Raw genomic sequence first — 230,686 nt, 5'->3', positions numbered from 1 at the left:
CGATTCTTTCGGAGCCGGCCGCCAGCCAGGCTCCCAGAGCCATAACCGGCAGCGCCATCGCCAACAACCCGGTGAGGGACTCCGTATGGGGCTGAATAAAGACGATACATACCAGCGCCAGCAGCGTAGCCAGCAACGCCCCGCCAATACGCAACAGCGTCTTCTGCATAGTGGCACCCAACCCTGGCTGGGCCACAATAACGCAGCTCAACATAATGGTGTGTATCCCCTGCCAGTCTGTCGCAGTATAAAACACATAGCAGATCAGGGTCGCCAGCAGCGTCTTCAGGGCAAAGTGCAGGTAGGCCGGATTTGACCAGGCATCCGGTAACAGCAAAGGCTCTTTCACCTGCCCTTCAGTTCGCAAGGGGATCGCCTCGCCCTGAGCCAAACGAGTCAAGGTTCGCGTCATTTCCAGCAAAATGGCTACGTTTGCGCTGTCGCTTGCAGCCGGCATCTCCATTTGAGCCGGCACAACCTCGCTATCCAGATGTTCCGCCAAATCGGCCAATACGCCAGAGATCATCCGGGCTTGTTGTTGGAGATGCGGGTCATTTTCATCCTGCTGAAGCAGCGCAGTCAGGTGGTAACAACGGCTGGCCGCCGCCATGAGCAATTGCCATTTCTGCGGATCATTGCTGATTTCGGCACTGGAACGCCCCGCCAGCTTATGCAGCAATTGCAAACGGGAAAATTGCGCCGCCACATCCAGCAGCTTCGGTTGCCCTTCCAGCTTGAGGTTGTCCCCCAAACAAGCCCATTGTGCAGACGTTTGGCGAAGCATCTGCGCCAGCAGGGCTTTGAACTGATAGCCGGGAAAGGCCTGATAAAAACAGGCATTAACCAGCAGCGTCACCAAAATAGCGGTATTGATCGCCACCCACAGCCACAGCAACAGCCGAACCAGAACTTCGCTTTCGCTGGTCATGGAAGGGAATGTCTGGGCATAAATCACCGACAGAGCGACGACAAAAAATGCCAACCCCAGCTTGCCCAGCACCCTCATCAGATACATGGCACAGAAAAACAGCAGCGTCGAAGCCACCAGCCGTATCAGCGGATAATCATAGGTCCATTTGAAAATCAGCAGGATACCGCCGATGGCGACGCTGATGGTGATCAAGAAAACTATTCCGATCAGTTTGATCATCAGGACGTTTTGCTGGCTGACATAGAAAACCACGATCAGCGCCACGGCCAGAAAAGGGATCTGCAGCGTCATAAACAACGTGATCAACACCGCACAGCTCAGCGTCAAACGCAGGGTATAACCCCCCCTGCCAGGCGTGGCGTGTAACTCTCGGCTCAGATATTGCCAGATATTCTGCACACGCCGCCCTTACTCAGACTCGGTTCGGGGCAATAGAACCGCGCTGGCGGACGCCCCCATGCGCAATAACTGACGGTCCGGATGAGTAATTGCGATCTTCACCGGGAAACGTTGCGACACATGAACCCAGTTAATGCTCTTTTGAATAAGCGGCAAACCGCCGATCACGCTGCCCCCTTCTCCGGGCAAGACACCGGCACCAATAGAGTCCACCACCCCGTCGAAAGTTTTGGAGTGATTGGTCATTACCGTTATCCGTGCCGGTACGCCGGCGCGAATATTTTGCAGGTCGGTTTCCCTGAAGTTGGCGACGACGAACCAGTGATCGTCATCCATTAAGGTAAATACCGGCTTTAAAGCGGAGGCATACTGACCGACGGTGGTCTTCAGCGCCACCACCACGCCATTAAAGGGAGCCCGTACCTCGGTATATTCCAGGTGCAGTTCAGCCAGCGTAATCTGGGCTATCACTTCTGCCCGCTGCGCGACCATCGCATCCACCCCGGTGACCGCCGCGGCCGCCTGTTTCGCCTGCAATTGGGTGGTTGCCAGTTCTGACCGAGCCGCTTTTTCTGCCGTTCTGGCCTGATCCAGGTCTTCCTGAGAAGCGAACCCCTGAGGTACCAGAGGTTCAAGGCGAATGCGGGTAGAGGTCGTCTGTTTAACTAACGCCTGGGCGCGGGCTACGGCAGCGGCAACAGACTGGGCGTTATACTCCTGCGCTTTGACGGTGCGATTCGTCAGCCCAATCTGGGCATCCAGCGTAGCCAACCGAGCGATGGCGTCGTCCAGCATAGCCTGATAAGGACGGGGATCGATACGAAACAGCAGGTCACCTTTTTTCACCCGCTGATTATCCCGAATGGGCATTTCAGTAATGCGTCCGCTCACTTCCGGAACCACGTCAATGGTGTCCGCATAGACATAAGCATCGTTGGTTTCCGGCGAAGTCTGTAGCTGCCATATCAACAAGATCATCGCAACGATAGCGGCCAGAACGATGACCAGCAATGGCCACTTTTTGCGTAATACACTGGAACGGGAATCAGTCATAGATGTTTACTTAACAAAGAGTAAGAACCAGAGGATCGCGGCAAACAGGAACATCAGCGCCAGGTAACTCACCACCGGCGGTGAAAAACGCGCCTGCCAGCCTTTACGCACAATCAACATATGGCAGGGGATCAACAAGAATGCGCCGCCCAGCAAACAAAAGAACCAGCCGGGGAATGTTGCACCGAATACCGGTATTGCCGGTGAGAATGAACAACCGGTGAGTGAAAAAACGCTTGAAACGGCAAGCAGCCGAACCAGCATGGAAATATGTTTCAAACGCTATCCCTGATATTTTCTTTTCTGAAGTGGAGTCTAAACAGCATTACCCGCAAATAAAAGTCTGCGGCGTATTTAACCTGGCAATCGGAAACTAAAGTCCATTTCTTGCAACCTCAAATAGGTTACAGTTCATCCGTAAGAAAGCGTTGTCGATTACAGGCCTGCTGCCTACACTGCAAGCAGGAAGTGACACTGGTGACAATTTGGAGCCGGAGGCTGTGGCTCCCATAATGAATAAGGAAGACATATGAGTTGGCCGTTCCTTGCCGTATTCTTTTCCGGTTGGCTGTTCGTCGACGCCTCCTACCGTGGGCCACGCTGGCAACGTTGGGTATTTAAACCTGTTACTCTGCTGCTGCTGTTATTGCTGGCCTGGCAAGCGCCGGTATTGGGTGCGGCAGGCTATCTGATCGTTCTCGGCCTGTTGGCGACGCTGCTCGGCGACGCTCTGTTGCTGCTGCCGCGTGAACGCGTACTGTACGCCATCGGCGCATTTTTCCTGTCGAGCCTGCTGTATACCCTGAGCTTTGCCAGTCAGATGACCTTCAGCCTGTTTTGGCCACTGCCACTGGCGCTGCTGGTGATTGGCGTGCTGTTGCTGGCGACCATCTGGACCCGGCTGGAAGAGATGCGCTGGCCGATTGCCACCCTGGTCGCAATGACGCTGCTAATGGTGTGGCTGGCAGGGGAACAGTACTTCATGCGCAGCACCGATTTCGGTTTCTCGCTGCTGGCAGGGACCTCACTGCTGTTGCTGGCCAACGTCATTTGGCTGCTTAATCGCTATCGCTTTAGCTTCCGCGCGGCCGATGCGCTGGTGGCCTTCTGCTATTTCTCCGGTCATTTCCTGATTGTGCGTTCGCTTTACCTGTAATTTTTCAGGGCGGGTTCGGCTGCCGAACCCGCTGCCACTAAGCCAGAGCCTTGAGCGTCAGACCGCCATCTGCGCCAGGTTGGTTACGATAAACGTCCCCATCCCGCGAAAAAAAAGCCAGCGTGCTGCCGTCCGCCTGCAGTAAAGCAATGCCATCCGGTGCCGGGCGCCAGCCGACCACCTCAGCCGTTAACACTTTTTTCAGGCAATTTTGCCGATCAATCAATGGGTAGCCGTTGGTTGCACTCTGTTCGCTGGCCAGAAATTCGATCTGGCATTGCTGCTGCGCATCGGCGACTTGCCATTGACCCGCCAGAGACTGCGCGGAAGGAAGAACCAAACTGCTGGCCATAGCTGCCCCCGTTACCATCATATTTCCCGCCATTATGGCGGTACGCGCCAAGCTGCCTTTCATATCGGCTCCCGCATAACGCCCGGCCAGACTGCGCCGGGCGTTATCTTCACTGTTACACGATAAAATCAGTGGTGACGTCTACCTGACCCACGATCTTCACCAGGAAGTCCGGCGTCTGATGGCCACCGATATTCAGCGCCAAATCGCTGACATTATTCGAAGCGTTGTAAGTCAGTAACGCTTCGCCCACAGAGCCACTGAAATGATCGACGAAGTGGATTTGGTCACCGCTCTGTTTGCCCTGATTGAAGAACGACAGATCGATTTTATCGGTACCTTTCTGGAAATCCTTGATCACGTCGGAAGCGCCCGGCGCGGAATCGCTGACCGCAGAGAAGACAAAGATATCCTTGCCTGCACCGCCCCACAGCTCATCTGCCCCGCCGCCGCCGAACAGCACGTCGTTGCCCGCGCCGCCCTTCAGCACGTTGTTGACCGCATTGCCGACGATCACATCATTGCCCGAACCGCCGATGGCGTTTTCAATGGTCACACCCGCCGCGATAGACACGTTGCCTTTCAGCCCACCCACGTCAGAGAAGGACGTCTCGTTCAGGTTGATGCGCTGGTTGGCGGTGTAACCGGAGAAATCGAAAGTGTCATTGCCGCCCGCATCCCAGGCAGCAAAGATCACTTTCTGCGAGTTGCTGGTGGTGCTGAGGAAATCGCGGCCGGTATTGGAATTGAAGCCATAGACGCTGTCACCGGTACGGGTCGACAGGTTGGCGCCATACAGATGCTGGATGGCGGCAATGTCATCCAGCAACGGTGCTGCCGCGTAGTGCCCACCGTTGTCACCACCGGTGTTGGTTTCACTCCAGTAGCTCATCAGGCTGAACTCGCGGGTGTCCTCGGCATAGGTAACGTCATTGTAGGTTGGGTTGCCTTCCCCGGCGTTGTATTCACCTGGGTGGCTCAGGCCCAGCGCATGGCCAATCTCGTGGGTAAACGTCTGACGGCCATAGTCTTCGCTGGCCGGATGTTTGACGTTGGACTGGTTGACGTTGTACCAGGTCTGGCCGCCCAGATCCTGGCCCTGATAGATGGTATTGGGCAGGAAAGCGTAGGCCTGCGTATCATAGTCATAATGGCCGGGACGATCCTGACTGTAGTTGCCGAAGGTAATATTGGCCTTTTGGCCGGCGGCAACTTCGGTGAAGGTGAGATTGGCCACGTCAGACCAGGATTGCAGCGACAGTTTCGCCTGCTGCTGCTGTTCCGCGCTGAACTTGCTCAGCCCGGTATCGCCGGCAACGTTGGTGGAGGAGAATTTATAATCCGGGAATGAGAAAGTTAATTTAGCCGGCTGGCCAAAAACTTTATAACCGTTCCAGGTTTGGTTCTCACGGGTAATAAACAGCCCAGCTTGTTCGTTAGAAAATGAGTCCTTGCCATTAACCTGGATCCCGTTGCCACGCTCGTGGTAATGCAACAGATCGTCTACAGCATTGTAGCCAGATCCTGTTTCTGCGAGGCTGGATTCAGTAACTTCAATTGCCTTTTTAGTAGATTGCATTGGTTCGATTCCACTCATTAGCTGATCGTTATCAATCAGACAGATAGACATAACCTGCCGGTCAGCCACGGAGAAGGTTCCGCCGATTAACCGGAAGGGACTTATGCGCCGTTACCGGCAGTGTGTTAGATAGAATTAATGCATATATATCAGCAAATAAGATTACCGCCATAAATGGTAATCGATTCCAATTATAGGCAGGCGCGCAAAACTGAACATAAAATAATCAGCTATATATTTTCATAACGAAGGAGAGTTATGCTGGATTTTGGCGATACTTACAATCTAAATGAAACCTGCCGGTCACAAGTTAGCAACAAACTTCAACAAAAATGCGGCCTGCAGGTGCAAGCGGATCGTGCTGGCTTTTAAGTGACAAAAAGTTAAATTTAGCTAAAGAGTTATAGATTAATAACTCTTTATTATTAGCCGCCGGGACTTTTAAGTTTCTAAGGGAATACCATTTTCTTTTTTAGTCTAACGGCCTCGCGCCACCCACGATAACGCCCGTCTCACAGTTAGCAATAATTCTCATCCCGCCGCTTGACTCTGGAGTTGACTCCAGGGTGTAGAGTCTGCCCAATGAACTTCATTAACGGCCCGGAGGGGGACGCTATGACTCACCATGAAAAGCATAATCATCAGGAACATCACCATGCGGAAGGCGGCTGCGGTTGCAACCACAGCCATAGCAAAACCCAGCACGGCTGCAGCAGTGAAAAGCAAAGTGCCGACAGCCATAGCGAACATGCCCACACGCACGATCACGGTGCCGGCGGGTGCAGCACTGACGGTCATGAAGATCCGGATGAGGAAAGCGACAGACTGGCTGCCGCCCCTCTCTCCGGCAGCCGGCGCTACAGCTGGAAAGTCACCGGCATGGACTGCCCAAGCTGTGCCAAAAAAATTGAAAATGCCGTAACCGCGCTCCCAGGCGTCGATAATGCTCGCGTGCTGTTCGCCACCGAAAAACTGGTGGTCGATGCTCAATCCGATATCAGCCTGCGCATTCAGGACGCGGTGAAACAAGCCGGTTTCACCCTGCTCGGCACCCAGACCTCCCAAGCCGACCAGCCAAAAACATCGCGCCTCGGGGAGTTTGGTCCACTGCTGCTGCTCACCACGCTGATGATCGTCAGTTGGGCGCTCAGCATGGTCAACCCTGAACTGAGCCGCATTGCCTTTATCGCCACCACGCTGGTGGGTCTGGCTCCGGTTGCCACCAAGGCGGTACGCCTGATCCGCTCCGGCACGCCGTTTGCCATCGAAACCCTGATGAGCGTCGCGGCCATTGGTGCGTTGTTTATCGGCGCCACCGCCGAGGCGGCGATGGTGTTGCTGCTGTTTATGGTCGGCGAGATGCTGGAGTCTTACGCAGCCAACCGCGCACGCCGTGGTGTGAAGGCACTGATGGAGTTGGTGCCGGAAGACGCTCTGCTGCTGCAGGGCACGGAGCGCAAACGCGTGCCGGTTGCCAGCCTGCGCCCCGGCGATGTGATTGAAATTGCGCCCGGTGGCCGCCTGCCGGCCGATGCCGAACTGCTCAACCCGTTTGCCAGCTTCGACGAAAGCGCCCTGACCGGCGAGTCGGTGCCGGTCGAACGTCAACAGGGGCAGAAAGTCGCGGCGGGCAGTTTGTCGGTCGATCAGGCCGCGCAGATGAAGGTCATTTCCGAGCCGGGCAAAAACGCCATCGACCGCATTCTGCAACTGATTGAAGAAGCCGAAGAGCGCCGTGCGCCGATCGAACGTTTCCTCGACCGTTTCAGCCGTTACTACACCCCAGCCATTATGCTGCTGGCCATCGCGGTGATCCTGGTGCCACCGTTGCTGTATGCACAGCCCTGGGATGTCTGGATTTATCGCGGCCTGACTCTGCTGCTGATCGGTTGTCCTTGTGCGCTGGTGATCTCTACCCCGGCGGCGATCACCTCCGGGCTGGCAGCCGCTACCCGACGTGGTGCGTTGATTAAAGGCGGCGCGGCACTGGAACAATTGGGCCAGGTGCAAACCATCGCCTTCGATAAAACCGGCACGCTGACCGAAGGTAAACCGACGGTGACCGACGTGCTGCCGCTCAACGGCATCAGCGAACAGCAGTTGCTGACGCTGGCCGCGGCCGTCGAGGCCGGTTCCCATCACCCGCTGGCGCAAGCGATTATCAACCGTGCCGAGCAGTATGGCGCGCCTCTGCCACTGGCACAGGGTCGCCGCGCGCTGGCAGGCGTTGGGGTAGAGGGCGTTATCGACGGCAAAACCCTGCTGATCAGTGCACCGGCCAAGTTGGCCGCAGGCCTGCTCAGTCAGCAAGGCACCCAACAGGTAGAACAGCTGGAAAACGCCGGTAAAACGGCGGTGGTGGTGCTGGAAGACGGCGTGCCGATTGGCCTGTTGGCGCTGCGCGACACGCTGCGTAGCGATGCCAAACAGGCGATTGCCGAGCTGAAAGCATTAGGGATCAACGGAGTGATGTTAACCGGTGACAACCCGCGTGCGGCGGCGGCGATTGCCACTGAGCTGGGGCTGGATTACCGTGCCGGGCTGCTACCGGAAGATAAAGTGCGTGCGGTAACCGAACTGAGTGAACTGCGCCCAACGGCAATGATCGGCGACGGTATCAATGATGCGCCAGCGATGAAAGCCTCCAGCATCGGTATCGCGATGGGCAGCGGCACCGACGTGGCACTGGAAACCGCCGATGCAGCGCTGACCCATAACCGGCTGGTGGGCGTGGCGGAAATGATCCGCATCTCACGCGCGACGCACGCCAATATTCGGCAGAACATCACCATTGCATTGGGGCTAAAAGGGGTATTTCTGATCACCACCCTGCTGGGGCTGACCGGCCTGTGGCTGGCGGTGCTGGCAGACTCCGGCGCCACCGCGCTGGTCACCGCCAATGCCCTGCGGCTGCTGAAGAAACGTCAATAATACCCTATGAAAACCACATCATGCGCCAGACTACAGGGCGCATGATGTGACGCATTTTATGCACTATTAACTGTAGGGTTTTACTATATTCTCGCGCACTTGCATGACGGGACCGTCAAGGATGCCCCACCCTTAAATGCCAAGAGCCTAAATATGAAAAACTTTAATTATACCTATCTGTTATTTGTTCCAATGACCCTGCTCTCTCCCCTGAGCTTTGCACAGCAGCCTGAAACCGACAGTACGCAACAATTGATTGACCAGGCCCAGCGCCCCCCATTTACCCAAGGGGTGCTACCCGCCGCCAGCCATACAGCAGTAACCGCCGAAAAATCCCAGCCCCAACCAGAGCATCGCCTGCTGCCCATTTGGGGCGATGAAGCTCGAGCTCGCGGCTATGACCTGCCGGAACCCTTTGGCATCGGCGTCAATTACATGAACATGCGGCAGAATATAGAAGTCGATAGCATCAACTTTACCGGCTTGGGTTGGGATACATTCAATCTGCCGTCAAATTTGTTCAAAATCGATGTGGGCAAAACTCGCGAACAGAGCAAAACGGAAACCATGCGTCTGGATACCTGGGTGCTGCCGTTCCTCAATGTTTACGGCATCGTCGGCCATACCAAAGGCAGTTCGTTGTCCCAGGTCTCCGTTGATGCCGATCCCAGCCAACATTCAGAAATGATGGAAAAAATCATCGCCAATGTCGTACACGGCATGAATAAGCAAGGGACGCTGCGCGATCTGGATTTCAAACTTGATTTCAAGGGCACCACTTACGGCGCGGGTGCCACAATAGTCGGGGGATATGACAACTGGTTCGCCTCGGTCGATACCAACTACACCCGCACCAGTTTCGATATCCTCGACGGCCAGATTTCCGCGCTGACGGTGTCACCCCGCGTAGGTTACCGTTTCCTGGTGCCCGGTATCCGTGGGCAGAGTCATCTAAACCTCTGGGTCGGCACCATGTATCAGGACGTGCAACAAGAGTTCAAAGGCAGCCTGTCTGATCTAAGAATGCCGGCAGAACTGCAGTCGCTGATGGCCCTGGCCAATCAGAAAGGCGAAGGTCGTTTCGAGGTGAAGCAGCATCTGCAATCCCCATGGAATGTCCTGGTTGGCACGCAATATGAGATCACACGAAACTTCAACGTGTTGACCGAGTTTGGCTTTAGCCAACGCAACAGTTTCATGGTTTCCGGTGAATATCGCTTCTGATGGCGATATTTACCCGCAGTTTACCCCTGGCCTTGTTAGTCCTGTTGCCCGGTGTTGATGCCGCTTTATTGTCACGTCAGCAAGTAGATGAAATGTTGGCCCCTCTGGGGTCTGACAACCGTTTCGACAGCAGCAAAGCCATCGATTGGGGTGTCTTGCCTGGCCCGTTTTATACTCCCGAACTCGGTCTTGGCCTCGGTACCGCTATTGTTGGGATCTATCGGCCGGACAGCCACGACAACGTCAGCCAAAATTCGACGCTGGCGTTAAAAGGCTTTGTCAGCTCGACGGGGGCCTTTGGTGTCGGTTTCCAAAACCACAGTTTTTTCGCTGACGACCAATGGCGCTTCTTTGCCGACGGCTCTCTCAATAATATGCCCACCTATTTCTGGGGCACCGGCTACCAGGCTGGGCATAACGAGGGGAACAAGGAAAAGTACACTCAACAGTCATTCCAGATAGCGCCACAGCTGTTGTACCGCATTGCCAGCGCTACCTACGCAGGAATCGGCTGGGACTTTTCCTCAACTCACGCCAGCGATCCCGATGAGGGTAACAGCAGCCTGCTAAGGGCCCAAAACGCCGGTGTGTCCTCACTGAGCTCAGGAGTCAGCGGTTCGCTGAGTTACGACACCCGTGATTTCGTTTCCAATGCCAGTCGGGGTCAATTTTTTCGCCTGAGCGACACTTATTTTGCACCGGAGTTGGGCGGTGACAGCCGTTTCAATGCCGTTGAAGGCCAATACAATGCCTACCACAGTTTGAGTGCGAAAAGCGTGCTGGCGTTGGATGCCTTCAGCCGCCTGACCACTGGCGAGGTCCCCTGGGACAGGCTGTCTGAGCTGGGGGACGACCAACGAATGCGTGGCTATTATCAAGGCCGCTATCGCGACAAGAATGTGCTCAGTAGCCAGGTCGAATATCGTCGCAAGCTAAACTGGCGGCACGGGTACGTGCTGTGGGCCGGTGCCGGAACGCTAAGCAGCAAGGCCGGCGATCTGGGCCGTGGTCCCTGGTTGCCTACGCTGGGAGCGGGTTACCGTTTTGAATTCAAACCGAAAATGAACGTACGGCTCGATTTTGGCGTCGGGCGTGGAAGCAGCGGATTTTACTTTCAGGTTGGGGAAGCTTTTTAATGCGTTCTGTTGCACTGCTATTTTTTCTGTTATTGCCCCTCTCGCTGCCCGCCAAACCGTTGGAAACGCTGATCACTTCGCAACCCACCGGTGAAAGCCAAATTGTCTGGCCGGTGGCCGCGCCACTGCCACCACCGGGAGGTTTGCGCCCCTGCTGCGCCTTTGGCTATAACCTCAAAGCGCAAGCCTGGGGTATTCCCGTGCCGCTTTATCAATTAGGTAACCTGGTGGATGCCGACCGGCTTGGCACCCATCACTATAACGACAGCGCTTTCAACGCCATCAGCAACTTGCTGGGCATTGGCAGTGAGCAATTGGGCTTGATCTACACCCACCGGGGAGGGTTTATCGATATCGCCCACGTCCGTGATACCGCCGACAATACCCTCTTCCTGTTCAGCCAACTGCTACCCCGATTGGGTCAGCAGTGGCATATCGACCTTAGCCCTGAGCTGGCAACGCGTCGCATACAGCTTAACGCCTTTAGCCCACCTCAGGATGCAGCACAGCGCTATACGCTGGCGGCCTATTTGGCAGGAGAGATCGCCTTTCAAATGGCGGCATGGCATGAGATTGCACAGTGGTATGGCTACCGTTCCGTGCCGGGATTTTCTGAGGAGGTCTCGGCTTTTTCGCCGGAAGATTTGTATTCCAATCTGCTGGGGGCACGGCTGGCGATCGATGCAATTTTGCAAGGACAGGCGACGTCTCTCACTGCCTACAACAGCGCCATGGAGAGGCTGCTCCCTCAGGCTCTGCACCAGCTTGGCGCGGTATCCATCGCGGCGACCCAGCGGCAGTTTGACGGTATTGACGGCGACTGGTGGGACAGCCATCGCCGGGTGCCGGAGAAGTTTCTGGTGTTAAAACGGGATTACGCCACCGGAAGCAATCGCCTGCCTGCGCTGCCCCCGTTCGAGAAGACCGCCCCACAGCGCCTGACGTTACCGCTACAGCTTCAGGGGTTCAGTCTGGCAAGTCTGGGCGAGCTGCAACTCTGGCCGACGGATGACATGCGCCATCTTCCGGCACCCGCCCACTATTACCGCCCACAGGATTTCAATGGCCTGGCATTGCATGCTCGCGCAGCAGACGCACAGCAAATATTACAAAACGCCAGGCAAACAGGCGGTGATAAACGTCAAACGCCTTTGCGCAACAAATAGCGGTAAGGCGCAGTGTCGGTTTCCTGCGCCACCAGCGTGTGTTCCATAAAGCGGCAGAACCCCGGAATGTCACGGGTGGTAGCCGGATCATCAGCGATGATCAGCAGAGTTTCACCGTTATCCATATGGCGCACGGTTTTGCGCACCATCATTACCGGTTCAGGACAACGCAGCCCCAGCGCATCAAGCGTCTGGTCGGCCTGGGCAAATAAGTCAGTCATGCAATTTTTCTCGGTCGAAAACGATCGGCGAACGCTCGCCACATCTCATTAGCGCATAGTTTACGCCGGTAGTTTTTCTGTGCAAGATGCGTTAACGTTTGCGTTAAATTTAACCATTGCATTGGTTGCGCAAACGCGTATCATGCGGCCGCGACGCTTATTTCTCGGCGCAGAAAAGACATTCTGGGTTCCCTCACCCCACTGCTAAAAAGGCTACAACATGTATTCGTTTACTGCTCGGCAGCGCCTTACCGCGTTGGTCTGGCTATCGCTGTTCCATATTGTCATCATTACCTCCAGTAACTATCTGGTGCAGTTGCCGATGTCCATTTTCGGCTTTCATACCACCTGGGGTGCTTTTACCTTTCCGTTTATCTTCCTGGCGACCGATCTGACGGTGCGTATTTTCGGCGCTCCGCTGGCGCGACGCATCATTCTTTCGGTGATGGTACCGGCGTTGTTCATCTCTTACGTGATCTCCACCGTGACCTATCAGGGTGAATGGCAGGGCTTTGCCGCCTTGGGCAGCTTTAATCTGTTTGTCGCCCGTATCGCCGTCGCCAGCTTTATGGCTTATGTGCTCGGTCAGATCCTCGACGTCCACGTTTTCAATCGCCTGCGTCAGCGCAGCGCCTGGTGGGTCGCTCCTGCCGCCGCCATGTTCCTCGGTAACATCAGCGATACCCTGTCGTTCTTCTTTATTGCGTTCTACAAGAGCAGCGACGCCTTTATGGCTAACAACTGGGTTGAAATCGCACTGGTGGATTACAGCTTCAAGGTAATGATCTGCTTGCTGTTCTTCCTGCCGATGTACGGCGTACTGCTGAATATGCTGCTTAAGCGCATTGCCGCCCGCCAGAACGACGGCAGCCTGCAAGCGAGCTGAACCATGCTATTATTGGCGGCCTGCACCCACCCGGAGGCCGCCATGACCGTCACCATCCGCCACGCCACCCTCGAAGAAATCCACTGTTTGTACCAACAAATTCCCGAATTCGGCAGCCTGCACAGCCTGAGCGATTTGCAGCAACGTATTGGAGCAGCCCCAGCGAGCGCACTGATCGCCGAAGTCGATGGCAATCCTGCGGGTTTCAAACTCGGTTATCAACAGCAAGAAAGGGTGTTTTACAGCTGGCTGGGCGGCGTGCTGCCAGCGTTTCGTCGTCACGGTGTCGCGCTGGCGCTCCTGAGCGAACAGGAACGCTGGGCGCGGGCGCAAAACTATCTCCAACTGAGAGTGAAAACCCGCAACCAGTTCCGCGCGATGCTGATGATTCTCATCGGCCATCACTATCGGATTGTTCAGCTGGAAAAGAAAGGCGAAGTGGCTGATTATCGGCTATTACTTGAAAAAACCTTGTGACAACCTCTGCTTGCATTTCAACCTGGAATAGGTTGCGATACGTGAGAGAACCCCTACCTGAAAGGAAGAAGGAAGCCCAATGCGTAAAGTAGCAAAATTGATGGGTATCAGCCTGTTAGTGCTTGGCCTGGCGGCCTGTGACGGCGAAACCAAAGACACCAAGGCATCGGCAGGCGATGCCGCAGCCAGCGCCCCAGCCGGGCAACAGGTAAGCTTGCTGGATGGCAAGCTGGCGTTCACCCTGCCGGCGGGCATGGCGGACCAAAGCGGCAAGTTGGGTAATCAGGCGAACAACATGCACGTTTACGCCGACAGTACCGGCCAGCGTGCACTGATCGTGATCCTCGGCGACAAAACTGCCGACAGCCTGGAAACCCTGAGCAAGCGTCTGGAAGATACCCAGCGCTCGCGCGACGCCAACCTGCAGGTGATTACCAACAAAGCCATCGACGTTAACGGTGTTCCGCTGCGTCAGTTGGACAGCATCATCACCAGCGGCGGCGAGAAAGCCTACTCCTCTATCCTGATCGGCACGCTGGACAACAACATGCTGACCATTCAGGTGACGCTGCCGGCGGATAACCAGCAGCAGGCGCAGAGCGAGGCCGAAGGCATCATCAAAACGCTGAAACTGAAGCAATAAACCTTTCCGGGGCGCAGTTCACAACTGCTGCGCCCTTAAGCCAATGCCTGCGCCAGCAGGGTGATCGGATGTTCGCAGCGCTTGCTGGTCGACATCTCGATTTGCCATTTGCAGGTTTCGCAGTCAGTGACCACCAAATCCACCCCGCTCTCCTCTATCTGGCGGAACAGCGACGCACCAATGCCCTGCGAAGTCTCATAGTTCTCCGATTTAAAACCATAGGTGCCGGCAATACCGCAGCACTGCGAGTCCAGCACCACCAGTTCCAGCCCCGGTATCTGCCGCAACAGCTCCAGCGTATAGGCGGTCCAGCCCATTTTTTCCATATGGCATGGCGTATGATAGGCCACCCGCAGCGGCGTGTGCTTCAGCGGCAGCTGGCGCCCTTGATTGATCAGGCGGTACAGGTAGCGCGTCGCCAGCTCCACCCGTTCACGCACCGCCGAGGTGTCCACGTCCAGCAGGTGCGGGTATTCATCACGCAGGGTAAAAGTACAGCTCGATGAGGTTGCCACGACCGGGATACCCCGCTCCAACACCGTCTCGTGCAGCGATTCGGCGTTCACTTTGGCCTGTTTCCTGGCCTGGGCGATAAAACCGTTGGCGATCAGCGGTACGCCGCAGCATTTCTCCCGCTTGAGCAACTGCACGCCGATGTCCATCGCATTGAACACCTTGATCAAATCCTTGCCCAGTTGCGGATGGTTGTAATTGACGAAGCAGCCGTGGAAGAACGCGACCTGCTCGGCATAACGCCGTTGGGCCTGCGCCTGCTGACGGTACCAGCGGCGGAAAGTACCGAACGAGTATTTGGGCAACTCGCGGCGATGATCAATCTTCAGCGCCTTGTCGAGCAGGGCACGCACCGGTTTAAGCCCGGTAGCGGCATTAACGATTGGTGCAAACGGCGTCGACAGCGAGCCCATGAGATCGGTATGGCTGAGGATAGCGTCACGCAGCGTGGGCTTGCTCTGGGCAAAGTCGGCGCGGGCGCGCTGAATGATGTCGCCGATTTTGACGTCGGACGGGCAGGCCACCTCACAGCGTTTGCAATTGGTGCAATACTTCAGCGCCTCATCATACAGCGCCGGATCTTTCAGTCGCAGGCGCTCACCGTCCGGCCCCGCCTGTTTTGGCCCCGGATAGAGCGGATTCACCTTGGCCACCGGACAATAGGTGGTACAGACGGTGCATTTGATGCAATTCTCAAAACTGTTGTCTTTATGCAGGCTCATGGACGCTCCTCCTGTGCCGCAATCTGTTGCGCGACGTACAGCGCCCCAATCAGCGAAACACCCGCACCGCAGCCCTGCTGCAGGGGATCATAGCCGCCGGTCACTGCGCCGATGGCATACAGGTTGCTCAATGGCTCCCCCAGCCTTAAGGCACGCAGTCGGTTATCGGTACGTACCCCAAATTGCAAATAGGGTTGCGGAGCAAACAGATTGCGATCGCTCCAGTCTGCGCGATCCGCACGGCTGTCGACATCCAGCCCAAACACCGGTTCACGTATGCCGTCGAAGCCCGCCACCAGCCCGTTGCTGAAGAAGCTGCCGCTAGCCAGCACCACCTGCTGCGCCAGCAATGGAATATCGGTATGGTTGCGGGTATAGAGGCCAGTGACTCGCCCTGCTTCGATATCTGCCCGCAGTACGCTGTCACCCGGCATAAAAACGCCGCCCAGTTGCTGCAGACGCGAACGCAGCGCCTGATGCAGGCGCATACCCAATACCGAAGGCGGCAACGTCGGTAACAGCAGAATCGGTTTACCCACCGCCGCCCGCAACGCGGCCAGTGCGCTATCATCTTCCAGCCCCAGACAGGCAGGCAGGAAAATCGCCTCGGCATCACCGGCCAACCGACGCATTTCTTCTGCCATCGGCGTCAGGTTTTCCGGCAGATCCAGTACTCTGGCGATATTCACCGCCCGGAACTCACTGGGGTTGTTACGCAACCGATCCAGCGCCGGCAAGTGCATATAAGCCACTTCCGCCTTGATGCCCAGCGTCTGTACCAGGGAACTGGCGGCCAGCTGTGGCTGAAAATCCAAAAATCCTTCAATGCCGATCACCGCGATATTTTTCCACGCTAGTTCGCCGTCCAACGGCGTGACCGGAATAGCCTGAGGACTAAGCCAGGTAGCCCGGCGCGTACCCAGCGGAGTCACCCGCAGATGATTACGCTCATTGCTGCCCTGCAGGCTCAAACCACAGCGTTGCAACAGCAGAGCCGCATCATCTGACAGTGCGGCCACCCGTTCAGCGCCTATCAGCGCATAAGGATGCCGTGGCGCTTGCAGCTCAAGTGCCGGTAGCGCCATCAACGCCGACTCCACCAGGGTGCCGTCGGGCAGCTGCGCCAGCAGATCAAGCGATCCGGATGAAAAATAGAGTGCGCTTTGGCCAGAACTGACCACAGCGCAGCGCTTGCCTTGCTCTGCCAATCGAATGGCACAGCTCATGCCTGCCAGGCCACCGCCAATCACCACTACGTCAAATCGCATCATCGGCCTCCTGTTCCTTCCGGGCATCGAGCCCGCACAATCCCTGATAAACCCAGCTGGTAAACTCACTTTCACGTAGCGCATCGCCCCAGGCGATCGGTCTTACCCCTTTCCAACGCTCGTTAAGGAAATGCGATAGCTGATCGATAGACTGCTGCGGGGTGGTGACGTTAAAACGCGTCAACAGCCCGGCGGCACGGCAGGCGCAAAGCTCCCCCTGGCAGGTGCCCATGCCGACGCGGGTGCGGCGGCGTAGATCGACCAGGTTATTAACGGTGAGGGAGTTCACCGCATAACGCACTTCACCAGCGGTCACCGCTTCGCATTCGCACACCAGGCTGTTATCCAGCCGATCGCCGGCCGGTACCTGACTGGCCCTGTCGCCGTGGCGATAAACCGCCGAGCCGCGAATGCTGGCAGGCAGGGAAACCACGCTGCGCACCGTTTCTTCCGCCGACTGCCGTGAACCGGGCAAGGCCTCCTGCGCGGTGGTACAGGGGCTGTCTAACCGGAGCTTTTCGCACACTTTATCGGTCGCCCACTGCGCCATCAGCCGGTAGGTCATCAACTTGCCGCCGGTAATGGTGATAAAGCCTTCCAGGCCGTCGCGGCTGGCGTGATCGAGCAGCACGATGCCGCGGCTGACGTTGCGGCCGCTGGGGTCATCGTCACTGGCTACCAATGGGCGCACACCGGCATAGGCGCGCAGAATACGCGTCTGCGCCAGCTCCGGCGCCAGCAGCGCCCCTTCGCGGATCAGAATGTCCACTTCCTGCGGCGTCACCAGCATGTTGTCGATCTGGTCATAATCAATATGGGTGGAGGTGGTGCCAATCACCGAGATGGTGTCGCCCGGCACCAAAATGTCGGCGTCCGCCGGTTTGCGGCAGCGGTTGATCACCATGTTGTTGATGCGGTGGCCGAGGATCAGCAAAGCGCCCTTGGCCGGGAACATGCGAATGCGCAGATCGGCATATTCCGCAATCTGCTGGCCCCAGATGCCCGCAGCATTGACCACCACTTCGGCATGAATATCGTAGCGCTGTGCAGATTGATGGTCGAAAACGCGCACCCCGGTAACGCGATCGCCCGAGCGAAGCAAACCGACCACCTGATGATAGGTGAGGATCTGCGCACCGTGCTCACGGGCGTCGAGCATATTGGCGGCGGTGAGACGGAAGGGATCGACAGTGCCGTCCGGCACCCGCACCGCACCGATCAGAGCCGGGTTGGCCGCCGGCTCCAGACGCAGCGCCAGCTGTGGGTCGATCGCTTCGGCGTTGATACCGGCGCTGTGGCAGGAGGCAATAAACTGTTGTTGATAGTCCAGCGAATCCTGCGGCAGCGTAATAAACAGCCCATCGGTACGCTCGATGCAGTGGTGCGCAATACGCTTGAGGATTTGGTTTTCTTCTATGCATTCACGCGCCGACTCACCGTCGGTCACCGCATAGCGTGCTCCACTGTGCAGCAGGCCGTGGTTACGGCCAGTGGCACCGGTGGCAATATCGTGACGCTCCAGCAGTATGCAACGCAGGCCACGACGCGCGCAGTCACGAGCAATGCCCGCACCGGTCGCGCCGCCGCCAATAATGATCACATCCGTTTCGTTATCCGGTGAATGGCTGCTCATGAGGCTCTCTCAGGATCCGTGATTATTAGCCTATTGAGCCACAGTCATTGGGGTCTTTGTTTGATAAGGAACAATAACGAACTCGAAACGAAAACCAAATGTCCACAAAAAACCATGAATGTGATCATAATCACGATTTTTAGGCGTTTTTCTATTTCATAACGTTAACGAATCGCTCAAAATCCGCCGGTGTTTCATAAAAGTGTAACAATTGCGCCATCCATCACAGCGACACCAGGCTGTTTTGACTAGGATGACGCTCGTTATGGAACAAAAAAACACCACATTCGATATCCGCTCAATCATCAAATGAACGTAAAAGGTCATATTGATGTGATAACTAGATAAAGCCATCGGAGGCGCTCATGTTGAGTATTTTTAAGCCGGCAGCACACATTTCCCGTGTGCCGGTCGACAAAGTCGACCCGCTGTACCGTAAATTGCGCTGGCAGATTTTTATGGGGATTTTCTTCGGTTATGCCGCCTACTACCTGGTGCGCAAGAACTTCACCCTGGCCATGCCTTACCTGATCGACCAGGGCTTCAGCCGCGGTGACCTCGGTTTCGCGCTGTCCGGTATTTCCATCGCCTACGGTTTTTCCAAATTCATCATGGGGTCGGTTTCTGACCGCTCCAACCCGCGCGTGTTCCTGCCCGCCGGCCTGATCCTGGCTGCCGCGGTGATGCTGTTCATGGGCTTCGTGCCATGGGCGACTTCGAGCATCGCAGTCATGTTCGTGCTGCTGTTCCTGTGTGGTTGGTTCCAGGGTATGGGCTGGCCGCCATGTGGCCGTACCATGGTGCACTGGTGGTCGCAGAAAGAGCGCGGCAGCATCGTTTCGGTCTGGAACTGTGCCCATAACGTGGGTGGCGGTCTGCCGCCACTGCTGTTCCTGCTGGGCATGGCCTGGTTCAACGACTGGCATGCAGCGCTGTATATGCCGGCCTTCGGTGCCATCCTGGTGGCCCTGATCGCCTTTGCCCTGATGCGTGACACTCCGCAATCCTGTGGCCTGCCGCCGATCGAAGAATACAAAAACGATTATCCGGACGACTACAGCGAGAAAGCGGAAGAAGAGCTGACCGCCAAGCAAATCTTCATGCAGTACATCCTGCCGAACAAGCTGCTGTGGTACATCGCCGTGGCCAACGTGTTCGTTTACCTGCTGCGTTACGGCATCCTGGACTGGTCACCGACCTACCTGAAAGAAGTGAAGCACTTCACGCTGGATAAGTCTTCCTGGGCCTATTTCCTGTACGAATATGCCGGTATTCCGGGCACCCTGCTGTGCGGCTGGATGTCGGACAAGGTGTTCAAGGGCAACCGTGGCGCCACCGGCGTGTTCTTCATGACCCTGGTCACCATCGCCACCGTGGTTTACTGGCTCAACCCGGTCGGTAATCCTGGCATCGATATGGCCTGCATGATCACCATCGGCTTCCTGATTTACGGGCCGGTGATGCTGATCGGTCTGCACGCACTGGAACTGGCGCCGAAGAAAGCGGCCGGTACCGCGGCGGGCTTCACTGGTCTGTTCGGTTATCTGGGCGGCTCTGTCGCAGCCAGCGCCATCGTCGGCTACACCGTTGACTACTTCGGTTGGGACGGCGGCTTTATGGTGATGATTGGCGGCAGCGTCGGCGCAGTATTGTTGCTGCTGTTGACCATGCTGAGCGAGAAAAAACACCACGCGGAAATCGCTGCCAACAAACGCGGTTAAGCGTCATACCACTTTCGCATTATTTAAAGGCCGCACCGCGGCCTTTTTGCCACCTACAATACGGAGAACAACAATATGCGGACTCAAGTCAAAGCCCTGCTGACAGGGATTATCCTGGCCACCTCAATGGTCAGCGCCGCACAGGCTGCCGACAAGGTGGTGATCGCCCACCGTGGCGCCAGCGGTTATCTGCCGGAACACACGCTGCCGGCGAAGGCCATGGCCTACGCGCAGGGTGCAGACTTCCTCGAGCAGGATCTGGTGATGACCAAGGACAACGAGCTGGTGGTGTTGCATGACCACTACCTCGATCGCGTCACCGACGTAGCCGAACGTTTCCCAGACCGCGCGCGCAAAGACGGCCGCTATTACGCCATCGACTTTACCCTGCCGGAAATCAAATTGTTGAAGTTCACCGAAGGCTTCGAGATTGAGAACGGTAAAAAAGTGCAGGGTTACCCTGGCCGTTTCCCGATGGGCAAATCCGATTTCCGCGTCCATACCTTCCAGGAAGAGATCGAGTTTGTGCAGGGCCTGAACCATTCAACCGGCAAGAACATCGGTATTTACCCGGAAATCAAAGCGCCATGGTTCCACAAGCAGGAAGGCAAGGATATTTCCAGCAAAGTGCTGGCGGTGCTGAAGCAGTACGGTTATACCGGCAAGGGTGACAACGTTTATCTGCAATGTTTCGACGCCAACGAGCTGAAACGCATTAAAACCGAGCTGGAACCGAAGATGGGCATGGATCTGAAGTTGATCCAACTGATCGCCTACAACAAATGGCAGGAAACCTACGAGCAGAAGGCCGACGGCAAGTGGGTGGAATATGACTATGACTGGATGTTCAAGCCGGGCGCGATGAAGCAGATTGCCCAGTATGCCGACGGCATCGGGCCGGACTACCACATGCTGGTGGTGGCGGAGAAATCCAAACCGGGCAAGGTAGTGCTGACCGAGATGGTGAAAGAAGCCCATGCCAACAAGCTGGCGGTGCACCCTTTCACCATCCGTGCGGATGCGCTGCCGGACTACGTGACCAACGTGAATCAACTGTATGACGTGATTTACAACCAGGCAGGCGTTGACGGCGTGTTCACCGACTTCCCTGACAAGGGCGTGCAATTCCTGCAAAAGCAGGGCCAGCACAAGTAATACCGATTGGGGCGCCGCGAGGCGCCCCGTTCATATCAACCCAGGAACATCTTGCGCAGGTAGTGCGGCACCGCGTCATCGACGTTGGAGCCGATCACTTCCAGCTCCGGCAGCTTGTCTTTCAGCCGCTGGTGCGCGTCGCGCATGATGCAGCCCTTGCCGGCCATCGACAGCATTTCCAGGTCATTCATACCGTCGCCGAAGGCAATGCACTCTTTCAGCGTATAGCCGATGATCTTGGCCACCTCTTCCAGCGCATGGCCTTTTGACACGCCACCGGCCATGACTTCCAGGCAGGTTGGGAACGAGAAGCTGACGTTAACCCGATCGCCCCAACGCGCATTGATGGCATCTTCCAGCGGCAACAGCTTTTCATGATCGTCACAGGTGAAGTACACCTTGCAGACGCCATCGGTTTCCAGCAGGCCCGGCTCGAACAGTTGATACTGGAAGACGGACTCCTGAAAGAACTCTTTCTGCTCCGGACTTTCGCGGTTAATGAACCAGTCGTCATTACGATAAACGTTAGTGGTGATGTCCGGATCGTTATGCAGCATGCCGTAGAGATCGCGGGCAATGTCTTCGGCCAGGTTATGGCTGAAAATCAGCTCGCCGTCGGTGTTGTGCACGCGAGCGCCGTTGGAGGTGATCATAAAGGCGCTGATCTCGAGGTTATCGCGGATCTGCGCAACGTCGATATGATGACGGCCGGTAGCAAAGACAAAATGTACACCACGCTGGGTCAGCAGCTTCAGTGTCTCTTTGGCGTAAGGGGACAGAGTGTGGTCGGGTGACAGCAGCGTGCCATCTAAATCGGAAGCGACGACGTGATACATAGCGGTAATTTCTAACCTCTAATGGTGTGGTCGGCGGTTGGGGTACCACCTAAGTGATGAGCAAAGAAACGCAGGATTGCGCTCAATGCTTCGGCGCGCATCGCGTCCCGCTCAAACAGGATCTCATGCCGTGCGCCTTCGATAACCTGCGGTTTTCCCCCTTCACAGGGATGTCCCGCGTCTGACAATGCCTGACAAAAAGCCTGATGAGAACGGTTGTCGACCACCCGATCCTCACCGGCCTGCAATAATAATAGCGGCGTGGTGATTTTAGCCGCCTGGGCGATGATTTCTCGTCCCGCCTGCAGGCTTTCCCGTACCCAGTGGTAGGTTGGCCCCCCCACCTGCAACTCGGGATAATCGGCGTAATAACGTAAACAGCGACGATAGCGCTCACGGCTGTGGGTCAACACGTTGACCACATAGGGTAGCGGTCGCCACTGGCCGGTCCCTATCGCATAGTAATCGCGCACCTTCGGGTGTTTCTCCGTCCAGTTCAGTATGCGGTTGGCCATCCAGCCCGGCATCGGCAAATAAATACCGAACATCGGTGCACAAAACGCAACAGCGTCAAATGCCTGTGGCTGGCGGGCCAGAAACTGCGCCAGGATCGCACCGCCCATCGAGTGAGCCAAGGCAAAGTGCTGCCGGTAACCCAGTGGCACCACTTCCTGCTGATAAAACTGGGCGAAGTCATCAACGTAATCGGCAAAGTTTATCACATGACCACGGTGCATATCAGTCAGCAAACGGCCGGAACGGCCCTGCCCGCGATGATCCAAAATCATCACGTCATAGCCGCAATGGAACAGATCGTAGGCAACCTCGGGATATTTAATATAACTTTCGATACGACCGGGGCTTACCACCACCACCCGCTGATGGCGAGAGGAACTGAAACGCACAAAACGGATGGGTACGCCGCCGACACCGCTGAACTCACCCTCCTCACGCTGCCGCCAAAAGTCCAGCAGCGGTCCCGTGGCGAAAGCAGCAAACTGCTTTTCACGCGTTAACCAGTCATCAGTGCTGAGAGTAAACGACGTCATCAAATGCTTTTCCCTGAGCCGCCAGCGGCAAAAATGTGACCTCTGGCACAAGAAATAATACTAGCGTATTGTGATTCAATTCTTACAAAAACCGAACCATTTTGGCACATATTGGCCATTGGCGCTTTCAGGGAGTACCTCAATGACCTTGGACTGGTGGTTAACCTACCTGCTGACAACCCTAATCCTCAGCCTGTCACCCGGCTCCGGGGCGATCAATACCATGAGTACCGGTATCAGCCATGGTTATCGTGGCGCTGCGGCGTCTATTGCCGGCCTGCAGGTCGGGCTGAGCCTGCATATCGTGCTGGTGGGTATTGGTTTGGGTGCGCTGGTGTCGCAGTCACTGTTGGCGTTTGAAATGCTGAAGTGGTTCGGCGCCGCCTATCTGGTCTGGCTTGGCATTCAACAATGGCGCGCTGCAGGTGCGCTGGACTTGCATACGCTGGCAGGCACTATGCCGCGTCGCCGTCTGTTCCGCCGTGCGGTGCTGGTCAATCTGACCAACCCGAAAAGCATCGTGTTTCTGGCCGCACTGTTCCCACAGTTTATTTTGCCCAACCAACCGCAGGCCGAGCAGTACCTGGTGCTCGGTATCACCACCGTGGTCGTGGATATTTTTGTCATGATTGGCTACGCCACGCTGGCCACCCGCATTGCCGGCTGGCTGAAAACACCACGCCAGATGCAGTTGTTGAACCGTATTTTCGGTTCACTGTTTATTCTGGTGGCCGGGCTGCTGGCTACGGCCAGAAAGGCATAATGCAAAAGGGCCGAACATGGCAGTTCGGCCCTCAAAATCTGTGCGGCAGTGTTTAGCGGGTAAAGATCAGGTGTAAACCAAAACCGGTAAACAGCACGCCCGCCAGTCCGTCTATCCACTTGGCCAGCCGTTGATAACCGCGGCGCATGGTCGGCAATGCAAACACCACCGCCACCAGGCTGAACCAGACAAAAGTCTCGGCGATGATCAGCAAGAACAAGCCCCAGCGTGCACCGGCCCCGACGTCGTCACCCACAAACAGTGAAAACACGCTGCCGAAATAGATAACCGCCTTCGGGTTGGACAGGTTGGTCAGAAAACCGCGGATAAAGCTGCGCCCAGGCTTCGGCAAGGCCACTTTCACCTCCGCCGCAGGCACCGACTGGGCATTTTGAGAACGGGCGGAGCGCAACAGTTGCCAGCCCATCCAGCACAGGTAAATCCCACCGCCAACCATGATAATTTGGTGCAGCCAGGCCATTTTTTGCAGGATCAGATGCAGGCCCATCAAGGCTACGCCCGCCCACACCACGATACCCAGTGAAATACCCAGCACGCCCATCATCGCCTCACGGCGCGAGCGGCTGGCGGCAGTTTGCGAAACAAAAAAGAAGTCCGGCCCCGGGCTCATCAGCGCAATCAGGTGCACCAGCGCCACGGTCAGAAACAGCATCAGCATGATTTATTGCCCTTAATCTTCGTCATTATCGAGGTGATCGCGGATCATCGCCATAAACGGCGCACCAAAACGCTCCAGCTTGCGCTGACCGACACCGTTAACGCTTAACAGGTCGCCGGCCTTGATAGGCATCTGCTCCGCCATTTCCAACAAGGTGGCATCGTTAAACACCACATAAGGCGGGATATTTTCTTCGTCGGCAATCGATTTTCGCAACTTGCGCAATTTGGCAAACAGTTTGCGATCGTAATTGCCGCCGTAGGACTTTTGATTACTGCTGCTGCGGGCCTTCAGGCTCTGGATGCGCGGTACCGCCAGTTGCAGCTCCAGCTCACCCCGCAACACCGGGCGCGCGGCCTCGGTCAGTTGCAGCGCCGAGTGCATGGCAATGTTCTGGGTGATAAAGCCCAGGTGGATCAACTGACGCAGCACGCTGGTCCAGTGTTCGGTGGTCTGCTCGCGACCAATGCCGTACACCGGCAGTTTCTCATGTCCGTATTCGCGGATACGCTGGTTATTGGACCCGCGCAGTACCTCGACAATGTATCCCAGCCCGAAACGCTGGCCGACGCGATACACACAGGACAACGCCTTGCGCGCATCTTCCAGCCCATCGTAACGCTTGGGAGGATCCAGGCAGATATCGCAGTTGCCGCAGTTCTGGTGTTTACCTTCGCCAAAATAGTTGAGCAGCACCAAGCGGCGGCAGGTTTGCGCTTCGGCAAAAGCCCCCATGGCGTTCAACTTATGGCGCTCGATATCCAGTTGCTGCCCGGCAGGCTTTTCCTCCAGACAGCGGCGTAGCCAGGCCATATCGGCCGGGTCATACAGCAGGATCGCCTCGGCCGGTAAGCCGTCACGCCCGGCGCGGCCGGTTTCCTGATAATAAGATTCGATATTGCGTGGAATATCAAAGTGCACCACAAAGCGCACGTTGGGTTTGTTAATGCCCATGCCAAAGGCGACGGTGGCGACCACCACCTGTAAATCGTCGCGCTGGAACGCTTCCTGCACCTGCGCGCGGCGGTCGTTGTCCAACCCGGCATGATAGGCTCCCACGCTCAGCCCACGGCTTTGCAGGCGGGCAGTGGTGTCTTCGACCTTGGCGCGGCTGTTGCAGTAAATGATGCCGCTTTTGCCACGTTGGTCCTGCACGAAACGCCACAATTGGTCGAGCGGCTTGAATTTCTCCACCAGCGTATAGCGGATGTTTGGCCTGTCAAAGCTGCTGACCTGCACCAGCGGATCCTGCAGCGCCAGCAGGCGCACGATATCGCCACGGGTCGATTCATCAGCTGTCGCGGTCAACGCAATCACCGGCATATCAGGGAAACGTTGCTTCAACAGCCCCAATGCACGGTATTCAGGCCGGAAGTCGTGACCCCACTGCGAAATACAGTGCGCTTCATCCACCGCCAACAAGGCCGGCGGATTACCGCCGAGCTGATCGAGGAAACTGTCCATCATCAGCCGCTCGGGGGCGATATACAGCATTTTGATCTGGCCGCTGCGGCAACCCGCCATTACCTCGAGCTGCTGCTCACGCGTTTGCGTTGAGTTATAGCAGGCAGCGGCGACGCCATAGGCCAGCAGTTGATCGACCTGATCTTTCATCAGCGAGATCAACGGGGAAACCACTAACGTCAGGCCATCCATCACCAGCGCCGGGATTTGGTAACACAACGATTTACCGCCACCGGTCGGCATAACCACCAGGCAATCCTGCCCGCCGATCGCCGTGTTGATAATCGTTTGTTGACCCGGTCGGAATTGCTGGTAGCCGAAGGTATCGCGTAATACCTGCTCGGCCAGCAACTCTTTGTTTATCACTGCTGCGGTTGACACACACTTCCCCATTTTTTGCTGCGATACGCCGCCTTTATGACGGCCGGATTACATAATATCGTTAAGCATGACACCAACGCCAACCCGTGTCTGCCGGAAGTTGTAATCAATCAAAGATTCGCCGTAACCGCTGAACACCTGAGTGTAGAAACGCACGTGCTTGCTGATCGGGTAGCTCCAGCCTAATTCCGCGCCGCCATAACCGCTGTTCCAGTTGTAGTGGCTGTCGACACTGAACACGCTGTCACCCCAGGCATAACCCACTTTCAGACGGTAATAGCCCATGTATTTGGTGATGTCCGGGTTATCGTCACTGCTGTCGCTTTCCGAAAAGCGGAACCAGGGCTTGAGATCCACCTGCCAGTTGCCGTTTTGTGCCATAAAGCGCGCATAACCCCGGTTCCAGCTGCGTGAAGTGGGATCAGAACGGCCGTTGGACTGGTGATTCAAGCCCACTTCAACGTCACGCAGCGTCCAGCCGGCGAAGCTATAATCGGTCGCCCACCCCAGGAACACCTGCGGTTCGTAGTTGGTCTCACGGAACGGGGATGACTCACTGTGGTTGGAAAGCTGCCACCAGGAGCGCTGAGTATAAGACGCGCCCAGCACCGAGTTATCACCGGCAATGCCACGCCACAGTGGGAACGCCAGGCTGAGTTGGAATTTGACCTCGTCCTTGCGGGCATTATCGGCCCAGTTATAGGACTGGATGGCCTCTTTGTTGATATTGCTGGTATCTGTATACAGCACATAGTTGGTGTCATACGGATACAGCGTGAATGGGTTGTCGTGATCCTGCAGCATATTGGCAATAATGCTGCCGCGCACCGCCGGTTTATCATGAATTTGCTGCTCTTTGGCTTCTTCCGCCTGAGCCAGCGGAGCCGCCGCCAGCGTGGCCAAAATGAACCCTGACAAAATGCGCATAACGTTCCTCACTCCAACAAAATTGACAAATTCTGAAATAAAAACAGGCTATCTTACACACAAAGAGAGTTTTACAGCAGTGCGGCGTGTATTTATTGGATTAGTCTGGAAAGCAACAAAATATAGGCATAATATCAACAAACAGTTAACCTGGACTGACCAGTTAGCTTCCCCTACTACACAGAAAAGAATGGGTATTTATGTCTACCACACCACTAACACTTGAAGCCGCCCGCCAGAAAATTGGCGAAATCTTTGTTTATCACATGCCGTTTAACCGCGAGCTGGGCCTGGAACTGCGCCGCTTTGACGACGACTATGTGGAGCTGAGTTTTACCAACCAACCCAAGCTGGTGGGTAATGCCGCCCAGAAAATTCTGCACGGCGGCGTGATCGCCTCGGTGCTGGACGTAGCCGCCGGGCTGGCGTGCGCCGGCAGCGTGTTAATGCGTCTGGATCCGTTGATCGAAGAAGAAGTCGCTACTCGTCTTTCCCGCATGGGAACCATAGATTTGCGCGTTGATTATCTGCGCCCTGGCCGTGGCGAGCATTTCGTCGCCGCCGCCAGCGTATTGCGCAGCGGCAATAAAGTCGCGGTCGCCCGCGTCGAACTGCATAATCACGATGGCCTGCATATTGCCAGCGCTACTGCCACCTACCTGGTCGGGTGATTGTGTGCGGTGAGCGTCTTAAGTACACTCACCGCATCTCCGTTTTACCCATCTGAGTAACGTCATGGACGCACAGCAAACGCGGCAGGGCATCTTCTTTGCTCTGGCCGCCTATTTTATTTGGGGCATCGCCCCTGCCTATTTCAAGTTGATCCAACAGGTGCCTGCCGATGAGATCCTCACCCATCGGGTGATTTGGTCGTTCTTCTTTATGCTGGCGCTGATCACTCTCGGACGTAACTGGTCACAGGTGCGGGCCGCCTGCCACGACCGTAAGCGGCTGTTGCTGCTGGCGGTGACCGCGTTGCTAATCGGTGGCAACTGGCTGCTGTTTATCTGGGCGGTGAATAACCACCATATGCTGGAAGCCAGCCTGGGCTATTTCATTAATCCGCTGGTGAATGTGCTGCTGGGGATGTTGTTCCTGGGCGAACGCTTCCGTCGGATGCAATGGCTGGCGGTGGCACTGGCTTTCGCCGGCGTCCTGATCCAGCTATGGCAGTTCGGTTCACTGCCGATTATCGGTCTGGGGCTGGCATTCAGCTTTGCCTTCTACGGCCTGCTGCGCAAGAAGATCGCCATCGACGCGCAGACCGGCATGCTGATCGAAACCCTGTGGCTGCTGCCGGTAGCGGCCGCCTATCTGTTCCTGTTCGCCGACAGCCCGACCAGCCACCTCGGTGCCAATGCCTGGTCGCTGAACCTGTTGCTGGTGGCCGCTGGTATCGTCACCACCATACCGCTGCTGTTCTTTACCGCTGCGGCTACTCGTCTGCGCCTGTCGACGCTCGGCTTCTTCCAATACCTCGGCCCCACGCTGATGTTCCTGCTGGCCGTGACTTTCTACGGTGAAACCGTCGGGCAGGACAAACTGGTCACCTTCGGCTTTATCTGGGCGGCGCTGCTGCTGTTTATCCTCGACGCGCTCTACACCCAGCGTAAACTGCGCTGAGGTCAGAGCTAGGTTGAGGCCGGCGTGGCGTGGTTGGAAATAAACCGCGCCATCGCCGGCCCCGTCAGCAGAATAGTGAACAGCCGCAGTGTCTGCATCGCCATCACAAAAGACATGTCTACCCGGCTGCCGGCGGCAATGATCGCCACGGTATCCAATCCGCCTGGGCTGGTCGCCAGATAGGCGGTCATCAGGTCTACTGGCAGAAAGTGCGTCAGCATCCACGCCAGCAGGCCACAAAACAGCATCAGCGCGACGATCGACACCACCATCTGCGGCAGAGTCCGCAATGCCAGTAGAAATATCGGCCGGGTAAAACGCAGCCCGACGCTCCAGCCAATCAACGTATAAGCCAAGGCCAGTAGCCACTCTGGTATCTGCAGCGCCATCGTGCCGCTGGAATGCAGCGTCGCACCGATGATCATCGGCAACAACAGCGCGCCGGACGGGATACGCAGCCGAGGCCCCAACCAGGCACCGACCATGGCTACGCCCAGCGTCGCCGGAAAGCGCCAATCCAGCGACGGGAACCATTCCAGCGCCGCACTGCCGTGCCCTGCCTCATCACCCAGCCCAATGCGGGCCACCATCGCCGCTGCGGTCGCGACAAACAGTACCCGCAGATACTGCATAAATGCCACCAATCGAACGTCTGCACCGAAATCCCCGGCCATGGCTACCATGGCCGACGCTCCGCCGGGCGACGAGCCCCAGGCACCGGTCGGCCCGGGCAGGCCACTAAAGCGCACCAGGCACCAGCCGGAAATGCCACTGGCCAGCAGCGTGGCGATCAGCACCAGCAGCACCAGCGGCCAGTCATCGAGTAACGGCGTGAGAATAGCGGGAGAAAGGCTTTGTGCAATCATGCAGCCCAGCACCGCCTGCGCAGCGATAAACAGGTAGCCGGGAATGCGCACCGTGGCGCCCAGCAGCCCCATGGCAACGCCGACAATCATCGGCCCCAGCAACAGCGCAGCGGGAATATGGAAGGTTTGCAGGCCAAATCCCAACACCAGCGAAGCCAGCAGCAGGATTGACCATTGAATCAAGCGGGGGAACTTCTCCATCAAAACGCGCGCCTTACAGACAGATAAGCTGAGGGAGCATTCTAACCCTATTTAGCAGGCTAAGCGTTGGCCAACGGCAGAAATATCGGGCGAACAGGTTCGCCCGTCAGCTTACAGCCAGTTCTTGCGTTTGAAGTACAGATAAGGGGCCAGCCCCGCCAGGATCATCAGGCTGATGGCGCCGGGATAACCGAACGACCACTTCAGCTCCGGCATAAACTCAAAGTTCATCCCGTAGCTTGAGGCCACCAGCGTTGGCGGCAGGAACACCACCGAAACCACCGAGAAGATCTTGATGATGCGGTTCTGTTCGATGTTGATAAAGCCCATCGCCGCCTGCATCAGGAAGTTGACCTTCTGGAACAGCGATTCGTTGTGCGGCAACAGGGATTCGATGTCGCGCAGCACTTCACGCGCCTGCTCCAACTGCCCCGTCGGCAAACGAGCCTTACGCACCAGGAAGTTCAGCGCCCGTTGGGTATCCATCAGGCACAGACGGACCTTCCAGCCGATATCTTCCAGTTCGGCCAGCGTCGACAGCGCCTCGTCGTATTCATCGCCCTGATGGCCTTCCATGATTACCCGGCTGAGCTTTTCCAGATCGCTGTAGACGTTTTCGATCTCGTCCGCCAACTGCTCAATCTTGGTTTCGAACAGATCCAGCAACAGCTCGTAGGCGTTGCCGTCAACCATCGTCAGATTACGGGCACGCATGCGATACAGGCGAAACGCCGGCAGTTCACGCTCACGCAGGGTATACAGGCGGCCATCGCGAATGGTGAAAGCCACGGTGGAGTTGCCGGCATGGTCTTCCGCATCTTCAAAATAGAAAAAGGAGTGAATATGCAGACCGTCTTCGTCTTCGAAGAAACGCGCGGAAGCTTCGATATCGTCCAGCTCCGGGCGTGTCGCCAGGCTTTGGCCCAGCTCGTTTTGCACGCGCTCACGTTCGCCTTCTTCCGGCTCAACCAGGTCAACCCACAGTGACGTAGTGAGGTCATCGGAGTCATCCAACTCCAGACGGGACAGGCGGCTGTTATCTAATTTAAACGCGCTTAGCATCTGCTAAAACTCCCTTGGGGTGACAGGGGTAAACAACGCGTGGAAGCACAGAAACAGGGGGATGTTGTATCACCAGCTTGTTTCAGACCATGTAAGGATCTGACTCATAGCGACACTGAAGAGGTCGCCGACAACCACGAAGGCTATCAGCTCAATGGGATAGCCTTAGAAGTTGCACCTGTTGTTGTCCAGGTCAGTGAGCCAGTATCTACTGGGTGTGTCCAAGGCGTATGTCCTCATTGATAATAGTGCGCGCATGTTACGCCGAGAAGAAAAAGTCTGTCAACCGGTTAGGTCCGATAATTGCGCAACAATTCATCGCTATAACCGATGGGGGAAATCAGCAAAATCGGCGATAAAGGGTAACGAAAAAGCTGCGACGATCTCTGACCACTCGCAAGAATGTTGCTAAGATTAGGCCACGATAAGCTTGCGGACTTTACCGATGAAACAAATTACCGCCCACGACCTGACCGCCATGAGTGAACAGGCCGCTAAAGTGGCACGCCTGCGCGCGCACCGTACGTTACACGAAGAGTTGAGCGATCCGGTGCAGCGACTGGCAATTGCCATGGAACCCGGCACCTATATCCGCCCCCACCGCCATCCGCAAACCTGGGAGCTGCTGACCCCGCTGCGCGGCCGCTTTGTGGTGCTGCAGTTTAACGAGGACGGCGTCGTCACCCAGCGCACCCTGCTCGGCGAAGAAACCAAAGTGCTGGAGATGCCGGCGTTTACCTGGCATGCCGTGCTGTCGGTTGATCCGGGTGGCGTGGTATTCGAAGTGAAGCAAGGGCCTTATCAGGCGCTGTCGGAAGAAGACTGCATGCCGTGGGCACCGCAGGAAGGGGCCGAAGGCACCGAAGCGGTGATGCGTTGGTATGCCACCGCGCAGATCGGCGATCGCTATACCCATACTGTTTGATATCAACATAGGGGCGATAACTCGCCCCTGCCGGCACCGGGTTTACACCGCCTCCAGGCGGGCGTAAGCGGCCACCAGCCACTTGATGCCTTCACCCGGGAAAGCAATCTGCAGCCGGCTGTGTTCGCCGCTGCCTTCCAGATTGACGATAGTCCCTTCGCCAAACTTGGGGTGGCGCACTCGCTGGCCCAGCTTGTAACCGGTGTCGTTTTCGCTGATCGGCGTGCCCATGCGGCGGTGATTCGCCGGCCGTGAGACGCTGGCACGCAAACGCACTTCTTCCACACACTCCTCCGGCAGTTCGCCGATGAAGCGTGAAGGCCGGTGATAAACCTCTTTGCCGTACAGACGACGGGTTTCGGCATAGGTCAGCGTCAGTTTCTGCATGGCGCGCGTCAACCCAACGTAGGCCAGGCGGCGCTCTTCTTCCAGCCTGCCGCCTTCGTCCAGCGACATTTGGCTCGGGAACATCCCCTCTTCCATGCCGACGATAAACACCTGCGGGAACTCCAGCCCCTTGGCCGAGTGCAGGGTCATCAACTGCACCGCGTCCTGATAGGCATCGGCCTGCCCCTCGCCCGCTTCCAGCGCAGCATGTGACAGAAACGCCTGCAGCGGCATCAGATCCTGATCTTCATCCTGATAGCTGTACTGGCGCGTTGCCGTCACCAGTTCCTCAAGGTTTTCGATACGTGCCTGACCTTTTTCGCCCTTCTCCTGCTCATACATGATGAACAGCCCCGAATCGCGGATCACCCGATCGGTCTGAACGTGCAGTGGCATATCGGCGGTTTCGTGCGCCAGTGAGTCCACCAGCTCGGTAAAGCGTTGCAGCGCAGAGGCCGCGCGCCCGGCCAGCACCTTGTCCTGCAACAGTGCACGGGTGGCCTGCCACAGGGTCAATTGACGATCGCGGGCCGTACGACGCACTTCGTCCAGCGTCCGGTCACCAATGCCACGCGTCGGCGTATTCACCACGCGTTCGAACGCAGCATCATCGTTGCGGTTGGCGATCAGCCGCAGGTAGGCCAGGGCATCCTTGATCTCCTGACGCTCGAAGAAGCGCTGCCCACCGTAGATACGGTAAGGCATCGCCGTTTGCAGCAGCGCCTCTTCCAGCACGCGTGACTGGGCATTGCTGCGATAAAGGATGGCGCAATCATTCAGCGCACCGCCGTTTTCCTGCCAGGATTTGATACGGCCCACTACGAAGCGCGATTCATCCAGCTCGTTGAAGGCACAGTAGACTGAGATAGGCTCGCCTTCGCCGCCCTCGGTCCACAGATTTTTCCCCATGCGTCCGCCGTTGTTGGCGATCAGGGTGTTGGCCGATTTCAGGATATTGCTGGTCGAACGGTAGTTCTGTTCCAGAAGTACGCTTTGCGCACCGGGGAAATCCTTAAGGAAACGTTGGATATTCTCCACCTGAGCGCCGCGCCAACCGTAGATCGACTGGTCATCGTCGCCGACGATCATCACGTTGCTGTTATTGCCGGCCAGCAGGCGGATCCAGGCGTACTGAATGCTGTTGGTATCCTGAAACTCGTCCACCAGCACGTTGGTGAAGCGTTCGCGGTAATGATTGAGGATATGCGGCTTGTTCAGCCACAGCTCATGGGCACGCAGCAACAGCTCGGCAAAGTCCACCAGCCCGGCGCGATCGCAGGCTTCCTGGTAGGCCTGGTAGATACGCAGCCAGGTCGCTTCCACCGGGTTGTTGTAGGTTTCAACGTGCTGCGGGCGCAGGCCCTCATCTTTTTTGCCGTTGATGTACCACATTGCCTGACGCGGCGGCCATTGCTTTTCGTCGATATTCAACGCTTTGACGATACGCTTGAGCAGGCGGAACTGGTCGTCACTGTCGAGGATTTGGAAATCCTGCGGCAGGTTTGCATCCAAATGATGAGCGCGCAGCAGCCGATGAGCCAGGCCGTGGAAGGTACCAATCCACATGCCGCCCTGGCTGGTGCCAATCAGGTGTTCGATACGGTGGCGCATTTCCGCCGCCGCCTTGTTGGTGAAGGTCACCGCCATAATGGAATACGGCGAGCAGTTCTCTACCGCCAGCAGCCAGGCGATGCGATGCACCAGCACCCGGGTTTTACCGCTGCCCGCGCCGGCCAGTACCAACAGGTTGCCACGTGGCGCCGCCACCGCTTCGCGTTGTTTTTCATTCAGGCTGTCGAGCAGATCGGAAACGTCCATAGGCACCATTAATTGGTAAGGGAAAGCGCGTCAGAGACGCGATTCCACTGGGAATTTATACAGAGTTCTGGCAGGGATTATAACAATGCTGTCAGCGATGCCAACTGCGAAATCTCAATATGTGGCAGCAACCGGCTGTCGGCGGCCTGCATCAGGCTGCGCTGGCGGTCGTTGATCCAACAGGCCTGCAGACCGGAACGCAATGCTCCGGCGACGTCGGTGGTCAAATCATCACCCACGTGAAGAATGCGTTCCGGAGCCACTCCCAACCGCTCGGCGGCCAGTTGATACATGTCCTGATAGGGCTTGGCGCGACCATCCGGCCCGGAACGCAGCACAAACTGGAAGTAACCATCCAGCCCGCACAGTGCCGGATCGGCATTGCCGTTGGTGATCGCCACCAGCGGGAAACGTTCGCCCAGCGCTTTCAGGGTGGTATGGGTCGCGTCCGGTACCTCGATGCGGCTACGCCACAGCGCAAAGTTCTGCATCGCCGCATCGGCGCCGTCGGCGGCTTCGGCATCGCGCAGCCCCTGACGGCTCAGCGCCAAATGGATAGCGCGCCAGCGCCACTGGGTGACATCGTGGTAAATCTCCGGATCCTGTTCACGCAGCTCCTGGCGCAGGCGATGAAAATCTGCCGACTGGAAGTGGTTTAGCCCGGGATGGTAATTCTGCAAAAACGCCACCGATTGCAGCTCGGTCTGTTTGATCACCGGCCGATTGTCGTACAGCGTGTCGTCCAGATCAAAAGTCAGCGCCGCCAGCGGTCGCAACGGACGATAAAAATGCATCAGGATTTCCCCCGTTTGGCGCGTGGATGCGCAGCATCGTACACGTTCGCCAGATGTTGAAAGTCGAGGTGGGTGTAGATTTGGGTGGTGGTCAGATTGGCGTGACCGAGTAGTTCCTGCACCGCACGCAGATCGCCGCTCGACTCCAGCATATGGGTGGCAAACGAGTGGCGCAGCTTGTGCGGATGGATATGGCTGTTAACGCCCTGTTTGACGCCCCACTCGGCAAAACGCTTTTGCACGTTGCGGGTCGAGATGCGCTTGCCCTGATTAGACAGGAACATCGCGTCGTCTGACGGTCCGAACAGATCGCGCATCGCCAGCCAGTGTTCAAGCCAGGTCACCGCAGTGCGGCCCACCGGCAGCTTGCGTTCCTTGCTGCCCTTACCCAACACCCAGATTTCACCGGCGGCCAGATCGACATGGCGACAGTCCAGCCCCACCAGTTCCGAAAGACGCAGCCCGGCACCGTACATGACTTCAAGCATGGCGCGATCGCGCACCGCCAAAGGATCGTTAAGATCGATATTCAGCAGCTGATTCATTTCATCGACGTCGATATTTTTCGGCAGATGACGGCCGCTGCGTGGCGTTCGGATCCCTTTGGCCGGGTTGGCAATCAGCATACCCTGGCTGACCTGCCAGTCGAGAAAACTGCGCAACGCCGACAGGCGCAGCGCGAGGCTGGAAGACTGTAATCCGGCACGTTTACTGCGCGCCGCAAGCTGACGGACTTTGGCGGCGTCCAGCAACGGCCACTCCGTGACGCCAATTTCCTGCGCCAACGCCATCAGCGCCTGCAGTTGACGCGAATAACTCAGTTGGGTGAGCGGGCTGAGCTGGCGCTCGACCTTCAGATAGCGCAAAAAAGCGTCCACCGGCTGTTGCAGGCTGGCCGCCAGCGGGATCATGCGCGTTCGACCCAGCGTTCCAGCAGTTCCGGCAGCATACGCGCCAGTTGATTGAGCATCACGGTGCCCATGCCCTGCTGGTAGTGTTGTGTATCGCGGCTGCTGAAAATCACCATGCCCAGCTCGCCGTCTTCACCCAACATCGACAGCGCTACCGAGCCGACCAGCTTGGCCTGCGGCAGCAAAAGCAGCAGCTCAGGGCCATTGAGGCTGCCGAGGAAATGCTGTTGGTCACCCAGGCGCTGAATGCGCAGCGGTTCAAACGAAGAACGCGTAAGGGCAAGGTGGGTGAAATCGGAAGGCGCACCGATTTTCCAGCTTTCAGAAAACAGGCGGATATTGGCACCGGCCAAACCGAAACCGCGCGCCCAACGCTGCAGGCGATTGAGCATATCCTGCAGGCTGTCGGCGGTGGCCAGATTGGCCTGTAAATGCAGCAGGCTGGCAAACAGCGTTTCGTTGGCGCTGGCCTGCTCCATCAGCAGGGTGATTTCTTCTTCCAGCCGGTTGATATGGTTGCGCTGGCGGGCCAGATGCCACTCGACCAGCGACACGGTACCGCGAACGGGATGGGGAACGCGCATCTGTTCCACCAACCGCGCATTGCGGATAAAGAAGTCCGGGTTTTGCAGCAGAAACTGCATCACGGTGTCGTCGTCAAGCTCAATGCCTGCGACAGCCTGGTCCTCAACACTCTTCATAGATGAATAAATCCGTCATATACATGGGTTGCCGGGCCGGTCATAAACAGCGGGCTGCCCGGTCCTTTCCAGCGAATATGCAGGCTGCCGCCCGGCAGTTCTACATGCACCTCTTCTGACAGCAATTCCTGTTGGATCCCCACTGCCACTGCCGCACAGGCGCCGCTTCCACAGGCCTGGGTTTCGCCGGCACCGCGCTCATACACGCGCAATTTGATGTGCTCACGGCTGACAATTTGCATAAAACCAATGTTGGCCCGTTCAGGGAAGCGTTCATGCCCCTCCAACACCGGCCCGAGCAATTCCACCTTGGCGGTTTTTACCTCATCCACCTGTAAAACACAATGCGGGTTGCCCATCGACACCACGCCGCACAGCACCGTATGTTCCGCCGCGCGCATGATGTAAGTCTTTTCTTCTTTGGTCGCGCGAAAGGGCACCGTCTGTGGATCGAAGTTCGGCTCGCCCATGTTCACGCACACCAAATCGTCATCGGTGACGCTCAGCACCATACGTCCGGTCTGGGTGCTCACGCGAATATCGCGCTTGTTGGTCAGCCCTTTCAGCCGCACAAAGCGGGCAAAACAGCGAGCGCCGTTGCCGCACTGCGCCACTTCACTGCCGTCGGCGTTAAAAATGCGGTAGTGGAAATCCAGTTCCGGATCGTAAGGCGGTTCTACCACCAGCAGCTGGTCAAAGCCAACGCCCAGGTGCCGATCGGCCAAACGGCGGATCAGCTCGGGTGAAAAATAGACATTCTGTGTAACGGCATCGACCACCATAAAGTCGTTGCCCAGACCGTGCATTTTGGAGAACTGCATATCATACTCCGCTATCCGTCTTGGTTTGCGGTGGCCTGTGCCGCCGCAAATAGGGTGTTACTGAGCGCTCATCGACGGTTTTTGCTGAGAGCTGGAAAGTTCCTGCTGATTTTTCTGTACCTGTTCGCCAGTCTGAACCTGAGTGGCCGGTTTCTTAGTGCTGGCCGGATCGGCTGGAGGGAAGTACAGCGGGCCTTTCAGACCACAGCCGGAGAGCCCGGCAAGCAGAACTGCCATCAGCGCATAGCGTAGTTGTTTTTTCATTTGCATTAATGCCTGTAATTCATGCGTCCAAGGTCTCTATAATCGCAGGTGGATCATGAAAAGCAATAGGAATTGAATATGAACGACAGTGAGTTTCACCAGTTGGCTGACCAACTGATGCTTAATATTGAAGAGACACTGGACGATTTTGACGGCGATGCGGATATCGATTACGAAACCAACGGTGGCGTAATGACGTTAAGCTTCGAAAATGGCACCAAAATTGTCATCAATCGCCAGGAGCCACTGCATCAGGTTTGGCTGGCAACCAAGACCGGCGGCTATCACTTTAACTACCGTGATGGCGTGTGGCTCTGCGATCGCAGCGATCGTGCGTTCTATCCGTTGCTAAGCGAAGCCGCCAGCGCACAGGCCGGCGAAGAAGTGAAATTTGCCTGAAAATAGCCGCACTCACCGGGGTTCAGTTAACTGAACCCCTGCGATATCAGTGCAGCTGGAACTGCTGTTTCAGCGGCTGGGCCGCGCCGTCAGTCAGCGGAACACACAGACTGGACAACACGTTACTGCGGAACGGGATCACCTGAGTGCGGCCATCAAGCTGCACTATCTGGTAGAACTGCGGCAAATTGAAGTTGATGAAGCTGGAGCCGTAGGTGAAGCGATCGTGCGAGGAAGAGTAGAAGCGGCTGACATCACGCACCAGCTCCTCTTTACTGCCTTCACAATGGTGATAAACCTCAACGCGGTTCGACTCATCCAGAATATAGATGTTAAAGCCTTTGTCGTCCGACGTGTCCTCAAAGAAGAACTGAATGATCCCCTCACTGGCGAAGCCATCCACCACCGGCGGCAAATGTACCTGATCGGTTTCCACTTTGATCGACAGGCCATGCAATTTGTTGTTGGAAATCGCCCCGTAGAATTCCACCGCGTTTTCCAGCTTTTGCACCGACACGCTCAGCCGCTCGAAGAACAGGCCCCAGGTCTGACCGGCAACCCGCACCGCCTTAAAGCGGCCCGGTTCCAGTCGGGTGCTGGACAAGCGCAGTTCAATGCACTCTGACACCAACTGCTGAATACGGGTACGGATCAAACCGCGTAGATGCTGGCTGTAGCAGAACACCTCTACCGATTCCGGTGGAGCGGCGTCCTGATGCATTTTGCCGAGAATGGTTTTCAAGGCTTCCAACACCGATTGCTCACCGCTGAAATGCAGAGTACGCACTTCGTTCCAGGAGTTGCGGTACAGCAGATCGATACTGCCCACCAGGCACTGTTGCTGCTGGCCGAAGCTGAACACATCGAGCTTGCGGAAATCGAAATGCACCACCTGATTGCGGAAGGCGGCGGTCGGATCGTTTTCCAGATTGACGATAATCGCCAAATGGCGAATTTCACATGGGCTGTACAGCGCTTTTGGCGTCGGTGCCGCCAGCCGCAGCGGGAAGTGGTGCGACACATCGGCCACCAACTCCTGCAGTTTGGCGGTATCACACAGGTTGCCGCTCTTGATATGCAAACGGGTCTTCGGCGTCAGCAGGCCGTTGAAATAAGCCCAGGCCACCAGCTTGTTCAGGTAACGGTTATATTCCAGCGGTTGATGGCTGACAATCGAGTCCATGGCCGGTGCCTGGTTGTACAGATACCAGCCGGTGCGGTTGGCGCGGCCAATCGGCACGTGAATAAAGGTTAAGTCGTCTTCTGACAGGTCCGGCGAAATCTGCGGGTTCACCAGCGTCACCTTGCCGGGCAGCGCTTCAAACGCGGCGTACAGCTTGCGGGTCAGCACGCCGATATCCTGCGGGCTGGCACTGACGCTGAGGTTGTTGCGACGGGCGAAGCGGATCAGGTTGCGGTAGCTTTGCATCATCGCATCCAACAGTTCGTTGTGCGCTTCCCGCACCCGGGCGATTTTCCAGTTGGCGCGATTATCCAGGATAGCCAGACGCTCTTCGTCCCAGCCCCATTCGCTGACCAACTGGCTGAGGATCTCACGGCGCCAGCCGACGCATGCGTTGGCACGCGACAGTTTTTCACAGACTTTAAGGTAGAAACAGCGGCGGACCAGATCGAGGCGGGTGGTATCGTTGATGGCGTTCAGATAATGCGTGACGCGTTCGAGCATCATACAGTAGGCGTCAAGACCAAAGCAGACGATTTCACCCTGATGCAGGCGCTGTTTGATGTCCATCGCCAGCAATTGAGTATTCGGATATTCCCAGGAGTACGCTTCCAGCAACAGGGTCTTCAGCACCGCCTTGTATGGCGAGTCGATGCTTTTGTACAACTGCCACAGGCTGGCACCGAAATATTCTTCCGCCGACAGCGTACCCAAACCACCAAGATCCAGCCATTCGTTCGGCGTTAGCGCGCCTTGCGAGTACAGCGACAACACATACTCATCGTAATGTGATTCTTCGTCGCCCGGCACCATGTTCCACAAAATACGTTTGCCGGCCAGGCGCACCGCGGTACGGTAAAATTCGTCCAGCAGCAGGATATGTTGGGTAGAACCGCAGTCTTCACCGCCCAGGCTGCCGCTTTCGTTATGGCGGAACCGGTTTTCATCGATCAGGAAGAAGCTGACTTCCACCCCCATCGACGCCGCCCATTTTTCCAACAGGCTGCATTTCTGCTGCAGGCGGTTACGCTCTTCGTTATCCAGCCAGGACTGGTGGCACACCCAGATATCGAGATCCGAGCTGCAACTCTGGCCGATCGACGATGTGCTGCCCATCGAGTAAACCCCGGTAATCGGCAGTTCACCACTGGCAGGCTTGTCAAACGGGCTGCCCCATTTGTCTTCTAAATCGTTGAGGTATTCTTGCTGGGTTTCATCAGGCGTGTAGATGCAAACGCCATGGGGAACGTTACCGTTCAGATAACCTGGCATCAGTGGGTGGTGGTGGTGCAATAAGGTAGGCAGCAGACTGTATACCCGTTGGAACGCGGGCTTCATGGCCGCTAGGGCGCGATCGATTCTTAATTGATTGATCGCATCCAGTCTCTGCTTCAATGTCTCGATGTAGAGGTACAAGACGTCTCGCCTGATTATCCCGGTATTTAGAAAAAAACCCGTATTCCATAAGCGCCGTTAGTGTTGGAAGAATATTTGGCAACTTATTGCTGGAAACGTGATCAATCTAACACCTTGCTGATTGACCGTAAAGGAAGTAACGCTTCACTATTATTGTAGCGCCACTCCAAACGATTTACCCGCAGTGTTAACTGCCCCAAAACACATCACACGTCCCGTTGATTCCGTTGTCCTTTCTTCGCCTGCGGCTTCTTGCACTGACAGTTTTCACACTCAGTGGTAGGATGAACGGCGAATTATAAAAACGGTAACAAGCATGTTAGACAAAATTATTCGAATTGCCACCCGACAAAGCCCACTCGCTCTCTGGCAGGCACATTATGTGCAGCAGCGCCTGATGGCCAACCACCCTGGCCTGCAGGTTGAACTGGTGCCAATGGTCACTAAGGGCGACATTATTCTGGATACGCCACTGGCGAAGGTTGGTGGTAAAGGGCTGTTTGTTAAGGAACTTGAGCTGGCGTTACTCGATGGCCGTGCCGATATCGCCGTCCATTCGATGAAAGACGTCCCGGTAGATTTCCCCGCCGGCCTGGGTTTGGTGACCATTTGCGAGCGCGACGATCCACGCGACGCATTTGTATCCAATCGTTTCACCTCGCTCGATCAACTGCCGCAGGGCAGCGTGGTTGGCACCTCCAGCCTGCGCCGCCAGTGCCAGTTACGTGAACGTCGTCCGGACCTGATCGTGCGCGATCTGCGCGGCAACGTTGGCACCCGCTTGTCAAAACTGGACAACGGTGATTACGACGCCATTATTCTGGCGGTCGCCGGGCTCAAGCGCCTGGGTCTGGAACAGCGCATCCGCAGCCCGCTTAGCCCGGAAGAGTGCTTGCCGGCGGTCGGTCAGGGTGCGGTGGGCATTGAGTGCCGCCTCGACGATGAAACCACCCGTGCGCTACTGGCCCCACTCAACCATTCCGTCACCGAAACCCGCGTTCGTGCCGAACGTGCGATGAATACCCGGTTGGAAGGCGGTTGTCAGGTGCCGATCGGCAGCTATGCCGAACTCGATGGCGACAGCCTGTGGCTGCGTGCATTGGTAGGCTCCCCGGACGGCAGTCAGATGGTGCGCGGCGAACGTCGCGGCCCGGCAGCGCTGGCGGAACAAATGGGCATTGAGCTGGCGGAAGAGTTGCTGGCGCAGGGCGCTCGCGAAATTCTACAGGATGTTTATCAGGGAAATCCTCCGGCATGACGATTCTGGTAACCCGCCCTTCTCCTTCGGGAGAGCAATTGGTAAGCCGACTGCGTGCGCTCGGCCGGGTTGCCTATCATGCCCCGCTGATCGATTTCGCCCCTGGCGGCGATCTGCCCAAACTGCCGCAGGCGTTGCTGCAACTCAATGATGGCGATTTGGTGTTTATCCTGTCGCAACATTCAGTCAGCTACGCCAACTCGGTGATGGGGCGCGTTGGGCTGCCATGGCCGGCCAGGTTGGCTTATTATGCTATCGGCCGTAACACCGCACTGGCGATGCACCGTATCAGCAGCCTGCCGGTGGAATATCCGCGCGAGCAGGAAATCAGCGAAACGCTGCTCCTGTTGCCGGCGTTGCAGAATCTGGACGGTAAGCAGGCATTGATCCTGCGCGGCAACGGCGGGCGTGAGCTGCTCGGCAACAGCCTGAGTGAGCGCGGCGCCGCCGTCAGCTATTATGAATGTTATCAACGCAGCCCGGTGCACTATGATGGCAGCGAGCAAAGCGCCCACTGGCAACGTGCCGGTGTTGATACGCTGGTAGTCACCAGCGGTGAAATGTTACAACAGCTCTATACTTTAGTTCCTGATTACTACCGTTCATCGTGGCTGTTGCGTTGCCGCCTGGTCGTAGTGAGTGAACGCCTGGCTACCCTCGCCCAGGAATTGGGCTGGAGCACAATTCGGGTAGCTGATAACGCCGATAATGACGCGCTGATCCGCGCGCTACAATAAACCTGACTATGGGATGTGCCACTATGACGGAACAAAATACCCCCTCCGCCCCGGTTGAAGAGCCAACCCCAGTGGCTGATAGCCCCAAGCCACCAGACGCTAACCAGCGTAAAGGTAAAAATACCGGCCCGGTTTTGGGCGCGATCGCCATCGTACTGGTTATTGCCCTTGGCGCGGGTGGCTATTACCACACACATCGACAGGCACAGCAGTTGATCACCGCCAATCAAAACTTGCAGCAGCAGCTCGAAGCGCTGAAACAGAGCCAACAGCAGGAAAAAAACGCGCTGGAAGGCCTGTTGCAGCAACAGGGAAAAACGCTGGATGCCGCCGACCGCGAGCAAGCGACCCTGACGCGACAACTGAGTGAACTGCAAGAAAAAGTCGCCATCATCTCCGGCAGCGACGCCAAAACCTGGTTACTGGCGCAGGCCGACTTCCTGGTGAAAATGGCCGGCCGTAAACTGTGGAGCGATCAGGACGTGACTACCGCCGCCGCCCTGCTGAAAAGTGCCGATGCCAGCCTGGCAGACATGAACGATCCGAGCCTGCTCGAGGTTCGTCGGGCGATCACCGAAGACGTCAGCACGCTGTCCACCCTGACCCAGGTGGATTTCGACGGTATCATCCTCAAGACCAATCAGTTATCCAATCAGGTTGATAACCTTCGCCTGGCGGATAACGACAGTGACGAAGCGCCGATGGATCAGGACAGCGGTGAGCTGTCGAGTTCGATCAGCGAGTGGCGACAAAACCTGACCAAAAGCTGGCACAACTTTATGGCCGACTTTATTACCGTTCGCCGCCGTGATAGCAGTGCAGAACCTTTGCTGGCGCCGAACCAGGACATTTACCTGCGCGAGAATATCCGTTCGCGCCTGCTGGTTGCCGCTCAGGCGATCCCACGCCACCAGAACGAAGTGTATAAACAGTCGCTGGAAACCATCTCGACCTGGATCCGCGCCTACTTTGATACCACCGACCCGGCCACGAAAGCTTTCCTGGAAGAGTTGGATGCCCTGAGCCAGCAGTCAATCACCATGGACGTGCCGGACCAGTTGAAAAGCCAGCCACTGCTGGAAAAACTGATGCAGACCCGGGTGCGTAATCTGATGACCCAGTCCCCTGCCGCTCATCAGGAGGGATAAGCCATGTTACGCGTGCTATTTCTGTTCCTGGTGCTGATCGCCAGCGTGGTCGTCGGGCCGATGTTGGCCGGCCATCAGGGCTATGTGCTGATTCAGACCGATAACTACAATATCGAAACCAGCGTCACCGGCCTGGTGATCATGGGCGTCCTGCTGTTTGTCGTGCTGCTGGTGATCGAATGGATCCTGCGCCGCATCTTCCGCACCGGTGCTCATACCCGCGGCTGGTTCCTGGGGCGTAAACGCAGCCGTGCGCGCAAGCAGACCAAGGCCGCGCTGATCAAACTGGCCGAGGGCGATTACAAGCAGGTCGAAAAATTGCTGACGCGCAACGCCGATCACGCCGAACAGCCGGTGGTGAACTACCTGCTGGCCGCCGAGGCCGCGCAGCAACGCGGTGACGATTTCCGCACTAACCAATACCTGGAACGCGCCGCCGAAGCCGCCGACACCGACCAGTTGCCGGTAGATATCACTCGCGTGCGTATCCAACTGGCGCAGGGCGAAAACCATGCCGCACGTCACGGTGTCGATCGCCTGCTGAACCAGGCGCCGCGTCACCCGGAAGTGTTGCGTCTGGCCGAGCTGGCTTATCTGCGCACCGGCGCTTTTGCCTCGTTGCTGGAGATCCTGCCGTCGATGAGCAAGATCAACCTGCATACCGACGCTGAGCTGCAGGCCCTGCAGCAGCAGGCCTATATTGGCTTGATGAATCAGGCCATGGCAGATGAAGGCAGCGAGGGTCTGAAACGCTGGTGGAAAGATCAGAGCCGCAAAACTCGCCATGAGGTTCCGCTGCAAATCGCGATGGTGGATCACCTGATCGAATGCAATGACCATGAATTGGCGCAGGAAATCGTGCTCGACAGCCTGAAGCGTCAGTACGATGAGCGTCTGGTGTTGTTGATCCCGCGCCTGAAGTCCGGCAATCCGCAGCAGTTGGAGAAAGCGCTGCGTCAGCAGGTGAAGCAACACGGTGCCACACCGCTGCTCAACAGCACGCTGGGTCAACTGTTGATGAAACACGGCGAATGGCAACAGGCTGCCGATGCATTCCGGGAAGCACTGAAACAGCGCCCGGATGCCTACGACTACGCCTGGTTGGCGGACGTGCTGGATAAGCTGCACCGCTCGGACGAAGCGGCCCAAATGCGTCGCGAAGGTCTGATGTTGACCCTGAAGCAGAACGGCGAGTCATAACGGCATTATCGAGAGATCAAAGCGCGGCATGGTTGCCGCGCTTTTTTTTCGCCTGTTGCTTATATTCAGGCAAAAAAAAACACTTGCCGCGGTGGCAAGTGTATAAAAAAGCAATCAGGTCTAGAACAACAGGGGCGGTGCCTCACTCAACGTTATGCCCGGAGTGTGATGTCTGCGGCTGCAAGCAACGCTGACATCGTTCTGGTGGGCAATAGGCACCTTAAATCGGCTCTGCGTCATTCCCAGGGTTTATGAAGCCTAAGGCAAACATAAGAGGTGGAATGAGCATCTACGAAATAGATATTGCACTTGGCGTGCCAACTTTGGGAAAAGTGCCGTTTAGCTTGAAGGAAAAAAACTAACACTTTGAATTTAAATAGATTTAATCGTCATATTAAATTTATCGCCTCTCATTGGATATAATCCCACTCTCCTCCTGGCCCCAGCAGATATGTCGCCTTATAACGACGACTTAAGCCAAAGTGATTTTTATCTTATTAAATCATAATGTTATATGTCTCAACCTGGCGACAATGCGCCATGCCGATGTCGCTGAAAGCCAACACGCCTCCAGAAACCCAAAGCAAGGACAGCAGGAAGATACCGAGATTTGCCGAATGGCAGAAAGCGAAAAGCCCGTTCATTGCTGAACGGGCTTTTCTGAATGTGGTCGGCGAGAGAGGATTCGAACCTCCGACCCACTGGTCCCAAACCAGTTGCGCTACCAAGCTGCGCTACTCGCCGATTTCTTGTTGCAGATACTACCGAATTTTATCGCTTATGTCTATGTAAATATTAAATTTATTAGACATTTTGTGTGTGGTGCGAAGAGAGGGACTTGAACCCTCACGTCCGTAAGAACACTAACACCTGAAGCTAGCGCGTCTACCAATTCCGCCACCTTCGCACAGTCACAAAACAGCTTACAATTCTTCACTTCTCTTAGGAAGTGGGGTGGCTAATGGGACTCGAACCCACGACAACTGGAATCACAATCCAGGGCTCTACCAACTGAGCTATAGCCACCATTACTTCTTAACTTCACGCGGTAATACTACCACCGCAGCTCTTGCACACAAACTTAATGGTGCGCCCGACAGGATTCGAACCTGAGACCTCTGCCTCCGGAGGGCAGCGCTCTATCCAGCTGAGCTACGGGCGCATAGCGCCGTTGCGGGAGGGGATACTACGGTTTTAACCCAATCCTGTCTAGTGCTTTTTCGCAGAAATGTCGCGTTTGATTACGCTTTGCTCAGTCCCGCGCAGGAAAGGGCTATCCGTAGCCCTTTTTCACCGGTTATTGCTGGGTTTCTGTCCGTTTTTCAGCCGGATGATGTTTCTTGTGCATCCCGAAAACAAAGTAGCACAGGCTGACTGCCGCCAAGAATATTGCCCCGACCAGCAAAGAAATGCGGGTATCCGGGTTAATTCCCATGCCGATCAGCACGCAGACCAGAAAAGCGATGGTCAGATAGTTCACATAGGGGAACATGATCGACTTAAAGCTGTGGGTTTTGATCGCTTCCTTATGGGCCCGGCGGAAATACAGTTGGCTAATCAGCACCACAAACCACGGCACCATACCCGGCAGCACGCTGGCACTGTAGACATAGACAAATACCGCCTGCGGGTTGGGGATCAGATAATTCAGACCAGAGCCGACCAACAGGCAGGCGATGGTCACGGCAATACAGTTCACCGGCACGCCGCTGGCAGACAGCCTGGTCAGTGAGGCAGGGAGTTGACGGTTTTTGGCCAGCGCATACAGCATGCGCCCCCCGCTATACATACCGCTATTGCAGCCAGAGAGTGCAGCGGTCAGCACCACGAAGTTAATGATACCGGCAGCGGCAACGATGCCGATTTTGGCAAAGGTCAGTACAAATGGGCTGCCGGTGGTGCCGATACCGTTCCATGGGAAGATGGTGACAATGACAAAAATGGCGCCGACGTAGAAGATCAGGATGCGCCACAGGATGTTGTTAATCGCGCGTTTCAGCGTCACCTGCGGGTTCTTGGCCTCACCGGCGGTAATACCGACCAGCTCAACCCCCTGATAGGACGCCACGACAATACACAGCGCAAACAGGAAGCCCTTCCAGCCGCCGGCAAAGAAACCGCCGTGCTCGGTCAGGTTGGCAAAGCCGATAGGCTGCCCCCCATTGCCAAAGCCAAACAGGATCACCCCCAGCCCCACCAGAATCATCACGATGATGGTGGTCACCTTAATCATGGCAAACCAAAACTCCAGCTCGCCGTACAGGCGTACCGCCGCCACGTTAGCCAGCGCTACCATCGCCACCGCGATCAGCGCCGGCAGCCACTGCGGGATCTCCGGGAACCAGAACTGCACGTAGACCCCAATGGCGGTAATTTCCGAGATGCCGACGGCAATCCACATAAACCAATAACCCCAGGCCGTCAGATAGCCAAAGTAAGGACTCATGTATTTATGTGCATAAACGGCAAAGGAGCCTGCGACCGGTTCAAGGAACAGCATCTCGCCCATCGAACGCATAATAAAGAACACGAACAGCCCGGCGATGATATAAGCCAATAATACCGACGGCCCCGCCCATTTCAGCGTGCTGGCCGAGCCCATAAACAGGCCAACGCCAATGGTGCCGCCCAGAGCAATCAGCTCGATATGCCGGGCTTCCAGCCCCCGGTGTAGTCCTTGCGGTTTTTCAGTGTGTGGCATAAATCCTCGATAATATTCTTTTGATTGTGTCTGCATGCCGGCCGTTACCGGTCGTTATTGTTTTAATGAAAAATAGCGCAAATCATCTCCCGCCGCTCAGGCGGACATCAGCTTGTGATAGGACGGTCTTACGGCGGAGAAAAACGTCGTTCAATGCGGCCACATCTGGCGCCAACAGCTGGGGATAATTTCTGGGCGGTATCGTTTCGCATTTTGCCGCTATAAGCAAACCGCAATTTAAAACTTTATGGAATAAACATGGAGGGGTTTAGCGGCTGAGGTTATAGAGTGCTGGATAATTGGCCACAAAGCAGATTAATTAAACAACTCATTGCGTCGGGGCAGAAAAATCCACCCCAACGCCTTGATTACATCTTGCCGCGATAATAGTAACTCACGAACTTCAGCAACCGCAGTTGGCGCCCAAGACGGCTCGGCTGGCTGAGCAGCCGGTAGAGCCATTCCAGGCCGAGGTTCTGCCAGACCTTTGGCGCACGCTTAACGTGCCCGGTGAATACGTCGTAGGTCCCGCCTACGCCCATATACAGCGCTTGCGGATGCACCTTGCGACAGTCACGCATCAGGATCTCCTGTTTTGGCGACCCCATGGCGACCGTTACTATCGCGGCCCCGCTGGCACGGATACGTTCAAACAAGGCTTCACGTTGCTCCGGCTTGAAATAACCGTCCTGGCTACCGACCAGATTCACATTCCACTGGCTGCGCAGCTTCTGTTCGGTTTCTGCCAGTACCGAGGGTTTGCCACCTATCAGAAACACCGGTGTTCCCTCATGTCCGGCGCGCTGCATCAGCGCTTCCCACAGATCGGCTCCCGCTACCCGAGACACGTCGGCACCCGGATATTTACGGCGGATTGAGCGCACCATGCTGATGCCGTCGGCATACTTATACTCCGCCTCGTCCAGCAAGGCATGCAGCTCAGTGTCCTGCTCTGCCGTCAGGATTTTTTCGGCGTTCATGGCAACCAGCGTGCCGCGCTTGACCCGGCCACCGTCAAACAGAAAATCCATGCATTGCGCCATATCGCGAAATCCCCACAGGCTGAAACCACGCAGCTCATATTTGGGAACCGAGATTTTTGCTTCCATCTTATTATTACCCTTACAAAAGGCCGTCGGCCCGCACAGAAGAAGCAGGCGGTGTCAGCGTTCGCGAACGCTGCACTCGCGCCTTAATCAATCCGGCAGTATCAAACAGCCAGTACAGCAATTTTGCCATCAGCAAACAGACGCCGAAAATGAGGCAGAAGAACACCACCCGCGAGACAAACGAATCCACCCCTTCTCGCGCCAATACGATGATGTTGAATACCGCGCCAAAGCAGAAGCCCTGCAATATGGCGGCTTTATAACGGTTCGATTCGCTTTTGCCCATCTCATACAGCCAGTCGAACCACTTGATGATCATACCCACCAGCACCGCGCCAACAGGAATAAACAGCGCGCCGCCCATCACCACCAGCGAACCGATCAGCGTCGGTGAGATCGCCAGGCCAGAATGGTTATCCAGCACTTCCCAGGTGAAATAGTTGGCGGTATTGAGCACCGTGTCCGGTCGGCCCGGCCATAGCCAGCTCGGAATAAACACATAGAAATCACGCACTATCGGCGCCAGCCCCTGGAAATCAATCTTGTCGTAGTTTTGCAGCAACAACGCCAAATTTTCCCACGGAGAGAAGGTGTCACGCGTCAGATAGAGGAAGGTATAAAACGCCTCGGGGCCACTGACGTCCAGGCTGTAGCGCTTTAACGCCAGCCAGAACATGCCGACAATGCCGAACACCCCCGCAGCAACCAGCATCCACAGCGAGATCCAGCCGCGCACGATACCGATAAACAGGAATAGCGAGAAAGCGATAATGATATTGGCGCGGGTGCCGCCAACAATCACATAGGTGAGGATGCCAAAAGCTACCGTCGCCGCTAGGAAAAAGAACCAGGCTCGCAGATCCTGCTTCAGGAAATACACCACCAGCATCGCCGGAATGAAGAAATAGAAGAACCGCTTAAGCGCTACGCCCGACACGTCACTGGAGAAAATCTGGCTGTATGAGTTGAGCTTGAACAGCAGAAAACCGTTTTGCAAAAAGAAAATGCCGACGGTAACGATCGCCACCAATGCCAGTAAAATCCAGGTCAGATGGGTTTCAACCCGGTTCATGCTGAATACCGCTTTACGCGGTTGCACACTGCGCTTGCGCAGCCGGGTTTTATAGCTGACGTAGTAAATCGCATAAAACGCGGTGGCCGAGAGGATGGCATACAGCAAGAACTCGACCGGCACCACCTCAACGTCAAACTGAAACACCAGCAGGCAGGTCAGCGGGAAGCCGAAGTAAAACGTCAGCAAATACAACAGCGAAAAGAACACGTTGAAGTTAAAACGGACGCGCCGAAACTCCTGATAGGTCAACGTCAGAACAAACAACGTGCCAATCAGGTAGACGACAAATAACCCGCCAAATTGCGCCAGCGTCATGAGTTATCCCCTGCCGCCAGGGCCAATGCCTGTTGCCAGCCATCAACGTAGTTGGGATTAAAGAAGGCGATCGCCTGCTTGTCCACTGACGCCAGTTGGCGTTGCGCTTCACGCACTACCGCCTCATCCAGAGAATCACCGTAGAACAGCACCGGCAGGTGCTGCTCCGCCAGATCCTGCCAGAACGGGTTCTGCCGACTCAGCACGAACGGCACGCCAAACTGGATCAACAGGCAAAGCGTGCCGATACCCTGTTGGCGGTTAAAGATAAAGTAGCCAAGATCGCACTCGCGCAGAATGTTCAGGTAGTCGTCGAACGCCACCTGCTGCGTCAGCACCTGCAGATTGCTGGCACTGAACAGCGCCAGCCCGGCAGTGCGGACCTGTTCAATATAAGCCTCGTTGTTGGCCGGATAACCCATCGGCAGGATCACGCGCACATCCGCGCCAAACTGTTGATGAATCGCTTTCAGTGCCTCAATGTGCCGGTTGGTGCGATCGCCGGAGTTACCCACCAGAATGGTCATCGGCCCGGCCAGATTTTTCTCGACGCTGATACCGGTCAATGCCGGGTCCATCCGCGTCGGGAAATACAGCAGGGAGGCAGGCACACGCGCATGTCTCTGTTGATAGTGGATCACATCGCCACGGGTAGCAAACACGCGTCCGACGCGGCCTTGTGCAATGCGGCGCAGCAAATAGAACAGGCGGAATTTCCAACTGGTGGCGTTTTCATACAGGTCAGCGCCCCAGATATGCCAGCTGACCTGATGGGCTTTGATTTTGCCGCTCAGCAATGCCAACCACAGCGTCGGGTTAAACTGCCCATGGAAGAAGAAACGCTGGTCGCGATCGGCCTGAGCACGGGCTATAACCGCCATCGCCAGGCTTTTCTTGTCCGGATGACATTCAAGGTTCAGCTCGGGGAACGGCCCTAACGCAGCGGCATCTTTGGCAGCTACCATGAAATGGCGTGTCTGATCGGACGGCAAGCGCTTCGCCAACACGTCGTTGAAGAAACGCAGCACCGTCTGATTGTGATGCGGGATGTCAGATCCCAATACGTGAATCAGTGTAGTCATACTCGTCTACGATAAAGAATAAATACGCAGCTACAGAGCGTGAAATACACGATGTAGGTTGCCATGTAGGCCTGTGCCGCACCCAGCGCGCCGTGCAAAGGGATCAACCAATGCGAGAACAGCGTCAACAGCAGGAACTGGCTGACTTCGGTCAGGATATAAAAACGCAGCGACGCCTTGGCAATAACCAGGTAGCCAAATACATAAGCACCCACCTTCAGCACATCCCCCACCAGTTGCCAGGCGAACAAATCGCGCATCGCGACGAACTTGTCCGTAAACAGCAACCAGATAGCGAAATCGCGTAGCAACCAGACCGTGAAGCTTGCTGCCGCCACCGCAGGCAGCACAAATTTTAGTGAGCGCACAATCTCCTGCGAGATAGCGCTTTTTTCCTTTAACCGCGACAGCGTTGGCAGCAGATAGACGGTAAACGAGGCGGTAATAAACTGCAGATACGCGTCGGAAATGCTGCTGACGCCCTGCCAAATCCCCACCTCTTCCCAACTGTAATGACTTGCCAGCAGGTTACGCATCATCACATAGGCCACCGGCAGCGTCACTGAGGTGATCAGCGCCATAATGGTGAACTTGCCGAGATGGCTGGCCAGCGCCTTGTCCCATGCCAGCGCCAAATAGCTCAGCGGCAGGGTTTTGCGTCGCCACAGCATAAAACCGGCGGGCAACACTACCAATGCCGGTACCAATGCCAACCCCGCCAGCGCACCTTCATAGCCGCCCAGCTTAAAGCACAGGTAGTAGGCCACCACGCCAATCAGGCTGCCGCCAATCACCGCCAGCGCATTGCCCATCGCATCGCGGTAGCCCTTCAGCACCGCCATAAACAGGTTGGCGTAAGCAATACCCATCTGAATAAACGCCACCGCCCGCACTACGCCGACATAATCAGCATGGCCGAATAGCCCGATACTGATAGGTTTGGCCGCGAACAAGAACACCAGCGCCAACAGCGTGGAAAAACCCAGCACTATGGTCGAGGCCGTGCCAACAGCCAGCCGCAACCGCTGCGGATCCTGATGATATTCGGCAACGTATTTTGTGATGCCGTTAAAAATCCCGGCACCGGACAGCACGCCCAGCACGGTAATCAACTGGCGGAAGTTACCCGCTTGCCCCACCCCGCTGGGGCCAAAGGCCACCGCCAACAGTTTCACCACCAACAGCCCCACGCCAATCTTGATAAGCGTAGAGCCGGCGGTCCAAATTGATGCTTTTGCCAGCGACATATCAGGCGAAGAAGTTGAGAATGGTATTGATCACCGTGCGCTGAGTGACATCAGTCATATTGTAGAACAGCGGCAAACGTACCAACCGCGCGCTCTCCTGGCTGGTGAAGCGATCTTCCCCGGCAAAGCGGCCAAAGCGATCACCCGCCGGGCAATCATGCAGTGGGATATAATGGAATACCGTCATGATCTCGGCTTCTTTCATATAATCGATAAACGCCGTACGGTCTTCAACATCGCGCAGTTTGATATAGAACATATGCGCATTCTGCACGCAGTCCGCCGGGATGCTCGGCAGCACGATACGGCCCGCCTCGGCTAGCGGCAGGAAACTGTCGTAATACTTCTGCCACAGCGCCAGACGGCGTTGGTTGATGCGGTCAGCCGCTTCCAGTTGGCCCCACAGATACGCGGCCTGCAGATCTGACATCAGATAGCTGGAGCCGATATCACGCCAGGTGTACTTATCCACCTGCCCGCGAAAGAACTGGCTGCGGTTGGTGCCTTTCTCACGAATGACTTCCGCCCGATCAATCAGCGCCGGATCGTTAATCAGCGTGGCGCCACCCTCACCGCCTGCGGTGTAGTTTTTGGTTTCGTGAAAGCTAAAGCAGCCAATATGGCCGATGGTACCCAGCGCTTTCCCCTTGTAGGTGGACATCACGCCCTGCGCCGCATCTTCCACCACAAACAGCTCGTACTTCTTCGCCAGCGCCATGATGGTGTCCATCTCGCAGGCAACACCGGCGTAATGCACCGGTACAATGGCACGGGTCTTATCGGTGATGGCCGCTTCGATCTTGCTCTCATCGATGTTCATGGTATCCGGACGCAGATCGACAAACACCACGGTAGCGCCGCGCAGCACAAAGGCGTTGGCGGTTGAAACAAAGGTGAAGCTCGGCATGATCACTTCATCGCCCGGCTGAATATCCAGCAGGATCGCCGCCATCTCCAGCGAGGCGGTACAGGACGGCGTCAACAGCACCTTCGGGCTGCCAAAACGCTGTTCCATCCACTGCTGGCAACGACGGGTAAATCCACCGTCACCACACAGCTTGCCACTGCCCATCGCAGCCTGCATATAGTCAAGTTCAGTGCCAACAACCGGTGGTGCGTTAAATGGGATCATGTCTTCCTCTGTATAACCAATACGAGGTGCTTTCAATAGCAGCACCCTGTCGTTGATAGAGCCGTAACGCGGCGATGTTACCGAACTGGGTCGCAACCCGCAGACGCTGCAGTGACCGTTGGCGGCACTCGGCAATAACCGCCGCCATTAATCGAGAGCCAATTCCTTTGCCTGCTGCGCCGGGGAACGCCGCCAGCAGACCGATGCGGGCCTCCGAGCCACCGAGTTCGCGCAGGCTGACAAAGCCTTCCGGCTGCCCAGTATCGTCGAGTACCAGCAGGCATTGATGGTCAAAGGTTCCCAATACCGCCTTTTCGATCCATTCAGCATAAAAGCGGCCGCTGTCCTGGGCGTGATACCAGGGGGCGCGGAAACGGCTGGCGGTAAACACGCTGGCTGCCGCCGCACGCAACATCGGGATATCGGCCGGCACCGCCGGACGAATGGCCTGCGTAGCCTCGGTATGAAGTGATGCACATTCCGTGCCGATATTCAGTAGCAGATCGACTTCACCCTCAACCAGTTGGAAGCCCAAACGGGTCAAGCCGTCCACCAAAGCAGTGTGATGCGCCGGAATTTTGGCCTGCACTAATGCGTAGGCATCCAGTTCGGCCTCGGTGAGCATCGGAGCCGCCGTTGAGAAGTTGAGTTTGGCGCTGTTAAGAGCGAAAAACTCAGTTTCCCAGATTAAGGGGTCAAAAGTGGCGTGGACGCGCATGCAACAGGTCCTGCAGATACTTGCCATAACCGGTTTTGGACAAGGCATTGGCAGCCTGCTTCAGATCTTTGTCGTTCAGCCAACCGTTGCGCCAGGCAATCTCTTCCAGACAGGCAATTTTAAAGCCCTGACGTTTTTCCACCGTCTGCACAAAGCTGCTGGCTTCCAGCAGGCTGTCATGTGTGCCGGTATCCAGCCAGGCGAAACCGCGCCCCAGCAGTTCAACCGTCAGTTCACCACGCTCCAGATACATCTGGTTAATGCTGGTGATCTCCAGTTCGCCGCGCTCCGAAGGTTTCACCTGTTTGGCGAACTCCACAACCTGGCTGTCGTAGAAATACAGCCCAGTCACCGCCCAATCCGATTTAGGCTTTTTCGGTTTTTCCTCGATCGACAGTGCGCGGAAATTCTCGTCAAACTCCACCACACCGAAGCGATCGGGGTCCATCACCTGATAACCAAATACCGTTGCACCTTCGGTACGTGTCGCGACGTTTTTCAGTTTAGGACTGAAAGATTGGCCGAAGAAAATGTTATCGCCCAGCACCAGACAGCAGGAGTCGCCATTGATGAACTCCTCGCCGATCAGGAAAGCCTGAGCCAGGCCCTCCGGCTTTGGTTGTGCGGCATAGCTGAGATTCACGCCAAACTGATCGCCGTTCCCCAGCAAACGCTGGAATGACGGTAAATCTTCCGGTGTTGAAATAATCAAAATGTCGCGGATCCCCGCCAGCATCAGCACCGACATTGGATAATAAATCATCGGCTTATCGTAAATAGGCAACAACTGCTTGGATACGCCGCGGGTGATAGGATGCAGCCGAGTTCCGGAGCCACCTGCCAGAATAATACCTTTCATACTTACTCCAAAAATCCACAGGGCAGCCACTCAGGCAACCCTGACTAAATTTAGTCGGATAAACCTAAACGTTCACCGGTATAGGAACCGTCCTGAACGCGACGCCACCAGGTTTCATTGTTCAGATACCAGGAAACCGTTTTGCGGATGCCGCTTTCAAAGGTTTCCTGCGGGCGCCAGCCCAGCTCCCTGTCAATCTTTCCGGCATCGATCGCGTAGCGCATATCATGGCCCGGACGATCCTTGACGTAGGTAATCAGGTCGCGGTATTTCTCCACGCCCTGTGGTTTGTTCGGCGCCAACTCTTCCAGCAGGTCGCAGATGGTCTGTACCACTTCAATATTCTTGCGCTCGTTGTGGCCGCCAATATTGTAGGTTTCACCTACCACACCTTCGGTAACCACCTGGTACAGCGCTCGGGCATGGTCTTCGACATACAGCCAATCACGCACCTGCGCCCCGTTGCCATACACCGGCAAGGGTTTACCGGCAACGGCATTGAGGATCACCAACGGGATCAGTTTCTCCGGGAAGTGATAGGGGCCGTAGTTATTGGAACAGTTGGTGACCAGGGTCGGCAGGCCATAAGTACGCAGCCAGGCGCGGACCAGATGGTCGCTGGAGGCCTTGGAAGCCGAATATGGGCTGCTTGGCGAGTAAGGCGTGGTTTCGGTAAACAGATCGTCCGTACCGTGCAGATCGCCATACACTTCGTCGGTGGAAATGTGGTGGAAACGGAAGCTTTGCTTCTTTGCCGCGTCCAGCGGCTGCCAATAATGGCGGGCCGCCTCCAGCATGGTATAAGTGCCCACCACGTTGGTTTCAATAAATGCCGCCGGGCCGTCGATCGAACGATCGACATGGCTTTCCGCCGCCAGGTGCATGATCACGTCCGGCTGATACTCGGCAAACACCCGATCCAACGCCGCGCGATCGCAGATATCCACCTGCTCAAACGAATAACGTGGGTTATCGGCAATTACTGAAAGCGACTCCAGATTGCCCGCATAGGTAAGTTTGTCTACCACCATGACGCTGTCTTGCGTGGCTTCGATGATATGCCTCACGACCGCGGAGCCAATAAAGCCGGCGCCCCCAGTGACTAAAATACGTTTCAACGCCATACTCCTTTAGTATCCACGACCCACATTTGTTTTATTTCTTCCGGCTTGATCGCCTTGAATTGCTTATGATCGACCAGCATCACGATCACGTCCGCCTGCTGCAACGCTTCTGGCAACTCTTTCAGCGTCACGTGGCCTACCAACGATTTCGGCAACTGTTCCACGTTCGGCTCAACGACCAGCGTTTCACCCACGTGCCAATCGGCAATCAGATGGGCCACTTCCACCGCCGGACTTTCGCGCAGATCGTCGATATTTGGCTTGAAGGCCAGGCCGAAACAGGCAATTTTCACTTCTGAAGCGCGCTTGTCGGTCGCCGCCAGACAGTCGGCAACGGCCGCTTTCACGCGATCCACTACCCACAAAGGTTTTCCGTCATTCACCAGACGCGCAGTATGAATCAAACGTGCCTGCTGCGGGTTTTGCGACACGATAAACCAAGGGTCGACCGCGATGCAGTGGCCACCAACGCCAGGGCCTGGCTGCAGGATATTCACCCGCGGATGGCGGTTGGCCAAGCGAATAAGCTCCCAGACATTGATGCCCTGATCGGCGCAAATCAACGACAGTTCGTTGGCAAAGGCGATGTTCACATCACGGAAGCTATTTTCGGTGAGTTTGCACATCTCTGCAGTACGTGAATTGGTAATGACGCACTCGCCTTCGAGGAAAATCTTGTACAACGCGCTGGCGCGCTCCGAACATTTTGGCGTCATGCCGCCAATAACGCGGTCGTTCTGAATCAGCTCAACCATCACCTGCCCTGGCAGAACGCGCTCTGGGCAATAAGCGATATTCACATCAGCGGCTTCACCCGCCTGCTGCGGGAAGCTGAGATCGCTGCGCGCCTCGGCCAGCCACTGCGCCATCTGCTCGGTGGCGCCAACCGGAGAGGTGGATTCCAGGATAACCAGATCGCCCTTTTTGAGCACCGGTGCCAAAGATTTGGCCGCAGCTTCTACATAGGCCAGATCCGGCTCATGGTCACCTTTAAACGGCGTTGGCACCGCAATCAGGAAAGCGTCCGCAGCCAGGGGTTGGGTAACCGCCTGCAGGTAGCCGCCGTCGACCGCGTCTTTCACCACTTTATCCAGATCGGGTTCAACGATGTGGATCGCGCCGCGATTAATGGTATCCACCGCATGTTGGTTAACATCTACGCCCACCACTTTTTTCTTGCGGGAGGCAAACGCCGCCGCCGTTGGCAGACCGATGTAACCCAGGCCGATAACCGAAATAGTGTTAAAACTCATAGTGTCACCTGATGATTCTTCAAAGCTTCGAGAATACGTTGGCAGGCATGCCCGTCACCGTAAGGGTTATGCGCCCGGCTCATGGCGTGATATTCGTCTTCGTCCGTCAGCAACTGGGTAACCGCATCAACAATTTTGGCTACGTCGGTTCCCACCAGACGCACCGTACCCGAATCGACCGCTTCCGGCCGTTCGGTGGTATCGCGCATCACCAACACCGGTTTGCCCAATGACGGCGCCTCTTCCTGAATACCGCCCGAGTCGGTCAGGATCATATAAGCGTTGGCCATCAGGTACACAAAGGGCAAGTAATCCTGCGGGTCGATCAGAATGATGTTATCGATCCCTTTCAGAATGCGGTTGACCGGCTCGTTAACGTTGGGATTGAGATGTACCGGGTACACCACCTGCACATCGGGATGAGTGCGGGCAATTTCTGCCAGCGCACTGCAAATCCGCTCAAACCCGCCGCCAAAACTTTCACGACGGTGGCCGGTCACCAGGATCATTTTTTTGTCGGCATCCAGGAACGGATAACGCTGTGCCAGGCTGTCATGCAATGCCGCATCACCCATCACCCGATCGCGTACCCAGAACAGCGCGTCAATCACCGTGTTACCGGTGACGAAGATATGATCGTCCGGTAACAGTTCACGCAACAGGTTCTGACGCGAGTTTTCCGTCGGGGCAAAATGATACATCGCCAGATGGCCGGTCAGCTTGCGGTTAGCCTCTTCCGGCCATGGGGAGTAAAGGTCGCCGGTGCGCAGACCCGCCTCTACGTGCCCAACCGGGATACGCTGGTAAAACGCAGCCAAACTGGTCGCCAGCGTGGTGGTAGTATCACCATGAACCAGCACCACGTCCGGTTTGAATTCTTCAAGAACGCCTTTCAGGCCTTCCAGAATACGGCAGGTGATCTCACTCAATCCCTGGCCGGGCTTCATGATGTTCAGGTCGTAATCAGGCACTATCTCAAATAACCGCAATACCTGATCCAACATCTCACGATGCTGTGCCGTAACGCAGACTCTTGATTCAAAGGCTTCATCCTGAGCCAGGGCATGTACCAGCGGGGCCATTTTGATGGCTTCAGGTCTGGTGCCGAAAACAGTCAACACTTTCACAGCGAATCTCTTATTGTCGGTTAACCGCAGGCGTACCTGCGAATTGGGCGCTTATGCGCCCTTCAGCGAATTATTATATTATTTTTAATTACGCGGCCGACGCACCAGGGCAACACCTGCGCCAACCAAAGCACCCATCGCGCCCCACATGATCAACCAAAATATCCGCCGTGGGCTATCACGTTTTACCGGTTCTTCCGGGGTCCGCAAATAGCGGTAAGTCTGAAATTTCTCGTCCAACGTTGGGCCGACGTTCAATGTCGACAGCATCGCACGATTTTGATCGTAATCGAGATCGAAGGTTGGCCCTGAAGCCTGTAGCCCTTCCAAACGCGCCTGCAGCATAGGTTTACCCAGCAGGAACAGGTCGGAGTCCGGCAGTTGCTCTGCCGGCGTATCGGTCTGAGTCCGGCTGATACCCTGCGTCTCGGCAATCTTCAGTGCCTGTTGAATGGTATTCAATTCACGCTTATACACTGCCGCCGCCACCGCTTCCTGACGCTTGACCTGCGCCTTCATCGAGGTGGTACGGGCCGCCCAGGCACCCTGGATCTCTTCGTTCAAATGCTGCGCAGCGCGGTGACTGGCGAACGCCACATATTGACGCAACAGACGGTTGGCATCCGCCGCCGTTTCCGCCGTCAGCTTCACGCCGTCGTTCGGCACTTTTTTATCATCACGCGGTGTGAACTGAATATTGTTAATCAGTTCGTCGAGCAATGCCGCATCGGCAGCGGCATCGCCTTCCTGGCGCTGCTTGTAATAATCGCTCTGCAGCCAGAAATCACGACGCGTATCGTAGGCCGCCAACTGCATAATGAATTCATTATAGGCTTCGTCAGCAATGCCGGGTTGATCGGTGCTGGCGGCCGGCATGGTCCGCACGTCCAGATTACGCAGGAATTGTTGCTGGGAATAATATCCCCCCAACGCATTCACTGTTGGCCGATCGGTAATCGCCGTCGCACTCCACTCCTGTTTCACCAGATAGGAAACCATCAGCGCAACCACGGCGAATAACACCGCAATACCGATAATCCATGGCTTACCACGCCACAGAGTGCAGCACAGGCCGCGGATATCGAGTTCGTTATCCACCGCCGGGATATTCTTGTCAGACCTTGTTTCTGGATTCATCACTGCCCAAAAGCCTCTGGTTAAGATACTTGCTTATTGCCGTTCGAACGCCGCAGACGACGCTTGATACGCTTAATGTAACGTGCAACACGCCAGGCGCGTTTAATGCAGTAGCCGTACAAGAAGAAGGCAAGCAAGAATAATGCCAACATTACCCATTCAGGGATAAAAGTAAGGCGTTCGCCAAGCACGCCGATAGCCGCCAGCAAGGCTGCCGCCAGGGTAATCAACACGAAGGCCTGCCGTGGCGTAAAGCCTGCGCGCATAATCAAATGGTGAATGTGTTGGCGGTCTGGAGAGAAAGGGCTCATCCCTTTGCGTAAACGGCGGTACATGATCGCAATCATGTCCATCAGCGGGATGGCAATAATCCACAACGCGGTAACCGGATTGATGGAGTGAGCTTTGCCCTGCGAACTTTGCACCAATAGCCAAATGGCGGTGAAACCGATCAGCGTGCTACCGGCATCCCCCATAAACACTTTATACCGGCGGCCAAGAATGCCGAGGTTAAGCAGAATATAAGGAACGATGGCGGCAATCATTGCGAAGCACCAGAAGGCCAGGTCAGAATGACCGCTCAGGTACAACAACACGCCCAGCGCACCGAAAGACACGCACGACAGCCCACCCAGCAGGCCATCAATACCGTCAACCATGTTAAAAGCGTTGATGGCTGCCCAGACGGCAAACAGCGTGACCAGGTAGCCAAACGGCCCCAGCAGCATTTCCCAATCGCCCAGCACATGGCCCAGGCTGCGCAGGTAAAGTCCGGCGAAAACCATCATCGCGATGCCAACCAGTGCCTGAACCAGCGCACGAATTTTCACGCTGATATCGAAACGATCGTCAAGAGCACCAACGAACACTAATATCCCCGCGCAAGCGAGGTAGAGTTTGCCATGCGCAATCGTTTGGTCAGAGATAAAGAAGGCAAAGCACAGCCCGGCATAAACAGAAATACCCCCGACCAGAGGGATCAGCCCCTGATGGCGTTTACGGTAATTAGGTTTATCAACCAGACCAATACGTTTTGCTGCTTTACGGGCAACAAAGAGAAAAGCCAAAGAAAACAGGAAAACAAATAGAATTTCAGTACTCATAGTGAGTAAGTTCACAGTTAACAAGATCTCTGTAGAAGATAAGGCAGCTTAACACGGGCGACAGGTTGCGCCATGGTATCCCGCTACCTTTCAGTCATTTCCTATGACGACAGCCATTCATTCTTATTCCACCGTGTTTGCCCGCTGTTTCGACAGTAACAATGCGCGAACGACGAAACGCCGACCGCAAATAAGATGAATTCTCAGTAAGTCACGAAAATAACTTACGTTTCCATTTCTGTTACTTATCGTATCTTCCAAAAGCAAAAAACGCCACGACTAGGCGTGGCGTTCTTGGAATATTTACTCAATTATGAGCGCATCGTCATTATGAGCGCTTCATCATATCGAAGAATTCATCGTTGGTCTTGGTCATGGCCAACTTGTTAATGAGGAATTCCATCGCATCAATCTCACCCATCGGGTGAATGATTTTACGCAGGATCCACATTTTCTGCAGTTCTTCAGAGGTGGTGAGTAATTCTTCTTTACGGGTACCAGAGCGATTGTAATCGATAGCAGGGAATACGCGCTTCTCGGCGATTTTACGCGCCAGATGCAATTCCATGTTGCCGGTACCTTTAAACTCTTCGTAGATAACTTCGTCCATTTTCGACCCGGTATCGACCAGCGCGGTAGCGATGATGGTCAGGCTGCCGCCTTCCTCAACGTTACGTGCCGCACCGAAGAAACGCTTGGGACGATGCAGGGCGTTGGCATCCACACCACCGGTCAACACTTTACCGGAAGCCGGTACCACGGTGTTGTAGGCACGCGCCAGACGAGTGATGGAGTCAAGCAGGATGATCACGTCTTTCTTGTGCTCAACCAGACGCTTGGCCTTCTCAATCACCATTTCTGCAACCTGAACGTGGCGAGATGCCGGCTCGTCAAAGGTAGAAGCGATAACTTCGCCCTTCACCAGACGCTGCATCTCGGTCACTTCTTCCGGACGTTCGTCGATCAGCAGGACCATCAGCACGCAGTCTGGATGGTTGTAAGCGATGCTCTGCGCAATGTTCTGCAGCAGCATGGTTTTACCGGCTTTTGGCGGAGCAACAATCAGACCACGCTGACCACGACCAATCGGCGAAGCCAGGTCCAGCACACGTGCTGTCAGGTCTTCGGTTGAGCCGTTGCCGCGTTCCATCCGCAGACGGGAGTTGGCATGCAGTGGGGTCAGGTTTTCGAACAGGATCTTGCTACGGGCGTTTTCCGGTTTGTCGTAGTTAACTTCGTTAACTTTCAACAGGGCAAAGTAGCGCTCGCCTTCTTTTGGCGGACGAATCTTACCGGAAACGGAGTCACCTGTACGGAGGTTAAAACGGCGGATTTGGCTAGGGGATACGTAGATGTCGTCGGGGCCTGCAAGGTAGGAACTGTCTCCAGAACGGAGGAAACCAAATCCATCCTGCAATATCTCCAACACGCCATCGCCGAAGATATCTTCTCCACTTTTCGCATGTTGCTTAAGGATAGAGAAGATAATGTCCTGCTTGCGCATGCGGGCAAGGTTTTCCAGCCCCATATTTTCGCCGAGAGTAATCAGCTCAGAAACCGGCGTATTCTTTAATTCGGTAAGATTCATAGTGGTGGGTTCTTAAACTCGGGGTATGTCTCGAACTTACATCGTGAATGGTATGGCAGCGGGATATCTCTTCCGGCTTTCTGGTGGTTGCATTGGCTTCCCTTGTTCATCCCAAAACTTAGCGAACTAAGCTGCGGAGACGCTTTCGGTTGCCGACTGGCCACGCCTTGAAATCCATTGGATATTCGTGCCTGTTTACTGGACGTTCGATCACCGGGCGCTGAGCCGTCACGGTAAGAAATGGCTTACAGAGGACGCGCGCAATGACGGTTTAAGATCGAAGGTACCTTAAAATTGATTTTGCAAAACCTTTTGATTGCTAAAACGCGGGCTGAGTTCATTTTTTCTTTCAACGCCAGCGGTTCAACACAGAGTAAAGCTTTAGATTTAGACTCTTTAGATTTAAAACTTCGGGCAAGTTCTATATGCAGTATGGTTAAACTTAACACGCTTCTGGGCAGGCGTCTAGCGGTGAATTGAACATCCCCGCCAGACGCCTGTATATCCCCGTTGTCTCTCACGCGGCAGCGTTTTTAGCCGCCGCATCACATCCATTGGGCATAGGGCTTCCCGCCCGATTACAGATTCGCGTTAAGGAAATCTTTGAGCTGACCTTTGGACAGCGCACCAACCTTGGTCGCGGCCACTTCACCGTTCTTGAACAGCAACAGCGTAGGGATACCACGGATACCGTACTTGGGTGCGGTTGCCGGGTTCTGGTCGATATTCAGCTTGGTGATGGTCAGCTTGCCTTCGAACTCTTCGGCAATCTCATCCAGAATCGGAGCAATCATCTTGCACGGCCCACACCATTCAGCCCAGAAATCGACCAGGATTGGCCCTTCAGCTTTCAGCACGTCGGTGTCGAAGCTGCCGTCAGTCAGGTGAATAATTTTATCGCTCATGTTCTACTCCAAAGGATTGTGTCTACCTTGTTGGTGTAGCATTAACCAACCTAAGGTGACTTTATTTCACCGGATACGCTTTCGTAAAGCAATAGTTAGCTGATATTCTACCACACTATGAGCAAAACACACTTGACCGAACAGAAGTTTTCCGACTTCGCCCTGCACCCGTTAGTCCTTGAAGCCCTTGAAAAGAAAGGGTTTCAACATTGCACGCCTATCCAGGCGTTAGCATTGCCGCTCACGCTCTCTGGGCGTGACGTTGCAGGTCAGGCGCAAACCGGTACCGGAAAGACGTTGGCATTTTTAACGTCTACTTTTCACTATTTGCTTTCTCACCCGGCGAAACAGGATCGTAAGATCAACCAGCCGCGCGCCTTGATCATGGCGCCAACGCGTGAACTCGCGGTGCAGATCCACTCCGATGCGGAAGCCCTGTCCCAGTCCACCGGCCTGAAAATGGGTCTGGCGTACGGCGGCGATGGCTACGACAAACAGCTGAAAGTGCTGGAAAGCGGCGTGGATATCCTGGTGGGAACTACCGGTCGTTTAATTGATTACGCCAAACAGAACTATATCGATCTGGGCGCGATCCAGGTTGTGGTGCTGGATGAAGCCGACCGCATGTACGATCTGGGCTTTATCAAAGACATTCGCTGGTTGTTCCGCCGCATGCCTGCGGTCGATCAACGCCTGAACATGCTGTTCTCTGCCACCCTTTCCTATCGCGTACGCGAGCTGGCTTTCGAGCAGATGAACAACGCTGAATATGTTGAAGTGGAACCGGAACAGAAAACCGGCCACCGCATTAAAGAAGAATTATTCTACCCGTCCAACGAAGAAAAAATGCGTCTGCTGCAGACGTTGATCGAAGAAGAGTGGCCTGACCGCTGCATCATCTTCGCCAACACCAAGCACCGCTGTGAAGACGTTTGGGGCCATCTGGCTGCCGATGGTCACCGCGTAGGCCTGTTGACCGGCGATGTGGCGCAGAAAAAACGCCTGCGTATTCTCGATGACTTCACCAAGGGCAACCTCGATATTCTGGTCGCCACCGACGTCGCTGCCCGCGGCCTGCATATTCCGTTGGTTACCCACGTCTTCAACTACGACTTGCCTGACGACTGCGAAGACTACGTTCACCGTATCGGTCGTACCGGCCGTGCCGGCGAAAGCGGTCATTCCATCAGCCTGGCTTGCGAAGAGTACGCGCTCAACCTGCCGGCGATCGAAACCTACACCGGTCACAGCATTCCGGTGAGCAAGTACAACAGTGATGCGTTATTGAGTGACCTGCCTGCGCCGAAACGCCTGGCACGCCCACGCGGCGGCAACGGCCCACGCCGTAACTCCGCGCCACGTCGTGGCGGTGCGCCACGCAATAACCGTAAACGTTCAGGCTGATAGACCATGCTCAGTTCCAGCGCACTTTATGCCGCTATCGACCTTGGCTCCAACAGCTTCCACATGTTGGTGGTGCGCGAGGTGGCCGGCAGTATTCAGACTTTGGCGCGCATCAAGCGCAAGGTGCGTCTGGCTGCCGGGCTGGATCAAAACAATCTCCTGTCGCATGAAGCCATGCAGCGCGGCTGGCAATGCCTGAAGTTGTTCTCCGAACGCCTGCAGGACATTCCACGCGCACAGATCCGAGTGGTCGCCACGGCTACGCTGCGTCTGGCATCCAATGCCGATGAGTTTCTGCAAACCGCAGAGCAAATTCTCGGCTGCCCGATCCAGGTGATCAGCGGTGAAGAAGAAGCACGGCTGATCTACCACGGCGTTGCCCATACTACAGGCGGCCCGGATCAGCGTTTAGTGGTCGATATCGGCGGCGGTAGCACCGAGCTGGTTACCGGTACCGGCGCACAGGCGGCTCAGCTGTACAGCCTGTCGATGGGTTGTGTCACCTGGCTGGAGCGGTTCTTCAGCGATCGTAATCTGGGGCTGGAGAATTTCGAGCGGGCCGAACAGGCTGCACGTGAAATGGTGCGTCCCATCGCGCCACAGCTGCGTCAGCACGGTTGGCAAGTCTGCGTTGGTGCTTCCGGCACCGTCCAGGCGCTGCAGGAAATCATGGTGGCACAGGGCATGGATGAACGCATCACCCTGTCCAAACTGCGCCAATTGAAACAGCGTGCCATTCAGTGCGGCAAGCTGGAAGAGTTGGAAATTGAAGGGCTGACGCTGGAGCGGGCTCTGGTGTTCCCAAGCGGGCTGTCGATCCTGCTGGCGATTTTCCAGGAGCTGGGCATCGAAAGCATGATGCTGGCCGGCGGCGCACTGCGCGAAGGACTGGTCTACGGCATGTTGCATCTGCCGGTCGAACAGGACATCCGCAGCCGTACCATTCGCAACCTGCAACGACGTTATCTGTTGGATACCGAGCAAGCCGAGCGCGTCAGCCAACTGGCCGCCAACTTCTCGCAGCAGGTGAGCAATGAATGGCAATTGGATGCGCGATGTCGCGAGTTATTGCACAGCGCCTGTCTGATCCACGAAATCGGCCTAAGCGTTGATTTCAAACAGGCACCGCAACACGCAGCCTACCTGATCCGCCATCTGGATTTACCCGGTTTCACCCCGGCACAGAAAAAACTGCTGGCCACCCTGCTGCAAAACCAGAGCAACACTATCGATCTGCCACTGCTGAGCCAGCAAAACGCCCTGCCGCCGCGTACGGCGCAACGTTTATGCCGGATTTTACGCCTGGCCATCATCTTCGCCAGCCGTCGCCGCGACGATACGCTGCCGGCGGTACGCCTGCGTGCCAATAATGATGATGAGCTGACGGTGATCCTGCCGCCAGGTTGGCTGGAACAGCATCCACTACGGGCAGAGGCTTTGGATCAGGAAAGTCATTGGCAAAGCTATGTTCATTGGCCGTTGATACTGGAAGAACAACGTTGATATGACAAGGGCGCGAATAGCACCCTTGAGTTTGATGACAAAGTTGTCTTTGAATCCGAGATACCCGGGCCCTAGCGCACCGAGGGGCGCTCCGGCGGGCAAGCCGCTACGACCCCTTCGGCACGCTCTCCCTAATAACGGGCTTTGTCAGTAGTCTGAAGGGCGCCAATAGCGCCCTTAATTTTAACTTCCGCCTTTAGCCTTGGCCAACTGGGCGCGAATATTCGCCAGATGGCTCTGCCCTTTTTGCATCCGTTCTTGCGGGCTCACCACCTTACGTTCACTTTCCCACGCCAGGTCATCCTGCGGCAGCTCCAGCAAGAAACGACTGGGTTCCGGCCGCACCAGTTCGCCATATTGGCGACGTTCGCGACACAGGGTGAAAATCAGCTCTTTTTGGGCACGGGTGATCCCCACATAGGCCAAACGCCGCTCTTCATCGACGTTATCCTCGTCAATGCTGCTCTGATGCGGCAATAACCCCTCCTCCATCCCCACCAGGAAGACATAGGGGAACTCCAGCCCTTTGGAAGCATGCAGCGTCATCAACTGAACCTGATCCAGTTCCTCGTCGCTTTCGCCGCGTTCCATCATGTCGCGCAGGGTAAAGCGCGTTACCACCTGGGTCAGCGTCATTGGCTCGTCCAGCTCGCTGCCTTCGAGCATTTCCGTCATCCAGCCGAACAGGGTATTGACGTTTTTCATGCGCATTTCGGCGGCTTTCGGGCTGGGTGAAGTTTCAAACAGCCAACTTTCGTAATCTACGCCGCGGATCAGATCGCGCACCGCGGCTATCGGTTCACGCTCCGCCAACTGAGCAATCCCGTCCAGCCAGTGAGTGAAGCGTTGCAGCGACTCTAACCCACGACCGGTCAGGTGCTGACTCAGGCCGAGATCGAAACTGGCGCGGAACAGGCTTTTGTTACGTTGATTGGCCCACTCACCCAGTTTTTGCAGCGTTGCCGGGCCAATCTCGCGCTTTGGCGTGTTAACGATACGCAGAAATGCGCTGTCATCATCCTGGTTAGTCAGAACACGCAGGTAGGCCAGCAGATCCTTGATTTCCGGCCGCGAGAAAAACGAGGTGCCACCGGAAATTTTGTAAGGGATGCGGTTTTGCATCAGCATTTTTTCAAACAGCCGTGACTGATGGTTACCACGATAAAGGATCGCATAATCGCCGTAGTTGGTTTTCTTCACGAAGTGATGAGCAATCAGCTCCCCCACGACGCGCTCGGCCTCATGATCCTCATTATTGGCGGTCACCACCTTGAGTTCTTCACCGTAACCCAGCTCGGAAAATAGCCGTTTTTCAAACACGTGCGGGTTATTGGCAATCAGGATATTCGCCGCCTTCAGGATACGCTCGCTGGAGCGGTAGTTCTGCTCCAGCTTAATCACCTGCAGTGCCGGAAAGTCTTCCTTCAACAGCACCAGGTTCTGTGGACGCGCACCACGCCAGGAGTAAATCGACTGATCGTCGTCACCCACCACGGTGAAACGTGCGCGGTTACCCACTAACAGTTTCACCAGTTCGTACTGACTGGTGTTGGTGTCCTGATATTCATCCACCAACAGATAACGAATACGGTTCTGCCAGCGTTCGCGCACTTCTTCATTGCGCTGCAGCAGCAGAGTCGGCAGCAGGATTAAATCGTCAAAATCCAGTACGTTACAGGCACGCATATGCGCGTGATACAGGCCGTAGCAATGCGCGAACAGCTTGTCGCGTTCTGAACGCGCCAGCTCCATTGCCTTCTGGGGATCGACCAGATCATTCTTCCAGTTGGAGATGGTGGAAATCAGCTGCGCTACCAGCGTCTTGTCATTCTCCAGCCATTTCTCGGTCAGTTCTTTCAACAGCGCCAGCTGATCCTGATCGTCGAAAAGTGAGAAGTTGGACTTCATCCCCAGCGCGACATATTCACGTTTGATGATTTCCAGCCCCAGCGTGTGGAAAGTGGAAATCATCAGTCCGCGTGCTTCTTTGCGCCCCATGGTTTGCGCCACACGCTCTTTCATCTCGCGCGCCGCCTTATTGGTAAAGGTCACGGCGGCGATGTGCCGCGCCTGATAACCACAGTTGTGGATCAGGTGAGCGATTTTGTTGGTGATGACGCGCGTCTTGCCGGAACCGGCACCGGCCAGCACCAGGCAGGGCCCGGTAACGAATTCGACGGCTTGTTGTTGGCTGGGATTTAATCGCATGGCGCTTTATTGCTCGACTTTATAACGTGGGGGGATTGTAGCAGAAAGCACCGATGAGATTTATACCCGTCGCCTTTCAAGCTGCAGCGTTGTTACCTGCACTCACTCCCCCCAGTTACTTACTAAAGTAAGCGCCTGGGGATGAGCAAGCTGGCCGCCTAGCTGTGCTGTACAGGGATGTACAAATGCCGCAAGCGCATGGACGCGCCAGAGCGGCCAACTCGAAATTCATAGGGTAGAATAGGTATGTATAATGCAGACAATTTCTGCATGACTGAACGGATAAACCAATGGCAAAGACGGCGTGCGCCCTGCACATTCTGGTAGATAACGAAAAACTGGCCGATGAACTGCTGGCCAAGCTTAAACGCGGCGTCAGCTTTGACACCCTGGCGCGCAAATACTCAACTTGCCCATCAAAACGCAATGGCGGTTCTTTGGGCGAGTTCAACAAGGGCACCATGGTGGCCGCCTTCGATAAAGCGGTGTTCAGCATTCCGCTGCTCAAGCCTTACGGCCCGGTCAAAACCCAGTTCGGCTACCACATCATCAAAGTGCTGTACCGTAGCTGATAGAGGGGGCAAGCGCCCCCTCTATTCTTACTGTGCGCTGGTTTCCGGCGCTGGAGCGGTATCGGTAGGTTTAACTTCTTCCGATACCACGGCTGGTGCCGGGGACATAATGCCGTTATAGGTTTCCTGTAACTGCTTCATGCTCATCTCTGGCTCGCCTTTCGGCTGCATCAACACCAGGGTCGCATCTTGCGAAAGCTGGAGTTTCAGCTCCTGATTCAGCGCTTCCAGCGTCAATCCGCTCAGGAACTCCTGACGCAGCTTTTGATACTGCTCCGGCGCGATATCCACTACGCCACTCTGTTGCGAACGCAGGCGCTGGCTCATCAACACGTCCGTATCGGTGCGGGCATAGGTGGCAAACAGCTTGCTGAGTTGATCGTTTTTCTGCGCCAGCAGGGCGTTAAACTCGTCTTGCGACAAACCGTTATTACGCACGTTAGCCAACTCGCGGGCGATAAAGCCCAGGCTGTTGTTCAGGTTGTTGTTTGGCGTGTCCAGATGGATGGCACATTGGGCGCGTTGGTATTGCACCCGGCAATCGAAGCCCAGATGCAGGTTTTTCTGGTCACTCTTGTCCAGCACCTGCTGGAGATGCCAGAACAACGCTTCGCGAGCCATATCCCCGCGCCAATAGCGGCTCAGATTTTGCGAGTCACGGATCGGATGCCATGGGGCATCCCACATGATCGACAGCGTATCCTGTTTCACCTGCTCGCTGATCAGGCTGACCGGCTGCGGTGGCAGGGACGTCAGCGTTGGCATCAGGGCCGGCGTTTCACGCTTGCCTTGCAGCGGCGAGAAGGCTTTGTTGATTTGCTCGCTCAGGCTACGGCTGTCTACCTTGCCCACCACGTACAGCGTCATCGCGTCCGGGGTGTACCACTGCTGGTAGAATTTCTTCAGTTGATCAACATTCACCGGTCGCTTGGGTGGCTGGGCCGGATCGTGTGCCAGCATCGTCGAGCCTTTCAGGCGATAGCGCCACCAGGCATCTTTGGGATTCGGTGGGAAAGTGCCAACCGGATCGATGCTGGAGTTGACCACCGCATGCACCGTATGTTCGTCGATCGCCAGCTTGCCGGTGGTATCGGAAAGCCACGTCAGCGCTTCTTTCAGCAGGTCTGGGCGGTTATTCGGCAAACTGAGATTATAAATGGTGAAGTCATAAGAACTGATGGCCGGCGGCAGTGGGCGGTCGCTGTCTACGCTTTGTTGCCACAGTGAACGCAACTGCGGTGGCGTAAAGCTTTCGCTGCGCGCCAACGACAGGCGCGGCAACAGATGGGCGAAGCCAATCTGCTGTGAAGACTCCACTAAAGAGCCAGTGTTAACCATCAACCGTAGCTCGACGCGATCGCTCGGCCGCTGCGGTGTGTCTAATATCTGCCATGAAAACCCGTTGGCCAACGCCCCCTGCTGCCAGGCAGGATCGGGTTGTAGTGCTTCAGCCTGCACGCTGCTGTTGGCTGCAGCCAACAGCAGCCCACCTGCTATGAGATGAATTCTGGTGCCCTGCATGTGAACCCCTACTTAATGACTATCCAATTTCTTTATGCAAATGCGGATATTCCATTGACCGGAATATTAGGCTGCGACCAACAGCCTACAAACAAAACGCCCTGAGTTTCACAGTGGGGCGGAAAGCAGAAAGTGTACCATCGAGTTAGACCGCGCGCCTTTGCGGATGTCACTCATTAGTGTGAAAAATAATGGATAACCGTATTTTTAATGCAAGAAATCATTACGCGGGGGGATAAAACATCACCGATTGCCGTGGCAACCGGTGATTTGAGGATAAAATCAGGCCGAAGGCAGTGTTTTATCGGCTCCTGAGCCAGGCTTGTTGGACAGGGTGTCATGCAGCTGCTTTTCATCCAGCTGTTTACACCATTTTGCCACCACCACCGTGGCCACGCCGTTACCGACCAGGTTGGTCAGCGCACGGGCTTCGGACATAAAGCGGTCAATGCCCAGAATCAGCGCCAGACCGGCCAGCGGCAGATGACCGACGGCGGAAATGGTGGCGGCCAGCACGATAAAGCCGCTGCCGGTCACCCCTGCCGCCCCTTTAGAGGACAGCAACAGCACCACCAGCAGCGTGACCTGATGGATAACATCCATATGGGTGTTGGTCGCCTGCGCGATAAACACCGCGGCCATGGTCAGGTAGATTGAGGTGCCGTCCAGGTTAAAGGAATAGCCGGTCGGAATAACCAGGCCCACCACCGATTTTTTGCAGCCCAGCTTTTCCATCTTGTCGAGCATGCGTGGCAGTACCGACTCGGAAGAAGAGGTCCCGAGCACGATCAACAACTCTTCTTTGATATAGCGAACGAACTTGAAAATGCTAAAGCCGTTGGCGCGGGCGATCGAGCCCAGCACCACCACCACGAACAGAACGCAGGTGAGATAGAAGCAGGCGATCAGCTGACCGAGCTGCAGCAGCGAGCCCACGCCGTACTTGCCTATGGTGAACGCCATTGCCCCAAAGGCACCCAACGGCGCCAGGCGCATAATCATATTGATGATGCCGAAGATCACACGGGAGAAGCTTTCGATCACATTAAAGATCAGTTGGCCCTTATCGCCCAGGCGATGCAGAGCAAAACCGAACAGCACGGCAAACAGCAGCACCTGCAGAATATTGCCGCTGGCGAAAGCACCGATCACGCTGCCGGGGATGATGTCCAGCAGGAACGGGACAATGCCCTGCTGCTGGGCCTGTTCGGCGTAAACCGCTACCGCCTTGGCATCCAGCGTGCCAGGGTCGATGTTCATCCCGGCACCCGGTTGTACCAGGTTGACGATCAGCAAACCAATCAGCAGCGCAATGGTGCTGACAATTTCAAAATAGAGCAGTGCAATCGCACCGGTACGACCGACGGCCTTCATGCTCTCCATGCCCGCGATACCGGTCACCACGGTACAGAAGATCACCGGAGCGATGATCATTTTAATCAGTTTGACGAATCCATCGCCCAGAGGTTTCATCTGCGCGCCAATGTCAGGGTAGAAATGGCCAAGCAGGACACCCAGCGTAATCGCTGTCAGCACCTGAAAATAGAGGCTCTTAAAGATAGTGAGTTTCATATGAACATCCTTTGGGGGGGAAGACACGCACCAGGCGGTAGTCTAGTTATCTCGCCTGTTCATCGCTTGCGCGGAAAATAACACCCACCTAACAACATGGAAATAATTTGTTGCACCAATAGATACATGTTGATACGAATTTAAGAGCTGAAACGCGCCAGCCCAAATGCAAGGCTGTAAATTGCGTAACCCATTGTTTGCACTAACGCGAAAGAGGTAGATAACACTGGCGATTTTCGGACGGGATTATTGGGCGACGTGGCTGTCACCCATGGCGAAAGGCAAAAGGGGGATCAGGCCGGAGGCCGGCAGAACTCGGCTTCAAACTCACTGCGCGGTAACGGACGTGCAAACAAAAAGCCCTGCCCGCTATGAATACCCTGCTGCAACAGCCAGTCACGCTGCTCGGCATTTTCGACGCCTTCGGCCATCACCGGCAGCGCCAGCACCTCAGAAATCGAACTGACAATACGCACCATAGCGTCGTCCGTCGGCAGGCCCTGAATAAAGCTCTTGTCGATTTTAATCAAATCGATCGGCAGGCATTTCAATCGGTTGAGGTAATTAAGGCTGGAATATCCCATGCCAAAGTCATCCAGCGCGATGGAAAGCCCCAAATCGTGCAACTCCCGCAACAGCGCCAACGCACGATCGAGATCGTCAATACGCACCGTTTCGGTAATTTCCAGCAACAGCTTGCGCGGATCAATCTGATACTTCGCCAGCAGGCTCTTCAGGTGTGGAATAAAATCTTCATGCTTCATCTGGATTGGGGAGACATTGACCGCCAGCGGCAGCGTAATGCCACGGGCCTGCCAATCGGCCAGGATCAGGCAAGCCTCTTCCAGCACCCAGTTGCCGAGCGGCACAATCACACCCAGCTCTTCGGCTAACGGAATAACGTCTGCCGGCAGGGTAAAGCTGCCGTCGTACTGCTGCCAGCGCAGCAAGGCCTCGGCGCCGATCACCGCATTGGACTGCATATCGACCTGCGGCTGCAAAAACAGGGTGAAACGACGCTGCTCGATGGCATGCAGAATTTCACTTTCCTGCGTCAAACGCTTTTGAGTGCGTTCCGTCAGGCTGGGTTCGAAGAACAGCACCTGATTTTTGCCTTCCCGGTGCGCCGACATCATTGCCGAGGTGGCACTGCGCAATAGCTGCTCCGCGCTTTCCCCCGGATTAAGATAATGGGCGATACCGATGCTGGCGCTGGGCCGCAACGGCATCTCCTGCAGGCTCAGCGGCGCATTAATCTGCGCCATGATACGACGCGCCAGTTGCATGGCGTGGAACGGACGCTCGACGCCTTTGGCCAAAATGGCAAACTCGGTTTTGCTTAGCTGCGCCAGCACGCCGTTTTCATCGATGCACTCACGCAGCTTCTTCACCAGCGTCAACAGCAGCACTTCTCGCATTGCCGGATTGAGCACGCCGGAGGCCTCATGCAGGGTTTCAATGCTGACAACCAGCAAGTTAAAACGCTCGGGCCGCAGGCTGGAAGCAATATGCTGCTCCAGCAGGGCGGTGAACAGCGCCTGATTTGGCAGCTCGGTCACCGGATGATGGGTGCTCATGCGGCTCATTTCGGCATAGGCTTTGGCCAGCCGCTGCTGATTGCGGTTGTAGTTGCGCACCAACAACCCCAGTTCGTCGTCCTGGTGTAACGCCGGCAGCATCAGTTGATGGTATGGCGCCTCTTCCTGGGAAATGTTTTCCAGCTCTTTGGCCATCGCCCGCAGCGGATGCACCATCAGCCGGTTCATACACCAGCTAATGGAGACCGACAGGATCAGCGCCAGCAGCAAATAGGTCGATAACATAGTCGACAACATGCTGAGAATGAACTGGTACATACGGAACGAATCGGCCTGCAGCACCAGATAAGCCAATGGCTGCGGGTTGGCCGGCACGCGCTCCAGCGAATAGAGCGGAACCGAAATCTGGATTGGCAGCTCGAACAGGCGAGCAATCAGCGTCGGTACCGGGCGTTCCGGTGGAAAATTGGCGTGTAATGCCTGGAATTCGTTCGGCAGTACGATATCCGCCCGGCTCAGGATACCTACCGGCAGCAGGGTGTTCAGCACCCGCTTGGTTTCCGGCACGTCCATGCGCAGCACGGCCTCCGCCAGCGGCTGGCGTACGGAATGAGCAATATTTTCCAGTTGCTGGGCATAGTCATCCCTGCGCTGCTGCACAAAATGGAATAACTGGATCACGATAAAGATACAGATTGTCACCAGCGCTACGCCGGAAACCGTTGCCATCTGTTTAATCGTTAATGAACGCCTGACCCGCAAACCTGCTCTCCGCTAATTCGGGCTGAAATAAAAAAGGGATGAATAATACCCATCCCTCGGACCGGTCTGAGTATACTCGATTGTCAGCTGTTTTTATCTTGCCATACCCAGGACAAAACCTAGAAAACCGCGGGTTTCAGTATTTTCCTAATGAAACGCGGCTTATAAAGCCGGTTATTAGTGATAGCGCCCCTCGGTGCGCCAGGCCCGGGTATCTCAGGCTATAGACCAAACTCACACAGGGTAGCAAAACTACCCTGTGCCGACACTCTGAATCTACCTGAATTGGGTTACTTGAAATCGGCGTATGGCGTCAGCGGCTGCGGCGGTAAATCCAGGTCGCCTTGCCAACCGGCCATCGAATAACGCAGATAGATTAACGCGTGGCTTGGCGTATAGTCTTTCGCCTGCTGGATATCAAGCCCGGCCCCCAGCGTCCAGTGCGAACTGAGGCGTCGCTCGACAATGGCCCGCAGGGTATAACCGACACCGGAAGAGGAACTGCCGTCTTCTACCGCAAACTTGTCCGGCAGTGAATCCGGGATCAGTCCTTGCAGCGGATAACGTTTCTGACTGTTGGTTTTCGAATGGGACAACGACACCGACCCACCCAGCTCCCATGACCAGTTCTCGGTCCGCTGGCGATAATTGATCGGCACCGCCAGCGACATATATTGCTGCGGGCTGTAATAGCCGCCCTGGCCGAGAGAGTAACCACTCAAATCCTTCTGATAGTGCCACAGCATGGTGTTCAGCCCGACGGTGACGCGACGGTTATCTTCGTTGATCAGCTTATAATAATAACCGGCCATAAAACGTTCACGTTGGTTATCCTCAACGTTTTTACCGGTCAACTGATGTGCGCTGAGATCGGCCCAGACGCCATGAGCCTCGCCGCGATCGTAACTGCCGCTCAGGCTGACCCCGGTGGCGCGTACGCCGCCCCAGGTGGTGCCGGTGTTCGGGTCTTTGGTGCCGCCAAACGCCAGCAATGAGCTGGAAATCGGCCGCCGCGATGCCGCCAGCGTCCAGCCAATGTGGTTCCAGTCACTGCTGTAGGCCAGCCCGCCGACCCAGTCGACCACGTCGAAGCCCATCGGCGTGGTGCCGATATCCCCCGCCCAGCGATCGTTCTTCCAGCCAACCGCCACGCTGGTGCCGGTGGTTTTCTGATGTTCGTCGCCGCTACACCCCTGGGTATTACAGGTGCCAAAGGTCTCGTAATATTTACCGCTGCCGTCGGTAGAGAAACTGCCGGCATCCAACTGCACGGTATCGGAACGGAAAAATGCCCGCCCGTCGTACAACGGCATATCCACCTGCAGCATGGTGTCGTGCGCTTTGTAATCGGAGATACCGCCGGTACCGCTCGAGCCCCAGTAATCGTGATCGAGCGTGACGTTAACGTCCTGCTGACGGTACAAATCTGCCGCGTCCGAGCGAATACCCCGCTTGAGCCAGTCGTCGCTCGGGTTGTTGCGTGTCAGATAGGTATAACTGTCGTTATCCTGCGGCACGCTCGGCGCAATGCCGCTGGCCACCATCGCCTGTTTATAATCCTGTTGCGCCAGCGCCGGTTGGAGTTGGTCGCGCTCGAGCCGGGCCGCATCGCGGTAAATCAACGCCTTCGACTGGCTTGCCGGCTCTGATTGGGCCGCGGTTTTTAGCCGGGTAAAGATATCGGTGGCTTTTTGCGGTTCGCCAACGGCATACCAGGCATTAGCCTCCCGTCGCTCGCTGTTGCCTGAGGGAGTTGGTTCCGGCGCTTTGGTTTGCAGCCGTTGACGTGCCTCGCCCAACTTGCCCTGCGCCACATAGGCCTCGATTTCGCCCAGTCGCGCATCCGGGTTATTCGGTTCGCGAACCCGCACCCGCTGATAGTCAGCCAGTGCGGCGTCATAGTCACCGCGTGCCAGCGCCCAATCGGCCAACTGGAGGTCGATTCGGGTGTCCGCCGGCTGGCGGCGCAAATAAGCCACGGCACCCGGCTCATCACCTGCGGCGCGTAGCTGCTCGGCATGCTCCAGCGTCGCCTGCATTTTCAAACGCTGCGCCAGTTCGCGCATATTGTCGTTCCACTGTGCGCTGGGTAAAGCATTCAACTCTGCCAGCGCCTGCTGGTCGCGATCGCTGCCGGAGAGATACAGCGCATAGGCATAGGCCAGTTGCGGGTTGCCGCGCTGTTTTTGCGCCAGCCGACTGAACAGGACATCCGCCTGCTCTGGCTGTCCGGCCTGACGCAGCGTTTGCGCGTAGTGGTAGGTCAACCAGACGTCATCGGGGTCCATCTGCTGGGCGCGGCGATATTTTTCCGCCGCCTGATGCCACTGCTTTTGCTGTGCCAACTGCTCGGCCTGCTGCTTGAGCATATCGAGCTGCAAACCCTCGAGCGTACTGCGCATTTTGTTTTGCTGGCTGCGCGGCAGGCTGTTGAGATAGGCCAGCGCCTTTTCCGGCGACTGACGCTGATAGATATTCACCAGGCCACGCACCGCACTGCCGCTGCCCGGATCCAGCCGTAGCGCCTGCTGATAGAAACGCTCGGCGGCGGCATCATCTTTACGCGCCACCGCAACGTCGCCCAGGCCGATCACCGCACTGCTGTCGGTGTTGTCGAATTGCCGCGCCTGTTGGTATTTTTGCTGCGCCAGCGCCAAATTGCCGGCTTTCAACGCCTTGTCACCTTCGTCGACCGCCAGCCAATAGCTGTTGCTCTTGATCAAACTCTGCCATTTGCTGCTGCCATAGCCGCTTTTATCGGCCTGCAACGCCTGGCGGAACAGGCTCAACGCTTGCGGACGGTTACCTGCGCGGGAATAAGCCTGCCCCAGTGCACCCAGCACTTCGGCGTCATTGGGAGAAGCCGCCAGCGCTTTCTTCAGTTCCGGGATCGCAGCGCGGCTGCCGCCCTTGTCGACCTGCGCCAGCCCGCGCACCCGCGCCAGATAGGCCGGGTCGGACAACAACGCCTGCTGTCGTGCCAGCTCCTGCCGGGCGCTGACCGCCTGATCGCCGGTTTCAAACACCCCGAGAAAACGGTTCAGAGCCGCCACGCTTTGCGGGCTGACCGGCATGGCTTTGACTTTTTCCAGCCACAGATCGGCGGCATCCCCGCGACCGGCCGGGTCCGCGGCCACTTTCTGCAGTAAATCATAGGCCTGAGCATCGCGATCCTGACTAAACAGCATCCGCGCCAGCGACATGCGCAGCGGCACGTTGCCGGAATATTGTTGATCCAGCACCTGCAGTTGTTTTAGTGCCGCCGCTTCCTGTCCCGGCAGCCGTGCCACCAGCCGCCAGTATTCCACCGCCAGCTCAAGCGTCGGCGGATCCCCATGGAACAGAGCGTCATACTGCGCCTTGGCCTCCGGCAAACGTCCGGCGGTCGCCATCAGCCGTGCCTGCTGCAACTTTTGGCGGGTTTCCGGTTGGGTCAGCAGCATATTCATTTCTGCCTGGCGATAGGCGCTGGACTGCGGCGCAATCTTTTTCAGCTTATCCAACTGCTGCTGTGCCAACGCCTGATTTCCCTGGCGTAACGCCAGCCGCATACGCGCTGAAATCACCTCCGGGTTGTTCGGATCCATCAGTTCAAGCCGGTAGAGCGATTGGCGAACCAGCTCATCTTTGTTGCCGGCCTCGCCAACGCGCACCTGCTCCAGCAGCCACTGCTCTGGCGCGACGGTTTCAGCTCCCTGCGCCTGTGGCAAAATCGCCAGACTTAAAGGGACCAGCCCCAGCCAGTTTATTCGGAAGTTACGCATTGGCCGCCCCAGGAGGGTTGAAGTTCACCCTGCCGATTAAAACGATAACGTTGTTGATCCCATCCCTGGCCAAACAGCACCAGCGAGGCGCTGAAATAGGCGTCGTCGCCCGGCGGGTTTTGCTTAATGCGCTGGCGTTGTACCTGTAACGCCTCGGGTTGATTGGCCAGCATCGGCAACATCGAGGCAGAAAAACCTACCGGGCCGTTACCCGTGGTTTTGCCGCTGGCGGTGTCGGTTTTCTCCGGCGGCACGCCCTGCTGAACGGTGAGCTGTGCCATAGGTTGCAACTGCTTGAGCAGCGCCGCCTTGTGTTGATCCTCGTCTGCCAGCATACCGGCCCACAAATAGGCCCGGATGGCGTCGTAGCTGCCGATGTTCGGCTTGACGGTGTCCGGCTGCCAGCCTTTGCCCACCTGCCACACCCCCCAGTCCGGCAAGAAGCCGTGGGGGGCCGTCTCCAGCCATAGCCGTTGATTGGTTTGCTGCATCGCACGCCATGGGCCGTTCAACGCGGCAAAACGCGCCAACAGTTGCGGCGGCAGGTAGCTTGGGTTGAGCCGCCAGCGATCTTCCGCCACAAACCCCACCTTACCCGGTAACAACATCAGCCCCAGACCAGGAATATCAGCCACTTCTTCACGGGCAATACGCTGTAACAGCAAGGTACCGAGAGTTTGATAGCGACGGCTTTTCCACAGGCGACCGGCCTCCAGCAGGTTATAGGCAATCCACAGATCGGAATCGGAGGCCGAATTGCTGTCCAGCACCGTCCACTGCTTTTTATCGTCCTCACCCCATAGCCAAGCCGGCAAATGGGCGCTGAGATCGCCCGCCGCCAGATTATTTTCCGTCCACGTCAGCAGTTGGTCGAAAGCAGGTCGATCGTTGGCCACCAGCGCGAAGAACAGGCCATAACTCTGGCCTTCCGAGGTGGTGATTCGATTCGGGCTACTCGGGTCGATCACCCGCCCCTGCTCGCTGATATAAAACTGTTTGTACTGTTGCCAGGCCGGCCACTCGCAGGTGGCTACCGCGCTGAATGAGCACAGTAGCAACATGCCGAATGTCAGACGCTTCAATGCCGCAGGCATAGCGATTAGTCCCGATCTTCAGGCGACAGGCGACGACGGCTGAAGGCTTTCAAACCACGCCACAACAACAGCGCCAGGATCACCACCACCACGACCGCAATCACTGCCAGCAACACCGGGTGAGTCGACAGCGCATGCCAGATACGCTCCCACCACGGCAGGTGACCGACATAATAAACGTCGCCCACGCGCAGGCTGTTCACCCCGGATTCCCGGATCACCGCCACCGAACCAAACACCGCCGCACGCTTGCCACTGTCCAGCAGTGCATTGTTGAGCAGGTCGTAGCCACGCGGGCTGTCGGCCAGCAATGCCACAATGCTGCGCTGATCGTTAAACGGTGACTGCACGCCAACAATCGCCGACATGGCCCCTTCTGAACTGATGGTGGTTTTGCTGTCCGCCTTGGTGTCCTCCGCCAGCACGTCCATGGTCGGCAGCGGCAACTGCCGCGTCGGCTGCTTCACCCAGCTCTGGGTGGCATCCACCAGCAGGTTGATTTTTTTGTCGTCCCGCAGTTCCGGCGGAATAGTGCCGATCATCAGAATATCGGCATCGCGTTCCTTGGCCTGCGACCAGTCGTCACTCACCGTCACCGCCAGCGCCGGATAACCGGTCTGGGCGCCGATAACGCCCATCGCGTTCAGCAATGCGCTGACCTGAGATGGCTGTGGCTGCTTGTTCACCAGCACCAGGGTCTGCGACAGATCGGCCAGACGGCTGAAAGGGAAACCGGCATTGGCAAAGGCACGCAGATCCGGCATCGCCATAAAGTGGCGGTAACCGGAGAAATCAATGGTCGATGAACCGTCGATCACCGCATGGTTGGCGGTGAAGGAATAGGTTTCACAGCGTCCTTCGGCACCGCTGGCGAGCAGGGTGGTGTAGTCAAAGTCGAAACGCAGCTGGTTAGTGGCTCCCAGCCGCAGCGCCGGGATATTGACGCTCTTGTCCGAGTCGATCAGCCCCTGGGTCAGTGGCAAACGCAACAGTTGAGCGCCCTGCTCGTGCTCCGGCACCAGCGAATAGGCCTGCACAAACTGGTTGTTCAGGCTAACGCTCAGGCGTGAGCCGTCCTGAATGCGCGGCGCGGTGTAGCGATATTTCAGATGCATATCAATGCCGGTACTGCGGATCAGGAACAGGTCCGGCGGCAGGTTCATGGTCAGCGAGATCGGACCAGGCTCAATGCCGCTGGTCTGCAGTTGTTCAGCATACTGCTGCAGCTCGGCAAAGGTCATTGGCCTGTCGGTACGCACCCAGTTAGGCGCGTCATACGGCTGGCGCGGCGCCAGTTGTTCGACCTTGTCCACCGTAACATTCTGGCCACGGAACAGGATGTTACCCTGCGCAATGCCTTTCACGGCGGTGATCAAATCGTTGTCATCACGGCCCTGTACCAGCAGCAGCTTGATGTACGGATTATCCGGATGGCTGATCATCTCCACCGTCGGGCCGTTGACCGGCGGATAATCGCGCAGGAAGTCCGGGCGCTGCTTATTGGTGGCAAAAACGATGGCATGCTGCTCCGGCAGCTTGTTATACAGCGTCGGGAACGACTGGCCGCGCCACTGCGCTTTGCTGCCGAACCACGAGGCCAGAATGCCCGCAGCCCGCTGCTGGGTGATATCCGGTTGGCCAGCAAACACCATTGGCAAGGTCAGCGGCCGGTTGTCGCGACTGTCGAAGAACGGCTCCGGGAAATGCGAAAGCTCGTTTTTCACCGGCAGGGTTTGGTAGCGTAGATTCAACGAACTGGATTTGCTGACTTCGAGCCACAGCGTGGTGCTGGCCGGGTTTTCACAAATGTTCTGGTAATGACCAACGAACACCAGCCGCACACGGTTAAAATCGGTGATATAGCGCGGATCGATCGCCATCTGGATACGATTGGGTTTGCCGAGCTGCTCTTTGGCGAGAGTGGTCACGCCCATCAGTTCGTCATTGAGGTACACCTTGACGTGCGACTCCACCGGGATCAGCGAAGGTGACGGGGTGAATTCCAGGTCGAGCATCGCCTGCGACACCACTTCATCGCTGCGCACACCGAATTCGACCTGGCCATCCGGCCGGGTGCCACGCAGGGTAAAGGTGCCCGGCGGCGGCGCAATCTTGGCAAACGGCAATTGCACGTCACGCACCGGCGCATTCGGATCCTGCGGCGCGACCGATCCCATGGGTGTCGTAACCGCTGCGTCGGCTGGCACCGCCAGCGGCGGTTGTGCGGCAACGGTCGGCGCGGTGGCAGTTTCAGCCTGAGACAGGGTGCTGATGCCTAAGGCCAGGGCGGTAAACCAGGTTATTTTTCTCGTCATCGTATCATCATCAATGTTAGAGCCTGGGGGCCAGGCGAGTAAGCGGGCGGTTTGCCTATACCACTGTCTCTTTTTGGCTGAAGGCTGGAGCCCTGCCGACGCCGTGCGGGATAAATGACACTATCCAGCCAATCAGCGTCGTGGTTCCAACCAGCAGGCGGCGCACCATCGGCGGTGCGTAATCCGCCATACGTATATAACCCCGGAAGCCCAGCGCCAGAACGTCGCGCAGGCTTTCGATCGGTTTATCTTCAGGGAAGCCGTCCTGCCACAACGCCCAGGTATCGGCGCGGGCAAAGGTGCACTGAATAAAATCAATATGTTCACGGGTGCTAAGGCCTACCATACGGATGCCCACCTTGCTGCCGAAGGCGCGCGTGACCACGCACGGGAAGCTGTATTCCTGCTGACCGCGTTTGAGCAACAACGACGCCTTGTCACCGTCTTTCAGCGCGTCCGCCACGCGCATCTCAATCCCCACCCCGCCGTCGGAGTAATCACGCAGCGTGCAGGGGAACAGATGGCCGTCGGCACGAGCAATGGCGGCCGGCATGGCAATCTCCACCCGGTGCGCCTGGCGAACTTGCTTGGCCTCTACCGCCACCGCCACCGCGCCGCCGAGGATGGTCATGTTGTACAACACCCACACCAGGCTGATGATCACCGTCATCACTTCGTCCGTCGGGCCGTAGCCCAGACGCCAGACGCCAAACACCAATCCGGCCAGATTCAATATCACCAGGAACATATAGGGCCGGGTAATCACCCAGTCGACATGCTCCTCCTCCACCAGCCCACCTTTGGCGGTCACGTTGAATTTACCCTTGTGCGGATTGAACAACGCCACCGTGGTCGGCCGGGCGATGTACCAGGCCAGCACCGTCTCGTAAATCTCGCTCCAGAAAGAGTGGCGGTATTTACCCTGAATACGCGAGTTGGTCAGACTGGCGTGGATCATATGCGGCAGCACATACAGCGCAATCGCCAGCGCCGGAGCAAAGATGATATAGGCGTGCAGCAGCAGGAAAGCCAAAGGCGCGGTGAGGAAGATCAGCCGCGGAATACCGGAAAGGAAGTGCAGCATGGCGTTGGCGTAACACAACCGCTGCGCCAGTTTCAGCCCCTTGCCGAACAACGGGTTATCCAACCGGAAGATCTGCACCATGCCCCGCGCCCAGCGAATACGCTGGCCAATGTGCGCCGACAGGCTTTCGGTCGCCAGCCCCGCCGCCTGCGGGATACGAATATAAGCCGAGGTATGCCCACGACGGTGCAAACGCAGCGAGGTATGGGCGTCTTCGGTAACGGTTTCCACCGCAATGCCGCCGATTTCATCCAGCGCACTGCGCCGCAGGATAGCGCAGGAGCCGCAGAAGAAGGTCGCGTCCCACATGTCGTTGCCGTCCTGCACCAGGCCATAAAACAGCGTGCCTTCGTTCGGTGTCTGGCGGAAACGCCCGAGGTTGCGTTCAAACGGATCCGGCGAGAAGAAGTGATGCGGGGTCTGCAGCATCGCCAGTTTTTTGTCTTTGAAGAACCAACCCATGGTCAATTGCAGGAAAGAGCGCGTCGGCACGTGGTCACAGTCGAAAATCGCCACAAACTCACCGGTCGCCTGTTTCAGTGCGTTATTGATGTTACCGGCCTTGGCGTGTTCATGGGTTGGCCTGGCAATATATTTCACCCCCACCTCTTCGGCGAAGGCCTTGAATTCAGGCCGGTTGCCGTCGTCGAGAATGTAAATGGTGACCTTCTCTTTTGGCCAGTCGATGCCCAGCGCGGCGTAGATAGTGGGCTTCACTACCCCCAGATCTTCGTTGTAGGTTGGCACCAGCAGATCGATGGTCGGCCAGGTCGAACTGTCGGCGGGCATCGGTACCGGCTGACGGTTAAGCGGCCAGACGGTCTGGAAATAGCCCAGCACCAGTACCACCCAGGCATAGGTTTCCGCCACCAGTAACAGCAGACCACAGGTCAGGCTAAGAGGATCGTCCCAGTTCAGCGTGGCGGTATAGCGCCACCACAGGTAACGGCAGGACACGGTCAGCGACAGCACGATCAACATCAGCGCCGGCAGGCGGCCCGGTACCCGGCGCACCACCATGGCGATGCCCCACAGCAACAGCACAAACACAAACTGCGCAGGCAGGTCGAACGGCTGCGAAATACACAGGATCGCCAGGATCGCCGCCAATACGCCGACAATAATAAACAGCACGCGGCGCACTCGCTGGTTCATCCGGCTCAGCCGTGCTACCGAGCGCTGCTCCAGCCCGGCATTTTCCAGCCGTTGCGGGATAGTTTTCAGCCAATTGGTGTAGCGCAATTGCAGACGCTGCCAACCGGCGAAACGCTGATGGTCCATAGGCTCGCGATCGGTACGGAACACCAACAGCCATAATCCCTGCACCAGATAACGCAGCACATCCGCCGGCCGCGGGCGGCTAGACGACAGATGCGGGAACCAATAGGCACGACCGGCCCGCAGCCGTTGCCAGCCCGGCGATTCAAAGCGCAGAAAAATCCAGCCCAACGCCACCAGCAGCGTAGTGAAAAAGGCGGTAAAGGCCGATGAGCCATGGCGACGATAGGCGCGATAACGCGTCTGCACCGCCTGTTGGACCGGCGGCACCAGCAGCAGGCTCATCACCCGGCTCATGACGCCGCATCCTTCAGATTGATCAGACACCAGTTGGCCAGCGTCAGCACTTCATCTGCGGCCAGGCTTTCCGGTCGATACTCGCCCAGCGGCTGCTTTACCGCCAGCGCCTCGGCCATCGCCTCATCACGATGGATGACCACCGGCAACAGCCCACCCAGGGTTTGCAGCCATAGCTGATGTAAATCCTGCTGGAGCTGGCTGGCAGCGAAATACTGGTTAATCAGGAAACGGCAGCCTTCCGGTAACGCCTGTTGATGCAACCGCACCTGGCAGTTAGCGTCTGGGGCGATCAGCATAAATACGCAGTCAGCCAACGGCAGTGCCTGCGCGGCCAACAAGGGGTCATCCGCCGGCAAGTCCAGCAGGATCCAGTTGTACTGCGCACTGGCGCTTAGCTGCGCCAGATTCTCCTGCCAGCGGGTGGGATGTTGCCGGCAATGTTGTTGTAAATTTAACCGCTCAGCCGCGGTGAGGTGACCAAAGGGCAAAAAGTCGAGGTTTTCGCAGTAGCGCATTGCGCCCTGCTGCCACTCGCCGCCATCCTGCTCCGCCCTGGCCCAGCCGCGTGGCAGCTCAAACGGCGTATTAAAATGCAGACGCAACAGGTTATCCGGCGCGAAATCGACGGCCAGCACCGACTCGCCCAATTGCTGTAATGCCCACGCAAGCGCCGCGGTGACCGACGTTGTGCCCATCCCGCCTCGCAAACCCTGCAGCGCAATCACTGGCATAAATTAGTGGCTCCCCGTGTTCTGCACGAGTTCGGCCAGCAGCGGCCAGCGAGTCATCATCTGCGTTAAACGCTCCTGACGCGAAATATCGATATAGCTTAATTTGGGTAAGGAAAATGCATGACTGAGGGCCAGCAGATCATCCTGTGTTTCTGGCGGTACTACTGCATGAAAGCGCGTTAATTGATTATTCATTCTGCCGCCATTAAAAATAGGCTAATGTTAATTAACTATAGCAACGTAATAAAAAGACATGGCCAATAAGATGATTCCTAACAGATATTATTACACAGAATGTAAGATTTGTTATTATTGATCCCAATGATAATATGACTGAATAGCAATGCTCAGTTGGCCACGACGACACTTTCAACGAAAGTAGAAACATAACCTATGGCGCAATCTTTCTCATTAGGTATTCGGCAGGTTTGGGAAGAACTGTCTGTCATGCAGGCCCCGGGTCTGTATTGGGTGAATATCGACCGTCAAACCGATGCTAACCTGCTTTGCCAACAAACCATAGCCGCCCAGGCCGCAACCAGCCAGGTGGCATTGATTTGCAGTGGGGATAAACCTGACCGACTGCTGGCCGAACTTGCCTCACCGGCACTGAAAAAAATTCCGCTGTACCAGCTGCCGGAAAAAAAAGCCGCGCTGACGCATTTCAGCGACGACCTGATGCGCGCCTTAAAACCCCAAAACCGCTTATTAATCCTGTTGGCCCATGCCAGTTTGTGGCAAACCTTCACCAGTGAAGAACTGCGCGACTGGACCCGCACTACCGGCACCTGGTTACGCCGACAAGGCTGCACGCTGCTGATCCTCAGCCACGGCGGCGGCGTCAACAAGCTCAAGGGGCAACTCAGCGCCCAGCACCGGATCCTTAACGGCCTGTCCAGCCTGCAGTGGCAACAGGACAGCGCACAGTATTTGGTTAACTGGTGGAGTACCGAAAACGGCATCAATGCCAACCAACTGCTGACGCTGTATGCCGGTGAAAACGGCTGGCAGGGTGACGATGACAACAACAAACCCTCGCCGACCTCCATTCGCAGCGATGAAGGACTTTATCTGGCCCAACAGAGCATTCTGGAAGGTGCGCCGCCGCTGTCGGCCAACTGGCAACTGCTGGAAAGTAATGCGCTACTGGCGCAGCACGGCATGCTGACACTCTCGGCAACGTTGATTTTTGCGCTGTACCAAAGCGATGAAATCGATGCACTGGCACACCAAATCCACAGCCTGCGCCGCCAACGCGGCAACGGGCTGAAAATCGTGGTGCGCGAGATGAGCGCCAGCCTGCGTTACAGCGACGAACGCCTGCTGCTGGCCTGCGGCGCCAACCTGATTGTGCCGCACGTGGCACCGCTGTCGCGCTTTCTGACCATGCTTGAAGGCATCCAGGGGCAGCGCTTCTCACGCCACGTTCCGGCAGATATCGACGCCCTGCTGGCCGGATTGCGGCCGTTGCAGTTGAAGGGTTACATGCGGCCGGATGATTTTAGTCAGGCAGTCATTTCGCTGATGGGCAACACGCTGTTGCCGGAGGACGGTAAAGGCGTGATGGTCGCACTGCGCCCGGCGCCGGGGCTGCGTGCCGAACAGGCAATGACCCTGTGTTTTTTGCGCCGCTTCGGCGACGTGATGACCGTGGTGCAAGGCCGGCTGGTGCTGTTCCTCTCCACCTGCCGAATTAACGATTTGGATACCGCCCTGAAATTTATCTTCCGCCTGCCGGTAAACGAAGCCTTCAGCAACCGGGTGGTCTGGCATCAGGACGTAGATATTATTTCAGAAATCAAACGGCTGGCGCACAACGCCCCGGTTCCGTTGGGCGCGGCGACCGCAGCGGTGGCACCACGTCAAACCGCCGCCGAGGCAGCAAGCCCGCAGGAACGCCGTCAACCGGTGGCCTTCACGCTAACCACCACGGCACAGGAGAACAAGCATGTTGAACCTTAGCGATATTGTGCAGTTGATTATCCTGTGCGCCATTATTTTTATTCCACTGGGCTATGCCTTTCATCGGCGTTTCCCGCACTGGCGTCAATACTGGCAAAACCTGTTGTTATCACCGCGCTATTTAAAATCCGCCGGGTTATGGGTGCGCGAAGGTTCTTCATCCCAGATTAAGCGTAAAAACAGCCATGAAGCCAACAAATAACCCGCAATCCGATAACTCCCTGTGGCGCTACTGGCGTGGGCTGGGGGGCTGGAACTACTACTTCCTGGCCAAGTTTGCCCTGCTGTGGTTCGGTTACCTGAATTTCCACGCACTGCCAAACCTGGTGTTCATGGCATTTTTGTTGATGCCGATACCGGCGCTGCGCGTGCATCGCTGGCGCCATTACCTGGCGATCCCGATCGGTTTCGCGCTGTTCTATCACGACACCTGGCTGCCCGGCATCAACAGCATCATGAGCCAGGGCTCGCAACTGACCGGCTTCAGTGCCCAGTATCTGCTGGAGTTGACCAACCGCTTTATCAACTGGCAGATGATTGGCGCCGCCTTTGTGATGCTGATTGCCTATCTGTTTTTATCCCAGTGGATACGGGTGACGGTGTTCACCGTCGCCGCGTTGGTGTGGCTGAACCTGGTCAATATTGCCGGCCCGGCAGTGTCACTGCTGCCCGCCAGCAGCACCGCTTCCACCAGCAGCACCGCTTCCACCAGCGGCACACCGGCAGCGACAGCCCCGGCGGCTGGCGGTGATAGCGCCCCGGCGGACAGTGCGCCACCCACCAGCGCCAACCTGACGGCCTATCTGAACCAGTTCTACGATAAGGAAAAGGCCCGCGCCACCGCCTTCCCGGCCAGCCTGCCTGCCGATGCTCAGCCGTTCGACCTGCTGGTGATCAATATCTGTTCGCTGGCCTGGGCCGACATGGATGCGGTGAAACTGGAAAACCACCCGCTGTGGTCGAAGATGGACATCATGTTCGACAACTTCAACTCGGCGACCGCCTACAGCGGCCCGGCGGCCATCCGTTTGCTGCGCGCCAGCTGCGGTCAACCCTCACACCACGATCTGTATCAACCGGTGAATCAGCAGTGCTATCTGTTTGATAATCTGGCCAAGCTGGGCTTCAAAGAACAGCTGATGCTCGATCACTCCGGCGTGTTCGGCAACTTCCTCAAAGAGCTGCGCGAACAGGGGGATATACAGGCACCGCTGATGTCTCAGGCCGGTATCGGCAATGAACTGGCGTCGTTTGACGGCGAACCGATTTACAACGATCTGGAGCTACTCACCCGCTGGCTGAGCCAGCAGCAAAAGGCCGGCGATACCCGCAGCGCCACCTTCTTCAACGTCATTCCGCTGCATGACGGCAACCGTTTTGTCGGTTCGAACAAGAGCGCCGACTATCAGCCGCGGGCGCAAAAACTGTTCGACCAGTTGAATACCTTCCTTGACCAACTGGAGAAATCCGGACGCAAGGTGATGGTGGTGATTGTGCCGGAACACGGCGCAGCGCTGGTGGGCGATAAAATGCAGATGTCCGGGCTGCGGGATATCCCCAGCCCGAACATTACCCATACGCCGGTGGGCATCAAACTGGTGGGCATGAAAGCGCCGCATCAGGGCAGCCCGCTGCAGGTTAAAACGCCGAGCAGTTACCTGGCGCTTTCCGAGTTGGTCGCCCGCCTGGTCGACGGTAAAGCGTTCACCGCCCCAAGCGTCGACTGGCAGGCGCTGACGCAGAACCTGCCGCAGACGGCGGTCATTTCGGAGAATGACAACGCCATCGTGATGCAATACCAGGGTAAACCGTACATCCGCCTGAACGGCGGTGATTGGGTGCCTTACCCCCAGTAAATGCAGCTAAGAGTCTGGCCCGTTATTATTAAGCACGCCTTCGGGCGTGCTTTTTTATAGCCGATATCAGGCAAAGTTAAACTTAAGCGATTCAATTATTATGATCGTGCGAAGATTCCTAACTAACGATTATTTCGTCAGGATTTCGTTAAGAGAAATAAGCGCTATTAATACGAATTAATTATTCGCTCAATAAACTAATTAATAAACCAATGGGTTTAATCAAAAAAATGCCGGCGTAAATGCCGGCATTCTAATTAATCGTGATTGATAACAAAGTTATGCCGCAGGATTTTCATCCTGATCGACCGCAAAGCAGGCCACCATCTGTTCGCCGTATTGCTTCAACTGTGGCTGCAACTGGGTACAGGGCCCAAAAGCACGACGGCAGCGGGCATTGAATGCACAACCCGGCGGTGGATTCATCGGGCTGGGCAGTTCGCCGGTCAGTTTGATGCGTTCACGACGCATATCCGGATTCAGACGCGGCGTCGCAGACAACAACGCCTGGGTATACGGATGACGCGGGTTGTTGAAAATGGCATCTTTGCTGCCCTTTTCCACACAGCGACCGAGGTACATCACCATCACTTCGTCGGCAATATGCTCCACTACCGACAAATCGTGCGAGATGAACACATAGGACAGCCCCAAATCCTGCTGCAGATCCATCATCAGATTCAGTACCTGCGCCCGCACCGAGACATCAAGGGCGGAGACAGGTTCATCGGCAATCACCACGTCCGGGTTAAGCATCAGCCCGCGTGCGATAGCAATACGCTGGCGTTGACCGCCGGAAAACATGTGCGGGTAGCGATCGTAATGTTCAGTTTTCAGGCCAACCTTGGCCATCATCTCCAGCGCTTTCTCACGACGTTGCGCGCTGTTTAGCCCGGTATTGATCTGCAGCGGCTCCTCGAGGATCTGCCCGACCTTTTTACGCGGGTTAAGCGATCCGTAAGGATTCTGGAACACAATCTGGATCTTCTGGCGCCGCAGCTTCTCCGCGGTGACGTCCGGCTTCAGCAGATCCTGCCCCTGATAGTACAGCTCACCGCCGGTCGGCACTTCAATCATCGTCAACAAACGGCCCAGCGTTGACTTGCCACAGCCGGACTCGCCCACCACCGCCAGCGTTTTGCCACGCTCAAGGGTGAAAGAGACGCCGTCCAGCGCTTTAACCAGCCTTTCCGGGGCAAAGATGCCCTTCTTGACCGGGTAGTGTTTCTTCAGGTCAATCGCCTGCAATAAGGGTTGGTTCTGGCTCATACGGTCGGCCTCCCCGCATCATCCAGCGGTGTGTGACATTTAACCTGACGGCCGGGAATGGTGCGTAATTCCGGCTCTTCATTGCGGCAGCGCTCATTGGCGTACGGGCAACGCGGGTTGAGCAAACAGCCGCTTGGGCGGTCATATTTGCCCGGTACCACGCCCGGCAGCGAAGCCAGGCGCGCCTTGTCAGCCGCGAACTCCGGCAGCGCGCGCAATAGCGCCTGAGTATAAGGATGCCGCGGTGCGCGGAAGATTTCCGATGCTTTACCGGATTCCACTACCTGACCGGCATACATCACGATGATGTGATGCGCCGCCTCGGACACCAGCGCCAAATCGTGGGTAATCAGCAGCAGCGCCATATTTTCCCGCTGCTGCAACTCCAGCAGCAGCTCGATAATTTGCGCCTGGATGGTCACGTCGAGTGCGGTGGTAGGTTCATCGGCAATCAGCAGCTTCGGCCGACAGGCAATCGCCATGGCGATCATCACGCGCTGGCTCATCCCACCGGAAAGCTGGTGCGGATACACGTCCAGCCGCGAGGCCGGATCGGGAATGCCCACCTGCGTCAGCAGGTCGATAGCCCGCTGGCGGCGGGTGCGACGGTTGCCGCCCTGATGCACCTTCAGCGCTTCCATAATCTGGAAACCGACGGTGTAGCATGGGTTCAGGCTGGTCATCGGATCCTGGAAGATCATCGCCACTTCCGAGCCCACCAGTTGGCGGCGCTCTTTTTCGGAAATTTTGCGCAGATCCTGGCCGTTAAACTCCAGCTTTTCGGCCATCACCTTACCGGGGAAGTCGATCAGCCCCATAATCGCCAGCGAGCTGACGGATTTGCCGGAGCCGGATTCACCGACGATCCCCACTACCTGGCCCTGCTCCACGCTGTAACTGATACGGTCTACCGCGCGGAAAGGGGTGCCTTCGTCACCGAAGTGCACCGAAAGCTTGTCTACATTTAATAACGCCATCTCTCTCGTCCTCTTTACTGCTTGAGTTTGGGGTCGAGAGCATCACGCAAGCCGTCCCCCATCAGGTTAAATGCAAGCACCGTCAGCAGGATCGCCACGCCAGGGAAGGTTACTACCCACCAGGCGCTTTGTGCGAACTGCAGTACGTCGGAGAGCATGGTGCCCCACTCCGGCGTTGGCGGTTGTGCACCCATACCCAGGAAGCCGAGAGCGGCCATATCCAGGATAGCGTTCGAGAAACCCAGAGAAGCCTGAACGATCAGCGGCGCCAGGCAGTTTGGCAGGATATTGATAAACATTTGGCGCATCGCACCGGCCCCCGCCACGCGTGAAGCGGTGACGTAGTCGCGGTTCACCTCCACCAATACCGCAGCACGGGTCAGACGCACATAGTGCGGCAGGGCGACAAAGGTTAACGCCAGTGAAGCATTGACGATCGACGGACCGAAAATCGCCACCAATACCAACGCCAACAGCAGGCTGGGCAATGCCAGCATAATGTCGACGATACGCATGATGATGGCATCCACCACGCCGCCAAAGTATCCGGCCAGCAGGCCCAGCACCACGCCCATGATCAGCGACAGCACCACCACCAGGCAGCCAACCAACAGTGACAGCCGGGCGCCGTACATCAGGCGCGACAGCACATCGCGGCCAACGTCATCGGTACCCAGCAGATATTGCCAACTGCCGCCTTCCTGCCAGACCGGCGGTTTGAGCAGCGCGTCGCGGAACTGATCCGCCGGCGCATGCGGTGCCAGCACCCCGGCACCGATGGCAATCACAAACATCAGAACGATATACACCAGGCCGACAACGGCCCCTTTATTGCGCTTGAAATAGTGCCAGAACTCCTGGAACGGGCTCATGGGCTTCGGCGCACCTTTAACGACAGACTCAGTGACTTGAGACATTAGAGCGCCCCTTATTTCTTGTGGCGAATACGCGGGTTGACCACGCCGTAGAGCACGTCTACCAGCAGGTTAACCAGAATAATCATACAGGCGACCAGCAATACGCCGCCCTGAACAACCGGATAGTCGCGACGTTGCAATGCGTCCATCAGCCAACGCCCCAGGCCCGGCCAGGAGAAGATGGTTTCGGTCAGGATCGCACCGGCCAACATGGTGCCGACCTGCAGGCCGATCACCGTCACGACCGGCAGCAAGGCGTTACGCAGCGCATGCACCACAATCACCCGCATACGGCTCACGCCCTTGGCGCGCGCGGTACGGATATAATCTTCGCCCAGCACTTCCAGCATCGAGGAGCGCGTCATACGCACAATGACCGCCAGCGGGATGGTGCCCAACACGATGGCCGGCAGGATCATATGCATCACGGCGTCAGCGAAGTCGCCCGGTTCGCCCCAGATCAGGGTGTCGATCAGCATAAAGCCGGTCAACGGCAGGCTATCGTCAAGGAACACCGTATCGCTGACCCGTCCCGATACCGGCGTCAGGTTCAGCTGCACCGAGACCAGCATGATCAACATCATGCCCCACCAGAAAATCGGCATCGAATAGCCGGTCAGTGAGATGCCCACCGCGGTATGATCGAATATTGAGCCTCGCCTGACCGCCGCCAGTACCCCAACCGGAATGCCCACCAGCACGGCGAAAATCATCGCGCAGAGCCCCAACTCCAGCGTAGCCTTGAAGCGCGGAACGAACTCTTCCCAAACGGAGATACGGCTTTTAAGTGAGGTACCCAGATCGCCATGCAACACGTTGGATACGTAAGTGAAATATTGTTGATAGAGCGGTTTATCCAGCCCCATTTCCGCCATCAGGTGTGCATGGCGTTCTGCGGAGATCCCGCGTTCCCCGGCCATGATGGTCACCGGGTCGCCGGGGATCATATGGACGAATGCAAAAGTCAGCAAAGTAATGCCGATAAACGTTGGGATAACTAACCCCAAACGTCGGAGTATGAACTGCAACATATCCCGAACTCTCTGTATCAATGCCCGGCAGCTCATCGTCCGCCAGGCTTATTAAAGCTCACACACCTCTGGTGCTTCTCTGCCTACGGGCAACCCCACCCCTCCCTTAAAGAGAGGGGCGTGGTATTAACCGGTAGTAAAATTAATCCAGAGAGACATTCTCAAAGTGATGCTTACCAAGCGGATCCACGACGTAGCCCTTCACTTCCTTACGCACTGGCTCGTAAACGGTGGAGTGGGCAACAATCAGCGCCGGAGCCTGATCGTGCATCACTACCTGAGCCTGTTTGTACAGTTCGATGCGTTTGTCGTGGTTCGATTCGGCGCGCGCCGGTTGAATGAGATCTTCAAACGGCTTGTAGCACCAGCGAGAATAGTTGGAACCGTCTTTAGCCGCCGCGCAGCTAAACAGCGTGGCGAAGAAGTTATCCGGATCCCCATTGTCGCCGGTCCAGCCCATCATCACCGTCTGATGTTCGCCCGCTTTGGCGCGCTTGAGGTATTCGCCCCACTCATAGGTTACGATTTTGGCTTTCACGCCGATTTTCGCCCAGTCAGACTGGATCATTTCCGCCATGCGGCGCGCGTTCGGGTTGTACGGACGCTGTACCGGCATTGCCCACAGATCGATGGAGAAACCGTCTGCCATGCCCGCTTCTTTCAGCAGTTCTTTAGCCTTGACCGGATCGTAGGTGTAGTCTTTCACCGCGTCGTTATAGCCCCACATGGTCGGTGGGATCAGGTTCTTGGCCGCCTGGCCTGCACCCTGGTACACCGCGTCGATGATCGCCTGCTTGTTGACCGCCAGGGTCAACGCCTGACGCACCTTCAGGTTATCCAGCGGTTTTTTCTCAACGTTGAACGACAGGTAGCCGACGTTCAGCCCCGGTTGTTCCATCAGGTTGATGGTTTTGTCCTGCTTCATGCGCGCGATATCAGCCGGGTTCGGATACGGCATCACCTGGCATTCGTTTTTCTGCAGTTTGGCGTAACGCACTGAGGCGTCTGGCGTGATGGAGAACACTAAACGGTCAATCTTCGGCTTGGTGCCCCAGAAACCGTCAAACGCCTTGTAGAGAATCTTGGAGTCTTTCTGGTATTGCAGCAGTTGGAACGGACCGGTACCGATTGGGTTCAGGTCAATTTTCTCCGGGGTGCCGGCCTTCATCATTACGTCGGCGTATTCGGCAGACAGAATAGAAGCGAAGTCCATACCCAGGTCAGCCACAAATGGCGCCTCAGGACGGGTCAGTACAAAGCGTACGGTGTAGTCGTCCACTTTCTCGATTTTGGCGATCAGCTTCGGCATGTCCATGCCTTCAAAGTACTCATAGCTGCCGCCGGAGACTTTGTGATAGGCATTTTTCGCGTCCAGCTGGCGTTCGAAGGAGAACACCACGTCGTCGGCGTTGAAATCACGGGTCGGTTTGAAGTCTTTGCTGCTCTGCCACTTCACGCCTTTACGCAGGTGGAAGGTGTAGATTTTGCCGTCTTCGCTGACATCCCATTTTTCAGCCAGGCCCGGCTGCAGTTCGGTGGTGCCGATTTTGAATTCGACCAGACGGTTGTAAATAGGCACCGAGCTGGCGTCATAGGTAGTACCCGAGGTGAACAGCTGCGGGTTGAACCCTTCCGGGGAACCTTCAGAACAGTAAACCAGAGTCTTGGCTTGCACGCTGGCCGCAACGGTCAGCGCAATCAGCCCAATACCGAATTTCAGAATCCCTGTTTTTCCCAAGGAACTTGTCATCGTTTGTGCTCCATTATGTGATGTGATGTGTGTATTACCGCCAGAGCCTGTATTTTTTATTGCGCGGCCTGTGCAGTCGTGCCCGAAGGCTGGGAGGGATAATTGCGCGAGAGAGCCGGGTGGAACGCCTCCCGGTGGGGGCGTCTGAGCGCGTGGAATTCACTCAAACAACTCTCGCTCTTACCCCTGAGGCTACCAAATTGCCAACTGTTTGGGGTGTCGTCAATATAACCAGTGGGGATTTACGCAGACTGTGAGAAACAGCAAACAAACATAAAAAAAACCTTTTTTTAACAGTAGCAGCATGAAAACTTATGCTATGCGGTCATTTTTAGTTCGATAGGCTGTGTTGCAGAAAGTTGCTGGTGTTTAACTCCGATAAAAAACTAAAAAAGTTTGTTGCTGAATGATGAATATCTGAACGGTTATTTTTGTGATCGCCGTAAAAGACAGGACGAAATGCTGCCCTGTCACCCGAAAGGGTGAGGCGTCGGCGCATTTTTTTAGCCGGGTGACGCCACAATCTATTCACCGTAAAAAAACTTTCGTCTGTTAAAAAGCCGGGGGCAAAAGGATATCCCCCGGCAACGTGCTACAACCGATTTATTGCGTGCCGGCGCTGTTGCCCAGGCTGCTATTCATATTGTTCAGAATATCTCCGTTATCGGCGTCGATTTCCCAGGAGAACAACCCGCCCAACTGCTTATCGAGCACATACTTGCCCTTCGCCTGTACCGAGCGGGCATCGTCGAAGGTGATCAGGTCACCGGTGGAAGGTTTGAACACATAAGGCGCTTCGGCAGTGGCGTCGTAGCTGTACTGCCATTCACCGCTCATAAACTCATTGGCGATTTGGCGGTAATCCACGATGCCATTTTCCCAGGTGCCTTTTACCGGGCCGGTCGCGGTGCCGGTAAACGGAATGTTGTTCTGGTAGCCGTTAACACCGGTCCAGCCGCGGCCGTACATGGCAGTCCCCACCACGATTTTGCCCGGCTTCACCCCCTGCGTCAGCAGCGCGTTAACGCCATTTACCGTGGTATAGGCCGTATCCGGTTTCCAGGACGGCGCTTTCAGTGCGGTCTGATGGCCCAGGTTTTTCAGATCGAACGCGCCATAGAAGTCGTAACTCATCAGGAAGATGTGATCCATCGAGTTCTGCGCAGTGTTGTAGTCCACCTTGTCGATTTTGTCCTTGCCGGCACTGATCGCAGAGGTCAGTTCATACTTGCGACCGGTTTCCGCGGAAAGCTGATCAAGCATCGCCCGCAGTTCTTTCATCAGTTGCACATAGGTCGCCCCATCCTGTGCGCTGCCCAGTTTCGGGTTAGCGCCCTGCCCGCCCGGGAACTCCCAGTCGATATCCACGCCGTCAAAGAACTTCCAGGTTTGCAGGAACTCTTTCACCGAGCCGACGAAGCGATCGCGCTTGGCCTTGTCACCCATAAAGAAGAACGGGTCGGACAGGGTCCAGCCACCAATCGACGGCAGGATTTTCAGGTCCGGACGTGCCTGCTTCAGCGCCATCAACTGACCAAAGTTACCTTTGTAGGGGTCGTCCCAGGCGGTCACGCCTTTTTGCCCTTTCTGCAACGCGGCGAACGGATCGTGGATCGACACCTTGAAGTCTTCACGGCCCTGGCAAGAACGTTGCAGCGCCTGGAAACTGCCTTCGATCTCTTTCAGACTGTCGTTGATGCCGTCACCGCCGCAGATTGGAATGAAACCGTACAGCAAATGCGTCAGGTTCTGTGCCGGCAGTTTATCGACGGTGAAATTACGGCCGTAAACGCCCCATTCAACGAAATAAGAACCGACCACTTTGCCGGAGTCTTGTTTATAAGGCTTATTCTTTTCCAGTAGCGGTTCTTTTAACGGTGCCAAATGGCTGCCATCGGTATCCGCCACGACAATTTCGGTGGCATCGCTGGCGGTACAACCATCAGCATTACATAACGCCACCTGCATTTGATAACGGCCGCCTTTATTAACCTTAAAGTTTGCCGTGCCCGAAGCGCCAGTTGAGGCACCGCTCCAGACTTCTTTGCCATTTAATAATACTTTTGCCGTGGTACCGGTATCGCCATTCCATAAATTCCATGAAACGGAAACGTCGGCGGCATTTTTCACCTTCACCAGGTTATTATAAGCCGTCGCCGCCTGATCGACTTCGACAATGGCGAACTTGGTATTGCCCCAGGCCAGCGTAGGCTTGCCCGGTACGGCGGCCTGCGCCGCAGAGCACAGCGTGCTGCCGATCAGCAACGCCAACAGCGGTTTATTAAATTTGCGCATAACTGATTCCTTTATTCCGAGAGGATAAACATAAAATATTTAATGACGACCGCCGATTGTCGGATAAAAATAATTCCGCAATATCTCTGGCCGATTAAAATGAATAACTAAGTATTAATCTTTCCCACGTAACGGAAATCTATCATTCCCATTTCGTGTATTCAGACTATAGATAAATTAATCCTTAAAACAATAGCGCTATCAACCGGGTTTTATTGAGCAATAATGAATTAATTTAATAATAGATAACCAGCAGCAGTGGGAATAAGGATAGTGAATTAAATACAGGGAAAGGATAAATATTTGTCATGCCACAAGATGTTGTCTTCATTGACAACACTCTAAATATGCTGTTATTTTATACAACACGAAGGAGACGGAAGTGCCTTCTCAACTGATCTATCAGGACAAAATCCAACTGACAAACACTGAATTTATGCAAATGGTTATTTGGCATGTCGATCCCCCCGTTAACGGCAGCACTCATAACTACAAGTACAGGTTTGCCTACGTCAAAGCGGGCATTTGCCGTTTACGTTATGACAATGAAGCAGGTAAAGGCGACCACAAACATGTGGGCGACAAGCAGCAACCTATTACGTTTACCCACCTGACAGCGCTGCAACGCAGCTTCTTCAATGAAGTCGCACGACTAAGAGGTGAAAGAGAATGAACAGAGTCACCATCCGCGTGGCTTCTCTTGAGGAAGTACAACGCAATTTGGAGAAAGCCCTGCAGGGCAACAAGCAGCAGCAAGGAAGCTACATCACATTTTTAGACTGGGAGAGCCTGTGGAAAACCCTGTCGCCTAAAAAAATGCAAATCCTTCATACCATGACCGGCGCTGGCGAACTTTCAATCCGGGAAGTAGCACGTCGCGTTAAACGGGATGTTAAAGCGGTGCATACCGATCTACAGGCTCTGTTAGGCTGCGGCATTGTTGATAAAAGCGAACGGGGCATTATTTTCCCCTATGACGAAATCCATTTTGACTTCGTAGTCGGCAAGGCGGCCTAAACTACAGACGAAAAAAAACCTGCTTTAAAAAGCAGGTTTTCTTGAATGTGGTCGGCGAGAGAGGATTCGAACCTCCGACCCACTGGTCCCAAACCAGTTGCGCTACCAAGCTGCGCTACTCGCCGATGCGGGGCGCATCTTACTGCTGACGATATTACGCGTCAATCACTTTCTCGCCCCGGTCAATCAAGTGGTGATAAAAGCGGCATAAAGCGCGCTACAGCAGCCCACAGCGCGCTTTTTCATCATGCCTTGGCAGTTTTCAGCGTCGGTGATTGAGCACGCAAGAACGGCAACAGGAACAACGCAGACAAACAGGCAGCGATCGAGATCACCACGAAGAACCCATTCCAGTGCCAGATTTCCATGATGCGGGCAATCGGGTAACCGGACAACGCTGCCCCCAGATAAGCAAACAGGCCGACAAAACCGGTTGCCGCCCCGGCAGCATCCTTGTGTGAACATTCCGCCGCTGCCATGCCGATCAGCATCTGCGGACCAAAGATGAAGAAGCCGATAGCAAAGAAGCAGGCCGCCTGCAGCAGGAAAGTAACACCCGGCATGATCCACAGCGCCGCAACCGACAGGAAGATACCGATGGCGAAGATCAGGTTCATTGGCCCACGGTTACCGCGGAACAGTTTGTCAGAGCCCCAACCGGCCACCAGCGAGCCGATAAAGCCGCCCACTTCGAACAAGGATATCGCCGAGTTGGCGGTCATCAGCGAATAGCCTTTTTCCTGGGTCAGGTACAGGTTACCCCAGTCGTTGATGGCCGTACGCACGATGTACACCAGCACGTAAGACACCGCCAGCAGCCAAATGTATTTGTTGGTCAACACGTAGCGCTTGATGATTTCGCGGTTGGTCAGCCCCTGACCTTCCGATTCCTGCACCAGCTCCATGGCATCATTACGCCATTTACCCACGCTGGGCAGCCCCATGGTGGACGGCTTGTCACGCAGGCGCCAACACATCAGCAGGCCCAACACCACGCCGATAATACCCGGAATAATCATGCCGTAGCGCCAGCTAAAGTGCAGCGAGATAAAGCCGACCAGCAGCGGGATTAACGCACCGCCAAAGTTATGCGATGTATTCCAGATCGCCCACCAGCTACCGCGCTCGGAACGCGAGTACCAGCTGGTGAGGATTTTCGAACATGGCGGCCAGCCCCAGCCCTGGAAGAAGGCGTTGAGGATCCACAACGTCCCCAGCATCAGCAGCGAAGAACTGAGGCCAAAGAAGATATTGAGTATGCCGGTCATAATCAGGCCCAACCCCATAAAATAGCGCGGGTTGGAACGATCGCTGATCATGCCTGAGATAAACTTCGAGCAGCCGTAAGTGATGTAGAACAGCGTACCGAGAATACCGACGTCGGACATCGTCAGGCCAAGATCGCTCAGCATCGCTGGCATAATGAAGTTGAAGCTTTTACGCGTGAAGTAAAACGCGGCATAGCCGATGTACATCGTCCACATCAGCTGGATGCGCCAGTATTTATAGCTGGCATCGATCTGTTTTTGATCGGTAACCGGCGGCACATCATCGCGGCTTTTAAGGAAAGACCACATGTGAAACCTCAGAGAATATGAAAAGTACCGCTATCATGCTGCGCGCGCGCGAAAATGACTTACGCCGGATTCCCGACGCGGCTAGGAGTATTTCCTAGTTTGGCCCTTCCGCCGGTGAAACTGTGGGTAAGATCACATTCAAACAGGTGCCATTCTCCGACGTCAGTCGCAGGCGGCCGCCCAGTGCGCTGATGCGCTCCTGCATGCCGCGCAGACCATAACCCGGCTCATGATGGGCCAGATCGATACCGACGCCATTATCGCGAATGGTCAGTAGCACCTGCGGCAACCGCCCTTTGCGCTGACGAAGACGTGCATCCAGCTCAATTCGGCTGGCGGCGGCGTGACGACAGACATTGGTCACCCCTTCCTGACACACCCGATACAGCGTAATTTTCAACGTCTCATCCAGCAATTCATCCGGTACCTGCCACTGCATCACGCTCACCAGCGACGTATCCTGCGGCAGCGATTCGCGCAGCATCGCCGCCACCGCCGCCGACAGCGGCAAATTATTCAACGCAGCCGGCCACAGTTGCGTCAACACGTCGTGGACGCCGTCATATACCCGCAGCGCCAGCGTATCTATCGCCTCGGCGCAGCCCATCACCTGCGGCTGTGGTGCCAAACGCTTGATAATACTGGCCTGAGTGCGGATCACGGTAATGGTTTGACCGACCTCGTCGTGCAGCTCCCGCGCCACCTCGCGCCGGGTCTGTTCTTCTGCCGTGACCAGCGCGCGCGCCAGTTGGCGGTTTTCCGTCAGCCGCAGCCGAAGTTGCTGGTTCAGCTCACGCTGGCGTTGAATACCCGCGCCGAGCAACAGACCGGTCAGGCTCTGGGCCAGCAGCGACAGCAGTAAATCACGGTGCGATTCAGGCTGTGGCGGTTCGTTGGCCACCAGTACCACGCCATTGAGCAAGGTTGCCAACAGCGCGCCCTGCCAGCCGTAACGATAGGACATAAAGACGATAGGAATAGCCAGACAAAACGGCGCGAAGCGGCGCAGCTCTGCGGCATTAACCTGCTGTTGCAGCCAGATACTGAGCGCAAACAGCAGTAAGTAACTGGCCAGATGGCGCAACCGTAGCGTCACCGGTTTATGGATCAGGCCCGGTTCGAGCGGTACCCAGATCTGCCGCGCCAGATAGTGCCACAGCAGCAGACAGGTTGGGGCAATGGTGAACCCACCCGCCAGCCCCAGCAACAGGGCTCTGGCCCCCTCGCCGTTCACTAGTTGCCACACTAGCGCCTGCAGCAACGCGGCCACCGCCACTACCGCGCCCTGCATCAATGGCCATTGCCATTCGCTGTCACTTTCCTGATGCCGCAGCAACCAGGGGGAGGCCACCAGGCTAAGCAACACCGTCAGTAGCAGCACCACCACCGAAGCCCACAGTGCCGGCCCGTAACCGAACTGATCGGCCAACACCACCATCAGCAGCAGATCGGCCAACAGGATGCCCGGCCAGAAGCGGTAAGGGCTTTGCAGCAGAATGCCCATACGCAGACCAAACGGGAACAGCAACAACGCCTGCCACGGCGGGTCGATCAGCGCGGTGCCAATCCCCCACAGGCAAAATGCACTGGTGGCATAGATAAAGAACAACGCCAGTTGGGTGATCAGGCGTTGCATCACAGGTTCAGCATCCGCTTCGCCAGCTCGACGTTGTTGTTGATACCCAGCTTGGCGAACAGATTGGCGCGATGCACGTGTACCGTTTTGGGTGACAACCCCAGCGCAGCAGCAATCTCCCGCACCTCCTGTCCTTGCGCCAGCAACAGTGCGATTTCGCGTTCACGACGGGTCAGCGGGTCTACCTTCACTCGCGCCAGTTGCTGGGCGATTTCAGGCATCAGATACACGCCACCGCTGGCGACGGTGCGTACCGCGGTGATCAAATCTTCCGGCTTGCAGCGTTTGGACAAGAACCCGCAGGCACCGCGTTCCAGCGCCAGCTCCACCAGCGCCGGGTTGTCATGCATTGACAGCATCACCACCCGAATACCGGAGGGAATGTCCGCCAGCAGATCCAGCCCGCTGCCGTCCGGCATCGAAATATCACAGATACAGATTTCCGCCTCCAGACCGGGCAGGCCGGCGCGTGCCTGAGCCGCGCTGCTGAACTCGCCGACCACCTGAATATCCGGCTCCAGCGACAGCAGTTGCACAAAGCCCGATCGCACAATGTCATGATCGTCAATAAACGCCACGCGCAAGGTCATGGAAATCTCCGGTCCGAGGGGGAAAGTGCGCAAGTATAGCGCAAGCCTGAGCCAGATTAGTTGATGAAAGGAAGGTATAAGCAGATTTTACCGGGCGCAGTGCGCCCGGTATTGGAGAGGTTACAGCTCGCTTGGCGACGCTTTTTCCTGCGGAATATCACACCAGTTGTTTTTGGCCACGATGCCGCCGTTCGGCGAGGTATAACCGAGGCAGCCGAGAATGGTATCGAACAGCTCGACATGGCGGTGGGTCTTGCCAACCCGCTGCTGCGCCTGCAATTGCTCAAACGCTCCGCGATGCTGTGGATCTTCCAGGAACTTGTCGGATGCCCATACCATCATTGGCACGCGGAACTGCTCCACCGGCGCCATTTCACGCGGCGTGCCGTGCAGATGTGAATTCTCGCCGATCGATTCGCCGTGATCGGAAGAATAGAACACAATCGCCTTCTTCTCGCGCACCTGGTCAATCACATTGGCGATAAAGCTGTCGGTATACAGCACCGAGTTATCGAAGGCGTTAACCAACTGGTCCTTGGAGCAGAAATCGTCAACGCCGATACACTCCGGCTGATAACGCGCGTAGCTACGCGGATAACGCTGGGAATAGAGATAATGTGAGCCCTTGGTGTGCAGGATCACCAGATGCTTGCCCTTGGGATAACGGGCCAGCGACTCCTTCATTTCATCCACCAACAGCATATCGTCAACCGATTTGCCGTCGTTGCGCTTTTCGGAGGCGATCATCTCGCGGAACGAATAGTTGTTCACTTCGGTGTTGTTATAGAACCAAACCTCACTCTGCATGGCGAACAGCTCGGAGGTGAAGCCCAAATCTTTCATTACCGCGAACACGTTTTGCTCTTTCAGAGTCCGTTGCGGGTTATCTGCCGTGCCGCCTTCCCGCACGAACATACAGCGCAACGACAGTTTGGTGGCGGTATCACAAGACGTGCCGCGGAACGCCACCAGATTTTTCTCTTTGGACAGTCGTGGCGTAGTGTCACGGTCGTAGCCAAGAATGCCCATGTGATCCCAGCGCGTGGTTTCACCAATGATAAACACCACGTAGGTATCATCAATATCGGCCGGTGCAACATAGGTAAAGTTCTTGGCCGGGTCGAACAAATTGGCCTGATCCTGACTTTCGTCATAACGGGTGTAGGCAAACAGCCCCAACGCCGACAGCCAGTTGGATGGCAAATAGGAATGTGCAACCACGCCACCGTAGCTTGGCAAATCCACATTGGTGATTTTTTCCTGCGCGCTTTGCTCGTTATCCAGCATACGCAGCGGCACCCAGACCAGCGCCACCACGGCCACCAGCACCACCAGCGGTTTTATCCGGTGTCCGGGCGTTTTCAGTTGCTCGATCAGGGTATAACGCAGGTTGTTTTTCCAGATGCACAGCAGCGGCAATGCGCTGAGCACTACCATCCACAGCACGAAGTGCATACCGACCACTTCTTTCGACAGGTCGATATCGGTGGTCATCACCGACACCACAATGCCGTAGCCGATCACCACGTTGAAAAACGTCATGTAATAGCTGGCCGCCACGGAAATCAGCACCAATAGCGAGGCAATAATCCGGTAGAACAGCCGGCCGCCGAGCGAGACCAGCCGCATAATAAAGAAGGTGAACAGAACGATGGCGATAACCTCGGTTACCGCAGAAATGACCTTAATCCCCTGAATGCCGTGCGAAAACGAATCAAAGCGACGATAGAAAACGGAAAGGTTCAAAAAGATGCCGATATAGATCGCTAACAATAACGATAAATTCTGCTGTGATAGCGATTTAACTTTGTTCATGTAACGCGGTGGCTCCGGGGGCTTTAACAGTTCTGAAGTCAGTCAGACATTCGATGCGGCTGCAGGTTCAGCCGATCGGCAATAAGCGCTATTTTGGGGGTAAGAATCAAGAGAATTCTCACAAAATAACCATTTTTGCCATTTTTTGTGCAAGGGATAAAGGGGCACGAGACGAGAAATGGAGGGCTGAAACCCTCCATTTGTTCCGTGATATTGGCGGAAATCTTACTTAACGTTAAGCGTTACATCAATATTGCCGCGAGTGGCGTTGGAATAAGGGCAGACCACGTGGGCTTTTTTCACCAGGTCTTCCGCCACGCTGCGCTCGATGCCCGGCAGAGAGATATCCAACTGCACTTCGATGCCGAAACCGTTGGGGATTTCGCCAATACCGACGGTGCCGTCAATTTTGGCTTCGGCCGGGATCTTCACTTTTTCTTTCGCCGCGACAAACTTCAGTGCGCCGAGGAAGCAGGCCGAATAACCGGCAGCAAACAACTGTTCCGGGTTGGTGACTTCACCGCCCGCGCCACCCATTTCTTTCGGCACGCCCAGTTTGACATCCAACACGCCGTCAGATGAGGTCGCACGGCCATCGCGGCCACCGGTTGCGGTGGCATGAGCACGGTACACAACTTTTTCAATCGACATACATCATTCCTTCTTTCTGGTTGGAGGCAAGACGGCAATTCCTGCAGGTGGAACGTCGTCATTGGTATATCTTTCACGATTAAATCGTACACTATATATTTACTGCTTACTTCCAGTGTAGTCCACCCATGCCGATCCTGCTGCCGGCACTGGAGGTCAAAGCTGGTTGATTAGCTTGCCACGCAGCTTTTCCAACTGCTGTTTGATATTGACGATTTCATCGAGGCTGCAATCGGTAGCGCACATCACGGCTTCCGGCACCGACTGCGCTTTTTCACGCAGCGCACGGCCGGCATCGGTTAACGCAATAATCACCTGCCGCTCATCGGTGGTGGCGCGGTAACGCGCTAACAAACCGGCGGTCTCCAGACGTTTGAGCAATGGCGTCAGGGTGGCGGAATCGAGAAATAGCCGTTCGCCAATGTCAGTGACCCTGATTTCGTCCCGCTCCCACAGCACCAGCATCACCAGATATTGCGGATAGGTGAGTTCAAGCTGGCTCAGCAGTTTGCGATACACCTTGTTCAGCGCCAGGTTGGCGGAGTACAGGGCAAAGCAAAGTTGCTGGTCAAGCAGCAGCAGGTTTTTCGTCGCGGGTTGTTCGGTGTTTTCGATTTTCATGCTCTGAATATAGATAGTGCACGATGTAATCGCAAACTATTTTTAGCCAATATGCTACCTTGTTAAAAGCAGGGGATGCCACAGCGAGGTGCTGTGTGGAGGGAAAGGACATGACAGACACTCTGACAGAACGCGCGCGCCGCTACGCCACCAAGGCCCATGCAGCCATCGATCAGCGCCGCAAGTACACTAATGACCCCTACATTGTTCACCCGCAGGCGGTAATGGAAATCGTCAGCAGTGTGCCGCACAGCGAAGAAATGCTGGCCGCCGCCTGGCTGCACGACACGGTAGAAGATACGCCCACCACTCTTGGCGATATCGAAAGCCACTTTGGGCCACAGGTCGCAAGCCTGGTGGCGATGCTGACCAACGTCAGCGGCACCGGTGACGGCAACCGCTTCGAGCGTAAAAACCGCGATCGGCGCCACAGCGCCAAGGCTTCACCGCAGGCCAAAACCATCAAGCTGGCGGACCTGATCGACAACACCCGCTCACTGCTGGACTATGACAGCCATTTCGCCAGAACCTATCTGATCGAAAAACAGCGGCTGTTGGAAGTGTTGACCGAAGGTGACCCGACGCTATGGCAGCAGGCGCATCATATTGTCGAAAAGGGGCTGGAAAGGCTGCAATTGCCACCGCATAACGTTCCGGCAAGCTGGTTTGAACATGCCCGCCGGCGCTACCGGGAAAACGATGCGGCTTAGCCGACAACCACTTCAGTGCGCAAAATAATGCATACCGCCATCCACCGGGATCACCGCCCCGGTGATATAGCGCGCCTGCGGGGAACAAAGAAACGCGGCCAGATAGGCCATATCCTCCGGCTCACCAAAATAGCCAATCGGGATATTCTGTTCGATAAACGCCTGGCGGGCGGCCTCCGTCGGGTGCAGTTTTTCACGCACCTGCTCGCTATTAATCCGCCCGGGCTGCAGCGTATTAACCGTAACGCCTTGCGCCGCCACGTTGCCTGCCAGCCCCTTGGCCCATAGGTGCAACGCCCCCTTGGCGGCGGTGGCAGCGTTCAAACTGCGCGGCTCCATCGAGCCACTGATGTTGATCACCCGTCCCCAGCCCTGCGCCAGCATCCGGGGCAGCAACGCATGGGTTATCCGACGCGCCGGGGTAAAGTTCAGGGCAAAGGCTTCTTCCCAACCGGCATCGCCTTCGCTCAACGAGGTTGGGCGAGCCCCGCCGACCGCATTAATCACAATATCGATGGTCCCGAACTGCTGTAGCGCCAGCGCCAGCATGCTGTCGAGCGCTTGCGCATTGGTGATATCTGCCGCGATGACATAGGGCCGTATGCCACCGGCTTGCTCAACCTCATCCGCCAGGGTCTGCAAACGGTCTTCCCGGCGCGCCGTCGCCACCACAGTCACCCCCTGCGCCGCCAATACCCGAACCATGCCTGCGCCAATCCCTTCGCTGGCACCGGTCACCAACGCGATACGCCCCTGCAGATGCAAATTCATAAGATATCCTAATTGAATAATTCAATCTGGTTACAAAGATAACGCCATTGAATCACGTCCCAGTCTGTGTGAATATTCCGTAAACTCGCGGCAATACTGTGCAGGAATTCACTGATGTTCGATTGGCAGGATTTAAAACACTTCGTGGTGCTGGCACGCACCGGTTCATTGTCGGCAGCGGCACGGGAGCTGGGCTGCGATCACGCCACGGTAGGGCGTCGGGTGGCGGCACTGGAGAAAGCTCTCGGCCTGCCGCTGATCCTGCGTCTGCCACGCAGCACGCCGCTGACGCAGGACGGAAAGGTGATTGCCGGCCTGGCGACTGACATCGAAAACCAAAGCCACGCCATAGTCCGCCATGCGCGCAGCATCGGTGAAACACCGCAAACCCAGGTGCGTATCAGCGCCCCGCCGTCGATTGCCGCGCGGGTTATTGCCCCGCAGATTGCGCAATTTCACCAGACTTTTCCGCATATTACGCTGATACTCTCCGGCGAATCGGCGATCGCCGAACTGGATCGCGGTGACGCCGAAGTGGCGGTGCGCATGGTGCGGCCACAACAACCGGACCTGCTGGTACAGCGCATCGGCATGATGCGCTATGCGCTGTATGCCACGCCACAGCACGCCGCCCTGCCGGAGGCGGCGCGGACCTTCATCGGCTACGATCACCACTACCAAAACCAACCGCATCAACAGTGGCTACAGCAGCTATTGCAGGGCCGCCCGGTGGTATTTCAGGCCAGCGATCTGTTCTCGTTGCAAGAAGCCGCACGATCGGGGCTGGGAGCGGTAGTATTGCCGACGTTTGTTACCGATGGCGACCCAGACATGGTTACACTGCCCACTGCAATAGCTGCCCCGACCCGCGAGCTGTGGCTGGTCACTTACCCGGACCTGGCCCGCTCGACGGCCGTGCGTGCGGTAATGAATTTCCTGGCCGAAATCATCGGGGAAAAATGCCCACTGACACGCTAAAACATAAGGCATGCTAATTTGATACTGGACAAATCTTACGCGGCGGATTATTACTGGTCACCACAGAATGGACTTTAGGGACTGGTTGAGAGCATGACTTTGCGTACTGAATTTGGACGAATTCTGATTACCGGCGCGGGCGGCCGGGTGGCGACGGCATTCCGTCAATCGGTGGGAAATCGCTATCAACTGCGGCTGGCGGAAAAAGACCTCGGGCTGCTGACCAACCTACAGCCGAATGATGAGATCATCAGCTTCGACATTGCCGACATCGCCGCCTGCCGCGCGGCCTGCGCCGGCATCGATACCGTGTTGCATCTGGCGGCCGATCCTTCGCCTGACGCCGACTTCTGCAATTCATTGATGGATAACAACATCCTCGGCACCTTCAATATCTTCCGCGCAGCGAAGGACGCCGGTTGCAAACGCGTGGTCTTCGCCAGCAGCGCGCAGGCGGTGGAAGGTTATGCGTTGGATTACCAAATTCGGCCGCAGGACGCACCCAAACCGAAAAATCTGTACGGCGTCAGCAAGGCATTCGGCGAAGGCATCGCCGCCTATTTTGCCCATCAGGAAGGACTTTCCGCATTGTCGGTGCGCATCGCCAACTTCACCACGCTGGAACCAGGCGAGCAGCTCAGCGCTCGTGATATGAGCGCTTTTCTCAGCCACCGCGACGCCGCCGATCTGCTGGAACGTTGTCTGCGTATTGAAGGCGTACACCATGCGGTGGTGCACGGCGTTTCCAACAACCGCTATAAGCGGCTGTCGCTGGAGGAAACCAGCCAACTGCTGGGTTACTACCCACAGGACGACGCGTTTAGCATCCTCGGTTTCGGCTAAAGTTTGCTATCAATACGCTGCAGCAGATAAGGGAAAAACGGGTTGGAGGCGATGCGCATTAGCGAATCGAGGTCCACCACCAGCACCGAGCGTTCACCACGCGCAGCAAGCGTGCCGAGGCTAATACCAAACTCGCCACGCTGCACCGGGAAACGACCATAAAGCGAATCGCTTACCGGGAATGGCAACGCCACATGCGACAACGAATAAATATCCGCTGGGTAAGTCATGCCCAGCGGCTGCTCACTTACCGTCGTTGCCCCGGCTGGCGTTACGCTGGCGATCGCCTCACTGCTATCCGGTGAGGCGTTGGCAATCACCGTGGTCTGGTAGCGGCGTGGGGGCGCAGGCAGCAATTGGCTGACCGCCGCCGCCGCGTTTGGCCGCAGCAGCGGGCCGAAGTTGACCGTACGATTGACGTCAAACAGCACCAGTTCGCTGCCGTTAGCCGGCAATTCGTTGTATAACGCGCGGATCACCGCCCGGGTGCTGACGGTAGAATCCATCACCGACTGGAAGGTCAGCACCGGCGCTAATTTATCCAGCCTGCCATCACGCGCCGCACGGGCGATTTGCTGTTGCAGGCCATTACTGAGCAGATAAGACTGACGCGCTCCGTTCACCGGGAACGAGTTGTATTTGAAAGGGTTAAATTCCGGCAAGACGCCGAGCCACGCGGCCTTGGCAAACGCAGGGAACACCGCGGGCCAACCGGCAATACCGGCGAAACGGGCAAAACTGGTGACGCCAATCATCGGTGAGATCAGGATCAACCGCTGCGGTGCCGCCAATTGCGGATCGTCCAATGCATCCAGCGCGTACTTCATCGCCAGCGCACCGCCGTTGGAAAAGCCCACGATATGCAGCGGCTTGTCGCCCCCGGCCTTACTGCGCGCCTCACGTACCGCTAGCCGCGTTGCCGCCAACCAGTCTTGCCATTCAATATCGGTCAGGGCGCCCGGCACCGTGCCGTGTGCCGGCAGGCGAATGCCGACCGCCACATAACCATGCTGACGGTAGTTCTCGGCAATGTGCCGCAGGCTGTAAGGGGAATCGGTCAGGCCGTGCAACAGCACCACCGCCCCACGTGGTTCGCCCTCTGGCATCAGCTCATAGGAACGGTTCCAGTCACGGGTAAAGTGCTCCGGATACACCGGACTGCCGTCAAAATAGCGATTAAGCGGAATACGTTCGCTGGCGGAGAGTTTGTCCGTGACGTTGACCTTCACCTCATCAAACACCCGACTCTCTGCGGCCAGATAGCCCTGCCAGTCGGTGTTGTCCATTTCGGCGGCCGACAGCTCGTGTGGCACAAAGGTATGCCACGGCTCCAGCGCCGGACCGCTCTGAGTATCGTAAACGCGCACCGCAAACAGCGTGAGCAATACGGTGACAGCCACAATCGTCAGCCGTTTGGTCCATTTAATTATCGCCCTGGAAGGCATGCCCACTCCTGAATTCACGGTTATCCCAGCAGCGATTATAGAAGTTAAATGCCCGCAGGGGCAGCTCGACGATCGCCGGGCGTGACCCACCGATTTTTAGAACCTGCTCACAGAACCTGCATTTCCCCGCCATTTTGGCGGATAAAAATTGATCTGCCGACGGAATGTTTGTAGGTTTTCTGTAACGATACACTAAAACGTTACAGTGAAAGCAAAGACACAAAGTATCGTACCCGTTCCCCCTGTCCCTACAGCGTTACCCACAGGGGAAATCATCTTCACCACCAGCATCGCAGGCTGTCTGCGATCGGGAGCCAGGCTGATGAAATCACTGACATGCCGTTTAACGCCGCGTCTGCTTATCACACTGTTATTTATGCTGTTTATCTTGCCACTGCGCGCCAATGCCGCCGAAGTTAGTCTGAGGGTATATTCATCGCTACCCGACGATGGTTACTCCGCGCACGCCATCTGGTTTCACCGCTTCAAACAAAATCTGGACCAGCGCCTGCCGGGCAAAATCGCCCTTAATTACTTCCCGAACGGCATGCTTGGTAAAGAGGCCGATGCGGTCCAACAGGTACGTATCGGCGCGATCGACATGACTATCTCCGGGACTTCCATCTGGGGCACGCTGGTGCCGGAAATCGGCGTGCTGGATCTGGGCTATCTGTTTGACGACAACCAGCAACTGGGTCAGGCGCTGGATGGCCAGGCGGGCCAACTGCTGAGCGCCCTGCTGGCCAAGCAAAGCAATATCAAGGTGCTGGGCTATGGTTTCAGCCTGGGCGCACGCAACATTTACAGTAAAAAACCGCTGCAGTCACCGCAGGACCTCAACCGGATGAAAGTACGCGTACTGCCGGCCCCCAACTTTATCGCCACGCTAAAAAGCATGGGTGCCACGGCGATCCCGATGCCCGGCGGTGAGGTTTACTCCGCACTGCAAATGGGAGTGATCGACGGTGTGGAACATGACGCCGCCACGGTCTTCACCAGCAAGTATTACGAGATTGCCAAATACGCCACGCTGACCCGCCATATCTACAACCCGATTGTCGCCACCATCAGCCAGGCGGCGTTCCAACGCATCCCGCAACCGCTGCAAGCCGACTTCTTGGCGGCAGCCAGCGAAGCAACGGTTTATGAACGCAAAATCGCAGCGGAAAAAGAAATTCAGGCGATGGACAAACTGAAAGCCGCCGGTGTGATCTTTACCGAAACCGACCGCGACTATTTCCGCCGGCAAACGCTGCCGCTACAGGCGGCATTTAGCGGGAAATACCCACAGGCCAAAGCGGTGCTGGATGCCATTCATGCCACAGCGCAGCCCTAACGCACGCCTGGCGGAGGATTTGCTATGACCCTTCCTGTAACCCTTGAAATGAGCGTAAAAAAAGTGGCCATCCTGACGCAGTTAAGCCGCGGTCTGACCCGCTTTACCGCCTGGGGTGGCGCACTGGCGCTGCTGATCAACGTGGTGGTGGTATTCGCCTCGGTGATTTGGCGCTACGCGCTGCACAGCCCGATTGAATGGGCGGAAGAAGTGGCGCGCGCGCTGATGGTAACGCTGGTGTTCTTCGGCGTCGCCACCTCCACTGGGCGTGGCCGACACATCGGCGTCGATCTGTTCCTGCGCTGGCTGCCCGCGGTAGCCCGGCCGTACGTGGTGCATGCCAGCCGTTGGGTGCTGGTACTGGTGGCGCTGGGCCTGACGGTGTCCAGCTTCAGCCTGGTGGGTATTTCACTGCCACAGACCACCGAACACGGTCTGCCACAGGCGATCTTCGTGGTTCCGGTGTTCATCGGCGCGGCAGTGATGCTGGTCAGCGCGCTCGATCACGCCTGCCAGGCACCGTTGAAAGTAGTGTTAATCAGCGCCGCCGCCGTCGCTCTTCTGGGCGGCACTGGCTACCTCAGCCTGCATGCCCCGCTGGGGTTCAGCTCGCTGCCCGCCGCGCTGATGCTGGCCTGCTTTATCCTGGGCATCATCTCCGGCGTGCCAATCGCCTTTACCCTGGGCATGTCGGCTATGGTGTTCTTTCTTAGCGATCCGTCGCTTCCATTCGTGTTCTTTGCCCAGCAGGTGACCGCCGGCGTCGATCATTTTGTGCTGTTAGCCATTCCGTTCTTTCTGCTGGCCGGTGCGGTGATGGAGGTCAACGGCATGTCGTCACGGCTGGTTGAGCTGATCGTGCGCGGCATGGGGCGTTATCGCGGTGGCCTGAATATGACCACGATTGTATCGATGGCCTTCTTCTCGGGTATTTCCGGCTCCAAACTGGCAGACGTCGCCACGGTCGGCGGCGTGCTGATGCCCGCGGTACGCCGGGCACGCCAACCGGCCGCAGAGTCTGCCGGGGTGTTCGCCGCCTCGGCGATCATGGCGGAAACCATCCCCCCCTGCGTCAATCTGATCGTGATGGGCTTTATCGCCAATATTTCGATTGGCGCACTGTTTATCGCCGGCCTGATCCCAGCGCTGTGCCTGCTGGTGTTGCTGCTGATTGCCGCCGTGATCTTCGGCAAGCGCATCAACGTCGATGACGCCTACCCGGTGCGAATGCCAACCCGCCAACTGCTGATCGGTGCCGCCGTCGGGCTGGTGATGATTTTGATGATCGGCAAGGGCGTGGTGGCCGGTATCGCCACCTCCACCGAGATTTCCGCCTTTGCCGTGGTTTACGCCATCGTGGTCGGTCGGCTGGCCTTTGGGGAACTGACCCTGAAAGCCACGGTGAAACTGTTCGTCGACACCGCCGCGCTGTCCGGCATGCTGTTGTTTATCGTCGCCTGCGCCACCAGTTTGTCCTTCGCTCTGACCATCGAGATGATCCCGCAGCAGTGCGCGCAACTGTTGGTCGCCATCGGCGCGGACTACGGCCCGTGGCTGTTTCTGCTGCTGTCGATTGTCATCCTGATTATTTTCGGCGCGGTGCTGGAGGGGGCCCCGGCACTGATTATCTTTGCCCCGATCCTGGTCCCTATCGCCACCCAGCTCGGCTTCAACCCGCTGCACTACGCCATTGTGATGATTCTGGCGATGGGCTTCGGCCTGTTTTCCCCGCCGATCGGCCTGGGCCTGTATACCACCTGCGCCATTTGCGGAGTACCGATGCAGGACGTGATTAAACCTATGGCCAAGTACCTGCTGATCATCTTGCTCGGCATCATTGTTATCGCGCTGTTCCCGGCGCTCACCACCTGGCTGCCCACGCGGCTGGGCTACTGATTTTCTCAAGCAAGGAGTCACACCATGTTCTCTGATTTAACCAACAAACGCGTGTTGATCACCGGTTCCACCGCCGGTATCGGATTGGCAACCGCCGCCCTGTTCGCCCAACACGGCGCCAGGGTGGGGATTAACGGCATGCGCAGCGAACCGCCGGCAGAAATCGCCGCCTTCCCCGGTGAATGCGCGTTCTTCTCCGCCGACCTATCGCGTTCCGCCGGCTGTGAAGCGTTGGTGGAAGCCTTTGTCGCCCGCTTCGGCGGCATCGACATCCTGATCAATAACGCCGGTGGGCTGGGCGGGCGCAACGGGCTGGAAGCGATAGATGACGAGTTCTTTGATCGAGTGATGGATCTGAACTGCCGTTCGGCGCTGATGGTAACCAAATTCGCTATCCCTCACCTGCGCGCTTCGGCACGCGAGAGCGGCGCTACCGCCAGCGTGATCAGCACCGGCTCCATCGCTGCACGCGAAGGTGGCGGCATCGGCGCCGGTCTGTATGCCAGCGCCAAAGCCTGGTTGCACAATATTCATCGCAACTGGGTGAAGGAGTTCACCCAGGACAACATCCGTTTCAATATCGTGTCGCCGGGCAGCATCGACACCGCCTTCCATCAGGGTAAAAGTGAAGAAGTGCTGGGCAAGATGTGCGCCTCGATCCCGATGGGCCGCTTTGGTCGCAGCGAGGAAGTGGCACCCACTTACCTGTTCCTGGCATCGCATAACTGCAGCGGCTACATCACCGGGCAGATTATCGACGTCAACGGCGGGCAGATTGCGCCCTAAGGGTCTGTGACTCACTTTCGGCCGCGTGATAAAGTCGGGGTAATGGGCTAATGCAAAACGGGAATGTAATGGCGAATATACGTGATGTGGCACGTCATGCCGGAGTGTCGGTCAGTACGGTTTCCAACGTGCTGAACGGCCGGGTCGATCAGATGCGCAAGGATACGCTGACCCGTATCGAACAGGCGATGGCGGCGCTGCAGTACCAACCGAACCGTGCGGCGCAGCAGCTCAAAACCGGGCAGGTCAAAATGCTTGGCCTGCTGGTGCCTTCGATCGTCAACCCCAGCTTCGCCGCACTGGTACGTGAGATTGAGCTGGCGGCCAAGCAAAACTACGGCTATCAGGTGTTGCTGGGCGATACCCATCGCCAGCAGGAAGAGGAGATCCGCTTTCTCGACGATTTGCTGGCGTTAGGCATCCGCGGCGTGGTGGTGGCCTCCACCTTTTACGATCGCCCCCATTTCCGTGAGGCTCTGAAACGCGGCCTGGTGATGATTAACTACGACGAACGTGCCCTGACGGCCCCAGGTGAAACGGCGCTGCCGATCGACAGCGTGTCGATGGACAATAGCGCCGCAGGCAACATGGCGGCCCGGCATCTGATCGCCCAGGGCTGTCGCCGTATCGCTTTCGCCACCGCCTCCGGCATGACCAGCAGCCGCGCCAACAAGATTGCCGGCTACCGGCAGGCACTGGAGGCGGCCGGGCTGCCGGTCAGGGTGATCGAAGGCAAAGCGCAGTTCGCCTACGGCGATGCCGAAATGGCCGAACTGGGGAAAACGCTGGCTGAGCAGATCTGCCAGAGTGAACCCCGGCCGGACGGCGTGGTAGCGCTGAACGACATGCTGGCCATCGGCATGATTTCCGCCTTCCAGCGGCTCGGTGTGCGGGTGCCGGAGGATATCTCGGTTGTCGGCATCGATAACATGTTTCTGTCCGAACTGTTCAACCCGGCGCTCAGCTCTGTGGCGCCACCGCTGCGTGAGATGGCGGTAAAAATTGTCGATCGGCTGATCGGCCGGTTAGAAAACCCTGAATTGCCGGTGGAGGAGTTTTTATTTGCTCCCAGCCTGGTGTGCCGCCAGTCGGTCATTAACGCGTAATCCCCGGCGGGGTCGCTGCCCCGCCCTCATTCACATGAAACTCCTGGCTGCGCTGAGGCGCGGCGGGGCTTCGCTGCGCCCAAATCGCAGCAGGAGATTAAAAATGAATAATGAATCTTGCGTTTACTGCCATCCAACCGATGAAATCGTGCTGTGGCAAAACCCGCTGTGCCGGGCGATATTCATCGCCGACAGCCCCTTCCCGGGCTGGTGCCGGGTGGTTTGGCATGAACATATCGCCGAACTGAGCGATTTACGCGACGACCAACGCAACAGCATCATGGCGGTGGTGGCGCAGGTTGAGGCGCAGCTGCGGCAATTGCTGACGCCGGCGAAGATCAATATCGCCAGCCTGGGCACCGCGCTACCGCATTTGCATTGGCATATCATCCCGCGTTACCTCGACGATTCGCACTTCCCGGAACCGGTCTGGAGCACGGCGCTGCGGGCACCAACGACGAAAACGCTGCCGGAGAATTTTATTGAATTAATGCAGGAGCGGCTGGCGATAACGCTGGGGGCATGATACTACGCCGGGCGATGCCCGGCGTTTTCAACTTGATTACGGCTTTTCGGAGATTTTGCGCAGGTATTCGTTATTTTTAAACGCAATAATGATCATTTCAAAGCAGACGCGAGTAAACACGCCGCCGATGATGATCGCGAACAGACCACGGAAAAACTCACCGTAGAACATCGCACCAATCCCGCCAACAATAATGCTCAGCAGGCACAGCCAGTAGACACCGGTGATGATTTTCGGTGTCAGCATCGCATCAAAAAAGAAAATGTTTTTCATTGTAAATCCTTCCTTAGGCCAGTATTTAATTATCCCAGAGGCGCCACATGGGTGCGGCAAGCCTTTTTGTCACGCCGGTTATGATAGCGAGTAACACGATGAAAAGCGCCCAGAAATCAGCACGCCATTACATAAGGGTTGAGGATGTTTAACAAAACAGGCAACAAAATACTCGGCGGTTTGGCGGCGTTGCTGCTTTTCAGCCAAAGCGCACTGGCGCAGGAAACGCTGATCTTCGTGCGGCACGGGGAGAAGCCCGCCAACAACAGCGGGCAGTTAACCTGCAAAGGGCTGAACCGCGCACTGGCACTGCCGGACGTGTTGCTGAAGCGCTACGGCAAACCGGACTACATTTTTGCCGCCGGGCCGAAGGAAAACAAGCTCGGCAGTTCACTGCGGGCGCTGTCGACCATCATGCCCACCGCCGTGCGCGTCGGGCTGCCGATTGGCATTCAGTTCCACGCCGATGACATCAATGGGCTGCAACAGGAGCTGCTCAGCGAGCAATACCAAAACTCACGCATTTTCATCGCCTGGGAACACAAGAATCTCGATAAGGCAGTGAAGGCCATCGTGGCCGCACGCGGCGGTGACGCCAATTTGGTGCCAAAATGGCCGGGCAGCGACTTCGACAGTATCTTTGTGGTGACGCTGGATCAGGACAAGGTTTCATTCAGGCAGGAAAGTGAGGGTCTGACGCAGTTGGCGGAGACCTGCCCTGCTGCGGGATAAAGCCAAACCGCCTTTGGCGGGTTCGGTGAGATGACATAAGGGAGTCTCATCGGGCCTGACTCATTTTATCTGGCTGCTGACGGCGTCATAAGCCCCAACTCAACACCCAACCGAATCGCCTGCCGGGCGTTACTGACGCCAAGTTTAACCACAATATTTCTCATATGAAACTTCACCGTACTCGGGGAAATACTGGCGATGGCGGCAATCTCGCCATAGGTTTTCCCCATACTGGCCCAATACAGCACCTCACTCTCCCGTGGGGTAAAAATGGGTTTTTCCGTATCCGCATGATGCTTCCGCCGGTTGGATGAGACCGATCCTGCGAGACGGTACATTTGTTCATTGATATCGATCAGCAACATTTGCATGGCTCCGCGATCTGATGAGATCCGCTTTTCCAGATCCTCTTCTCCACTGCCGCCGAGGATAACCGATAACAATGCCAGGCTATTCATAGAGTCGTGCAACACAAAGGTGAAGCCGTTAACAATGTTGTAGCACCTGGAAAGGCAAAAAATCTTATCTGACATCAGGGTGATATTTTCGTCCCAGACAAAGGGCGAGCTGCGCTTGAACGCGGTCAGTACCACCGGGTCAGTGAGCTGGAAATTGTTGGTGCGGTAGAGATCTACCCATTCTTCAGGATAACTGGAAATAATAAGCACATCTGACGGATCTTTTTTTCTAATCACCGTGTAGGCGAATTCAGGGCTACCGAGTGAGGACAACTTTCGGTCGATATGCCCTCTGAGCGTTTCCGTTATTGTTTGATTTTCACTGAAGGAAGAAAACATACAGGCTCCGTGGCAGTCTGACTTGGTCCATTTAGTGAGAAAACCTGCACTTATGTAGAGGTACGAACTGCACTTAAGTTCAGGTTATGAATCAGGCACTCTGTCTTATAATGAACCGCGTTAGGCGAAGAGTAAAAAACTGCTCTGCAAGATCAGGTAGGTCACTCAGCCAACACCAGGGAAACTATTCCGGTCAGACAGAATAGACAAAAAGTCACTGCTGGCCGGGATCCTCAATTTAACCCTGCTAATTTATCCTTTCAAATTCATCTTCGCCAAGGCCGCAGGTCACCAATGCATCTCCATTGGGTTGCTTTACCCTCTTAAGCAGACAAGCGACGATCATGGTCAACGAAAACCTTGCTGATCAGAGGGGCGGGAATTGCTGTGCGTTGAGCCTGTTTTGTCTTTCTCACTTCAAACATTTATCAATATAACAAGGCTCCACTTCAGAATAATAAACAACTTAAATCATTTCAAAAAATATATTGGAATTGAACATTATCGCTCTAAAAATTAAGCCGCCTCCTCAGGAAGCGGCTTTTTTATACTGCGCTAATGGTCCAGATAGAGATAGTGCATCCAGCTGGTCATGCGTAGCAGTACCTTGCGCATGACCGCCACGTGGGTAAAGTGGTCGGAATAAACTGCCACCTGCGAAAAAATGCCGTCAGGTAATTCATCGATTTCACTGTTGGGTGCCAGCTCAATCACCGCCAGCACACCATCACTGCCGGCAGCCACACTCAGCGATTGTAGCGTCCCTTGCGCCTGGTAAGACCCGCCGGGGACTACCGGCAGAATTCTGATCAATTTACCGGGGAATACCTGGCCGGGAAATGCATTAAACACCACTTCGGCTTCGTCGCCGGCCTTAAGACGCAGCAACGAGTTTTGGCGGAACTGAGCAATGATTTGCCGTTTTTGCTCAGGAATAAACACCATCACCGGCCGCAGCGGAATTGCCGCGGCGTAGGTCCCTGGGCGGATCAGCACCTGGGTCACGTAACCGTCGCTGGGAGCGCGTATCACCGTTTGATCAAGATTATATTTGGCCTCTGCCAACTGCGCCCTGAGGCTAACGATTTGAGACTGTTCCCCGTTAATCACACTGTCTAACTGACTTTTTATTTGCGCTTGCTCCGCCACGGAACCTTTTACCAGCGCATCTTGCGCCAGATAGTTCTGCCGGGCGTTATCAATATCACTTTCCGAAAATGGATTGACCTTGGCCTGGCTGCCTCTGACATAACGCTGATAGTCTTTATATAACCGGTCGCGCTCTGCACTAACCCGAGATGTGTTGGCAATCGCTTCATCGAGCTGCCCTTTAAGCACCTGAGTATTATTAATCTCGGTGACCAAATCAGCCTGAAGTCGATTGACCCGAGCCTGATAGCGTGCGGGATCTAATTTAAACAGCACTTCACCTTTTTTTATTAATACGTTTTGCTTCTCGGTTACTTCGCTAACCACGCCCGTCACCTGTGGCGTAATAGGGATTGAAATAACCGCTTTCTGCGCCAAATAAGTATAGGGGTGGTTATAATTCATTAGCAGAATTAACGCCCCAATTAAAAACACCCCACCTAATGCAGCCGTGGGCACGGTCCATTTATTGACCGGTATTTTGAAAATCTTAAATATGGACCAGGCAAAAGCGACATAAGTCAGGATAATGAGCAGATCCATGGTGGCTACTCCGAAGGCGGCGTTTTATGACTCGCCAGTTTCAACTCCAGCTCCGCCACACGTTGCTGCAACTGTGCGAACGACGCCTCCTGACCTTGCATACCCCAACCACGCTCGGGGCGATATAAAGTAGCCCATATCCATAAAAACGGCCAGATCACGTGCAGAGTAAATAAACTTACCCAGCCCGCGACATGGATAGCATCGGCATGCGGATGGTTGCGTGCCTTGGCAATAAGATAGGGAATATCATGCAGAATAATAATCCCATAGAAAATAATAAGGAAAACCAGAATAAGTACACCCAACGCGAAGTAATTAAGAAACATAACTGCCTCTCATTTGCGGAACCCGTGTTCACTGGTAAAGATAGACGCGTTTTTAGCTTTTTGTGCTAAAACTGGATAAGTTTATTTCGGCGGGTGTACCTTATAGAAAATGAACCAAAATAGATAACAACGGCACTTTGATTTTATGGGATTTTTAGGTTTAAGCGGAAGAACCGTTACCACTCTGACGAGTAGCACAAACCATCCAGTAATAATGATTATTATTAAAGGTAAACTCATTCAAAACCTGGAGCCCCAGTTTACGCGTATGTGCCGCATAAGAGCGTGGGTTAATTTTATTCACAAATGTGACCAAGACATCAAAACGCGATGACATTTGTTTTAATGCAAACGCAAACAGCGCTTCAAGCACCCCGCTGCCCCGAACCGAAACGTCGACACAGATCGGCCCGTATTGGTAAGAGTTCTCCACCGTCAACACCTGGCCGGCAAACTCACATTCTCCCAATCTGCCAATCATGTGCTCAAATAAAGGCCAGGGTGCCCAAAACTGCCAGGAAGCGGCCATCACGAACGCGACAATCTTACCTTCCCGCCTGGCGACAAACAGCCCTTGTTCTTGCTCGATCAACGCGACCATTTGCTCATAGGTCAGCAAAGTGGTCACAAAACCATCTTTCTTGTCTTCCTCACTGATGGTTGCTACCTGATACCGCTTGAGCAGTTCAGTCACTTGTTCAATATCAGCCACATTGGCCACACTCAATTCCATACAACCCTCCTCGAAAGTCAAAAATAGCCCAGTTTTTTTAGAAATTTATCATTGCAGTAAAAATTAATTCTCTGTATCCCATTAAAGTTATCCTTTGATGAATAACAAACGGCGCAGTCACAGGAATATAAACCCCGGTAATTCATCAACCCGAACTGACAAACTTTCTGCGAATTAACACGTTGAATTCATTATTTCCAAGCCTTGCTAGCTAAACTACTATCAAAGTAATCTGTTTTATACGTACAGATCAGAGCGATATGGAGTGGAACAGATGCCGATGGAGCAGACGGAAGCGGGAAGACAGGGCAGCCTGTACCGTCAGATTGCCGAACAGATCAAACAGGCAATCCACGCAGGATTTTTACCTGCCAATACACGTTTGCCGTCGGTAAGAACGCTGGCCACTCAATACAACATCAGTCTGACAACCGCACTTAAAACCTTGCGTACCCTGGAAGATGAGCATTACGCCGTAGCCAAACCCAAATCCGGTTTTTTTGTCGCACCAAGACGGCATTCACTGCAAAAGGACGCCGTTATGGTGGAACAGCCACGTGAGATTGCGCCGCTGGATGAACAAACCGAACTGCACATGGCAATGGTGGGGGAAGATTGCCGCGTTCGTCTGGATCTGGCTAATGGTGATAGCTCTTTGTACCCCATCAAAAAACTGAGTTTGATCATGCGCCAGCTGGGTTATAGCAAGCCATTTTTGCTTGGTGATACGGTCAAAGGCTCTGGCTATGCGCCGTTAAAAACAGAAATTGCCCGACGAGCGATAGACTACGGCTGCAACATCAACCCGGATAACATTTTAGTGACCAACGGCTGCGTGGAGGCACTGTCGCTCTCGCTGATGGCGACAGTAAAACCGGGAGATGCGGTTGCCGTTGAATCGCCCTGCTATTTCGTTTTATTGCAAATGTTGCGTCATCTCAAACTACGCGTGATTGAGGTTGAAACGGGTAACGAAGGCTATGTTGATAGCGAAAAGCTGGTTGCGCTGTTCCAGAGAAAAGCGGTGAAGGTGTTTGTCACCCTCGCCAATGTTAATAACCCTCTGGGCAAAACCATACCGAACGAGAAAAAAGCTCACATCGCGCGGCAGGCCGATGAAAACGGTGTGATTATTATTGAAGATGACACCTTTGGCGACATCGCCTTTGGTGTTCAACGACCATTTCCCATGCGAGCCTTTAGCCCCAATGTCATCCTGTGCAGCGGTTTCTCTAAAACCGTGGCCCCTGGCATGCGTATCGGTTGGGTTCACAGCAACCATTACATGCGAAAAATCACCTCGCTAAAATACACCTCGACCATGGGTTCACCCATATTGCCGCAGGCTACCATTGCCGAATTACTGAGCAATGGCGGATACGACGCCCATCTGCGCAAGCTCAGGCATAAGTTGGCTAACCTGGTGAACAAAATCCGTCAGGTAGTGCTTCTAGCATTCCCCCCGGGTACAAAAGTCTCTGAGCCTGAAGGCGGTTATGTGCTGTGGGTGGAAATGCCGAAGAATGCCTTGAACGTACGTTCACTGTTTATCAAGGCGCGTAATGCCGGGATCGGTATCGCCCCCGGGCATATTTTTGCCACGGATAACCGCTACGATCACTGTTTCCGACTGAATGCAGGCTTTGGTTATAACGATGAAGTTGAACAGGCGATCGCCCAGCTTGGGCAATGGTGTACTCAATCACTTGTGGGGCATGAAGGGGGTTGATTGGCGGAAGATCACAGGAGTGACAAACAAACATTATCATATTGATATAATTTATATTTTTTAATAAAAAAATTCACTTTATACACCTGACTATACACAAACAGCGCCATGAACAATTTTGACTCAGGCCCTGCAAATCGGCGCTGCCCATAAAAAAGATTTATGGAGAAACAGGTCACAGTAGTCACTTTTAATTTAAAATGTTACAAATCAATAAATTACATGGTGAATGGTTATCTAAAACTATACATAACCGTTCACTTTAGAGTGAATAGCGCCACCGCCCAGATATAGGTCACAGCAACGCACTAGACCTAATTCGGCGCTGTAACCGCGAACAGACGGTTGAGATGGGTCGGTGATTCAATGTGCTCATTGCCTCCACGTTCATATTTATAAGCCGACACCTGTAAATGCACATATATTTCATAATATTATCCACAAGCTAGCATCCCATTTTACCACCAGAGTTGCCGGTAACAATGGTCGCGATGCTTCGGGCACTGACTTCCAAGCCTCCATGACCTGGTTGCGCTTAAACACTCGCTCACCGCCGGGTTCATAACCGCAACACGGCTAATGCCTGTAACTGCCGAGATGAGCCAAAAGACAAGCATCTGATTGGTAAAGTATTTACGCAATGCATTGAGCGTAACTACCTGACATTACAAATCCGCATCAAAAGGTGATTCGTAAAACCATCCGCTTCTCACGCTTGTAGAATTTCATGAAAAGGTTATCGAATTTTTGATTGCAAAATACATTTTCTACTAATTTAATTTATTAGCATTCATTGAAATCCGGATAACAAAATGTCCGAATTATCAGTTTCTCACTTTACCTGCAATGCCATCTTCTCTTCCCCGGATTTCGGTGACAATGTACCACTACAGTAAATAAGCCATAAATGGCGGTCATTCCTGAAACCACAGGATCTGTAAGATAGCATGAACCGTCGCGCTCACTGCCATGACAACGCAGTTTTTGAAATTTTCTTTCCAACTTATGAAGCGTAGCTGGGTAAAGAAAATTATCTACGAACATGGGGTGAAGCCCGCAGTGGTATTTTTTATCACATCGAGATATTTTATAATAGTAAACGTCAGTGTTTTTCAAGTGAGTATATTTCAGTTGAAAATATAAATATCATAAAATGCTCAGAAAGACCTAAGACGCTTCTGCGGCTGAAGAATAACCAAAAATTCATATTTAATTATCAACCGAGCTACTCACCGTGGGTGAACCACGTTGAACGGTTGTAACAATAATTATATGATAACCAGAAATCACAAATACCGCTCGATATCGCAATTATTGAACAAGGTACACCACCTTATGAAAACGGTAAGTCGATTACCGGGCGGGAAGTACTAACAGAAAAAATTATAGTGGCATTAGGATAATGCTATTTAGATTACGTGGCATCCAGAAAATTATTTCCATTATAAATATCGATTTAATATGCCCTCTAACTCACCAAAATCATTAACCCTATCGCAGCGACCCAAAAGAAAAAACAGAACAAGATCATGATGATCCACACACGGCGGCGATTGAGCCACCACGTTTGACTTGCATCTTTATGGGGTGTTGCACACGGATCATTACCGACCTCATCTTGGTGATGACTTTTATTCTCCGTAATATTCATATCCTCATCCGGACCCGACATCGCTATTCACTCCTCTTAAAATCACAATCCATCTCACCTCTCTGGGTCAACGGCACAAACTGACGCAACAAGCTCAAGATATCCGGAACACCCAGTTTCAATAGCGCACGAGCACGTTGCGAATAAATAGTTTTAGCGCTGACATGTGCCTGACGGGCTTGGGTATAGATGGATATCTCACGCAGCGTCTTCCCCAGTACGTACCGTTCTTGTTGAGACAATAAGTTACTCGGTTCGCAATAAAAGACTTCATCTGAGCCGTCTATCTCTCCCATTGTCGATATAACGGTCCGGTTCAGCGTGGCCAATGTGCATCTCGCATCCATTATCCGCACCGAACCGTTCATACCGACAAGCGTCAATACCCGACGTACAACATCAGGCGCCACGTTCGACATCACCACCACACGCTCATAGCGTGCAACGGGAAGGTCACCCAATTGCAATAACGCAGACAACGCCTCCTGCGCCAACATCGGCAACCGCAGTACCAGAGTCGATGGCAGAGAAATTGCCGATGGCGAACTGGCTGTCAGCATCGATAACACCCCTGTCAGCATCTCTGTCGTCACAACTCGCGCTACGCAGGGATGACTTTGTAAAGCCGCCTTCATTCCCTTGCGGCCAAAACAACACGCGTCAACCACCGTTACCTGCCAGCGGGCACCGGGGGGCGCATCTCCCTCACCCCGCTCCCAACAGCTACGCCGTAACGTCGCGCTTCCACCAAGAATCTGCCCGACTGAATGATGCACGCCCATTTAAGCCCCCCAACATTGTTCGCTAACACTGTTTTGTTCACAACAACGATAAAGTTCGTTCAGAAGAACCCCCATCCATCCCAGCTCACCACGCAGTAGTGATGCCTTGTCCGATGACAAATCCCCTGTAAAACCACCATTAAACACAGCAGTCAATACTGCCGTGCCCAGCCCCCCCCCAGAGCAGACTCATCTGAAGGCGCAGGCCCCTCCTCCAGCTAAACTGCCGTCAGGCTGAGGCATATCGCCGTTAAACCCATGCCAATTTCTGAGGTCATCACTCAAAATCCGATCGTTGTAAGATCCAAGGACACACATCCTGACAAGCGCTATCCTTCTCCCGACGCGAGCGAGGTTTATCAACATATTCGGCCAACACCGTTGTTGTCTTACACGGTAACGAGTTGAAGACGGTAGCGTCCTCATTTACCGCTCACCTCCCACCCGAAAGTGATAACACCCACACCTGAATGCGATAAGCTTGATCACGCACTTTCGGGCGTGTACATCACGTCCACCTTGGCAATGGGAAGATATAGCATCACCTCAAACGCACACCGCATACTGATGCGAAATACAACACTGATGGCCTGGCGCGATACCAGTGCATTCGCCAACAATACGTAATGAGCCACCGTTATATAGAGCGGTATAGGGAGGGATATACGACATACTGGCCAGCAGGCTGTAATCCTGGAGATTACGCTGACGCGCCAGAATACGCACCGTTCGTCCGTTAGAGTATCTCCCCTCCGACATTCGTGAACGTCGAGCGTCATTATTTCCCTGTTGCATTCGATATACTTCCCTTAGCTTATCTCTCAAAACATCCATGTTATTCACGCCCACTTCATTGCGCCATTACTTTATGCATTGCACTTTAAAAATAATGCTTAAATATTATTTAAAAGTAAGAATCAACCATCTTGAATAGGTGTCAGGCGATAACTGGTAAAAAACATGGTGACATAATACTAACCACATAATATTTATATATAACACTCAAAGTAATCACTCACAGCTTGGTAATTAACCCTACCATCAAAAAATCCATTAATAAATAAAAACAGACTCACATCATGCTCATAAAAACCTTTCTCGTTGGTAATACTTACGCATACCCTTTGGATAACGTATTTCCCACACTCCCATTTAAATAATACCTGACCACCGAGTGATGTTATACGCATGCCACACCTTAATAAATGTCCATGGCAGCAAAGCACATCACGTGACTGACAGATAAAATGGCCTACCACACCCGTAAAGAATAAATCATCACTAGCCATATCAAATGACAGAGTTGCATCCATTACTCAGATGGCATATCTAGAGTACTCTCCCAAGATGGGACTTTTATTTTTATTGTACCTTCCTACCAACAAAACATGAAGTTAAAATAAATAGACCCCATGCTTCTGATAAAAATTAAATATATTTTAACACCAAATAAAAAACCAAAACTCATGCAAGTTAGGTTATAGAGAAACAACCGACCTAACTACTCTACGTGCTTTATAATGTCGCCGGGTTGACATTCTAGTGTTTTACAGATGGCTTCTAGCGTACTGAACCGAACAGCCTTCGCTTTCCCACTGTTCAGTATGGATAAATTAGCCTCCGTAATACCAATTATTTCAGCCAATTCTTTCGATTTCATTTTCCTATCTTTCAGGATGGCGTCCAGCGTGACAACAATCGGCATAATTAAATCACCAAATCCCTTTCATCTTCCAGTTCCTTTCCTTTTTCAAATATATAGCTCAAAGAAAGAAGCCCACCTCCTAGCAACAATTGTTGTAAGCTGTATAACTCCTGACTTGCTATAGATAGATAGTCTAACTTCCACTCATCGAGAGAGGAATCAAAAAACATGCGAATAAAAAGAGTTAGAAAATAACCAAGTACAAGTATTAGCCCTATACACTTCACATTTCTAATTCTTTTTTTCGTAAATAACTCTCCCTTGCGCACATCTTTAGAGAAAATAAACATTTGCAGCAACACAAGAAAAGTAACCAAGTTGTCAAAAATAAAATGGAGATTATCTCCAGATGTCCACTGTATCATCTCTGCATCAAAAAGAAGAGACTGGCCTTCACTACCTGACCAGAACAACAAATAGCCGCATACAATGGGAAGTGCAGCCATTAGAAACAACAGCATGATTTCCATACCCCGACACAACCGAACCTGTACTTTATGAGAGTGCGAAATGACTTTCATGCGATCTTCCTCTGGATTGCTGATTTCACGACTTGATAATTATTGTTTTACAGCAATATGTCAAGATGAAATTATCGAAAAACAGTAATCCCACCTTCCAACAGGAAAACTGAACATCTCCGATGTGCGGTATAGTCGGCATATATCATGCAAAGGTTGCAAAATCTCATTTGAATTGGCGTCCAAAATGACATGCTTTACCTTAAGCACCTAAACATGTTGAACCGTAAGTTCAAAGGGACGTACTGATAATTTCGCTGCCAGCAAGTATCCGTTGGATAGATAAATTTTGGTGTGTTGATAGCCGTTCCCGCGGAGCTTGGCTTCAAGTGATAAATAAAAATGGAAAAGGTTTGTACCTGAATAACATTTTTTACAATATGGTCAGTGAGTTAAACAAACTTTGGGGGCGGCGAAGCGATCTTGCTCCAGCCAGTTTGTCAGTAGGTACAGTGCATCACCGGTGGACCAGAGAAATTTGACCTGCCTATCCCTCCCCGGATTTCACAACTTTATGGGATGTCTGAATTTTCCAGCAGTTGCTGTGCCATTCCAGGATTTCCGTAACCTCAGCCAGTTTTGTCACTGGCAGGTCAGTCAAAAACGCCCACTCAACTCTGGCATTTTTACTCTCCGGTTGTTCTTATGTCGAGATAATTACTGTCAGCTCTAACTCAGGATATTGTTTTACCTTAACGAGCGATATAACGTGAGTCATTTAATCCCAAGTGACAATATTATCTAATTACAAATATAATTCATTAACCCGACCTAACCATGGTCGGGTATTTTTCAACTTTTAAACCCTAAAACATTAATCATCGGTTAATGAACATACTCAAGTGGAGTATAAATTTTTGATTTAAGACTTAATTAACCGGTCATGAAAACACGTTAACTCAACTCAGTGGGGATGAGCACTCTAGACAATTTTCATTCAGCCAAGCACTCTTGAAACGTTCCGAGTTTGCAGCAGTATAAACAACGGTATGTCGAATATTACGATGTCCTAAATAATCTTGTATCAACCGAGTATCGTTACCACGCTCAGCAAGGTTATATCCACAAGCATGTCTTAACATATGAGGATATATGGGGAGTGGTAGGCTTGCTTGTTGTCCATACCCTCGTAGCAACTGATAGAACCTTTGGCGTGACAGCTGTTTTCCTTGTCGTGATAGAAAAAGCCAAGGTAAGTTATGCCCAGGATAACTTTCTCGCTCTGCCAACCAATGTTGTAATATAATGTTTTCCTCAGGTAATAACGGTTGGCTTGTACTTAACCCCCCCTTTAGGCGCCTAATGTAGATTTTTTTCGATAGGGGGTCGTAATCTGTCACTTTTAATGCTGTTAATTCACTGACTCTGAGCCCATGCACGAATGCCATGCTAACCATGCAATAATCACGGTACGATATCATATCATTTGAAATATTTCTAAGCAGGCACTTGACTTCTTCCCCGGTTAAATACTTACGTTTCATCTTCCCCTCTCACTATTATAATTGATTGCAAGAATAGTCTTAATGAAACGTAACAAAAACAATAATTTTAAAAAGATATTTATTTTTATCTATTTCTAAACCACGATGTGAATCACAAAGTTAAAAAATGTTTACTATAATCACTACTCGCATGACATTTAAATTAATAAAATTAAATGGTGGCAATGTTATAATGGAAGATAATTTTGATTTTTTTAAAAATTTATCAGCCGCGCATAAATGAGAAAAATAAGCAAGCAATAAATACAACACATCTCCAACCTAACATACTGGCTAGTTACGATTTCTCTCTCTCTTCGCTCAAAGTCCGCAGCAAAGACAAAATGTTCGTTACCCCAAACTTCCTCAGCGCAGCAGAACGCTGGGTGTAAATGGTCTTTGGACTGACATGACGGCAACGTGCCTGAAGATAAATAGGTCTATCCTTCAGGCATTGATACAAAGCTTTGTGTTCGTAATACGTCAATAAGGGAGATTCCGGCTGACTGACAAAAGAAGGCACTTTTTTTTCAGCCAATGAGAATACCGTGCTACATAAACTCGACATAGATAGCCGTGAGTCAGTAACCAGAATACTCCTTCCCCCCATAACCGTAATCATGCGATGCACTCTCTCTACATCAAATGATGAGAGCACCACAATCTGATGATAATTGGCTGTGGACAACTGAACTATTTCGCACAATTGCAGTAACAAAACTAATGACTCTCTGGGTGTTGATGGTATACGCACGACTAAATACCGTTCCACAGTGCCGCTTATCGCTTGATGAGGTGTAGACAAAAACGCAGTATTCAGAGCACTGAACGCTATAATTTCCTCGGTGAGTGGCGATTGCCTGAATGCGGAATCTAACCCTATTCGCCCATAACTACAGGCATCAACAAGGGTCACATGCCGACGAATAGAGTCATCACAATCTCGGTACCGTAAAAACAACCGATGCAACGGCTGGCACGCCAACTCTCCGATAGCCCGTGAACGCCTTATATTTGCAACCTCCGGGACAGCGTCAGTGATAACCACCGCGGCGATCTCGTACACCCTATTTTTCGCGCTCTCTTCATGAGTCATTTCCGGACTCATGATAGCGTGTATTTTAATGTGAAATCCCCGTTCCTTCTCCCCCGATGCAGGAGGCAGTCGTTCACATTCAGCATGGGTTCTACCGCTGCCGAGATAACGCATAATCTCCAGTGCACGTCGCGTAGTGATTTGAAATGTCTCACTTATGGCATGACGTGATAACGAGCTTTGCTGCAATAATCCTAAATGAGCGACGGCCAGATAGAGTAGACCGGGGGATAAATGCGACAAACAATCAGGCAAACGGTAGGACTCATGATTCCTCTGACGTAACGTCATATGTTCTGCAGCATTAATCCCGTAAAATCCGTCTTGACTTTTATTCGCGTTTTTATCTTGTAACATAAATCATCTCCGGTCGGTACAGGATTAGAATTGATATCGCACGCCTGTAAACAACGAATGTAATTGTACTTTGGTATGTATGTCACCTCGCCCCTCGTTGATACCATTCTTGGCTGAATAGGTAGTGCTAATATCACCGGCATTTGTAAATACATAACCTACATCGACAGAAACCTGCCTGGTCACCGCCCAAGAAATACCGGTCCCTAAAGCCCATGCCAGGTTAGTGGCGCGATGGCTAAAGTCGCCACTGCTTAATGTCTGCCCCCCAACATTGCTATTATTGGAAACAGTATTACGCACAAATGCCGCACCGATCCCTGCCATTACGTAGGGAGTAAAGTTCCCCCCCACTGTATAGTCATAATAAGTATTCACCATCAACGTACTGGCCCGGGTTGACTGGCGAATATCCGCACTAGCGGGCAAGGGGAAACTCGCCCCCGCCTGGCCGACCCAATGCCCGGTCACTGACGGGTTAAGTGAGAACGACTTATCAGATTTGCCAAAGTGCTGAAAAGCAAACTCAACACGAACCGGTTGTTGCCTAGCATCTACAAAGCGGTAACCTACTGCTACACCTGGTGTAAACACCGTGCGTGAGGTATTTTTAAGGTGAGTAGACGCCATATCGTAAGACCTTTCACCAGCGGTGACGCCGGAACTATTAAGTGCATTTTCTGATGAACGAAACTGTGAAACCCCGACCTTTGCCGTAAGATAAAATCCTGAGGATAGTGTTTCCGCCATAGCACTCGCGGAATTTACTGTAAGCAAGATCCCCGTCAGAATACGAATTATCATAGGAGAACATCCTTTTTAAAAATAATTATTTCGAGATAGGAAGATATAAATATTACCGCCGTCGGCAATGAATCCATTACATTAGCACCATGCTGATAAAACCTATCACTCTGTTTTTTTAAATATCTAAATTATCGCTATTTTAATTAAGACACCCGATTTACCACAATGTTAAACAAGCCCATTATTGCTATAAATACTCCATAGTGAAAGTAGCATCCGCATTCGCGGATCCCGCAGTCACTGCACCGCCTGTAGCAACATATTGCGCGTAAAAAACCAAAGGTACATTCGTCGCATTGCCCGTCAGTTGAGTGGGAATGCTTGTCCCCCCAGGCGGAATGCGGCTACGATTCCGGTCCAGAATAGCAACCCCCACCCGAGATGCCGTACTGCCGGCGTTAAGTTTAAATAACTGGTTGTTATTGGTATCTGGGATACCGTTAAAGGTCACTTTTATGCCGCTCGCCGCCGGGCCACAGTCCACCAGATTAATGGTAAAACGAATAAGCGGTAATGGTTGTGGCGTTTCCACAAACTGTTTTACCGCCCAGGTTCCCAAGTTGACTGTTTGGTTGGCAGAGCCTGCACTGACAGAGCACGCATTGGAAACCAAAGTTGCACGCATTATCAGGTTGATTTGCCCCAAATCAGCCAATGCCTGAGGCGAAACGCTCATACCCGATAAAAGTATCAGCAACAGTCCGGAAAGGCGTGCCTTGTTCACTCTCTGGTCATGCAAACGTTCAGTAAATACCGCCATACTCTCAATCTCCGTTAACTCAGGCGAAATCAATACGCAAATAAGCCTGTGAAGTCACCGTTCCTTCACTCGGTTTATTCCCTGTAACGCTAACCGGATATATACGGATAGTGACATTGGCACCAGAACTGCTGTTCAGCATAAAGGGAATAACGCTGGACAGACTATTAGGCGTCAACATATTTCCGCTGCTATCTTCAACCACGAACCCAACGTCGTTGTTATCTGAAACCACAGCTCTCCCTGAAACCTTATCGGCCTGCAAACGCATTTCCATTGCAGTGCTGGAGGCGATATTGTCGCAGTTAATAGTGATATTTCTGGTAATGGCGTTTACCCCATCAGGTTTGGCACCTGCTGCTTTAAAAGCAGCAGAAGATATATTACCAAAATCAACATTGACTATCTGACCGGCATTCAGCGTGCAGGTCTGCGGAACGGTAATATTAACGTCAACATATATCCTCTGTAGGATGACCTGCTTGGATGAACACCCTAGTGGCTGACACCGACCAAGCTCAGCTAAAAGTATTCTTTTTATATATGTACCAGAGACTATTTTTTTATCCACCCTCAATCTAACTTGTAATTCCGAGGGAGGATTCCTTGTTTCTTCTCCTTCTTTAAAAACCTTTAGCTCGCCAGTGCCCGGACTTACAATGTGGTTATTGCTTGGCGTATATCGTCCATTCCGCCTCAACGCCAGGGAAATATAATCATCAATTCTGATAAAGGTCCAGTCAGATTGAGAAGTATCCGGGGCCGCAACGGGTTGTCCGAGATAGGAAATCCATTGCATTTCAGTTCCAGCATTATGCCGAAGTCGCTTCTCAGGAATAACAATCGGACTACTATCAATAGTTGCCCCAACAACGTTCCCACTCGAAGAAATATGCTTATTAATATAGTTTTGTAAATCACCACACCCTGAGATACAACTCACTGCGCGGGCCCCATTAGCGCAGAGCATTAATAGCAATACCGCGTATTTAAACATAACACCTCCCCTTGCTCATGCTGACCAGCACAAACAGCGATAATATTTCACGTCTTACATTATTGGATTATTGGCATCCAACTCGTGCATAACTGATGCCCGCTCCAGTGCTGCCTTCCGCCAATTTGTAACTCACTGAACACTGTTGCCCTGCGGCCTGCCCCCAGGCTACTTTCAGGTTGCCCTGTGGCGAAAGACCGGACATAAACACCTGGCCGTTATCCCCCACGATGCTACCGCGTCCTGCTTCGTCACTGACCGTGGCACCAAAAGGAACCGGCTTGCCGTTACGCTGTGTCAGCGTTAGCCTAGCCCTAACACCAATGCGGGTATCAAAACTAGCCCTGACTAATGCACCCTGCGTCGGGACCACGTTCAGCACGGCATCATCCAGATCGGCATTGTCCTTCAACGTGGCGGTATCCAACGAAATGCGGTTTGCACGGTATGTCGTAGCGTAAGGCACCACTGCATAACCCCGCCAGTCGGTACTGACGCCGGTAGCATTCTGAACGCGAACCCCTTCGGCTCCTGGCGCTTTCACCAACACGTTAGTATCGCCCAGAGGTTGCCCCAGCGTCACACCGTCCGCATGTGCCACTATCCCTCCGCTCAGGCCATAGTTAACCTGTTGCCAGTCTTTGCCGTAGCTGTATCCCAGATTACTGTTGCCATACCGCCCTTGATAACTCAGGCTGGCCGTGCCCGATGCCCCTTCACCTTGGGTGGCATAACCCTGCTGTACGCTATAGTTCAGGTTATTGTCCGCAAGCAAGGTCCCGCTAATTCCCGCCTGCTGTGAGACCCTGCTGTTCGCATCGTGCGTGGCTGAGTAGGTCGCGTATGCGGTGTTTCCCGAGTTGGTGATATCCCTCGCCTTTCCGCCACCGGTCAACCAACGGTTGAGCGGCACGGAGATATTAAATGCCAGCCGCTTGTCGGTACCCTGCAGGCCGGGGCTCCGGTTCCACGACCAGTTAAGTCCGTAACTGATATCGTCCCAGTTGCCGTTGTATCCCACCTGCCAAAGCTGATCGGTATCATCGGTACGCCAGTACGTCTGTCGGCTGCCGGTCAGATACAACGAACCACTGGTCCCCACCTGCTGGCTGATATTGACCTGAACTCGCCCTTTCTTGGAGTAGTAAAGATTGTGATAGTCCAAAATTTCAGGTTCCGTTTGCACCGGCCCATCCTGCGTCTTCAGACGGTATCCCTGCATTTGCCGGTAACTGGTCTCATTCAGCGTGTAGAAGCCTTGTGTGGAATAGCGATAGCCAAGCAACTGAAAGTTGGTCCCTACATCATTCAACGACTTCGCATACAAAAATCGCATTGACTGGCCTTCACTGCGGCTGTCATCTGGCAGCACGCTGTTGGCGTGGGTAACGTCCGCCGACACGGCCCCCCAACTTCCCAGGTTTTTACCCGCACCGAACGCCAAAGCACGATAATTATCCGATAGCTGCGAACCTCCATATAGAGTCACGCCCGCGGGTAAACCCAACATCATCGTTCCCTGCCAGAAATCAGGTTCATCCTGGAGAGTGGACGCCGAACGGTACTGACCCGCCGTCAGCGCATACTTGATTCGGCCTTCGCGCTGAAGGATAGGGACTGCGGAATACGGGACAGTGAACTGATTGGTGCTGCCATTATTCTCTTTCACCGTCACCTGCAGGTCACCACTGGTAGATGTTGGATAAAGATCTGTAATTTCAAAAGCACCTGGTGGCACATAAGTTTGATAAATGACATAGCCGTTCTGTTTAATGGTCACCTGCGCATTGCTGTTTGCTACACCACGTACCGTCGGCGCAAAACCGCGCATACTGTCCGGCAACATATTGTCATCACTGGCTAACTGAACGCCCCGGAATCCCAGGCTGTCGAAAATCTCACTGCCGGTAAAGCTATCTCCCAAAGTTAATGAACTCTTCAATGGAACAATGCTACGTTGCAGGTAGGTGCTCACATTTTTCCAGTCGTTATTGCTGTAATTCCCGCCTGTGCTGTAGTTCCAGGTGCTGTTATTACGCAATCGCCACGCCCCCAGATTCACCCCGCTATTCAGGTTCAGGAAGTAGCTGTTATACCGCGCACCATTGGCCGCAGTGAGGCTGTTACTGCCCGAAAAGTTGTAGTTCAACAAACCTGCCGTAATGCCGTTATCCCATTGCTCCGGTGGGATATAACCGCGGATATTGTTCTTCAACGCAGCCTGCGGAACGCTGATGTAAAGGCGCTGATTGTCAAAATCAAACCGGGTCTCAGCCTTGTCGAGCGCAGCAGGCAGGTTGGCACATTGCCCTTCGGTCAGCATATTCAGCGCCGGAAATATCGAAACGTTGACGCTTTGCTTTTCCAGCCAACTGCGGCTCAAGCAGGGTGACAACCCTGTGTCGTCTTTACGTTGTTCGGTAGCTGTTTTTAACGCATCGAATTTCATATCCTGTGTGCCGATATATTCATCGTTCAGATATACCTCAACACGATACATACCGGACGGTTGCCCTTCCCCTTTTTCAAAGCGGGAGAGATCAGCCACATTCGTCGCATCACTTGATAAAAACGATGGGTTAAAGTAAACGTCCGCGCTCGCCATGCCGGAAGTCAATATTAAGCTCCCTACCACGGTTATGCGCGGCAGCAGAAATAAATTTACCCCTACCGAATTTTTCTTGAAATGTTCTGGCAGTTTTAAATACTGCATAGTTTTCTCCTTGAACATCCGAAGACAAAGCTCGCTATAGATAATGCGCATCAAATGACATCGGAATTAATCCAGATTATTTATTCAAGCAATGCTGATAAAGGATCACATCAATTCAACTGCACGCTGCTCTTGGGAGTATTGGCACCATAATCGTTAATCGTTTGGTAAGTAAATACGCCTGACACACCGTCAAATAATGGCACTTGCGCACTTGATTTTGGCGAGACCATTTTACTGGTCGATTTTAAATTTTTCCCACCCATCGTCATATTCACCAGCGTAACGTAAAATGGTGACGGATTGTTGATATTTAAGGTATTACCACTGCGTGTAATTTTCAACATATCAGGCGCATCTGCAGATTTTTCGGCAAGTTCTGCCGGACGGACGAACATTTTAATGCGTGCCAATACAGCTATCTGCAATACGTTTTTATCTTTGACATCATTGCGATCTAATGCTGGAATAGCTTTGCTATTCAGCCAATACAGCGTTTCCCTGTCCTCAGGTAATTTCCCGCCGCTGTATATAATACGCAGTGTATTTTCACTTTTTGGTTTACTGACAAATAATGGCGGCGTGATGATAAAATCATCCGTTTTCTTTCCCGCCTCATTTTCAATCCAAGTCTGTATTAGGAATCGGTTATTTTTATCACTGTTATTAATCGACAAAGAAGTCTGCTTGGCATCAGCCGGATAAATAACTCGTGTAGACCCCAGCGCAATACCACCGGCCCAAGATAATGTCGGCGTAATCATGGCCATCGAAAAAATTATCACGCTAAATATTTTTTTCAAAAGTTGAGTATTTGACACACAAACCTCACCATTATTCAGAATAAGGTTAAAAGAAAATAAGTTTATCTGGCGTTTATTGATACGTCAGCGCGAACCACGTTGAAGCATCTGCGTTTCCCCCGACTACCTGTCGGGAGGTGGCACGGTATCGCGCCATAAAGCGCAGAATATTCTCACCCTCGTGCAAGTTCGCCCAGGAAAGCGGAGCCGTATTGGGCAAAATAATATCGCCTTTGTAGTCAAACAGGGCTAATCCTACGCCGCTGGCTGCATTTTCGCCTTCACCCGCTTTAAGTACCTGCGGATCTTTTCCGTCCGTAACGCCAAAGAATGTGATTCCCACGGTATTGCTAACCGCGGTGCTGCATTCAGTTAATCGAATAATAAATTCAATCGGCGGCGCGTAACTGCCAAGATCGCCAAACTGATTACTGCTAAGCGGCCCCATATCGATAACCTGGTTAGCGCTTTCAGTAGAAACCGAGCAAGCCGCAGCGGTCAGAACCCCCCTTAAATGGACCCTTCCGCCATCAATGATAACGTGATGCCGGTTGCCTGCCATGGCCGTACCGCCCGCTATAATTAGCAGAGCCAGAACGGCGCTTATCTGCTTGATATACAATTTTGCCTCCTGCATGTTACTGAATGGCCGCCAAAATCGGCGGCCATAACGGTCAACAGAGACGGTTTATTAGTTATACTGCATGGTAAAAGTAGCATCGGCGTTAGCCTGGCCAGGCGTTACGGCCGCTGCTACTGATTTATAACGCGCATTAAAGGCAAGAACGTTGGCGCCATCAATCAGTTTCTGTGCATTTGAGAAATTCGCGCCATCAGGCTTAAGTACCTGGCCGATACGGTCAGAAATTTCGATCCCCACGCCGGAAGCAGTACCTGAAGCACCGCCACTGGTGTTACTTACCGTAAGAACGGTTGGATCAGTGGCATCTGCACTACCGCTAAATGCGGTAGAGGCCTGTGTAGAAACAGTGGTATCGCAATCTTCAAGTTTAATCGTGAACGGAACAGCATTGGAGCGGGTCCCTACACCGGTGAAATGCGCAGTACGGTACTGACCCATATTCACCGTCTGGTTAGTCGAGTCCGCGCTGACAGCGCAAGCTGCATTGACAATTTGACCGGTGAAATGAACGGTACCGCCGGTGACGATTGCGGCAGAAGCCATAGTGCCAGCTGACAGCAAAGCTAACCCCAGAACCGATTTAAAAACACGCTGCTTGTTTAACATACGTAAAGTGCTCCTTACTTAAACCCAGTTAATTTCAATATAAAATCGACGACACCGCGCCGTATTCCCCTGTCTCAAGACGAATAACATCGTCCGCTACCCGGAGGTTTAGGTAGCACTCCAGTTTGTCAATTAGGACCATTTTGACAAACCGGAGGATTTGCCGATTTTTTTACTAATAACAGCAGTTTTTATGGAATTTAAAGTTAACTAACCAAGATTAACTATTCAAAAAAACCAAAAATGAGAGAGAGGATAACAACAGAAATGAGTTTGCAAAGATGTATGAAATGACGTACATCATTTGCGCCAAAGCGAGGGAGGCAACGTGTAAAAACGTAGATTATCTTTTTTTTACTTACCTAACAATAAGTTAAAAAAATACCGGCAGTGTGTAAATAAATATTGCACAATGTGAAAAGCCATATTAAACTTGATTTGACAGTTTGGTCCTAAGTGTCTATCTCGCGGCCTGACTTTCCCATGCCATACGCCTTCGAATCTTTCAGCATTGCTAGCCGTATAGGCTACTGTATGTCTAATATTCCGATGCCCTAAATAATCTTGTATAAGTCTTGTATCAATCCCCCTGTCAGCCAAAGCAAACCCGCACGCATGCCGCAACATGTGCGGATGCGAGACAACGGTAATATTCGCTTGCTCCCCTAATTGATTGATTATCTGATAGACACGTTGCCGGGACAAAGGCTTACCTTCCCGTGAAAGAAATAGCCAATCACTCTCCGCACCTTGCAACTGCTTCCGTACTTTCAACCAAGCACGTATAGCGCGGATTTCATTGCCGAGTAAAGGATGATTGGTACTAAGTCCATTTTTCAAGCGCCGGATGTACAAACTTTTCGCTTGCAAATCCATATCCGATAAGCGTAATTGGCAGGCTTCACTGACACGAAAACCATGTATATAGCTCATATATATCAGGCAGTAATCCCGCTCTGGATTACTGCCTTCCTTCGAACGTAACAGTAGTCTTTCCACCTCAGACTGCGTTAAATATTTTCGTTGATTCATACTACCTCTCAAAATGTCAAAAAATCGAACTTCACGCGCACCATCATAGATGAGGGTTGATTATAGAAATGAGTGTAGCTTCGCATCCTAATTCAACTGCATAAATTAATGCTCAACCCTATAAATGATAAAATTCCGCACTTATCATAAAAAAACCATCAAATTATATGATAGGTGTTATTTTTTATCTTGCTAATAATTTAAACGCGACAGTGAAATTCAACTCACATGGCAAACCCTACTTATAGTTAAAAACCGCACGGTCTCTCGGTTGTCCCCATGCTAAGATTTCTCGTTTCAACTCATTCTCGTTAAAGTTATTTCAACCTGTATGATATGGTAAAAAATTCCTTATCCATTTTTTTGGCGTGAGCATCGAGATAAAAACAGCTTCGTATCTACAACTAGTTTAAAGTTTATCAACTGTATTAATGAATCATTGAACATAGTACACATTCATTATTTATACATCTAAGATACCTGACCATTAACTACATATTTTTAATATATTTATAAGATCACCACCGCTAAATTAAAAAATTATTAGTCATCCAATGATAAATTAATTTATCTGGTAGACATTTACCAACATACTATTATCCATACCAATCAATGAGATAACACACCAACATTATATACCCACTAAAATAAAACATAAAACAACGCTATTTAACCAACAGACTTAAAATTGCACTCTTTAAAAAACACCAGAAAGCGTTGACATCAACATAAATAAAAAATGACTAACATAGTTATGTCCATTAGTTTTATGTCGCTGTTATAACCATTTATTGTCACAATAATCCGTAAACAATATAAAAAAAGGTCCCTAATAATGGGACCTGTATGAGAACAAAAACAGGCCAAAGCCGGTTCTACCAGTATTTTATTATAATATCAGCTGCAATTCTGTCTTCATGAATCCCTAGTGTTGCCATGTGTCTTTTGTTCACTGCCACTATAGGCAACCTCATCAGCAGGCGTCCAATGGGTTCGGCAGATCAATAATCGCTGATTGATCGGCCACACCGATCGTCAACGCCGCATCATGCGCTATCGCACTTGGGCAACCAATCCACCTCACACTCTTCACTCAACGTCAGGTTGGTTTGCATACCCTGATTGGTTCTGCGTTTAAGCAATGTCAGCTCATGCTCCCTGAGCGTTTGTGGTACGGCTAACCCGAAGGAGGTCAGGTTCATCGTATTTTGATGCCCGCGTGCCTCCATAAAGGACAGGTAGGCGTGATAGAGATAACGGCGCGGATTGGCCGGTCTGATATTGCCGTTCCCCATTAACATGCCCACCGGGGTACTCAGGGTTGTCAGGTAGCCGCAGAAGTCCATTAACGGGTCGGACTGACGTTTGACGGCTAATGCTTCCTCTGAACTCTGCTGCGCCTGCAGTAACTCACGCGCATCGTTCGGGTTGGCAAAGTGTTGCATCAGGTGTCGAACAATCACCGCCAACTCCCCACTGACTTTCTCCAACAGCTGCGGGTCACGTTCCTTCGCCGGTATCGCTTCGGGAAACGTGATAATCACCCGACGACGCGAGACACCGCCGCTGCGGTCACTGAAGCGCATCGGGTTGTTATTCACCGCCAAAATCACGGCCGGGATATAGGTAGAGTAGGCATCGCGGTATTTCGGGTCGATAGCCACCGCATCCCCCCCAGTGATGGCCTTAATGCCCGCACCGTCACCGCTCCATTTCTCCTGGTCGGGCAGAATAATCAGTGAGAACCCCACCACAGAAGCACGTTCACGCGCCGATTCAAGGTTGTCGATGGTCGCGGAGGTGGTGTTGTCCGCACCTGCCAGCAAGCGGGCAATGGAGGCCATCACGCTTTTACCACTGCCACCGGGGCCGGTCACCTCCAGGAACAGTTGCCAGTCGTACCGGTTTCCCAGCACCATAAACAGCGCCGCCAGAATGCGTTCCTGCTTGTCGTGGCTCTTCCCGGCAGCCCGCGTCAGCCACTGCCAGAAATGCGGCGCATGGTCGGCCAGGTTTTCTCCCGTGCGCGGCGGCGTGTAGTCCACGCTGTTGACGGTGCGCAGCCAGTGTTCTTTTCGGTGTGCGCTGAATTGTCCGCTGGCGGTATCAAACACCCCATTACGAAAGCCTATCAGGCGTCTCACCGGTTCGCCCATCTGCGGCACCATCAGCTTGAGCGTATCCAGAATGCTGTTGATACCCGCCGCCGAGAACGGCGCACGGACCTTCTGAAAGAGCGCGGCAATCTCCCGGCTAAGTTGCCGATGGGGCAGTACTTGCCAGGCCCCCTTCGTATAGCGACACAGTTCCTCACCGACTAACGGCACCGCCAGGGTATTGCCATAATGTTCAGCCAACAGTTCTGCCTTTTCACTGGCGCTCATGGCTTTCAGGTCCGCATCGCTGAGCGTATCAAACGGGCTGGGCTGCTGGGGCTGGCTGAAAGCCGTCAATTGTGCGAGCGCGGCCAGCTTGCCCTGTTGCAGGTAAATGTCGTTCCAGTCACCAGTTTCTGGCGGTAACGCCGGTTTGCCGCCGCTCAATTGGGCGGCCTCTGCTGCCCGGGTCTGGCCGGTGCCGTTCTCGTCATTATCGGCTGCCAGCAGCAACACCGAATCAGGGTAACGGGTGCGCAGCTGTTGCGCCATCGCGGGCAGGTTATTGGCACTGAGAGCCACGCAGACACTTTCCCCTGTCAGGTAGTGCACCGTCAGGCCGGTGGCATAGCCCTCAGTCAGCCAGATAACGTCAGTATTCTGGCCGGACAGGAAATGACAGGCGTCTTTCACCTGCCCCCCGGCCAGCGTGCGCTTGTCGCCTGCGGTGTTAATCAACTGGACGTTGACCACCTCACCAGTGCTGTCGGTCAGGGGTAACAGCAGGTCGCCGGGCTGGTAAGTGATGCCGCCCACGCGCAGTGACGGCCCCTGTAATGTCAGGGTGTCGGTGTCCGGCCAGCCTTTGGCGGTCAGGTAGGCATTCCCCGCTTGTTGCCGGGCGCTGGCAAATAGCTGTCTGGCCTGCTGTGCTGAGTTATTTCGCACCTGCGCTTTGTCCTGCTGTTCCTGTTGAAGGTTCTGCTCCGGCCATACGGGTTCGATTTGCCCACCCAATACCCCGGCCACCTTCACAGCGGCCTCTTTGGCGGTCACGGCCAGTGCTTTCTCAACCAGATTCAGACCATCGCCACTGCCGCACTGGTTACAGAACCAGGTACCACGCCCCTGTTGGTTATCAAAGCGAAAGCGGTCTTTGCCGCCGCAGGCCGGGCACGGCTGGGGTTTGCCGTTGGCCTGCAGGGCAATGCCAAGGGCCGGGAGTATCACCGGCCAGTGGCCGGTGGCGGTGCGTACGGTCTGTGAAACGAAATGGGCGTTCATCGTCTTGTTCTCCCTTAATGCACGGTAGCGTGGCTGGCAGTTGCCATATGGTCGCAGCACAGCTCGTCCATCAGCTTTTGCCCCAGTACGGTCAGGCGCGGTGGTGCCACCAACACATCCGGCTGCACCATATCGCTGAGCATGGTGCACGCCATGTCCATGCCCGCTACTGCGCCGTGCTGTTGCACAAAGTACCCTTCCAGGCGCAGGGCAATCAGCATCTGCAGTTCGTCCAGCGTGTAGCCGAGGCTCACCCGGTATAAGGCGCAGCTGTCACTATAGGCCTGTGCCACGGCGCGACGGAAAACGGCGGTACGGACTTCAATCGGTAAACAGGATTGGGTACTCATGCGGCGGGTGCCTCCATACTGGCAAGAAGTTGGGGTTCACAGGTGTTGACGACGTGGCCGAGCTGGTCAGTCAGCACGGCGATGACGGAGGCGAAAGCCGCCTGTTGAAAGCCGTCGGGGCGTTGTCCGCTCAGGTCAAGGCTGTCCAGCATGTCAAGGAACAGCACGCCGGTAGAATGCGCGTGCTGGAGACGCAGGAAATCCGCATGCGGAATGGCGTAATGGGTTTCACTGTGGAAACGGGCGGCCAGCGTATTCATGCCACCCCCTGTACGGGCAGGCGACCGGCAAATGCCAGAATGTAGTCACGTGACAGCAGGCGACGGGCGCTGTGTTCGGAGTCCGCCACAGTGCGTAGCATGCACGGGGTTGCCGTCAGGGCAGTACGGTGAATGGCCGCAAACAGGAAACAGAATTTGGGGTGAGTCGGGGTAAGGATAGTAGCCATGGTGGCAGCCTCCATTGAGTAATGGTTATTGCTACCACCGAAGTTCCTACGCTTATGGGTGGTAGCCCAGACGGGGGTAGGAATACCGGCCTCAATGGATACCGGCCAGCCCGAAGGCTGCCCCGCCTGAGCCACCATTGTTTGATAGCCACAGTAGCATAGAAACCACTGTGCAAAAAATGAGCGCGCTAAGGCCGCGACATAAAAAAACACGCAAGGCGCGTGTTGTGTCGCCATTGAGTAACACGGGTTCCTACGCCCGGCTGCCGATTGTGCGACAGCAGGAGGACTATAGCGCAGGGCCGGACATGGGAGCAAGCCGTAAGACGCCCCCGGACGTTCAATTGATCGCATAGTGATCAATGACCGGTTTGCAGGTCGTGGTGGGTACGGACTGCCGCTTCGGTCAAAGGTACCGGCCCGGCGTAAAACAGGTGCGGTTCGGCCTGGCGACGGGTTAAACGGATAACACCATGTTTAGTGCTGCGGTGTTCCGGTAAGACAATATCCGGGTGCTGGCGTTGCAGCAGGATAGCTTCGGCCACAAACAGCGCGTCGTTATCGTTCAGGGTAAAGCTCTGTCGGCCCAGGGTTAACTGCATCATGCTGTGGCCCCCTGATGACGATTGGCAATGCGCTCATCCATCCACTGCTCCACTTCGGAGGCCAGCCAGGCGACGTTTTTGCCGCCCAGCGAGATTTGGGCCGGAAACTGCTTGCGGGTCATCATTTCGTAAACGGTAGAGCGTGACAGGCCAGTGGTGTAAAGCACTTCCGGCAGACGAATAAAGCGTTCGCGTGGGATGTAATCACTGTGCACAACAGGGGAAGGTGTGGCGTTAACGGGGCGGGAAACTGAAAGCATGTATAGCTACCTCTTTGTGTCCGGTCAGCTCTGGCCGGGACTGTGTGAACTCTGGTAGCGCCCTATTATGTGAATATTTTGGGGGTTGGCAACAAGGGGATGTTGTGTGGTGGCAGAGCTTTTGTGCTTGTTTTTCAATCGAATGGGAACATTGGTTAATATTGACCATTATTGACAATCGTTGGCAACACCACAGAAAAGAATAAGCAATGAATAAGAGTTTATTAATAGGTAAAAGAAGGCTAAAGGAGCAACCACAGGCTAGCCAGAGAAAAGGGCCTTTTTCGTGGGGTGAACAGCAGTGAATACTGAGTGACGAGTTTAAAACGTACTAATCACGATTTAATTTATTGATTTAACTGTCTTTTTTACTTAAGTGAACAGTGGTGAAGAGTTTATATAAGAACTAAAATCTCAATAGTGATCTTTCAGCCTGCTTTTAGAGCGGTTATCCAATGGAAAAATCATCCGTGATAAACAACGGTACTGCACGGCAGTCAGAAGATGAGATTCGCCCAGGCTAAACGAGCGCCGTGATGGGATGACCAGGCCCACCGCCATACCGATGTTGCTACTCCCTACTCTCCCCCGAAAACAGCCTTTTTCCTGGCTAGCCTGTGTCAAATGGCGCGTGCATGCATAGGGTGCATGATTTTGCATGCAATAAAATGCACTTTTTACACCCTTCCGCACCAGTACTGGCACGGTTTACAGCCCGTTATGCACCTGCATGAAAAGCGACACATAAAGCGGGCAGGCGAGGCGGGGAGAGTATTGCGCGCATAGGGGTTTGAGCGACTTTTAGCTTTGTGCATCAGCGCCTCGCCACGTCATCTATTTATTGCTATTTAACTCAGCAAGGTGCTGGCACTATCGTGCCGTGACAGGCCACTGAGTGCGCTTCTTTTTGATGCATGAGTGGAGTTCGCGGCAAAGTTGAATGGTTACGCAGATTGAAGATTGATAGCCAAAATAACGTTACTATCTTATAAAGCATGCACATGTAAAAGCTGCATGAAAATCGAAAAATGAAACGGCAGGCTAGTTTGTTAATTATTTCGCGCACCATAAAAACTATTTATTCACCTCAACTGCAACCAATTGTCCTATAGCTAACGCTGCTATTTCACGGAGAAGATTCTTCCTTTGCTCTTCATTATCAGTGTTTGAAAGGAGAGTGGCATATTGAAATATTTGATTGTTTGCAGTTACTGCTTGATCATATCCCGCAAATTCATAGAAACGATTTAATCCACATATTGCTATTGTTTTCTCTCCTTTTTTTGTTTTAGATACATAAAACTCTCCGGGCTTTATCGCCTCTATATGCTCTTGATAATCATCGAAATGAGGATGAACAATGGCATAATCCATTGAATTAGATGGGAGCCTTTTTCGTGCCTTGCTATTTGTAACTTTATTAGCCCCTTTTCGCTGATTACATTCAGGACAAGAAACACAAAGGTTTTTCGGCTCGAACATAAATTCATGAACTGATTCTCTTGAGACAACATGTTCCACATCCCAAACTCGTCCATTATTACTTTTAAATATCTGCCTGCAATAAATGCATGTATGGTGTTGTTCTTTTATATAAAAATCCTTAATTTCTTTCCTTATAAACTCCAAATCATTATCTGACCAACTCCCTCCACAAAAATCGACATCTTGCAGCTTCTCACTTATTTTTTTAATTGCTTTATTAGAATAATTAATTGCTCGCATCTCTTCATAATCTCCCTGCGATCTCAATTGCAAGATCAATCAACTTTCTCACACTATCTTCCTGCTCGATTTTCTCTCTATTCTTCTTTAATAGTTCTAAATCCTGATAGTATTCTTTATAAATAAATGTACCGTTAGATAATGCTGACAGAATGTTAATAGACACCCGTTTTAAGTATTCATTCTCAATACCAGGCGCATCAAATAGAGTAGCCAATTGAAAATCAGCTGATTTATTCATGAAATTACTGGAGGGTATTACATCTTCACTTTCCATAATGGAAACAAAGCAGTTATCAGTTTTTAAATTAGATACAATCTGTGGAGAGTGTGTAGCAATTACAAAATGACACCCTTTAATATGAGAAAACGCATCCATTAATAGGTGAATATAGGTTTCTTGCCATTCGGGGTGCAAACTTATCTCAGGTTCATCTATCAATACTAAAGAGTTATCCTCTATACTTGCGGCAATTCCTAAAATATTTAAAAGAATACATTGTTGCCCTGAGCTAGCATCATTGATGCTAAAACTTTCTGTAGAATTTTCCCACCATTGCCATCCATCCTGTGATCTATTAGTTTTTCTAGAAACAATGACATCATGTATATTAAGGATTCCAATATCCGAAAGAACTTTGATACTTGTTAGAAAAGACTTCATTTTTTTATTCATTTTCAATGAATAAAAGTGCACATTGAAAATTATTATCCTAGAGTCTTCATCTTTTCCACAATATTCACTTAGGGTAACAAAGGCATCTCTTAATTTTGTATAACTAATATCATACTTACTTTGCAGATATGACAACTCTTTTTGCGATGCAGATGATACATAACTCATGAATTCTCTATCAGTCATTCCTGAAAGATTCCTCATGAATTTATTTATTCCATGTTTCAACCTGAAGTGAAGTTCAAAATCAGATTCAAACCCTAAAAAGCCCAATAACTTCACAATAGTATATTTATTTTCACTTAAATAAGTATCAGCTACAGAGAAGAATAACTTTTCCACAAGCAATAATAGAGCTTTATTCTTCGAGTTATCATCCAACCCATAATAATTGTAGAAATTAGCTGAGCCATCACTACCAGAGAAATAAACACTTTTTCGAGGGAACTTATCGAATGGGCTAGTTGACGCTGCTATTATTTTTTTAGGACACACCATATCCCTATCGAAAGAAGACATAATACTTCTACCATGAATTTCTATTTTCACATCACTTCCCATTGAGGATATTGAAAGTGAGGAATAGTGCTCATCTTGTTTATATTGGCTTAGCGTACCTATATCTCTTTTAAGCAATTTATTACCAACATAAATTGAGCATAAAGTATTGGTTATTATGCTCAATACCCTGCTTTTCCCTGACCCATTCTTCCCAATAAGGACAGTGTATAAATTATCATTATTACTATCAACATCGTTATAAAAAGGAATAGACATCCCTTCAAAATTCACATACCGAATCCTAAAGCTCATACGCAATCCTTTGGGATCGTATTATCTGAATACCATTGCAACATATCCCTGCGTTTTTCCAAATATTGAGCATGATTATAAGTACCTCGAATGCCATTTTTATCCACATGAGCAAGTTGCATCTCAATCCATGCGGAATCAAACCCTTGTTCATGTAGGATAGTGGACATCGTATGCCTGAAACCGTGACCGGTGGCACGCCCCTTATATCCCAGCAGCTCTATAACCTGATTCACACTTTCCTTACTTATAGGCTTTCTGCGGTTGTTTCGTCCAATGAAAATGTAAGGATAGTGACCGGTGATCGGTTGTAGCTGTTTGAACAGCTCAATCACCTGAGTAGAGAGCGGCACCATATGGGGGCGGCGCATTTTCATGCGTTCTGCAGGGATCTCCCAGATGGCACGTTCAAGATCGATCTCATCCCATGCGGCAAAGCGCATTTCTTGCGTGCGCACGCCGGTCAGCATAACGATCTTCGCTGCATTCTTAGTGATGATGCTACCGGTATACCCTTCTAAGTCCTTAACAAAATAAGGTAGTTCCTCGGCAGAAAGGAACGGATGGTGCTTTTGCTTGGGCACGGCTAATGCGCTGGCGAGATCTGGGGCTGGGTTATATTCCGCCCTACCGGTAATAATCGCGTAGCGGAAGACCTCCCCACATCGCTGGCGAACCTTACGGGTCTTCTCCAATGCCCCACGCTTCTCAATCCGCCGCAGCACTTCCAGTAGCTCTAAGGGCTTAATTTCGGCAATGGGACGTTGACCAATATACGGAAACACATCCTGCTCAAAGGTGCGCATGATTTCTTCTCTGTAAGCCAGAGTCCACCGGTCAGCCTTGTTCGTGTGCCATTCACGGCTAATCGCTTCAAACGAGTTCTCGAAAGAAAGTTTCTGAGCGAGCTTTTGCGCCTTTTTATCTGCCACTGGGTCAATGCCATTCACAACCTGCTTACGGGCTTCCCCGCGCTTTTCTCGCGCCTCAGCCAACGTTACCAAGGGGTAGGTGCCAAAGGACATCAACTTGGCTTTTCCAGCGTAGCGATAGCGAAAACGCCAGCCTTTACTGCCGTCAGTATTGATAAGAAGGGACAAGCCTTGACCATCGTTGAGGGTATAGGGCTTTTCTTGCGGTTTGGAACGTCGGATTTGTATGTCAGTTAGGAGCATGTGTATAAGTGGATTCTGTGTATAAAAAATCTATACGCATCACTATACACATTTTTCACGGATTCAGGCAGTCATGTACGGACTTATACGGACAAAAAACCGAATCAATGCATTGATTTAATGGGTTTTTATGGACATTACGGGAGCTGTCAGGACAAGCATTGGCGGAAGATCACAGGAGTCGAACCTGCCCAGGACCGCTGGCGGCCCCAACCGGATTTGAAGTCCGGCCGCCCCACCGGGGACGAGGATCTTCCTTCGGGAACAGGAAGCAAGGGGCTGATTATAGCGCAGTTTACCCTTGGCGCTAAGAGGGAAATAGCGCTAGCCCCCGGCACTATGCCGGAGGCAGGCAGGGTTAAGGTTTCAACAGTTCCTTCACGTCCAGCAGGATAAACTCGTTGTCATCCGCCACGTTCGGCTGACGGCTGGAGGAGAACGGGAAGTTATTATCATTGCCGACGATGATATGGCTGCCATCCACCACGTCCACGTTTTCAATGGTGAAAAACGGGAATGTCAGCACGCCGTTGTTCAGCGGTTTGCGCGCCAATTTGTTCGGGTCCTGAATGTTCATCAGGTCAATATAGGCCAATTTATCGACCGGTTTACCGACGTTGTCGTCAGAAAAGGCAATTTTATATACTCGTTTAAACTTCGCCACCTGACTGAAGCAGTTGTCTGTGGGGGCACCCGCAGCGCAGGCTTGGTCCGCCGTGCCTTCGTTATTATCGCGCTCGATCACCAGGCCATGAGTGGCGTCGATCATATTAAAATCGCCGATGGCGTTCTGGTTGTCTTCCAACACGTATTGCCAACTGCGCCCGGTCCAGGCCTGTTGTTTCACGTCAAATTCCAGCACCCGCAGGTAGCGTTTGCCATCGATGTTCTCGAATTTTTCACCGTCCCACAGCGCGCCTTCCAGCAACGGGTACAATTTGCTGCCGTCCGGTGATGCCGCCATGCCCTCAAAACCCTTGGAACGTGCCACCTGGAAGTTCTGTTTGCCATCCGGTGCGCCCGGCAGGGTCAGCGTCGGGTTATCCGGCGACTTCACCACCTTGCCGTCGACCTTGGTATCGAACACCGCCAATACCTTACCGTTTAGATCGGCCTTAATCAGATAGGGGCCAAACTCATCGCCAATCCACAGGGCATTATCGGCAAACTGGAAGCTTTCCGGGTCAAAATCGCTGCCGGTCAGGTAACGTTTATCGGTGCTCTCATTGATGATATGGAAGGGGACATTTTTGTCCGGATCGTGCAGAAACACCGTTTTCAGCGGCGTCACCGTGCCGTTGTCAAAGTCGATTTTGTAGTGATTGAGGTACAGCATGGCGTCCGGCGAATTGGCCTTGCTGCCAAAACCATTGTCGGTCAGCACCCAGTAGGTACCGTCGGGCATATGTTTGATGCCGGAATGGCCCTGCAGCGGCTGCCCGTTGATCGGCAGGCCAATACCGGTCATGCGATCGGCGGATTTACCCGCCACGCTGCCCAGTTCGGTCACGCGTTTGCCGCTGGTGTATTTACCGCTTTGCTGTAAATCGGCGGGGGCATCCTGCGGTGCGGCAACGTTGGATTTCACCGCCAGTGACGCGTGCCCGGCCAGGGTTGCCGGCACCGGTTGGGCTTGCGCCCACAGGTTAGTGCTCAGCGCCATACAGCCGGCCAACAGTGCCAGGCGGGTTTTGGTTATGTGCATGTCTTGGTTCCCTTTTTGTTGTTATCACCCAGAAGTAAAAGCAACGTCACTATAGGGAACCGCAATGACAGTAATATTATTCGGCGAACGCCCGCCGGTAGCTGTGCGGATGGAAGCACCAGGTGATGGCGATCAGCACCACCACCAGCAGCGCATGGATTTGCCAATCCAGCACAAAGCCGCCGCTGTAATCACGCAACAGGCCGGAAATATAAGGCGTGGTTCCCGCCAGCAGGAAACCAATGCCCTGCATAAAGGCCACCAATCGCCCCGCGGCCGCCGGGTGCGGAATATGATCGAGCGCCAGCACCAGGCACAGCGGGAAGGCGCCGCCCAGTCCCAGGCCGGAAACCAGCACCCATAGCCACGGCAACGTCTGCGGCAGATAAATCAGGCCGACGAAGCCGATCAACTGCATGACTAATGCCAGCAATAACAACGGCCGTCGATCCAGCGATCGCGCCAGCGCCGGCAACAGCAGCGCCCCGACGACCTGCCCGAAGGTCATCAGTGCCAACAGCGATCCGCTGGCCTGCGGCTGCCAGCCGAGCTGCATATAATACGGCGGCAGCCAGGCGATCAGGCTGGTATAGCCGCCATTGATCAAACCAAAATAGGCGCCGAGCAACCAGGCACGACGGCTGAACCACAGGCTCGGCCCAGAGGAGGTTCCGGATGGCGTCAGGCGTGCCAGGCCACGGCTGACCGGCCACCAGGCGATTAACGCCACCAGTGCAGGTACCGCCCACCAGGCCAATGCACTGTGCCAATCATGGCCGACACTCATCAGCCAGGGGGTCATCGCCGCCCCCAGACCGCCACCGCCCATCAGAGCCGCCGACCACAGCCCGGCCACCAGCGCCATCTGCTTGAGAAAGTGGTGTTTGATAATGCCGGGCATCACCGCCTGGATCACCCCAATCCCCAGTCCACCCAACACCGCGCTCAGCAGTAATTGCGTGCTGCCCGGTGCCAACTCACGCCAGGCGGCCCCCAGGCCAATGGCCAACAGGCTCAGCACTACGCTGGTACGCTCGTCGAACAGGCGGTTGATCGCCCCACCCGCCAGCGCCATCAACCCCATCATCAGCACCGGCAAGGTGGTCAGCAGTGCCCCACCGCCAAAGCTCAGCCCGGTGGCCTGCCGCAACGTCGGTAACAATGGGCCGATCGAGGTCAACAGCGGCCGCATATTCAGGCCAATCAGTACCAGCGCCCACAGCAGGGGGTTGAACCAGCGGCGTAAGAAAGGGGGAGCAACAAATTGATTTAACACGGTCTATTCCTGAACTTCCGGGATGAAGAGTGCGGGGTCACAGAGTGGCAGCCGCAACGTTGCCTTACTCTAGGCTTCCCCATTAGTATTGGGAAATTAAATAATAAAATAGCCAACAGTGGAAAAATGAATCGTTACCCGATGTTCAATCCGCAGTTACTGCTCAGCTTTGTCGCAGTATGCGACAGCAACAGCTTCACTCGCGCCGCAGAGCGGGTGTTTTTGTCGCAGTCGACCGTCAGCCAACAGGTGCGCCGGTTGGAAGAAATGCTGGGTAAACCCCTGTTTGAACGTTCGTCCCATCAGGTACTGCTGACCGAGGAAGGCGTCAAGCTGTTGAGCTATGCGCGGCGCATCATTGCGCTGAATGAAGAGGCGCACGACGCCTTGACCGGCATCTGGCGCGACGGCGTACTGCGGTTGGGAATGCCGGAGGATTTTGCCGCCCCCACCACCGAACTGCTGGCGGAGTTCAGCCGGGCGCATCCGCATCTGCGGCTGGATGTCACCAGCGGCCTGAGCGCCGATCTGCACAGTGCCTACGCCCGTGAAGAGCTGGATCTGATCCTGGTTAAGCAACGCCGTAGCCAGCCGCCGCGGGCCGCCCGGCCGGAACCGCTGCTGTGGCTGGACAGCCTGGCCTTCCCGGCAATAGAACAGTCGCCGGTACCGCTGGCAGTGTTTCCGCTCAATGGGTTATATCGCGATGATTTGTGTCAGGCGCTGGATAACCTCGGCAAGCGCTGGCGTATTGGCTACAGCAGCGCCAGCCTGGCCGCACTCACCGCCGCATCCGCCGCCGGGTTGGGCGTCACCCTGCTGCCGGCCGGCTGCCGCTTGCCCAGCCATCGGGTTCTCGGCAGCGCCGAAGGGTTGCCGCCGATCGACAACATTGAGCTGGCGCTGTACTACCGCGACGGCGCCCCCGCAGCCACTCCCGCGCTGGCCGAACGGCTGAAGGCGTTTTGTGGGCTGATGTGAGAAGATTATTCCAAAAATTGCGGATGTTTGAGTTGCAGCCAATCGTTAACCGCCAGCCAGAGTGCGCCTGCCTGTTCCAGACAGGCGGACACCGCCGCATCCGTCACCAAATCACCTGAATAATCGGCGATGTTACGTTGTTTCCTCAAAGCATCCAGACAGATCATTGCCTCACGCGAAATACCCAGGGTCAGCGGCAATGATTGGATCATGAGTTGATGATGGCCGGGTTTATGGGTCGAGGTCCGAAAACCCTCCGCCTGCAGAGCTGCATTGGCGATTTGCATGACCGCTTTATACGCCGTGTCAAAACGCGTTTCATTGCTGAGCAGAGTGATACTGGCGTCATGTCGATTACGCGCAGCGGCGGAGAGTAATTTTCTGATTGCACCCGCGTCAGGCTTTATTGCCTCCAGGCCAAGGCCGATCAGGTTGTCTAACGTCATCCTTGTCTCCCAAAATCCCTAGCTGAGGCTTACTCATAATATCCTGAATAAAAGCTGAATTTTCCGCCAAAGCCGCCTGCCACTCGACTGGCGAGTACAGCTTGGGGTTAATTTCCCTACCCAGCTCCTGCTGCAAAGGGTAAAACGCGTTGATCACCTCTGAGAATGACAGGTTGCCGACGATCAGGACATCTATGTCACTGTCATCCTTGGCCTTACCACTGGCAATCGAACCAAAAATAAAGGCCAGTTCAAACTCAGCGTTAAGTTCAACCAATGCCTGGCGCAAACGCTCGACCATCCCGGAGGTTTTGCGGAAAATAGCCACCAACTCAGGAAAAATCAGGCAATCAGGGTTAGCCCGATAGCAGATTTGGTTTCCCTGTTGCTGTCTGAGCAAGATGCCGCCCTGCGCCAGTTTGTTCAACTCTTTATGTAAGGTACCGGCCTGAGTTGCGGTCTGACGCGCAATTTCTCGCACATGAAATGCCCTTTCTGGCTTATTTAGCAACAAAGTTAACACTTTTCGCCGATATTCACTGAACAGGAGAGCAAGCAAAGGATCGTACATAGCGCCTCGTAATGTAGCCTTATTAGCTACAAATGTAGCCAATAAGGCTACATTAGACAAGCAAACCCTAATACCCAACCTCGCCATAACGCCCACGGTAATCTTTGGGCGTCATGTCATAACCTTTCTTGAACACCGAATAAAAATACTGCAGTGACGGGTAACCACACATCTGTGAAATCTCGTTGATGGTCAACGAGGTAGCCGTCAGCAGGTTGCGGGCGCGATCCAGCTTTTCCTGATGGATCATATGGTGGATAGTTTCGCCGGTTTCATCCCTGAAGCGTTTTTCCAGGTTGGAGCGCGACAGGCCGATCGCGTCCAGCACCTGCTCGACCTTGATGCCCTTGCAGGCGTGATGACGAATGTAATGCATCGCCTGAATCACCGCCGGATCGCGCAGCGAGCGGAAATCGGTAGAGCGACGTTCAATCACCTTCACCGGCGGCACCAGAATGCGCTGCAGCGGCAGCTCACGGCGATCGAGCAGTTGGTGCAGCAGCTTGGCGGCACGATACCCCATCTGACGGGTACCCTGCGCTACCGAAGACAGCGCCACCCGCGACAGGTAACGCGTCAGTTCTTCATTGTCGATGCCGATCACGCAAAGCTTTTCCGGCACCGCGATGTCCAGATGTTCGCACACCTGCAGCAAATGGCGCGCCCGCGCATCGGTCACCGCGATGATGCCGGTCTGCTGCGGCAAGGTCTGCACCCAGTCCGCCAATCGGTTCTGCGCGTATTGCCAGTTATCCGGCGCGGTGGCCATGCCCTGATACACCACGCCCTGATACTGCTCCAGCGCGACCCGCTGGCGGAAAGCATGCTCACGCTCCTGCGCCCAGCGTTTACCGCCTTCGCTGGGCAAACCATAGAAGGCAAAACGATTAATGCCTTTTTCTTTCAGGTGACTGAATGCCGCCTCCACCAGCGCCTGATTGTCGGTAGCAATGTAGTGCACCGGCGGATAGTCCTCATCACGGTGATAAGAGCCGCCCACCCCGACAATCGGCACCCGGACGTTATGCAGCAGTTGCTCGATGGCCCCATCGTCGAAATCGGCGATCACCCCATCGCCCAGCCAGTCCTTGATGTTGTCGATACGGCAGCGAAAATCCTCTTCGATAAAGATGTCCCAGTCACATTGTGAGGCCTGTAAATACTCACCTACGCCCTCAACCACCTGGCGGTCGTACACTTTATTGGCGTTGAACAACAACGTAATGCGAAAGCGCTTTTCAAACATGCCACATCCCCGGTAAACGAACTGCCCTCTGGGTCTGGGATAGCACAACTATCTGCAAGAGCAGCAGGCATCACCTCATAACTGTGAGCTCAGACGCTATTCTTTTATGCCCGGCGCTTGGTGGCGGAGTCCATCCATACCGCCAGCAGCAAAATGGCGCCCTTGACGATGTACTGCCAGAAGGTCGGCACGTCCAGCATGCTCATGCCGTTATCCAGCGACGCCATAATGAATGCGCCCATCACCGCGCCGGCCACGCTACCGATGCCCCCCGCCAGGCTGGTGCCGCCAATCACGCAGGCGGCGATGGCGTCCAACTCGGCGATATTACCCGCCGAAGGCGAACCGGCACCCAGGCGCGAACTGAGGATCAACCCGGCAATCGCCACCATCAGGCCGTTGATGGCGAACACCGCCAACTTGGTGCGCTCGACGTTAACGCCCGACAGCCGCGCAGCGTCAATATTGCCGCCGATGGCGTAGATCCGACGGCCAAAAGCGGTGCGGGTGGCCATAAATATCCCCGCCAACATCAGTGCGGTGAGGATCAGCACCGGCGTCGGTACCCCACGGTAATCATTGAGCAAATAGATAGCCCCGAGCACCAGCAGCGCCAAAATGCTTTGTCGGGTGACGTCACCGCCTGCTGTTGCCACCGGCAAACCGAGCTGGGCACGCCGACTGCGTCGCCGCCACTGCCAGGCGACAAACAGCATCAACCCAACGGCACCGATGCCAAAACCCAGGCCGTTCGGCAAATAGCTCTGGCCAATTTGCGACATCGCCCCACTGGTCGGCGCGACCGTGGTGCCATTGGTAATGCCGATCAGGATGCCGCGAAAGGCCAGCATCCCAGCCAGGGTAACGATAAACGACGGAACCTTGCGATAGGCCACCCACCAGCCGTTCCAGGCCCCCAACAGCAGGCCGGCCAGCAGCGTCACCACGATAGTCAGCGGCAGTGGCCAACCCAGCCAGACGTCAAAAATCGCCGCCGCCCCGCCCAGCAGGCCCATCATTGAGCCGACCGACAGATCGATTTCTGCCGAAACAATCACGAACACCATGCCGACCGCCAAAATACCGGTGATCGCCGTCTGGCGCAGCAGGTTGGAAATATTACGCGCGCTGAGATAGGCCCCTTCGGTGGTAAAGGTAAAGAACAGCATAATGACGACTATCGCCGCCAACATCACAAACACCTGCAAATTGATGGATTTTAGTTTCACTATGGGGTTTTTCTCCACCATTGCCGGCACGATCGCTTCAGACTGCGTGTTTTTCGACATCTGTTTCACTCCTCAATGCGGCTTCCATCACCTGTTCCTGGGTCAGACCCTGGTTGACCAACGAAGCCTTGATACGCCCCTGGTGCATCACCAATACCCGATCGCTTAATCCCAACACTTCAGGCAGCTCCGAAGACACCACGATCACCGAAATACCCTGCTGGACCAGCTGATTGATTAACTTATAGATTTCGTGTTTGGCACCGATATCGATACCGCGCGTCGGCTCATCCAGAATGAGAATTTTCGGCTTCAGAAGCAGGCATTTGGCGAGTATGGCCTTCTGCTGGTTACCGCCGCTCAGCCGGGCTATCGCCAGTTCGGGTGAGGAAGTCTTCACTTTTAACTGCGCCAGCGATTGGCGAATGGTCGCCTGTTCCCGGGCATCATCAAGCACCGTCAGCACGCCGCTAAAGTCGCTCAGCGCCGCCAACGTCATGTTGGCCCCCACGCCCATCACCGGCACGATGCCATCACGCTTGCGATCTTCCGGCACCATGGCAATGCCATATCGCATCGCCTGGCGGCAATTGTTGATGACGGCCGGCTGGCCATTGAGGCTAATGCTCCCCTGCCAACGGCCAGGGTAGACGCCGAACAGGCACTGCATGGTTTCGGTGCGCCCGGAGCCAACCAACCCTGCCACGCCGAGGATCTCGCCACGTCGCAGGGTGAAAGAAACATCATCCACCCGACGAACGTGGCGGTTCACCGGGTGCCAGGCGGTGAGATTATCCACCTGCAGGATCACCTCGCCGATATCATGCTGTTGCTGCGGATAGAGCTCGGTTAATTCGCGCCCAACCATCATGGCGATAATGTCGTCCTCGCTCATTTCCGCTGCCGGGCGCGTACCGATATGCTTGCCATCGCGGATCACGCAGATCAGATCCGAGATCGCCTTCACCTCATTGAGCTTGTGCGAAATGTAAATGCAGGCGATGCCGTGATCGCGCAGATCCTCGATGATCGCCAGCAGCGTAGCGGTTTCACTTTCGGTCAGCGACGCCGTCGGCTCATCGAGCACCAGCAGCCGCACCTGCTTGTTCAGCGCCTTGGCAATCTCCACCAGCTGTTGCTGCCCCAGACCCAGTTCGCCGATCGGGGTGTTGGGATCCACCGCCAGCTTGACCTGCGCCAGCATCCGTCGGCAGCGCAGATACATGGCGTCATAATCCATTACGCCGTACCGGCGCCATTCATTGCCGAGAAACATGTTTTCCAGCACCGTCATCTGCTTCACCAGCGCCAGCTCCTGATGAATGATGGCGATGCCTTTCTGCTCGGTGTCGCGAATATTTTTCGCCGCTAATAAATCATCAGAGAAATAAATATCGCCCTGATAACTGCCATGCGGATATATACCGCACAACACTTTCATCAGGGTGGACTTTCCCGAACCGTTTTCACCACACAGCGATAATACCTGGCCTGCCTCTAACTTCAGGCTGACATTATCTACCGCCTTGACCGCACCGAATTGCATGGTGATATTTTTCATTTCTAATAGGCTGGGCATTATTCCCTCCGGATTACCGGCTTGCGGAATTAATTAATCTCGGCTTTTTTATGGAAACCGTCGGCAACAATGGTGCTGTCGATATTCGATTTATCAACCGGAATAGGGGTTAATAACCAGGATGGCACGTCTTTGCTGCCGTTATTTAATGTGGCGTTAGCCTTCGGCTGTTCACCCTTGCCCAGTTGCACCGCGATGCCCGCCGCCTCGTCGGCCAGTTTACTGATTGGCTTATACACCGTCATGGTCTGGGTACCGGCGACAATGCGCTTCACCGCCGCCAAATCGGCATCCTGACCGGAAATAGCCACCTTGCCCGCCAGGCCCTGCGCGGCCAGCGCCTGGATAGCGCCGCCGGCGGTGGCATCGTTGGAAGCCACTACCGCGTCAATCTTGTTATTGTTGGCGGTCAGCGCATTTTCCATGATTTTTAATGCGTTTTCCGGCAACCATCCGTCGACCCACTGATCGCCCACCACTTTGATTTTCCCACCGTCGATCAGCGGTTGCAGCACCTTCATCTGCCCCTGGCGGAACAGCTTGGCGTTGTTATCCACCGGCGAGCCACCCATCAGGAAATAATTGCCCTGCGGCACCCGTTGCACCAGGCTTTGCGCCTGCAGCTCACCGACCTTTTCATTATCAAAGGAGATGTAAAAATCGATATCGGCGTTATTGATCATGCGATCGTAAGCCAGCACTTTAATGCCTTCCCGCTTGGCCTCGCTGATGACGTTGCTCAACACCTTGCCGTTGTAGGGAATAATCACCAGCACGTCGACGCCGCGGTTGATCATATTTTCAATCTGCGCCATCTGGGTTTCTTCATTACCATTGGCCGACTGGACAAACACATCCGCCCCCAGCGCTTTGGCTTTGCTGACGAAGATGTCGCGGTCTTTCTGCCAGCGCTCCAGGCGCAGGTCGTCGATAGCCATGCCGATTTTGACTTCTTTGCTCTGCGCCGGTTGGCTCGCCAGCGCCAGCAGCGCACAGACCGAAAGGAACACAGGTTTGAATTTCATCTTATATACCTTTGTTATTTAACGGGTAGGGGCAATAATTGAAACAGACTGGTGATGCAACTTAGAGCGGATTGTTATCGGTTATTTAATATTCAGCAATTACTGATTTTTACCGGCCAATTATGATTTTTGGTTTAATGTTGTTTTTATGATGGCGGTCATGCTTTCGCGCTGAAAAACAGCAGGTCGACAAATAAAAGTGAATTAAGCCTTAAATAAACTGCGGTTAATAACCAATTATGAGATCTGTCGCACATTTAATAATTCTGTGAATTTAACTGTGAAATAACGTAATTGAGCAGCCTGTCGCAAACTCCGAAGATAAAGCCATCCCGTAAACCGGGCATTGCTACCCAGGAGTCGATAATGCAATCTTATTTTGATCAGCTTGAGCAAGTGCGCTACGAAGGCCCCACCAGTAATAATCCGCTGGCCTTTCATCATTACAATCCGGATGAACTGGTGCTCGGCAAGCGCATGGCGGAGCACCTGCGCTTTGCCGCCTGCTACTGGCACACCTTCTGCTGGAACGGTGCGGACATGTTCGGCGTCGGCTCGTTCGATCGCCCCTGGCAGCAGCCGGGCGACGCGCTGACGTTAGCCAAACGTAAGGCCGACGTGGCGTTCGAGTTTTTCCACAAGCTGAACGTTCCCTATTACTGCTTCCATGACGTCGACGTCTCGCCGGAAGGCGCTTCGCTGAAAGAATACCTGCACAACTTTGCGGTCATGACCGACGTACTGGAAGAAAAACAACACAGCAGCGGGGTAAAACTGCTGTGGGGCACCGCCAACTGCTTTACCCATCCGCGTTACGGTGCCGGTGCGGCCACCAACCCGGATCCGGAAGTCTTCAGTTGGGCCGCCACCCAGGTGTTCACCGCCATGAATGCTACCCAGCGCCTGGGCGGTGAAAACTACGTGCTGTGGGGCGGCCGCGAAGGCTATGAAACCTTGCTGAATACCGATCTGCGCCAGGAGCGTGAGCAAATTGGCCGCTTTATGCAGATGGTGGTGGAGCACAAGCACAAAACCGGTTTCCAGGGCACCCTACTGATCGAGCCAAAACCTCAGGAGCCGACCAAGCATCAATACGATTACGACGTCGCCACCGTGTACGGCTTCCTCAAGCAGTTCGGCCTGGAAAAAGAGATCAAGGTGAATATCGAAGCCAACCACGCCACGCTGGCAGGCCATTCGTTCCACCATGAGATAGCCACCGCCATCGCGCTCGGCATCTTTGGTTCCGTCGATGCCAACCGGGGCGACCCACAGTTGGGCTGGGATACCGACCAGTTCCCGATCAGCGTGGAAGAGAACGCGCTGGTGATGTTCGAAATTCTCAAGGCCGGGGGCTTTACCACCGGCGGGCTGAACTTCGATGCCAAGGTGCGCCGTCAAAGCACCGACAAATACGACCTGTTCTATGGCCATATCGGGGCTATGGATACCATGGCACTGGCGCTGAAGGTCGCGGCAAAAATGGTGACTGACGGCCAGTTACATCAGCAGGTATCAAAACGCTATGCCGGCTGGAATGGTGAATTGGGCCAGCAAATTTTACAGGGCAAACTGTCGCTCGAGGCGCTGGCGCAGTACGCTGAAGGACATGCACTGGCGCCACAGCACGTCAGCGGCCGCCAGGAACAGCTTGAAAACCTGATGAACCGCTATCTGTTCGGCTAACTGACCCCGCGCGGCACTCGCCGCGCCTTTAAGGATCTTTCCATGTATATCGGCATCGACCTCGGCACGTCCGGCGTAAAAGTCATTTTGCTCAGTGAGCAGGGCCAATTGCTCGCCAGCCACGGTGAGTCGCTGCCCATCTCCCGCCCTCATCCCTTATGGTCAGAGCAGGCCCCGCAGGACTGGTGGCACGCCACCGATCGCGCCATGCTGGCGCTGGGCAAGCAACACAGCCTGCAACAGGTGAAGGCCATCGGTCTCAGCGGCCAGATGCACGGCGCCACGCTGTTGGACGCACGGCAACAGGTGCTACGCCCGGCCATTTTGTGGAATGACGGCAGAAGCGGCGCGCAATGCCTGGCGCTGGAACAGGCGGTGCCACAATCACGGCAAATCACCGGTAACCTGATGATGCCGGGCTTCACCGCCCCTAAACTGCTGTGGGTGCAACAACATGAACCCCAGGTGTTTGAGCGCATCGATAAGGTGCTGTTGCCCAAAGATTATTTACGCTGGTGCCTCACCGGCGACTTCGCCAGCGACATGTCGGACGCTGCCGGTACCGGCTGGCTAAACGTGGCGCAGCGCGACTGGAGCGCCGAGATGCTGGCCGCCTGCGGCCTGACCCGCCAGCAGATGCCGCAACTGTTCGAGGGCAATCAGGTCACCGGGCAAACGCATACCGAACTGGCCCGGCGCTGGGGCATGTCCCCGGTACCTGTGGTGGCCGGTGGCGGCGATAATGCCGCCGGGGCGATCGGTGTCGGGCTGTATCAGGCCGGGCAGGCGATGCTGTCGCTCGGTACCTCAGGGGTTTATTTTGCCGTCAGCGACGGCTTCCTCAGCAACCCGGCCAGCGCGGTGCACAGTTTCTGCCATGCGCTGCCCGACACCTGGCACCTGATGTCGGTGACGCTCAGCGCCGCCTCCTGTCTGGACTGGGTTTGCAAACTGACTAACGTCGAAGACGTCGCCACCCTGCTGTGCAATGTCGAACAGGCCCCCCCGGCGGCGGCTCCGCTGTGGTTCCTGCCCTACCTGTCCGGCGAACGGACGCCGCATAACAATCCGAACGCCAAGGGGGCATTCTGGGGCCTCACCCACCAACATGGCCCGAACGATCTGGCGCGTGCGGTGCTGGAAGGCGTCGGTTTTGCCCTGGCAGAAGGCATGGATGTGTTGCACGCCAGCGGCCTGCAGCCCACCAGCATCACCCTGATTGGCGGCGGTGCGCGTAGCCCGTTCTGGCGGCAAATGCTGGCGGATATCAGCGGTCAACGGCTGGAATACCGCACCGGCGGTGACGTCGGCCCGGCGCTGGGGGCCGCGCGGCTGGCTCAAATCGCACTGAACCCGCAGCGCCCACTCGGCGAACTGCTGCCTGAGTTGCCGCTGGAGCAGGTGCATACCCCTAATGCCGAGCGCCATCAGCAGTACGCCAGGCTGCGCAGCACCTTCCGCGAACTCTATACTCGCTTGTTGCCGCTGATGTAAAACCAGTGGGGGCATTAGCCCTGCCCCCTTATTATTGCCAAATCGAATAGTCGCCAGTGGCAAATGTCACTGCCAACCCGCCGGCTCCTCTCCTAAATTGGTGGCTGTCTTTTGACGCACTTCACCTCTGGATTAAGGAACTGAACGTGGAAAAAAACCAACAACAAAGCCGCAGAGCTTTCCTCAGCCAAACCGGCAAAATTACCACTGCCTGCGCGGTGATCGGCCTGACCGGCGGCGTGGCGCAGGCCGCCGTACCCACTGGCAGCCCTTGTTTACCGGAGGCCCAGCCCATGACCCTGACCGACAACCACTACTGGCTCAGCGATGTGCGGCTGGAAGAGGGTTTCGAGTACGATGGCGATACGGTGATCGGCACCCGCACCGCGCTCTATCAGCTTGAAATCAAAGACGGCAAGATTGCGGCCATCCACCCGAAGGATGCCGCGGCCCCCGCTGGCGTACCGCGCTATCAGGCACAGGGCCAGTTACTGTTACCGGCATTTCGCGACATGCATATCCATCTGGATAAAACCTTTTACAGCGGCCCATGGCAGGCACCGCGCCCGCGCCAGGGCAAAACCATCATGGATATGATCGCGCTGGAACAAACATTAATCCCCAAACTGTTGCCCACCTCGCAACAGCGCGCAGAAAACCTGATCGCCCTGCTGCAATCCAAAGGCAGCACCGTGGCGCGCAGCCACTGCAATATCGATCCGGTCAGCGGGCTGAAAAGCCTGGAACACCTGCAGCGCGCACTGGAAAATCACCGGGCAGATTTTAGCTGTGAAATCGTCGCCTTCCCGCAGCACGGGCTGCTGCATTCCAAAGTCGACGGCTTGATGCGCGAAGCCATGCAGATGGGAGTGCAATACGTTGGCGGGCTGGATCCGACCAATGTCGACGGGGCGATGGAGCAGTCGCTGGATGCCATGTTCCAGATTGCGCTCGATACCGGCAAAGGCGTCGATATCCACCTGCATGAAACCAGCCCGGCCGGGGTGGCAGCCATCAACTACATGATTACCACCGTAGAAAAGAACCCTTCGCTACGCGGCAAAGTCACCATCAGCCATGCCTTTGCCCTGACCGCGCTGAACCCGAATGAATTAGAGGAAACCGCCACCCGACTGGCGGCGCAGCAAATCACCATCGCCTCGACGGTGCCGATCGGTGGGTTGATGATGCCACTGCCGCAGCTCAGTGAAAAAGGGGTATTTGTGATGACCGGAACCGACAGCGTGATCGACCATTGGTCACCGTTCGGCACCGGCGATATTCTGGAAAAAGCCAACCTTTACGCCCAGCTCTACCGGGGTTCCGACGAGTTCCATCTGTCGCGCGCCATGGCGATTTCCACCGGCGGCGTGCTGCCGCTGAATGACAAAGGCCAACGGGTGTGGCCCAAAGCCGGGGACAGCGCGGAGTTCGTGTTGATCGACGCCAGTTGCTCCGCCGAAGCGGTAGCCCGTCTGCCAACGCGCCGCACCACCTTCCATCAAGGGCGGCTGGTGGCCGGCCAGGTTGGCAAAGCCTGATGCTGGTCCGCTAATGCCACCATGATGGCCGTTTTTGGCCTTCTCCCTTGCAGAATAACGGCTCAGTATGGCGTTATACCTAATTGGCGGAGGGCCGAAAATGTCACATAGCGCGTTATTGATCATCGATGTTCAACAATCATTTCAGCATCGTCCATTCTGGCAAGAGCAGGATCTCCCCGCCTTCCAACAGGCGCTGACGCGGCTGATTGAAGGCTGCCGCCAGCAGGGCGTAGCGCTGGTTGATGTATTTCATGTATCGCCAGAGGGGCCATTTTCGTTGGCGTCCGGCTGGGTAAAACGCCTGCCGTTCCTCGACCATCAGGCCGATGTCACCGTACACAAACAGGTGCACAACGCGCTGACCGAATCCGGCCTGGATGCCTGGCTGCTGGAGCGACACATCAAGCATTTGATTATTTGCGGCATTCGTACCGAACAGTGCTGTGAAACCACCACCCGGGTGGCGGCCGATCTCGGCTATCAGGTGACTTTCGTGACCGAGGCCACGCTGACTTTCCCGATGCAGCACCCCGATGGAGAAGTCTTTACCACCGAACAACTCAAGCGGCATACTGAGACGGTGCTGGTCGACCGCTTCGCCCGCATCGCCAGCGTGGATGAGGCTCTGGCGCAACTCTCACAGGAGTAACCATGCCGCAGGCCGTCTACTTTCTGATGTTGCCCCAGGTGCTGTCGCTGGACGTTAGCGGCCCGGCCGAAACCCTGCGCCTGGCCGGGCAGTTCGGCCTGCACTACATCAGCCCAGTGCCGCAGGTTACCTGCTCGGTTGGCATGACGTTGAGTCAGCTACAGCCGCTGCCCGACCGGCTGGAAGACGGCGCTATTTTAGTGGTGCCGGGCGTCAGTGATTCGCAACATTTCTTCGCCAATGGGCCGGCCGAACAGGCCCGTCGCTGGCTGGCCGCGCTGCAACCCGACCTGCAACAGCAACGTATCACGCTGGTTTGTGTCTGTTCCGGCGCCCTGCTGGCGGCACAGGCCGGTTTGCTCGACGGTTACCAGTGCACCACCCATCACGACGTGATTGAACGCATGCGCCAGCAGGCCCCGGCAGCGCAGGTGAAAGAAAACCGCATCTTTGTTGAAGACCGCAGCGTTTACACCAGCGCCGGCATCACCGCCGGGATCGATCTGGCGTTGCACCTGATTAATCGCCAATGCGGCGCTAGCCGGGCGATGGAGATTGCCCGGGAAATGGTGGTGTATTTTCGCCGTTCCGGCGACGACCCGCAGCTTTCACCCTGGCTTCGCTACCGTAACCATCTGCACCCGGCGGTGCACCGGGCGCAAGACGTGATGGCCGCCGAGCCGGAAGCGGAATGGTCAGTACCGCAGGTGGCGGAAAAGGCCCATGTCAGCAGCCGCCATCTGGCACGGCTATTCCGCAGCCATGTTGGCATCAGCGTGCGTGAGTACCATGAACAATTACGACTGGCGGTGGCGCAGCAGCGCCTGCAGCAAGGCTATGGGCTGGAGAAAGCGGCGTTGGCCGCGGGATTTTCCTCCGGCCGCCAACTGCGCCGCGCCCAGCAGCGCGGCTCAATCGGCTTATGACACCAACCGTCGAGTGTCTATTTTCTGCAGGCCTATCGACAGCAGCAGGCTAAGCGCCAGCGCCACGCCAAACACCCAGAAGATATCCAGCAACGGATGACTGGTCAGTTCCAGGTGCCGGTTGCGCATAAAGTTAACGATAATGGCGTGAAAACCGTAGATCGCCAGCGAATGGCGGGAAAAAACGCCCAACCAGCCAATCGGCTCCGGCAGGCAGTTTTTAAACCAGATAACCAAAGACACCGCCGCGATAAACACCAGCGGGCCGCAGTAAATGTAATAGGTATCGGCGAAGTTGCCGTTGATAAACATCTGGCTTTTGGTGCCGTGGATAATCAACGCCACGCTGGCTACAAACCCCAATGCCGCCAGCCCACTGACGCCCCGCCCCTGGGTGTCCATCATGCCAATCGCCCGTCCGGCCAACGCATACAGCAGGTAATAGAAAGTATCGCCGTAGATATACAGATTCACCGGTAGCAGATGCGTGTTACCCAGGGTCAGCGAGCTGGTATTGGGGTTGGCAATCACCGCCAGGATCACCAGCACCCCGGCCAGATAGCGGCGCGATACCGGCTTGACGCTGACCAGCGGTGACAGCAAGTAAATCACCGCAATCGCATAGAAGAACCACAGGTGATAGAACACCGGCTTGAGTAACATGCCTCGCAGCGACGGCCAGAAGCCGATTTTGGTGAACGCCGCGATATAGATCAACGCGATGGTGCTGTAGAACAGGATGCAACAGCCAATGCGGATGAAATGTTTCTTGCCTGCGCTTTTCTCACCGAAAAACAGAAAGCCGGAAATCATGAAAAACAAAGGCACCGAGACGCGTGACAGCGAGTTCAGCACATTGGCGATATCCCAGTTGTGTTCCCCCACCGCCACCCCGCTGGTGACGTAATAGGTGGTGGCGTGGATCATCACCACCATCATGCACGCCACCGCGCGCAAGTTATCTATCCAGCCAATTTTATTACTCAAAGGTCGCCCGTAATATTGTCATCTTCGTTTGTTATAAAGAGGTTAACCAGCGAAAGTGTGGGTGGCAACCCTGACGGGCAATATCAGAATGTGCTTAAACAACACCTGATGATTGCCAAGGTGAACAATTGGCGGCAAAATAGCCGCAACAACTCGCTCAGATAGCGTTCCCCGCCCTGACAGTTCCTTATTTATTCTTTACTTTCAGTACGATAACTATGAAAACAACATTACCACCTGCGGCTCGCTTGGGTCGACAGGCGCTTTTATTCCCTCTTTGTCTGGTGCTGTTCGAGTTCGCCACCTATATCGCCAACGATATGATCCAGCCTGGCATGCTGGCGGTGGTGGCAGATTTCAACGCCGGTGAAGAGTGGGTGCCAACCTCAATGACCGCCTATCTGGCCGGCGGTATTTTCCTGCAGTGGCTGCTGGGGCCATTGTCGGATCGCCGTGGTCGTCGCCCGGTGATGCTGGCGGGTGTGGCGTTCTTTATCGTCGCCTGCCTGGCGATTTTGCTGGTGACCAGCATCGAGCAATTTATCTTTATGCGTTTCCTGCAGGGGATTGGCCTGTGCTTTATCGGCGCGGTCGGCTACGCCACGATACAGGAATCTTTTGAGGAATCGGTGTGCATAAAAATCACCGCGCTGATGGCCAACGTGGCGCTGATTGCCCCGTTGCTCGGGCCATTGGCCGGTGCTGCGCTGATCCACGTCGCGCCGTGGCAGAGCATGTTCGTGCTGTTCGCGGCGCTGGCGGCCTTTGCCTTCTATGGCCTGTGGAAAGCGATGCCGGAAACCGCGTCGCTGCAGGGTGAGAAACTCTCGGCCGCCAACCTGTGGCGTGACTATCGCCAGGTGCTGTCCAACCGTCGTTTTGTCTGCGGGGCGCTGGCCATTGGCTTCGCCAGCCTGCCGCTGCTGGCCTGGATTGCCCAATCACCGGTGATCCTGATCAGCGGCGAGTCGCTGTCGACGCTCGATTACGGCCTGCTGCAAATTCCGGTGTTCGGTGCGCTGATCCTCGGCAACCTGACGCTGGCGCGTTTGACCGGTAAAAACAGCGTACAACGCCTGATCAAACTGGGTGCAGGGCCAATGATGCTGGGGCTGTTGATCGCGGCGCTGGCTACCCTGTTCTCGACCCACGCCTACCTGTGGATGACCGCAGGCCTGAGCCTGTACGCCTACGGTATCGGGCTGGCCAACGCCGGGCTGTACCGCCTGACGCTGTTCTCAAGCTCCGTCAGCAAAGGCACGGTTTCCGCCACCATGGGCATGTTGAGCATGATGGTATTCACCGTCGGTATAGAACTGGCAAAAGTGGCCTACGTGTGGGGCGGCAGCGGGTTGTTCAATTTGTTCAACCTGATTAGCGGCCTGTGCTGGCTGGCGCTGGTGGCGCTGTTCCTCAGCAAACGCCGCAGCGGCGACGCAACGCCGACGCCTAACGCCGCATTGTAATGATCAGCACGTGAGGAGAGGTTATCTCCTCACGTGCTGTAAAGTTTGCATTGGATTCAACACCCTCAACTCCGTTTGTCAGCATCCAAATTTATCGCCCATGCTTGCACTTCCTCATGGCTGATAATATTCAGCTGTTCTACATCATTAAGTGCCTCTAGCGTCAAACGTCGCTGTTCTTCCTCTCGAACAGTTTTGTCAGTCCCTACGTTATTTTTTGCAACTAGCAGAAAAGTATTAATATTCATCCTGATCGCCTCGTCCCTAAACCAAAAAACGTAAGATACCCAAAATAATTGGAGTTGCATCAAGGCGGCAAGAGCATGAGTCCCCAGGAGCTTACTCAAGTAAGTGACTGGGGTGAGTGCTCGCAGCCAACACAGAGGCAGCTTCAAGTATGACGGGTATACAACCCACTGTCGCGCAGCAGGTGCTGGTTGCCCTTGCGGCGGGTGAAGCCGCTGCGGTCGAAGAACTCCAGCACCTGGATCGCCAGCTTGCGACCCACGCCGAGCCGGTCACGAAAATCGGCGGCATTGGTACTGCCCTGCTCCACATCAAGCTCACGGATCAGTGCAGCGAACTGTTCAATGCGTTGGCTTAAGTAGTAACGATCCACCACTACCGCCGTGACATGCCCCAACTGTGCCGCTTTACGCAATGTCGCCCGTATCCGGGCCTCGTCTTCGCCCAGTTCGGTCGCCAAATCGCGAACCCACCAGGCTTCATCGCCGAACCGCGGCTCGATAATTTCCCACAGGGCCAGTTCTTCAGCACTGAACGCCAGGCCGTGTTCCGGCAGGTGCAACCAACCCCGGGTATTGTTTATCAATCCCTCGGCCAGCAGCCGATCGATCATCATAAATACCAGCGGCTCAGCAAGCTGAGGCAGTGCCATGCGCCGCAGCCGCGCCCGCCCCAGACCGAGCTGATCGCTATGCTGCTGGTGGTAGTCGGCCAATACCTGTAGCAGACGCTGTTGGCCCTGCTGCACATTCTCCTGCGCCAGCGCCATATCGCCGGCAATCAACAACTCACGGCCCACCAGCAACGCTGCCAGTTCGCCTGCCGTCAGTTGCCGGGCCCAGGCAAAGGCGGCCAGATCCAGTGCGCCATTAGGCAGATGCAATGCCAGCACCTGCCGGTCATCGTCGGCCTTTGCCAGCGCCGCCAGCCAGGCCAGATACTCAGGTTGACGCTTGCCTCGCTTCGGGGTGGCCAAACTCAGCACTCTGGCGCCACCCAGCGTTTGGCGAGCGCCAATATCACGTAGCACCAGCCGATCGTTTTCCGCCAACCAGAGTGGACGATCGAGAATCAGCTCTGCCAGCCCCTCATTGAGCAGCGAAACTCGCCCGGTGATATGGCTGGCGGCATGATGCAGATGCAGCGGTTGCCAGTGTTTGATCGGTTGGTCAGCATCCAGTGCGACCAAAATGCGCTCGGCAGCGGCCAGCGGCTTTTGCGCCAGCAGCCAGTCACCGCGCGCCACCTGTTCTTTACTGACGTCACCACTGATATTCAGTGCGATACGCTGCCCGACCTGCGCCTGCTCAACCGGTTGGTTCTGCGCGTGCAGGCCTCGTACCCGCACCGGGGTATCGGCACCGGTCAGCCACAGCTGATCACCCACGGCGACTTGCCCACCCAATGCGGTACCGGTCACCACCAGACCCGCGCCTTTAACGCTGAACGCGCGATCCACCGCCAGACGGAAGCGACGGGTTAACGCATGTTCGTCAGGCTGCAACGCCAGCAGATGCGCGCGCAGCGCGTCGATTCCCCGCGCCTGTAGCGTCGCAGTAACGAACATGGGCACCTGATGCCAACCCTGGTGCGTCAGTTCGTCACTTAGCTGACGTCGTACTTCTTCAATGCGTGCCTCATCCACCCGATCGGCCTTGGTCAGCGCCACCGTCAGCGCTGGCCGGCCGCTCAACCGCAGTATCGCCAGGTGCTCGCGGGTTTGCGCCATCACGCCGTCGTCACAGGCCACCACCACCAGCGCATGGTCGATGCCGCCGACGCCTGCCAGCATATTGGCGAGGAATTTTTCATGACCGGGCACGTCGATAAAGCCCAGCACCCGGCCATCGGGCTGCGGCCAGTAGGCATAGCCCAGATCCAGGGTCATGCCGCGGCGTTTCTCCTCCGGCAGGCGATCGGCGTTGATCCCGGTGATCGCCTGCAGCAGGGTGGTTTTGCCATGATCGACATGACCGGCGGTAGCGATAATCATGCGCTCAGCGCCTCAATCAATGCGTCTTCCTGCTCCAGACAGCGTAGATCCAGCCACAGCCTGCCGTCGTTAATGCGGCCAATCACTGGCTGCGGCAGAGCGCGCCAGCGTTCCGCCAATGCTTCCAGCGTTGCGCCACGGCCGTCCTGCGGCGTAAAGGTCAATGCATAGCTGGGTAGCCGATCCACCGGTAATGAACCGCTACCGATCTGCGACCAGCACGGCTCGGCACGCAACTGGAAATGCCCGGAAAACTGCGGCGTCAGCGCCTGTAACAGTCGCTCGGCGGCATCCTGCATCGCCTGCTGTGGACGTGTCAGCAACCGCAGCGTCGGCAACTGTTGCCCCAGCAGTTCGGGTTGTTGATAGAGCCGTAAGGTGGCCTCCAGCGCCGCCAGCGTCAGTTTGCCGACGCGCAGCGCGCGCTTTAAAGGATGCTGCTGCAACCTGGCAATCAGCGCCTTTTTACCGACGATGATGCCGGCCTGTGGGCCGCCCAACAGTTTGTCACCGGAGAAGGTCACCAGATCAACACCGGCAGCCAGCAGCCGCTGCGGCATAGGTTCGGCCGGCAGGCCGTACTGCGCCATATCAATCAGCGAGCCGCTGCCCAGATCGGTGGCGGTCGGCAGGCCATGTTCGGCACCCAGCTGCGCCAGCTCGGCTTCGTCCACCGCCGCGGTAAAGCCCTGAATGCTGTAGTTGCTGGTATGCACCTTCATCAACAACCCGGTCTGATCGTTAATCGCGTTACGGTAGTCTTTCAGATGGGTGCGGTTGGTGGTACCTACTTCGACCAACTGGCAGCCCGCCTGACGCATCACGTCGGGAATGCGGAACGCGCCGCCAATTTCCACCAGCTCACCGCGTGACACCACCACTTGCTTGCCGGGGGCGATCGCCGCCAGCATCAGCAATACCGCGGCCGCATTGTTATTGACGATGCAGGCGTCTTCCGCGCCGGTCAGTTGGCACAGTAAATCCGCGATGGCGCGATCGCGATGCCCACGACCGGCACCATCGAGATCGTATTCCAGCGTCACCGCCCCGCCCATCGAACGCGTCACCGCCTCTATCGCCGGTTGCGCCAGCAGAGCCCGGCCGAGATTGGTGTGCAACACGGTACCGCTTAGATTGAATACCGGTGCCAACGACGGGCGCTGCTGTTGTGCCAGCCTGACGCCAAGCGCCTGCGGCCAGTCAGCACACCAGTCAGGCAGCCGTTGATGCTGTTTAATGGTCTCACGCGCCTGCCATTGCAGTTGGCGCAGTAGCTCGCTAATCAGCGTCTGGCCATATTGCGCCACCAACGGTTCGATAGCGGGATCGCGCAGCAGGCGGTCAATGGCAGGTAACTGGCTGTAAAGATGCTGGGATTCAGTGCTCATGGTCGCTCGGTTTTATTGTGTGGTCTCGGCATAAAGCAGAACCCCGCCGCAGCGGGGTGGGAGACATCAGGGAGGCGAGGTGCGGGCAAAACTTTCGCGGGCAAACAGCCGCTCGGCCAGTTTGATCAACGCCGGTCGTTCGACGCACCAGTTGGGCATGATACGGCGGAAATTGAGATAACCCAGCGCACAGCCGGTGGCAATATCGGCCAGCGTCAGCACTTCGGTGTTTAGCAACGTTTTTTCCTGCGCCAGTTTTTCCAGCGCGTCCAGTCCGTGCGTCAGCTTGGCGCGCTGGCGCAGGATCCAGTTTTCGTCCTGTTTATCCGACGCCCGCTGGCTCTCGCGATATAGCGTGGCGGCGGCCTCAGTCACGCCATCCGCCAGGGCTTCCACCTGACGTATGCTCAATGCTGCCGCGCGATCGGCGGGTAAAAATGCCGGGGCGGCAGGCAGCAGTTCAAGGTATTCGGCAATCACCCGCGAGTCGTAAAAGACGCCGCCGTCATCAGCCACCAGCACCGGAACCTTGGCGAGCGGATTCAGCTCCACCACCCGGCTGCCCGGCTCATACGGCGGATCGTTAACGAATTCGAACGCGATGCCCTTTTCCAGCAGCATCACGGAAATCTTGCGGACAAAAGGGCTGGTGTAACTGCCAATAAGCTTCATCAGTCTTCCCCTCGGCTTGCAAACCTCAGCGTTATTAGTTCACCGTCAGCGTATCGATAATCTGCTGAACCAGCGCCTGATGCGCCTCCGGCGTTTTGGCCGGCGACAGCATTTGCAGCGTCACCACCCGCTTGTTGAGCACCGTCAGCATGATGGTAGACACCACCTTCTGCCCGTTGATGCTCTGCTCGGTATCCACCCGGCGGAATTTCTGCTTACCGACGGTGAAGTTCTCTTCTTTGGTGGTCTGGATATTCTGATAACGGTCGGCCAGCTCGGTAATCATGCTCTGCGTCAGATCTTTGAGCATTTTATCGCTGCTGTTGAGCTTCATGTCGTCAGGCGGGATCACTTCGGAAGAGACGGTGCTCTGGCGTGATTTGCCGTCCAGGAAGCGCTGAATGGTGGATTTGCTGTCGTTGATGATGCCGCTGTTCTCGGTCTGATCGCTAAAGCCCGATGGCAATTCAAAGGTAATCTTGCCCTTTTGCATCGAGACTTTCAGGCCCGGAGGCGGTGCGGGTTTTGTCTCCACCACCGGCGGTGGCGGTGCAGGCTGCGTGACGACCGGTTTGGTATCCGGTTTTGGCACTTCCGGTTTGGTGTCGTCCTTGTTGTCACAGGCCGCCAGTCCGATGGCCAATACGGCAACCGCCGTAAATTTCGCAATGGTCTTCAACATCGTCAGTCCCTTTCCTTTCGCTTCGCGCGTCATTGCGTAAACGTAGCAAGTCGCCCCGGCGAATGCCAGAAGCCCAGCCCGAAATTAATCATCCGATAAATGATAAGGGCCGAATATATTCAGCCCATACGCCAGATATTACGACCCCGGGAACAGGAACGGGTTGATGCTGCTACGGGCAAAGCCTTCATCTTCCATTTTGGCGTCGAGCACCAGCGTGGCCAGATCGTCGGCAACCGCCTCAACCTGTGGGTCTTTTTCCTGATATAAAATCTTCAGGTAAGTGCCGCAGTCACCGCAGCTTTCCGCTTTCACCGCCGCCAGTTCGCTGTCCAGCGACCAGTAGTTGAGGTCACGAGTCTGCTCGCAGTTGCTGCATTTGATTCGCACCACGTGCCATTCGCTTTCGCACAGGTTGCAGTGCAAATAACGCAGGCCGCTGACGGTGCCGATATGCACTACGCTGGAAACCGGAATACTGCCGCACACCGGGCAGAACTGGCGGTGTTCGCCATATTCGGCGCGAGCCTTGCCGGGGATAAGACCGGCCATCTGCGCCCAATAGAGCGACAGCGCGGCCCAGATAAACGGCGCTTTCTCGCTGCCAATCTTGCCGAAGTCCTGGTTAAGCAAGGCGTCGGCCAGCAATTCCAGCTCGTGCGACGAGGCCTTTTCCAGGTTATCCAGCACCGCCAGAATGTGTTCCGGCGCCTGCGGGCGCAACTCGGCAATCAGCGAAGCCAGCAGTTTGTGCCAGTGTTCACTGCGCGGAAAAACGCTCAGATCCAGCGGTGGTTTGCCGCTGGCTGCGCCCTGCTGCAACGCTTCGGTCAGATCCAACGTCAGCGGGTTGTCGTGCAGCGCGTGATGCTGCGCCTCGGCCAGTTGGGCGGCGAAGTTCAGGTAGTCGCCCAGCGGGTTGTCGGTCGCCAGCTTGCGCAGGCGTTCAGCACGGCGGCTGTAAAGGCTTTTCAGATTCGCGAAAAGTAACGGCGGGATGGTTTCCGCCGTTGTGGACTTCTCACGCTGTGCCCCTAACTGCTCTTTAGGAACAATGCGGATGCTCATCAGGGTTTGTCTTCCTGTTGTTTCTCGCGGACCTCTCGGTACCAACGCGGGTGATGTTTTTTAGCCCAGGCCGCCGGCACCCAGCCTTCCACCATCGCGGTAATGGTGCCTTTTACCCACAATGCGGCGTAAATATGCACCATAATCACAATGATAAGCCCCACCGCCGCCAGCGAATGCACCAGCAACGCGATACGGATCAGCGGTATTGGGAAGGACGGCGCAAAGTACGGCCGCCAGATCACCACACCGCTGGCCAGCAACAGCACCAGACTAATGATTGCCGCCCAGAATACGCACTTCTGACCGAAATTATAACGCCCGGTGTCACCCACTTCCTCGTTCATGACGATTTTTTGGATGTTTTTGGCCCAGACGATGTCTTCGCGGTTGATCAGGTTATGCTTCCAGTAGCGCAGGAACATCAGCAGGAAGGCCGCAAACATAATCACCCCAACGAAGGGGTGCAGAATGCGCGCCAACTGCGGCGTGCCGAGAATGTTCATCAACCAGTTGAAGGAGGGGAAAAAGAACCCCAGCCCGCTGATGGCGGCGAACACAAAGCAGAACGCCACAATCCAGTGGTTAATCCGCTCCGGCGCGCTGTAGCGCTGAATACGCTTTTCCTTCTTCATTTGCGCGTCTCCTCATCGTGCAGCTCGTCGTTGTCTTCCTCTTCGACACGGTTAGGACCGACGCCGACATAGTGGAACACGCTCGCTGCAAAGGTGGCGGCAAAGCCGATGGCCGCCAGGGGTTTCCACACGCCTTTCCAGAACGTGATTGCCGGGCTGATGGTCGGGTTATCCGGCAAACCGTGATACAGCTGCGGCTTGTCGGCATGGTGCAGCACATACATCACGTGGGTGCCGCCCACGCCCGCCGGATCGTACAGACCGGCGTTCTGATAACCACGGGTGTTCAGCTCGCTGACGCGCTCGGCGGCGATTTCCTTCATGGCGTCCTTGGTGCCGAAATGGATGGCCCCGGTCGGACAGGTCTTCACACAGGCCGGTTCCTGGCCGACATCAACCCGATCGACGCACAGGGTGCACTTGTACACCCGGTTGTCGTCCTTGTTCATGCGCGGCACATCGAACGGGCAACCGGCGATGCAGTAACCGCAGCCGATGCAGTGTTCGGACTGGAAATCGACGATGCCGTTGGCGTACTGGATGATGGCCCCTTCCGACGGGCAGGCCTTCAGGCAGCCCGGATCGGCGCAGTGCATGCAGCCGTCCTTGCGGATCAGCCACTCCAGCTTGCCGTTTTCCTCCACCTCGGAAAAGCGCATCACCGTCCACGACTTGGCGGTCAGATCGGCGGGGTTATCGTACACCCCGACGTTGCTGCCGATTTCATCGCGGATGTCGTTCCATTCGGAACAGGCCACCTGACAGGCCTTGCAGCCGATACAGGTGGTGACATCGATCAGTTTGGCCACTTCCTCCTGGTGGTCACGGGCGCGCGGCGCCGGCGTGAAACCATTGGTGGCGGATTTACGAATGATGTCCTGAGATTGCATTGCCATAATTCGTCTCCGTTACACCTTTTCCACGTTGACCAGGAACGCCTTGAACTCTGGCGTTTGCGTATTGGCATCACCGACAAACGGCGTCAGCGTGTTGGCAATAAAGCCTTTCTTCGCCACCCCTTCGTAACCCCAGTGGATCGGGATACCTATGGTGTCGACGTCCTGGCCGTTCACCTGCAGGGTGCGGATACGTTTAGTCACCACCGCCTTGGCCTTGATAAAGCCGCGGTTGGAGCTGACCTTCACCGTATCGCCATGCTGAATGCCTTTTTTCGCCGCCAGTTTCTCGCCAATCTCCACAAACTGTTCCGGCTGCGCGATGGCGTTGAGTATCGCGTGCTTGGTCCAGTAGTGGAAATGCTCGGTCAACCGGTAAGTCGTCCCGACGTATGGGAACTTGTCGGAAGTGCCCATCGCCGCCAGATCGTCCTTGAACACCCTTGCCGCCGGGTTGGAAACCACGTTCGGGTGCAGCGGGTTGGTACCGAGCGGCGTTTCAAACGGCTCGTAGTGTTCCGGGAACGGCCCTTCGGCCATTTTATCGGTGGCAAACAGACGGCCCATGCCTTCCGGTTGCATGATGAATGGCCCCACGTCGCTGCCCGGTGCGGCGGCGCTGTAGTCCGGGATATCCACCCCGCCCCACTTGGTGCCGTCCCATTCCAGCAACTGACGTTTTGGATCCCAGGGCTTGCCCTGCGGGTCAGCGGAAGCACGGTTGTACAGAATGCGGCGGTTGAGCGGCCAGGCCCAGGCCCAACCCAGCGTATTGCCGAGGCCGGACGGATCGGCATTATCACGCCGCGCCATCTGGTTACCGGCCTGCGTCCAGCTACCGGCGAAGATCCAACAGCCACTGGCCGTCGTGCCGTCGTCACGCAGGTGGGCAAAGGTGCTGAGCTGCTCACCTTTTTTCGCCAGCACTTTGCCGTCGGCGTCGAGAACGTCCGCCAGCGCCTTACCGTTGCTTTCCATCGCCACTTCTTCCGAAGCAGGATCTTCCGGTGTCAGGTAATCCCAGGTCATGTTCAGTACCTGCTCCGGTACCGCACCGCCTTCACGCGCGTACATCTCACGCAGACGGATGAAGATGCCCGCCAGGATTTCCCCGTCGTGCTTAGCCTCGCCTGGGGCATCAGCCCCTTTCCAGTGCCATTGCAGCCAGCGCCCAGAGTTCACGATCGAACCGTTCTCTTCGGCGAAACAGCTAGACGGCAGACGGAATACCTCGGTTTGAATCTTCGACGGATCGACGTCGTTGAACTCGCCGTGGTTCTGCCAGAAGTTGGAGGTCTCGGTATTGAGCGGATCAATGGTCACCAGGAACTTCAGTTTTGACAGTGAGGCCACCACCTTGTTCTTGTTCGGGAACGACGCCACCGGGTTAAAGCCCTGGCAGAAGTAACCGTTGACCTTGCCTTGTGACATCAGCTCGAAGTACTGCAGCACGTCGTAGCCTTTGTCCCACTTCGGTAACCAGTCAAAGCCCCAACCGTTTTCCTTCTGCGCCTTGTCGCCATAGAAGCTCTTCATCATGCTGACGAAGAATTTCGGGTAGTTGCTCCAGTAGTTCACCTGGCCCGGCAGCAACGCCTTCGGCGTATTGGCTTTCAGGTAGGTGTCGATATCGGTCTGTTTCTCCGACGGCAGCGTCATATAGCCCGGCAGGCTCTGCGACAGCAGGCCCAGGTCGGTCAGACCCTGAATGTTGGAGTGGCCACGCAGCGCGTTGACGCCGCCACCCGCCATGCCCATGTTTCCGAGCAACAGCTGGATCATCGCCATGGTGCGGATGTTCTGCGAACCGACCGAGTGCTGAGTCCAGCCCAGGGCGTACAGGAACGACGCGGTTTTATCCGCCACGCAGGTTTCGGCGATGTATTCACAGACCTTGATGAAGTCTTCGGTCGGCGTACCGCAAATGTTGTTCACCACCTCTGGCGTATAGCGGCTGACGTGCTGTTTCAGCAGGTTCCACACGCAACGCGGGTCCTGCAGCGTCAGATCGCGCTTGGCAAAGCCGTTTTCATCGAACTGATAGTTCCAGGTGGTTTTATCATACTTGCGGTTTTCCGCGTCATAACCGCTGAACAGGCCGTCTTCAAAGGTAAAGTCTTCCCGCACCAGCAGGCTGGCGTTGGTATAGGCGTGGACGTATTCGCGGTTAATCTTGTCGTTGGTCATCAGGTACAGCAACACGCCCGACAGGAAGGCAATGTCGGTCCCGGAACGGATCGGCGTGTAGAAATCCGCCACCGATGCGGTACGGGTAAAGCGCGGATCGATGACGATCAGCTTGGCTTTATTGTGTATTTTGGCTTCCATCGCCCAGCGGAACCCCACCGGATGCGCTTCCGCCGCATTACCGCCCATGACGATAATCAGATTCGCGTTCTTGATATCAACCCAGTGGTTGGTCATCGCACCGCGACCAAATGTTGGAGCAAGACTTGCTACCGTTGGTCCGTGTCAGACACGTGCTTGGTTGTCTACGGCAAGCATGCCGAGAGCGCGACTAAATTTTTGGGTTAAATAACCGGTTTCGTTACTGGAAGCGGAGGCACACAACATGCCGGTGCTCAACCAGCGGTTGACGGTCACGCCCTGTTCGTTGGTTTTAACGAAGTTGGCGTCACGGTCTTCCTTCATCAGCTTGGCGATGCGGGTGAAGGCGTCGTCCCAGCTCAGGCGCTGCCATTTATCGGAACCTGGCGCGCGGTACTCCGGATACTGGAGACGGCTGGCACTGTGGATGAAGTCGACCAAACCTGCGCCTTTCGGGCAAAGCGCGCCGCGGTTGACCGGGTGATCCGGGTCGCCTTCAATGTGGAAAATGCTTTCTTTGGCGTTTTTGGCGCCATCACCAAGGCTGTACATCAACAGCCCACAGCCGACGGAACAATACGTACAGGTATTACGGGTTTCACGGGCGCGCAGCAGTTTGTACTGCCGGGTTTCCGCTAACGCCACTTCCGGGGCAAAGCCCAGAGCAGCCACCGTCGTCCCTGCCATACCGCCAGCGCAGATCTTAAAGAACTGCCTTCTGCTGACCTGCATGGGGGTCTCCTTTCACTTGCGATTGTCACATTGTTTCAAATGGCGCTTTCCCCCTGGAAGCGGGAAGCGCTAAAATTACTGTTGTTTTTACGCGGCAATATTACCACAGCGTATATGTGGTTGTTACAAACAGGTGCCACTTAAGTGAACAATATAAAGCCAGACCAACATATCAATGATATCAATGAGACCTTGCTCACAGGGGTGACTCGGTCCCAGGTGTATCAACGCGGGCAACTCGCCACCGCACAGCAGGATTGGCTGGCGGAAGAAGTCCCGGTCGCACTGGTCTATAACGGCATTTCTCACGTGGTGATGATGTGCACTCCCAAAGATCTGGAGGCGTTCGCCCTGGGTTTTTCCCTGTCTGAAGGCATCATCGAGTCACCGCGCGATATTTACAGTATAGAGATTAACCAAACTTGTAACGGACTGGAGGTGCAAATTGAGCTGTCCAGTCGTCGCTTTGCCGGTTTGAAAGAGCGCCGCCGTGCCATGGCGGGCCGCACCGGCTGTGGCGTGTGCGGCATCGAACAGTTGGCGGATATTTTTCGCCCGCTGCCTGCACTGCCGTTTACCCAGACCTTTTCCCTCACCAATCTTGACTCTGCATTGAAACAACTGCGAGAAGTGCAGGTAGTTGGGCAACTGACCGGTTGCACCCATGCCGCCGCCTGGTTGTCGCCACAAGGGGAATTACTCGGCGGGTGTGAAGATGTGGGCCGTCATGTCGCCCTGGATAAGCTGCTCGGCGTACGCGCCAAACAGGGCTGGCAGCAGGGTGCGGTATTAACTTCCAGCCGCGCCAGCTATGAAATGGTGCAAAAATCCGCCATGTGCGGCGTCGAGATCCTGTTTGTGGTTTCTGCCGCCACCTCACTGGCAGTGGAAATCGCCGAGCGCAGCAACCTGACGCTGGTCGGCTTCAGCAAACCCGGCCGTGCCACGGTGTTTACTCACCCGCAGCGCATTGTGGATTAACCAAAGACCACATAATAAGTAGGGCATTGATAATCATTTTCAATATCATTTAAATAACTATAATGATCCGACTGCTTACGCGGTGCTCACATAATGCGCCGCCCCTATACCATTGGAGATGATGATCATGAGTTACTCACTGCCATCCCTGCCGTACGCCTACGACGCACTGGAACCGCATTTCGACAAGCAGACGATGGAAATCCATCACACCAAACATCACCAGACTTACGTTAACAACGCCAACACCGTGCTGGAAGCTTACCCAGAACTGGCTCAATACAGCGTTGAAGACCTGATCCAGGATCTGGATAAAGTGCCTGCTGACAAGCGCACCTTCATGCGTAACAACGCCGGCGGCCACGCTAACCATAGCCTGTTCTGGAAAGGCCTGAAAATCGGCACCACTCTGGGTGGCGATCTGAAAGCGGCTATCGAACGTGATTTCGGCAGCGTTGAGAAATTCCAGGAAGAGTTCGAGAAAGCCGCAGCGACCCGCTTCGGTTCAGGTTGGGCCTGGCTGGTACTGAAAGGCGACAAACTGGCTGTAGTGTCTACTGCTAACCAGGACAGCCCGCTGATGGGCGAAGCCGTTGCCGGCGCTTCAGGCTTCCCAATCGTGGGCCTGGACGTGTGGGAACACGCTTACTACCTGAAATATCAAAACAAACGTCCAGACTACATCAAGGCATTCTGGAACGTGGTTAACTGGGATGAAGCGGCAGCACGCTTCGCTGCGAAGAAGTAATTCGCCCCCGGTAATGAAGATACCCGCTTGATGCGGGTATTTTTTTGACCAAAATTCGCTAAAGTTTGACCGTTCTTTGCCGATGGTTTGTTCAATTGACGTTCGCCCGAAGGAAAGGAAAATCATTATGGCGGCATTGAAAACCTTGGCAGGAAAGTTCGTTCATCTCACCGTGGGTAAAAAGCTCGGCCTCGGATTTGGCCTGATGCTGTTGCTGACGGCGATCATCGCCGGTACCGGCGCCCAGTATCTGAATATCATCGAATCCCGCGCCAACCGCATCGATTTCAGCAACCGGCTGAACGACGAGATCAATCAGGCCAAATACAACCGTGCGCTATTCGGCCAAACCTACAAACCGGAATACCTGAAAAATAACCGCACCAATATCGAAAACGCGGTCAAGCTGATCAACCAGGGCCAGGAACTGAACTGGGATACGCAGAGCCGGAAAGATCTGCAGCGTTTGGTCGGGCTGATTGGCCAATACCAGCAACAGCAAAACGCCTTCGAAAAGGCAGTGGCGGCAAAAGATGCCGTACGCCAAAGCTGGAACATGTCGGAAGTGCAGGACAGCCTGAACCAGGTGGAGCGGCAAATCACCAATGCTGACCTGCAACTGGCCTTTATCCAGCTGAACCAAAAGCTGACCCTGGTGCGCTACGGTGCTCGCGGCCTGTTGCTGAGCCTGAGCGCGGAGTCCGAAGCCCCACTGGTGGCGGCCATTGACGATGCCCGCAGCGCGGCCAATGCGCTCAGTCGGCGACTCAGCGATGCTCAACGCCCCTTGCTGCAACCCCTGCTGACCGCGCTCGACGACTACAAAAACCGTATCGAAGCCTACCTGCCGGCTTATCAGCAGGAACAAGCGGTCAGTCAGTTGCTGGGCAACAGTGCGCAAGAAGTCGGCACGCTGGTTAATGCCTTTATGCAGGACGAACTGACGCAAACCCATAACGACATCAATTCGGCGCAGTTGCAGATGGGTATCACCACGCTGATCGCCATTATCGCCGGATTACTGGTTGCCTGGCGCATCACGCTGCAAATAACCCGACCGCTGCAAAGCACGCTGGCGCTGGCGGAACGCATCGCCAGTGGCGATCTGCGTCAGGCGCAGACCAGTACCCGCCGCGATGAACTGGGCCAGTTATTGAACGCCGTGGCGGCCATGAGCCAGAACCTGCGCGATATGATTGAAAAAATCCAGATGGGCGTCAGCCAGGTGTCCACCGCCGCCGCCGAGATTGCCGCCGGTAACACCGATTTGTCCTCACGCACCGAACAGCAGGCGGCCGCAGTGGAAGAAACCGCCGCCAGCATGGAACAACTGACCGCCACGGTGAAGCAAAACGCCGAAAACGCCCATCATGCCAATCAGTTGGCTACCGATGCCTCGCAGACGGCCCAGCAGGGCGGCAAACTGGTGGAAAGCGTGGTCAGCACCATGCGCGATATTTCCAGCAGTTCGCAGCGGATCGCTGAAATTACCACCCTGATCAACGGCATTGCCTTCCAGACCAACATTCTGGCGCTGAATGCGGCAGTGGAAGCTGCGCGTGCCGGCGAACAGGGCCGTGGCTTCTCGGTGGTCGCCAGCGAGGTGCGCAATCTGGCACAGCGCAGTGCCCAGGCAGCAAAAGAGATCGAAGGGCTGATTGCCGAGTCGGTCAACCGGGTACAAACCGGCACCACGCTGGTGGAAAACACCGGCAATACCATGGAGCAGATCGTCCTGTCGGTCACCCACGTGCGTGACATCATGGCGGAAATTGCCGCGGCCTCCGACGAACAGACTCGGGGTATCGCCCAGATCGGCCAGGCCATTGTCGAAATGGACCACACCACCCAGCAGAACGCCGCACTGGTGGAAGAATCCGCCGCCGCCGCCGACTCGCTGGAGGAACAGGCAGAAATGTTACTGCAGAGCGTTTCGGTATTCCGCCTGGCGGAGCATTCTGTGCCTGCCGCCGCGAAAGCCGTCGCGGCCAAAGCCCCGATCGGCAAACAACCGACCACCCAAACCGCCGGGCAAGACAACTGGACCACCTTCTGACCCTCTCCCGCCCGAAACCTCTCGGGCGGGTTATTGTTCCCCGCTGCCAACTCGGGCTATGCTGGGCCTTCGACGCGAGACAAGGAGGCGCATATGCATCACCCAGAAGTTTACATCGGCACTATCCAACCCTACGAAGGCGGACGGCCCAGCGGCATCGCCAAGCGCCTGGTGGATGGGATCGTCAAACTGACCCCGCTCGGCCTGGAAGGCGACGAACAAGCGGAGAAAAGTTATCACGGTGGGCCTGATCGCGCGCTGTGTCACTACCCCCGTGAACATTACGAGCACTGGCGCGAACAGTTCCCGGCGCAGGCGGAACAGTTCTGCGCACCGGCCTTCGGTGAAAATATTTCTACCCTCGGGCTGACCGAACATAACGTGTTTATGGGCGATATCTTCCGCTGGGGCGAAGCACTGATCCAGGTCACCCAGCCGCGCTCTCCCTGCTTCAAGCTCAATTACCATTTCGATATCGACGACATTTCGGTGCTGATGCAGCAAAGCGGCCGCTGCGGTTGGCTGTACCGCGTAGTGTCCGCCGGTAAGGTCAGCGGCGATCGTCCGCTGGAACTGGCAACGCGCAGCAGCGACGTCTCGGTCGCCGAGGCCATCGGCATCGCCTGGCATATGCCGTTTGATGAAGAGCAGTATCGCCGTCTGTTGGCGGTGGCCGGGCTGTCTGCCAGCTGGAGTAAAACCATGCTGACGCGCATCAGCGAAGGCCGCCTCGAAGACTTTAATCGCCGCCTGCTGGGCCGCTAAAATAGACCGGTTGAAAATAAAACCTGGCGCTGCCTACAGCGCTAAACATTTTCACCGGCCTATACTGTTCAGCGTCGGTCGTTCCGGCAACCTCATTCAGGCAGGAGCAAAGTTATGAACACCCCGTCTCATTCGATTCACCATGCCGCAGCCGAAGGCTACCAGGCCAACGCCGATCGTTACGTTAAAGGGCGTCCGGACTATCCGCCGGAGATAACTACCTGGCTACGCGACACCATCGGCCTGCACACCGGTATGACGGTGATCGATCTCGGCGCCGGAACCGGCAAGTTCACTCCGCGCCTGTTGGAAACCGGTGCGCAGGTGATCGCCGTCGAACCCGTGGCCCAAATGCTGGAAAAGCTCTCGGCGGCGCTGCCGCAGGTGAAAACATTGGCGGGCACCGCGGAGTCAATCCCATTGCCGGATGAATCGGTCGACGCCGTGGTTTGCGCGCAGTCCTTCCACTGGTTTGCCACGCCGCGTGCTTTGGCCGAAATCCAACGTATCCTCAAGCCAGGAGGCAAGCTTGGCCTGGTGTGGAACATGCGCGATGCGCGCGTGAGCTGGGTGCGTAAGCTCAATCAGATTGTCGACCGTCACGAAGGCGACGCACCGCGTTTCTACACCGGTGAATGGCGTAAACTTTTCCCGACCAAAGGATTAGAACCGCTGCAGGAACAGGTGTTTATGCTCGGCCACCAGGGCGCAGTAGAAGATGTGATTTATAACCGGGTGCGCTCCACCAGTTTTATCGCCGCCTTGCCGCTCGAGCAGCAGGAACAGGTGATCGAACAGATTCGGCAGTTGGTGGCAGAGGAAGGGGAACTGCAGGGCAAAGACACTGTGACCGTGCCCTATCAGACCAAAGCGTATTTCACCACCAAGCTTTGAAAACCGGGCGCCACAATCAACGGCGCCCCGGCAATCAGAATGCTTTTCTGGCGTAGCCGGTGACCACTTTCAGGCCCATTTCGCGGCCCAGTGCGGTCATCGGATGCACCACGATCAGGCCGCGCACGTTTTTCTTCAACGTGCCCATATCCGCCTGCTCTTTCTTGGTGATTTCACGATTGAACGGCAGTTGGCTCAGCTTTTGCGCTTCGGCGCTCAGCTTCTCAACGCGCACGCCTTTCAGGCGCTCGATCTCCGCAGCCATCTTCTCTTTTTCTTTGGTGTGCTGAGCAATCAGGTCAAGATTCCCCTGTTGGATAATCAGGGTGTCTTTGTGCTTGAGTGCGTCCAGCAGGTCGCTAAGGCGCTTAATCTCTGCCTTTTCTATTTCTTTCATGGTTTCTGGCCTGTTGTGCCGATACGGCACGCTAATCAATGATGTCCACATTGTAGCAAAATGCGCGCGTGGTTACTCGTCTTGCGCAATGCCCGGCGGCAAGCCGCTCATCTCGCAGGCTTTGGCACCGACACGCGCCAGTGCCTGGCTGTAACGGGCATTAAACGGGTAGCAACAGGAAAGCCGCAACGCGTTACGATAGCGGCCACTGGGGGAATACAGCGTGCCGGGCGTCAGGCAAATCTGTTCCTCCAGCATCTGATGGAATAGCGCTACGCTGTCGACCCCGACCGGGAACTCCACCCAGAATACAAAACCGCCCGCGGGTTGTGTCGCCCGGGTACCACGTGGGAAGTGACGCGCAATCAGCGCCCGCGCCTCATCCACCTGAGCGGCGTAGCGTTTTCGCAGGTTGCGCAGATGGTGATCGTAGCCGCCGGTTTCCAGAAACATCGCCAGGGTCTCCGACAGCAGCTGCGACTCGGACATAGACGACACCGCCTTCAGTTTGCGCAACGCCTCGTTAAAGCGGCCACCGCTGATCCAACCGATGCGGAAGTCCGGTGCCAGGGTCTTGGTAAAGCTGGAGCAGAACAGCACCCAACCGTCACGATCGAAAGATTTTACCGCCGGGGACAGCGCATTGCCGAATTGCAGCTCGGCGTACAACCCATCTTCAATCAAGGGCACCTGGTGATCGTTCATCAACCGCGCCAACCGTTTTTTCGCCGCCAGCGGCATGGTGCAGCCCAGCGGATTTTGCACCGTCGGCATGGCAATCACCGCATTCAGCCGCTTCTCATTGAGCAACAGTTCCAGCGCATCCAGCGACAGCCCGTGCTGCGGATCGGTAGGAATTTCCAGCGCCTTCAGCCCCAGGCTGGCCAGCAGCGGCAGCAGATAAAAATAGGTCGGTGATTCCAGGCCGATACAATCACCCGGTTTGGTGGTCACCCGCAGCGCCAGTTGCAGCGCCTCCATACAGCCATGAGTCAGCGTGATATCGCCGGGCTCCAGCAGCATGCCCAGCGCCATCGAACGACGAGTGATTTGCTGTCGTAGCCTCAGGCTACCCGGCGGTAGTGCATATTGGCCGATCAAATTCGGCTGACGGCGTAACTGCGACGACAGCATCCGCCCCAACTTGCCGCCGGGATAAAAATCAGAAGTCTGCGGGCAGGCCAGCGAAAGATTGGTGAACGCCGGATTTTGCTGAGCGGCAAACACCGTGTCGATCAACGCCAGTACGTCATCCGCCGGTGGCTCTATTCGGCTGCTGGTCGGTGAAGCGGCCTTCAGCGCCGGTAAGGTGTTACACACATAAAAACCGGACTGTGGCCGTGCCTCTATCAGCCCGCGATCTTCCAGCGTGCGGTAAGCCGCCACCACGGTATTGATACTGACGCTGTGGCTCTGCGCACAGCGGCGCACCGAAGGTAAACGGCTGCCGGGTAGCAGCGTGCCGCGGCGTATGGCTTCTGCCAGCGTATCCGCCAGCTGCTGGTAGCGCGTTTCCGGCATTTCATCGAGCAAGGTCACAGTTTGTCTCCAGGTAATGGGTACAGTTTGAATTTGCTACAACTGTATCCATGACAATAGCGGGTTTTTGGTTCTGTCACCATCTGCCCGTAGGTTTTATGCTGGTTCCCTTGCTTCTTAGCCTTAAAAGGAACCCGTTATGCTGGACTCCGCCTTTATCAGTTATGTCACAGTCATGTCGATCACCCCTGGCCCCAACAACCTGCTGCTGGCCTCGTCCGGGGTCAATTTTGGGCTGCGTCGCACCCTGCCGATGGTGTTTGGCATTAGCGTCGGCTGTGCGGTGCAACTGGCCCTGACCACCACCCTGCTGGCGCTGATCCTGAGTTCGGCCGCCATGATCCGCTTTCCGTTAGCGGTGATCGGTTGCACCTATCTGCTGTGGCTATCATGGAAATTATTCAGGGCAGCCTCGCCCGACGGCAAGCAGCAGGCACAGCCGATGCGCTTAATCAGCGGCGCGCTGTTTCAGGCGGTGAATCCCAAAGCCTGGCTGATGGCGATTAACGTCGCCATTCTGTTCACCCCGCGAGAAGGTGCCAGCCTTGGCCATACGCTGATGATCATTGCCGGTTTCACCGCCCTGAACATTCCTTGCGTCCTGGTATGGGCGATATTGGGCGATCGGCTGCGTGATGCGCTGCGCGTAACCTGGAAACTGCGGTTGTTTAACGGCGTCATGGCGGGCTTGATGGCAGCCACGGCACTGTGGCTGTTATTTGACGAGTGGCGCGCGGCCTTTGCTTAATTGCGGCCGAGCGGGGAAAGCCGGGACGGTTGTTTGGCACCGATACCGGCGATCAGATCGGTGACCGACAGTACCATTGTGGAACGTAACACCTGCTGGTATCGCTGACGCTGCATGGCGATCAGCGATTCTTCCGCTTCGCCGGGCTGCAGGAAGGTCGGTACCGGCGGCAGCGCAGCCACGCAATGCAGTTCGCCGAACGGCCCGAGGATTTCATCATCGACAAAACGGTATTCCGCCCCGTCGTGGTTCAGTTCTTCGCGCATCGCCATCAGCAGTTCGGCGTCTTCATATTCGTGACGTGAAATCACCCCCAGCCCATACATCAGCTTCAGGCGTACCGACAGCTCACCCAATGGACCGGCGCCGGACAATAGCGGTTCGACGGCATACTTCACCGCATAGTCATCTTTGCGGAACACCTGCACCACCAGCACGTTCAGCGCCTCCGCCAGCAGCTCTACCGCCGCGATCAGGAAACTGCGCACCGTCTTGCCTGCGTTCAGCCGTTCCAGAACCTTATTTTCAAATGCCTGTGCTTCTTCCATCGTCGCTTTTCGAATGGCCTGGGTGGCGCCGTCAATGCCGAAGTCGGGGTGTAGGGGCGCAACTTGCTGCGCCCGAAGATTCATCATATTGAATCTACTTTTGCATGGCGTTATACACAGCAACCGCCTGTTCTACAACCTCACTTTCCGCCGGCAGGCCGGAAATTTGCGCCAGCGCCGCTTTTGGCCCCAGTTTGGCCAGCAGTTCCACCAGCTCTTTGGCCTGCGGATCCTGCTCGCTGCGGTAGCTCATGGCGGCGGCAATACCCTGGATCAGGTTGGCGTGCGGCAGACCGTACTCCAGCGTGCCGAGCAGCGGCTTGATCAGGCGATCGCCGGCGCTCAGCTTGCGCAGCGGCTGACGGCCCACGCGCTCCACGTCGTCTTGCAGATAGGGGTTTTCAAAGCGGCTGAGGATTTTGTCGATGTAAGCGGCGTGCTTGGCGGCGTCAAAACCATAGCGTTTGATCAGCACCGCACCGCTCTCTTCCATCGCGCCTTTCACCACCTGGCGGATTTTCGGGTCAAGAATGGCATCGCGAATGGTCTGCAGGCCGGCCTGTTGCCCAAGATAGGCGGTAATCGCATGGCCGGTATTGAGCGTGAACAACTTGCGCTCAACAAACGCCATCAGGTTGTCGGTCAGTTCCATACCGGCAATCGCCGGTGGCTGGCCCTTGAACTGGGTTTGATCGACAATCCACTCGCTGAAGGTTTCTACCGTCACTTCCAGCGGATCGCTGCTGCCCGCTTCCGCTGGCGGTACAATGCGGTCAACCGCCGAATCAACGAAGCCCACATGCTGTAGGGCCCATGCCTGCTCCTCCTGCGGCAGGACATCAAACACGTGCTGTTTTAACTGGCTGGTGCCCCGCACCATGTTCTCACAGGCGATGATGTTCAGCGGTTGGCTATTGCCCTGCTGGTGACGCTTGCTCAGCCCTTTGGCGATAGTCCCGGCAATTTTAGCCAGGATCTGCGGCCCCACTGCGGTGGTCACGATATCCGCTTCGGCGATCAGCGCAACCGCCTCTTCACTGCCGCTGTTCACTGCGCTGACGTTGTTGACCTGTTCGACCCTGGCCTGTTCGCCGACCACGTGCACCTGATAACTTTTGCGGCTGTTCAGCAGGTCCAGCACCGTCTGGTTGACGTCGGCAAAGGTCAGTTCGGCCTGCGCGTCCGCCAGCAGCTTGCCGATAAAACCACGGCCAATATTTCCCGCACCGAAATGTAATGCTTTCATATTCCTACCTTTCTAATGTCGAAGGGTGCAGCAAGCTGCACCCCTTAAAATGATTCTGTTATCCGCGTTTTTTGCCGCCCAGCAGATCCAGCACTTCCTGCACGCTGCTGGTATTCGCCAGCCGCTCGATGACGCCGTCGTCATCCAACGCATTGGTCAGGCTGGTGATCACCTGGATATGTTCGTTATTGCGTGCGGCAATACCGATGACCAGCCGCGCCACCTCGTCCTCTTCATCACCGAAACGCACGCCCTGCGGGTATTGGCAGAACACCACGCCAGTGCGCAGTACCCGGTCTTTGGCTTCGATGGTGCCGTGCGGCACGGCGATCGACTCGCCCAGATAGGTGGAGGTCAGTTTTTCGCGCTCCAGCATCGCAGGAACGTATTCCGGCTCAACGTAGCCGCCCTTGACCAGTTGCTCACCGGCAAAGCGGATCGCCTGTTCCTTGTCGCTGGCCTGCAGGTTAAGGAACACGTTGCTTTCGCTGAGGCGGAACAGGTTTTGCTCGCTCGCTTCAAAGCTGTCGTCAAGCCGGCTGATGACTTTCTGTTGGTTATCGGTGGTTTTGTTGGCCGCCACCAGACGCTCGGTCAGATCGCTGTACAGCTTGCTGTCGAGGAAGTTGGTCAGCGAGATATGCTGGGCCTGAGGCGCGTGCCGCATCGCTCGCTCGGTCAGGTCGCGGTGAGTGATCACCAGATCCACATCGTCCGGCAGGCTATTGATGGCGCTGTTGGTCACCGAGATATTTTTCAGCCCGGCATCCGCCACTTTTTTACGCAGCACCCCGGCCCCCATCGCACTGGAGCCCATACCGGCATCGCAGGCAACGATGATTTTACGTACCGTGGTCAGGTCACCATCGACCGCTGCATGAGCCGCCGCGCCGCCTTTAGACTGCGACTTCATTTCTTGCATACGGCGAGTCGCCTCTTCCAGATCGTCCTCTTCTTTCACTTTTGAGGTTTTCAGCAGGAAGCCCGCGACCACAAACGACACCACAAAGGCCGCACCGATAGCCGCCAGGTTAGCGAAATAAGCGCCCTTCGGCGTCATCGCCAGCACCGCCAGAATCGAACCCGGTGAAGCCGGAGAGACCAGACCGCCGTTCAACATGGTCAGGGTGAATACGCCGGTCATGCCACCCAGGATCACCGCCAACAGCAGACGTGGGTTCATCAGCACGTACGGGAAGTAGATTTCGTGGATACCACCGAAGAAGTGAATGATCGCAGCACCACCGGCAGACTGCTTGGCACTGCCGCGACCAAAGAACATGTAGGCCATCAGCACGCCCAAACCCGGGCCTGGGTTGGCTTCGATCAGGAAGAAGATGGATTTGCCGGTTTCGGTCGCCTGCTGGATGCCCAGCGGTGAGAAGATACCGTGGTTAATCGCGTTGTTGAGGAACAGGATTTTCGCCGGTTCCACGAAGATTGACGCCAACGGCAACAGGTTGTTGGTCACCATGATGTTCACGCCGGTAGCCAGGATATGCGACAAGCCTTCGACCAGCGGACCAATCGCCATAAACGACAGGATAGCCAGCAGCATACCGATAATGCCGGCGGAGAAGTTGTTCACCAACATCTCAAAACCGCTTTTGATTTTGCCGTCTACCCAGCGGTCAAAATGCTTGATCGCCCAGCCGCCCAGCGGGCCGGCAATCATCGCACCGAGGAACATCGGCATGTCTGCACCGACAATCACGCCCATGGTGGTGATGGCACCGACCACGCCGCCGCGATCGCCCCCCACCAGACGGCCACCGGTGAAACCGATCAGCAGCGGCAGCAGGTAAGTGATCATCGGGCCAACCAACTTGGCTAAGGTTTCGTTCGGCAGCCAACCGGTAGGAATAAATAACGCGGTGATGATACCCCAGGCGATAAATGCGCCAATGTTGGGCATCACCATGTTGCTTAAGAAGCGGCCAAAGTTCTGAACTTTGACTTTGATGTCTGGTGAAAACATAAAACACACCCCTATTGTTACGCGCTGACAATAGAGCGCGTGATTATTGTTGTTACGATCCAGCTGTGTTGTGGCTGTATGCGAAATGGACTCTATCACGCTGTTTTTACCGTGCGAACTTCACGGATTTTTTGTGATGCAGATCACCAACAACACCCCATCCAATAGGCATTTATAGTGATATACATCACATTTAATCGGTGTAGAAAAAATACAACGCGCCAAATTCGCCCTAAAATCCCGACATAATGCGACGTCGATCACATTTTCATATTGCGTGTTTGTTTTTAAATTGTGACATCAATCACAATTTATTTGCTGATGGCTACCGGATCCTGGCCTGGGGGTGTTCTTCCCTGTGAGCATTCATCCCGTCGGGAAATAACAGTGCGATGAATGAAAGAAAACTACATGTCGGAAAAAGGTGATTAATTGAAGTGTAGTACAGAAGCGACGCGCAAGAAGTGAGCAAGTGATTGGAAAGACAGGGAGGGAACAGCGGAAGGGAAATAGCAGAAGCCGGAATACCGGCTTCTGCATTGACACTATTACTGGGTGACGCTTGAGACGGTTTTCTGTGCGTTCAGTAAATCCTGCTGCTTGGCGACCAGATTCGACATCATGGTGTTGTACTGCGTTGCCTGCTGGGAAGTACGGAATTGCACGCCGTTATTGTTAAAGCTCACCTGATTACCCTGTGTACGCAGGAAATCCCCAACCTGCACCAGATCCTGAACGAAACTGGCGGTAGCAGGAATAACCGGCATCAGCGCATTGGCCGGCCCGGTGACGATTTTGTCGTAGGCCTGGTTATACACGGCTTTCAGATCGTCAGGTTGCTTCAACGTTGCCCGGGCGGTATCCGCCTGTGACTTGGCTGACTGGATCTGCTGCCCCAGCAGGTTCAGCGCCCCAACGGACTGTTGCAACGAATCGCGCTTGCTCATGTAGTCCTGTGCGGTGCGGATCTGGTTGATTTGATCCAACGCCGGCGTCAGGCTGGCGTCCAGTGACTTGGACAACTGCTGTGAAAAGCCGACCAAAATAGCGTAATCACCGGCATAGTTGCCGAACTTCTGTTTCTGATCTTCGCTCAGCGTCGGGATTTTCGCGCCGCTGCGCATCACCGTATTCTGTATGTAATCAATAAACGCCTTGCGTTGTTCCGGCTCTTTATCGCCGCAAGCAGTCAGCTGCATGACCACCAACAATGCCAATACCGGGGCCAACCAACGCGCGAAATTCCTGCTCTGGATCCCTACCGCCATGTGACATAACTCCTGTTATAAACCTGCTTTTTCATCGGACTCCGTCCCTTTTGCTGCACTCCCTGCGCCTATAAGAATAGATCAACTGAATGCGATCCGATACGCGATTCACCTTTCGGGGCTTATTCTTCGGTGAAAGGGAAGTAATAGCGATACCTGAAACCAGGTCGAACATGATTTGAGAGCGCTGAAATCAAGCCCTACCCCCCAAGTCAGCCCCCAAGTCACCCCCCAAGTCGGTGAGCTATTGGCAGCGTTAAAAGAAACAGGTTTGACACAAAACCGCCCACTGCACCGACAGCAATAAAAAAGGCGCCCTGAGGCGCCTTTCACAGCAGAACCGCTTATTGCAGCACGGAGATATCCGCGACCTGCAGGAACAGCTCACGCAGTTTGCTCAGCAGCGTCAGACGGTTCACACGCACCGCTTCGTCTTCTGCCATCACCATCACGTTGTCAAAGAACGCATCGACCGGCTCACGCAGGTCTGCCAGCTCCACCAGCGCATCCTGATAGTTGCCTGCCGCAAAATACGGCTCCAGCTTATCGCGCAGTACCACCAGATGGGTCGCCAGTTGGATCTCAGCCGCTTCTTTCAATACCGAGGCGTGTACACGATCATTGAGCGTATCGGTAGATTTGGCCAGGATATTGGAAACGCGTTTGTTGGCCGCAGCCAGCGCAGCTGCCGCTTCCAGGGTACGGAAATGGGTCACCGCTTTGACGCGCGCATCGAAGTCCGCCGGTTTGGTTGGACGACGTGCCAACACCGCCTGAATGGTGTCAACCGCGTGGCCTTCTTCCTGATACCAGGCGCGGAAACGGCCCAGCATAAACTCAACGACCTCGTCGACCACCTTGGCGTTGGTCAGCTTGCTGCCGTACAGGCGCACGGCCTCTTCGGTCAGGGTCTGCAGATCCAGCGTCAGGTTTTTCTCAACGATAATACGCAGCACGCCCAGCGCAGCACGGCGCAGTGCAAACGGGTCTTTATCGCCTTTCGGATGTTGCCCGATGCCGAAAATACCGGCCAGGGTATCCATCTTGTCGGCGATCGCCAGCGAACAGGCCACCAGCGACTCCGGCAGTGCATCACCGGCAAAGCGCGGCTGGTACTGTTCGTTCAGCGCAACGGCCACGTCTTCAGCTTCGCCGTCATGACGCGCGTAGTGCATGCCCATCACGCCCTGGGTGTCGGTGAATTCGAAGACCATGTTGGTCATCAGATCGCACTTCGACAGCAGGCCCGCACGGGTAGCGTGGTTAACGTCAGCACCAATCTGACCGGCAACCCAGCCCGCCAGCGCCTGAATACGGTCGGTCTTGTCGCGCAGGGTGCCCAGTTGCTGTTGGAACAGCACGGTTTCCAGACGCGGCAGGTTGTCTTCCAGACGTTTTTTGCGGTCGGTGTTAAAGAAGAACTCTGCATCGGCCAGACGCGGACGCACTACCTTCTCGTTACCGGAAATAATCTGCTGCGGATCTTTGGATTCGATATTGGCCACGAAGATAAAGTTCGGCAGCAGTTTGCCCGCGGCGTCATACACCGGGAAATACTTCTGGTCGCCTTTCATGGTGTACACCAGCGCTTCCGCCGGCACCGCCAGGAATTTCTCTTCGAATTTGGCGGTCAACACCACCGGCCATTCCACCAACGAGGCCACTTCTTCCAGCAGGCTTTCGCTCAGATCGGCCTTGCCGCCAATGGTCGAAGCAGCCAGCTCGGCATCACGCTTGATCATTGCCTTACGGGTTTCGTAATCGGCGATCACCTTACCGCGCTCCAGCAGGATCTGCGGATATTGGTCGGCATTGTCGATAGTGAATTCCGCTTCACCCATGAAACGGTGGCCGCGAACCGTACGGGCAGAATCGATGCCCAGCACGGTGCCAGGGATCAGTTCCGCACCCAACAGCATCGTCACGGTGTGCACCGGACGCACAAACTGCACGTCGGAATCGCCCCAGCGCATCAGTTTCGGGATCGGCAGCTTGGCCAGAGAATTGCTGACCATGCCCGCCAGCAGCGCTTGCGCGGATTGGCCTTTAACATGGGCGCGATACAGCAGCCATTCACCTTTGTCGGTCACCAGGCGTTCGGCCTGATCGACGGTAATACCGCAACCGCGTGCCCAACCTTCGGCCGCCTTGCTTGGCTTGCCTTCGGCGTCAAACGCCTGGGCAATGGCCGGACCGCGTTTTTCGACTTCACGATCGGCCTGTGCAGCGCTCAAATTGGCCACTTTCAGCGCCAGACGGCGCGGAGCGGCAAACCAGCTCACTTCGCCGTGTTCGAGGTTGGCGCTATCGAGCTCGGCGGTAAAATTCGCGGCAAAAGCTTCTGCCAGTGAACGAAGAGCCTTCGGCGGCAGCTCTTCCGTGCCGATTTCCACCAGGAAAGTCTGTTGAGTCATGGCTGCCTCTTAGCTCTTGTTCTTTTTGCACATTGGGAAGCCCAGCGCTTCGCGAGAAGCGTAGTAGGCCTCGGCCACGGCTTTGGTCAGCGTGCGGATACGCAGAATATAACGCTGACGCTCGGTCACCGAGATCGCCTTGCGCGCATCCAACAGGTTGAAGGTGTGGCCGGCCTTCAGAATACGTTCGTAAGCCGGCAGCGGCAGTGGTTTCTCCAGCGCCAGCAGCGACTGGGCTTCTTTCTCGTACTGCTCAAAGCAGGAGAACAGGAAGTCCACGTCGGCGTATTCGAAGTTGTAAGTGGACTGCTCCACTTCGTTCTGATGGAACACGTCGCCATAGGTGGTCACACCCAGCGGGCCGTCGCTCCACACCAGATCGTAGACGCTGTCCACGCCCTGGATATACATCGCCAGACGTTCCAGACCGTAGGTGATCTCGCCGGTTACCGGTTTGCACTCCATGCCGCCGACCTGCTGGAAGTAAGTGAACTGCGTCACTTCCATGCCGTTCAGCCACACTTCCCAGCCCAGGCCCCAGGCGCCAAGCGTCGGGTTTTCCCAGTTATCTTCCACGAAGCGGATGTCGTGAATGGTCGGATCCAGACCCAGCTCTTTCAACGAGCCCAGGTACAGTTCCTGAATGTTGTCCGGCGATGGCTTAATCACCACCTGGAACTGGTAATAGTGTTGCAGACGGTTTGGGTTTTCACCGTAGCGGCCGTCGGTCGGGCGGCGGGACGGCTGCACGTAGGCGGTAGCCATTGGCTCCGGCCCCAGTGCGCGCAGGCACGTCATCGGGTGTGAGGTTCCCGCGCCGACTTCCATGTCCAATGGTTGAACGATGGTGCAGCCCTGGCGCGCCCAATAGTCCTGCAGTGTCAGGATCAGGCCCTGAAAGGTCTTGGTATCAAACTTTTGCATGTTGAATTCGCACGCGATACAAGTGGATTTAAATGGGATGCGCCAGTATACCCGTTGACCGTAAGATATACAGCCCGAATCCGGTAACAAGTGCGAATCATCAAAGAAGCGCAGTGTTTTTACGCACTGAAATGGGGCAAATGCGCCTGCATGGCACGGTTTCCCCCTGCGAATACACCACTGCCCCCCGCCCTCCATGATCTCCGAGACTGGCACTAACCTTGCTAGCGTCCTGATAACCAACATTTCAGGAGGTTCGCTGATGACTACCGCCTTAACCGACAGCCGCTATCGCTACCGTATTTTCGCCATGGTGTTCTTTATTGCGTTGATCAACTACGTCGATCGCGGTGCGTTGTCCTTCGCCGCCAACGATATCTCCCGAGAATTCGACTTCAACAAGGCCCAACTGGGCGCCGTGCTGGGCTACTTCGGCTTTGGCTATTTGTTCGGTTCGCTGTGCGGCGGTTTTCTGGCCGACCGCGTCGGCACCAAAAAGGTCTGGCTGATCGCCGGGGCGCTGTGGTCGCTGCTGGAGATCGCCACCGCCTGGGCGGGCGAACTGGGGGTAGCACTGTTCGGAGGGTCGGCGATCATGGGTTTCGCCGCGCTGCGCATCATGTTCGGCTTTGCCGAAGGCCCGGCCTATGCGCTGATGAACAAAACCATCGCCAACTGGGCACCGCGCAAAGAGCGTGGGTTTTCGCTGGGCATCGGCCTGCTGAGCACTCAGGTGGGGTCGCTGCTGACCGCACCGCTGGCGGTGGGGCTACTGCTGCTGACCGATGACTGGCGCAGCATGTTTATGCTGCTGGGTCTGTTCTCGCTGATCGCCATTCTGCTGTTTGCCCGTTTCTTCACCGACACGCCGGAGGAGCACCCTGAAGTCAATGCCGTCGAACTAGCAGCCATTAGCGCCGATCAGGACGCAAACAGCCAGCAACCACGCCTGCCGTGGTGGGCTTTCTTCACCAACCGCACCTTGGTGTTTAACGCCCTGGGCTACTTCTCTTTCCTCTATGTCACCTTTGTGCTGGTGACCTGGGGCCCAAAATACCTGCAAGACACCTTTGATTACGATCTGCACTCGCTGTGGTATGTGGCGATGATCCCTTGGAGCGGCGCCTGTTTCACCGTGCTGCTCGGCGGCCGCATCGCCGACGCGCTGCTACGACGCTTTGGCAACCTGCGGCTGGCGCGCAACCTGTTCGCGGCAGTCACCTTGCTGCTGACCGCCACCTGCTTCCTGCTAATCCCCTTTATGAGCACGCCGACAGAAATCATTCTGCTGATGACGCTGGGTAACGCGCTGAATGCGCTGGTGAATAATGTGTATTGGTCGGTGGTGATCGACGTCACGCCCAAGGCTTCGGTGGGTGCCTACAGCGGCATGACGCTGGCGATCGCCAATATTGCCTCGATCACCGCACCGATGCTGAGCGGCTGGCTGGCACAACACCACGGTTATGGCGCGATGTTCTTCGCCACCGCCGTGGTGTCCTTCTGCAGCATGCTGTGCATGACCCTGCTACAGCCGGAAAGAAAGATAGTGGCCGATGGCGCGCTGCCCAATCGCCCTGGTGTGCAGCAAACGGCTCCCTAAGCGATTAGGCTTCGACACTCAAAACCGCGCACTGACGCCGACGTTATACATAAACTGTTCGCCGCTGCTCAGGCCGCCGGTCTGCGAAACGGTGGCGAACGCAGCCACCTGATCGGTCAGCGGCATGTTCGCTCCCAGGGTCACATCCACCCAGTTTTTATCCTGATTGGCGCTGTCGCGGGTAAAAGAGGTCTGGGTGGACTTCAGGCCGCCGCCGGCCCGATAGACATCATCGCCAAACTGATGCTGATAGCTCACCTCGGCGTACGGGTTAAACAGGCCGAAATTGCTGTCTAACCGCCAGCCCAGCGCACCAATCTGCGAATGATAGTTCTGGTCGTTAAACCTCATGGCGGTGCTGTCGTTGCCGTCCTCGCTGTAACCGGAGACGTTACTGTAATCCCAGGCGAACTGCGCCATCGGCCCGGTGGTCAGGTAGGAGGTCACGGGGAAGTCATAACCGGCGGTGACCCGCGCGCCCCACTGCTTGCCATCGGTGCTGCCGGTTTCGGTGCGGGTTAACGACCCTAGCTGCATGCTGCGGCGAATATCATCGTAGTCCATCGTCGCGTAGTGCAGATCGGCATTCACCCAACCGTGCTCAAACACATCCAGGGCGGTAAAGGCCGAGAACAGCAGGCCACGCGCCTTATAGTCGTAGCGGCTGGAAGGCTGCTGATCGTCATTGGAGCCGGAAATCAGCGCACCGATCAGCCAACCGTCGGTCAACTGGTAATCCACCCCGACCGTCAGATTATGGGTGGTGGCGTTGCCGTCACCTGCCGCCAGATTGGCAGAATAGTCATAGTGTTGTCCGGCATAACCGCCGAACACGCCCAGCGCCCCTTGCGGATTGCCGCCATTGCGCAACTGTTGGAAACGGCTGTCGAGGGTAGCGCGGCTATCACGCGCCATGGCCGCCGTCGCCTGATTCAGCGCCACCACCTGCGCCGGGCCGTCCAGCACCGCCTGAATATAATCGGCGATCAGTTGATGTGCCTGCGGGCTGGGGTGGAAATGATCGGCAAACAGATAGGATTGGCTGCTGTCAAAACCCGGCATGGTGGAGCTGCACACCGCAGAAGAGACGCCCGGCGGGCAGGCCATGCCGGCGGTATTGGTAAAGCCAAACTGCGTCGGATTGGCAATCGCCTCGCTAAACAGTTTGTTGACATCAACCCGAACGATATTACCGCTGCCCTGTGCCAGCAGGCGGTCTTCGTTCTGGTTATAAAAATCGGTCAGTTGCCCGGCCTGAGCACTCAGGCTGTCAAAGGCGGCAATCAGCTGTGCGGCAATCGCCTGCTGCACCTGCGGTATGGCACTGCCCTGCGCCGCAGCGGCCGTCAGCGCCTGGTGGATGGCCTGAGTTCGCGAGTCATTGTCCGGGGTCGCCAGCGAATTCAGGGTGGCGTAGGCCGCCTGCACTGCCGCGTTTTGCACCGGCGTCAGCGCCTGCTGGATAATCAGCTCCATCAGCTGCGGCGTAGAGCCAATATTCGGCACCGTCGGGACAATCACCGTTCCGGCACCGGCATTTAACAACGAGTGAACCTGCGCTGCAGCGGCGGCCGCACTGTTGTAGGCCACTCCCGGCGCAGTCGTCGGATTTAACGCCGCCGCCGCCAGGTCGTTGCCGCCAATCCAGTGAATATACAGCCCATCACCGTCGGCCCGGCCATTGACCCGGTTGAGGTAGCTCTGCACCTGATCCTGAGTGTTATCCGCCGGGTTAAGCGCCGGTACCGCCACGCCACCACCCGCGGCATAGTTGTCACCGCCGTTATCCGATGCCACCAGCGCGGCACCAATACGTTGCGCCAGCACTTCGTCGTATAACAGATGTTTATTGCTGTCGTAGGTAAAGCGGCCATTGTTGCCGGTGTCGCTCAGACTGTCGCCGAAGACGTAGAGTTGGTCGTAGGCCAGCGCTGAGGTCGTCATACTGCATAATATTGCCACTGCAAGCACCGCCGGGCGGGGCATACGAGTTATTTTTAGAGGCATGAACAGACTCCTGAGAGCCAAGCAAATGAAGGAAAATACATTTTTATCATTGGCCTTTTTGGCTACCGGCCATCTAGTAAATATTGCTGGCTTTTTCGCCACGTCAAGCCGGTCGTTGATAAAACAATCAGGGGCTTGCCAAGTTCGCAACTTCGGGCGATGCTTACTGTAAATAAACACAGCACAAGGACAGTCAGTATGATCAACGAACGTTGCGGTTGGGTGACGGCAGATCCGTTATATCTCGAGTATCACGACAAGGAATGGGGCGCACCGACTACCGATGCGCGTGAACTGTTCGAAATGCTGTGTCTGGAAGGGCAACAGGCCGGACTGTCCTGGATCACCGTGCTAAAGAAACGTGAAAACTACCGTCGTGCCTTCCACAACTTCGATCCACACCGGGTGGCGGCCATCAGCGAACAAGAGGTGGAAACGCTGCTGCAGGACAGCGGTATCATCCGCCACCGGGGCAAAATCGAGGCCATCATTGCCAACGCCAGGGCCTATCTGGCGATGGAAGCAGCCGGTGAAGACTTCGTCAGCTTTATCTGGACCTTTGTCGACGGCAAGCCACTGCTCAACCGTTGGCAACAATTGAGCGAAGTACCGGCGAAAACCGAACGCTCGGACGCCATGTCCAAGGCGCTGAAAAAGCGCGGCTTCAAATTTATCGGATCCACCACCTGTTATGCCTTTATGCAGGCCAGCGGGCTGGTGAACGATCATCTGACCGGATGCCTCTGCTACCCAAAGCCGTAGCGATCCACCCTTGCGGCCCGGCCGATCTGCCGCGGCTGATGGCCCTGTGGTTGCCCAGCACCATCGCCGCCCATCCGTTCGTGAAGGAAAGCTACTGGCGGGAAAGCGCAACGCTGGTACGGGAAAACTACCTGCCGCGAGCGCACAGTTGGGCGTATTGGCATGAGGGGGAGATCGTCGGCTTCATTAGCGTGTTGGATCAGCGCTTCATTGGCGCGCTGTTTGTTGAACAGGCGTTTCACGGTCGCGGCGTCGGACAGGCGCTGATGGCGCACGTACAACAACGCTATCCCCAGCTGAGCCTGGAAGTGTATCAGGAGAATCTGCGCGCCTGCGCGTTCTACCACAAGCAGGGTTTCCAGGTAACACAGCGCCTGTTAAATGAAGAAACTCAAGCCTATACGTTGCTCATGAACTGGGCCGCCAGCGTTTGATTCTTGTCACTTCTGGCTAAAAACAGCGCACTCCGCACCGGGGTGCGTTCAATTCAGAATCCGCTGCATGGTATTCCCCTCCGTTTTACCGGATAACAAGCGCAGCCCGTGAGCCGCTTATAATTTGTCACGTTTTTTTCCGGAACTGCCGGAGGAGATACGCGTCATAGTAGCGCCGCAACCTGGCGTGCCAGGCGGCCAACGGTTTTTTTAGCGTCCCCGAGATTGGACCGACGCACACAGATTCTGATGCCACAAAGGAAAAAACATGAATAAACGCATTGCGATTATTGCCGGCGCGGTGAGCCTTGCGCTCACGCTGTCAGCCTGTACCACCAACCCGTACACCGGGGAATCTGAAGCCGGAAAATCCGGCATTGGCGCAGGGATCGGCGCGGCATTGGGCGCAGGCGTCGGCATGCTGTCCTCGTCGAAAAAAGACCGCGGCAAAGGCGCACTGATTGGTGCCGCTGCCGGTGCAGCACTGGGCGGCGGTGCCGGTTATTACATGGACGTGCAGGAAGCCAAACTGCGCGACAAAATGAAAGGTACCGGCGTTAGCGTGACTCGTCAGGGCGACAATATCGTGCTGAACATGCCAAATAACGTCACCTTCGACAGCAGCAGCGCTACCCTGAAACCGGCGGGTGCCAATACCCTGACCGGCGTGGCCATGGTGTTGAAGGAATACCCGAAAACGGCGGTTAACATCATCGGCTACACCGACAGCACCGGTTCCCGTGCGCTGAACATGACCCTGTCGCAGCAACGTGCCGACGGCGTCGGTAGCGCGCTGATCACCCAGGGTGTTGCGGCCAACCGCGTCCGCACCTCAGGTGCCGGTCCGGACAACCCAATCGCCTCCAACAGCACCACGGAAGGCAAGGCGCAAAACCGCCGCGTTGAAATCACCCTCAGCCCGCTGCAGTAATCCCGTGCGGGGCGCTCTGCCCCGCCACTTCCTGTCCCCCGCCGCTCCGCCATTGGGCATTCCGGCTCTGCGCCGGGTGTGTTAGTCTCCTTGGCAATTAACCACAGGGGAGATCGGCTGTGAGCAGTGTTAAGGCAATTCGCGCCTCGGGGCGGGCCACCATCAGCGATGTGGCGAAAACCGCCAAGACGGGTAAAACCAGCGTATCGCGCTATCTCAATGGTGAGCAGCACCTGCTTTCTGACGATCTCAAACAGCGCATCGAACAGGCGATCCACCAGCTCGACTATCGGCCCAGCCAGATGGCACGCAGCCTGAAGGGCGGCCAAACGCGGCTGATTGGCCTGATCATCGCCGACATCACCAATCCCTACTCGGTGGACGTAATGCGCGGTATCGAAGCGGCCTGCCGCCAACACGGTTTTACCCTGCTGGTGTGTAATACCAATAACGAGGTCAATCAGGAACAGCACTACCTGCAATTGCTTAGCAGTTACCGGGTAGAGGGCATCGTGGTCAATGCCGTCGGTATGCGCGAAGAGGCGCTGTCGACCCTGCAACAATCGATGCTGCCGATGGTGCTTATTGACCGCAAAATCTCTGATTTCGCCTGCGATGTGGTGGGCCTCAACAATCACGAAGCGGCCACCGTCGCCACGGAACACCTGCTGCAACAGGGTTTCGAAGCCATTTTGTTTCTCAGCGAGCCAATCGGCACGGTCAATACCCGCCTGGAAAGGCTGCACGCCTTTAACCAGACCATGGCGCAACATGCCGGACTGTTGGCCGAACAGGCCGAAACTCCGCTTAACGACGTTAAGCAGCTGGAAGGCGTGATCCACGACTTTAACGCTCGCCATCGCGGTATGCGCAAGGCGGTGATTTCCGCTAATGGTGCCCTGACGCTGCAGGTGGCACGCGCCATGCGCCGATTGGGTATCCAGTGGGGCAGCGATATCGGCCTGCTGGGCTTTGACGAACTGGAATGGGCCGAACTGGCTGGGGTGGGCATCACTACCCTGAAACAGCCCACCTATCAAATGGGCCATGCCGCGCTGGAGCAACTGGTGCAACGTATTCAGGGCCTGAATACCCCCATCAGCGAACAGATGTTCCCCGGTGAACTGATCGTGCGCGGCTCCACCACCCGATAATCTCTCCCTTTTCCCGCAGGGGCGCGAGCTGTGCGCCCCTTACATCGCAGTATCCAGACTATTTTTTGCTCAGGTTCGTGACTGCGATCATATTTTTACACTCTGTCGCTTTTGTCTGGAACCGGTACCATTTAACGTGTGGTTAACAGTATCGGTGGGACTGACACCACCTCAGGAGCAAAAATGACCAGAGAAATTATCATAGTGACCGGCGCCTATGGCACCGATACCGTCCAGCAGCTCGGTGGCCAGGCCGCTTTACTGCCGATTATCGCCGGTGCAGGTGCCGACGGCGTAGAAATTCGCCGCGAACTGTTTTCTGCTCAGGATCTAGAGGCCCTGCCGGCTCTGGCTCAGGCCATCGAACAGCAGCAACTGTTTGCCGTTTATTCCGCACCTGAAGCCCTGTTTACCCCGCAGCATACGCTGAACCCAAATCTGCCTGCACTGCTGGCGGAAGCCCAGACGCTGAACGCACGCCAGTTAAAATTATCCCTGGGCCATTACCAGCCAGGCTTCGATTTTACCGAACTGAAAGTGGCACTGGAGCAGCATCCGGTCAGCCTGGTGGTGGAAAATGACCAGACCCCGGACTGCGGCATTCTGTCACTGCTGAACGCCTTTTTCCACGCGGCGGAAGATAACCGTCTGCCGGTCAGCATGACTTTCGATATGGCCAACTGGCACTGGGTGGGCCAAGACGCCTTCGCCGCCGCCGAGCGCCTGGCCCGCCACGTCAGCTACGTTCACGTTAAAGCCGCCACTCATAGCCTGAAAGGCTGGCGTGCCGTGGCGCTGGATGACAGTGACGGTAAATGGCGTGAGTTGCTGACCCGTCTGCCGCAGGATGTTCCACGTGGCATTGAATTCCCATTACAGGGTGACAGTCTGGAAGACGTAACCCGCTACTACGTTAACCTGCTGCGTGCGGAGTAAAACATCATGACAACGCTGACAGCCGCGCATAGCGCACCATTGGACGTCGTCACCCTGGGTGAAGCCATGGCCATGTTCGTGGCAAGCCAAACCGGCGATATGGCGGAAGTGGAAACCTTCACCAAACGCATTGCCGGTGCCGAACTGAACGTGGCGATCGGTCTGGCACGTCTGGGCCTGAACGTCGGCTGGGTCAGCCGCGTCGGCAATGACAGTTTCGGCCGCTTCGCCCTGCAACAATTGAAAAAAGAAGGCATTAACGCCCAGCAGGTAACGGTAGACGGCAATTATCCGACCGGTTTTCAGATCAAATCTAAAACCACGGATGGTACCGATCCCAAGGTGGAGTATTTCCGCAAAGGTTCGGCGGCCAGTCATCTTTCAGTGGACGATTTCAACCGCGAATACTTCGGTTCCGCTCGCCATCTGCACCTGAGCGGCGTAGCGGCGGCCCTGTCCGGTCAGTCGCTGGCGCTGTGTCACCATGCCGCACGTGAGATGCGTGCGATGGGTAAAACCATTTCGTTCGACCCTAATTTGCGTCCGGTGCTGTGGTCCAGCCAACAGGTGATGATCGAACAGCTCAATAAGCTGGCATTTGCCGCCGACTGGGTGCTGCCGGGGCTGAAAGAAGGGCAAATCCTCACCGGCCAATCAACGCCGGAAGGCATTGCCGATTTTTACCTGGAGCGCGGCGTACAGGCGGTGATTATCAAAACCGGCCCGGACGGCGCCTGGTTTAAAACCGCCGCCGGCGACCAGGCGGCCGTAGCCGCCATTAAAGTCGACAACGTAGTGGACACCGTGGGGGCAGGCGACGGTTTTGCCGTCGGCACCCTTAGCGCCCTGCTGGAAGGCAAAACGCTGAAACAGGCGGTTCAACGCGGTAACAAAATCGGCTCGCTGGCGATCCAGGCCATCGGCGACAGCGAAGGCTTGCCGACCCGCGCAGCACTGGCTGAATAAATATAACAAACATAATCGGTTAACCGACTTCTCCACATGACGTGTACCTCTGGCCCTACAACCAGGACGCGTTGAGAGAACACTGAGGAATCTGAACATGAACAAAGCGACTATCGCGGCTAAACGCTGGTGGTACATCATGCCCATCGTGTTTATCACCTACAGCCTGGCCTATCTCGACCGCGCCAACTTCAGCTTTGCTTCGGCCGCCGGCATTAATGACGATCTGGGCATCACCAAGGGCATGTCCTCGCTGCTGGGCGCGCTGTTTTTCCTCGGCTATTTCTTTTTCCAGATCCCCGGCGCTATCTATGCCGAACGCCGCAGCGTTAAAAAACTGATTTTCTGGTGCCTGATCCTGTGGGGGGCCTGCGCCTCACTGACCGGCATGGTCAGTAATATCCCCATGCTGGCCGCTATCCGCTTTATCCTCGGCGTGGTGGAAGCCGCGGTCATGCCGGCGATGCTGATTTACATCAGCAACTGGTTCACCAAATCAGAACGCTCACGCGCCAATACCTTCCTGATCCTCGGCAACCCGGTCACGGTGCTGTGGATGTCGGTGGTTTCCGGCTACCTGATCCACGCCTACGGCTGGCGTGAAATGTTCATCTTTGAAGGCATTCCGGCGGTGATCTGGGCATTCTGCTGGTGGGTGCTGGCCAAAGACAAACCCGCCCAGGCCAAATGGCTGAGCGACAATGAAAAGCAGGCGTTGCAGCAACAGCTGGAAGAAGAACAAAAAGGCATTAAAGCGGTGCGTAACTACGGTGAAGCCTTCCGTTCACGCAACGTTATTTTGCTGTGCGCACAGTACTTTGCCTGGAGTATTGGCGTGTATGGCTTCGTGCTGTGGTTGCCCTCCATCCTGCGCAGCGGCATGCAGATGGGTATGGTGGAAGCCGGCTGGCTTTCGGCGGTGCCTTACCTGGCGGCGACTATCGCCATGATCCTGGTGTCCTGGGCCTCCGACAAAATGCAAAACCGTAAGCTGTTCGTCTGGCCGCTGTTGCTGATTGGCGCGCTGGCTTTCTTCGGCTCTTACGCCGTCGGCGCCAACCATTTCTGGGTCTCTTACACCCTGTTGGTGATTGCCGGAGCCGCTATGTATGCCCCTTATGGGCCTTTCTTCGCCATCATTCCTGAAATGCTGCCGAAAAACGTTGCCGGTGGCGCTATGGCACTGATCAACAGCATGGGTGCGCTGGGCTCCTTCTTCGGCTCGTGGTTTGTCGGTTATCTGAACGGCGCTACCGGTAGCCCGGCGGCTTCTTATATGTTTATGGCCATTGCCCTGCTGGCGGCGGTGGTGCTGACGCTGGTCGTCAAACCCGCTCGCAACGAGGCCCAGCCACAACTGGCCTGATCTACCTGAATGACCGGGGTGACGGGCGCTACGCCCTTCACCCTTTTTGCTTTATGTTATGTTGGATCCCCAACGTCCTAATCGTTAGCTTGCTGGAGTTCGTGATGAAGCCTTCTATCGTTTTATACAAAAACATCCCCGCCGACCTGCGTGAACGACTGGAACAGCACTTCACCGTGCACGCCTTCGACGGCCTGACCCCGGATAACCACGATGAGCTGCGCCAGGCGTTGCAACAGGCGGAAGGGATCATCGGTTCCGGCGGTAAAATTGATGAGGCTTTCCTGCAGCAGGCGCCAAAACTGCGTGCGGCCTCAACCATTTCCGTCGGTTACGACAATTTCGACGTCGACGCGCTTAATGCCCATAACGTGCTGCTGATGCATACCCCTACCGTGCTGACCGAAACCGTCGCCGATACCATCATGAGTCTGGTGCTGGCGACAGCGCGCCGGGTGGTGGAAGTGGCCGAACGGGTAAAGGCCGGCGAATGGCAGGGCAGCATTGGGGCCGACTGGTTTGGCACCGATGTACATCACAAAACCATCGGCATTCTCGGGATGGGCCGAATTGGCCTGGCGCTGGCGCAACGTGCGCACTTCGGCTTCGGCATGCCGGTGTTGTATAACGCCCGCCGCACGCACGAAGAAGCCGAGCAACGTTTTAACGCCCGCCGCTGTGACCTGGATACGCTATTGGCTGAATCCGATTTCATCTGTATTACGCTGCCGCTGACGGATGAAACCTTCCATATGATCAGCCGTGACCAACTGGCGAAAATGAAAAAGAGCGGCATCCTGATCAACGCCGGTCGTGGCCCGGTGGTGGACGAAGCCGCGCTGATAGAAGCGCTGCAGAACGGGACCATCCATGCCGCCGGGCTGGACGTGTTCGAAAAAGAGCCGCTGCCGGTGTCTTCTCCGCTGCTGACGCTGCCAAACGTAGTGGCACTGCCGCATATCGGTTCTGCGACCCATGAGACCCGCTATGGCATGGCCGAATGTGCCGTCGACAACCTGATTGCCGCCCTGACCGGCACGGTCAAAGAAAACTGTGTTAATCCGCAACTGCTGAAGAAATAGTCATGAAGGGCGGCGCCCGCCGCCCATTTCGTTCCATCCCTCTCCCCCCGCCTTCTCCTCCCGGAAAATTATCTGTTGGGATGAGGCTATTTTTTTATCGTTGGTCACACTGGGCATTACCCTACAAGAAAAACGCTTCCTGCCACGCGTAAGGAGAGCCATGAAACGCCTGACCCTTCCCCTGTTGATGCTGCTGTCACCGGCGGCAATGGCGAGCTGGACGCTGCAAAGCTTCCCGACCTTTGACGAGTCCGCCAGCGGCTTGTTCACCAGCCACGCCACGTTGGCCAAGGGCGAACTGCCGCTGAAGATTTACCAAAACCAACAGTGCTGGCAGCCGACCACGGCGGCCAAACTGAATCAAGCCCTGTCACTGCAACCTTGCGGCGATAACCCACCGGTTAACTGGCGGTTGTTCCGCGCAGGCGAATATCAGGTGCGCATCGACACCCGCAGCGGTACACCAACGTTGCAGCTCAGCCTGAAAACCGCACCGGAAATCGCCGCCGCTGCGGTAGCACGCATCTGCCCACGCTGGGACGGCTTGCCGGTCACTCTTGACGTGGCGGCGACCTTTGCCGAAGGTGAAACGGTACGTGATTTCTATTCTGGCCAAACGACCAAGGTCAGCCAGGGCAAAGTCACCCTGCAACCGGCCGCAGGCAGCGGGGGGTTACTGTTGCTGGAGTCGGCAAGCAGCGAGAAAGCCGCGCCGTTCAACTGGCACAACGCCACGGTCTACTTCGCCCTCACCGATCGCTTTGAAAACGGCAACCCGGCCAACGACCACAGCTACGGCCGCCGCAGCGACGGCATGCAGGAGATAGGCACCTTCCACGGCGGCGATTTGGCCGGCCTGACGAAAAAGCTCGATTATCTGCAACAGCTCGGCGTCAATGCGCTGTGGATCAGTTCGCCGCTGGAGCAGATCCACGGCTGGGTTGGCGGCGGCACCAAGGGCGACTTCCCGCATTATGCCTATCACGGATACTACGCGCTGGACTGGACCCGGCTCGATGCCAACATGGGCAGCGAGCAAGATCTGCGCACGCTGGTCGAGCAAGCGCACCAGCGTGGTATCCGCATTCTGTTTGACGTGGTGGTGAATCACGTCGGTTACGCCACGCTGGCGGATATGCAGACCTTCCAGTTCGGCTCGCTGTATCTGAAAGGTGCAGAGATCGAAAAAACACTGGGTAAAAACTGGGGCGACTGGCGGCCGGGTACAGGACAAAACTGGCACAGCTTCAACGATTACATCAACTTCAGCGATAAGGCCGGTTGGGACGCCTGGTGGGGCAAAAACTGGATCCGCACCGATATCGGCGACTACGATCCACCGGGCTATGACGACCTCACCATGTCGCTGGCCTTCCTCCCGGACATCAAAACTGAAGCGCCCGGCGCCAGCGGTCTGCCGCTGTTTTATCGCCATAAACCCGACAGCGCTGCGCACGAAATTCCCGGTGCGACTACCCGCGACTACCTGACTACCTGGCTCAGCCAATGGGTACGCGATTACGGCATTGACGGCTTTCGCGTCGACACTGCCAAACACGTGGAGAAACCGACGCTGGCGCTGCTGAAACAACGTGCCACGGCGGCGTTGGCCGAGTGGAAAGCCGCTCATCCGCAACAGGCACTGGATAACGCCCCATTCTGGATGACCGGTGAAGCCTGGGGCCATGGCGTGATGAAAAGTGACTATTACCAGAACGGCTTCGACGCGATGATCAATTTTGATTTCCAGGATCAGGCGTCGCAGGCGCTGAGCTGCTTCTCCAGCATCGACGCCACCTATCAACAGATGGCCGACAAGTTGCAGGATTTCAACGTGTTGAGCTACATCTCTTCGCACGATACCCGGCTGTTCTTTGCCAGTGATGCCAAAGGGTCGCTGGCGCTGCAGCAGCGTGCCGCCGACCTGCTGCTGCTGGCCCCGGGCGCGGTACAAATTTACTACGGTGATGAAAGTGGCCGTCAGCTTGGCCCGAGTGGCTCAGACCCGTTGCAGGGCACCCGTTCCGATATGAACTGGAGTGAGCTGCAGGGCGACAAAGCCCCACTGCTGGCGCACTGGCAGCGGCTGGGCCAATTCCGCGCTCGTCACCCGGCAATCGGTGCGGGTGAACAGCAGTCGCAACAAACGGCGCAATACTACGCCTTCAGCCGTCGGCTCGGCGACGATAAGGTGATGGTGGTGTGGGTCGGCGATCGGTCACAATAATTCAGCGCGATATGCTGGGAAATGGCCATCGGGCGAAGTTTACTCCCGGTGGCTGTTTTATGAACCGCATTGCGTCGGAAATTGACAGGCGGTATGGTGGGGAATTACCTGCTAAAAATAATACAGCTGCACCTATGACTTTTTCACTTTTCGGCGACAAATTTACCCGTTACGCGGGCATTACCCGTTTAATGGATGACCTGAACGAAGGCCTGCGCACCCCCGGTGCCATCATGCTCGGCGGCGGCAATCCGGCGCAAATTCCAGAGATGGAAAGCTACTTCAAACAGCTGTGTCAGGACATGCTCGACCAGGGCAAACTGACCGAGGCGCTGTGTAACTATGACGGCCCGCAGGGCAAAGACGCCCTGCTGAAAGCACTGGCCAAATTGCTGCGCGACGAGCTGGGCTGGCAGATCTCTCCACAGAATATTGCACTGACAAATGGCAGTCAGAGCGCGTTTTTCTACTTGTTTAACCTGTTTGCCGGCCGCTATGCCGACGGCAGCCGCCGCCGCGTGCTGTTCCCGCTGGCGCCGGAATATATCGGCTATGCCGATGCCGGGTTGGACGAAGGGCTGTTTGTCTCGGCCAAACCCAACATCGAATTGCTGCCAGAAGGCCAGTTCAAGTATCACGTTGATTTCGAACACCTGAACATCGGCGATGATATCGGCATGATCTGCGTATCACGCCCGACCAATCCGACCGGCAACGTGATCACCGACGAAGAGCTGATGAAGCTCGACCGGCTGGCGCAGCAGCGCAATATTCCGCTGGTGATCGATAACGCCTATGGCGTGCCCTTCCCCGGCATTATCTTCAGCGACGCAACGCCGCTGTGGAACCCCAATATTATTCTGTGCATGAGCCTGTCGAAACTCGGCCTGCCCGGTTCGCGCTGCGGCATAGTGATTGCCGATGAAAAGACCATCAGTGCCCTGACCAACATGAACGGCATCATTAGCCTGTCACCGGGCAGCATGGGGCCGGCGATGGCAACGGAAATGATTGAACGCGGTGACCTGCTGCGCCTGTCCAACGAGGTGATCCGGCCCTTCTACAAACAGCGCGTCGAGCACACTATCGAGATCATTCGCCGCTACCTGTCACCAGAACGCTGCCTGATCCATAAACCGGAAGGGGCAATTTTCCTCTGGCTGTGGTTCAAGGATCTGCCGATTACCACTGAATTGCTGTATCAGCGCCTGAAAAAACGTGGCGTGCTGATGGTACCCGGCCACTATTTCTTCCCTGGGCTGGAGCATGAATGGCCGCATACTCATCAGTGCATGCGGATGAACTACGTGCCGGATCCGGAGAAGATTGAGCGTGGCGTGGCGATCCTGGCGGAAGAGATCGAACGCGCACATCAGGAAGCGGGCTGATCGTTGAGATGGGGCACCCAAGTGGTGCCCCGTCGTCTTACATCGCCCAGTTTTTTACATCGCCCAGAACAAGACCGCCAGCAACTGTGGCGACATGATGCGCAGGAACATCGCCAAAGGATAAACCGTGGCGTAAGACAGCGCGGCAGCGCCGCTGGTCGGGTGCAGGCCGTTAGCGAAGGCCAGCGCCGGCGGATCGGTCATTGACCCTGCCAGCATGCCAGACAGCGTCAGGTAGTTCATCTTGCCCACCATCCGCGCCAGTACGCCCACGCTAAACAGAGGGATCGCGGTAATCAGCACGCCATAGCCAATCCATGCCAGCCCTTCGCCATTAATCAGCGTATCGACAAAATTACCGCCCGACTTCAACCCGACCACCGCCAGAAACAGCACTATCCCCAGTTCACGCAGCGCCAGATTGGCACTGGGCGGCATAAACCAGTACAGCTTGCCGATGCTGCCAATACGCCCAAGGATCAGCGCCGCCACCAGTGGGCCACCGGCCAGCCCCAGACGCAATGCCGCTGGGAAACCCGGTATAAACAGCGGGATGGATCCCAACAGCACGCCGAGGCCGATTCCGATAAACACCGGTAGCATTTGCACCTGCTGCAACTTCTGTTGGGCGTTGCCGACAATCGCCGCCACCGCCTCGATAGATTCGGGCCGCCCCACCAGGTTGAGGATGTCACCAAATTGCAGCGTCACATTGCTGCCGGCCACCAGCTCGACCCCGGAACGGTTGAGTCGCGAGATCACCACGTCGTATTTCTGCTTCAGGTTCAGATCGCGGATTTTACTGCCCAGCACCTTCTCATTGGTCACCACTGCTCTCACCACCTGCAGCTCTGTGCCGCGCGTTGACAGCGAGACGTCGACCTCTTCGCCAATCACCAGCCGGGCATTTTCCAGGCTTTCGCGCTTGCCCACCAGATGCAGATAATCGCCCAGTTCCAGCTTTTCAAGCGGTGCCGGCACCATCAGCAAATCGCCGCGTTTCAGGCGAGAACAGATGATGTCCTCGCCGTTCAGCAGCGGTACATTTTTGATAGCCATCCCCTGCAGATTCGGGTTACGCACCGCCACGTTCATGGTATGCAGCAGTTCGCGCTGGTTGCCCAGGCTGCTTTCAAACGCCTGCGCCTCTTGCTCGATATTAATGCGGAAAAACAGGCGTATCAGCCACATCACCAATAAAATGCCGCAGATGCCAAACGGATAGGCCATGGCGTAACCCATACCCATTCGATCAACCAGTGCCGGATCTGAACCCAAATCGGTAAGGATTTGCTGCCCAGCGCCGAGCGCCGGAGTATTGGTGACCGCCCCGGAGAACACGCCAAGAATAATCGGCAACGGCACGGCAAACAGCTTGTGAACCACCGCCGCGACCAACCCACCGACCAGCACCAGTAAAATGGCGAAGCCGTTGAGCCGTAGCCCGGACACCCGCAAGGAGGAGAAAAACCCCGGACCGACCTGAATACCAATGGTGTAAACGAACAGGATCAGGCCGAACTCCTGGATGAAATGCAGCATGTCGCCATTAAGATTGAGCTGCCAGCTCTGGGCGAAATGCCCAACGATAATGCCGCCGAACAGCACCCCACCAATGCCCAGCCCCACCCCATAGATCTTCCAGTTACCCATCCACAGCCCGAGAACGGCCACCAACGCCAACATGCTGACGGTCAGGGCGATTTCGCTCATAGGTCACATCCTTGCCAAAAGTTTAACAACCGGTTTGCGGTTAAAGACGCACAATTAACAGGGATTTTGGCACAGGCAGAAAAGGGTGACTGTGGCTTGCGCCACAGAAAGCAAAGGGGGAAGCCCGTTAGGACTTCCCCCTGAAAATTTAACTGTTTCTCAGTCGGTTATTTGGCTTCCAGCCCTGGCGTAGTACCGATGGCGATCCGCTGTGGCTGCAGGGCTTCCGGTACCTGACGCACCAGATCGATATGCAGCAGGCCATTTTCAAACTGGGCCTCGGAAACCTGCAAATGCTCAGCCAGCGTGAAGGTCAGTGCGAACTCTTTGCACACCAACCCCTGATGCAGATATTCCACCTGTTTTTCCGACGGTGTCGGCTTACCGCGCACGGTCAGGCGTGGGCCTTCGACTTCAATATCCAGTTCGCTTTGTTTGAAGCCGGCCAGCGCCAGAGAAATGCGGTAGTGGTTATCGTCGCTTTTCTCGATGTTGTATGGCGGGAACCCTTGCGGCTCCTGGCCACCCATTGAACTGGCCAATTTGTCAAAGCCGATCCACTGACGCAGTAGTGGGGATAAGTCGTAATTACGCATAGTATTAACTCCTTCTATGAAGCGAGATTTTACCCGTCGCCTTTTAAGCTACGGCGTTGTTACCTGCACTCATTCACCCCAGTCACTTACTAAAGTAAGCTCCGTGGGATGAATGAGCTGGTCGCCTAGCCGTAACTTAAAATTCATAGGGTAAATTAAGGCATGCCCCCTGACGGCAGGCAGTTAACTAACATTCATTGCACCGGCGGTTCATTCCGCCGATGAAATAAGAATTACTTAATTTCTATCCGGCGCGGTTTTAATGTTTCCGGCACGATGCGTTCCATATCGATATACAACAGGCCGTTTTCCAGTTTGGCGCCTTTAATTTGGATATGCTCGGCCAACTGGAATTTACGTTCAAAGTTACGTTCGGCAATGCCTTGATATAAGTAGGTTCTTTCCGACGGCTCATTATTATGAGCGCCACGTACAATCAACAGGTTATCCTGGGTGGTAATCTCGAGCTCTTGCTCGGCGAATCCTGCCACCGCGATCGCGATGCGGTAATGATTTTCATCCACCAGCTCAACGTTATAAGGGGGATAGCCGCCATTACCCTGACTCTGGCCTGCCTCCAACGCATTAAACAAACGGTCAAAGCCAATTGCAGAACGGTAGAGTGGAGAAAGATCGAAATTACGCATAAAACAGCCTCCTAAGGCACTTCAGCGAGGTTTAATAATTAAGCCTTCCATCATGGACAGGCTAAATAATCAGAATTCCCTTACGGCGAATTCTTAATTTGCTTCTGATAAGAAAATGGGGGTGACTTTCACCATTTCAACCGGCGATGATCAAAAAAATGATAATCAGTGCAGCGAAAGTTTTTTTATCCCTTACAATAAACTGAGACGGCCGCCACAGAGCGGGCTCTTGCTCCTTTTAAAACATCCACAAGATGTTATAGATCAGCAGATTTTGGGGAACAGCACCCTGCAGGATGGAATAATGAAAACGATAAGAGTCATAGCAACCAGTTGCATGCTGTTAGCGACCAACGGCTGCTCCAGCGTAATGAGTCACACCGGCCCGAATCAGGGCTACTATCCGGGTACCCGTGCCAGCATGAACGTGCTGAGGGACGACAATACCAGTTGGGCAATGATGCCACTGGTGGCGCTGGATCTGCCATTCTCGGCGGTGATGGACACGGTGTTACTGCCTTACGACTATATGCGCTCCGGCAGTGACGGTACCGCCGACTCGCCGAGAGCGCGCATCTTGCGTGGCGAAGAGCAGAATCTGGCTGCCAGCGGCGATCCAGCCCATGCGGCGGCTGCCACCCCACAGTAAAAAACCTGATGCGGGCTGTTCGCCCGCCGTTGCTCATACCTCGGCCACAAAAATCTGGCTGAACCCGTCGATCTCACGCATAAACGCCACTTTACTGCCGTCCGGAGAGAACACCACCGCATCACCCGATGGCGGTAGCGCAGTACGCTGCGTCAAACGCTGCATCCGCCCGCTGGCTACCTCACATAACATCAGGCTGTTATCACACACCAGCGCGATACGACCGCCCTGCGGATGCCAACTGAACGCCGATTGAATCCCCTGTTCACCCTGCGTGACCTGACGCGGGTCACCGCCGTTGGGTGAGACCACCCACAGCTGTACCACGCCCGCGTCATCCTTCATCAGGCAGGCAATCATACTGCCGTCGGGTGAACTGCGCAGCCAGTGGCGGGGAGTGGTCGCCACACCAGGGAAACGTCGCTGGCCAGTAAAGGTCAGCCGACGTTGGCGTACCCCCAGCGGGGGGGCAGGTATTTGGGTCGGGGTACCTTGCAACGGCCGGGCACCGGCTTTGGCGTAATCGGCATCATCCTGCGGCAGATCAACGATAAACACCTCAGGCAGCTTTTCACCGCTGCTGGAAATCGTATCGCCGATAAACGCCAGCGCCCAGCGCTGTTGCCGCCCATCAGGCCGGGTATAACCGCCTTGGCCAACCCAGCCCTCTTCATAGGCCCGATTAATTTGGTCACTGCCCGGCTGCGGTTGTGGCGTGGTCTCGCTGACCAATACGCAGTAATGGCTGCCGTCATATTCACGCGGATGCTGCTTGGGAGGGTTCACGCCCTGTAATGGCACGGCTACGCCCACGTTGCGCAGATCCAGCGCCGGGTCCAGCTCATGCATCACATGGTCATTATAGGTAAAGCTCAGGCGACTGCCGTCCGGACTAAAAACGTGCACGTGAGTGCCGCCGCGCAGTGCGCCGGGAGTATAGGGCGCGGTGATGTCCATCGCATCGAGGGTAATGGCCAGTTCGCGATCCGGTTCGCTGACAATCACCCCACGACGATGGTGAAAATCATAATGCCAAACGCTATCTGGGTGCTCCGGGCCGTGGATAAAAGCATATCGGGCCGGTGCGTCCGGGCTGACGGTCACCACGCCCACATGAGCACCGTGCTGGGCACGGTACACCACTTCCACCACGCCGCTGTCGACGTTCACCCGTTCAATACTCAGGCCGGTGAAAGAGGCGCCGCTCGGGCGTACGTCGTAAGCCAGCCACTGGCTGTCCGGCGTCCAGACGTTAATATTGGTTAGCTGATGCCCACGTGGATCAAAAGTCAGCTGTTTTTCCCGATGGCTCATGGCGGCTCCCCTGCGCATGCTGGCACTGAGCCGCCATCTTACCGGATCAGCCAACGCGTTTCACATCACCCACCAACAACAGATACGACAACGCGCCGAGTAGTGCCACCACGGCGATATAAATCAGTGAGGGAGCAAAACCATAATCCTGCGCCAGATAACCGACCACCAAGGGTACTGTGATCCCCCCCAGCCCGCCGACAAAGTTAAACACCCCACCGGTCAAGCCAATCAACCGGGTCGGTGCCAGCGATGACACCAGCGACCAGGTAATGGAGGCGAAACCGTTGCCAAAGAACGCCAGCGCCATCAGCACCATAATCCACAGCGGATCGTTGGTGTAATTGGCCCCCATGATGCAGGTAGAGAGCAGCAACCCACAGATAATCGGTGTTTTACGCGCAAAACCGATGGAACGGCCGCTGCGTAGCAAGCGATCGGCAACAAAACCGGATAACAACACGCCGCAGAACGCCGCCAGGAAGGGCACCGTGGTCATAAAACCGGCGGTCAGTGCGGCAATGTGCTTTTCCTGCGTCAGATAATTCGGGAACCAGGTAAGGAAGAACCACAGCGTTGAGGTAATAGCGAACTGGCCGAGATACACCCCCACCAGCTTGCGGTGAAACACCAGTTTCCAGTCGGCAGCGGTGAGCGCTACGCGGTTTTTCTTTTCCGACGCGACGTCGCCATCCACCATGCCGCCACCGTCCTGAATATATTTCAGCTCGGCGTCGTTCACCCCTTTGCTGTTGCGCGGTGACTGATAAACACGCTGCCACACCAACGCCCAGACGATGCCGACACCGCCAGTGATGATGAACACCCAGTGCCAGCTAAGGATCTCTTGTACCCAGATCAACAGCGGCGTCAAAAACGCCAGCCCGACAAACTGACCGGAAGTATAGAACCCCACCGCCGAAGCCCGCTCCTGCTCGGGGAACCAACTGGTGACGATGCGATTATTGGTGGGAAATGCCGGCGCTTCAAACAACCCGGTTACCGCACGCAGGCCAATCAGTGATACCAGGCCACTGGCAAACCCCTGCAGCAACGTGGCGATCGACCAGCCCATAATGGCAATAAAATAGGTCAGTTTTGAGCCGACGCGATCCAGAAACCAGCCGCCAGGGATCTGGCACAGGGTATAGGTCCAGGCAAAAGCAGAGAAAATATAGCCCATCTGCGCCTTGCTGATGCCAAACTCCTGCTGAATATGCGCCGAAGCCACCGCCAGATTGGCGCGGTCGACATAGCAGATCACCACGGTGACAAATATCATGAATAACGTTAAATAGCGGCGTTTACTTTTTGGTGCTGAGGTTAAGGTTATTTCCATTATTTTTATTCCGTTATTTTTCGGATTTTAAGACGGAAGAGAAGTAGGGGATCCCCTTCCGGGTTAACAGAATTATTTAATTCAATTGATGGTGTTTTTAATTTAGGGCTATTTTATTTAGCCTTAACGCTATCGGTTATTTCCCTGTAAATCGTCAATCCATGACTGGGTCAGTGCGTGCAGGTAATAACGCTGCGGTTTGAAAGATGACGGCTAATTACCATTCGGCAACCGCACCGTCCGGATAACGCCACACGGGATTACGCCAGTCCGTCGCTTGTTTACTGCGCTCGATCACCAGCTCTTCGTTAATTTCCACCCCGAGGCCCGGTTTAGTCAGTGGGTAGAAGTGGCCGTCGGTCATTTTGAAATCGTCTTTATTCACTACGTAGTCCAGCAGTTCGGCCCCCTGATTGTAGTGAATACCCATACTCTGCTCCTGGAACACCGCGTTACGCGCCACAAAGTCCACATGCAGACAGGCAGCCAGCGCAATCGGCCCCAGTGGGCAATGCGGAGCCAGCGCTACATCATAGGTCTCCGCCATGGCGGCAATCTTGAAGCATTCGGTGATGCCACCGGCGTGAGACAGGTCAGGCTGAATAATCGCCAGGCCGCCATCTGCCAGCACCCGTTTGAAATCAAAACGTGAATACATACGTTCACCGGCGGCAATCGGGATATGCGTCTGCGCCGCCAGGCGCGGATAGTACTCTGCCTGTTCCGCCAGCACCGGCTCTTCAATAAACAGCGGACGGTACGGCTCCAGCTCTTTGATCAGGATTTTTGCCATCGGCGCATCGACACGACCATGGAAATCCAGACCGAACTCGATACGATTGCCAAAGGCTTCGCGGATCTGCGCCACCACCGCCACCGCAGCATCCACCTTACGCGCGCTGTCGATAATGCCCATCTCTTCACAACCATTTAGCTTAAAGGTGTCGAAGCCGATTTCCGTCAGCTTGTTGATACCGGCAATCACGTCAGAAGGACGATCGCCGCCCACCCAGCTATACGCCTTGATTTTGTCACGCACCAAACCGCCCAACAGCTGATAGACAGGTACGCCCAGCGCCTTGCCTTTGATATCCCACAGTGCCTGATCAATACCGGCGATCGCACTCATCAGGATCGGGCCGCCGCGATAGAAACCACCGCGGTAGAGGGTCTGCCAGATATCGTTAATCCGCGCCGGATCCTGGCCGACCACATATTCCGACAGCTCGTGCACCGCCGCCTCCACGCTGCGTGCGCGCCCTTCAATCACCGGTTCACCCCAACCGACGATGCCTTCATCGGTTTCAATCTTCAGGAACATCCAGCGCGGCGGTAGCCGATAGGTGGTCATTTTGGTTATTTTCATTGAGTGGCTTCCTTATAGGCCCGAACGAAAGCGGCAGCCTGCTGAGCGGTGCGTTCCACCGATTGGCCGGCACGATAGAGATCGCCCCCCAACCCGGCACCCACGCAGCCTGCGGCCAGATACAGATGCAAATTTTCCGGCGTGATGCCGCCGACGGCAAAAACAGGGATCTGAGGCGGCAGCACCGCTTTCAGCGCCTTGATATAGTCCGGGCCAAAGGAGACCGAGGGGAAAATCTTCAATGCCTGAGCCCCGGCCTCCAGTGCGTTGAATGCTTCTGACGCGGTGGCGCAACCGGCGCAAACCGTCATACCCAGCGCCACGGCCCTGCGGATCACCGCCGGTTGGGTATTGGGAGTCACCACCAGTTGACCACCCAGCGCGGCCAACTCTTCCACCTGCGCAGGTTGCAGCACGGTGCCGGCACCGATCAGGGCGCGATCGCTGAATTTCTTCACCGTATCACCGATGCTTTGCTGCCAGTCCGGCGAGTTCATCGGTATTTCAATCGCATCGAACCCCGCCTCAAGCAAGGTTTGTACGTGATCAGCCACCTCCTGCGGCGTAATGCCGCGCAGGATGGCGATCATCGGCAGTTCAGTATTCCAGCTCATGCACAATGCTCCTTATTCCCGATTGGAAAGCCCGATCGCCATCCAGGATCTGGTGGCGTATCCCGGCCATAGTCAGTGCCTGGGCATAACGCTCGCCAAGCTGCGGGTTGCCGATCACCGTTAATGCGGCATCCGGCGGCAGCGGGTATTCACGCTGCATCTGCGCCACCTCGTTGCCGATCAACAAGCCGGAAAGCCAGTCACTGACGGCGCTTTTTTCCAGTTTGCCAAGCACGTGAGCGGCGCGGGTTTCAAATAAACGTCGCACGATGTGGCTTTCATTCATGCCAACTTCCAATCCGTTGATAAACGCCTGCGGATTGGGCCGTTGTTCACTTAGCCCCACGCCGATCAACGAATGGCTGAGCAGCAAATGATGCAATTCGCCTGTCATCACCGTGCGAAAATCCGCCAAGCTGTCACCCTCCATGCGCACCCATTTGCTGTGGGTACCGGGCATGATATAAACCGCCGCCGGCTGTTCGGCATAGGCGCCAATCAACTGGGTTTCTTCACCACGCATGACGTTGTAGTTATCTTCACGTTCGATACAGATGCCCGGAATAATCCAGGCCCGGTAAGGTAAAGCCTGCTCTATCGCCGTTAACTGTTGGGCAACTTCGGTCAGGCGGGTTGGGCAATGCAGATAAGGCACCTGCAGCCAACCGGCATTGCTGCCGACCATCCCAGCCATCACCACCGGCAGCGGCTCAGCCCACCGCGCCATCAGCTCGCTGAAAACCTGCTGCGGCGTGCGGCCATCAAGGCGGGTAACACCGGCCTGCGACTGCAGGCTATCGACACAGACGCCCTGTTCGTAACGCCAGGCGCGCAGGTTGGTGGAACCCCAGTCAATCGCGATAAAGCTGTCACTCATGTTATGTCCTTTAGGCGTTTGGTTGAGCTGGCGATCATCGCCAGTGCCGCCTGCTCTGCGGCATCCGGATCCTGATGACGGATCGCATCATACAATTCCTGATGCTCGCGCAAGGTACGCGGCATATTGTTCTCATCCGACATATAAGTGCGCTCGAACACCGCGCGCTGCAGCGAGCTAATCGCCACGCTAAGCTGTTGCAAAACCGGGTTGTGTACCGCCGCCAGCACCGCTTCGTGATAGCGGATGTCGGCCTCATTAAAACGTTCACGATCCTGGTGATGGATTTTCATGTCGTTCAGCGCCGCTTCGATCACCGCAAGTTCGCTGGAGGTAGCTCGCTCCGCCGCCCAGCGAGCAATCGTTGGCTCCACCAGGTTACGAACCTCACTCATCGAGGCGATCAGCCGTGGATCATAATCCTGCGCCAGCACCCAATTCAGGACGTCGGTATCCAGATAATTCCACTGGCTGCGTAGCGTCACGAATGCGCCACGATAGCGCTTCACCTCCACCAACCGCTTGGACATCAGCGCACGCAAGACTTCGCGGATGATATTGCGCGAAGTTTCAAACTCTTCGCACAGTTCCGTTTCTGCGGGTAATGCCGCCCCCGGAATATACTTACCGCCGACGATCTGCTGGCCCATCTCGATAATGATGCGGTCGGTTTTACCGATCTGCTGCTTGTTCATGATTTCTCCGTGGCGTTCGCCATGCTGTGATAACGGATTTACTTTACCCGCGTCTCCCATTGGCGTCCTGCGGTTGCAGCACAATCTTGATAACTTCCCTAAACAACCACCGCCTTATTGTAGTACCTATATGTTTTGTTGTACTACAATCAAGATCACAAAACAGACAACAAGTTTGCGTGACGTACCAAAACAGACCACCGTTGTTGGGCGATAAACAGGCTGGAAACAGAGGCAATGCCACTACGGGTTGGGGCTTTCCGCTACCGGCGTTGGCAAAGCCCGACCGGAAAAATAAGCGGCTATGTTGTCGAACACCAGATCGGCCATCATCCGCCGCGTGCTGTGAGTCGCGCTGGCCATATGCGGCGTTAGTACCACATTGTCCCGCCCCATCAATGAGGCGGGCACCTGCGGCTCACTGTCAAAAACATCCAGACCGGCACCGGCAATTACCCCTTGGTCAATCGCCTTTACTAATGCAGCTTCATCCACCACCGAACCCCGCGCAATGTTGATTAAGATGCCGTTAGCGCCCAATGCCGCTAACACCTTTGCATCCACCAGCGCCCGCGTCGCCACCCCACCGTTGGTGCAAACCACCAGAAAGTCGCAGTGGTCAGCCAGTGCCAAGGGTGTCGCAAAAAAACGCCCGGTAAAATCGTCATATTGTTGGCGGGAATGATAGCTGACGGCCATATTGAAGGCCGCTGCACGCTGAGCTATCGCCCGCCCGATCCTTCCCAACCCAAGAATGCCCAGGCGTGCGCCGCTAACCTTGCGCGTCCATGGATAACTGCCTTGCAGCCAGTCACCGCGCTCGATAAAACGTTGGGCGCCGCCAATCTGTCGGGCCGTAGCCAGCAGCAGCCCGATCGCCAGATCGGCGACGTCATCGGTCAACACCCCGGGCGTATGTGTTACCCGAACACCCTGTGCCCGTGCAGCCAACACATCCACCCGCTCATAACCCACGCCAAATACGGCAATCAGTTTTAACTGCGGCAAAGTAGCAATTTGTGCCGCACTGACCGCCGTTTCGCCATCAACCAGCAGGACGGTAAATTCACCGGCTCGGGCCGCCAGCGCCAAAGGGGCCAATTCGCGCTGATCCACCAATGGGAAATGTTGACGCAGTTGCACCACCAACCTTTGCGGCAAAGTTGAGGCCTGCAAAATGGTCTCAGCCATGGTTGTTCTCCCGCAGTGTAACCTCGCCTGTGGCCGCTGATAGCGGCCTGCCAAGCCGCAGGCCGATAATGCCGCCAGCCACCAACGCAGCAGCGATGGCCATCAGCGCGATATCATAGCTGCCGGTAATATCTTTAATTCGCCCCATGACCGGTGGAAAGACCAGGCCGGCAATATTCGCTACCGCATTAATCAAGGCTATTGAGGCCGCACCGGCCACGCCGGCGATAGATTCAGTGGTTACCGCCCAAAAAATAGGAGTGATCGCCCAGTTCAACGCGACGGTAAGCACCAGCATGCCGTAGGCCAACACCAGATTTTGACAATAAATCGCCGCCAGCAGCAGCAGACCCGCGGCTATAAGCGGCCCGCCCAAATGCAGGGATCGCTCACCGGTCAGGTCGGAGTGCCTGCCGTTGAAGTACATGAAAATGCAGGCAAAGAAAAATGGAATGGCGGAAAGGACACTGACAACAAAGGAGCTTTGCTCCGTGACTACGCCCTTGACGATTAAAGGCAAAAATAGCGTGATACCTATGGTGCCGAACGCCTGCAACAGCCACATAAAGCTCAGCGCCCAAACCCGCCGGTTGGTCAACGCCTGGCTCCAGCGATGTGATTGTCCGACGGCGGCATCCGCCATTTCACCGGCCATTTTATTGACCAGCCACTGACGTTGCGGCGGCGCCAACCATTTTGCCTGTTGCGGCGCATCATCGAGATAAAAATAGGTCACGATGCCCAGCAACACCGCCGGGATACCTTCCAGCAGGAACAGCCAGCGCCACCCTGCTATGTCAAATAAACCATGCATATTCAGGATGCTGCCGGACAGCGGCAGGCCAATAACCGAAGCCAATGCCGCACCGATGTAAAACATCGACATGGCACGCGCACGGTCGCTGCGCGGATACCAGCAGGAAAGATAATAAATAATGCCAGGGGTGAACCCGGCCTCTGCCACGCCGAGTAAAAAACGCATCACATAAAGCTGCATCGGCGTTTGCACCAAACTCATACCGGCGGCAATGACACCCCAGGTAACCATGATGCGCGCAATCCATATCTTGGCACCGAGACGGCTCAATAATATATTGCTGGGGATTTCAAAAATAATGTAGGAGATATAGAAAATCCCTGCGGCAATACCATACATCTCGGCGCTAAGCGCCAAATCGGCATTCATCTGTAAAGCTGCAATGGAAATATTTGATCTGTCGATATAAGCAATAAGATAAAGCAACATGATGAATGGAATAATACGCCGGTTCATCTTTTTGATTGTCGTGGAATAAGTACTGGAATCCATAATTCTTCCCCCAGAGCAATTCATTAATTTCTGCACGATCTGTTCCTGACAAATCACGCATCCAGTGGTGTTTTCATCTCATCATCAGAAAAAACTCGTTGTTGAATATAAAAATCGGTTGGTTGTTTAATAGGCTAACGCACATTGTAGACACGAAATCGCATCTTGTAATACAAGATGGATCACAAAAAGACACCGGCCAGAAGAACATAGTGATTTACATGTTGGAAAATTAATTCTAAATTGGATTTTTAAATCTAACGAAAAGATCACTATGCTGAGTCGCTACCACGCCATTGCCGATGCCATAACGCTGTTGTTTGCCCCTTACGCCGAGGTGGCACTTCATGATCTCGCCAGCCAAAAGCTGGTTTACATCAGTAATAATCGCTCGCAGCGTGAGCTGGGCGAAGACTCCAACCTGAGCGAGCTGCAGGGCGACCAAGGCTTGCAGGTGATCGGCCCCTATCTGAAGCGCAATTGGGATGGCAGCCAACTGCGTTCTATCAGTGCGGTATTGCGCGACGATAACGCTGCCCCCATTGGCCTGTTGTGCATCAATCTTGATATTACCGTGCTGGAAAGCGCCAAAGCCGCGCTGGAACTCTTCCTTGGCGGCAATGCCCTGCAACCACAACCGGACGTGCTGTTTCAGGACGACTGGCAGGAACGCATCAACACCTTCATTCACCAATGGTTGCAACAACGCCAACAAACGCTCAGCACCCTTAACGGTGCAGGCAAGCGGGCAATGGTGGAGGCGCTCTATCACCAGGGGGCTTTCAAAGGAAAAAACGCCGCCGGCTACGTCGCCAAGATCCTCGGTATCGGCCGCGCTACCGTTTACAACTATCTGAAAAATATCAAGGAGTCTGTATGAGTCAGCTATTTGACGCGATTGTTTCCGCCCATCAGCAATTGCGCCCGCAGGTTCGCGTGACCCCGCTGGAACGCAGCGTACTGCTGTCACAGCAGTTGGGCTGCGAGCTGTATCTGAAATGCGATCACCTGCAACCTACCGGCTCTTTTAAGTTTCGCGGCGCCAGCAACAAACTGCGGTTGTTAAGTGACGAGCAACGTCAACGCGGGGTGATCGCGGCTTCCAGCGGTAATCACGGCCAGGCGATGGCGCTGGCAGGCAAACTGACGGGCGTCAGCGTGACGGTGTATACGCCGGAGAGCGCGGCTGCAATCAAACTTGAGACCATCCGCGCGTTGGGCAGCGAAGTGGTGACGGTACCGGGAGATGCCCTGAAAGCGGAACAGGCGGGGGAAAAAGCGGCGCAGGAACAGGGAAAGGTGTATGTCTCTCCCTATAACGACGAGCAGGTGATCGCCGGTCAGGGCACCTGCGGCATGGAGTTGGTCGAGCAGCAAGAGGATTTGGATGCAGTATTTATCGCCGTGGGTGGTGGTGGTTATATTTCAGGAATTGGTACCGTTTTGCAGCAATTATCGCCGAAAACGCAGATTATTGCCTGCTGGCCAGAAAACTCCACCAGCATGTACAGTGCTCTGCAGGCCGGTCATATTTATCCAGTCGAAGAGCTGGATACGCTGTCCGATGGCACCGCCGGCGGCGTTGAGCCGGGTGCGATCACCTTCCCGCTGTGTCAGCAGGTGATTGACCGCAAAGTCTTGGTCAGTGAAGCGGAAATCAAACAGGCCATGCGCCAGATTGCCGCCAGCGATCGCTGGATTATTGAAGGTGCCGCCGGAGTGGCCTTGGCCGCTGCCATCAAACTGGCACCGGAATTCCAGGGCAAAAAAGTGGCGGTGGTACTGTGCGGGAAAAACATTGTGCTGGAGAAATACCTTAAGGCAATCACCGATGAAAATCCTTAATAAACGGCAGATCATTGAAGCGTTCGATGTAGATGCCGTCACATTGTTGCTCAAAAAAGGATTTATTGCCTATTCCCAACGGCAGGTACAACAGCCGCCGGTGCAGCATTTCCTGTTTGAACAGGCAGCGGGTGACTGCTGTATTAAATCGGCCTGGCTGGAAGGAGACGAGCAGTTTGTCGTCAAGGTTTCCTCTGGCTTTTACCGTAATCCGGCGCAGGGGTTGGCCAGTAATCAGGGGCTGATGATGGCGTTCTCGGCGCAAACCGGCGAACCCCAGGCATTGTTACTGGATGAGGGTTGGTTAACTGCGTTACGTACCGCGCTGGCCGGGCGTATTGTCGCTGAACTCTGTGCTCCGGCATCGATCCCGGCGATTGGCATTGTCGGCTGCGGCATGCAGGCCCGACTGCAGTTACAACAACTAAAATCCCTGACCGCCTGCCGTGAGGTTTGGGTTTGGGGCCGTAACGAAGAGACCTTGCAAGCCTATCGGCGCGATGTCGAAGCCGAAGGCTTCCGGGTCAATATCACCCAGGATGCCGCGGAACTGGCGGCGCATTGTCGGCTGATTGTCACCACCACCCCGAGCCGCGAACCTATTTTGCAAGCGGCGGATATTCAACCCGGCACCCACATCACCGCCGTCGGTGCTGACGCCCAGGGCAAGCAGGAGCTGGCGGCCGATCTGGTGGCCAGGGCGGATGTGCTGTTGGTGGATACTTTGGCACAATGTGCAGATTATGGTGAGATCGCCACTGCTTACCGGCAGGGTTTGCTTAAATCGACGCCGATCGTCGAATTGGGTACGGCATTGGCTCAGGGGATAAAAGTGCGCTGCGATGACCAGCAAATCACCCTGGCCGATCTGACCGGGCTGGCGATTCAGGACGTACAGATTGTGAAGGGTATTTTGGCACGGATATAGAATGTTTACAGGGGCGCGAGTGCACCCCTGTAAATCGAATCACTGTCAGGCATTCAGCACAAACTTCTCGATGGCGCGGGCTACACCGTCTTCGGTATTGGTGCTGGTAACAAACTGCGCTACCGCTTTCAGTTCCGGAATAGCATTACCCATCGCCACGCCAACACCGGCATACTCGATCATCGCGGTGTCATTGGCCTGATCGCCCAGCGTCATCACGTTTTCACGCGCAATACCGAGATGATCGGCCAGCATTTTCACCCCGGTCCCCTTATCTACTTTCTGGTGCAGAATTTCCAAGAAGTAAGGCGCGCTTTTCAGGATGGTGTAACGTTCCCGAGCTTCGGCCGGGATGCGGGCGATGGCGCTATCGAGTAACTCTGGCTCGTCGACCATCATCAATTTCGGGAAACGAATCTCAGGATCCATCTCTTCCACGCTGCGGTACTTCAGCGGAATCCCGGTCATCTCCGACTCATGCACGGTGTATTTGCCGATATCCTTGTTTGGGGTATACAGAGTGTCAAAATCAAATGCCTGGTAATGGACGCCCAGTTCGCGGGCCATCTGCTCGAAATAGAGATAATCCTCAAAACCCAGCGTTTCCTGCAGGATGCAGGCACCGTCTGCCGCCTGTAAAACCAGTGCGCCGTTATAGGTTATACAGAAATCACCGGGCCCCTGAATATCCAACTGTCGCAGATAGTCCTGCACGCCGACATAGGGCCGTCCGGTTGCCAGCACCACATGCACCCCTTTGCGGCGCGCCTCGGTGATCGCCTGCTTTACCGCCGGCGTAATCTGGTGCTGCGGGTTGAGTAGCGTGCCGTCCATATCAATCGCAATCAATTCAATAGCCATTCGAGCCTTCTCCCAGTGGTTTTTCCCCATGCTAACGCGTTTCAGCGTGTAATGTCAGCGCCAAAAAAGGCGTAAAAAAATCCGCGCGGGTTGCCCGGCGCGGATTTTCACAGCCATCAATGCGTTAGATATCGATGTTTGCCGCTTTCAGGGCATTTTCTTCGATAAAGGCACGACGAGGCTCAACTGCATCACCCATCAGGGTGGTAAACAGTTGGTCAGCAGCAATGGCGTCCTTCACGGTCACGCGCAGCATGCGGCGGCTTTCCGGATCCATGGTGGTTTCCCACAGCTGCTCTGGGTTCATTTCGCCCAGACCTTTATAACGTTGTACTGCCAGCCCACGGCGTGACTCTTTCACCAGCCACTCCAATGCCTGCTCGAAGCTTTCAACGGGTTGACGACGCTCACCACGTTCGATGAAGGCATCTTCTTCGATCAGGCCGCGCAGTTTCTCACCCAGCACACAGATTTTGCGGTATTCGCCGCCGTGGATGAAGTCGAAGTCCAGCGCGTAGTCGGTATCCACACCGTGGGTACGGATGCGCAGTACCGGCTCAAACATCTGGCGCTCACGGTTCTCAAAGATCACCGAGTCATAGCTGCTGCCGTGCTGTTCTTTGTCGTTCAGCAGTTTCACCAGCGAATCAATCCAGGTCTTAACCTTGGCCTGATCGCTCAGATCGCCCTCTGCCAAAGTTGGCTGGTAAATCAGGTTGTTCAGCAGTGCACGCGGGTAGCGGCGCTCCATACGACCGATCAGCTTCTGCACGCTGTAGTGCTCGGCAACCAGTTTTTCCAATGGCTCACCGGCAAGCGCTGGTGCGCTGGCGTTGGTGTGCAGGGTTGCGCCGTCCATTGCGATAGCGATTTGGTACTGATCCATCGCTTCGTCATCTTTGATGTACTGTTCCTGCTTGCCTTTTTTCACCTTGTACAGCGGCGGCTGAGCAATGAACACGTGGCCGCGCTCAATGATTTCCGGCATCTGACGGTAGAAGAAGGTCAACAGCAGCGTACGGATGTGCGAGCCATCGACGTCGGCATCGGTCATGATGATGATGCTGTGGTAACGCAGCTTGTCCGGGTTGTACTCATCGCGGCCAATGCCGCAGCCCAGTGCAGTGATCAGCGTCGCCACTTCCTGCGAAGACAGCATCTTGTCGAAGCGTGCTTTTTCAACGTTGAGGATTTTACCTTTCAACGGCAAGATTGCCTGGTTCTTACGGTTACGCCCCTGCTTGGCAGAGCCGCCCGCGGAGTCCCCTTCCACCAGGTACAGTTCGGACAACGCCGGATCGCGTTCCTGACAGTCTGCCAGTTTGCCCGGCAGGCCGGCCAGATCCAATGCGCCTTTGCGACGGGTCATTTCACGCGCTTTACGCGCCGCTTCACGAGCACGCGCCGCATCGATGATTTTACCGACGACAATTTTCGCATCGCCCGGGTTTTCCATCAGATAATCGACCAGCTTTTCGTTCATCAGCGTTTCAACCGCGGTTTTCACCTCGGAAGAAACCAGCTTGTCTTTGGTCTGAGAAGAGAACTTCGGATCCGGCACTTTCACCGAAACCACGGCAATCAGGCCTTCACGCGCATCGTCACCGGTGGCGCTGATTTTGGCTTTTTTGCTGTAGCCTTCTTTATCCATGTAGCTATTCAGGGTACGGGTCATCGCGGTACGGAAACCGACCAGGTGGGTACCCCCATCACGCTGTGGGATGTTGTTGGTGAAGCAGTAGATATTTTCCTGGAAACCGTCGTTCCACTGCAGCGCCACTTCCACACCGATGTCGTCTTTCATGGTCGAGAAATAGAACACGTTTGGATGGATCGGGGTTTTGTTCTTATTCAGGTACTCAACAAACGCCTTGATACCGCCTTCGTAGTGGAAGTGGTCTTCTTTGTCGGTGCGTTTGTCTTTCAGGCGGATAGACACGCCCGAGTTCAGGAATGAGAGTTCGCGCAGGCGCTTGGCCAGAATATCGTACTCAAATTCGACATTATTGGTGAAGGTTTCATAGCTCGGCCAGAAACGCACCGTGGTGCCGGTCTGATCGGTTTCACCGACCACTTTCAGCGGCGCCTGTGGCTCGCCCATGGCGTAGGTCTGTTCGTGCACCTTGCCTTCGCGACGGATAACCAGTTCCAGCTTCTCGGACAAGGCGTTAACAACAGAAACACCCACGCCGTGCAGACCGCCGGAAACCTTGTAGGAGTTGTCATCAAATTTGCCGCCGGCATGCAGCACGGTCATGATCACCTGCGCCGCAGAAACCCCTTCCTCTTCGTGAATACCGGTCGGGATACCACGGCCGTCATCCTGTACCGAAACGGAGTTATCGGCATGGATGGTCACCTGGATGTCACTACAGTGGCCAGCGAGTGCTTCGTCGATAGCGTTGTCCACAACCTCGAATACCATGTGGTGCAGACCGGTGCCATCATCGGTGTCGCCGATATACATGCCCGGGCGCTTACGCACCGCGTCCAGCCCTTTTAATACCTTGATACTTGAGGAGTCATAAGAATTCGACATCAACGTTTCTCGCTCATTTTAGTCCTGTGGTTGAACCTCTATTTTACCTTGTTCCACGCGGAACATCTTGCCCTTTTCACCGGCCATATCGGTCACTTGTTCAGCGCTTACCGCACTGACAAAGACCTGGGCCTGGGTGGCTTTCAGGCGATCGGCCAGCAACCGGCGACGGCCGGTGTCCAGCTCGGAGGCAAAATCATCAATCAGATACAGGCAACGCCGCCCGCTCTGCCGGGTGAGAAACTCACCCTGCGCTAAGCGCAACGCGCACATCAGCAGTTTCAGCTGACCGCGCGATAACAAATCCTCTACCGGCGTGCCGTCGGCACGAATGCGGAAGTCCGCCTTATGCGGCCCCACCGCGGTATAGGTTAACGCCCTGTCACGCTCAAACTGGCGCTCCAGCAGCTCTCCGTAGTCGCTCTCTTTGTCCCAGCCACGCTGGAAAGAGAAACTCAGGGCAAATTCGGGCAAAAACTGCGCGCATGTCGCGGTAATATCCGCGGCAATCGCGTCGCTGTATGCTGCCCGCCACTCGCTGATACGCTCGGCCAAGGGGATCAGTTCCTGATCCCAGGCGCGGATCTGCGCATAGCGACTGACCTGGCGCAGCGCGGCATTGCGCTGCTTCAGTAACCGTTTCAGGTTGCTCCAGGCGGTGAAAAAACCGGGTTCGTTATGAAAACAGCCCCAGTCCAGGAAGGCACGCCGGAATTTCGGCCCACCGTTTAGCAGGGTAAAACCTTCGGGGGTAATCAGTTGCATCGGCAATAACTGCGCCAGTTCAGCCACTTTGTGGCCGTCGCTGCCATCGATGCGTACCTTGCTGTCCCCCTGACGGCTCTTGCTTAATCCTACGGATATTTCACGCTCTGCACCGTCAATACGGCCGTGCAAAATAAACTCCGGCTGATCGTGGCGGATCACCCGCCCAGCCTGCAGGCTGCGAAACGCCCGCCCGTGCCCGAGGGTATATACCGCCTCAAGCACGCTGGTTTTTCCGCTGCCATTGGCGCCAACCAAGAAATTAAATCCCGGCGCCAGCGCCAAATCGGCAGCTTCTATATTACGGAAATCTTTAATCAGTAAACGCGTCAGAGCCATGCAATCTCTTTACCCATGACGGTAAGTTATTCAACCTTATATACCCTATGGATTTCAAGTTGCGGCTAGGCGGCCAGCTAGCTTATCCCCAGGCGCTTACTTAAGTAAGTAACTGGGGTAAGCTAGTGCAGCCAACAACGCTGCAGCTTGAAAGACGACGGGTATGAACTACAACCGCATTGGCATGACGACGTAGGCAGCAGACTTACTGGCACCGTCTTCGATCTGCACGCTGGAAACCGAGTCGGTCAGCAGCAGGCGCACATCTTCACACTTGAGCGCGTTCAATACGTCCAGCACGTAGCTGACGTTGAAACCAATTTCCATCTCGGTGCCGTCGTAGCTGACATCGAGGATCTCTTCCGCCTCTTCCTGTTCAGGGTTGTTGGCGGTGATCTTGAGCTGGTTTTGGCTGACATACAGCCGCACGCCGCGGAACTTCTCGTTCGACAAAATGGCCGCACGAGCAAACGCCTGCTTGAGCAGATCGCAGCCGGCTTCCAGCGTTTTGTCCGGGTTCTTCGGCAAGACGCGACGATAGTCAGGGAAACGGCCATCAACCAGCTTGGAGGTGAAGATAAAGTCACCGACGTGGGCGCGAATGTTGTTACTGCCGATCTGCAGTTGCAGCAGCGTATCGCCACCGTCCAGCAAACGCACCAGCTCCATCACGCCTTTACGCGGCACGATCACCGAATGCGACGGCAATTGCTGACCGATCGGCATTGAACACACCGCCAGGCGGTGGCCATCGGTCGCCACGGTACGCAGTTCTTCACCTTCGGTTTCGAACAGCATGCCGTTTAAGTAGTAGCGCACATCCTGATGAGCCATCGAGAACTGCGTGGCTTCGATCAGGCGCTTCAGGGTCGCCTGCGGCAGAGAAAATTCAACTTCGCTCTGCCAGTCGTCCAGGTTCGGGAAATCCACCGCCGGCAACGTAGAAAGAGAGAAGCGACTGCGGCCGGAACGCACCAGCATACGCTCGCCTTCCAGCGTCACAGTGATCTCGGCCCCTTCGGGCAAGCCACGGCAGATATCAAATAATTTACGCGCGGGGACGGTAGTCGCGCCCGCTTCATGAGGTTGGGACAGGGCAACGCGCGCCACCATCTCCATCTCCAGATCGGTGCCGGTCAACAGCAGGCAGCCTTCCGTCACCTGCAACAGCAGGTTACCCAGAATTGGCAGCGTTGGGCGGCCGCCCAGCGGGCTGCTCACCTGTTGCAGTGGTTTTAGCAGATGCTCACGTTCAACGATAAATTTCATAGCGCTAGGAAGATAATGTTCTGATTAAATTGGAGAAATCTTCTTTGATGTCGTGACTTTCCTCACGCAACTGCTCAATCTTCCGGCAGGCGTGCAACACCGTGGTATGGTCGCGGCCACCAAACGCATCGCCGATTTCTGGCAGGCTGTGGTTGGTGAGCTCTTTTGCCAGCGCCATCGCCATTTGGCGAGGACGGGCAACGGAACGCGAGCGCCGCTTGGACAACAAATCAGCGATTTTAATTTTATAGTATTCCGCCACCGTCTTTTGAATATTATCGATGGTGACCAGCTTTTCCTGCAATGCCAGCAGATCGCGCAGCGCTTCACGCACGAAATCAATGGTAATGGCACGGCCGGTAAAGTTTGCGTTGGCGATCACGCGGTTCAACGCCCCTTCGAGCTCACGCACGTTGGAACGCAGGCGCTTGGCGATAAAGAACGCCACCTCGCCCGGCAGACGGATATTATTCTCGTCGGCCTTTTTCATCAGGATCGCTACACGGGTTTCCAGCTCCGGCGGTTCAATCGCGACCGTCAGCCCCCAACCGAAGCGGGATTTCAGACGATCTTCCACGCCGTTAATCTCTTTCGGATAACGGTCCGAGGTCAGGATAATCTGCTGATTGCCTTCCAACAGGGCGTTAAAGGTATGGAAGAACTCTTCCTGCGAACGCTCTTTATTGGCAAAAAATTGGATGTCATCGATCAGCAGCGCATCGACCGAACGGTAATAACGCTTAAATTCTTCAATGGCATTGTTCTGCAAGGCTTTGACCATGTCCTGCACAAAGCGTTCAGAGTGCATATAGACCACTTTGGCGTTGGCCTTGCGTGCCATGATGCCGTTACCCACCGCGTGCAACAGGTGAGTTTTACCCAGACCGGTGCCGCCATAAAGGAACAACGGGTTATAGGCACCACCCGGGTTATCCGCCACCTGACGGGCCGCCGCGCGCGCCAACTGGTTGGATTTACCCTCAACAAAGTTATCAAAGGTATGCTTTGGGTTAACGTTGGAGCGGTAAGAAAGTTCAGGCTGCGGCGCTGCGTTGTCCCAGCTTGGGCGGGACGGCGCGGCAACCCGCACTATTGGCGCGCTGGGTGCACTGACGCTGGCAGTAACGGTCTGGCTGATGATTTGGGAGAGGGGCTTACTGCCCACTTCAAAACGCAGCAATGGGGCATCCGTACCGCAGAAATCATTCAACAGACCATTGATATTGTTTAAGTATTTATCGCGAACCCAATCCAGCACAAAACGATTGGGCGCATAAAGCGCCAGGGTGTTGTCACTCAGTTCCGCCTGCAATGGGCGTATCCACATACTAAATTCTGTGGCAGGTAACTCATCCTGCAATCGGGCAAGACACTGCTGCCAAAGCGAAAGTGACACGGCGGACTCCACTCGAACAAGATCAATAAAAGAAAAGAATCAGGCTAATTTTTTATAACTCATGATTTTTGACACATACCCGGCATCGGCTGTTTGCCTGTGGGGGATGCGAACCGCCTTTCACGGTTTATGTCCCTCACGATCCCCGCTTGAGAGATCGCGATCGGAATGACGGATCATAGCGCAATCCGCGCAAGAGATCCTCCTCTTCATCACAGATTAGATCCATTTTATCCACAGGCCCCGGCCTGCGGCGATCTTTTCGCCAGCCTCGCTAAATTGCAGGCAAAAACCCGCCTGCGGAAAGGTATTTTTTACATTGTCAACCGGTTATACCCTGTTATCCACGCCCGATCCTTGGCTTTGCCCCCAAGGATCGCATCGGGATCCTTGCGATTTACCCCCGAGTCCGTATAATCTTCGCCCTACGTGTGTACCTGGTTCCTAAATGGTGTGTCATTAACCGGACAGGATTCTGCGGTGACCA

At 55.3% G+C, this 230,686-nt stretch carries 198 protein-coding genes, 6 tRNA genes and 2 pseudogenes (1 of these 206 cut by a window edge); 67 read left to right on the top strand and 139 right to left on the bottom strand.

Annotated features, from left to right (window positions below):
* The 3 genes in view from SERS4_RS0101700 to SERS4_RS0101690 are tightly spaced (at most 9 nt apart) and all read right to left on the bottom strand, a layout consistent with a single transcriptional unit that may run on beyond the window.
* Nucleotides 1–1,330 carry the 5' portion of an FUSC family protein gene (locus SERS4_RS0101700; RefSeq protein ID WP_017891294.1) on the bottom strand. 620 nt of this gene lie to the left of the window's left edge, so 1,330 of the gene's 1,950 nt are visible here — the first part of the coding sequence; the start codon lies at nucleotides 1,328–1,330; the stop codon falls past the left edge of the window.
* Between the two features lie 9 nt (nucleotides 1,331–1,339).
* On the bottom strand, nucleotides 1,340–2,383 hold the full coding sequence (gene mdtN / locus SERS4_RS0101695) for a multidrug transporter subunit MdtN (RefSeq protein WP_017891293.1): 1,044 nt from the start codon (nucleotides 2,381–2,383) through the stop codon (nucleotides 1,340–1,342).
* A 6-nt stretch (nucleotides 2,384–2,389) separates the two neighbouring features.
* Entirely contained in the window at nucleotides 2,390–2,647 is a 258-nt protein-coding gene (locus SERS4_RS0101690) for a YtcA family lipoprotein (protein ID WP_037410647.1), read from the bottom strand.
* Nucleotides 2,648–2,912: 265 nt separating this feature from the next.
* Between SERS4_RS0101690 and SERS4_RS0101685 the strand changes: the two genes are divergently transcribed.
* Nucleotides 2,913–3,539, top strand: a complete 627-nt coding sequence (locus SERS4_RS0101685) for a lysoplasmalogenase (RefSeq protein WP_012004683.1) — start codon at nucleotides 2,913–2,915, stop codon at nucleotides 3,537–3,539.
* Between the two features lie 37 nt (nucleotides 3,540–3,576).
* Here SERS4_RS0101685 and SERS4_RS0101680 read toward each other — a convergent pair whose 3' ends face one another.
* Complete coding sequence (locus tag SERS4_RS0101680) at nucleotides 3,577–3,954, bottom strand: AprI/Inh family metalloprotease inhibitor (RefSeq protein WP_017891291.1); 378 nt, start codon at nucleotides 3,952–3,954, stop codon at nucleotides 3,577–3,579.
* 52 nt (nucleotides 3,955–4,006) lie between these two features.
* Nucleotides 4,007–5,470, bottom strand: coding sequence for a serralysin family metalloprotease (locus SERS4_RS0101675; RefSeq protein WP_017891290.1), 1,464 nt, complete (start codon nucleotides 5,468–5,470; stop codon nucleotides 4,007–4,009).
* Nucleotides 5,471–6,085: 615 nt separating this feature from the next.
* Between SERS4_RS0101675 and SERS4_RS0101665 the strand changes: the two genes are divergently transcribed.
* The 4 genes from SERS4_RS0101665 (at nucleotide 6,086) to SERS4_RS0101650 (ending at nucleotide 11,927) form a co-directional block, all read left to right on the top strand.
* Nucleotides 6,086–8,401 (top strand): zinc/cadmium/mercury/lead-transporting ATPase, encoded by a 2,316-nt coding sequence (locus tag SERS4_RS0101665; RefSeq protein ID WP_026142153.1) that lies wholly within the window; start codon nucleotides 6,086–6,088, stop codon nucleotides 8,399–8,401.
* 153 nt (nucleotides 8,402–8,554) lie between these two features.
* Nucleotides 8,555–9,625 carry a hypothetical protein gene (locus tag SERS4_RS0101660; RefSeq protein ID WP_017891287.1) on the top strand — a complete coding sequence of 357 codons (1,071 nt, stop codon included), beginning with the start codon at nucleotides 8,555–8,557 and terminating at the stop codon, nucleotides 9,623–9,625.
* Nucleotides 9,625–10,761, top strand: coding sequence for a BamA/TamA family outer membrane protein (locus SERS4_RS0101655; RefSeq protein ID WP_017891286.1), 1,137 nt, complete (start codon nucleotides 9,625–9,627; stop codon nucleotides 10,759–10,761). The genes SERS4_RS0101660 and SERS4_RS0101655 overlap by 1 nt, the downstream gene beginning before the upstream one ends.
* The gene (locus SERS4_RS0101650; RefSeq protein ID WP_017891285.1) at nucleotides 10,761–11,927 is read left to right on the top strand and encodes a DUF4056 domain-containing protein; all 1,167 of its coding nucleotides are present in this window, start codon (nucleotides 10,761–10,763) and stop codon (nucleotides 11,925–11,927) included. The genes SERS4_RS0101655 and SERS4_RS0101650 overlap by 1 nt, the downstream gene beginning before the upstream one ends.
* Here SERS4_RS0101650 and tusA read toward each other — a convergent pair.
* Entirely contained in the window at nucleotides 11,903–12,148 is a 246-nt protein-coding gene (gene tusA / locus SERS4_RS0101645) for a sulfurtransferase TusA (protein ID WP_012004676.1), read from the bottom strand. The genes SERS4_RS0101650 and tusA overlap by 25 nt on opposite strands.
* A 220-nt stretch (nucleotides 12,149–12,368) precedes the next feature.
* Between tusA and SERS4_RS0101640 the strand changes: the two genes are divergently transcribed.
* From SERS4_RS0101640 to SERS4_RS0101630, 3 genes are all read left to right on the top strand, one after another.
* Nucleotides 12,369–13,034 (top strand): 7-cyano-7-deazaguanine/7-aminomethyl-7-deazaguanine transporter, encoded by a 666-nt coding sequence (locus SERS4_RS0101640; RefSeq protein WP_017891284.1) that lies wholly within the window; start codon nucleotides 12,369–12,371, stop codon nucleotides 13,032–13,034.
* Between the two features lie 42 nt (nucleotides 13,035–13,076).
* A complete protein-coding gene (locus SERS4_RS0101635; RefSeq protein ID WP_017891283.1) occupies nucleotides 13,077–13,511 on the top strand; it encodes a GNAT family N-acetyltransferase in 435 nt (144 codons plus the stop codon).
* A 79-nt stretch (nucleotides 13,512–13,590) separates the two neighbouring features.
* A complete protein-coding gene (locus SERS4_RS0101630) occupies nucleotides 13,591–14,154 on the top strand; it encodes a DcrB family lipoprotein (protein ID WP_012004674.1) in 564 nt (187 codons plus the stop codon).
* A gap of 35 nt (nucleotides 14,155–14,189) precedes the next feature.
* Here the strand turns inward: SERS4_RS0101630 and glpC are convergent, their stop codons facing one another.
* The 3 genes from glpC to glpA are packed head-to-tail and all read right to left on the bottom strand — an operon-like array spanning nucleotide 14,190 to nucleotide 18,290.
* A complete protein-coding gene (glpC, locus tag SERS4_RS0101625; RefSeq protein WP_012004673.1) occupies nucleotides 14,190–15,389 on the bottom strand; it encodes an anaerobic glycerol-3-phosphate dehydrogenase subunit GlpC in 1,200 nt (399 codons plus the stop codon).
* Nucleotides 15,386–16,657, bottom strand: coding sequence for a glycerol-3-phosphate dehydrogenase subunit GlpB (gene glpB, locus SERS4_RS0101620; RefSeq protein WP_017891282.1), 1,272 nt, complete (start codon nucleotides 16,655–16,657; stop codon nucleotides 15,386–15,388). The genes glpC and glpB overlap by 4 nt, the downstream gene beginning before the upstream one ends.
* Nucleotides 16,647–18,290, bottom strand: a complete 1,644-nt coding sequence (glpA, locus tag SERS4_RS0101615) for an anaerobic glycerol-3-phosphate dehydrogenase subunit A (RefSeq protein WP_017891281.1) — start codon at nucleotides 18,288–18,290, stop codon at nucleotides 16,647–16,649. Before glpA ends, glpB begins: the two co-directional genes overlap by 11 nt.
* A 365-nt stretch (nucleotides 18,291–18,655) precedes the next feature.
* On the opposite strand from glpA, the gene glpT reads away from it, so the two are divergent.
* Both glpT and glpQ read left to right on the top strand, forming a co-directional pair.
* Entirely contained in the window at nucleotides 18,656–20,011 is a 1,356-nt protein-coding gene (gene glpT, locus SERS4_RS0101610; RefSeq protein WP_017891280.1) for a glycerol-3-phosphate transporter, read from the top strand.
* Nucleotides 20,012–20,086: 75 nt separating this feature from the next.
* Nucleotides 20,087–21,166 (top strand): glycerophosphodiester phosphodiesterase, encoded by a 1,080-nt coding sequence (gene glpQ, locus SERS4_RS0101605; RefSeq protein ID WP_017891279.1) that lies wholly within the window; start codon nucleotides 20,087–20,089, stop codon nucleotides 21,164–21,166.
* Between the two features lie 35 nt (nucleotides 21,167–21,201).
* Here glpQ and yigL read toward each other — a convergent pair whose 3' ends face one another.
* Together yigL and pldB are read right to left on the bottom strand one after the other, a co-directional pair.
* Nucleotides 21,202–22,002: a sugar/pyridoxal phosphate phosphatase YigL gene (gene yigL / locus SERS4_RS0101600; protein WP_012004668.1), complete on the bottom strand. Its 801-nt coding sequence runs from the start codon at nucleotides 22,000–22,002 to the stop codon at nucleotides 21,202–21,204.
* Nucleotides 22,003–22,013: 11 nt separating this feature from the next.
* Complete coding sequence (pldB, locus tag SERS4_RS0101595; protein ID WP_017891278.1) at nucleotides 22,014–23,051, bottom strand: lysophospholipase L2; 1,038 nt, start codon at nucleotides 23,049–23,051, stop codon at nucleotides 22,014–22,016.
* 142 nt (nucleotides 23,052–23,193) lie between these two features.
* Here pldB and rhtB point away from each other — a divergent pair, with 142 nt between their 5' ends.
* Nucleotides 23,194–23,814: a homoserine/homoserine lactone efflux protein gene (gene rhtB / locus SERS4_RS0101590; RefSeq protein ID WP_017891277.1), complete on the top strand. Its 621-nt coding sequence runs from the start codon at nucleotides 23,194–23,196 to the stop codon at nucleotides 23,812–23,814.
* A 52-nt stretch (nucleotides 23,815–23,866) separates the two neighbouring features.
* Here the strand turns inward: rhtB and rhtC are convergent, their stop codons facing one another.
* The 3 genes from rhtC to pldA are packed head-to-tail and all read right to left on the bottom strand — an operon-like array spanning nucleotide 23,867 to nucleotide 27,265.
* Nucleotides 23,867–24,493, bottom strand: coding sequence for a threonine export protein RhtC (gene rhtC / locus SERS4_RS0101585; protein ID WP_017891276.1), 627 nt, complete (start codon nucleotides 24,491–24,493; stop codon nucleotides 23,867–23,869).
* Nucleotides 24,494–24,505: 12 nt separating this feature from the next.
* Nucleotides 24,506–26,338 carry an ATP-dependent DNA helicase RecQ gene (gene recQ, locus SERS4_RS0101580; RefSeq protein WP_017891275.1) on the bottom strand — a complete coding sequence of 611 codons (1,833 nt, stop codon included), beginning with the start codon at nucleotides 26,336–26,338 and terminating at the stop codon, nucleotides 24,506–24,508.
* A 48-nt stretch (nucleotides 26,339–26,386) separates the two neighbouring features.
* Complete coding sequence (pldA, locus tag SERS4_RS0101575; RefSeq protein WP_012004663.1) at nucleotides 26,387–27,265, bottom strand: phospholipase A; 879 nt, start codon at nucleotides 27,263–27,265, stop codon at nucleotides 26,387–26,389.
* Between the two features lie 200 nt (nucleotides 27,266–27,465).
* Here pldA and SERS4_RS0101570 point away from each other — a divergent pair, with 200 nt between their 5' ends.
* On the top strand, nucleotides 27,466–27,936 hold the full coding sequence (locus tag SERS4_RS0101570) for a thioesterase family protein (RefSeq protein ID WP_012004662.1): 471 nt from the start codon (nucleotides 27,466–27,468) through the stop codon (nucleotides 27,934–27,936).
* A 64-nt stretch (nucleotides 27,937–28,000) separates the two neighbouring features.
* Entirely contained in the window at nucleotides 28,001–28,888 is an 888-nt protein-coding gene (rarD, locus tag SERS4_RS0101565) for an EamA family transporter RarD (RefSeq protein ID WP_012004661.1), read from the top strand.
* An 8-nt stretch (nucleotides 28,889–28,896) separates the two neighbouring features.
* Here rarD and SERS4_RS0101560 read toward each other — a convergent pair whose 3' ends face one another.
* A complete protein-coding gene (locus tag SERS4_RS0101560) occupies nucleotides 28,897–29,955 on the bottom strand; it encodes an AbrB family transcriptional regulator (protein ID WP_012004660.1) in 1,059 nt (352 codons plus the stop codon).
* Between the two features lie 111 nt (nucleotides 29,956–30,066).
* On the bottom strand, nucleotides 30,067–31,017 hold the full coding sequence (corA, locus tag SERS4_RS0101555) for a magnesium/cobalt transporter CorA (RefSeq protein WP_012004659.1): 951 nt from the start codon (nucleotides 31,015–31,017) through the stop codon (nucleotides 30,067–30,069).
* A gap of 445 nt (nucleotides 31,018–31,462) precedes the next feature.
* Here corA and SERS4_RS0101550 point away from each other — a divergent pair, with 445 nt between their 5' ends.
* Nucleotides 31,463–31,942 carry a WbuC family cupin fold metalloprotein gene (locus SERS4_RS0101550; protein WP_012004658.1) on the top strand — a complete coding sequence of 160 codons (480 nt, stop codon included), beginning with the start codon at nucleotides 31,463–31,465 and terminating at the stop codon, nucleotides 31,940–31,942.
* Nucleotides 31,943–31,984: 42 nt separating this feature from the next.
* Here the strand turns inward: SERS4_RS0101550 and uvrD are convergent, their stop codons facing one another.
* The 6 genes from uvrD to SERS4_RS0101520 form a co-directional block, all read right to left on the bottom strand.
* Nucleotides 31,985–34,147 (bottom strand): DNA helicase II, encoded by a 2,163-nt coding sequence (uvrD, locus tag SERS4_RS0101545; protein WP_026142152.1) that lies wholly within the window; start codon nucleotides 34,145–34,147, stop codon nucleotides 31,985–31,987.
* A 77-nt stretch (nucleotides 34,148–34,224) separates the two neighbouring features.
* Nucleotides 34,225–34,941 carry a 5-amino-6-(5-phospho-D-ribitylamino)uracil phosphatase YigB gene (yigB, locus tag SERS4_RS0101540; RefSeq protein ID WP_017891273.1) on the bottom strand — a complete coding sequence of 239 codons (717 nt, stop codon included), beginning with the start codon at nucleotides 34,939–34,941 and terminating at the stop codon, nucleotides 34,225–34,227.
* Nucleotides 34,941–35,852, bottom strand: coding sequence for a tyrosine recombinase XerC (xerC, locus tag SERS4_RS0101535; RefSeq protein WP_012004655.1), 912 nt, complete (start codon nucleotides 35,850–35,852; stop codon nucleotides 34,941–34,943). Before xerC ends, yigB begins: the two co-directional genes overlap by 1 nt.
* On the bottom strand, nucleotides 35,849–36,553 hold the full coding sequence (locus SERS4_RS0101530; protein WP_012004654.1) for a DUF484 domain-containing protein: 705 nt from the start codon (nucleotides 36,551–36,553) through the stop codon (nucleotides 35,849–35,851). The genes xerC and SERS4_RS0101530 overlap by 4 nt, the downstream gene beginning before the upstream one ends.
* Complete coding sequence (gene dapF, locus SERS4_RS0101525) at nucleotides 36,550–37,374, bottom strand: diaminopimelate epimerase (RefSeq protein ID WP_017891272.1); 825 nt, start codon at nucleotides 37,372–37,374, stop codon at nucleotides 36,550–36,552. Before dapF ends, SERS4_RS0101530 begins: the two co-directional genes overlap by 4 nt.
* A gap of 57 nt (nucleotides 37,375–37,431) precedes the next feature.
* Complete coding sequence (locus SERS4_RS0101520) at nucleotides 37,432–37,638, bottom strand: lipoprotein (RefSeq protein WP_017891271.1); 207 nt, start codon at nucleotides 37,636–37,638, stop codon at nucleotides 37,432–37,434.
* 78 nt (nucleotides 37,639–37,716) lie between these two features.
* Here SERS4_RS0101520 and cyaY point away from each other — a divergent pair, with 78 nt between their 5' ends.
* The gene (gene cyaY / locus SERS4_RS0101515) at nucleotides 37,717–38,037 is read left to right on the top strand and encodes an iron donor protein CyaY (protein WP_012004651.1); all 321 of its coding nucleotides are present in this window, start codon (nucleotides 37,717–37,719) and stop codon (nucleotides 38,035–38,037) included.
* 46 nt (nucleotides 38,038–38,083) lie between these two features.
* Here the strand turns inward: cyaY and SERS4_RS0101510 are convergent, their stop codons facing one another.
* Nucleotides 38,084–40,636 (bottom strand): class I adenylate cyclase, encoded by a 2,553-nt coding sequence (locus SERS4_RS0101510; RefSeq protein WP_012004650.1) that lies wholly within the window; start codon nucleotides 40,634–40,636, stop codon nucleotides 38,084–38,086.
* Between the two features lie 316 nt (nucleotides 40,637–40,952).
* Between SERS4_RS0101510 and hemC the strand changes: the two genes are divergently transcribed.
* The 4 genes from hemC to hemY are packed head-to-tail and all read left to right on the top strand — an operon-like array spanning nucleotide 40,953 to nucleotide 44,979.
* Complete coding sequence (hemC, locus tag SERS4_RS0101505) at nucleotides 40,953–41,894, top strand: hydroxymethylbilane synthase (protein ID WP_026142151.1); 942 nt, start codon at nucleotides 40,953–40,955, stop codon at nucleotides 41,892–41,894.
* On the top strand, nucleotides 41,891–42,631 hold the full coding sequence (gene hemD, locus SERS4_RS0101500) for a uroporphyrinogen-III synthase (RefSeq protein ID WP_017891268.1): 741 nt from the start codon (nucleotides 41,891–41,893) through the stop codon (nucleotides 42,629–42,631). Before hemC ends, hemD begins: the two co-directional genes overlap by 4 nt.
* Nucleotides 42,632–42,654: 23 nt before the next feature.
* Nucleotides 42,655–43,779, top strand: coding sequence for a uroporphyrinogen-III C-methyltransferase (hemX, locus tag SERS4_RS0101495; protein WP_017891267.1), 1,125 nt, complete (start codon nucleotides 42,655–42,657; stop codon nucleotides 43,777–43,779).
* 3 nt (nucleotides 43,780–43,782) lie between these two features.
* Nucleotides 43,783–44,979: a protoheme IX biogenesis protein HemY gene (gene hemY, locus SERS4_RS0101490; RefSeq protein WP_012004646.1), complete on the top strand. Its 1,197-nt coding sequence runs from the start codon at nucleotides 43,783–43,785 to the stop codon at nucleotides 44,977–44,979.
* Nucleotides 44,980–45,646: 667 nt separating this feature from the next.
* Here hemY and SERS4_RS0101480 read toward each other — a convergent pair.
* From SERS4_RS0101480 to trxA, 19 genes are all read right to left on the bottom strand, one after another.
* Nucleotides 45,647–45,723, bottom strand: a tRNA-Pro gene (locus tag SERS4_RS0101480).
* A gap of 76 nt (nucleotides 45,724–45,799) precedes the next feature.
* Nucleotides 45,800–45,886 (bottom strand) — tRNA-Leu (locus SERS4_RS0101475).
* Nucleotides 45,887–45,929: 43 nt separating this feature from the next.
* Nucleotides 45,930–46,005 (bottom strand) — tRNA-His (locus tag SERS4_RS0101470).
* A 59-nt stretch (nucleotides 46,006–46,064) separates the two neighbouring features.
* Nucleotides 46,065–46,141 (bottom strand) — tRNA-Arg (locus SERS4_RS0101465).
* A gap of 135 nt (nucleotides 46,142–46,276) precedes the next feature.
* Complete coding sequence (locus SERS4_RS0101460; protein ID WP_017891265.1) at nucleotides 46,277–47,680, bottom strand: amino acid permease; 1,404 nt, start codon at nucleotides 47,678–47,680, stop codon at nucleotides 46,277–46,279.
* Nucleotides 47,681–48,048: 368 nt separating this feature from the next.
* The gene (gene wecG / locus SERS4_RS0101455) at nucleotides 48,049–48,789 is read right to left on the bottom strand and encodes a lipopolysaccharide N-acetylmannosaminouronosyltransferase (protein ID WP_017891264.1); all 741 of its coding nucleotides are present in this window, start codon (nucleotides 48,787–48,789) and stop codon (nucleotides 48,049–48,051) included.
* A 13-nt stretch (nucleotides 48,790–48,802) separates the two neighbouring features.
* Nucleotides 48,803–50,179 (bottom strand): ECA oligosaccharide polymerase, encoded by a 1,377-nt coding sequence (gene wzyE, locus SERS4_RS0101450; protein WP_012004642.1) that lies wholly within the window; start codon nucleotides 50,177–50,179, stop codon nucleotides 48,803–48,805.
* On the bottom strand, nucleotides 50,176–51,261 hold the full coding sequence (locus tag SERS4_RS0101445) for a TDP-N-acetylfucosamine:lipid II N-acetylfucosaminyltransferase (protein ID WP_017891263.1): 1,086 nt from the start codon (nucleotides 51,259–51,261) through the stop codon (nucleotides 50,176–50,178). The genes wzyE and SERS4_RS0101445 overlap by 4 nt, the downstream gene beginning before the upstream one ends.
* Complete coding sequence (gene wzxE / locus SERS4_RS0101440; RefSeq protein ID WP_017891262.1) at nucleotides 51,258–52,508, bottom strand: lipid III flippase WzxE; 1,251 nt, start codon at nucleotides 52,506–52,508, stop codon at nucleotides 51,258–51,260. Before wzxE ends, SERS4_RS0101445 begins: the two co-directional genes overlap by 4 nt.
* 1 nt (nucleotide 52,509) lies before the next feature.
* The gene (gene rffA, locus SERS4_RS0101435; RefSeq protein WP_017891261.1) at nucleotides 52,510–53,640 is read right to left on the bottom strand and encodes a dTDP-4-amino-4,6-dideoxygalactose transaminase; all 1,131 of its coding nucleotides are present in this window, start codon (nucleotides 53,638–53,640) and stop codon (nucleotides 52,510–52,512) included.
* On the bottom strand, nucleotides 53,627–54,358 hold the full coding sequence (rffC, locus tag SERS4_RS0101430) for a dTDP-4-amino-4,6-dideoxy-D-galactose acyltransferase (RefSeq protein WP_017891260.1): 732 nt from the start codon (nucleotides 54,356–54,358) through the stop codon (nucleotides 53,627–53,629). Before rffC ends, rffA begins: the two co-directional genes overlap by 14 nt.
* The gene (rfbA, locus tag SERS4_RS0101425) at nucleotides 54,336–55,217 is read right to left on the bottom strand and encodes a glucose-1-phosphate thymidylyltransferase RfbA (RefSeq protein WP_017891259.1); all 882 of its coding nucleotides are present in this window, start codon (nucleotides 55,215–55,217) and stop codon (nucleotides 54,336–54,338) included. Before rfbA ends, rffC begins: the two co-directional genes overlap by 23 nt.
* 50 nt (nucleotides 55,218–55,267) lie before the next feature.
* Complete coding sequence (gene rffG / locus SERS4_RS0101420) at nucleotides 55,268–56,341, bottom strand: dTDP-glucose 4,6-dehydratase (RefSeq protein ID WP_017891258.1); 1,074 nt, start codon at nucleotides 56,339–56,341, stop codon at nucleotides 55,268–55,270.
* Nucleotides 56,332–57,594 carry a UDP-N-acetyl-D-mannosamine dehydrogenase gene (gene wecC, locus SERS4_RS0101415; protein ID WP_017891257.1) on the bottom strand — a complete coding sequence of 421 codons (1,263 nt, stop codon included), beginning with the start codon at nucleotides 57,592–57,594 and terminating at the stop codon, nucleotides 56,332–56,334. The genes rffG and wecC overlap by 10 nt, the downstream gene beginning before the upstream one ends.
* Nucleotides 57,591–58,721: a non-hydrolyzing UDP-N-acetylglucosamine 2-epimerase gene (wecB, locus tag SERS4_RS0101410; RefSeq protein WP_017891256.1), complete on the bottom strand. Its 1,131-nt coding sequence runs from the start codon at nucleotides 58,719–58,721 to the stop codon at nucleotides 57,591–57,593. The genes wecC and wecB overlap by 4 nt, the downstream gene beginning before the upstream one ends.
* 84 nt (nucleotides 58,722–58,805) lie before the next feature.
* Nucleotides 58,806–59,858 carry an ECA polysaccharide chain length modulation protein gene (wzzE, locus tag SERS4_RS0101405; protein ID WP_037410117.1) on the bottom strand — a complete coding sequence of 351 codons (1,053 nt, stop codon included), beginning with the start codon at nucleotides 59,856–59,858 and terminating at the stop codon, nucleotides 58,806–58,808.
* Between the two features lie 20 nt (nucleotides 59,859–59,878).
* Complete coding sequence (gene wecA, locus SERS4_RS0101400; protein ID WP_026142149.1) at nucleotides 59,879–60,976, bottom strand: UDP-N-acetylglucosamine--undecaprenyl-phosphate N-acetylglucosaminephosphotransferase; 1,098 nt, start codon at nucleotides 60,974–60,976, stop codon at nucleotides 59,879–59,881.
* Between the two features lie 313 nt (nucleotides 60,977–61,289).
* Nucleotides 61,290–62,549, bottom strand: a complete 1,260-nt coding sequence (gene rho, locus SERS4_RS0101395) for a transcription termination factor Rho (protein WP_004950874.1) — start codon at nucleotides 62,547–62,549, stop codon at nucleotides 61,290–61,292.
* A gap of 578 nt (nucleotides 62,550–63,127) precedes the next feature.
* Nucleotides 63,128–63,454: a thioredoxin TrxA gene (gene trxA, locus SERS4_RS0101390; RefSeq protein ID WP_012004631.1), complete on the bottom strand. Its 327-nt coding sequence runs from the start codon at nucleotides 63,452–63,454 to the stop codon at nucleotides 63,128–63,130.
* A 117-nt stretch (nucleotides 63,455–63,571) separates the two neighbouring features.
* Here trxA and rhlB point away from each other — a divergent pair, with 117 nt between their 5' ends.
* Together rhlB and ppx are read left to right on the top strand one after the other, a co-directional pair.
* Nucleotides 63,572–64,858 carry an ATP-dependent RNA helicase RhlB gene (gene rhlB, locus SERS4_RS0101385; protein ID WP_012004630.1) on the top strand — a complete coding sequence of 429 codons (1,287 nt, stop codon included), beginning with the start codon at nucleotides 63,572–63,574 and terminating at the stop codon, nucleotides 64,856–64,858.
* A 6-nt stretch (nucleotides 64,859–64,864) separates the two neighbouring features.
* Nucleotides 64,865–66,361 carry an exopolyphosphatase gene (gene ppx, locus SERS4_RS0101380; RefSeq protein WP_017891253.1) on the top strand — a complete coding sequence of 499 codons (1,497 nt, stop codon included), beginning with the start codon at nucleotides 64,865–64,867 and terminating at the stop codon, nucleotides 66,359–66,361.
* A gap of 183 nt (nucleotides 66,362–66,544) precedes the next feature.
* On the opposite strand, the gene rep is transcribed toward ppx, so the two are convergent.
* Nucleotides 66,545–68,569: a DNA helicase Rep gene (gene rep / locus SERS4_RS0101375; RefSeq protein WP_012004628.1), complete on the bottom strand. Its 2,025-nt coding sequence runs from the start codon at nucleotides 68,567–68,569 to the stop codon at nucleotides 66,545–66,547.
* Nucleotides 68,570–68,859: 290 nt separating this feature from the next.
* Here rep and ppiC point away from each other — a divergent pair, with 290 nt between their 5' ends.
* Complete coding sequence (ppiC, locus tag SERS4_RS0101370) at nucleotides 68,860–69,141, top strand: peptidylprolyl isomerase PpiC (protein WP_017891252.1); 282 nt, start codon at nucleotides 68,860–68,862, stop codon at nucleotides 69,139–69,141.
* Between the two features lie 27 nt (nucleotides 69,142–69,168).
* On the opposite strand, the gene SERS4_RS0101365 is transcribed toward ppiC, so the two are convergent.
* The 9 genes from SERS4_RS0101365 to bcsR all read right to left on the bottom strand — a co-directional run bounded on the left by SERS4_RS0101365 (nucleotide 69,169) and on the right by bcsR (nucleotide 85,295).
* Nucleotides 69,169–70,662: a pitrilysin family protein gene (locus SERS4_RS0101365; protein WP_017891251.1), complete on the bottom strand. Its 1,494-nt coding sequence runs from the start codon at nucleotides 70,660–70,662 to the stop codon at nucleotides 69,169–69,171.
* A 282-nt stretch (nucleotides 70,663–70,944) separates the two neighbouring features.
* Entirely contained in the window at nucleotides 70,945–72,234 is a 1,290-nt protein-coding gene (locus SERS4_RS0101360; RefSeq protein ID WP_017891250.1) for a dicarboxylate/amino acid:cation symporter, read from the bottom strand.
* Between the two features lie 293 nt (nucleotides 72,235–72,527).
* The gene (hmsP, locus tag SERS4_RS0101355) at nucleotides 72,528–74,534 is read right to left on the bottom strand and encodes a biofilm formation regulator HmsP (protein WP_026142148.1); all 2,007 of its coding nucleotides are present in this window, start codon (nucleotides 74,532–74,534) and stop codon (nucleotides 72,528–72,530) included.
* A gap of 290 nt (nucleotides 74,535–74,824) precedes the next feature.
* Nucleotides 74,825–78,298, bottom strand: a complete 3,474-nt coding sequence (gene bcsC, locus SERS4_RS0101350) for a cellulose synthase complex outer membrane protein BcsC (protein ID WP_026142147.1) — start codon at nucleotides 78,296–78,298, stop codon at nucleotides 74,825–74,827.
* Nucleotides 78,280–79,392, bottom strand: coding sequence for a cellulose synthase complex periplasmic endoglucanase BcsZ (gene bcsZ, locus SERS4_RS25625; RefSeq protein WP_017891247.1), 1,113 nt, complete (start codon nucleotides 79,390–79,392; stop codon nucleotides 78,280–78,282). The genes bcsC and bcsZ overlap by 19 nt, the downstream gene beginning before the upstream one ends.
* A 5-nt stretch (nucleotides 79,393–79,397) precedes the next feature.
* On the bottom strand, nucleotides 79,398–81,707 hold the full coding sequence (gene bcsB / locus SERS4_RS0101330; protein ID WP_017891246.1) for a cellulose biosynthesis cyclic di-GMP-binding regulatory protein BcsB: 2,310 nt from the start codon (nucleotides 81,705–81,707) through the stop codon (nucleotides 79,398–79,400).
* Nucleotides 81,708–81,762: 55 nt separating this feature from the next.
* On the bottom strand, nucleotides 81,763–84,366 hold the full coding sequence (bcsA, locus tag SERS4_RS0101325; RefSeq protein WP_017891245.1) for a UDP-forming cellulose synthase catalytic subunit: 2,604 nt from the start codon (nucleotides 84,364–84,366) through the stop codon (nucleotides 81,763–81,765).
* On the bottom strand, nucleotides 84,363–85,100 hold the full coding sequence (gene bcsQ, locus SERS4_RS0101320) for a cellulose biosynthesis protein BcsQ (protein ID WP_017891244.1): 738 nt from the start codon (nucleotides 85,098–85,100) through the stop codon (nucleotides 84,363–84,365). Before bcsQ ends, bcsA begins: the two co-directional genes overlap by 4 nt.
* A 3-nt stretch (nucleotides 85,101–85,103) precedes the next feature.
* Nucleotides 85,104–85,295 (bottom strand): cellulose biosynthesis protein BcsR, encoded by a 192-nt coding sequence (gene bcsR / locus SERS4_RS0101315; RefSeq protein WP_017891243.1) that lies wholly within the window; start codon nucleotides 85,293–85,295, stop codon nucleotides 85,104–85,106.
* Between the two features lie 198 nt (nucleotides 85,296–85,493).
* Here bcsR and bcsE point away from each other — a divergent pair, with 198 nt between their 5' ends.
* From bcsE to bcsG, 3 genes are read left to right on the top strand one after another with little or no spacing between them, the layout of a single operon-like run.
* Nucleotides 85,494–87,062, top strand: a complete 1,569-nt coding sequence (gene bcsE / locus SERS4_RS0101310; RefSeq protein ID WP_017891242.1) for a cellulose biosynthesis protein BcsE — start codon at nucleotides 85,494–85,496, stop codon at nucleotides 87,060–87,062.
* The gene (bcsF, locus tag SERS4_RS0101305; protein ID WP_017891241.1) at nucleotides 87,049–87,264 is read left to right on the top strand and encodes a cellulose biosynthesis protein BcsF; all 216 of its coding nucleotides are present in this window, start codon (nucleotides 87,049–87,051) and stop codon (nucleotides 87,262–87,264) included. The genes bcsE and bcsF overlap by 14 nt, the downstream gene beginning before the upstream one ends.
* Complete coding sequence (gene bcsG, locus SERS4_RS0101300; protein ID WP_017891240.1) at nucleotides 87,248–88,918, top strand: cellulose biosynthesis protein BcsG; 1,671 nt, start codon at nucleotides 87,248–87,250, stop codon at nucleotides 88,916–88,918. The genes bcsF and bcsG overlap by 17 nt, the downstream gene beginning before the upstream one ends.
* A gap of 279 nt (nucleotides 88,919–89,197) precedes the next feature.
* Here the strand turns inward: bcsG and dppF are convergent, their stop codons facing one another.
* The 6 genes from dppF to SERS4_RS0101270 form a co-directional block, all read right to left on the bottom strand.
* On the bottom strand, nucleotides 89,198–90,187 hold the full coding sequence (dppF, locus tag SERS4_RS0101295) for a dipeptide ABC transporter ATP-binding subunit DppF (RefSeq protein WP_012004614.1): 990 nt from the start codon (nucleotides 90,185–90,187) through the stop codon (nucleotides 89,198–89,200).
* Complete coding sequence (gene dppD / locus SERS4_RS0101290; RefSeq protein WP_017891239.1) at nucleotides 90,184–91,164, bottom strand: dipeptide ABC transporter ATP-binding protein; 981 nt, start codon at nucleotides 91,162–91,164, stop codon at nucleotides 90,184–90,186. Before dppD ends, dppF begins: the two co-directional genes overlap by 4 nt.
* Before the next feature lie 14 nt (nucleotides 91,165–91,178).
* Nucleotides 91,179–92,081, bottom strand: a complete 903-nt coding sequence (gene dppC / locus SERS4_RS0101285) for a dipeptide ABC transporter permease DppC (RefSeq protein WP_012004612.1) — start codon at nucleotides 92,079–92,081, stop codon at nucleotides 91,179–91,181.
* An 11-nt stretch (nucleotides 92,082–92,092) separates the two neighbouring features.
* The gene (gene dppB / locus SERS4_RS0101280; protein ID WP_017891237.1) at nucleotides 92,093–93,112 is read right to left on the bottom strand and encodes a dipeptide ABC transporter permease DppB; all 1,020 of its coding nucleotides are present in this window, start codon (nucleotides 93,110–93,112) and stop codon (nucleotides 92,093–92,095) included.
* 142 nt (nucleotides 93,113–93,254) lie between these two features.
* Nucleotides 93,255–94,862, bottom strand: a complete 1,608-nt coding sequence (dppA, locus tag SERS4_RS0101275) for a dipeptide ABC transporter periplasmic-binding protein DppA (RefSeq protein ID WP_012004610.1) — start codon at nucleotides 94,860–94,862, stop codon at nucleotides 93,255–93,257.
* 603 nt (nucleotides 94,863–95,465) lie between these two features.
* On the bottom strand, nucleotides 95,466–97,157 hold the full coding sequence (locus SERS4_RS0101270; RefSeq protein WP_012004609.1) for a glycosyl hydrolase family 18 protein: 1,692 nt from the start codon (nucleotides 97,155–97,157) through the stop codon (nucleotides 95,466–95,468).
* A gap of 382 nt (nucleotides 97,158–97,539) precedes the next feature.
* Here SERS4_RS0101270 and SERS4_RS0101265 point away from each other — a divergent pair, with 382 nt between their 5' ends.
* Together SERS4_RS0101265 and SERS4_RS0101260 are read left to right on the top strand one after the other, a co-directional pair.
* Entirely contained in the window at nucleotides 97,540–97,830 is a 291-nt protein-coding gene (locus SERS4_RS0101265) for a DUF6516 family protein (RefSeq protein ID WP_017891236.1), read from the top strand.
* Nucleotides 97,827–98,174 (top strand): hypothetical protein, encoded by a 348-nt coding sequence (locus SERS4_RS0101260; protein ID WP_017891235.1) that lies wholly within the window; start codon nucleotides 97,827–97,829, stop codon nucleotides 98,172–98,174. Before SERS4_RS0101265 ends, SERS4_RS0101260 begins: the two co-directional genes overlap by 4 nt.
* 48 nt (nucleotides 98,175–98,222) lie before the next feature.
* On the opposite strand, the gene SERS4_RS0101255 is transcribed toward SERS4_RS0101260, so the two are convergent.
* From SERS4_RS0101255 to SERS4_RS0101220, 7 genes are all read right to left on the bottom strand, one after another.
* Nucleotides 98,223–98,299, bottom strand: a tRNA-Pro gene (locus SERS4_RS0101255).
* A gap of 120 nt (nucleotides 98,300–98,419) precedes the next feature.
* On the bottom strand, nucleotides 98,420–99,751 hold the full coding sequence (locus SERS4_RS0101250) for an MFS transporter (protein ID WP_017891234.1): 1,332 nt from the start codon (nucleotides 99,749–99,751) through the stop codon (nucleotides 98,420–98,422).
* 94 nt (nucleotides 99,752–99,845) lie between these two features.
* Entirely contained in the window at nucleotides 99,846–101,387 is a 1,542-nt protein-coding gene (gene uhpB / locus SERS4_RS0101245; protein ID WP_017891233.1) for a signal transduction histidine-protein kinase/phosphatase UhpB, read from the bottom strand.
* Nucleotides 101,387–101,977: a transcriptional regulator UhpA gene (uhpA, locus tag SERS4_RS0101240; RefSeq protein WP_017891232.1), complete on the bottom strand. Its 591-nt coding sequence runs from the start codon at nucleotides 101,975–101,977 to the stop codon at nucleotides 101,387–101,389. Before uhpA ends, uhpB begins: the two co-directional genes overlap by 1 nt.
* Nucleotides 101,978–102,097: 120 nt before the next feature.
* Nucleotides 102,098–103,792 (bottom strand): kdo(2)-lipid A phosphoethanolamine 7''-transferase, encoded by a 1,695-nt coding sequence (gene eptB, locus SERS4_RS0101235; RefSeq protein WP_012004603.1) that lies wholly within the window; start codon nucleotides 103,790–103,792, stop codon nucleotides 102,098–102,100.
* Between the two features lie 225 nt (nucleotides 103,793–104,017).
* The gene (locus tag SERS4_RS0101225) at nucleotides 104,018–104,443 is read right to left on the bottom strand and encodes an organic hydroperoxide resistance protein (protein ID WP_004934114.1); all 426 of its coding nucleotides are present in this window, start codon (nucleotides 104,441–104,443) and stop codon (nucleotides 104,018–104,020) included.
* 156 nt (nucleotides 104,444–104,599) lie between these two features.
* Nucleotides 104,600–105,064, bottom strand: coding sequence for a MarR family winged helix-turn-helix transcriptional regulator (locus SERS4_RS0101220; RefSeq protein WP_017891230.1), 465 nt, complete (start codon nucleotides 105,062–105,064; stop codon nucleotides 104,600–104,602).
* Nucleotides 105,065–105,174: 110 nt separating this feature from the next.
* On the opposite strand from SERS4_RS0101220, the gene SERS4_RS0101215 reads away from it, so the two are divergent.
* Complete coding sequence (locus SERS4_RS0101215) at nucleotides 105,175–105,774, top strand: HD domain-containing protein (RefSeq protein WP_017891229.1); 600 nt, start codon at nucleotides 105,175–105,177, stop codon at nucleotides 105,772–105,774.
* 12 nt (nucleotides 105,775–105,786) lie between these two features.
* Here the strand turns inward: SERS4_RS0101215 and SERS4_RS0101210 are convergent, their stop codons facing one another.
* Nucleotides 105,787–106,545: an SDR family NAD(P)-dependent oxidoreductase gene (locus tag SERS4_RS0101210; protein WP_017891228.1), complete on the bottom strand. Its 759-nt coding sequence runs from the start codon at nucleotides 106,543–106,545 to the stop codon at nucleotides 105,787–105,789.
* A 114-nt stretch (nucleotides 106,546–106,659) separates the two neighbouring features.
* Between SERS4_RS0101210 and SERS4_RS0101205 the strand changes: the two genes are divergently transcribed.
* Both SERS4_RS0101205 and SERS4_RS0101200 read left to right on the top strand, forming a co-directional pair.
* Nucleotides 106,660–107,523, top strand: a complete 864-nt coding sequence (locus tag SERS4_RS0101205) for a LysR family transcriptional regulator (RefSeq protein WP_017891227.1) — start codon at nucleotides 106,660–106,662, stop codon at nucleotides 107,521–107,523.
* Nucleotides 107,524–107,616: 93 nt separating this feature from the next.
* Nucleotides 107,617–108,366, top strand: a complete 750-nt coding sequence (locus tag SERS4_RS0101200; RefSeq protein WP_012004598.1) for an NAD(P)-dependent oxidoreductase — start codon at nucleotides 107,617–107,619, stop codon at nucleotides 108,364–108,366.
* Here SERS4_RS0101200 and SERS4_RS0101195 read toward each other — a convergent pair.
* Nucleotides 108,363–109,811: a carboxylesterase gene (locus SERS4_RS0101195; protein ID WP_012004597.1), complete on the bottom strand. Its 1,449-nt coding sequence runs from the start codon at nucleotides 109,809–109,811 to the stop codon at nucleotides 108,363–108,365. The genes SERS4_RS0101200 and SERS4_RS0101195 overlap by 4 nt on opposite strands.
* A 322-nt stretch (nucleotides 109,812–110,133) precedes the next feature.
* Here SERS4_RS0101195 and SERS4_RS0101190 point away from each other — a divergent pair, with 322 nt between their 5' ends.
* The 5 genes from SERS4_RS0101190 to SERS4_RS0101170 all read left to right on the top strand — a co-directional run bounded on the left by SERS4_RS0101190 (nucleotide 110,134) and on the right by SERS4_RS0101170 (nucleotide 115,461).
* The gene (locus SERS4_RS0101190; protein ID WP_017891226.1) at nucleotides 110,134–111,147 is read left to right on the top strand and encodes a TRAP transporter substrate-binding protein; all 1,014 of its coding nucleotides are present in this window, start codon (nucleotides 110,134–110,136) and stop codon (nucleotides 111,145–111,147) included.
* A 24-nt stretch (nucleotides 111,148–111,171) separates the two neighbouring features.
* Entirely contained in the window at nucleotides 111,172–113,043 is a 1,872-nt protein-coding gene (locus SERS4_RS0101185; RefSeq protein WP_051071206.1) for a TRAP transporter large permease subunit, read from the top strand.
* Nucleotides 113,044–113,067: 24 nt separating this feature from the next.
* Nucleotides 113,068–113,829 (top strand): SDR family NAD(P)-dependent oxidoreductase, encoded by a 762-nt coding sequence (locus SERS4_RS0101180; RefSeq protein ID WP_012004594.1) that lies wholly within the window; start codon nucleotides 113,068–113,070, stop codon nucleotides 113,827–113,829.
* A 68-nt stretch (nucleotides 113,830–113,897) separates the two neighbouring features.
* The gene (locus SERS4_RS0101175) at nucleotides 113,898–114,935 is read left to right on the top strand and encodes a LacI family DNA-binding transcriptional regulator (RefSeq protein ID WP_017891224.1); all 1,038 of its coding nucleotides are present in this window, start codon (nucleotides 113,898–113,900) and stop codon (nucleotides 114,933–114,935) included.
* Between the two features lie 103 nt (nucleotides 114,936–115,038).
* Nucleotides 115,039–115,461 (top strand): HIT family protein, encoded by a 423-nt coding sequence (locus tag SERS4_RS0101170; RefSeq protein ID WP_017891223.1) that lies wholly within the window; start codon nucleotides 115,039–115,041, stop codon nucleotides 115,459–115,461.
* Between the two features lie 36 nt (nucleotides 115,462–115,497).
* Here the strand turns inward: SERS4_RS0101170 and SERS4_RS0101165 are convergent, their stop codons facing one another.
* The gene (locus tag SERS4_RS0101165) at nucleotides 115,498–115,734 is read right to left on the bottom strand and encodes a DUF4282 domain-containing protein (protein ID WP_012004591.1); all 237 of its coding nucleotides are present in this window, start codon (nucleotides 115,732–115,734) and stop codon (nucleotides 115,498–115,500) included.
* Between the two features lie 144 nt (nucleotides 115,735–115,878).
* Here SERS4_RS0101165 and SERS4_RS0101160 point away from each other — a divergent pair, with 144 nt between their 5' ends.
* Nucleotides 115,879–116,466 carry a histidine phosphatase family protein gene (locus SERS4_RS0101160; RefSeq protein WP_017891222.1) on the top strand — a complete coding sequence of 196 codons (588 nt, stop codon included), beginning with the start codon at nucleotides 115,879–115,881 and terminating at the stop codon, nucleotides 116,464–116,466.
* A gap of 65 nt (nucleotides 116,467–116,531) precedes the next feature.
* Here the strand turns inward: SERS4_RS0101160 and SERS4_RS0101155 are convergent, their stop codons facing one another.
* The 4 genes from SERS4_RS0101155 to SERS4_RS0101140 all read right to left on the bottom strand — a co-directional run bounded on the left by SERS4_RS0101155 (nucleotide 116,532) and on the right by SERS4_RS0101140 (nucleotide 120,017).
* The gene (locus tag SERS4_RS0101155) at nucleotides 116,532–117,263 is read right to left on the bottom strand and encodes a LuxR family transcriptional regulator (protein ID WP_017891221.1); all 732 of its coding nucleotides are present in this window, start codon (nucleotides 117,261–117,263) and stop codon (nucleotides 116,532–116,534) included.
* A gap of 555 nt (nucleotides 117,264–117,818) precedes the next feature.
* Nucleotides 117,819–118,955: an HlyD family secretion protein gene (locus tag SERS4_RS0101150; RefSeq protein WP_012004588.1), complete on the bottom strand. Its 1,137-nt coding sequence runs from the start codon at nucleotides 118,953–118,955 to the stop codon at nucleotides 117,819–117,821.
* A gap of 5 nt (nucleotides 118,956–118,960) precedes the next feature.
* Nucleotides 118,961–119,284 carry a DUF3302 domain-containing protein gene (locus SERS4_RS0101145; protein ID WP_017891220.1) on the bottom strand — a complete coding sequence of 108 codons (324 nt, stop codon included), beginning with the start codon at nucleotides 119,282–119,284 and terminating at the stop codon, nucleotides 118,961–118,963.
* A gap of 160 nt (nucleotides 119,285–119,444) precedes the next feature.
* Nucleotides 119,445–120,017 carry a GNAT family N-acetyltransferase gene (locus SERS4_RS0101140; protein ID WP_017891219.1) on the bottom strand — a complete coding sequence of 191 codons (573 nt, stop codon included), beginning with the start codon at nucleotides 120,015–120,017 and terminating at the stop codon, nucleotides 119,445–119,447.
* A 274-nt stretch (nucleotides 120,018–120,291) separates the two neighbouring features.
* Between SERS4_RS0101140 and SERS4_RS0101135 the strand changes: the two genes are divergently transcribed.
* From SERS4_RS0101135 to SERS4_RS27285, 3 genes and pseudogenes are all read left to right on the top strand, one after another.
* Complete coding sequence (locus tag SERS4_RS0101135; protein ID WP_017891218.1) at nucleotides 120,292–121,746, top strand: PLP-dependent aminotransferase family protein; 1,455 nt, start codon at nucleotides 120,292–120,294, stop codon at nucleotides 121,744–121,746.
* A gap of 593 nt (nucleotides 121,747–122,339) precedes the next feature.
* Nucleotides 122,340–122,520: pseudogene (locus tag SERS4_RS26880) on the top strand (IS1 family transposase); the annotation flags it as partial.
* 356 nt (nucleotides 122,521–122,876) lie between these two features.
* Nucleotides 122,877–123,120, top strand: a pseudogene (locus SERS4_RS27285) (IS630 family transposase); the annotation flags it as partial.
* 300 nt (nucleotides 123,121–123,420) lie between these two features.
* Here the strand turns inward: SERS4_RS27285 and SERS4_RS0101120 are convergent.
* From SERS4_RS0101120 to SERS4_RS0101010, 26 genes are all read right to left on the bottom strand, one after another.
* Nucleotides 123,421–123,957, bottom strand: a complete 537-nt coding sequence (locus tag SERS4_RS0101120) for a hypothetical protein (RefSeq protein ID WP_017891215.1) — start codon at nucleotides 123,955–123,957, stop codon at nucleotides 123,421–123,423.
* Between the two features lie 768 nt (nucleotides 123,958–124,725).
* A complete protein-coding gene (locus SERS4_RS26875; RefSeq protein ID WP_156816633.1) occupies nucleotides 124,726–124,974 on the bottom strand; it encodes a hypothetical protein in 249 nt (82 codons plus the stop codon).
* Between the two features lie 706 nt (nucleotides 124,975–125,680).
* Complete coding sequence (locus SERS4_RS0101115) at nucleotides 125,681–125,884, bottom strand: helix-turn-helix transcriptional regulator (protein ID WP_017891214.1); 204 nt, start codon at nucleotides 125,882–125,884, stop codon at nucleotides 125,681–125,683.
* 2 nt (nucleotides 125,885–125,886) lie between these two features.
* On the bottom strand, nucleotides 125,887–126,405 hold the full coding sequence (locus tag SERS4_RS0101110; RefSeq protein WP_017891213.1) for a DUF2975 domain-containing protein: 519 nt from the start codon (nucleotides 126,403–126,405) through the stop codon (nucleotides 125,887–125,889).
* A gap of 899 nt (nucleotides 126,406–127,304) precedes the next feature.
* A complete protein-coding gene (locus tag SERS4_RS26040; protein WP_071592980.1) occupies nucleotides 127,305–127,889 on the bottom strand; it encodes a tyrosine-type DNA invertase in 585 nt (194 codons plus the stop codon).
* Between the two features lie 298 nt (nucleotides 127,890–128,187).
* Nucleotides 128,188–129,342 carry a CaiF/GrlA family transcriptional regulator gene (locus tag SERS4_RS25930; RefSeq protein ID WP_017891211.1) on the bottom strand — a complete coding sequence of 385 codons (1,155 nt, stop codon included), beginning with the start codon at nucleotides 129,340–129,342 and terminating at the stop codon, nucleotides 128,188–128,190.
* A gap of 24 nt (nucleotides 129,343–129,366) precedes the next feature.
* Nucleotides 129,367–130,146 (bottom strand): outer membrane protein, encoded by a 780-nt coding sequence (locus SERS4_RS0101095; RefSeq protein WP_017891210.1) that lies wholly within the window; start codon nucleotides 130,144–130,146, stop codon nucleotides 129,367–129,369.
* Nucleotides 130,147–130,336: 190 nt separating this feature from the next.
* A complete protein-coding gene (locus tag SERS4_RS0101090) occupies nucleotides 130,337–130,909 on the bottom strand; it encodes a fimbrial protein (protein ID WP_017891209.1) in 573 nt (190 codons plus the stop codon).
* Between the two features lie 19 nt (nucleotides 130,910–130,928).
* Nucleotides 130,929–131,906, bottom strand: a complete 978-nt coding sequence (locus SERS4_RS0101085) for a fimbrial protein (protein ID WP_026142144.1) — start codon at nucleotides 131,904–131,906, stop codon at nucleotides 130,929–130,931.
* A gap of 67 nt (nucleotides 131,907–131,973) precedes the next feature.
* On the bottom strand, nucleotides 131,974–134,619 hold the full coding sequence (locus tag SERS4_RS25615; protein ID WP_017891207.1) for a fimbrial biogenesis usher protein: 2,646 nt from the start codon (nucleotides 134,617–134,619) through the stop codon (nucleotides 131,974–131,976).
* Nucleotides 134,620–134,729: 110 nt separating this feature from the next.
* Nucleotides 134,730–135,422 (bottom strand): fimbria/pilus periplasmic chaperone, encoded by a 693-nt coding sequence (locus tag SERS4_RS0101075; protein WP_017891206.1) that lies wholly within the window; start codon nucleotides 135,420–135,422, stop codon nucleotides 134,730–134,732.
* A gap of 73 nt (nucleotides 135,423–135,495) precedes the next feature.
* The gene (locus tag SERS4_RS0101070) at nucleotides 135,496–136,044 is read right to left on the bottom strand and encodes a fimbrial protein (protein ID WP_017891205.1); all 549 of its coding nucleotides are present in this window, start codon (nucleotides 136,042–136,044) and stop codon (nucleotides 135,496–135,498) included.
* 69 nt (nucleotides 136,045–136,113) lie between these two features.
* Entirely contained in the window at nucleotides 136,114–136,671 is a 558-nt protein-coding gene (fimA, locus tag SERS4_RS0101065) for a type 1 fimbrial major subunit FimA (RefSeq protein ID WP_017891204.1), read from the bottom strand.
* A gap of 354 nt (nucleotides 136,672–137,025) precedes the next feature.
* Entirely contained in the window at nucleotides 137,026–137,703 is a 678-nt protein-coding gene (locus SERS4_RS26035) for a tyrosine-type DNA invertase (RefSeq protein WP_083906154.1), read from the bottom strand.
* Between the two features lie 1,046 nt (nucleotides 137,704–138,749).
* Nucleotides 138,750–141,083 (bottom strand): primase-helicase zinc-binding domain-containing protein, encoded by a 2,334-nt coding sequence (locus SERS4_RS0101060; protein ID WP_017891203.1) that lies wholly within the window; start codon nucleotides 141,081–141,083, stop codon nucleotides 138,750–138,752.
* Between the two features lie 14 nt (nucleotides 141,084–141,097).
* Nucleotides 141,098–141,433: a DUF5375 family protein gene (locus SERS4_RS0101055; protein ID WP_017891202.1), complete on the bottom strand. Its 336-nt coding sequence runs from the start codon at nucleotides 141,431–141,433 to the stop codon at nucleotides 141,098–141,100.
* The gene (locus SERS4_RS0101050; protein ID WP_017891201.1) at nucleotides 141,430–141,693 is read right to left on the bottom strand and encodes a hypothetical protein; all 264 of its coding nucleotides are present in this window, start codon (nucleotides 141,691–141,693) and stop codon (nucleotides 141,430–141,432) included. Before SERS4_RS0101050 ends, SERS4_RS0101055 begins: the two co-directional genes overlap by 4 nt.
* Entirely contained in the window at nucleotides 141,690–142,235 is a 546-nt protein-coding gene (locus SERS4_RS26030) for a host cell division inhibitor Icd-like protein (RefSeq protein WP_026142142.1), read from the bottom strand. The genes SERS4_RS0101050 and SERS4_RS26030 overlap by 4 nt, the downstream gene beginning before the upstream one ends.
* A 5-nt stretch (nucleotides 142,236–142,240) precedes the next feature.
* On the bottom strand, nucleotides 142,241–142,486 hold the full coding sequence (locus SERS4_RS0101040; RefSeq protein WP_017891199.1) for a hypothetical protein: 246 nt from the start codon (nucleotides 142,484–142,486) through the stop codon (nucleotides 142,241–142,243).
* Nucleotides 142,483–142,746: an AlpA family transcriptional regulator gene (locus SERS4_RS0101035; protein ID WP_017891198.1), complete on the bottom strand. Its 264-nt coding sequence runs from the start codon at nucleotides 142,744–142,746 to the stop codon at nucleotides 142,483–142,485. Before SERS4_RS0101035 ends, SERS4_RS0101040 begins: the two co-directional genes overlap by 4 nt.
* Nucleotides 142,747–143,820: 1,074 nt before the next feature.
* Nucleotides 143,821–144,471, bottom strand: coding sequence for an HNH endonuclease (locus SERS4_RS26870; RefSeq protein WP_071592978.1), 651 nt, complete (start codon nucleotides 144,469–144,471; stop codon nucleotides 143,821–143,823).
* Between the two features lie 4 nt (nucleotides 144,472–144,475).
* Nucleotides 144,476–145,939 (bottom strand): AAA family ATPase, encoded by a 1,464-nt coding sequence (locus SERS4_RS25925; protein ID WP_172641804.1) that lies wholly within the window; start codon nucleotides 145,937–145,939, stop codon nucleotides 144,476–144,478.
* 17 nt (nucleotides 145,940–145,956) lie between these two features.
* On the bottom strand, nucleotides 145,957–147,135 hold the full coding sequence (locus SERS4_RS0101020) for an integrase arm-type DNA-binding domain-containing protein (protein WP_017891195.1): 1,179 nt from the start codon (nucleotides 147,133–147,135) through the stop codon (nucleotides 145,957–145,959).
* 162 nt (nucleotides 147,136–147,297) lie between these two features.
* Nucleotides 147,298–147,392 (bottom strand) — tRNA-Sec (locus SERS4_RS26865).
* A 101-nt stretch (nucleotides 147,393–147,493) separates the two neighbouring features.
* The gene (locus SERS4_RS0101015) at nucleotides 147,494–148,840 is read right to left on the bottom strand and encodes an esterase-like activity of phytase family protein (RefSeq protein WP_017891194.1); all 1,347 of its coding nucleotides are present in this window, start codon (nucleotides 148,838–148,840) and stop codon (nucleotides 147,494–147,496) included.
* A 76-nt stretch (nucleotides 148,841–148,916) separates the two neighbouring features.
* A complete protein-coding gene (locus tag SERS4_RS0101010) occupies nucleotides 148,917–150,116 on the bottom strand; it encodes a CynX/NimT family MFS transporter (RefSeq protein ID WP_017891193.1) in 1,200 nt (399 codons plus the stop codon).
* A gap of 126 nt (nucleotides 150,117–150,242) precedes the next feature.
* Between SERS4_RS0101010 and SERS4_RS0101005 the strand changes: the two genes are divergently transcribed.
* Nucleotides 150,243–151,097, top strand: a complete 855-nt coding sequence (locus SERS4_RS0101005) for a LysR family transcriptional regulator (RefSeq protein ID WP_017891192.1) — start codon at nucleotides 150,243–150,245, stop codon at nucleotides 151,095–151,097.
* Between the two features lie 5 nt (nucleotides 151,098–151,102).
* Here SERS4_RS0101005 and SERS4_RS0101000 read toward each other — a convergent pair whose 3' ends face one another.
* The 6 genes from SERS4_RS0101000 to xylF all read right to left on the bottom strand — a co-directional run bounded on the left by SERS4_RS0101000 (nucleotide 151,103) and on the right by xylF (nucleotide 157,193).
* Nucleotides 151,103–151,543 (bottom strand): hypothetical protein, encoded by a 441-nt coding sequence (locus tag SERS4_RS0101000; RefSeq protein WP_017891191.1) that lies wholly within the window; start codon nucleotides 151,541–151,543, stop codon nucleotides 151,103–151,105.
* Entirely contained in the window at nucleotides 151,494–152,114 is a 621-nt protein-coding gene (locus SERS4_RS0100995) for a nucleotidyltransferase domain-containing protein (protein WP_012004576.1), read from the bottom strand. The genes SERS4_RS0101000 and SERS4_RS0100995 overlap by 50 nt, the downstream gene beginning before the upstream one ends.
* Nucleotides 152,115–152,181: 67 nt before the next feature.
* Complete coding sequence (gene xylR, locus SERS4_RS0100990; protein WP_017891190.1) at nucleotides 152,182–153,360, bottom strand: D-xylose utilization transcriptional activator XylR; 1,179 nt, start codon at nucleotides 153,358–153,360, stop codon at nucleotides 152,182–152,184.
* 104 nt (nucleotides 153,361–153,464) lie between these two features.
* The gene (xylH, locus tag SERS4_RS0100985) at nucleotides 153,465–154,649 is read right to left on the bottom strand and encodes a xylose ABC transporter permease XylH (RefSeq protein ID WP_017891189.1); all 1,185 of its coding nucleotides are present in this window, start codon (nucleotides 154,647–154,649) and stop codon (nucleotides 153,465–153,467) included.
* Entirely contained in the window at nucleotides 154,627–156,168 is a 1,542-nt protein-coding gene (locus tag SERS4_RS0100980) for a xylose ABC transporter ATP-binding protein (RefSeq protein ID WP_012004573.1), read from the bottom strand. The genes xylH and SERS4_RS0100980 overlap by 23 nt, the downstream gene beginning before the upstream one ends.
* A gap of 29 nt (nucleotides 156,169–156,197) precedes the next feature.
* A complete protein-coding gene (xylF, locus tag SERS4_RS0100975; protein ID WP_012004572.1) occupies nucleotides 156,198–157,193 on the bottom strand; it encodes a D-xylose ABC transporter substrate-binding protein in 996 nt (331 codons plus the stop codon).
* 366 nt (nucleotides 157,194–157,559) lie between these two features.
* Between xylF and xylA the strand changes: the two genes are divergently transcribed.
* From xylA to SERS4_RS0100950, 5 genes are all read left to right on the top strand, one after another.
* Entirely contained in the window at nucleotides 157,560–158,879 is a 1,320-nt protein-coding gene (xylA, locus tag SERS4_RS0100970) for a xylose isomerase (RefSeq protein WP_017891188.1), read from the top strand.
* 42 nt (nucleotides 158,880–158,921) lie between these two features.
* The gene (gene xylB / locus SERS4_RS0100965) at nucleotides 158,922–160,373 is read left to right on the top strand and encodes a xylulokinase (protein WP_017891187.1); all 1,452 of its coding nucleotides are present in this window, start codon (nucleotides 158,922–158,924) and stop codon (nucleotides 160,371–160,373) included.
* 146 nt (nucleotides 160,374–160,519) lie between these two features.
* The gene (locus SERS4_RS0100960; protein WP_017891186.1) at nucleotides 160,520–161,914 is read left to right on the top strand and encodes an amidohydrolase family protein; all 1,395 of its coding nucleotides are present in this window, start codon (nucleotides 160,520–160,522) and stop codon (nucleotides 161,912–161,914) included.
* 100 nt (nucleotides 161,915–162,014) lie between these two features.
* A complete protein-coding gene (locus tag SERS4_RS0100955; RefSeq protein ID WP_012004568.1) occupies nucleotides 162,015–162,566 on the top strand; it encodes a cysteine hydrolase family protein in 552 nt (183 codons plus the stop codon).
* 2 nt (nucleotides 162,567–162,568) lie between these two features.
* Nucleotides 162,569–163,492, top strand: coding sequence for a GlxA family transcriptional regulator (locus SERS4_RS0100950; RefSeq protein WP_012004567.1), 924 nt, complete (start codon nucleotides 162,569–162,571; stop codon nucleotides 163,490–163,492).
* Here the strand turns inward: SERS4_RS0100950 and SERS4_RS0100945 are convergent.
* Nucleotides 163,487–164,479 carry an acyltransferase gene (locus tag SERS4_RS0100945; protein ID WP_026142141.1) on the bottom strand — a complete coding sequence of 331 codons (993 nt, stop codon included), beginning with the start codon at nucleotides 164,477–164,479 and terminating at the stop codon, nucleotides 163,487–163,489. The two genes, SERS4_RS0100950 and SERS4_RS0100945, sit on opposite strands and share 6 nt — an antisense overlap.
* Before the next feature lie 218 nt (nucleotides 164,480–164,697).
* Here SERS4_RS0100945 and SERS4_RS0100940 point away from each other — a divergent pair, with 218 nt between their 5' ends.
* Nucleotides 164,698–165,945 (top strand): MFS transporter, encoded by a 1,248-nt coding sequence (locus SERS4_RS0100940; protein ID WP_012004565.1) that lies wholly within the window; start codon nucleotides 164,698–164,700, stop codon nucleotides 165,943–165,945.
* A 65-nt stretch (nucleotides 165,946–166,010) separates the two neighbouring features.
* Here the strand turns inward: SERS4_RS0100940 and SERS4_RS26860 are convergent, their stop codons facing one another.
* The 9 genes from SERS4_RS26860 to fdnG all read right to left on the bottom strand — a co-directional run bounded on the left by SERS4_RS26860 (nucleotide 166,011) and on the right by fdnG (nucleotide 176,585).
* On the bottom strand, nucleotides 166,011–166,193 hold the full coding sequence (locus SERS4_RS26860) for a hypothetical protein (protein WP_126501188.1): 183 nt from the start codon (nucleotides 166,191–166,193) through the stop codon (nucleotides 166,011–166,013).
* A gap of 143 nt (nucleotides 166,194–166,336) precedes the next feature.
* Nucleotides 166,337–168,184, bottom strand: coding sequence for a selenocysteine-specific translation elongation factor (gene selB, locus SERS4_RS0100930; protein ID WP_017891182.1), 1,848 nt, complete (start codon nucleotides 168,182–168,184; stop codon nucleotides 166,337–166,339).
* Entirely contained in the window at nucleotides 168,181–169,572 is a 1,392-nt protein-coding gene (gene selA / locus SERS4_RS0100925; RefSeq protein ID WP_017891181.1) for an L-seryl-tRNA(Sec) selenium transferase, read from the bottom strand. Before selA ends, selB begins: the two co-directional genes overlap by 4 nt.
* Nucleotides 169,573–169,638: 66 nt before the next feature.
* Entirely contained in the window at nucleotides 169,639–170,244 is a 606-nt protein-coding gene (locus SERS4_RS0100920; protein WP_017891180.1) for a glutathione S-transferase, read from the bottom strand.
* A gap of 34 nt (nucleotides 170,245–170,278) precedes the next feature.
* Complete coding sequence (locus tag SERS4_RS0100915; protein ID WP_017891179.1) at nucleotides 170,279–170,926, bottom strand: DcrB-related protein; 648 nt, start codon at nucleotides 170,924–170,926, stop codon at nucleotides 170,279–170,281.
* A 138-nt stretch (nucleotides 170,927–171,064) separates the two neighbouring features.
* Entirely contained in the window at nucleotides 171,065–171,994 is a 930-nt protein-coding gene (gene fdhE, locus SERS4_RS0100910; protein WP_017891178.1) for a formate dehydrogenase accessory protein FdhE, read from the bottom strand.
* Nucleotides 171,994–172,629: a formate dehydrogenase cytochrome b556 subunit gene (gene fdoI / locus SERS4_RS0100905; RefSeq protein ID WP_012004559.1), complete on the bottom strand. Its 636-nt coding sequence runs from the start codon at nucleotides 172,627–172,629 to the stop codon at nucleotides 171,994–171,996. Before fdoI ends, fdhE begins: the two co-directional genes overlap by 1 nt.
* Entirely contained in the window at nucleotides 172,626–173,525 is a 900-nt protein-coding gene (gene fdxH, locus SERS4_RS0100900; protein WP_017891177.1) for a formate dehydrogenase subunit beta, read from the bottom strand. The genes fdoI and fdxH overlap by 4 nt, the downstream gene beginning before the upstream one ends.
* 12 nt (nucleotides 173,526–173,537) lie before the next feature.
* Nucleotides 173,538–176,585 carry a formate dehydrogenase-N subunit alpha gene (gene fdnG / locus SERS4_RS0100895; RefSeq protein ID WP_156816632.1) on the bottom strand — a complete coding sequence of 1,016 codons (3,048 nt, stop codon included), beginning with the start codon at nucleotides 176,583–176,585 and terminating at the stop codon, nucleotides 173,538–173,540.
* Between the two features lie 144 nt (nucleotides 176,586–176,729).
* Here fdnG and fdhD point away from each other — a divergent pair, with 144 nt between their 5' ends.
* From fdhD to SERS4_RS0100865, 5 genes are all read left to right on the top strand, one after another.
* Entirely contained in the window at nucleotides 176,730–177,566 is an 837-nt protein-coding gene (gene fdhD, locus SERS4_RS0100885; protein WP_017891175.1) for a formate dehydrogenase accessory sulfurtransferase FdhD, read from the top strand.
* A gap of 127 nt (nucleotides 177,567–177,693) precedes the next feature.
* On the top strand, nucleotides 177,694–178,314 hold the full coding sequence (gene sodA / locus SERS4_RS0100880; RefSeq protein ID WP_012004554.1) for a superoxide dismutase [Mn]: 621 nt from the start codon (nucleotides 177,694–177,696) through the stop codon (nucleotides 178,312–178,314).
* Between the two features lie 127 nt (nucleotides 178,315–178,441).
* Nucleotides 178,442–180,370: a methyl-accepting chemotaxis protein gene (locus SERS4_RS0100875; RefSeq protein WP_017891174.1), complete on the top strand. Its 1,929-nt coding sequence runs from the start codon at nucleotides 178,442–178,444 to the stop codon at nucleotides 180,368–180,370.
* Between the two features lie 93 nt (nucleotides 180,371–180,463).
* Complete coding sequence (yiiM, locus tag SERS4_RS0100870) at nucleotides 180,464–181,135, top strand: 6-hydroxyaminopurine reductase (RefSeq protein WP_017891173.1); 672 nt, start codon at nucleotides 180,464–180,466, stop codon at nucleotides 181,133–181,135.
* Nucleotides 181,136–181,249: 114 nt separating this feature from the next.
* Entirely contained in the window at nucleotides 181,250–182,029 is a 780-nt protein-coding gene (locus tag SERS4_RS0100865; protein ID WP_017891172.1) for a class I SAM-dependent methyltransferase, read from the top strand.
* 34 nt (nucleotides 182,030–182,063) lie between these two features.
* Here SERS4_RS0100865 and SERS4_RS0100860 read toward each other — a convergent pair whose 3' ends face one another.
* Together SERS4_RS0100860 and SERS4_RS0100855 are read right to left on the bottom strand one after the other, a co-directional pair.
* A complete protein-coding gene (locus tag SERS4_RS0100860; protein WP_017891171.1) occupies nucleotides 182,064–182,426 on the bottom strand; it encodes a YibL family ribosome-associated protein in 363 nt (120 codons plus the stop codon).
* A 72-nt stretch (nucleotides 182,427–182,498) separates the two neighbouring features.
* A complete protein-coding gene (locus SERS4_RS0100855; protein ID WP_012004549.1) occupies nucleotides 182,499–183,965 on the bottom strand; it encodes a PLP-dependent aminotransferase family protein in 1,467 nt (488 codons plus the stop codon).
* A 139-nt stretch (nucleotides 183,966–184,104) separates the two neighbouring features.
* Between SERS4_RS0100855 and SERS4_RS0100850 the strand changes: the two genes are divergently transcribed.
* The gene (locus SERS4_RS0100850) at nucleotides 184,105–184,713 is read left to right on the top strand and encodes a LysE family translocator (protein ID WP_012004548.1); all 609 of its coding nucleotides are present in this window, start codon (nucleotides 184,105–184,107) and stop codon (nucleotides 184,711–184,713) included.
* Here the strand turns inward: SERS4_RS0100850 and SERS4_RS0100845 are convergent.
* From SERS4_RS0100845 to glyQ, 6 genes are all read right to left on the bottom strand, one after another.
* Nucleotides 184,710–185,261 (bottom strand): MltR family transcriptional regulator, encoded by a 552-nt coding sequence (locus SERS4_RS0100845; protein WP_012004547.1) that lies wholly within the window; start codon nucleotides 185,259–185,261, stop codon nucleotides 184,710–184,712. The two genes, SERS4_RS0100850 and SERS4_RS0100845, sit on opposite strands and share 4 nt — an antisense overlap.
* Before the next feature lie 94 nt (nucleotides 185,262–185,355).
* Complete coding sequence (locus SERS4_RS0100840; RefSeq protein WP_017891169.1) at nucleotides 185,356–186,507, bottom strand: mannitol-1-phosphate 5-dehydrogenase; 1,152 nt, start codon at nucleotides 186,505–186,507, stop codon at nucleotides 185,356–185,358.
* Between the two features lie 58 nt (nucleotides 186,508–186,565).
* Nucleotides 186,566–188,485 (bottom strand): PTS mannitol transporter subunit IICBA, encoded by a 1,920-nt coding sequence (locus SERS4_RS0100835; RefSeq protein WP_017891168.1) that lies wholly within the window; start codon nucleotides 188,483–188,485, stop codon nucleotides 186,566–186,568.
* A gap of 548 nt (nucleotides 188,486–189,033) precedes the next feature.
* Nucleotides 189,034–189,753, bottom strand: a complete 720-nt coding sequence (locus SERS4_RS0100830; protein WP_012004544.1) for a DUF3053 domain-containing protein — start codon at nucleotides 189,751–189,753, stop codon at nucleotides 189,034–189,036.
* 344 nt (nucleotides 189,754–190,097) lie between these two features.
* On the bottom strand, nucleotides 190,098–192,167 hold the full coding sequence (gene glyS, locus SERS4_RS0100825) for a glycine--tRNA ligase subunit beta (protein ID WP_012004543.1): 2,070 nt from the start codon (nucleotides 192,165–192,167) through the stop codon (nucleotides 190,098–190,100).
* 9 nt (nucleotides 192,168–192,176) lie between these two features.
* A complete protein-coding gene (glyQ, locus tag SERS4_RS0100820) occupies nucleotides 192,177–193,091 on the bottom strand; it encodes a glycine--tRNA ligase subunit alpha (RefSeq protein ID WP_012004542.1) in 915 nt (304 codons plus the stop codon).
* 262 nt (nucleotides 193,092–193,353) lie between these two features.
* Here glyQ and SERS4_RS0100815 point away from each other — a divergent pair, with 262 nt between their 5' ends.
* Nucleotides 193,354–194,694 carry an MFS transporter gene (locus SERS4_RS0100815; protein WP_017891167.1) on the top strand — a complete coding sequence of 447 codons (1,341 nt, stop codon included), beginning with the start codon at nucleotides 193,354–193,356 and terminating at the stop codon, nucleotides 194,692–194,694.
* Between the two features lie 18 nt (nucleotides 194,695–194,712).
* Here SERS4_RS0100815 and SERS4_RS0100810 read toward each other — a convergent pair whose 3' ends face one another.
* Complete coding sequence (locus SERS4_RS0100810; protein ID WP_026142140.1) at nucleotides 194,713–196,701, bottom strand: autotransporter domain-containing esterase; 1,989 nt, start codon at nucleotides 196,699–196,701, stop codon at nucleotides 194,713–194,715.
* Nucleotides 196,702–196,899: 198 nt separating this feature from the next.
* Between SERS4_RS0100810 and SERS4_RS0100805 the strand changes: the two genes are divergently transcribed.
* The 10 genes from SERS4_RS0100805 (at nucleotide 196,900) to SERS4_RS0100755 (ending at nucleotide 207,947) form a co-directional block, all read left to right on the top strand.
* On the top strand, nucleotides 196,900–197,463 hold the full coding sequence (locus SERS4_RS0100805) for a DNA-3-methyladenine glycosylase I (RefSeq protein WP_017891165.1): 564 nt from the start codon (nucleotides 196,900–196,902) through the stop codon (nucleotides 197,461–197,463).
* Nucleotides 197,439–197,897 carry an N-acetyltransferase gene (locus SERS4_RS0100800; protein ID WP_017891164.1) on the top strand — a complete coding sequence of 153 codons (459 nt, stop codon included), beginning with the start codon at nucleotides 197,439–197,441 and terminating at the stop codon, nucleotides 197,895–197,897. Before SERS4_RS0100805 ends, SERS4_RS0100800 begins: the two co-directional genes overlap by 25 nt.
* Nucleotides 197,898–198,165: 268 nt before the next feature.
* Nucleotides 198,166–198,828, top strand: coding sequence for an OmpA family lipoprotein (locus SERS4_RS0100795; protein ID WP_017891163.1), 663 nt, complete (start codon nucleotides 198,166–198,168; stop codon nucleotides 198,826–198,828).
* Nucleotides 198,829–198,965: 137 nt separating this feature from the next.
* The gene (locus SERS4_RS0100790; protein ID WP_037410627.1) at nucleotides 198,966–199,982 is read left to right on the top strand and encodes a LacI family DNA-binding transcriptional regulator; all 1,017 of its coding nucleotides are present in this window, start codon (nucleotides 198,966–198,968) and stop codon (nucleotides 199,980–199,982) included.
* Between the two features lie 183 nt (nucleotides 199,983–200,165).
* Nucleotides 200,166–200,918 (top strand): sugar phosphate isomerase/epimerase, encoded by a 753-nt coding sequence (locus SERS4_RS0100785; RefSeq protein WP_017891161.1) that lies wholly within the window; start codon nucleotides 200,166–200,168, stop codon nucleotides 200,916–200,918.
* A 6-nt stretch (nucleotides 200,919–200,924) separates the two neighbouring features.
* Nucleotides 200,925–201,884: a sugar kinase gene (locus SERS4_RS0100780; RefSeq protein WP_012004532.1), complete on the top strand. Its 960-nt coding sequence runs from the start codon at nucleotides 200,925–200,927 to the stop codon at nucleotides 201,882–201,884.
* A 97-nt stretch (nucleotides 201,885–201,981) separates the two neighbouring features.
* Nucleotides 201,982–203,250 (top strand): MFS transporter, encoded by a 1,269-nt coding sequence (locus SERS4_RS0100775; protein WP_017891160.1) that lies wholly within the window; start codon nucleotides 201,982–201,984, stop codon nucleotides 203,248–203,250.
* A gap of 104 nt (nucleotides 203,251–203,354) precedes the next feature.
* Entirely contained in the window at nucleotides 203,355–204,332 is a 978-nt protein-coding gene (ghrB, locus tag SERS4_RS0100770) for a glyoxylate/hydroxypyruvate reductase GhrB (RefSeq protein ID WP_017891159.1), read from the top strand.
* A gap of 160 nt (nucleotides 204,333–204,492) precedes the next feature.
* On the top strand, nucleotides 204,493–206,559 hold the full coding sequence (locus SERS4_RS0100760) for an alpha-amylase (protein ID WP_017891157.1): 2,067 nt from the start codon (nucleotides 204,493–204,495) through the stop codon (nucleotides 206,557–206,559).
* Between the two features lie 134 nt (nucleotides 206,560–206,693).
* Nucleotides 206,694–207,947: a valine--pyruvate transaminase gene (locus SERS4_RS0100755; protein WP_017891156.1), complete on the top strand. Its 1,254-nt coding sequence runs from the start codon at nucleotides 206,694–206,696 to the stop codon at nucleotides 207,945–207,947.
* Nucleotides 207,948–208,001: 54 nt separating this feature from the next.
* Here SERS4_RS0100755 and SERS4_RS0100750 read toward each other — a convergent pair whose 3' ends face one another.
* The 3 genes from SERS4_RS0100750 to ibpA all read right to left on the bottom strand — a co-directional run bounded on the left by SERS4_RS0100750 (nucleotide 208,002) and on the right by ibpA (nucleotide 210,903).
* On the bottom strand, nucleotides 208,002–209,660 hold the full coding sequence (locus tag SERS4_RS0100750; protein WP_017891155.1) for a putative transporter: 1,659 nt from the start codon (nucleotides 209,658–209,660) through the stop codon (nucleotides 208,002–208,004).
* 167 nt (nucleotides 209,661–209,827) lie between these two features.
* Nucleotides 209,828–210,256, bottom strand: a complete 429-nt coding sequence (ibpB, locus tag SERS4_RS0100745) for a small heat shock chaperone IbpB (RefSeq protein ID WP_012004522.1) — start codon at nucleotides 210,254–210,256, stop codon at nucleotides 209,828–209,830.
* A gap of 233 nt (nucleotides 210,257–210,489) precedes the next feature.
* A complete protein-coding gene (ibpA, locus tag SERS4_RS0100740; protein WP_017891154.1) occupies nucleotides 210,490–210,903 on the bottom strand; it encodes a small heat shock chaperone IbpA in 414 nt (137 codons plus the stop codon).
* Between the two features lie 304 nt (nucleotides 210,904–211,207).
* On the opposite strand from ibpA, the gene SERS4_RS0100735 reads away from it, so the two are divergent.
* Entirely contained in the window at nucleotides 211,208–211,552 is a 345-nt protein-coding gene (locus tag SERS4_RS0100735; protein WP_012004521.1) for a YceK/YidQ family lipoprotein, read from the top strand.
* Between the two features lie 33 nt (nucleotides 211,553–211,585).
* On the opposite strand, the gene SERS4_RS0100730 is transcribed toward SERS4_RS0100735, so the two are convergent.
* The 8 genes from SERS4_RS0100730 to SERS4_RS0100695 form a co-directional block, all read right to left on the bottom strand.
* On the bottom strand, nucleotides 211,586–212,866 hold the full coding sequence (locus SERS4_RS0100730) for a DUF3748 domain-containing protein (protein WP_012004520.1): 1,281 nt from the start codon (nucleotides 212,864–212,866) through the stop codon (nucleotides 211,586–211,588).
* 46 nt (nucleotides 212,867–212,912) lie between these two features.
* Complete coding sequence (locus SERS4_RS0100725; protein WP_012004519.1) at nucleotides 212,913–214,205, bottom strand: MFS transporter; 1,293 nt, start codon at nucleotides 214,203–214,205, stop codon at nucleotides 212,913–212,915.
* 217 nt (nucleotides 214,206–214,422) lie between these two features.
* A complete protein-coding gene (gene dgoD / locus SERS4_RS0100720; protein ID WP_012004518.1) occupies nucleotides 214,423–215,571 on the bottom strand; it encodes a galactonate dehydratase in 1,149 nt (382 codons plus the stop codon).
* The gene (locus tag SERS4_RS0100715; RefSeq protein WP_017891152.1) at nucleotides 215,568–216,185 is read right to left on the bottom strand and encodes a 2-dehydro-3-deoxy-6-phosphogalactonate aldolase; all 618 of its coding nucleotides are present in this window, start codon (nucleotides 216,183–216,185) and stop codon (nucleotides 215,568–215,570) included. The genes dgoD and SERS4_RS0100715 overlap by 4 nt, the downstream gene beginning before the upstream one ends.
* Nucleotides 216,169–217,062 (bottom strand): 2-dehydro-3-deoxygalactonokinase, encoded by an 894-nt coding sequence (locus SERS4_RS0100710; protein ID WP_017891151.1) that lies wholly within the window; start codon nucleotides 217,060–217,062, stop codon nucleotides 216,169–216,171. Before SERS4_RS0100710 ends, SERS4_RS0100715 begins: the two co-directional genes overlap by 17 nt.
* A complete protein-coding gene (locus SERS4_RS0100705) occupies nucleotides 217,059–217,757 on the bottom strand; it encodes a FadR/GntR family transcriptional regulator (RefSeq protein WP_026142139.1) in 699 nt (232 codons plus the stop codon). The genes SERS4_RS0100710 and SERS4_RS0100705 overlap by 4 nt, the downstream gene beginning before the upstream one ends.
* A 243-nt stretch (nucleotides 217,758–218,000) precedes the next feature.
* Nucleotides 218,001–218,948 (bottom strand): 2-hydroxyacid dehydrogenase, encoded by a 948-nt coding sequence (locus tag SERS4_RS0100700; protein WP_017891150.1) that lies wholly within the window; start codon nucleotides 218,946–218,948, stop codon nucleotides 218,001–218,003.
* A complete protein-coding gene (locus tag SERS4_RS0100695; protein WP_017891149.1) occupies nucleotides 218,941–220,257 on the bottom strand; it encodes an MFS transporter in 1,317 nt (438 codons plus the stop codon). The genes SERS4_RS0100700 and SERS4_RS0100695 overlap by 8 nt, the downstream gene beginning before the upstream one ends.
* A 274-nt stretch (nucleotides 220,258–220,531) precedes the next feature.
* On the opposite strand from SERS4_RS0100695, the gene SERS4_RS0100690 reads away from it, so the two are divergent.
* Genes SERS4_RS0100690 through SERS4_RS0100680 form a run of 3 tightly spaced genes read left to right on the top strand, consistent with a single transcriptional unit; the run spans nucleotide 220,532 to nucleotide 223,030 of the window.
* Nucleotides 220,532–221,137 (top strand): transcriptional regulator, encoded by a 606-nt coding sequence (locus SERS4_RS0100690; protein ID WP_017891148.1) that lies wholly within the window; start codon nucleotides 220,532–220,534, stop codon nucleotides 221,135–221,137.
* The gene (locus tag SERS4_RS0100685) at nucleotides 221,134–222,102 is read left to right on the top strand and encodes a threonine/serine dehydratase (protein WP_017891147.1); all 969 of its coding nucleotides are present in this window, start codon (nucleotides 221,134–221,136) and stop codon (nucleotides 222,100–222,102) included. The genes SERS4_RS0100690 and SERS4_RS0100685 overlap by 4 nt, the downstream gene beginning before the upstream one ends.
* Nucleotides 222,089–223,030, top strand: coding sequence for an ornithine cyclodeaminase family protein (locus SERS4_RS0100680; RefSeq protein ID WP_017891146.1), 942 nt, complete (start codon nucleotides 222,089–222,091; stop codon nucleotides 223,028–223,030). Before SERS4_RS0100685 ends, SERS4_RS0100680 begins: the two co-directional genes overlap by 14 nt.
* A 45-nt stretch (nucleotides 223,031–223,075) precedes the next feature.
* On the opposite strand, the gene yidA is transcribed toward SERS4_RS0100680, so the two are convergent.
* The 5 genes from yidA to dnaA form a co-directional block, all read right to left on the bottom strand.
* Nucleotides 223,076–223,891, bottom strand: a complete 816-nt coding sequence (gene yidA, locus SERS4_RS0100675) for a sugar-phosphatase (RefSeq protein ID WP_017891145.1) — start codon at nucleotides 223,889–223,891, stop codon at nucleotides 223,076–223,078.
* Nucleotides 223,892–224,015: 124 nt separating this feature from the next.
* On the bottom strand, nucleotides 224,016–226,430 hold the full coding sequence (gene gyrB / locus SERS4_RS0100670) for a DNA topoisomerase (ATP-hydrolyzing) subunit B (RefSeq protein ID WP_017891144.1): 2,415 nt from the start codon (nucleotides 226,428–226,430) through the stop codon (nucleotides 224,016–224,018).
* A gap of 18 nt (nucleotides 226,431–226,448) precedes the next feature.
* Nucleotides 226,449–227,534, bottom strand: a complete 1,086-nt coding sequence (gene recF / locus SERS4_RS0100665) for a DNA replication/repair protein RecF (RefSeq protein ID WP_012004508.1) — start codon at nucleotides 227,532–227,534, stop codon at nucleotides 226,449–226,451.
* Nucleotides 227,535–227,702: 168 nt separating this feature from the next.
* Nucleotides 227,703–228,803: a DNA polymerase III subunit beta gene (dnaN, locus tag SERS4_RS0100660; protein WP_012004507.1), complete on the bottom strand. Its 1,101-nt coding sequence runs from the start codon at nucleotides 228,801–228,803 to the stop codon at nucleotides 227,703–227,705.
* Nucleotides 228,804–228,807: 4 nt separating this feature from the next.
* On the bottom strand, nucleotides 228,808–230,199 hold the full coding sequence (dnaA, locus tag SERS4_RS0100655) for a chromosomal replication initiator protein DnaA (protein WP_012004506.1): 1,392 nt from the start codon (nucleotides 230,197–230,199) through the stop codon (nucleotides 228,808–228,810).
* Nucleotides 230,200–230,686 lie beyond the last annotated feature (487 nt).

The sequence above is a fragment of the Serratia sp. S4 genome (assembly GCF_000347995.1).
Classification (GTDB): Bacteria; Pseudomonadota; Gammaproteobacteria; order Enterobacterales; family Enterobacteriaceae; genus Serratia; species Serratia quinivorans.
Note: the sequence above shows the minus strand (reverse complement) of the source record. Positions and strands in the feature narration are given on the sequence as shown.

Bases quoted from the DNA above. Each gene is read 5' to 3' on its own strand.
- mdtN (WP_017891293.1), bottom strand. From the start codon at position 2,383: ATGACTGATTCCCGTTCCAGTGTATTACGCAAAAAGTGGCCATTGCTG.
- SERS4_RS0101690 (WP_037410647.1), bottom strand. From the start codon at position 2,647: ATGCTGGTTCGGCTGCTTGCCGTTTCAAGCGTTTTTTCACTCACCGGT.
- SERS4_RS0101685 (WP_012004683.1), top strand. From the start codon at position 2,913: ATGAGTTGGCCGTTCCTTGCCGTATTCTTTTCCGGTTGGCTGTTCGTC.
- SERS4_RS0101680 (WP_017891291.1), bottom strand. From the start codon at position 3,954: ATGAAAGGCAGCTTGGCGCGTACCGCCATAATGGCGGGAAATATGATG.
- SERS4_RS0101675 (WP_017891290.1), bottom strand. From the start codon at position 5,470: ATGCAATCTACTAAAAAGGCAATTGAAGTTACTGAATCCAGCCTCGCA.
- SERS4_RS0101665 (WP_026142153.1), top strand. From the start codon at position 6,086: ATGACTCACCATGAAAAGCATAATCATCAGGAACATCACCATGCGGAA.
- SERS4_RS0101660 (WP_017891287.1), top strand. From the start codon at position 8,555: ATGAAAAACTTTAATTATACCTATCTGTTATTTGTTCCAATGACCCTG.
- SERS4_RS0101655 (WP_017891286.1), top strand. From the start codon at position 9,625: ATGGCGATATTTACCCGCAGTTTACCCCTGGCCTTGTTAGTCCTGTTG.
- SERS4_RS0101650 (WP_017891285.1), top strand. From the start codon at position 10,761: ATGCGTTCTGTTGCACTGCTATTTTTTCTGTTATTGCCCCTCTCGCTG.
- tusA (WP_012004676.1), bottom strand. From the start codon at position 12,148: ATGACTGACTTATTTGCCCAGGCCGACCAGACGCTTGATGCGCTGGGG.
- SERS4_RS0101640 (WP_017891284.1), top strand. From the start codon at position 12,369: ATGTATTCGTTTACTGCTCGGCAGCGCCTTACCGCGTTGGTCTGGCTA.
- SERS4_RS0101635 (WP_017891283.1), top strand. From the start codon at position 13,077: ATGACCGTCACCATCCGCCACGCCACCCTCGAAGAAATCCACTGTTTG.
- SERS4_RS0101630 (WP_012004674.1), top strand. From the start codon at position 13,591: ATGCGTAAAGTAGCAAAATTGATGGGTATCAGCCTGTTAGTGCTTGGC.
- glpC (WP_012004673.1), bottom strand. From the start codon at position 15,389: ATGAGCCTGCATAAAGACAACAGTTTTGAGAATTGCATCAAATGCACC.
- glpB (WP_017891282.1), bottom strand. From the start codon at position 16,657: ATGCGATTTGACGTAGTGGTGATTGGCGGTGGCCTGGCAGGCATGAGC.
- glpA (WP_017891281.1), bottom strand. From the start codon at position 18,290: ATGAGCAGCCATTCACCGGATAACGAAACGGATGTGATCATTATTGGC.
- glpT (WP_017891280.1), top strand. From the start codon at position 18,656: ATGTTGAGTATTTTTAAGCCGGCAGCACACATTTCCCGTGTGCCGGTC.
- glpQ (WP_017891279.1), top strand. From the start codon at position 20,087: ATGCGGACTCAAGTCAAAGCCCTGCTGACAGGGATTATCCTGGCCACC.
- yigL (WP_012004668.1), bottom strand. From the start codon at position 22,002: ATGTATCACGTCGTCGCTTCCGATTTAGATGGCACGCTGCTGTCACCC.
- pldB (WP_017891278.1), bottom strand. From the start codon at position 23,051: ATGACGTCGTTTACTCTCAGCACTGATGACTGGTTAACGCGTGAAAAG.
- rhtB (WP_017891277.1), top strand. From the start codon at position 23,194: ATGACCTTGGACTGGTGGTTAACCTACCTGCTGACAACCCTAATCCTC.
- rhtC (WP_017891276.1), bottom strand. From the start codon at position 24,493: ATGCTGATGCTGTTTCTGACCGTGGCGCTGGTGCACCTGATTGCGCTG.
- pldA (WP_012004663.1), bottom strand. From the start codon at position 27,265: ATGCGCATTTTGTCAGGGTTCATTTTGGCCACGCTGGCGGCGGCTCCG.
- SERS4_RS0101570 (WP_012004662.1), top strand. From the start codon at position 27,466: ATGTCTACCACACCACTAACACTTGAAGCCGCCCGCCAGAAAATTGGC.
- rarD (WP_012004661.1), top strand. From the start codon at position 28,001: ATGGACGCACAGCAAACGCGGCAGGGCATCTTCTTTGCTCTGGCCGCC.
- SERS4_RS0101560 (WP_012004660.1), bottom strand. From the start codon at position 29,955: ATGGAGAAGTTCCCCCGCTTGATTCAATGGTCAATCCTGCTGCTGGCT.
- corA (WP_012004659.1), bottom strand. From the start codon at position 31,017: ATGCTAAGCGCGTTTAAATTAGATAACAGCCGCCTGTCCCGTCTGGAG.
- SERS4_RS0101550 (WP_012004658.1), top strand. From the start codon at position 31,463: ATGAAACAAATTACCGCCCACGACCTGACCGCCATGAGTGAACAGGCC.
- uvrD (WP_026142152.1), bottom strand. From the start codon at position 34,147: ATGGACGTTTCCGATCTGCTCGACAGCCTGAATGAAAAACAACGCGAA.
- yigB (WP_017891273.1), bottom strand. From the start codon at position 34,941: ATGCATTTTTATCGTCCGTTGCGACCGCTGGCGGCGCTGACTTTTGAT.
- xerC (WP_012004655.1), bottom strand. From the start codon at position 35,852: ATGATCCCGCTGGCGGCCAGCCTGCAACAGCCGGTGGACGCTTTTTTG.
- SERS4_RS0101530 (WP_012004654.1), bottom strand. From the start codon at position 36,553: ATGAAGAGTGTTGAGGACCAGGCTGTCGCAGGCATTGAGCTTGACGAC.
- dapF (WP_017891272.1), bottom strand. From the start codon at position 37,374: ATGCAGTTCTCCAAAATGCACGGTCTGGGCAACGACTTTATGGTGGTC.
- SERS4_RS0101520 (WP_017891271.1), bottom strand. From the start codon at position 37,638: ATGAAAAAACAACTACGCTATGCGCTGATGGCAGTTCTGCTTGCCGGG.
- cyaY (WP_012004651.1), top strand. From the start codon at position 37,717: ATGAACGACAGTGAGTTTCACCAGTTGGCTGACCAACTGATGCTTAAT.
- hemC (WP_026142151.1), top strand. From the start codon at position 40,953: ATGTTAGACAAAATTATTCGAATTGCCACCCGACAAAGCCCACTCGCT.
- hemD (WP_017891268.1), top strand. From the start codon at position 41,891: ATGACGATTCTGGTAACCCGCCCTTCTCCTTCGGGAGAGCAATTGGTA.
- hemX (WP_017891267.1), top strand. From the start codon at position 42,655: ATGACGGAACAAAATACCCCCTCCGCCCCGGTTGAAGAGCCAACCCCA.
- hemY (WP_012004646.1), top strand. From the start codon at position 43,783: ATGTTACGCGTGCTATTTCTGTTCCTGGTGCTGATCGCCAGCGTGGTC.
- SERS4_RS0101460 (WP_017891265.1), bottom strand. From the start codon at position 47,680: ATGCCACACACTGAAAAACCGCAAGGACTACACCGGGGGCTGGAAGCC.
- wecG (WP_017891264.1), bottom strand. From the start codon at position 48,789: ATGGAAGCAAAAATCTCGGTTCCCAAATATGAGCTGCGTGGTTTCAGC.
- wzyE (WP_012004642.1), bottom strand. From the start codon at position 50,179: ATGACGCTGGCGCAATTTGGCGGGTTATTTGTCGTCTACCTGATTGGC.
- SERS4_RS0101445 (WP_017891263.1), bottom strand. From the start codon at position 51,261: ATGACTACACTGATTCACGTATTGGGATCTGACATCCCGCATCACAAT.
- wzxE (WP_017891262.1), bottom strand. From the start codon at position 52,508: ATGTCGCTGGCAAAAGCATCAATTTGGACCGCCGGCTCTACGCTTATC.
- rffA (WP_017891261.1), bottom strand. From the start codon at position 53,640: ATGATCCCATTTAACGCACCACCGGTTGTTGGCACTGAACTTGACTAT.
- rffC (WP_017891260.1), bottom strand. From the start codon at position 54,358: ATGCGCGTCCACGCCACTTTTGACCCCTTAATCTGGGAAACTGAGTTT.
- rfbA (WP_017891259.1), bottom strand. From the start codon at position 55,217: ATGAAAGGTATTATTCTGGCAGGTGGCTCCGGAACTCGGCTGCATCCT.
- rffG (WP_017891258.1), bottom strand. From the start codon at position 56,341: ATGGCGTTGAAACGTATTTTAGTCACTGGGGGCGCCGGCTTTATTGGC.
- wecC (WP_017891257.1), bottom strand. From the start codon at position 57,594: ATGAGTTTTAACACTATTTCGGTTATCGGCCTGGGTTACATCGGTCTG.
- wzzE (WP_037410117.1), bottom strand. From the start codon at position 59,858: ATGAATCCAGAAACAAGGTCTGACAAGAATATCCCGGCGGTGGATAAC.
- rho (WP_004950874.1), bottom strand. From the start codon at position 62,549: ATGAATCTTACCGAATTAAAGAATACGCCGGTTTCTGAGCTGATTACT.
- trxA (WP_012004631.1), bottom strand. From the start codon at position 63,454: ATGAGCGATAAAATTATTCACCTGACTGACGGCAGCTTCGACACCGAC.
- rhlB (WP_012004630.1), top strand. From the start codon at position 63,572: ATGAGCAAAACACACTTGACCGAACAGAAGTTTTCCGACTTCGCCCTG.
- ppx (WP_017891253.1), top strand. From the start codon at position 64,865: ATGCTCAGTTCCAGCGCACTTTATGCCGCTATCGACCTTGGCTCCAAC.
- rep (WP_012004628.1), bottom strand. From the start codon at position 68,569: ATGCGATTAAATCCCAGCCAACAACAAGCCGTCGAATTCGTTACCGGG.
- ppiC (WP_017891252.1), top strand. From the start codon at position 68,860: ATGGCAAAGACGGCGTGCGCCCTGCACATTCTGGTAGATAACGAAAAA.
- SERS4_RS0101365 (WP_017891251.1), bottom strand. From the start codon at position 70,662: ATGCAGGGCACCAGAATTCATCTCATAGCAGGTGGGCTGCTGTTGGCT.
- SERS4_RS0101360 (WP_017891250.1), bottom strand. From the start codon at position 72,234: ATGAAACTCACTATCTTTAAGAGCCTCTATTTTCAGGTGCTGACAGCG.
- bcsC (WP_026142147.1), bottom strand. From the start codon at position 78,298: ATGCGTAACTTCCGAATAAACTGGCTGGGGCTGGTCCCTTTAAGTCTG.
- bcsZ (WP_017891247.1), bottom strand. From the start codon at position 79,392: ATGCCTGCGGCATTGAAGCGTCTGACATTCGGCATGTTGCTACTGTGC.
- bcsB (WP_017891246.1), bottom strand. From the start codon at position 81,707: ATGACGAGAAAAATAACCTGGTTTACCGCCCTGGCCTTAGGCATCAGC.
- bcsA (WP_017891245.1), bottom strand. From the start codon at position 84,366: ATGAGCCGGGTGATGAGCCTGCTGCTGGTGCCGCCGGTCCAACAGGCG.
- bcsQ (WP_017891244.1), bottom strand. From the start codon at position 85,100: ATGCCAGTGATTGCGCTGCAGGGTTTGCGAGGCGGGATGGGCACAACG.
- bcsR (WP_017891243.1), bottom strand. From the start codon at position 85,295: ATGAATAATCAATTAACGCGCTTTCATGCAGTAGTACCGCCAGAAACA.
- bcsE (WP_017891242.1), top strand. From the start codon at position 85,494: ATGGCGCAATCTTTCTCATTAGGTATTCGGCAGGTTTGGGAAGAACTG.
- bcsF (WP_017891241.1), top strand. From the start codon at position 87,049: ATGTTGAACCTTAGCGATATTGTGCAGTTGATTATCCTGTGCGCCATT.
- bcsG (WP_017891240.1), top strand. From the start codon at position 87,248: ATGAAGCCAACAAATAACCCGCAATCCGATAACTCCCTGTGGCGCTAC.
- dppF (WP_012004614.1), bottom strand. From the start codon at position 90,187: ATGAGCCAGAACCAACCCTTATTGCAGGCGATTGACCTGAAGAAACAC.
- dppD (WP_017891239.1), bottom strand. From the start codon at position 91,164: ATGGCGTTATTAAATGTAGACAAGCTTTCGGTGCACTTCGGTGACGAA.
- dppC (WP_012004612.1), bottom strand. From the start codon at position 92,081: ATGTCTCAAGTCACTGAGTCTGTCGTTAAAGGTGCGCCGAAGCCCATG.
- dppB (WP_017891237.1), bottom strand. From the start codon at position 93,112: ATGTTGCAGTTCATACTCCGACGTTTGGGGTTAGTTATCCCAACGTTT.
- dppA (WP_012004610.1), bottom strand. From the start codon at position 94,862: ATGACAAGTTCCTTGGGAAAAACAGGGATTCTGAAATTCGGTATTGGG.
- SERS4_RS0101270 (WP_012004609.1), bottom strand. From the start codon at position 97,157: ATGCGCAAATTTAATAAACCGCTGTTGGCGTTGCTGATCGGCAGCACG.
- SERS4_RS0101260 (WP_017891235.1), top strand. From the start codon at position 97,827: ATGAACAGAGTCACCATCCGCGTGGCTTCTCTTGAGGAAGTACAACGC.
- SERS4_RS0101250 (WP_017891234.1), bottom strand. From the start codon at position 99,751: ATGTGGTCTTTCCTTAAAAGCCGCGATGATGTGCCGCCGGTTACCGAT.
- uhpB (WP_017891233.1), bottom strand. From the start codon at position 101,387: ATGCAACGCCTGATCACCCAACTGGCGTTGTTCTTTATCTATGCCACC.
- uhpA (WP_017891232.1), bottom strand. From the start codon at position 101,977: ATGACCTTGCGCGTGGCGTTTATTGACGATCATGACATTGTGCGATCG.
- eptB (WP_012004603.1), bottom strand. From the start codon at position 103,792: ATGAACAAAGTTAAATCGCTATCACAGCAGAATTTATCGTTATTGTTA.
- SERS4_RS0101225 (WP_004934114.1), bottom strand. From the start codon at position 104,443: ATGTCGATTGAAAAAGTTGTGTACCGTGCTCATGCCACCGCAACCGGT.
- SERS4_RS0101220 (WP_017891230.1), bottom strand. From the start codon at position 105,064: ATGAAAATCGAAAACACCGAACAACCCGCGACGAAAAACCTGCTGCTG.
- SERS4_RS0101215 (WP_017891229.1), top strand. From the start codon at position 105,175: ATGACAGACACTCTGACAGAACGCGCGCGCCGCTACGCCACCAAGGCC.
- SERS4_RS0101210 (WP_017891228.1), bottom strand. From the start codon at position 106,545: ATGAATTTGCATCTGCAGGGGCGTATCGCGTTGGTGACCGGTGCCAGC.
- SERS4_RS0101205 (WP_017891227.1), top strand. From the start codon at position 106,660: ATGTTCGATTGGCAGGATTTAAAACACTTCGTGGTGCTGGCACGCACC.
- SERS4_RS0101200 (WP_012004598.1), top strand. From the start codon at position 107,617: ATGACTTTGCGTACTGAATTTGGACGAATTCTGATTACCGGCGCGGGC.
- SERS4_RS0101195 (WP_012004597.1), bottom strand. From the start codon at position 109,811: ATGCCTTCCAGGGCGATAATTAAATGGACCAAACGGCTGACGATTGTG.
- SERS4_RS0101190 (WP_017891226.1), top strand. From the start codon at position 110,134: ATGAAATCACTGACATGCCGTTTAACGCCGCGTCTGCTTATCACACTG.
- SERS4_RS0101185 (WP_051071206.1), top strand. From the start codon at position 111,172: ATGACCCTTCCTGTAACCCTTGAAATGAGCGTAAAAAAAGTGGCCATC.
- SERS4_RS0101180 (WP_012004594.1), top strand. From the start codon at position 113,068: ATGTTCTCTGATTTAACCAACAAACGCGTGTTGATCACCGGTTCCACC.
- SERS4_RS0101175 (WP_017891224.1), top strand. From the start codon at position 113,898: ATGGCGAATATACGTGATGTGGCACGTCATGCCGGAGTGTCGGTCAGT.
- SERS4_RS0101170 (WP_017891223.1), top strand. From the start codon at position 115,039: ATGAATAATGAATCTTGCGTTTACTGCCATCCAACCGATGAAATCGTG.
- SERS4_RS0101165 (WP_012004591.1), bottom strand. From the start codon at position 115,734: ATGAAAAACATTTTCTTTTTTGATGCGATGCTGACACCGAAAATCATC.
- SERS4_RS0101160 (WP_017891222.1), top strand. From the start codon at position 115,879: ATGTTTAACAAAACAGGCAACAAAATACTCGGCGGTTTGGCGGCGTTG.
- SERS4_RS0101155 (WP_017891221.1), bottom strand. From the start codon at position 117,263: ATGTTTTCTTCCTTCAGTGAAAATCAAACAATAACGGAAACGCTCAGA.
- SERS4_RS0101150 (WP_012004588.1), bottom strand. From the start codon at position 118,955: ATGGATCTGCTCATTATCCTGACTTATGTCGCTTTTGCCTGGTCCATA.
- SERS4_RS0101145 (WP_017891220.1), bottom strand. From the start codon at position 119,284: ATGTTTCTTAATTACTTCGCGTTGGGTGTACTTATTCTGGTTTTCCTT.
- SERS4_RS0101140 (WP_017891219.1), bottom strand. From the start codon at position 120,017: ATGGAATTGAGTGTGGCCAATGTGGCTGATATTGAACAAGTGACTGAA.
- SERS4_RS0101135 (WP_017891218.1), top strand. From the start codon at position 120,292: ATGCCGATGGAGCAGACGGAAGCGGGAAGACAGGGCAGCCTGTACCGT.
- SERS4_RS0101120 (WP_017891215.1), bottom strand. From the start codon at position 123,957: ATGCTGACAGCCAGTTCGCCATCGGCAATTTCTCTGCCATCGACTCTG.
- SERS4_RS26875 (WP_156816633.1), bottom strand. From the start codon at position 124,974: ATGCAACAGGGAAATAATGACGCTCGACGTTCACGAATGTCGGAGGGG.
- SERS4_RS0101115 (WP_017891214.1), bottom strand. From the start codon at position 125,884: ATGCCGATTGTTGTCACGCTGGACGCCATCCTGAAAGATAGGAAAATG.
- SERS4_RS0101110 (WP_017891213.1), bottom strand. From the start codon at position 126,405: ATGAAAGTCATTTCGCACTCTCATAAAGTACAGGTTCGGTTGTGTCGG.
- SERS4_RS26040 (WP_071592980.1), bottom strand. From the start codon at position 127,889: ATGAAACGTAAGTATTTAACCGGGGAAGAAGTCAAGTGCCTGCTTAGA.
- SERS4_RS25930 (WP_017891211.1), bottom strand. From the start codon at position 129,342: ATGTTACAAGATAAAAACGCGAATAAAAGTCAAGACGGATTTTACGGG.
- SERS4_RS0101095 (WP_017891210.1), bottom strand. From the start codon at position 130,146: ATGATAATTCGTATTCTGACGGGGATCTTGCTTACAGTAAATTCCGCG.
- SERS4_RS0101090 (WP_017891209.1), bottom strand. From the start codon at position 130,909: ATGGCGGTATTTACTGAACGTTTGCATGACCAGAGAGTGAACAAGGCA.
- SERS4_RS0101085 (WP_026142144.1), bottom strand. From the start codon at position 131,906: ATGTTTAAATACGCGGTATTGCTATTAATGCTCTGCGCTAATGGGGCC.
- SERS4_RS25615 (WP_017891207.1), bottom strand. From the start codon at position 134,619: ATGCAGTATTTAAAACTGCCAGAACATTTCAAGAAAAATTCGGTAGGG.
- fimA (WP_017891204.1), bottom strand. From the start codon at position 136,671: ATGTTAAACAAGCAGCGTGTTTTTAAATCGGTTCTGGGGTTAGCTTTG.
- SERS4_RS26035 (WP_083906154.1), bottom strand. From the start codon at position 137,703: ATGAATCAACGAAAATATTTAACGCAGTCTGAGGTGGAAAGACTACTG.
- SERS4_RS0101060 (WP_017891203.1), bottom strand. From the start codon at position 141,083: ATGAACGCCCATTTCGTTTCACAGACCGTACGCACCGCCACCGGCCAC.
- SERS4_RS0101055 (WP_017891202.1), bottom strand. From the start codon at position 141,433: ATGAGTACCCAATCCTGTTTACCGATTGAAGTCCGTACCGCCGTTTTC.
- SERS4_RS0101050 (WP_017891201.1), bottom strand. From the start codon at position 141,693: ATGAATACGCTGGCCGCCCGTTTCCACAGTGAAACCCATTACGCCATT.
- SERS4_RS26030 (WP_026142142.1), bottom strand. From the start codon at position 142,235: ATGCGATCAATTGAACGTCCGGGGGCGTCTTACGGCTTGCTCCCATGT.
- SERS4_RS0101040 (WP_017891199.1), bottom strand. From the start codon at position 142,486: ATGATGCAGTTAACCCTGGGCCGACAGAGCTTTACCCTGAACGATAAC.
- SERS4_RS0101035 (WP_017891198.1), bottom strand. From the start codon at position 142,746: ATGCTTTCAGTTTCCCGCCCCGTTAACGCCACACCTTCCCCTGTTGTG.
- SERS4_RS26870 (WP_071592978.1), bottom strand. From the start codon at position 144,471: ATGCGAGCAATTAATTATTCTAATAAAGCAATTAAAAAAATAAGTGAG.
- SERS4_RS0101020 (WP_017891195.1), bottom strand. From the start codon at position 147,135: ATGCTCCTAACTGACATACAAATCCGACGTTCCAAACCGCAAGAAAAG.
- SERS4_RS0101015 (WP_017891194.1), bottom strand. From the start codon at position 148,840: ATGCACATAACCAAAACCCGCCTGGCACTGTTGGCCGGCTGTATGGCG.
- SERS4_RS0101005 (WP_017891192.1), top strand. From the start codon at position 150,243: ATGAATCGTTACCCGATGTTCAATCCGCAGTTACTGCTCAGCTTTGTC.
- SERS4_RS0101000 (WP_017891191.1), bottom strand. From the start codon at position 151,543: ATGACGTTAGACAACCTGATCGGCCTTGGCCTGGAGGCAATAAAGCCT.
- SERS4_RS0100995 (WP_012004576.1), bottom strand. From the start codon at position 152,114: ATGTACGATCCTTTGCTTGCTCTCCTGTTCAGTGAATATCGGCGAAAA.
- xylR (WP_017891190.1), bottom strand. From the start codon at position 153,360: ATGTTTGAAAAGCGCTTTCGCATTACGTTGTTGTTCAACGCCAATAAA.
- xylH (WP_017891189.1), bottom strand. From the start codon at position 154,649: ATGTCGAAAAACACGCAGTCTGAAGCGATCGTGCCGGCAATGGTGGAG.
- SERS4_RS0100980 (WP_012004573.1), bottom strand. From the start codon at position 156,168: ATGCCCAGCCTATTAGAAATGAAAAATATCACCATGCAATTCGGTGCG.
- xylF (WP_012004572.1), bottom strand. From the start codon at position 157,193: ATGAAATTCAAACCTGTGTTCCTTTCGGTCTGTGCGCTGCTGGCGCTG.
- xylA (WP_017891188.1), top strand. From the start codon at position 157,560: ATGCAATCTTATTTTGATCAGCTTGAGCAAGTGCGCTACGAAGGCCCC.
- xylB (WP_017891187.1), top strand. From the start codon at position 158,922: ATGTATATCGGCATCGACCTCGGCACGTCCGGCGTAAAAGTCATTTTG.
- SERS4_RS0100955 (WP_012004568.1), top strand. From the start codon at position 162,015: ATGTCACATAGCGCGTTATTGATCATCGATGTTCAACAATCATTTCAG.
- SERS4_RS0100950 (WP_012004567.1), top strand. From the start codon at position 162,569: ATGCCGCAGGCCGTCTACTTTCTGATGTTGCCCCAGGTGCTGTCGCTG.
- SERS4_RS0100940 (WP_012004565.1), top strand. From the start codon at position 164,698: ATGAAAACAACATTACCACCTGCGGCTCGCTTGGGTCGACAGGCGCTT.
- SERS4_RS26860 (WP_126501188.1), bottom strand. From the start codon at position 166,193: ATGAATATTAATACTTTTCTGCTAGTTGCAAAAAATAACGTAGGGACT.
- selB (WP_017891182.1), bottom strand. From the start codon at position 168,184: ATGATTATCGCTACCGCCGGTCATGTCGATCATGGCAAAACCACCCTG.
- selA (WP_017891181.1), bottom strand. From the start codon at position 169,572: ATGAGCACTGAATCCCAGCATCTTTACAGCCAGTTACCTGCCATTGAC.
- SERS4_RS0100920 (WP_017891180.1), bottom strand. From the start codon at position 170,244: ATGAAGCTTATTGGCAGTTACACCAGCCCTTTTGTCCGCAAGATTTCC.
- SERS4_RS0100915 (WP_017891179.1), bottom strand. From the start codon at position 170,926: ATGTTGAAGACCATTGCGAAATTTACGGCGGTTGCCGTATTGGCCATC.
- fdhE (WP_017891178.1), bottom strand. From the start codon at position 171,994: ATGAGCATCCGCATTGTTCCTAAAGAGCAGTTAGGGGCACAGCGTGAG.
- fdoI (WP_012004559.1), bottom strand. From the start codon at position 172,629: ATGAAGAAGGAAAAGCGTATTCAGCGCTACAGCGCGCCGGAGCGGATT.
- fdxH (WP_017891177.1), bottom strand. From the start codon at position 173,525: ATGGCAATGCAATCTCAGGACATCATTCGTAAATCCGCCACCAATGGT.
- sodA (WP_012004554.1), top strand. From the start codon at position 177,694: ATGAGTTACTCACTGCCATCCCTGCCGTACGCCTACGACGCACTGGAA.
- SERS4_RS0100875 (WP_017891174.1), top strand. From the start codon at position 178,442: ATGGCGGCATTGAAAACCTTGGCAGGAAAGTTCGTTCATCTCACCGTG.
- yiiM (WP_017891173.1), top strand. From the start codon at position 180,464: ATGCATCACCCAGAAGTTTACATCGGCACTATCCAACCCTACGAAGGC.
- SERS4_RS0100865 (WP_017891172.1), top strand. From the start codon at position 181,250: ATGAACACCCCGTCTCATTCGATTCACCATGCCGCAGCCGAAGGCTAC.
- SERS4_RS0100860 (WP_017891171.1), bottom strand. From the start codon at position 182,426: ATGAAAGAAATAGAAAAGGCAGAGATTAAGCGCCTTAGCGACCTGCTG.
- SERS4_RS0100850 (WP_012004548.1), top strand. From the start codon at position 184,105: ATGCTGGACTCCGCCTTTATCAGTTATGTCACAGTCATGTCGATCACC.
- SERS4_RS0100845 (WP_012004547.1), bottom strand. From the start codon at position 185,261: ATGGAAGAAGCACAGGCATTTGAAAATAAGGTTCTGGAACGGCTGAAC.
- SERS4_RS0100840 (WP_017891169.1), bottom strand. From the start codon at position 186,507: ATGAAAGCATTACATTTCGGTGCGGGAAATATTGGCCGTGGTTTTATC.
- SERS4_RS0100835 (WP_017891168.1), bottom strand. From the start codon at position 188,485: ATGTTTTCACCAGACATCAAAGTCAAAGTTCAGAACTTTGGCCGCTTC.
- SERS4_RS0100830 (WP_012004544.1), bottom strand. From the start codon at position 189,753: ATGGCGGTAGGGATCCAGAGCAGGAATTTCGCGCGTTGGTTGGCCCCG.
- glyS (WP_012004543.1), bottom strand. From the start codon at position 192,167: ATGACTCAACAGACTTTCCTGGTGGAAATCGGCACGGAAGAGCTGCCG.
- glyQ (WP_012004542.1), bottom strand. From the start codon at position 193,091: ATGCAAAAGTTTGATACCAAGACCTTTCAGGGCCTGATCCTGACACTG.
- SERS4_RS0100815 (WP_017891167.1), top strand. From the start codon at position 193,354: ATGACTACCGCCTTAACCGACAGCCGCTATCGCTACCGTATTTTCGCC.
- SERS4_RS0100810 (WP_026142140.1), bottom strand. From the start codon at position 196,701: ATGCCTCTAAAAATAACTCGTATGCCCCGCCCGGCGGTGCTTGCAGTG.
- SERS4_RS0100805 (WP_017891165.1), top strand. From the start codon at position 196,900: ATGATCAACGAACGTTGCGGTTGGGTGACGGCAGATCCGTTATATCTC.
- SERS4_RS0100800 (WP_017891164.1), top strand. From the start codon at position 197,439: ATGCCTCTGCTACCCAAAGCCGTAGCGATCCACCCTTGCGGCCCGGCC.
- SERS4_RS0100795 (WP_017891163.1), top strand. From the start codon at position 198,166: ATGAATAAACGCATTGCGATTATTGCCGGCGCGGTGAGCCTTGCGCTC.
- SERS4_RS0100785 (WP_017891161.1), top strand. From the start codon at position 200,166: ATGACCAGAGAAATTATCATAGTGACCGGCGCCTATGGCACCGATACC.
- SERS4_RS0100780 (WP_012004532.1), top strand. From the start codon at position 200,925: ATGACAACGCTGACAGCCGCGCATAGCGCACCATTGGACGTCGTCACC.
- SERS4_RS0100775 (WP_017891160.1), top strand. From the start codon at position 201,982: ATGAACAAAGCGACTATCGCGGCTAAACGCTGGTGGTACATCATGCCC.
- ghrB (WP_017891159.1), top strand. From the start codon at position 203,355: ATGAAGCCTTCTATCGTTTTATACAAAAACATCCCCGCCGACCTGCGT.
- SERS4_RS0100760 (WP_017891157.1), top strand. From the start codon at position 204,493: ATGAAACGCCTGACCCTTCCCCTGTTGATGCTGCTGTCACCGGCGGCA.
- SERS4_RS0100755 (WP_017891156.1), top strand. From the start codon at position 206,694: ATGACTTTTTCACTTTTCGGCGACAAATTTACCCGTTACGCGGGCATT.
- SERS4_RS0100750 (WP_017891155.1), bottom strand. From the start codon at position 209,660: ATGAGCGAAATCGCCCTGACCGTCAGCATGTTGGCGTTGGTGGCCGTT.
- ibpB (WP_012004522.1), bottom strand. From the start codon at position 210,256: ATGCGTAATTACGACTTATCCCCACTACTGCGTCAGTGGATCGGCTTT.
- ibpA (WP_017891154.1), bottom strand. From the start codon at position 210,903: ATGCGTAATTTCGATCTTTCTCCACTCTACCGTTCTGCAATTGGCTTT.
- SERS4_RS0100735 (WP_012004521.1), top strand. From the start codon at position 211,208: ATGAAAACGATAAGAGTCATAGCAACCAGTTGCATGCTGTTAGCGACC.
- SERS4_RS0100730 (WP_012004520.1), bottom strand. From the start codon at position 212,866: ATGAGCCATCGGGAAAAACAGCTGACTTTTGATCCACGTGGGCATCAG.
- SERS4_RS0100725 (WP_012004519.1), bottom strand. From the start codon at position 214,205: ATGGAAATAACCTTAACCTCAGCACCAAAAAGTAAACGCCGCTATTTA.
- dgoD (WP_012004518.1), bottom strand. From the start codon at position 215,571: ATGAAAATAACCAAAATGACCACCTATCGGCTACCGCCGCGCTGGATG.
- SERS4_RS0100715 (WP_017891152.1), bottom strand. From the start codon at position 216,185: ATGAGCTGGAATACTGAACTGCCGATGATCGCCATCCTGCGCGGCATT.
- SERS4_RS0100710 (WP_017891151.1), bottom strand. From the start codon at position 217,062: ATGAGTGACAGCTTTATCGCGATTGACTGGGGTTCCACCAACCTGCGC.
- SERS4_RS0100705 (WP_026142139.1), bottom strand. From the start codon at position 217,757: ATGAACAAGCAGCAGATCGGTAAAACCGACCGCATCATTATCGAGATG.
- SERS4_RS0100700 (WP_017891150.1), bottom strand. From the start codon at position 218,948: ATGGCTGAGACCATTTTGCAGGCCTCAACTTTGCCGCAAAGGTTGGTG.
- SERS4_RS0100695 (WP_017891149.1), bottom strand. From the start codon at position 220,257: ATGGATTCCAGTACTTATTCCACGACAATCAAAAAGATGAACCGGCGT.
- SERS4_RS0100690 (WP_017891148.1), top strand. From the start codon at position 220,532: ATGCTGAGTCGCTACCACGCCATTGCCGATGCCATAACGCTGTTGTTT.
- SERS4_RS0100685 (WP_017891147.1), top strand. From the start codon at position 221,134: ATGAGTCAGCTATTTGACGCGATTGTTTCCGCCCATCAGCAATTGCGC.
- SERS4_RS0100680 (WP_017891146.1), top strand. From the start codon at position 222,089: ATGAAAATCCTTAATAAACGGCAGATCATTGAAGCGTTCGATGTAGAT.
- yidA (WP_017891145.1), bottom strand. From the start codon at position 223,891: ATGGCTATTGAATTGATTGCGATTGATATGGACGGCACGCTACTCAAC.
- gyrB (WP_017891144.1), bottom strand. From the start codon at position 226,430: ATGTCGAATTCTTATGACTCCTCAAGTATCAAGGTATTAAAAGGGCTG.
- recF (WP_012004508.1), bottom strand. From the start codon at position 227,534: ATGGCTCTGACGCGTTTACTGATTAAAGATTTCCGTAATATAGAAGCT.
- dnaN (WP_012004507.1), bottom strand. From the start codon at position 228,803: ATGAAATTTATCGTTGAACGTGAGCATCTGCTAAAACCACTGCAACAG.